General features: G+C 36.1%; 188 protein-coding genes and 8 tRNA genes. 95 read left to right on the forward strand and 101 right to left on the reverse strand.

The features are described 5' to 3' along the window. Positions 1 to 159: 159 nt before the first annotated feature. Positions 160 to 232: transfer RNA gene (locus ACRDEC_RS01415), tRNA-Gly, on the reverse strand. A gap of 169 nt (positions 233 to 401) precedes the next feature. Here ACRDEC_RS01415 and ACRDEC_RS01420 point away from each other — a divergent pair. Together ACRDEC_RS01420 and ACRDEC_RS01425 are read left to right on the forward strand one after the other, a co-directional pair. Beyond that, positions 402 to 839 carry a GNAT family N-acetyltransferase gene (locus ACRDEC_RS01420; protein WP_431496547.1) on the forward strand — a complete coding sequence of 146 codons (438 nt, stop codon included), beginning with the start codon at positions 402 to 404 and terminating at the stop codon, positions 837 to 839. Between the two features lie 10 nt (positions 840 to 849). Then, positions 850 to 2,400 carry a L,D-transpeptidase family protein gene (locus tag ACRDEC_RS01425; protein WP_431496548.1) on the forward strand — a complete coding sequence of 517 codons (1,551 nt, stop codon included), beginning with the start codon at positions 850 to 852 and terminating at the stop codon, positions 2,398 to 2,400. On the opposite strand, the gene ACRDEC_RS01430 is transcribed toward ACRDEC_RS01425, so the two are convergent. Next, on the reverse strand, positions 2,344 to 3,051 hold the full coding sequence (locus tag ACRDEC_RS01430) for a murein L,D-transpeptidase catalytic domain family protein (protein ID WP_431496549.1): 708 nt from the start codon (positions 3,049 to 3,051) through the stop codon (positions 2,344 to 2,346). The two genes, ACRDEC_RS01425 and ACRDEC_RS01430, sit on opposite strands and share 57 nt — an antisense overlap. A 203-nt stretch (positions 3,052 to 3,254) precedes the next feature. Between ACRDEC_RS01430 and ACRDEC_RS01435 the strand changes: the two genes are divergently transcribed. The 7 genes from ACRDEC_RS01435 to ACRDEC_RS01465 all read left to right on the forward strand — a co-directional run bounded on the left by ACRDEC_RS01435 (position 3,255) and on the right by ACRDEC_RS01465 (position 14,273). Continuing rightward, on the forward strand, positions 3,255 to 5,723 hold the full coding sequence (locus ACRDEC_RS01435; protein ID WP_431496550.1) for a DUF5916 domain-containing protein: 2,469 nt from the start codon (positions 3,255 to 3,257) through the stop codon (positions 5,721 to 5,723). Between the two features lie 103 nt (positions 5,724 to 5,826). Continuing rightward, positions 5,827 to 7,344, forward strand: a complete 1,518-nt coding sequence (gene gpmI / locus ACRDEC_RS01440) for a 2,3-bisphosphoglycerate-independent phosphoglycerate mutase (protein WP_431496551.1) — start codon at positions 5,827 to 5,829, stop codon at positions 7,342 to 7,344. Positions 7,345 to 7,350: 6 nt separating this feature from the next. Beyond that, the gene (locus ACRDEC_RS01445) at positions 7,351 to 7,890 is read left to right on the forward strand and encodes a thioredoxin family protein (protein ID WP_431496552.1); all 540 of its coding nucleotides are present in this window, start codon (positions 7,351 to 7,353) and stop codon (positions 7,888 to 7,890) included. 40 nt (positions 7,891 to 7,930) lie between these two features. Further along, a complete protein-coding gene (locus tag ACRDEC_RS01450) occupies positions 7,931 to 11,518 on the forward strand; it encodes a T9SS type B sorting domain-containing protein (protein WP_431496553.1) in 3,588 nt (1,195 codons plus the stop codon). Positions 11,519 to 11,557: 39 nt separating this feature from the next. Next, complete coding sequence (gene map / locus ACRDEC_RS01455) at positions 11,558 to 12,376, forward strand: type I methionyl aminopeptidase (RefSeq protein WP_431496554.1); 819 nt, start codon at positions 11,558 to 11,560, stop codon at positions 12,374 to 12,376. 32 nt (positions 12,377 to 12,408) lie between these two features. Continuing rightward, positions 12,409 to 13,173: a class I SAM-dependent methyltransferase gene (locus ACRDEC_RS01460; RefSeq protein ID WP_431496555.1), complete on the forward strand. Its 765-nt coding sequence runs from the start codon at positions 12,409 to 12,411 to the stop codon at positions 13,171 to 13,173. A 281-nt stretch (positions 13,174 to 13,454) separates the two neighbouring features. Next, positions 13,455 to 14,273 (forward strand): peptidoglycan-binding protein, encoded by an 819-nt coding sequence (locus tag ACRDEC_RS01465; protein WP_431496556.1) that lies wholly within the window; start codon positions 13,455 to 13,457, stop codon positions 14,271 to 14,273. 80 nt (positions 14,274 to 14,353) lie between these two features. Here the strand turns inward: ACRDEC_RS01465 and ACRDEC_RS01470 are convergent, their stop codons facing one another. Then, the gene (locus tag ACRDEC_RS01470; protein ID WP_431496557.1) at positions 14,354 to 17,164 is read right to left on the reverse strand and encodes a M16 family metallopeptidase; all 2,811 of its coding nucleotides are present in this window, start codon (positions 17,162 to 17,164) and stop codon (positions 14,354 to 14,356) included. A gap of 162 nt (positions 17,165 to 17,326) precedes the next feature. On the opposite strand from ACRDEC_RS01470, the gene ACRDEC_RS01475 reads away from it, so the two are divergent. The 3 genes from ACRDEC_RS01475 (at position 17,327) to pruA (ending at position 20,824) form a co-directional block, all read left to right on the forward strand. After that, the gene (locus tag ACRDEC_RS01475) at positions 17,327 to 18,577 is read left to right on the forward strand and encodes a DUF5103 domain-containing protein (RefSeq protein WP_431496558.1); all 1,251 of its coding nucleotides are present in this window, start codon (positions 17,327 to 17,329) and stop codon (positions 18,575 to 18,577) included. 69 nt (positions 18,578 to 18,646) lie between these two features. Then, on the forward strand, positions 18,647 to 19,033 hold the full coding sequence (gene apaG, locus ACRDEC_RS01480; RefSeq protein ID WP_431496559.1) for a Co2+/Mg2+ efflux protein ApaG: 387 nt from the start codon (positions 18,647 to 18,649) through the stop codon (positions 19,031 to 19,033). 165 nt (positions 19,034 to 19,198) lie between these two features. Beyond that, positions 19,199 to 20,824: an L-glutamate gamma-semialdehyde dehydrogenase gene (pruA, locus tag ACRDEC_RS01485; protein ID WP_431496560.1), complete on the forward strand. Its 1,626-nt coding sequence runs from the start codon at positions 19,199 to 19,201 to the stop codon at positions 20,822 to 20,824. A 60-nt stretch (positions 20,825 to 20,884) separates the two neighbouring features. Here the strand turns inward: pruA and rsmG are convergent, their stop codons facing one another. Further along, positions 20,885 to 21,514: a 16S rRNA (guanine(527)-N(7))-methyltransferase RsmG gene (gene rsmG / locus ACRDEC_RS01490; RefSeq protein WP_431496561.1), complete on the reverse strand. Its 630-nt coding sequence runs from the start codon at positions 21,512 to 21,514 to the stop codon at positions 20,885 to 20,887. 105 nt (positions 21,515 to 21,619) lie between these two features. Between rsmG and ACRDEC_RS01495 the strand changes: the two genes are divergently transcribed. From ACRDEC_RS01495 to ACRDEC_RS01545, 11 genes are all read left to right on the forward strand, one after another. Then, a complete protein-coding gene (locus ACRDEC_RS01495) occupies positions 21,620 to 22,714 on the forward strand; it encodes a fatty acid desaturase family protein (RefSeq protein ID WP_431496562.1) in 1,095 nt (364 codons plus the stop codon). Between the two features lie 24 nt (positions 22,715 to 22,738). Beyond that, complete coding sequence (locus tag ACRDEC_RS01500; protein ID WP_431496563.1) at positions 22,739 to 23,926, forward strand: pyridoxal phosphate-dependent aminotransferase; 1,188 nt, start codon at positions 22,739 to 22,741, stop codon at positions 23,924 to 23,926. 347 nt (positions 23,927 to 24,273) lie between these two features. Continuing rightward, positions 24,274 to 25,437 carry a formate-dependent phosphoribosylglycinamide formyltransferase gene (gene purT / locus ACRDEC_RS01505; RefSeq protein WP_431496564.1) on the forward strand — a complete coding sequence of 388 codons (1,164 nt, stop codon included), beginning with the start codon at positions 24,274 to 24,276 and terminating at the stop codon, positions 25,435 to 25,437. A 4-nt stretch (positions 25,438 to 25,441) separates the two neighbouring features. Next, positions 25,442 to 25,774, forward strand: coding sequence for a DUF6370 family protein (locus tag ACRDEC_RS01510; protein ID WP_431496565.1), 333 nt, complete (start codon positions 25,442 to 25,444; stop codon positions 25,772 to 25,774). A 3-nt stretch (positions 25,775 to 25,777) separates the two neighbouring features. Further along, positions 25,778 to 26,353 (forward strand): Crp/Fnr family transcriptional regulator, encoded by a 576-nt coding sequence (locus tag ACRDEC_RS01515; protein WP_431496566.1) that lies wholly within the window; start codon positions 25,778 to 25,780, stop codon positions 26,351 to 26,353. A 242-nt stretch (positions 26,354 to 26,595) separates the two neighbouring features. After that, positions 26,596 to 27,312, forward strand: coding sequence for a pirin family protein (locus ACRDEC_RS01520; protein WP_431496729.1), 717 nt, complete (start codon positions 26,596 to 26,598; stop codon positions 27,310 to 27,312). Positions 27,313 to 27,415: 103 nt separating this feature from the next. Beyond that, positions 27,416 to 27,946 carry a YceI family protein gene (locus tag ACRDEC_RS01525; protein WP_431496567.1) on the forward strand — a complete coding sequence of 177 codons (531 nt, stop codon included), beginning with the start codon at positions 27,416 to 27,418 and terminating at the stop codon, positions 27,944 to 27,946. Between the two features lie 157 nt (positions 27,947 to 28,103). Continuing rightward, entirely contained in the window at positions 28,104 to 28,973 is an 870-nt protein-coding gene (gene fabD / locus ACRDEC_RS01530) for an ACP S-malonyltransferase (protein ID WP_431496568.1), read from the forward strand. A 96-nt stretch (positions 28,974 to 29,069) separates the two neighbouring features. Further along, positions 29,070 to 29,861: a HipA family kinase gene (locus tag ACRDEC_RS01535; protein ID WP_431496569.1), complete on the forward strand. Its 792-nt coding sequence runs from the start codon at positions 29,070 to 29,072 to the stop codon at positions 29,859 to 29,861. Continuing rightward, positions 29,839 to 30,222 (forward strand): DUF3037 domain-containing protein, encoded by a 384-nt coding sequence (locus tag ACRDEC_RS01540; RefSeq protein ID WP_431496570.1) that lies wholly within the window; start codon positions 29,839 to 29,841, stop codon positions 30,220 to 30,222. Before ACRDEC_RS01535 ends, ACRDEC_RS01540 begins: the two co-directional genes overlap by 23 nt. Before the next feature lie 131 nt (positions 30,223 to 30,353). Then, complete coding sequence (locus tag ACRDEC_RS01545) at positions 30,354 to 30,605, forward strand: hypothetical protein (RefSeq protein WP_431496571.1); 252 nt, start codon at positions 30,354 to 30,356, stop codon at positions 30,603 to 30,605. 109 nt (positions 30,606 to 30,714) lie between these two features. Here ACRDEC_RS01545 and galE read toward each other — a convergent pair whose 3' ends face one another. Then, positions 30,715 to 31,728 carry a UDP-glucose 4-epimerase GalE gene (gene galE / locus ACRDEC_RS01550; protein ID WP_431496572.1) on the reverse strand — a complete coding sequence of 338 codons (1,014 nt, stop codon included), beginning with the start codon at positions 31,726 to 31,728 and terminating at the stop codon, positions 30,715 to 30,717. A gap of 175 nt (positions 31,729 to 31,903) precedes the next feature. Next, positions 31,904 to 33,034, reverse strand: coding sequence for a DegT/DnrJ/EryC1/StrS family aminotransferase (locus tag ACRDEC_RS01555; protein WP_431496573.1), 1,131 nt, complete (start codon positions 33,032 to 33,034; stop codon positions 31,904 to 31,906). A 98-nt stretch (positions 33,035 to 33,132) separates the two neighbouring features. Between ACRDEC_RS01555 and ACRDEC_RS01560 the strand changes: the two genes are divergently transcribed. The 4 genes from ACRDEC_RS01560 to ACRDEC_RS01575 all read left to right on the forward strand — a co-directional run bounded on the left by ACRDEC_RS01560 (position 33,133) and on the right by ACRDEC_RS01575 (position 37,406). Continuing rightward, the gene (locus ACRDEC_RS01560) at positions 33,133 to 34,371 is read left to right on the forward strand and encodes a 3-deoxy-D-manno-octulosonic acid transferase (RefSeq protein ID WP_431496574.1); all 1,239 of its coding nucleotides are present in this window, start codon (positions 33,133 to 33,135) and stop codon (positions 34,369 to 34,371) included. Continuing rightward, complete coding sequence (locus ACRDEC_RS01565; RefSeq protein WP_431496575.1) at positions 34,358 to 34,804, forward strand: GNAT family N-acetyltransferase; 447 nt, start codon at positions 34,358 to 34,360, stop codon at positions 34,802 to 34,804. The genes ACRDEC_RS01560 and ACRDEC_RS01565 overlap by 14 nt, the downstream gene beginning before the upstream one ends. A gap of 22 nt (positions 34,805 to 34,826) precedes the next feature. Further along, positions 34,827 to 36,968 (forward strand): S46 family peptidase, encoded by a 2,142-nt coding sequence (locus ACRDEC_RS01570; protein WP_431496576.1) that lies wholly within the window; start codon positions 34,827 to 34,829, stop codon positions 36,966 to 36,968. Between the two features lie 201 nt (positions 36,969 to 37,169). Further along, on the forward strand, positions 37,170 to 37,406 hold the full coding sequence (locus tag ACRDEC_RS01575; protein ID WP_431496577.1) for a hypothetical protein: 237 nt from the start codon (positions 37,170 to 37,172) through the stop codon (positions 37,404 to 37,406). 68 nt (positions 37,407 to 37,474) lie between these two features. On the opposite strand, the gene ACRDEC_RS01580 is transcribed toward ACRDEC_RS01575, so the two are convergent. The 4 genes from ACRDEC_RS01580 to mutS form a co-directional block, all read right to left on the reverse strand. After that, positions 37,475 to 37,837, reverse strand: coding sequence for a DUF1508 domain-containing protein (locus ACRDEC_RS01580; protein ID WP_431496578.1), 363 nt, complete (start codon positions 37,835 to 37,837; stop codon positions 37,475 to 37,477). A gap of 132 nt (positions 37,838 to 37,969) precedes the next feature. Then, a tRNA-Leu gene (locus ACRDEC_RS01585) sits at positions 37,970 to 38,055 on the reverse strand. Positions 38,056 to 38,069: 14 nt separating this feature from the next. Next, a tRNA-Gly gene (locus ACRDEC_RS01590) sits at positions 38,070 to 38,142 on the reverse strand. A 139-nt stretch (positions 38,143 to 38,281) separates the two neighbouring features. Next, a complete protein-coding gene (gene mutS / locus ACRDEC_RS01595) occupies positions 38,282 to 40,888 on the reverse strand; it encodes a DNA mismatch repair protein MutS (protein WP_431496579.1) in 2,607 nt (868 codons plus the stop codon). A gap of 147 nt (positions 40,889 to 41,035) precedes the next feature. Here mutS and ACRDEC_RS01600 point away from each other — a divergent pair, with 147 nt between their 5' ends. Further along, a complete protein-coding gene (locus ACRDEC_RS01600) occupies positions 41,036 to 41,530 on the forward strand; it encodes a DUF1573 domain-containing protein (RefSeq protein ID WP_431496580.1) in 495 nt (164 codons plus the stop codon). Positions 41,531 to 41,601: 71 nt separating this feature from the next. Then, positions 41,602 to 42,150 carry an RNA methyltransferase gene (locus ACRDEC_RS01605; protein ID WP_431496581.1) on the forward strand — a complete coding sequence of 183 codons (549 nt, stop codon included), beginning with the start codon at positions 41,602 to 41,604 and terminating at the stop codon, positions 42,148 to 42,150. Positions 42,151 to 42,155: 5 nt separating this feature from the next. Here the strand turns inward: ACRDEC_RS01605 and folK are convergent, their stop codons facing one another. Further along, on the reverse strand, positions 42,156 to 43,292 hold the full coding sequence (gene folK / locus ACRDEC_RS01610) for a 2-amino-4-hydroxy-6-hydroxymethyldihydropteridine diphosphokinase (RefSeq protein ID WP_431496582.1): 1,137 nt from the start codon (positions 43,290 to 43,292) through the stop codon (positions 42,156 to 42,158). A 125-nt stretch (positions 43,293 to 43,417) separates the two neighbouring features. Here folK and sppA point away from each other — a divergent pair, with 125 nt between their 5' ends. Then, positions 43,418 to 45,178: a signal peptide peptidase SppA gene (gene sppA / locus ACRDEC_RS01615; protein WP_431496583.1), complete on the forward strand. Its 1,761-nt coding sequence runs from the start codon at positions 43,418 to 43,420 to the stop codon at positions 45,176 to 45,178. Positions 45,179 to 45,333: 155 nt separating this feature from the next. After that, positions 45,334 to 47,961 carry an AsmA-like C-terminal region-containing protein gene (locus ACRDEC_RS01620; protein WP_431496584.1) on the forward strand — a complete coding sequence of 876 codons (2,628 nt, stop codon included), beginning with the start codon at positions 45,334 to 45,336 and terminating at the stop codon, positions 47,959 to 47,961. Between the two features lie 117 nt (positions 47,962 to 48,078). Here the strand turns inward: ACRDEC_RS01620 and ACRDEC_RS01625 are convergent, their stop codons facing one another. The 7 genes from ACRDEC_RS01625 to rimP all read right to left on the reverse strand — a co-directional run bounded on the left by ACRDEC_RS01625 (position 48,079) and on the right by rimP (position 55,349). Continuing rightward, the gene (locus ACRDEC_RS01625) at positions 48,079 to 48,672 is read right to left on the reverse strand and encodes a phage tail protein (protein ID WP_431496585.1); all 594 of its coding nucleotides are present in this window, start codon (positions 48,670 to 48,672) and stop codon (positions 48,079 to 48,081) included. After that, positions 48,673 to 49,353 (reverse strand): T9SS type A sorting domain-containing protein, encoded by a 681-nt coding sequence (locus tag ACRDEC_RS01630; RefSeq protein WP_431496586.1) that lies wholly within the window; start codon positions 49,351 to 49,353, stop codon positions 48,673 to 48,675. A gap of 6 nt (positions 49,354 to 49,359) precedes the next feature. Then, entirely contained in the window at positions 49,360 to 49,932 is a 573-nt protein-coding gene (locus ACRDEC_RS01635) for a phage tail protein (protein WP_431496587.1), read from the reverse strand. Positions 49,933 to 49,938: 6 nt separating this feature from the next. Then, positions 49,939 to 50,523, reverse strand: a complete 585-nt coding sequence (locus tag ACRDEC_RS01640) for a phage tail protein (RefSeq protein WP_431496588.1) — start codon at positions 50,521 to 50,523, stop codon at positions 49,939 to 49,941. A gap of 210 nt (positions 50,524 to 50,733) precedes the next feature. Then, the gene (gene infB / locus ACRDEC_RS01645) at positions 50,734 to 53,580 is read right to left on the reverse strand and encodes a translation initiation factor IF-2 (protein WP_431496589.1); all 2,847 of its coding nucleotides are present in this window, start codon (positions 53,578 to 53,580) and stop codon (positions 50,734 to 50,736) included. A 45-nt stretch (positions 53,581 to 53,625) separates the two neighbouring features. After that, entirely contained in the window at positions 53,626 to 54,870 is a 1,245-nt protein-coding gene (gene nusA / locus ACRDEC_RS01650; RefSeq protein WP_431496590.1) for a transcription termination factor NusA, read from the reverse strand. A gap of 14 nt (positions 54,871 to 54,884) precedes the next feature. Beyond that, positions 54,885 to 55,349: a ribosome assembly cofactor RimP gene (rimP, locus tag ACRDEC_RS01655; protein WP_431496730.1), complete on the reverse strand. Its 465-nt coding sequence runs from the start codon at positions 55,347 to 55,349 to the stop codon at positions 54,885 to 54,887. 178 nt (positions 55,350 to 55,527) lie between these two features. On the opposite strand from rimP, the gene ACRDEC_RS01660 reads away from it, so the two are divergent. After that, positions 55,528 to 56,352, forward strand: coding sequence for a universal stress protein (locus ACRDEC_RS01660; protein WP_431496591.1), 825 nt, complete (start codon positions 55,528 to 55,530; stop codon positions 56,350 to 56,352). Between the two features lie 47 nt (positions 56,353 to 56,399). Here ACRDEC_RS01660 and ACRDEC_RS01665 read toward each other — a convergent pair whose 3' ends face one another. Next, complete coding sequence (locus ACRDEC_RS01665) at positions 56,400 to 56,831, reverse strand: TerB family tellurite resistance protein (protein WP_431496592.1); 432 nt, start codon at positions 56,829 to 56,831, stop codon at positions 56,400 to 56,402. 149 nt (positions 56,832 to 56,980) lie between these two features. On the opposite strand from ACRDEC_RS01665, the gene ACRDEC_RS01670 reads away from it, so the two are divergent. Genes ACRDEC_RS01670 through ACRDEC_RS01680 form a run of 3 tightly spaced genes read left to right on the forward strand, consistent with a single transcriptional unit; the run spans position 56,981 to position 59,618 of the window. Beyond that, positions 56,981 to 57,574: a HupE/UreJ family protein gene (locus tag ACRDEC_RS01670; protein ID WP_431496593.1), complete on the forward strand. Its 594-nt coding sequence runs from the start codon at positions 56,981 to 56,983 to the stop codon at positions 57,572 to 57,574. Further along, complete coding sequence (locus tag ACRDEC_RS01675; RefSeq protein ID WP_431496594.1) at positions 57,574 to 58,002, forward strand: deoxycytidylate deaminase; 429 nt, start codon at positions 57,574 to 57,576, stop codon at positions 58,000 to 58,002. Before ACRDEC_RS01670 ends, ACRDEC_RS01675 begins: the two co-directional genes overlap by 1 nt. 41 nt (positions 58,003 to 58,043) lie before the next feature. Further along, positions 58,044 to 59,618: a S41 family peptidase gene (locus tag ACRDEC_RS01680; RefSeq protein ID WP_431496595.1), complete on the forward strand. Its 1,575-nt coding sequence runs from the start codon at positions 58,044 to 58,046 to the stop codon at positions 59,616 to 59,618. Between the two features lies 1 nt (position 59,619). Here ACRDEC_RS01680 and ACRDEC_RS01685 read toward each other — a convergent pair whose 3' ends face one another. The 3 genes from ACRDEC_RS01685 to ACRDEC_RS01695 are packed head-to-tail and all read right to left on the reverse strand — an operon-like array spanning position 59,620 to position 61,052. Then, a complete protein-coding gene (locus ACRDEC_RS01685) occupies positions 59,620 to 60,231 on the reverse strand; it encodes an FAD-dependent oxidoreductase (protein ID WP_431496596.1) in 612 nt (203 codons plus the stop codon). After that, complete coding sequence (locus ACRDEC_RS01690; RefSeq protein WP_431496597.1) at positions 60,231 to 60,434, reverse strand: hypothetical protein; 204 nt, start codon at positions 60,432 to 60,434, stop codon at positions 60,231 to 60,233. The genes ACRDEC_RS01685 and ACRDEC_RS01690 overlap by 1 nt, the downstream gene beginning before the upstream one ends. Before the next feature lie 39 nt (positions 60,435 to 60,473). After that, the gene (locus ACRDEC_RS01695) at positions 60,474 to 61,052 is read right to left on the reverse strand and encodes a MarC family protein (protein WP_431496598.1); all 579 of its coding nucleotides are present in this window, start codon (positions 61,050 to 61,052) and stop codon (positions 60,474 to 60,476) included. A 45-nt stretch (positions 61,053 to 61,097) separates the two neighbouring features. Between ACRDEC_RS01695 and ACRDEC_RS01700 the strand changes: the two genes are divergently transcribed. The 10 genes from ACRDEC_RS01700 to ACRDEC_RS01745 all read left to right on the forward strand — a co-directional run bounded on the left by ACRDEC_RS01700 (position 61,098) and on the right by ACRDEC_RS01745 (position 75,267). Beyond that, positions 61,098 to 61,904 (forward strand): hypothetical protein, encoded by an 807-nt coding sequence (locus ACRDEC_RS01700; protein WP_431496599.1) that lies wholly within the window; start codon positions 61,098 to 61,100, stop codon positions 61,902 to 61,904. Positions 61,905 to 61,955: 51 nt separating this feature from the next. Next, positions 61,956 to 62,525: a DUF3109 family protein gene (locus ACRDEC_RS01705; protein ID WP_431496600.1), complete on the forward strand. Its 570-nt coding sequence runs from the start codon at positions 61,956 to 61,958 to the stop codon at positions 62,523 to 62,525. 249 nt (positions 62,526 to 62,774) lie between these two features. Continuing rightward, the gene (locus ACRDEC_RS01710; RefSeq protein ID WP_431496601.1) at positions 62,775 to 63,752 is read left to right on the forward strand and encodes a ribonucleotide-diphosphate reductase subunit beta; all 978 of its coding nucleotides are present in this window, start codon (positions 62,775 to 62,777) and stop codon (positions 63,750 to 63,752) included. Positions 63,753 to 63,981: 229 nt separating this feature from the next. Next, complete coding sequence (locus ACRDEC_RS01715; protein WP_431496602.1) at positions 63,982 to 66,399, forward strand: ribonucleoside-diphosphate reductase subunit alpha; 2,418 nt, start codon at positions 63,982 to 63,984, stop codon at positions 66,397 to 66,399. Between the two features lie 114 nt (positions 66,400 to 66,513). Next, complete coding sequence (locus ACRDEC_RS01720) at positions 66,514 to 66,738, forward strand: hypothetical protein (protein WP_431496603.1); 225 nt, start codon at positions 66,514 to 66,516, stop codon at positions 66,736 to 66,738. A 4-nt stretch (positions 66,739 to 66,742) separates the two neighbouring features. Further along, positions 66,743 to 67,249: an RDD family protein gene (locus ACRDEC_RS01725; RefSeq protein ID WP_431496604.1), complete on the forward strand. Its 507-nt coding sequence runs from the start codon at positions 66,743 to 66,745 to the stop codon at positions 67,247 to 67,249. Positions 67,250 to 67,418: 169 nt separating this feature from the next. Beyond that, entirely contained in the window at positions 67,419 to 70,658 is a 3,240-nt protein-coding gene (locus ACRDEC_RS01730; RefSeq protein ID WP_431496605.1) for a M43 family zinc metalloprotease, read from the forward strand. A gap of 75 nt (positions 70,659 to 70,733) precedes the next feature. Next, positions 70,734 to 71,183: a GNAT family N-acetyltransferase gene (locus ACRDEC_RS01735; RefSeq protein ID WP_431496606.1), complete on the forward strand. Its 450-nt coding sequence runs from the start codon at positions 70,734 to 70,736 to the stop codon at positions 71,181 to 71,183. A gap of 63 nt (positions 71,184 to 71,246) precedes the next feature. Then, positions 71,247 to 72,590 carry a deoxyguanosinetriphosphate triphosphohydrolase gene (locus ACRDEC_RS01740; protein WP_431496731.1) on the forward strand — a complete coding sequence of 448 codons (1,344 nt, stop codon included), beginning with the start codon at positions 71,247 to 71,249 and terminating at the stop codon, positions 72,588 to 72,590. A gap of 79 nt (positions 72,591 to 72,669) precedes the next feature. Then, positions 72,670 to 75,267, forward strand: coding sequence for a T9SS-dependent M36 family metallopeptidase (locus tag ACRDEC_RS01745; protein ID WP_431496607.1), 2,598 nt, complete (start codon positions 72,670 to 72,672; stop codon positions 75,265 to 75,267). A gap of 1 nt (position 75,268) precedes the next feature. On the opposite strand, the gene ACRDEC_RS01750 is transcribed toward ACRDEC_RS01745, so the two are convergent. Both ACRDEC_RS01750 and ACRDEC_RS01755 read right to left on the reverse strand, forming a co-directional pair. Then, on the reverse strand, positions 75,269 to 77,044 hold the full coding sequence (locus tag ACRDEC_RS01750; RefSeq protein ID WP_431496608.1) for a 1-deoxy-D-xylulose-5-phosphate synthase: 1,776 nt from the start codon (positions 77,042 to 77,044) through the stop codon (positions 75,269 to 75,271). 39 nt (positions 77,045 to 77,083) lie between these two features. After that, complete coding sequence (locus tag ACRDEC_RS01755) at positions 77,084 to 77,689, reverse strand: hypothetical protein (RefSeq protein WP_431496609.1); 606 nt, start codon at positions 77,687 to 77,689, stop codon at positions 77,084 to 77,086. Positions 77,690 to 77,751: 62 nt separating this feature from the next. On the opposite strand from ACRDEC_RS01755, the gene ACRDEC_RS01760 reads away from it, so the two are divergent. After that, on the forward strand, positions 77,752 to 78,198 hold the full coding sequence (locus tag ACRDEC_RS01760; protein ID WP_431496610.1) for a nucleoside deaminase: 447 nt from the start codon (positions 77,752 to 77,754) through the stop codon (positions 78,196 to 78,198). Between the two features lie 140 nt (positions 78,199 to 78,338). On the opposite strand, the gene ACRDEC_RS01765 is transcribed toward ACRDEC_RS01760, so the two are convergent. Next, a complete protein-coding gene (locus ACRDEC_RS01765) occupies positions 78,339 to 78,539 on the reverse strand; it encodes a cold-shock protein (protein ID WP_135526724.1) in 201 nt (66 codons plus the stop codon). Between the two features lie 142 nt (positions 78,540 to 78,681). Further along, positions 78,682 to 80,436 (reverse strand): aspartate--tRNA ligase, encoded by a 1,755-nt coding sequence (aspS, locus tag ACRDEC_RS01770; protein ID WP_431496611.1) that lies wholly within the window; start codon positions 80,434 to 80,436, stop codon positions 78,682 to 78,684. Between the two features lie 232 nt (positions 80,437 to 80,668). Here aspS and ACRDEC_RS01775 point away from each other — a divergent pair, with 232 nt between their 5' ends. After that, positions 80,669 to 81,016: a toxin-antitoxin system YwqK family antitoxin gene (locus tag ACRDEC_RS01775; protein WP_431496612.1), complete on the forward strand. Its 348-nt coding sequence runs from the start codon at positions 80,669 to 80,671 to the stop codon at positions 81,014 to 81,016. Between the two features lie 163 nt (positions 81,017 to 81,179). Here the strand turns inward: ACRDEC_RS01775 and ACRDEC_RS01780 are convergent. Continuing rightward, positions 81,180 to 81,261: transfer RNA gene (locus ACRDEC_RS01780), tRNA-Leu, on the reverse strand. Positions 81,262 to 81,366: 105 nt separating this feature from the next. Here ACRDEC_RS01780 and ACRDEC_RS01785 point away from each other — a divergent pair. Together ACRDEC_RS01785 and ACRDEC_RS01790 are read left to right on the forward strand one after the other, a co-directional pair. Next, positions 81,367 to 82,758 carry a dipeptidase gene (locus ACRDEC_RS01785; RefSeq protein WP_431496613.1) on the forward strand — a complete coding sequence of 464 codons (1,392 nt, stop codon included), beginning with the start codon at positions 81,367 to 81,369 and terminating at the stop codon, positions 82,756 to 82,758. Positions 82,759 to 82,770: 12 nt separating this feature from the next. Next, positions 82,771 to 83,322 carry a class I SAM-dependent methyltransferase gene (locus ACRDEC_RS01790; protein ID WP_431496614.1) on the forward strand — a complete coding sequence of 184 codons (552 nt, stop codon included), beginning with the start codon at positions 82,771 to 82,773 and terminating at the stop codon, positions 83,320 to 83,322. Between the two features lie 4 nt (positions 83,323 to 83,326). Here ACRDEC_RS01790 and ACRDEC_RS01795 read toward each other — a convergent pair whose 3' ends face one another. After that, a complete protein-coding gene (locus tag ACRDEC_RS01795) occupies positions 83,327 to 84,145 on the reverse strand; it encodes a hypothetical protein (RefSeq protein WP_431496615.1) in 819 nt (272 codons plus the stop codon). 293 nt (positions 84,146 to 84,438) lie between these two features. Here ACRDEC_RS01795 and ACRDEC_RS01800 point away from each other — a divergent pair, with 293 nt between their 5' ends. Further along, on the forward strand, positions 84,439 to 85,539 hold the full coding sequence (locus ACRDEC_RS01800) for a DUF4407 domain-containing protein (protein ID WP_431496616.1): 1,101 nt from the start codon (positions 84,439 to 84,441) through the stop codon (positions 85,537 to 85,539). 151 nt (positions 85,540 to 85,690) lie between these two features. Here ACRDEC_RS01800 and ACRDEC_RS01805 read toward each other — a convergent pair whose 3' ends face one another. From ACRDEC_RS01805 to ACRDEC_RS01820, 4 genes are all read right to left on the reverse strand, one after another. Further along, positions 85,691 to 86,926, reverse strand: a complete 1,236-nt coding sequence (locus tag ACRDEC_RS01805) for an NAD(P)/FAD-dependent oxidoreductase (RefSeq protein WP_431496617.1) — start codon at positions 86,924 to 86,926, stop codon at positions 85,691 to 85,693. A 23-nt stretch (positions 86,927 to 86,949) separates the two neighbouring features. Next, positions 86,950 to 87,960, reverse strand: a complete 1,011-nt coding sequence (locus ACRDEC_RS01810) for a 4-hydroxyproline epimerase (protein WP_431496618.1) — start codon at positions 87,958 to 87,960, stop codon at positions 86,950 to 86,952. Continuing rightward, on the reverse strand, positions 87,933 to 89,546 hold the full coding sequence (locus ACRDEC_RS01815; protein ID WP_431496619.1) for an aldehyde dehydrogenase (NADP(+)): 1,614 nt from the start codon (positions 89,544 to 89,546) through the stop codon (positions 87,933 to 87,935). The genes ACRDEC_RS01810 and ACRDEC_RS01815 overlap by 28 nt, the downstream gene beginning before the upstream one ends. Before the next feature lie 148 nt (positions 89,547 to 89,694). After that, on the reverse strand, positions 89,695 to 90,633 hold the full coding sequence (locus tag ACRDEC_RS01820) for a dihydrodipicolinate synthase family protein (RefSeq protein WP_431496620.1): 939 nt from the start codon (positions 90,631 to 90,633) through the stop codon (positions 89,695 to 89,697). A 149-nt stretch (positions 90,634 to 90,782) separates the two neighbouring features. Here ACRDEC_RS01820 and ACRDEC_RS01825 point away from each other — a divergent pair, with 149 nt between their 5' ends. Beyond that, on the forward strand, positions 90,783 to 91,652 hold the full coding sequence (locus ACRDEC_RS01825) for an AraC family transcriptional regulator (RefSeq protein ID WP_431496621.1): 870 nt from the start codon (positions 90,783 to 90,785) through the stop codon (positions 91,650 to 91,652). A gap of 53 nt (positions 91,653 to 91,705) precedes the next feature. Here the strand turns inward: ACRDEC_RS01825 and ACRDEC_RS01830 are convergent, their stop codons facing one another. From ACRDEC_RS01830 to ruvC, 8 genes are all read right to left on the reverse strand, one after another. Further along, complete coding sequence (locus tag ACRDEC_RS01830; protein WP_431496622.1) at positions 91,706 to 94,573, reverse strand: zinc-dependent metalloprotease; 2,868 nt, start codon at positions 94,571 to 94,573, stop codon at positions 91,706 to 91,708. Between the two features lie 175 nt (positions 94,574 to 94,748). After that, positions 94,749 to 95,477 carry a PH domain-containing protein gene (locus ACRDEC_RS01835; RefSeq protein WP_431496623.1) on the reverse strand — a complete coding sequence of 243 codons (729 nt, stop codon included), beginning with the start codon at positions 95,475 to 95,477 and terminating at the stop codon, positions 94,749 to 94,751. A 6-nt stretch (positions 95,478 to 95,483) separates the two neighbouring features. Further along, complete coding sequence (locus ACRDEC_RS01840) at positions 95,484 to 95,846, reverse strand: MmcQ/YjbR family DNA-binding protein (protein WP_431496624.1); 363 nt, start codon at positions 95,844 to 95,846, stop codon at positions 95,484 to 95,486. Positions 95,847 to 95,885: 39 nt separating this feature from the next. Continuing rightward, complete coding sequence (locus ACRDEC_RS01845; RefSeq protein WP_431496625.1) at positions 95,886 to 96,287, reverse strand: GNAT family N-acetyltransferase; 402 nt, start codon at positions 96,285 to 96,287, stop codon at positions 95,886 to 95,888. A gap of 14 nt (positions 96,288 to 96,301) precedes the next feature. Then, the gene (locus ACRDEC_RS01850; RefSeq protein ID WP_431496626.1) at positions 96,302 to 97,063 is read right to left on the reverse strand and encodes a cyclase family protein; all 762 of its coding nucleotides are present in this window, start codon (positions 97,061 to 97,063) and stop codon (positions 96,302 to 96,304) included. 70 nt (positions 97,064 to 97,133) lie between these two features. Next, positions 97,134 to 97,508 (reverse strand): GxxExxY protein, encoded by a 375-nt coding sequence (locus tag ACRDEC_RS01855; RefSeq protein WP_431496627.1) that lies wholly within the window; start codon positions 97,506 to 97,508, stop codon positions 97,134 to 97,136. A 52-nt stretch (positions 97,509 to 97,560) separates the two neighbouring features. Continuing rightward, a complete protein-coding gene (gene hemW / locus ACRDEC_RS01860) occupies positions 97,561 to 98,694 on the reverse strand; it encodes a radical SAM family heme chaperone HemW (protein ID WP_431496628.1) in 1,134 nt (377 codons plus the stop codon). Positions 98,695 to 98,725: 31 nt separating this feature from the next. Continuing rightward, positions 98,726 to 99,280: a crossover junction endodeoxyribonuclease RuvC gene (gene ruvC, locus ACRDEC_RS01865; protein ID WP_431496629.1), complete on the reverse strand. Its 555-nt coding sequence runs from the start codon at positions 99,278 to 99,280 to the stop codon at positions 98,726 to 98,728. A gap of 22 nt (positions 99,281 to 99,302) precedes the next feature. Here ruvC and ACRDEC_RS01870 point away from each other — a divergent pair, with 22 nt between their 5' ends. Beyond that, positions 99,303 to 100,244 (forward strand): hypothetical protein, encoded by a 942-nt coding sequence (locus tag ACRDEC_RS01870; protein WP_431496630.1) that lies wholly within the window; start codon positions 99,303 to 99,305, stop codon positions 100,242 to 100,244. Further along, on the forward strand, positions 100,235 to 101,365 hold the full coding sequence (locus ACRDEC_RS01875) for a glycosyltransferase family 2 protein (protein ID WP_431496631.1): 1,131 nt from the start codon (positions 100,235 to 100,237) through the stop codon (positions 101,363 to 101,365). The genes ACRDEC_RS01870 and ACRDEC_RS01875 overlap by 10 nt, the downstream gene beginning before the upstream one ends. Here the strand turns inward: ACRDEC_RS01875 and ACRDEC_RS01880 are convergent. Both ACRDEC_RS01880 and ACRDEC_RS01885 read right to left on the reverse strand, forming a co-directional pair. Then, positions 101,355 to 102,071 (reverse strand): DUF4184 family protein, encoded by a 717-nt coding sequence (locus tag ACRDEC_RS01880; RefSeq protein ID WP_431496632.1) that lies wholly within the window; start codon positions 102,069 to 102,071, stop codon positions 101,355 to 101,357. The two genes, ACRDEC_RS01875 and ACRDEC_RS01880, sit on opposite strands and share 11 nt — an antisense overlap. Next, entirely contained in the window at positions 102,071 to 102,553 is a 483-nt protein-coding gene (locus ACRDEC_RS01885; protein WP_431496633.1) for a hypothetical protein, read from the reverse strand. The genes ACRDEC_RS01880 and ACRDEC_RS01885 overlap by 1 nt, the downstream gene beginning before the upstream one ends. A 70-nt stretch (positions 102,554 to 102,623) precedes the next feature. On the opposite strand from ACRDEC_RS01885, the gene ACRDEC_RS01890 reads away from it, so the two are divergent. Next, positions 102,624 to 103,124: a DUF456 domain-containing protein gene (locus ACRDEC_RS01890; protein ID WP_431496634.1), complete on the forward strand. Its 501-nt coding sequence runs from the start codon at positions 102,624 to 102,626 to the stop codon at positions 103,122 to 103,124. A gap of 182 nt (positions 103,125 to 103,306) precedes the next feature. Here the strand turns inward: ACRDEC_RS01890 and ACRDEC_RS01895 are convergent, their stop codons facing one another. The 7 genes from ACRDEC_RS01895 to dnaE form a co-directional block, all read right to left on the reverse strand. After that, positions 103,307 to 103,549, reverse strand: a complete 243-nt coding sequence (locus ACRDEC_RS01895; RefSeq protein WP_431496635.1) for a GIY-YIG nuclease family protein — start codon at positions 103,547 to 103,549, stop codon at positions 103,307 to 103,309. 207 nt (positions 103,550 to 103,756) lie between these two features. Further along, positions 103,757 to 103,830: transfer RNA gene (locus tag ACRDEC_RS01900), tRNA-Asp, on the reverse strand. A gap of 86 nt (positions 103,831 to 103,916) precedes the next feature. Beyond that, positions 103,917 to 104,843, reverse strand: a complete 927-nt coding sequence (locus ACRDEC_RS01905; protein ID WP_431496636.1) for a DUF58 domain-containing protein — start codon at positions 104,841 to 104,843, stop codon at positions 103,917 to 103,919. Positions 104,844 to 105,131: 288 nt separating this feature from the next. Beyond that, the gene (trxA, locus tag ACRDEC_RS01910; protein ID WP_431496637.1) at positions 105,132 to 105,449 is read right to left on the reverse strand and encodes a thioredoxin; all 318 of its coding nucleotides are present in this window, start codon (positions 105,447 to 105,449) and stop codon (positions 105,132 to 105,134) included. A gap of 166 nt (positions 105,450 to 105,615) precedes the next feature. Next, positions 105,616 to 106,626, reverse strand: coding sequence for an outer membrane beta-barrel protein (locus ACRDEC_RS01915; protein ID WP_431496638.1), 1,011 nt, complete (start codon positions 106,624 to 106,626; stop codon positions 105,616 to 105,618). Positions 106,627 to 106,982: 356 nt separating this feature from the next. Then, positions 106,983 to 108,557: a hypothetical protein gene (locus ACRDEC_RS01920; RefSeq protein WP_431496639.1), complete on the reverse strand. Its 1,575-nt coding sequence runs from the start codon at positions 108,555 to 108,557 to the stop codon at positions 106,983 to 106,985. A 138-nt stretch (positions 108,558 to 108,695) separates the two neighbouring features. Continuing rightward, positions 108,696 to 113,216, reverse strand: coding sequence for a DNA polymerase III subunit alpha (gene dnaE, locus ACRDEC_RS01925; protein WP_431496640.1), 4,521 nt, complete (start codon positions 113,214 to 113,216; stop codon positions 108,696 to 108,698). 221 nt (positions 113,217 to 113,437) lie between these two features. Between dnaE and ACRDEC_RS01930 the strand changes: the two genes are divergently transcribed. After that, the gene (locus ACRDEC_RS01930) at positions 113,438 to 113,677 is read left to right on the forward strand and encodes a hypothetical protein (RefSeq protein ID WP_431496641.1); all 240 of its coding nucleotides are present in this window, start codon (positions 113,438 to 113,440) and stop codon (positions 113,675 to 113,677) included. A gap of 15 nt (positions 113,678 to 113,692) precedes the next feature. Further along, positions 113,693 to 114,319, forward strand: coding sequence for a hypothetical protein (locus tag ACRDEC_RS01935; protein ID WP_431496642.1), 627 nt, complete (start codon positions 113,693 to 113,695; stop codon positions 114,317 to 114,319). Between the two features lie 77 nt (positions 114,320 to 114,396). Here the strand turns inward: ACRDEC_RS01935 and ACRDEC_RS01940 are convergent, their stop codons facing one another. Together ACRDEC_RS01940 and ACRDEC_RS01945 are read right to left on the reverse strand one after the other, a co-directional pair. After that, complete coding sequence (locus ACRDEC_RS01940) at positions 114,397 to 114,735, reverse strand: RNA recognition motif domain-containing protein (RefSeq protein ID WP_431496643.1); 339 nt, start codon at positions 114,733 to 114,735, stop codon at positions 114,397 to 114,399. A 145-nt stretch (positions 114,736 to 114,880) separates the two neighbouring features. Beyond that, positions 114,881 to 115,579, reverse strand: a complete 699-nt coding sequence (locus ACRDEC_RS01945) for a DUF6252 family protein (RefSeq protein ID WP_431496644.1) — start codon at positions 115,577 to 115,579, stop codon at positions 114,881 to 114,883. Between the two features lie 183 nt (positions 115,580 to 115,762). Here ACRDEC_RS01945 and ACRDEC_RS01950 point away from each other — a divergent pair, with 183 nt between their 5' ends. The 3 genes from ACRDEC_RS01950 to ACRDEC_RS01960 all read left to right on the forward strand — a co-directional run bounded on the left by ACRDEC_RS01950 (position 115,763) and on the right by ACRDEC_RS01960 (position 117,653). Then, positions 115,763 to 116,326, forward strand: coding sequence for a 30S ribosomal protein S16 (locus ACRDEC_RS01950; RefSeq protein ID WP_431496645.1), 564 nt, complete (start codon positions 115,763 to 115,765; stop codon positions 116,324 to 116,326). A gap of 14 nt (positions 116,327 to 116,340) precedes the next feature. Next, positions 116,341 to 116,865, forward strand: coding sequence for a ribosome maturation factor RimM (rimM, locus tag ACRDEC_RS01955; protein ID WP_431496646.1), 525 nt, complete (start codon positions 116,341 to 116,343; stop codon positions 116,863 to 116,865). A gap of 128 nt (positions 116,866 to 116,993) precedes the next feature. Then, positions 116,994 to 117,653 carry a tRNA1(Val) (adenine(37)-N6)-methyltransferase gene (locus tag ACRDEC_RS01960; protein ID WP_431496647.1) on the forward strand — a complete coding sequence of 220 codons (660 nt, stop codon included), beginning with the start codon at positions 116,994 to 116,996 and terminating at the stop codon, positions 117,651 to 117,653. Here the strand turns inward: ACRDEC_RS01960 and ACRDEC_RS01965 are convergent. The 4 genes from ACRDEC_RS01965 to ACRDEC_RS01980 all read right to left on the reverse strand — a co-directional run bounded on the left by ACRDEC_RS01965 (position 117,650) and on the right by ACRDEC_RS01980 (position 123,285). Beyond that, positions 117,650 to 118,939, reverse strand: a complete 1,290-nt coding sequence (locus ACRDEC_RS01965; protein WP_431496648.1) for an HlyD family secretion protein — start codon at positions 118,937 to 118,939, stop codon at positions 117,650 to 117,652. The two genes, ACRDEC_RS01960 and ACRDEC_RS01965, sit on opposite strands and share 4 nt — an antisense overlap. Before the next feature lie 3 nt (positions 118,940 to 118,942). Then, positions 118,943 to 121,141 (reverse strand): peptidase domain-containing ABC transporter, encoded by a 2,199-nt coding sequence (locus tag ACRDEC_RS01970; protein ID WP_431496649.1) that lies wholly within the window; start codon positions 121,139 to 121,141, stop codon positions 118,943 to 118,945. Between the two features lie 257 nt (positions 121,142 to 121,398). Beyond that, positions 121,399 to 121,629 (reverse strand): hypothetical protein, encoded by a 231-nt coding sequence (locus tag ACRDEC_RS01975; protein WP_431496650.1) that lies wholly within the window; start codon positions 121,627 to 121,629, stop codon positions 121,399 to 121,401. Between the two features lie 93 nt (positions 121,630 to 121,722). Next, entirely contained in the window at positions 121,723 to 123,285 is a 1,563-nt protein-coding gene (locus ACRDEC_RS01980) for a vitamin K epoxide reductase family protein (protein ID WP_431496651.1), read from the reverse strand. 270 nt (positions 123,286 to 123,555) lie between these two features. Between ACRDEC_RS01980 and ACRDEC_RS01985 the strand changes: the two genes are divergently transcribed. Beyond that, positions 123,556 to 123,771, forward strand: a complete 216-nt coding sequence (locus ACRDEC_RS01985) for a hypothetical protein (protein WP_431496652.1) — start codon at positions 123,556 to 123,558, stop codon at positions 123,769 to 123,771. Here the strand turns inward: ACRDEC_RS01985 and ACRDEC_RS01990 are convergent. Both ACRDEC_RS01990 and ACRDEC_RS01995 read right to left on the reverse strand, forming a co-directional pair. After that, a complete protein-coding gene (locus ACRDEC_RS01990; RefSeq protein WP_431496653.1) occupies positions 123,768 to 125,513 on the reverse strand; it encodes a helix-turn-helix domain-containing protein in 1,746 nt (581 codons plus the stop codon). The two genes, ACRDEC_RS01985 and ACRDEC_RS01990, sit on opposite strands and share 4 nt — an antisense overlap. Positions 125,514 to 125,687: 174 nt before the next feature. Continuing rightward, positions 125,688 to 125,906: a hypothetical protein gene (locus ACRDEC_RS01995; protein WP_431496654.1), complete on the reverse strand. Its 219-nt coding sequence runs from the start codon at positions 125,904 to 125,906 to the stop codon at positions 125,688 to 125,690. A 332-nt stretch (positions 125,907 to 126,238) separates the two neighbouring features. On the opposite strand from ACRDEC_RS01995, the gene ACRDEC_RS02000 reads away from it, so the two are divergent. Then, positions 126,239 to 127,417, forward strand: coding sequence for an acyl-CoA dehydrogenase family protein (locus tag ACRDEC_RS02000; RefSeq protein WP_431496655.1), 1,179 nt, complete (start codon positions 126,239 to 126,241; stop codon positions 127,415 to 127,417). 239 nt (positions 127,418 to 127,656) lie between these two features. Next, a complete protein-coding gene (locus tag ACRDEC_RS02005; RefSeq protein WP_431496656.1) occupies positions 127,657 to 128,439 on the forward strand; it encodes a DUF3050 domain-containing protein in 783 nt (260 codons plus the stop codon). A 9-nt stretch (positions 128,440 to 128,448) separates the two neighbouring features. On the opposite strand, the gene ACRDEC_RS02010 is transcribed toward ACRDEC_RS02005, so the two are convergent. The 7 genes from ACRDEC_RS02010 to ACRDEC_RS02040 all read right to left on the reverse strand — a co-directional run bounded on the left by ACRDEC_RS02010 (position 128,449) and on the right by ACRDEC_RS02040 (position 135,014). After that, the gene (locus ACRDEC_RS02010; protein ID WP_431496657.1) at positions 128,449 to 129,483 is read right to left on the reverse strand and encodes a hypothetical protein; all 1,035 of its coding nucleotides are present in this window, start codon (positions 129,481 to 129,483) and stop codon (positions 128,449 to 128,451) included. Further along, positions 129,461 to 131,089, reverse strand: coding sequence for an FAD-dependent oxidoreductase (locus tag ACRDEC_RS02015; RefSeq protein WP_431496658.1), 1,629 nt, complete (start codon positions 131,087 to 131,089; stop codon positions 129,461 to 129,463). Before ACRDEC_RS02015 ends, ACRDEC_RS02010 begins: the two co-directional genes overlap by 23 nt. After that, positions 131,067 to 132,584, reverse strand: a complete 1,518-nt coding sequence (locus tag ACRDEC_RS02020) for a polyamine aminopropyltransferase (protein WP_431496659.1) — start codon at positions 132,582 to 132,584, stop codon at positions 131,067 to 131,069. Before ACRDEC_RS02020 ends, ACRDEC_RS02015 begins: the two co-directional genes overlap by 23 nt. After that, entirely contained in the window at positions 132,577 to 132,792 is a 216-nt protein-coding gene (locus ACRDEC_RS02025) for a DUF350 domain-containing protein (protein ID WP_431496660.1), read from the reverse strand. Before ACRDEC_RS02025 ends, ACRDEC_RS02020 begins: the two co-directional genes overlap by 8 nt. Before the next feature lie 201 nt (positions 132,793 to 132,993). After that, the gene (locus ACRDEC_RS02030; RefSeq protein WP_431496661.1) at positions 132,994 to 134,223 is read right to left on the reverse strand and encodes a DUF4178 domain-containing protein; all 1,230 of its coding nucleotides are present in this window, start codon (positions 134,221 to 134,223) and stop codon (positions 132,994 to 132,996) included. A gap of 3 nt (positions 134,224 to 134,226) precedes the next feature. After that, positions 134,227 to 134,589 (reverse strand): S-adenosylmethionine decarboxylase family protein, encoded by a 363-nt coding sequence (locus tag ACRDEC_RS02035; protein WP_431496662.1) that lies wholly within the window; start codon positions 134,587 to 134,589, stop codon positions 134,227 to 134,229. 98 nt (positions 134,590 to 134,687) lie between these two features. After that, complete coding sequence (locus ACRDEC_RS02040) at positions 134,688 to 135,014, reverse strand: ferredoxin (protein ID WP_431496663.1); 327 nt, start codon at positions 135,012 to 135,014, stop codon at positions 134,688 to 134,690. A 62-nt stretch (positions 135,015 to 135,076) separates the two neighbouring features. On the opposite strand from ACRDEC_RS02040, the gene ACRDEC_RS02045 reads away from it, so the two are divergent. Both ACRDEC_RS02045 and ACRDEC_RS02050 read left to right on the forward strand, forming a co-directional pair. Beyond that, positions 135,077 to 135,150: transfer RNA gene (locus tag ACRDEC_RS02045), tRNA-Ala, on the forward strand. A 195-nt stretch (positions 135,151 to 135,345) separates the two neighbouring features. Further along, positions 135,346 to 136,296 carry a DUF3078 domain-containing protein gene (locus tag ACRDEC_RS02050; RefSeq protein WP_431496664.1) on the forward strand — a complete coding sequence of 317 codons (951 nt, stop codon included), beginning with the start codon at positions 135,346 to 135,348 and terminating at the stop codon, positions 136,294 to 136,296. A 55-nt stretch (positions 136,297 to 136,351) separates the two neighbouring features. Here the strand turns inward: ACRDEC_RS02050 and ACRDEC_RS02055 are convergent, their stop codons facing one another. The 5 genes from ACRDEC_RS02055 to ACRDEC_RS02075 all read right to left on the reverse strand — a co-directional run bounded on the left by ACRDEC_RS02055 (position 136,352) and on the right by ACRDEC_RS02075 (position 144,303). Further along, the gene (locus ACRDEC_RS02055) at positions 136,352 to 139,822 is read right to left on the reverse strand and encodes an efflux RND transporter permease subunit (protein ID WP_431496665.1); all 3,471 of its coding nucleotides are present in this window, start codon (positions 139,820 to 139,822) and stop codon (positions 136,352 to 136,354) included. 121 nt (positions 139,823 to 139,943) lie between these two features. Further along, positions 139,944 to 141,083: an efflux RND transporter periplasmic adaptor subunit gene (locus ACRDEC_RS02060; RefSeq protein ID WP_431496666.1), complete on the reverse strand. Its 1,140-nt coding sequence runs from the start codon at positions 141,081 to 141,083 to the stop codon at positions 139,944 to 139,946. 21 nt (positions 141,084 to 141,104) lie between these two features. Beyond that, positions 141,105 to 142,421, reverse strand: coding sequence for a TolC family protein (locus ACRDEC_RS02065; RefSeq protein ID WP_431496667.1), 1,317 nt, complete (start codon positions 142,419 to 142,421; stop codon positions 141,105 to 141,107). Between the two features lie 13 nt (positions 142,422 to 142,434). Then, positions 142,435 to 143,031, reverse strand: a complete 597-nt coding sequence (locus tag ACRDEC_RS02070; RefSeq protein WP_431496668.1) for a TetR/AcrR family transcriptional regulator — start codon at positions 143,029 to 143,031, stop codon at positions 142,435 to 142,437. 165 nt (positions 143,032 to 143,196) lie between these two features. Beyond that, complete coding sequence (locus ACRDEC_RS02075) at positions 143,197 to 144,303, reverse strand: MBL fold metallo-hydrolase (protein WP_431496669.1); 1,107 nt, start codon at positions 144,301 to 144,303, stop codon at positions 143,197 to 143,199. A gap of 154 nt (positions 144,304 to 144,457) precedes the next feature. Between ACRDEC_RS02075 and ACRDEC_RS02080 the strand changes: the two genes are divergently transcribed. Together ACRDEC_RS02080 and ACRDEC_RS02085 are read left to right on the forward strand one after the other, a co-directional pair. Beyond that, entirely contained in the window at positions 144,458 to 145,432 is a 975-nt protein-coding gene (locus tag ACRDEC_RS02080) for a polyprenyl synthetase family protein (RefSeq protein WP_431496670.1), read from the forward strand. 48 nt (positions 145,433 to 145,480) lie between these two features. Continuing rightward, the gene (locus ACRDEC_RS02085) at positions 145,481 to 145,831 is read left to right on the forward strand and encodes a hypothetical protein (RefSeq protein WP_431496671.1); all 351 of its coding nucleotides are present in this window, start codon (positions 145,481 to 145,483) and stop codon (positions 145,829 to 145,831) included. Positions 145,832 to 145,954: 123 nt separating this feature from the next. Here ACRDEC_RS02085 and ACRDEC_RS02090 read toward each other — a convergent pair whose 3' ends face one another. Together ACRDEC_RS02090 and ACRDEC_RS02095 are read right to left on the reverse strand one after the other, a co-directional pair. Further along, positions 145,955 to 147,229, reverse strand: a complete 1,275-nt coding sequence (locus tag ACRDEC_RS02090) for a hypothetical protein (RefSeq protein ID WP_431496672.1) — start codon at positions 147,227 to 147,229, stop codon at positions 145,955 to 145,957. 266 nt (positions 147,230 to 147,495) lie between these two features. Then, a complete protein-coding gene (locus ACRDEC_RS02095; RefSeq protein WP_431496673.1) occupies positions 147,496 to 148,047 on the reverse strand; it encodes a hypothetical protein in 552 nt (183 codons plus the stop codon). 109 nt (positions 148,048 to 148,156) lie between these two features. On the opposite strand from ACRDEC_RS02095, the gene ACRDEC_RS02100 reads away from it, so the two are divergent. Together ACRDEC_RS02100 and odhB are read left to right on the forward strand one after the other, a co-directional pair. Next, on the forward strand, positions 148,157 to 150,928 hold the full coding sequence (locus tag ACRDEC_RS02100) for a 2-oxoglutarate dehydrogenase E1 component (RefSeq protein WP_431496674.1): 2,772 nt from the start codon (positions 148,157 to 148,159) through the stop codon (positions 150,926 to 150,928). A gap of 53 nt (positions 150,929 to 150,981) precedes the next feature. Beyond that, complete coding sequence (gene odhB / locus ACRDEC_RS02105) at positions 150,982 to 152,199, forward strand: 2-oxoglutarate dehydrogenase complex dihydrolipoyllysine-residue succinyltransferase (protein WP_431496675.1); 1,218 nt, start codon at positions 150,982 to 150,984, stop codon at positions 152,197 to 152,199. 76 nt (positions 152,200 to 152,275) lie between these two features. Here odhB and ACRDEC_RS02110 read toward each other — a convergent pair whose 3' ends face one another. Both ACRDEC_RS02110 and ACRDEC_RS02115 read right to left on the reverse strand, forming a co-directional pair. Continuing rightward, positions 152,276 to 154,729 (reverse strand): DUF7619 domain-containing protein, encoded by a 2,454-nt coding sequence (locus tag ACRDEC_RS02110; RefSeq protein ID WP_431496676.1) that lies wholly within the window; start codon positions 154,727 to 154,729, stop codon positions 152,276 to 152,278. Between the two features lie 143 nt (positions 154,730 to 154,872). Then, the gene (locus ACRDEC_RS02115) at positions 154,873 to 155,748 is read right to left on the reverse strand and encodes an AraC family transcriptional regulator (protein ID WP_431496677.1); all 876 of its coding nucleotides are present in this window, start codon (positions 155,746 to 155,748) and stop codon (positions 154,873 to 154,875) included. A 100-nt stretch (positions 155,749 to 155,848) separates the two neighbouring features. Between ACRDEC_RS02115 and ACRDEC_RS02120 the strand changes: the two genes are divergently transcribed. Next, the gene (locus tag ACRDEC_RS02120; protein WP_431496678.1) at positions 155,849 to 156,208 is read left to right on the forward strand and encodes a DUF983 domain-containing protein; all 360 of its coding nucleotides are present in this window, start codon (positions 155,849 to 155,851) and stop codon (positions 156,206 to 156,208) included. Between the two features lie 72 nt (positions 156,209 to 156,280). On the opposite strand, the gene ACRDEC_RS02125 is transcribed toward ACRDEC_RS02120, so the two are convergent. Further along, positions 156,281 to 158,500 carry a T9SS type A sorting domain-containing protein gene (locus ACRDEC_RS02125; protein WP_431496679.1) on the reverse strand — a complete coding sequence of 740 codons (2,220 nt, stop codon included), beginning with the start codon at positions 158,498 to 158,500 and terminating at the stop codon, positions 156,281 to 156,283. A 199-nt stretch (positions 158,501 to 158,699) separates the two neighbouring features. Between ACRDEC_RS02125 and ACRDEC_RS02130 the strand changes: the two genes are divergently transcribed. Both ACRDEC_RS02130 and ACRDEC_RS02135 read left to right on the forward strand, forming a co-directional pair. Continuing rightward, entirely contained in the window at positions 158,700 to 159,233 is a 534-nt protein-coding gene (locus tag ACRDEC_RS02130; protein ID WP_431496680.1) for a hypothetical protein, read from the forward strand. Positions 159,234 to 159,373: 140 nt separating this feature from the next. Further along, positions 159,374 to 160,594, forward strand: coding sequence for a TCR/Tet family MFS transporter (locus ACRDEC_RS02135; RefSeq protein WP_431496681.1), 1,221 nt, complete (start codon positions 159,374 to 159,376; stop codon positions 160,592 to 160,594). Positions 160,595 to 160,682: 88 nt separating this feature from the next. Here the strand turns inward: ACRDEC_RS02135 and ACRDEC_RS02140 are convergent, their stop codons facing one another. After that, positions 160,683 to 163,088, reverse strand: a complete 2,406-nt coding sequence (locus ACRDEC_RS02140; protein ID WP_431496682.1) for a DUF7619 domain-containing protein — start codon at positions 163,086 to 163,088, stop codon at positions 160,683 to 160,685. Between the two features lie 136 nt (positions 163,089 to 163,224). After that, positions 163,225 to 164,073 (reverse strand): hypothetical protein, encoded by an 849-nt coding sequence (locus tag ACRDEC_RS02145; RefSeq protein WP_431496683.1) that lies wholly within the window; start codon positions 164,071 to 164,073, stop codon positions 163,225 to 163,227. 152 nt (positions 164,074 to 164,225) lie between these two features. Here ACRDEC_RS02145 and ACRDEC_RS02150 point away from each other — a divergent pair, with 152 nt between their 5' ends. The 3 genes from ACRDEC_RS02150 to ACRDEC_RS02160 all read left to right on the forward strand — a co-directional run bounded on the left by ACRDEC_RS02150 (position 164,226) and on the right by ACRDEC_RS02160 (position 168,452). Further along, complete coding sequence (locus tag ACRDEC_RS02150; RefSeq protein ID WP_431496684.1) at positions 164,226 to 165,197, forward strand: C1 family peptidase; 972 nt, start codon at positions 164,226 to 164,228, stop codon at positions 165,195 to 165,197. 132 nt (positions 165,198 to 165,329) lie between these two features. Then, the gene (locus tag ACRDEC_RS02155; protein ID WP_431496685.1) at positions 165,330 to 166,079 is read left to right on the forward strand and encodes a UDP-2,3-diacylglucosamine diphosphatase; all 750 of its coding nucleotides are present in this window, start codon (positions 165,330 to 165,332) and stop codon (positions 166,077 to 166,079) included. Between the two features lie 213 nt (positions 166,080 to 166,292). After that, the gene (locus tag ACRDEC_RS02160) at positions 166,293 to 168,452 is read left to right on the forward strand and encodes a TonB-dependent receptor (RefSeq protein ID WP_431496686.1); all 2,160 of its coding nucleotides are present in this window, start codon (positions 166,293 to 166,295) and stop codon (positions 168,450 to 168,452) included. Positions 168,453 to 168,484: 32 nt separating this feature from the next. On the opposite strand, the gene ACRDEC_RS02165 is transcribed toward ACRDEC_RS02160, so the two are convergent. After that, the gene (locus tag ACRDEC_RS02165) at positions 168,485 to 168,910 is read right to left on the reverse strand and encodes a Rieske (2Fe-2S) protein (RefSeq protein ID WP_431496687.1); all 426 of its coding nucleotides are present in this window, start codon (positions 168,908 to 168,910) and stop codon (positions 168,485 to 168,487) included. Positions 168,911 to 169,072: 162 nt separating this feature from the next. Here ACRDEC_RS02165 and greA point away from each other — a divergent pair, with 162 nt between their 5' ends. The 4 genes from greA (at position 169,073) to ACRDEC_RS02185 (ending at position 171,803) form a co-directional block, all read left to right on the forward strand. Next, a complete protein-coding gene (gene greA, locus ACRDEC_RS02170; protein ID WP_431496688.1) occupies positions 169,073 to 169,549 on the forward strand; it encodes a transcription elongation factor GreA in 477 nt (158 codons plus the stop codon). Positions 169,550 to 169,613: 64 nt separating this feature from the next. Beyond that, positions 169,614 to 170,003 carry an HIT family protein gene (locus ACRDEC_RS02175; protein ID WP_431496689.1) on the forward strand — a complete coding sequence of 130 codons (390 nt, stop codon included), beginning with the start codon at positions 169,614 to 169,616 and terminating at the stop codon, positions 170,001 to 170,003. A 94-nt stretch (positions 170,004 to 170,097) separates the two neighbouring features. Further along, on the forward strand, positions 170,098 to 171,372 hold the full coding sequence (locus ACRDEC_RS02180; RefSeq protein ID WP_431496690.1) for a Y-family DNA polymerase: 1,275 nt from the start codon (positions 170,098 to 170,100) through the stop codon (positions 171,370 to 171,372). Continuing rightward, positions 171,363 to 171,803 (forward strand): LexA family protein, encoded by a 441-nt coding sequence (locus tag ACRDEC_RS02185; RefSeq protein ID WP_431496691.1) that lies wholly within the window; start codon positions 171,363 to 171,365, stop codon positions 171,801 to 171,803. Before ACRDEC_RS02180 ends, ACRDEC_RS02185 begins: the two co-directional genes overlap by 10 nt. Before the next feature lie 85 nt (positions 171,804 to 171,888). Here the strand turns inward: ACRDEC_RS02185 and ACRDEC_RS02190 are convergent. Beyond that, positions 171,889 to 171,968: transfer RNA gene (locus ACRDEC_RS02190), tRNA-Leu, on the reverse strand. A gap of 258 nt (positions 171,969 to 172,226) precedes the next feature. Between ACRDEC_RS02190 and ACRDEC_RS02195 the strand changes: the two genes are divergently transcribed. The 4 genes from ACRDEC_RS02195 (at position 172,227) to ACRDEC_RS02210 (ending at position 175,110) form a co-directional block, all read left to right on the forward strand. Further along, the gene (locus ACRDEC_RS02195) at positions 172,227 to 173,168 is read left to right on the forward strand and encodes a ribose-phosphate pyrophosphokinase (RefSeq protein WP_431496692.1); all 942 of its coding nucleotides are present in this window, start codon (positions 172,227 to 172,229) and stop codon (positions 173,166 to 173,168) included. A gap of 29 nt (positions 173,169 to 173,197) precedes the next feature. Then, the gene (locus ACRDEC_RS02200; RefSeq protein WP_431496693.1) at positions 173,198 to 173,809 is read left to right on the forward strand and encodes a 50S ribosomal protein L25/general stress protein Ctc; all 612 of its coding nucleotides are present in this window, start codon (positions 173,198 to 173,200) and stop codon (positions 173,807 to 173,809) included. A gap of 187 nt (positions 173,810 to 173,996) precedes the next feature. Further along, entirely contained in the window at positions 173,997 to 174,563 is a 567-nt protein-coding gene (gene pth / locus ACRDEC_RS02205) for an aminoacyl-tRNA hydrolase (RefSeq protein WP_431496732.1), read from the forward strand. Next, positions 174,553 to 175,110, forward strand: a complete 558-nt coding sequence (locus ACRDEC_RS02210) for a hypothetical protein (RefSeq protein WP_431496694.1) — start codon at positions 174,553 to 174,555, stop codon at positions 175,108 to 175,110. The genes pth and ACRDEC_RS02210 overlap by 11 nt, the downstream gene beginning before the upstream one ends. A 52-nt stretch (positions 175,111 to 175,162) precedes the next feature. Here the strand turns inward: ACRDEC_RS02210 and ACRDEC_RS02215 are convergent, their stop codons facing one another. Beyond that, on the reverse strand, positions 175,163 to 178,444 hold the full coding sequence (locus tag ACRDEC_RS02215) for a reprolysin-like metallopeptidase (protein WP_431496695.1): 3,282 nt from the start codon (positions 178,442 to 178,444) through the stop codon (positions 175,163 to 175,165). 122 nt (positions 178,445 to 178,566) lie between these two features. Then, complete coding sequence (locus ACRDEC_RS02220) at positions 178,567 to 181,365, reverse strand: reprolysin-like metallopeptidase (RefSeq protein ID WP_431496696.1); 2,799 nt, start codon at positions 181,363 to 181,365, stop codon at positions 178,567 to 178,569. Between the two features lie 172 nt (positions 181,366 to 181,537). On the opposite strand from ACRDEC_RS02220, the gene ACRDEC_RS02225 reads away from it, so the two are divergent. The 3 genes from ACRDEC_RS02225 to bioB all read left to right on the forward strand — a co-directional run bounded on the left by ACRDEC_RS02225 (position 181,538) and on the right by bioB (position 184,260). Further along, positions 181,538 to 182,470, forward strand: a complete 933-nt coding sequence (locus tag ACRDEC_RS02225) for a bifunctional riboflavin kinase/FAD synthetase (protein ID WP_431496697.1) — start codon at positions 181,538 to 181,540, stop codon at positions 182,468 to 182,470. A 127-nt stretch (positions 182,471 to 182,597) separates the two neighbouring features. Then, a complete protein-coding gene (locus ACRDEC_RS02230) occupies positions 182,598 to 183,044 on the forward strand; it encodes a hypothetical protein (RefSeq protein WP_431496698.1) in 447 nt (148 codons plus the stop codon). Positions 183,045 to 183,171: 127 nt separating this feature from the next. After that, positions 183,172 to 184,260 carry a biotin synthase BioB gene (bioB, locus tag ACRDEC_RS02235; RefSeq protein WP_431496699.1) on the forward strand — a complete coding sequence of 363 codons (1,089 nt, stop codon included), beginning with the start codon at positions 183,172 to 183,174 and terminating at the stop codon, positions 184,258 to 184,260. A 45-nt stretch (positions 184,261 to 184,305) separates the two neighbouring features. Here the strand turns inward: bioB and ACRDEC_RS02240 are convergent, their stop codons facing one another. The 3 genes from ACRDEC_RS02240 to mce form a co-directional block, all read right to left on the reverse strand. Continuing rightward, positions 184,306 to 184,473 (reverse strand): hypothetical protein, encoded by a 168-nt coding sequence (locus ACRDEC_RS02240; RefSeq protein ID WP_431496700.1) that lies wholly within the window; start codon positions 184,471 to 184,473, stop codon positions 184,306 to 184,308. Between the two features lie 262 nt (positions 184,474 to 184,735). Further along, a tRNA-Ile gene (locus tag ACRDEC_RS02245) sits at positions 184,736 to 184,809 on the reverse strand. Between the two features lie 45 nt (positions 184,810 to 184,854). Beyond that, positions 184,855 to 185,259 (reverse strand): methylmalonyl-CoA epimerase, encoded by a 405-nt coding sequence (mce, locus tag ACRDEC_RS02250; RefSeq protein ID WP_431496701.1) that lies wholly within the window; start codon positions 185,257 to 185,259, stop codon positions 184,855 to 184,857. A 183-nt stretch (positions 185,260 to 185,442) separates the two neighbouring features. Here mce and rbfA point away from each other — a divergent pair, with 183 nt between their 5' ends. The 3 genes from rbfA (at position 185,443) to ACRDEC_RS02265 (ending at position 188,616) form a co-directional block, all read left to right on the forward strand. Continuing rightward, the gene (gene rbfA, locus ACRDEC_RS02255; RefSeq protein ID WP_431496702.1) at positions 185,443 to 185,835 is read left to right on the forward strand and encodes a 30S ribosome-binding factor RbfA; all 393 of its coding nucleotides are present in this window, start codon (positions 185,443 to 185,445) and stop codon (positions 185,833 to 185,835) included. 1 nt (position 185,836) lies between these two features. Continuing rightward, positions 185,837 to 187,036: an ABC transporter permease gene (locus ACRDEC_RS02260; protein WP_431496703.1), complete on the forward strand. Its 1,200-nt coding sequence runs from the start codon at positions 185,837 to 185,839 to the stop codon at positions 187,034 to 187,036. 155 nt (positions 187,037 to 187,191) lie between these two features. Beyond that, positions 187,192 to 188,616, forward strand: a complete 1,425-nt coding sequence (locus ACRDEC_RS02265; RefSeq protein WP_431496704.1) for an MATE family efflux transporter — start codon at positions 187,192 to 187,194, stop codon at positions 188,614 to 188,616. Between the two features lie 35 nt (positions 188,617 to 188,651). Here the strand turns inward: ACRDEC_RS02265 and dusB are convergent, their stop codons facing one another. Beyond that, positions 188,652 to 189,644: a tRNA dihydrouridine synthase DusB gene (gene dusB / locus ACRDEC_RS02270; RefSeq protein ID WP_431496705.1), complete on the reverse strand. Its 993-nt coding sequence runs from the start codon at positions 189,642 to 189,644 to the stop codon at positions 188,652 to 188,654. Between the two features lie 77 nt (positions 189,645 to 189,721). After that, positions 189,722 to 191,371: a hypothetical protein gene (locus tag ACRDEC_RS02275; RefSeq protein ID WP_431496706.1), complete on the reverse strand. Its 1,650-nt coding sequence runs from the start codon at positions 191,369 to 191,371 to the stop codon at positions 189,722 to 189,724. Between the two features lie 205 nt (positions 191,372 to 191,576). Between ACRDEC_RS02275 and lepA the strand changes: the two genes are divergently transcribed. From lepA to ACRDEC_RS02290, 3 genes are all read left to right on the forward strand, one after another. After that, positions 191,577 to 193,373: a translation elongation factor 4 gene (lepA, locus tag ACRDEC_RS02280; RefSeq protein WP_431496707.1), complete on the forward strand. Its 1,797-nt coding sequence runs from the start codon at positions 191,577 to 191,579 to the stop codon at positions 193,371 to 193,373. Between the two features lie 1,010 nt (positions 193,374 to 194,383). Further along, positions 194,384 to 194,959 carry a hypothetical protein gene (locus ACRDEC_RS02285; RefSeq protein ID WP_431496708.1) on the forward strand — a complete coding sequence of 192 codons (576 nt, stop codon included), beginning with the start codon at positions 194,384 to 194,386 and terminating at the stop codon, positions 194,957 to 194,959. A gap of 154 nt (positions 194,960 to 195,113) precedes the next feature. After that, positions 195,114 to 196,082 carry a helix-turn-helix transcriptional regulator gene (locus ACRDEC_RS02290; protein ID WP_431496733.1) on the forward strand — a complete coding sequence of 323 codons (969 nt, stop codon included), beginning with the start codon at positions 195,114 to 195,116 and terminating at the stop codon, positions 196,080 to 196,082. A 60-nt stretch (positions 196,083 to 196,142) separates the two neighbouring features. On the opposite strand, the gene ACRDEC_RS02295 is transcribed toward ACRDEC_RS02290, so the two are convergent. Next, positions 196,143 to 196,643 carry a DinB family protein gene (locus ACRDEC_RS02295; RefSeq protein WP_431496709.1) on the reverse strand — a complete coding sequence of 167 codons (501 nt, stop codon included), beginning with the start codon at positions 196,641 to 196,643 and terminating at the stop codon, positions 196,143 to 196,145. Between the two features lie 51 nt (positions 196,644 to 196,694). Further along, entirely contained in the window at positions 196,695 to 197,183 is a 489-nt protein-coding gene (locus tag ACRDEC_RS02300; RefSeq protein WP_431496710.1) for a DinB family protein, read from the reverse strand. Between the two features lie 203 nt (positions 197,184 to 197,386). Between ACRDEC_RS02300 and thiL the strand changes: the two genes are divergently transcribed. Then, a complete protein-coding gene (thiL, locus tag ACRDEC_RS02305; RefSeq protein ID WP_431496711.1) occupies positions 197,387 to 198,439 on the forward strand; it encodes a thiamine-phosphate kinase in 1,053 nt (350 codons plus the stop codon). A 30-nt stretch (positions 198,440 to 198,469) separates the two neighbouring features. Here thiL and ACRDEC_RS02310 read toward each other — a convergent pair whose 3' ends face one another. Both ACRDEC_RS02310 and trpS read right to left on the reverse strand, forming a co-directional pair. After that, positions 198,470 to 198,871, reverse strand: coding sequence for a lysozyme inhibitor LprI family protein (locus ACRDEC_RS02310; RefSeq protein ID WP_431496712.1), 402 nt, complete (start codon positions 198,869 to 198,871; stop codon positions 198,470 to 198,472). A gap of 11 nt (positions 198,872 to 198,882) precedes the next feature. Beyond that, positions 198,883 to 199,857: a tryptophan--tRNA ligase gene (gene trpS, locus ACRDEC_RS02315; protein WP_431496713.1), complete on the reverse strand. Its 975-nt coding sequence runs from the start codon at positions 199,855 to 199,857 to the stop codon at positions 198,883 to 198,885. Positions 199,858 to 199,933: 76 nt separating this feature from the next. On the opposite strand from trpS, the gene ACRDEC_RS02320 reads away from it, so the two are divergent. Beyond that, positions 199,934 to 200,680, forward strand: coding sequence for a lysophospholipid acyltransferase family protein (locus ACRDEC_RS02320; RefSeq protein ID WP_431496714.1), 747 nt, complete (start codon positions 199,934 to 199,936; stop codon positions 200,678 to 200,680). Positions 200,681 to 200,785: 105 nt separating this feature from the next. Here the strand turns inward: ACRDEC_RS02320 and ACRDEC_RS02325 are convergent, their stop codons facing one another. From ACRDEC_RS02325 to ACRDEC_RS02345, 5 genes are all read right to left on the reverse strand, one after another. After that, a complete protein-coding gene (locus ACRDEC_RS02325) occupies positions 200,786 to 202,552 on the reverse strand; it encodes a hypothetical protein (protein WP_431496715.1) in 1,767 nt (588 codons plus the stop codon). Beyond that, positions 202,549 to 203,088, reverse strand: coding sequence for an RNA polymerase sigma factor (locus ACRDEC_RS02330; protein WP_431496716.1), 540 nt, complete (start codon positions 203,086 to 203,088; stop codon positions 202,549 to 202,551). Before ACRDEC_RS02330 ends, ACRDEC_RS02325 begins: the two co-directional genes overlap by 4 nt. A 15-nt stretch (positions 203,089 to 203,103) precedes the next feature. Further along, positions 203,104 to 203,514, reverse strand: coding sequence for a hypothetical protein (locus tag ACRDEC_RS02335; protein WP_431496717.1), 411 nt, complete (start codon positions 203,512 to 203,514; stop codon positions 203,104 to 203,106). Between the two features lie 96 nt (positions 203,515 to 203,610). Beyond that, complete coding sequence (gene recA / locus ACRDEC_RS02340) at positions 203,611 to 204,615, reverse strand: recombinase RecA (RefSeq protein ID WP_431496718.1); 1,005 nt, start codon at positions 204,613 to 204,615, stop codon at positions 203,611 to 203,613. A gap of 132 nt (positions 204,616 to 204,747) precedes the next feature. Continuing rightward, positions 204,748 to 210,147: a GEVED domain-containing protein gene (locus tag ACRDEC_RS02345; protein ID WP_431496719.1), complete on the reverse strand. Its 5,400-nt coding sequence runs from the start codon at positions 210,145 to 210,147 to the stop codon at positions 204,748 to 204,750. 295 nt (positions 210,148 to 210,442) lie between these two features. Here ACRDEC_RS02345 and ACRDEC_RS02350 point away from each other — a divergent pair, with 295 nt between their 5' ends. Beyond that, a complete protein-coding gene (locus ACRDEC_RS02350) occupies positions 210,443 to 210,919 on the forward strand; it encodes a regulatory protein RecX (RefSeq protein WP_431496720.1) in 477 nt (158 codons plus the stop codon). 10 nt (positions 210,920 to 210,929) lie between these two features. Here the strand turns inward: ACRDEC_RS02350 and ACRDEC_RS02355 are convergent, their stop codons facing one another. From ACRDEC_RS02355 to ACRDEC_RS02385, 7 genes are all read right to left on the reverse strand, one after another. Next, a complete protein-coding gene (locus ACRDEC_RS02355) occupies positions 210,930 to 212,087 on the reverse strand; it encodes a beta-ketoacyl synthase N-terminal-like domain-containing protein (protein WP_431496721.1) in 1,158 nt (385 codons plus the stop codon). Positions 212,088 to 212,197: 110 nt separating this feature from the next. Beyond that, a complete protein-coding gene (bioA, locus tag ACRDEC_RS02360) occupies positions 212,198 to 213,469 on the reverse strand; it encodes an adenosylmethionine--8-amino-7-oxononanoate transaminase (RefSeq protein WP_431496722.1) in 1,272 nt (423 codons plus the stop codon). An 11-nt stretch (positions 213,470 to 213,480) separates the two neighbouring features. Next, positions 213,481 to 214,101 (reverse strand): dethiobiotin synthase, encoded by a 621-nt coding sequence (bioD, locus tag ACRDEC_RS02365; protein ID WP_431496723.1) that lies wholly within the window; start codon positions 214,099 to 214,101, stop codon positions 213,481 to 213,483. A gap of 56 nt (positions 214,102 to 214,157) precedes the next feature. Further along, positions 214,158 to 214,775: a hypothetical protein gene (locus ACRDEC_RS02370; RefSeq protein ID WP_431496724.1), complete on the reverse strand. Its 618-nt coding sequence runs from the start codon at positions 214,773 to 214,775 to the stop codon at positions 214,158 to 214,160. Then, positions 214,765 to 215,268 carry an RNA polymerase sigma factor gene (locus tag ACRDEC_RS02375; RefSeq protein ID WP_431496725.1) on the reverse strand — a complete coding sequence of 168 codons (504 nt, stop codon included), beginning with the start codon at positions 215,266 to 215,268 and terminating at the stop codon, positions 214,765 to 214,767. Before ACRDEC_RS02375 ends, ACRDEC_RS02370 begins: the two co-directional genes overlap by 11 nt. 9 nt (positions 215,269 to 215,277) lie before the next feature. Next, positions 215,278 to 216,132, reverse strand: coding sequence for a TraB/GumN family protein (locus tag ACRDEC_RS02380; protein ID WP_431496726.1), 855 nt, complete (start codon positions 216,130 to 216,132; stop codon positions 215,278 to 215,280). Positions 216,133 to 216,205: 73 nt separating this feature from the next. Beyond that, complete coding sequence (locus ACRDEC_RS02385) at positions 216,206 to 217,363, reverse strand: aminotransferase class I/II-fold pyridoxal phosphate-dependent enzyme (protein WP_431496727.1); 1,158 nt, start codon at positions 217,361 to 217,363, stop codon at positions 216,206 to 216,208. A 244-nt stretch (positions 217,364 to 217,607) separates the two neighbouring features. On the opposite strand from ACRDEC_RS02385, the gene ACRDEC_RS02390 reads away from it, so the two are divergent. Continuing rightward, positions 217,608 to 218,414: a DUF3667 domain-containing protein gene (locus ACRDEC_RS02390; RefSeq protein WP_431496728.1), complete on the forward strand. Its 807-nt coding sequence runs from the start codon at positions 217,608 to 217,610 to the stop codon at positions 218,412 to 218,414. The last annotated feature ends 134 nt before the right edge of the window (positions 218,415 to 218,548 follow it).

The raw sequence follows: 218,548 nt of genomic DNA on the forward strand, positions 1-218,548 counted from the left end.
TTGAATTCAACGAGACGACAACCAGCTTAAAATAAAAAAACCTCAGACTTTCGTTTGAGGTTTTAGCAGAGCGGAAGACGAGGCTTCTCGTTGAATTCAACGAGACGACAACCAGCTTAAAATAAAAAAACCTCAGACTTTCGTTTGAGGTTTTAGCAGAGCGGAAGACGAGGCTCGAACTCGCGACAACCAGCTTGGAAGGCTGGAGCTCTACCAACTGAGCTACTTCCGCTTTTGTGAGTGCAAATATAACTAATAACTTTTCTTAGTTGCAAATTTTTTTCGAAAAAAAATTACATTTTATTTACATCAAAGTAATAGTAAAATATAATTTTTGCACTAAATGATTTATTATTAGATTTTTATAATTAAATTTAATGTTGGGCTTTGCCTAAAAAAATATGATTAAAATTAAAATTATTTCTTCAAAAGAGACATATTCGGTTCGACAACCGGTTTTAAGAGCTGGAAAACCCATCGAATCTTGTTTATTTGATGGAGACGATTTAGAAACAACAAAACATTTTGGCTTGTATTTTGATGAAAATTTGGTCGGTGTCGTGTCTGTTTTTGAAAATAAAAGCAATAACTTTCATGATGAATATCAAATGCAGATTCGAGGAATGGCTGTTTTGGAAGAATACCAGAAAAAAGGCTTGGGAAATTTCTTAATAAATCAGACCGAAGAATATGCTAAATTTCAAAATGCATCGTTACTATGGTTCAATGCGAGGGAAACTGCTGTAGCGTTTTATGAAAAATTAAACTATACAATTATAGGTTCTGCATTTGAAATACAAAATATTGGAATTCATTATGTCATGTACAAGCATTTATAATAAAGTATTTATGAAATTATTTTTACCCATTCTTTTTTGTCTCTTTTTATATATCGGCTGTGGCAATAACACAAATACAGATGCCATTGCCAACAAAAACAACTTACCCAAATCCGAAAAAAAAGCCACTCTTTTTGGATGGGAAAACCCGGAAAACAGAAAAACATTTCTGGAATCTATTAAAAATTCGGAAAAAGAAGGATTGTTCCCAGACGATTATTCCATTAAAAAATTAGAGCAATTTGAAGAATCCTTCAGTACACTTTCGGAAAAAGAAATTGAAACCTACTACAAACAACTTTCTTCTTCTTTCATAAAGTACACTTCCAACTTATCCAACGGAAAATTAAACCCTAGAGAAATTTACCCTGACTGGGAGATTAAAAAAAACAAATTCAAAGGTGATTCTATATTAAACACCGCACTAACCAAAAACAAAATAGACAGTGTCATAGAGAGTTGCAAGCCTCATCATGCCATTTACGCTTACCTAAAAAAGGCTTTGGCAATTATCAACACCTTGCCTGATGAACATTTTATTCCAATTGCCACTACAGACAAGTTTGATTTTGGAGATAAAAACAAGAATATCGTTCTCATTAAAAAAAGACTCCAATATTGGGATGATTTGAGCAAAAATGACACGCTAAACGAAGTTTATAATGAAGCGATGCACGACGCGGTAAAAAAATTCCAGTCCAGACACGGATTAGAACCTGACGGTGTTATTGGAAAAGGAACAATAGCAGCCCTTAATTTTACCAAAGAGCAACGCAAGCAACAAATTATAGATAATCTGGAGCGATGGAGATGGTTTCCAAGAGATTTGGGCGTTAATCATATTGTAGTAAACATTCCAAACTTTTATTTACATGCCGTACAAAATACTGACACGATAAAAATGCATAAGGTTGTGGTTGGCACCGAAAAAAGAAAAACCCCGATACTTTCGTCCCGAATTGACAATATTGTTTTTAACCCAACCTGGACCGTGCCGCCGACAATTATGAAAGAAGATTTAATTCCCGGAACTCAAAAAAGCCGTAACTATATCTCCAGCCGTAACATAACCATTTACAATCGAAAAGGGGAAGAAGTAAGCTTAGGAAACTGGAGTTTCAGTAACGCCGAAAACTATAAATACGTACAAAGCCCAGGTGAAGATAATGCTTTGGGATTTGTGAAAATCAATTTCCCAAACAAACATTTGGTTTATCTGCATGACACTAATCATCGGGATTATTTTGTAAAAAACTTCAGGGCTTTAAGCTCCGGTTGTGTCAGAGTCGAAAATCCTCTGAATTTAGCCGAATACCTTCTTTTCAGCAAAAAAATATACACTCCTGAAAAAATTGATTCGATCCTTTTTCTCAAAAAAACAAAAACCGTAAAAATCGAGGAGGAGTTTGATGTCCACATTCTCTATTTTACGGCTTGGTATGAAAAAGGTCAATTACAATTTAGAAACGATGTTTATAATTATGACCCTGAATTGTATCTTAGATTAAGCAACCAGTTTAGAAGTAATCTCGTAACTCCTGCTAGGGTGATAAATAAATAAACAGGATTTATCTTTTATTATTTTGATGATCTCATTTTTAATTGCTTCAGGAATAGCTGGACAACCTTGACTTCTTCCCAAGAAACCTTGAGATTTTAAGATCGAAGGATTAGCATAGCTTGCTCCGTGCATTACTACGGCTCTTGCTCTTGCATTATTGTTGATTCCATTTTCCAAACCATCAAGTTTCAATGACAAACCATGTTTTCCATTGTATGTCTCTCCTGTTGCATAGAATCCCAGGCTGCTTTTATTTGAACTTAGTGAGTTTGAGAAATTAGTAGCAAATTCAACACCTGAATTCATTCCGTGAGAAACTACAGTGTTAAATAAGATGGTATTGTTTGATAAATCAATTACCCAAAGTCTTTTTTTAGTTGATGACATGCTAAAATCAATGACTGTCAAAATATCTTTTTGGATAATTCCTTTTTGTTTTAAAACGAAGAACCCTTCCATTGCTTTTTTGAAGCAGTTAATCTGCGGTAACGCAAAATTATTTGCGTCTAGCGAATTGTAAACAATTTCAATTTTTGCAGCAAGATTACTACTAGTTGCACTAGCAATTAATTTCGGGTCTGTATTATTTGTAGCTTTTGGGGCAAAAGACATAAAAAATAATAAAAGAAGCGGTAAAAATCTGTAATTCATTGATAATCTTTTATTTGTATTGTTTTCCATCGGGGACAAATATTAAATAAAAAATAATACCATCCAAATTTTTCTGCACTTAATCGGTAAAATTTAACATTTCATCGATTTTTTAAAATCCCCCTATTAGTTAAACTATTCATAAATAAAAAGCACTCGCGAAGATTATCTCTAATTTTGATCCAATCAAAAAAACGAACATTATGACGCTGAAGTTAGCATTATTCCTTGCTTTACTATTTCACACAATTGTATTCGGTCAAAACATCACTTCAAACGATTCAATTCAGAAGACATCATCTATTATTCAAGGAAAAAAGAAACTTAAATCACTGCACACTGAAGGAAAAATTACAATTGACGGAAATCTAAACGAACCTATTTGGGCAAAAGCAGAAAAAGCATCAGACTTTATTATGTTCCAGCCTGACAACGGAAAGCCTTTATCCGAAGACAAAAGAACAGAAGTAAAAATTGCATACGACGATGAAGCCATATACATCGGAGCATTGCTGTATGATGATCCTGCAAAAATTTTAAAAGAAATAACGGAGCGTGATAATTTTGGTACTTGTGATTTTTTCGGTGTCTTTATTAATGGTTACAATGACGGGCAACAGGATTACCGTTTTTTTGTAAGTGCTGCCGGAACACAAATGGATTGCCTCGCAACAGACAGTGGAGAAGATTATTCATGGGACGGCATTTGGCACAGTAATGTGACAGTTACCAATTTTGGATGGGTTGCCGAAATGAAAATTCCGTATGCTGCTTTGCGTTTCTCGGAAAAAGAAAAACAAACATGGGGATTGAATCTTTTTAGGGAGATAAGACGAGACAGACAAAAATACACCTGGAACTTCATAAACAGTAAAATGGGAACATTTACGCAACAGTCCGGAGTTCTGGAAGGAATTGAAAATATCAAAACTCCTACCCGACTATTTCTGATGCCTTATGTTTCGATGTATGAAAACAGCAACAAGAACGGAAATGAAACCAAATTCAAAGCCGGATTAGATGTCAAATACGGAATTAATGACTCTTTCACATTAGATGCTATTTTGGTCCCTGATTTTGGTCAGACAGCTTTTGATGATGTGGTTCTGAATCTGGGGCCATTCGAACAGCAGTTTAATGAAAATCGTCCTTTTTTTACTGAAGGAACCGATTTATTCAACAAAGGAAATCTTCTTTACACCAGAAGAATTGGAAGTTCCCCTTCAACGTATCCGAATTTAAGTGATAATGAAGAGGTATTGGATTATCCGGCAAATGTAAATTTATTAAATGCTTTGAAAATCTCCGGAAGAACTTCTAAAGGCCTTGGTATTGGCGTATTAAATGCTATTACCGAAAAAACGGATGTAACAATTCAAAGGACTACAACAAACCCAACTCCGGGAGAACCGGATATTATCGAAAGAAGAAAACAAACCGTCGAACCATTGGCAAATTACAATGTTCTTGTTTTAGACCAGCGTTTCCGTAAAAATTCTTCCGTTTCACTTGTAAACACCAGCGTTGTAAGAAATGGGCATTTTCGTGATGCGAATGTAACTGGTTTGTTATTCGATTTGAATACCAAAGCCAATTCTTATAGCCTGTCAGGTGATTTTAAATACAACTATATTCACGAAAAGGAAAATCAGAACGGATACCGTGCTTATCTTGACTTCAGTAAAACCAGCGGAAAATTCCGTTATAGCTTCAACGGAAGTTACGTAAACGATGAATTTGACATTAATGATTTAGGAATCAACTACATCAATAACTACCACCATGTATACAACAATATCAGCTATCGCATTTTAAATCCGAATACTTTTTTTAACAGCTTCAATGTTAATTTGAATTCTTATGCTGAAATGAACAACTCGACCGGACGTGCACAGGAAGCCTATTTTGGTTTAAATGTAAATACTACGGGAAAGAAAAATGATTTTGTTGGCGCCGGATTTCAATTAGAGCCTTTTGTAACCTACGACTTCTATCAGCCAATGGCACAAAACCGATTTGTTTATAATCCGAGAACTTTTAGAAGCTGGTTGGATATTTCCAGCAATTACAATCGGAAATTAGCTTTAGACACCGGAATGTGGTTCCATATAATGGATCAGGACAAGCGAAACACTGTTGGGTTTTATTTCAATCCAAGATACCGCTTCAGCAATAAGGTTTTAGGGATTTTAGGCTTTGAAATAGACCGCAGAAACGATGATAAAGGACGAGTTGATTATGATGAAGCTCTAAACGAAATTATTTTTGCCAACAGAAACAGAAATACAATTACGACTTCCCTTACAGGTAAATATTCCATTTCGCCAAAAATGACTGTAAATTTAAAGGCAAGATATTATTGGTCTTACGCTGAAAACTTAAATTTCCTGACTTTGACAGACAATGGGTATTTCGAACCAAACGATACCTACGGTGAAAACAAAAACTCCAACTTCAAAACCTGGAATTTTGATTTATCTTATTCCTGGTGGGTTGCTCCGGGAAGCCAGCTATCCGTTTTATACAGAAATAATGCAATTCACTATGAAAATAGCATTACTAAAAAATTTATTGACAATTTAGACCACACCCTTGCAAACAACTTAAACAATACTGTTTCTGTAAGTTTTAGATATTGTATTGATTACAACAGCGCCAAAAATTGGTTATAATTTCTTATTTTTGAAGCTGTTTCCTGCTATTCGCTAAATCTTTTCCTCGTTAAAGAAACGAGAAAAAGGATACCGCTGCTATCAGGGCTAAAAACCTGTAATAATGAACAAGAAAGTAATACTCATGATTCTTGATGGTTGGGGAAAATCACCTGACCCGAAAGTTTCTGCCATAGACAATGCCAACACGCCTTTTATAGACAGTTTATACACGAATTATCCGAATGCTCAGTTAAGAACAGATGGATTGAATGTAGGCCTTCCGGAAGGACAAATGGGAAATTCTGAAGTAGGCCATATGAATCTTGGTGCCGGACGGATCGTATATCAGGATTTAGCGAAAATCAATCTGGCCGTCGAACACAAATCTTTAAATCAGGAAAAAGTTTTAACGGATGCATTTCACTACGCAAAACAAAACAACAAACCCGTACATTTTTTGGGATTAGTATCGGATGGCGGTGTTCACTCGCATACATCTCATCTAAAAGGCTTATTGGATGCCGCACAAAACTTCGGTTTGGAAAAAATATTTATTCATGCCTTCACTGACGGCCGTGATGTAGATCCAAAATCAGGTATTTCATATCTTCAAGATCTTGAAAACTATATTAGAAACACTCCTGCAAAATTAGCGTCTGTTATCGGACGTTACTATGCGATGGATCGTGACAAACGCTGGGAAAGAATCAAATTAGCCTACGATTTAGTAGTCAACGGAACTGGAAAACATGCAAAAGATGCTGTTTTAGCGATGGAAGAAAGCTACCTGAACAATACAACCGATGAGTTTGTTCAACCCATCGCCATGGTAGATGACAACGACAGTCCGATTGCCACAATTAAAGACGGTGATGTCGTAATCTTCTTCAACTTCAGAACAGACAGAGGAAGACAACTGACGGAAGCGCTTTCGCAAAAAGATTTCCACGAAGAAAACATGCACAAACTCGATTTATATTATGTCACCATGACCAATTATGATGATACGTATGAAGGGGTTAACGTCATTTATGACAAAGACAATATCACAGAAACTTTAGGCGAAGTTTTAGAAAAACACAATAAAAAACAGATTCGGATGGCCGAAACCGAAAAATATCCTCACGTAACGTTTTTCTTTTCGGGCGGGCGTGAAGAACCTTTCGCTGGCGAAACCCGATTGCTTTGTCCATCTCCCAAAGTAGCTACTTATGATTTACAACCCGAAATGAGTGCCTTCGAACTAAAAGACAAACTGATTCCGGAACTTAAAAAAAGAGAAGTCGATTTTGTGTGTTTGAACTTTGCTAATGGAGATATGGTGGGCCATACAGGAATTATGAACGCCGCAATCAAAGCCTGCGAAGCTGTTGATGTTTGTGTAAAAGAAGTGATTGAAGCTGCTTTGGAAAACGATTATACAACAATTGTTATCGCTGACCACGGTAACTGCGAAACGATGATTAATCCTGACGGAAGCCCAAATACTGCTCACACTACAAACCCAGTGCCGGTTATTTTGGTAGACAAGGAATTAAAAAATATTAATGATGGTGTTTTAGGTGATCTCGCCCCCACTATTTTAGAATTGATGGGGATCCAAAAACCCGAAGTAATGACAAGACATTCTTTATTATAATTGATTATGAAAAAAATAATACTGCTAATTGCTTTGGCTTTTTCCTTTATTAATTCAAATGCACAGCAAAATATGGCAACTCAAACAGTAGATCCAAAAACGGGAACTCCTATGTTAGTGGGTAAAAGTTCAAAAAAAGAAATTCAGCTAGCGCCCTTTTCAGCATGGTATAATGCAACTCACGACAGCTACAAACCGAATGCTAAAACAATTGAAGAACTGAGAAAGCACATTGACGGCATTACCATTATTATTTTTATGGGAACATGGTGTGAAGACAGCCAACATCAGGTTCCGGCTTTTTATAAAGTTTTGGAACAATTGGGTTTTGATGAAAAAAACAGCACATTAATCATTACTGACAGGACAAAAACAACTCCTGATCATTTGGAAAAAGACAAGAATATTACCAATGTCCCTACTTTTATTTTCTATAAAAACGGAAAAGAAATACATCGTATTGTGGAAACTCCTGTGAATAGTTTAGAAGAAGATATGTTTAAAATCATCTCCGGAAAACCCTACAAACACATTTATGAGGATTAATTTAATACTTTTGCGGAAAATTTAACTTTCCGACCCCTAAATGAAACATTTAAGCAAATTTCTATTTGTTCTGCTATTTTTAAATATTTCTACATCATATTCACAAGGAGGAGCTTCTTCCTGCGCTGAACTTGAAGCAAATTTTCAGCTGTATCAATCGTGTGCCACAAATACTCCTTTTCAAAACTCAACGGGTTCAAATACGGAAGTTTTCAACACAACTTGTATTGAAGAACAATTTCATGGCCCAACGTGGTTTTTTATGGAAATTCAAACCCCTGGCGACATTCAACTTCAAATTAGCCAGGTCAATAATGCCGGAATCGGAACGGATGTAGACTTCGTATTGTGGGGTCCATTTAATAATCTGAACAATATTTGCTCTCAGCTGAATCCTGCGACTGAAGTTGACTGTAGCTGGTTATCAAACAGTATTGAGTTCGTAAATCTTCCAAATGGAGTTACAGGACAACTTTATGTTTTATTAGTTGATAATTTTTCCAACCAACCCGGAAACATTTCTATTACACAAACCGGAGGAACAGGAAGTTCTAACTGTGATTTCCTGTCATCAGTAAAAATACTGGATACTTCTTTATCCGAAATAACACAATTTGATTATTGCAAACCTTCTTCAAAAGATATCGTTGCTAAAATTGACGTCACAGATTTCCCTGGATTACCTGCAAACTTAAGGTTTAATTACAAGTGGTATAAAGACGGTATTTTAATCAGTACAATCACAGATTCAACTTTAAACACAAACACATTAACGACAACAGAAACGGGAGTTTATAAAGTAGAATCAACCGCTTACGACAGTACTGACCCAACAGTAATCATTGGAAATTTAACCGTAAGCAGCGATGAAATTGATTTAAAATTCCATGCTACTCCAGCAATAGCGATTTCAAATACGAACACACAATGTTTACAAACCAGTCCGATTTTACAAGCAGCAATTACAAATCAAGCGAGTTTAAACAATACTGTTGATGTGCTTACTTACCAATGGTATTTAAACAATAATCCAATCGCAGCTGCAACTAATCAGAATTATACTCCAACAGTGCCCGGCGATTATTTTGTACGTGTTTTCAACAGTCCATGCAGTACTTCAGATTCAAATTTAATCCATATTTTTACAAATCCATCCGTAACTATTTCTGCTGACCAAATCATTTGTGAAGGAAGCAGCTACACTATTACGCCGAACATTGCCAATAACGGTTCATTAACAAATATCGTTTACCAATGGTTTAAGAACGGAGTATCCATCGCAGGAGCAACAAATCAAGCCTATACAGTTTCGGCAGCAAATCAAGCTTTAAATACTACAGCAATTTATACTTTACAGGTTACCGAACAAAATTTATGTTCAACTATTTCCAATCCGGTTTCCATAACAATAAATGCATTACCAACGGTAAATACAACTCCAATCCGACTGGAACAATGTGATTTTATAAACCCAACTCTTGACGGTGTAGCAACTACTGACTTATCTCAGCTATACAATAGCATAACGAATAATACTGCAGGCTTAACGTTATATTATTATCAAGATGCCGGCTTTACAATTCCAATATTAGATTACACGAATTACACTAATACAAGTTCTCCATTCACACAGAACATCTATGTAAAAGCAGTAAACGAAAATGTAATTCCAAATTGCCCATCGTTACATACTGCGGTAATTAATTTAGTGATAAATCCAACAAGCATTGCTTTATATCCGGATATTTCAGCGGTCTGTCCTGAATTAAACGCCAATTATGGAACAATTAATTTTGATGCACAAAGAATGCTGATAAAGAATAATTATTTCCCTGTTTCTCCTGTTGACATTAGCTTTTATTTAGACCCGAATCATGTTTCAACCGGAATAAATCAAGTAACAAACAGCACAAGTATTCCTGCTGGCATTCACACTATTTATACACGAATAGAAACAAATACTAATTGTACCGGAATTGGTCAATTTCAAGTAGAAGTTTACGCAGCACCTTTACAAAACACCGTAAGTCAGAGTTTCGTTTGCGTGAGCGATACATTCCTATTAAACACTAAAGATGCAGAAGCATTAATAGGACAAAATACGAGTGTGCAAACCAGTTATTTTAATTCTTTTGATGATGCAAAAGGAAATGTAAATCAACTGAATAAAAATACACCGTTTGCGATTACAACAGGAACAAGAGCGATTTTTATTCGATTATTCGATACCAATACACAATGCGTTTCAATTATAAATTTTAATCTGAATGTTTTACCTGATCCTGCTATTTTTAATCCGTTACCAATAAAATCATGCGGAACAACAACTGCAGATTTTAATTTAAACAGCAGTATTTCTTTCATAACAGGAAACAATGCCAATTATCAGGTACGATTTTATGAAACCAATGCTGATTTAGCAGCAGACAATTTCATAACGACACCTGCACATTATAATTCAGGAACAAAAACAATCATTGTAAAAGTACTTGACCCTACGAATCATGGTTGTGATAAAACAACCACATTGAGTCTTGTTGTATTACATCTTCCTGGAGCGACAAATAACCCTACACCTCTCGAACTTTGTGAGGACAGTGGCTTTAGCTCCTTTGATTTAACCAGCAGAGAATCAGAAATGGCAAATCCGACCCCAATAGCAGATGTTGCATTCCGATATTACAAAGACATTACAGATGCCGCAAACAACAACAATAATTTCATTACAAATCCGGCTACCTTTACAAATACAACTGTTAATTATCAGAAAATTTATGTCCGTTTAAACAGTAAGACTAATTTTAACAGCGAAACAGGTGAAGCTTGCCATACCATTTTAGAATTAGAGTTATTCGTGAGACCTTATCCGGCAAATCATTTACTGGAGTCTTATATTATTTGTGTCGATCGAAATAATGTTCCGGCAAATCCGGCAATAATAAATACACAATTACCAACATCAGATTATAGCTTTATATGGCATAATGGATTTGATGCTGTGCCAGGCAATGAGATTTCGGGAGAAAGTTCCAATGCTTATACTACTTCAACAGTAGGGGAATATTCCGTAAAAATCACAAACACAACGAATGCAGCACTTTGTTCCACTGTGGCGAATTTCAAAACTGAGAATTCTTACATCCCATTTTCAATAACTGGTGAGCCATCAGAACTAATTGCTTTTGAAGCCGAAAACACTGTAACCGCCATTGTTATACCTCAATCTCCCGATTATTTATATTCTATGGATAATACAGGCTGGCAAACGAGCAATGTCTTTACAAACATTACCGCTGGCGAACACACAATAACAGTGACCAACAAATACAACTGTGGTGCTGTAAGTACACAAATAGTACTGGTTGATTATCCAAAGTTTTTTACACCAAATGGAGATGGTTATCACGACACATGGAATATTGGCGGTACGCAGGCTTTAGAATCCATCCAAATTCATATATTTGACAGGTTTGGTAAATTCATTAAAGAAATTAACCCAAATTCCGGAGGCTGGAATGGAACATTTAATGGAACATCTCTGCCTGCAAGTGATTATTGGTTCAAATTGAAATATAGAAAAAACCAAATCGAAAAAGAATTCAAAGGGCATTTTGCTTTAAAAAGATAAATAAAAAGTGCTTAATTTTGTCTCCCGAAATTTAATATTATGATAATCGTAAAAACACGTGAAGAAATCGAATTAATGCGCGAAAGTGCCTTAATTGTTTCCAAAACTTTAGGAATGATTGCAAGTGAAATCAAACCTGGGGTCAGCACCTTATATTTAGACAAATTAGCAGAAACCTTTATCAGGGATCACGGAGCTACACCGGCATTCCTGGGAATGTACGGCTTCCCAAACTCGTTGTGCATGAGCCCCAACGCTCAGGTAGTTCACGGAATTCCGACGGACAAACCATTAGAGGACGGAGATATTATTTCGGTGGATTGCGGGGCCTTAAAAAACGGCTTTTATGGTGACCATGCCTATACTTTTGAAATAGGCGAAGTCGCTCCTGAAACCAAAAAACTCCTTCAGGTAACCAAAGAATCATTATACGTGGGTATCCGCGAATTACGTGTTGGTAATCGAGTAGAAGACGTTGGCTGTGCCATTCAAAAACATTGTGAAAGTCATGGTTATGGTGTTGTTCGCGAATTAGTCGGTCATGGTTTAGGCCAAAAAATGCATGAAGAACCGGAGATGCCTAACTATGGAAAACGAGGTCGCGGTAAGCTATTGGTTGAAGGAATGGTAGTTGCTTTGGAACCAATGATCAACCTTGGCACCAAAAACATCAAACAATTGAAAGATGGCTGGACAATTCTTACTGCCGATGGGAAACCTTCTGCACATTTTGAACATGATATCGCTATTATTGACGGTAAACCTGAATTGCTTTCCACTTTTGCATACGTAAACAAAGCGTTAGGAATTGTTACCAATGAAGAAGATGAATTTAGAAAAACACCTTTTGTAATCTAATTTTTTCCACAAGGACTCCCGAAGAACAACAAATGAAAAAAATTTTCAAATTCATACTGAACACCATCCCAAGGCCTTTACTGATTCGTTTGAGTTATGTAGCAAGACCCATTTTGGCTTTTGTCTTAAAAGGAAATACATTTACCGATCCAATTGACGGTAAAAGCTTCAGAACCTTTTTGCCTTACGGATATGGAAATCAGCGAAATAATGTTCTTTCTCCAAGTACATTGTCATTGGAAAGACACCGTTTGCTTTGGCTGTATTTAAAAAATGAAACCGATTTTTTTTCTACTCCTAAAAAAGTACTGCACTTTGCACCGGAACAGGCTTTTTATAAACTATTCAGAAACCAGAAAAACCTGAATTACACCACGACCGATCTGTTTTCACCTTTAGCCGATGTGAAAGCAGACATCTGTAACTTACCTTTTGAAGACAATTCGTATGATTTGATATTATGCAATCATGTTTTGGAACACATTCCTGATGATACCAAAGCCATGCAGGAATTGTACCGTGTTTTAAAACCTGGCGGCATGGGGATTTTTCAGATTCCACAGGATTTGTCAAGAACCACCACTTTTTCCGATGACACCATTACAGATCCGAAAGAAAGAGCAAAAATATTCGGACAATATGATCACGTACGCGTTTACGGGTTGGATTATTTCGATAAGTTAAGAAGTATCGGTTTTACCGTTATTGAGGAAGATTACACTCATAAGATTTCACCGGAACTGGTAGAAAAATATTGTCTGGCAAAAGGAGAAATAATCCCTGTTTGTTACAAATAAAACTATCACGCTCCTAATTTTCCCTTGGTTAGAAAGCACCGCTAATTTCCTTTTTACTACATTTTCCCTTCTTTAAAAAACAAGGTGTTTTTCCCCTTTTTAAATGGGGTTATATCCCCTATTCCAAAAAATTAAATAAAAGTAATTTTACAGTAAATCATTAATTATCAATATAATAAGTTTTTATTTAAGTATCTCACTTAAAATACAAACCAAGCAACCATCACATTTAAAAATCGGCTGCTGACTTATTTCTGAAGTTAATTTAAAAATGTACTGTTATGCAAAAGACTTCTTACTTAAAAGAGCTGGTTATTAAAAATACCCACGAAAAAAACGGAGCCAACAACTCGAAAAAAGAGACCGAAAAAATACAATCTTTATTGAATTTATTCTCCATTGCAAATCCAAATTCCGGAACAGGAACATCGATAGACGGCGATTTTGGACCTGCAACTGAAAAAGCAGTCAAGAACTTCCAAAAAATAAAAAATGCAGCGCAAACCGGGGTTGTCAACCAAAATCTGTTTGATTTATTGGCATTACCCATAAAAAAAGCATTTGAGGATCCGATTCAGGGCAGTAATCTTCGGGAACTGATTGTCAATACGGCAAAAAACCATCTTCAGAATAACCCGTTTGAACTTATCATCCATCAACAGGGAAATTCCGGCCCTTGGGTTCGAAGTTATATGGATGGAAAAGAAGGATCTGATTGGTTATGGTGTATGGGATTTGTACAGACAATAATAGATCAGGCATCTTCCATTCAGGGTAAGAATTTTAAAAGTTTAATGCCGCTGACTTACAGCTGTGACACTGTTGGGGTGAAAGGGATTGAGAAACATCTATTAACCCGCTACCAGGCTGCCAGAAGTAATCCTTCCGTGATTAAGCCCGGTGATATTTTTTTAATCCAAAAATCAAATCTGGACTGGATGCATACGGGGATTGTAATTGATGTTAATGGTGATACTATCGAAACAATAGAAGGAAATACGAACAGTATGGGCTCAAGTAACGGCAACGCAGTGGCAAATAAAATACGGAATTTTAAAACGTCTAAAATCGATTTTTTCTCCATTGCTCCATTAGTGTAAAGCCGCGGAGCAAAACAGTTCGAATGATATAATAAAAAAGCTCCGCAATAGCGGAGCTTTTTTTACTGTTACTTTTTATGTTATGCTTTCTCCGGCATCAGCATGCCAATAACCTTGTCTTTAGTAAGGTATTTTTTTGCAACTTCCTGAATATCTTTGATTGAAACCGCATTTATTTTTTCTTCCGATTGCAATACTTCATCTGCACTTTCCTCATTAATGAAAGATCTCGTGAAATTAGACAACCAGAATCTGTTTTCTTTACTGTTCTTTTTCAAATCCAGCAATTCTGCTTCTTTGTATTTAGCCAAATCCTTTTCTTCAGGACCTTTTTCAATAATTTGCTGAAGCACTCTTAAAGCAGAGGCAGAAAGTTTTTCCGCATTCTCAGGCCCGCAAGGGAAACCAATGGTAAAATTATAGGCGCCATTTGGAACTTTATTCATACTTCCTCTTGCGCTGATTCCATAAACACCACTTTCATTTTCCCTAAGCTCTTCGATCAATTTTATAGTAAGAACTTCTCCCAAAGCCTGAAGCGCCATGGCTTCTTTTGGAGAGTAAACTGCGTCCCCGTAATACATGATGGTAACATTACTTTTAGGGTCAGCACCTTTATTTACCACTTTTTTCAAATCTCCTTTAAGCAACCTGTAGCCTAAATCGACTGCTTTTTCCTTAGCATTATTAGATGGCAGTGACGCAATATATTTTACAGCATATTCTTCTATTTTTTTGTCGTCAATATTCCCAACAAAGAAAAATTCAAAATCTCCAGCATTGGCAAAACGTTCTTTGTATTTATCATAGGCCAACTGATAATCTGTTTCCGCCCAAATTTTATCTGTTGGAATCATTCCGATGAATCTTGGGTTGTCTTTCTGTAAATAACCATAAAGTTCCTGTTGAAAAAAGAATCCCGGTTGTGACCCTAGATTTTTAAAAAAAGCTGACTGCTTTTGTTTATAGGTTTCGTATGCTTCTTTATCAAAATTTAAATCTGAAATATACGCGTTGGTCATTTGGAATAAATACTCTAAGTCTTTTGGCGTTGTACTTCCTCTCACGCCTTCTGTTATCGATCCGATATATGGATTGACACGGGCTATTTTCCCGGACATAAACTTATCGATATCATTCTGTTTCAATCCTGAAAAACCGGCTTCAATCAATCCGCCATTAGCAAACTGAACTTTTTTGGCCTCTTCATTCGAATACAGGTTAATTCCTCCGAAACTAATGCCTTCCATCAAAATTTCATCGTTCTTGAAATCAGTTTTTTTGTACGTCACTTTAGCTCCGTTAGAAAGGAAAAGTGTTGTGGCACCAATTTTATCATCCAATTCTTTTTTTACAATCGAACCTGATTTCAGTTCTTTTCTGAGTAAGCTTTTAGCTATTTCGGTTTCTTTATATTCCGTAATTTCAGCAGCATTTACTTTTAATGCTTTTAAAACTTCTTCCTTCGTAATTTTTTTTAAGCCTTCTTTTTCAGGGCCGGTAATCACAACAACTCTGTTGTCTTCTGTAATAAATTTCCCGATTATCCCATTAACATCTTTTAGGTTAATCCCTGAAAACATTTTTTTAGACGTTTCAAATTCCCATGCAATTCCGGGCGCTGGAATACCTTCTAGAAAATAAGATTGGTATTCCCCAACAAAGTTTTCCGAATTTGTTTTTTCTCTGTCATTAAATGATTTCTCAAGTCTTGACATGATTTCCAGTTTTGCTCTGTCTAATTCTCCTTGGGTAAAACCGAATTTTTTAATTCTTTCATTTTCGGTCACTAACACTTTTAACGCATCAACCTGCTTGTTTTCTTCCACCATAGCAAACGATTGATAGGCTTCTTTCGTTCTGGCCCAAGTCCCGCCATGATAGGAGAATCCGTAAACAAACGGAGGCATTGGCTTATGAGTAAATTCTTCCAGCCTGTTGTTTAGCATTGTTGAAAATAAATTTTCTACCAAACCGTCTCTGTAATCTCCAAGAGTGATTTCTTTTTTAGGTAATCCTTTGTCTTTATACAACAATTGAACCTGTGCATCCGATGCTTCTTTATCACTTTCTATACAAACAAAAGTTTCTTTGTGACTCGGCACTTCGTATATTTTTCGGGGTCTTTCGTTTTTTGGGTTCTCATAATTTCCAAAATGTTCCTGAATTTTTTTCTCCATTTCGGCTACATTGATATCCCCTACGACAATAACACTCATCAAGTCAGGACGATACCAGTCTTTATAGAATTTTATGATTTTGTCGTATTTGAACTTTTCCAAAATCTCTTTTTTTCCTATTGGTAATCGGTCTGCATAATGCGAATTATACAATACTTTAGGCATGTACTTATCAGACATTCTTTTATCTGCTCCAAGTCCCAGACGGTATTCCTCAAGAACAACCCCTCTTTCCTTATCAATTTCTTCAGGTGTCAGGTTAGCGTTAAAAGCCCAATCTTCAATAATATTGAATCCGTTTTCCAGTTTTTCCGGACTATCGGAAGGAATCGGCAAAAAATAAACGGTTTCATCAAAGCTTGTATAGGCGTTCAGGTGCTGGCCAAATTTCACCCCAATACTTTGCAGATAATCAACCAGTTTATTTTTAGGAAAACGTTTGGTTCCATTAAAATTCATGTGCTCCATGAAATGTGCCAATCCTTGCTGATCGTCATCTTCTAAAATAGAACCGGCATTAATAACCAGCCGCAAATCAACTTTGTTTTCCGGCTTGGCATTTTTCCTGATATAATACGTCAGGCCGTTTTTGAGTTTTCCTGTTTTGACACTTGCATCAAACGGGATAGCGTTGGAGTAATCGAGTTCCTGCGCAAAAAAAGAAGCCGGAAATAATAGCAATCCAAATGCTAATCTATTAAGTTGTTTCATAAAATTTTAATTGTTTTTTTAGTAAATCTATAAACTAAACTCAAAACTATAAGAAATATTATAGTATAATTAACATGAGTTATTAACAAAAAAAAAGCTACAATAAAAAATAATTTATATTGCCGTCTAAATCAATACATTTACAGTTCTATTTTTACAGCTATGTTACGAAGACTGATTTTCATTTTTTCCGCAATTGCAACCACCAATCCTTCCTTAGGACAGGATATTGAAACTGCAACACCGTTTAATATCAAAACGGTCGTGTTTACCCAAAACACAAATAATGTAATTCCTGTTTTCAGACTGGGCGAACAATTCCAGTTTAGTTTTGATGATTTATATGGCAACGAAGAAGATTACTACTATACCATTACACACTACAATTACAATTGGACTCCGTCGGAATTATCCAAAAACGAATACCTTAGCGGCATTGACAACCAACGGATTCAGGATTACGAAAATTCATTCAACACACTACAGATTTATTCGCATTACAGACTCAAAATTCCCAATGCACTTACCCAACTGACAAAAAGCGGAAATTATCTGATTTCGATTTTTAACAGTAGCAGAGAACTAGTGTTCTCTAAAAAATTTATTGTTTTTGAAGAATTGAGTGACGTTCCGATGCAAATAAAAAGGGCTCGAAAAGTGGCAGATAACAGTTATAAACAAAATGTAGAATTTACTATAAAATCCAAAAATATCTTATTCCAGAATCCGGCACAAAACGTAAAAATCATCTTGTTTCAAAATGGGAAATGGAATAACGCCATTGTAAATGTAAAGCCGCAATACACCATTGGCAATGACCTGATATTCAAATACGACAAGGAAACACAATTTTACGCCGGCAACGAATACCTGTATTTTGACAATAAAGAAGTACGGGCTTCAACAAATACCATTTCAAGAGTAGATTCGAACAGCGGTCTTTACAACACACATCTCTATACTGACATGGCCCGCAAAAACAACGGATACACCTATTATCCTGATATCAATGGAAATTTCTTTACCCGGAACCTAACGGCGCAAAACAATGAAGTGGAAGCCGATTACACCTGGGTATATTTCTCTCTTTTCTCAATAGAAACTCCGGCAAACAAGGCTGTTTATGTCACAGGAATGTTCAATAATTATACCTTCGGACCAGACAATAAAATGGAGTACAATGCTACTAAAGGCCTATTTGAAAAAGCCATTTTAATCAAACAGGGATTCAATAATTACAACTATACAATCCTGGATTCAAATAATTCTATTTCGGATAGCGAAGCTGTTGACGGAAATTTTTATCAAACTGAAAATCAATATACTGCCATAGTTTATTACCGTTCTAACGGAGAAAGATACGATAGGGTCATTGGCAAAGGAGAAGCAAATTCGGTGAATATTACCAATTAAAAATTAATATTGATATAAGCCGTTTGTTTTCATAAAATTTCTAAATTTGTAAAAGCAGAATTTAGTATTATGGTAACGCAAATCACAAGAGGAATAAAAATCTCGGTCCTGACTACTTTTGAAGGTACGTACTTCAAAAACCATAAGATGCATTTTGCTTTCAGCTACCACATTTCCATTGAAAACCACAGTAAGGATTCCGTACAGCTTTTAGCCCGCCATTGGGAGATTTTCGACGCACTCAACGATGTCGAAGTAGTTGATGGTGAAGGTGTAATAGGCAAAAAACCTGTTTTAAAACCAGGCGAAACCTATACGTACAGCTCCGGCTGTCTGCTCTGCTCTCCCTTCGGAACCATGCAGGGTCATTTCAACATGATTAATTTCACCTCAACAAGGGCTTTCAAAGTTATTGTTCCCGCATTCCGCCTTAGCGCACCGTTTGCCTTAAATTAATATTTTACAGTATCCTGTTTAGGATAAAGCAATTCCATTCAGCCAATACCCATTTCTTTAAGATAGTTTTGTGTTATTTGATACTCAAAATTAGAGATTTCCTTTGTACTTTTGTATCCGATTTATAAAATCGAATTAGTCTAACAACCTAACAATATCAATACCATGTTAAAAGGATTTTTTAATATACCCAAAGCGGTAAACGAGCCCGTAAAAGCATACGCTCCCAATTCTCCGGAAAAAGCAGCAGTTCAAGCCGCTTATAAAGCGATGTGGAATTCAAAAATAGACGTTCCCCTTTACATCGGAAGCGAAGAAATCAAAACCGGAAATACCCGAAACATGTCGGCACCACACGATCACCAGCATATCGTGGGCACCTACCATTTAGCCGAAAAAGCACATGTAGAAAAAGCCATTGCAAATGCTTTAGAAAGCAGAGCAAAATGGGCAAACATGGCTTGGGAACAACGTGCTGCCATTTTCCTGAAAGCAGCCGAATTAATTGCAGGTCCATACAGAGCAAAAATAAATGCTGCAACAATGATTGCACAATCCAAAACCATTCACCAAGCTGAAATTGACGCCGCTTGTGAGTTAATTGACTTCTTGCGTTTCAACGTAGAATTCATGACTCAGATTTATCAAGATCAGCCTTCTTCAAACTCAGACATGTGGAACAGAGTTGAATACAGACCATTAGAAGGTTTTGTATATGCAATTACTCCTTTCAACTTTACTGCTATTGCTGCAAATCTTCCTGCAAGTGCTGCGTTAATGGGTAATGTTGTGATTTGGAAACCAAGCGATAGTCAGGTTTTCTCTGCAAAAGTTATTATTGACGTTTTCAAAGAAGCAGGAGTTCCGGACGGCGTTATCAACGTAGTTTTTGGAGATGCTTTAATGATTACCGATACTGTTTTAGCAAGTCGTGACTTCGCAGGAATTCACTTTACAGGTTCAACACACGTATTCAAAGACATATGGGCAAAAATCGGAACTAATATTCACCATTACAAAACGTATCCAAGAATTGTTGGAGAAACTGGCGGAAAAGATTTTATCGTAGCCCATCCAAGTGCTAATGCAAAACAAGTAGTAACAGGTATTACTCGTGGTGCTTTCGAATTCCAGGGACAAAAATGTTCCGCTGCTTCAAGAGCTTATATCCCACAAAGTTTATGGCCAGCGGTAAAAGAACAATTAATTATTGATGTTAAATCGATGAAACAAGGTTCTCCGGAAGACTTCAGTAATTTCATTACTGCCGTAATTCACGAAGGTTCTTTTGATAAATTGGCGAGCTTTATCGACCAAGCTAAAAAAGATGCTGATGCAGAAATCATTGTGGGTGGAAATTACGATAAATCGAAAGGTTATTTCATTGAACCTACTGTTATCGTAACAACAAATCCAAAATACACCACTATGGAAACGGAACTTTTTGGTCCGGTAATGACCATTTATGTGTATGAGGATGCTAAATGGAATGAAACATTAAAATTAGTAGACACAACCTCAGAATATGCCTTAACCGGAGCCATTTTCAGCCAGGACCGTTATGCTATTGAAGAAGCTACTGTAGCGTTACAAAATGCTGCCGGAAACTTCTATATCAATGACAAACCAACCGGAGCGGTTGTTGGAATGCAGCCATTTGGAGGAGCAAGAGCTTCAGGAACAAATGACAAAGCAGGTTCAGCACAAAACTTATTGCGTTGGGTGTCACCTAGAACAATTAAAGAAACTTTTGTTACTCCGGAAGATTACAGATACCCGTTTTTGGGATAATCCAAAGGAATCACATTAATAAAAAAAGCCCGTCATCTATATTGTGACGGGCTTTTTATTTTATGATTTAAACTTCAAAGGCAAATGGACTACTTTTTTTGTTTCAAAGAAATCCGGCTCAAATAACTCCGAAATATTGTATTCCGTAGCTTTCGGAAAGTCTTTCAGTTCTTCGGACAAATCACCACCTTTTAAATACAGAATACCGTTTGACAGCTCGTGTTTTTGTTGCTTTTTGATTTTATCCTTAATCCAGGAAACAAAATCCGGCATATTGGTTACAGCTCTGCTTACAATAAAATCAAAATCTCCTTTTACATTTTCGGCACGCAGCTGTTCAGCCTTAACATTTTTAAGTTCAAGAGCATCCACTACCGCCTGAACCACTTTTATTTTTTTGGCAATTACATCAATTAAGTAAAAACGGGTTTCCGGGAAAAGTATCGCTAACGGAATCCCGGGAAAACCTCCACCGGTTCCTACATCTAAAACATAAGTCCCTGATTCAAAAGGCTGCACTTTGGCAATAGCCAAAGAATGCAAAACGTGTTTCACATACAATTCGTCAATATCTTTTCTGGAAATCACATTAATTTTGGCGTTCCAGTCCTGGTACAATGCTTCCAATTTTTCAAATTGCGCAATTTGTACTTCTGTTAAACTAGGAAAATACTTTAGTATTTCTTCCATGGGACATAATTTTAGGCAAAAGTAAGTAATTTAAGAAACAAAATCTGTTAATCTTTATTGGATAGTTTTTTTTAATAATTACCTTTGACGTTTATACATAAAATTATGAATACAACGGTTCCTACATTTTCACGCAATGATTCTATGAAGTTTTTCAGGACTTTAAATTCGCGTGTAAATACCTATTTCAAAGAGAATAATATTCAAAAAACCGGTAACTGGAAATTACACCTTAAAACGGTAATTATGTTTGCGATTTTTTTGACTCCATATTTCCTGATATTAACTATTGATATGCCTTTTTGGGTGCATTTACTTTCTACAATTGTCATTGGGATTGGAATGGCCGGAGTGGGAATGAATGTTATGCACGACGGAAATCACGGCTCTTATTCAACAAAACCATGGTTAAACAAAATCATGGGCGGAAGCATCTACATCTTAGCAGGCAATGTATACAACTGGCAGGTACAGCACAATGTATTGCATCATACCTACACCAATATCCCGGGACATGATGAGGATTTGGATGCCGGAAGAATTATCCGCTTTACCCAAAGCGCAAAGTGGCACAAGTTCCACAGATTCCAACATTACTATTCCGTTTTCTTATACGGTTTACTGACCTTTAACTGGTCCCTGACAACAGATTTCAAACAGATGAAGAACTACATCAAAAGAAAACTTTCCTACGGCGAATTCCCAAGCCCAGTGAAATTATGGAGTACTTTAGTAATTACAAAAGTGATTTATTTTTCTATTTGGTTAGTGATTCCAATGTTTTTAGGAATTACCTGGTGGAAAGTTCTGATTGGATTTTTCATCATGCATTACACAGCCGGCTTAATTTTAAGTGTTGTCTTTCAATTAGCACACATCATTGAAGATACTTCAAACCCGGTTCCTAATGAAGAAGGGGAAATTGAAAATACCTGGGCTATCCACCAATTGTTTACTACAACCAATTTCGCACCTAAAAACTGGGTAGTAAACTGGTATACAGGAGGATTAAACCACCAGATTGAGCATCATATCTTCCCTAATATCAGCCATGTTCATTATGGAAAAATTGCCGAAATAGTAAAACAGACGGCACAAGAATGCAATCTGCCTTATTACGAATACAAAACAATGTGGAGTGCCGTTATAGCACATTTCCGTCATTTGAAAACTTTAGGGCAAAAACCGTCATTAGCATAAAACAACTACAACAACATACCAACTATGAATTTTCTTTCGGATCGAATTAACAATCTATCTACGTCTCAAACTTTGGCAATGGCCGCTAAAGCAAGAGAATTAAAAGCCCAGGGCATCGATATTATCAGTTTAAGTTTAGGAGAACCTGACTTCAACACCCCTGATTTCATTAAGGAAGCAGCTAAGAAAGCAATCGACGAAAACTACAGCACTTACACTCCTGTAGAAGGTTATGCTGATTTAAAAGAAGCAATCTGCCGCAAATTTAAAAGAGATAACAATCTGGATTACAGTCCGGCAAATATTGTAGTCTCCACTGGCGCAAAACAATCTTTATACAACATTGCTCAGGTAATGATTAACCCTGGTGACGAAGTAATCCTTCCTGCACCGTATTGGGTAAGTTACTATGAGATTATCAAAATAGCAGGCGGAATCCCGGTGGAAGTTCCTACTTCCGTAGAAACGGATTTCAAAATCACTCCGGAGCAACTGGAAGCTGCCATTACACCAAAAACGAAAATGATCTGGTACAGTTCTCCTTGTAATCCAAGTGGTTCTGTATTCAACAGAGACGAATTAACGGCTTTATCCAAAGTTTTGGAAAAATACCCGAACATCTTCGTTGTTTCAGATGAAATTTACGAGCACATCAACTTCTCAGGTACTTTTTGCAGCATCGCATCTATTCCAGGCATGTTCGACAGAACAATTACCGTAAACGGAGTAGCCAAAGCTTTTGCCATGACAGGCTGGAGAATCGGATACATTGGCGCAAACGAAACTATCGCAAAAGCGTGTACCAAAATGCAGGGTCAGGTAACCAGCGGCGCAAACAGTATTGCACAACGTGCTACCATTGCTGCGGTTGATGCTGATCCAAGCGTATTAAACAATATGGTTAAAGCATTCCACAGCCGCAGGGATTTGGTGGTAGGTTTAATCAAGGAAATACCGGGATTGAAATTAAATGTTCCTGAAGGCGCTTTTTATGTATTCCCAGATGTTTCTTATTTCTTTGGAAAAACACTGAAAGGAACTAAGATCAACAATGCCGATGATTTTTCTCTATATCTTTTAGCCGAAGCCAATGTAGCAACGGTGACCGGAGATGCTTTCGGAAATCCAGACTGTATCCGTATCTCTTACGCTACCAGCGAAGAAATTCTGACAGAAGCCATCCGAAGAATCAAAGAAGCAATAACTGTCTAAGTTGTAGCATAACACAAAATGCCTCAAGAATTCTTGGGGCTTTTTTTATGTCCGATAATCAGGGAAACAAAACCAGAAAGACACCATTACAAAATAACCGCAGTACTACTAAAACAACACCATTTCTTCCCTCCTGCTTACTTCCTGCATACCATCCTAAAGCCGTAGTAAAGCCATGGTAAAGCCGTGAATAAGTCATGAGAAAGTCATGTGACCTTCCGAGAAGTCTTGCAACAAACTCTCTCAAAATCGATTGCTTTATCTGTATGCATCTTTGTATATTTGCTATTCAGATTAAAATTACCCAATAAACAAACACACATCCTTAAACAACAAACAACACTAAAATGTCGAAAATACTACTACTCGGTTCTGGAGAATTAGGAAAAGAATTTGTCATCGCCGCACAGCGTATCGGCCAAACCGTTATTGCTGTCGACAGCTACGAAAATGCACCAGCCATGCAGGTAGCACACGGCTTTGAAGTCATCAATATGCTCAACGGCACAGAACTGGACCGTATTATCGCCAAACACCAGCCTGATTTTATTGTCCCAGAGATTGAAGCCATCCGAACCGAACGTTTTTATGACTACGAAAAACAAGGCATAACCGTTGTCCCTTCTGCGAAAGCCGCTAATTTCACCATGAACCGAAAGGCCATCAGAGATTTGGCAGCCAAAGATTTAGGCTTAAAAACAGCCAATTACCGTTATGCTACCTCAGCAGACGAATTACAGAAAGCCGTTCAGGAAGTAGGCATGCCATGTGTAGTAAAACCGTTAATGAGTTCGTCAGGAAAGGGTCAATCTACTATAAAAACAGCAGCGGATATCGAAAAGGCCTGGAACTATGCCGTTGAAGGCTCCCGTGGCGATGTAGTCGAAGTAATCGTAGAGGCTTTTGTTAATTTCAATTCCGAAATAACATTGCTGACCGTTACACAAAACAACAACCCGACACTTTTTTGCGCTCCCATAGGCCACCGTCAGGAACGTGGCGATTATCAGGAAAGCTGGCAGCCAGCACGTGTTAGTGAAAAAGACATTCTGAAAGCGCAGGATATGGCTCGTAAAGTAACCGAAGCCTTGGGTGGCGCTGGCCTTTTTGGTGTGGAATTCTTCTTAACGGATGAAGGCGTTTATTTCTCCGAACTGTCCCCTCGTCCTCATGACACCGGAATGGTAACTTTAGCCGGAACGCAGAATTTCAATGAGTTTGAACTGCATTTACGTGCTGTTTTAAGCCTGCCTATAGCCCAAATCACTCTGGAAAAAGCAGGAGCAAGTGCTGTCATTTTAGCTTCTGACAACTCGACCAACCCAACCTATTCCGGAATTGAAAACATAGCAGGCTTACCTAAAACCGATTTTAGGATTTTTGGCAAACCAACAGCAAGACCTTATCGCAGAATGGGGGTGGTTTTAGCAAACGACACTTTGGAAACCCCTATCGAAGAAATTGTAGATCGTGTTAAAAAAACCGCTATCTTAGTGACTGTAAATTCTTAAAATCATGAAAAAAACAGCCATCTTATTTTTACTTTTTACCTCTTTTGCCATGACAGCACAGGAGAAAAAAGAGAAACCAAAAACACAAATCGTGGAAGCTTCCTGCGGGCAATGCCAGTTCGGGATGAAAGGTAACGGCTGCACCCTTGCTGTCCGTATCGACGGAAAACCTTATTTTGTTGACGGAACAGTTATTGACAAACATGGAGATGCCCATGCTTCCGATGGATTTTGTAATGCCATCAGAAAAGCGGAAGTAGCTGGCGAAATCGTCAATGACCGCTTTGTAGCCTCTACATTTCAATTGATAGAACAGAAGAAAGCAACCAAACAATAAAAAGTGAGTCTACTTCTGGAAAGTATAGCCAAACACGTTTCACTCTCCGCACAAGAGCAGGAACGTGTTCTGGCATTAACCGAGAACAGGCAGTATAGCCCAAAGACCATTGTATTAAAAGAAGGAGAAATCTGTACCCATTCTTTCTTTGTTACCAAAGGCATTCTCCGCAATTACACTATCGACGAAAACGGCATGGAACACGTAGTAAGCTTTGCCTGTCCCGGCTGGTGGATTGCCGATATGTACAGTTATTTATCTCAGCGTCCGGGGAATTCTTTTATTGAAGTCAATGAAGAAGCTGAAGTACTGCTACTTTCCAAAGAAAACCAGGAAGTATTGTATGCTGAAGTCCCTAAAATGGAACGCTTCTTCCGAATCCTTATCGAAAATTCATTAGTAGCCAACCAACAGCGCCTAATGGACAATATGAGCTTCACAGCAGAGGCTCGCTATGACAAGTTTACCAAAAAGTATACTGCCCTTATTTACAGCCTTCCCCAAAAACAAATCGCTTCTTATATAGGAGTCACTCCTGAGTTTTTCAGCAAAATGAAAGCAAGACTTCTTAAAAAGTAAGTCCGCAACACGCTTCTTTAATCCTACCAAACATTTCTTAATCTAGGTTAAGTGTTTCGGCTATTGACCTATAGTAACTTTGTATCATCAAAATCAAAGTCATGAACCGAAAAGATTTTATCCGAAAAACCATTTTAGGCAGCGGTGCAGTAGTTACCGGAGCCGCTTTGGCAAACACTACTTCTCCGGCAACGGAAGAAACCATTGGGTTCAATCATATTCAAAACACAAATTCAAAGATTATGGAAAATGTTATTTTACATAAAGCCAATACACGCGGTAACGCGAATCACGGCTGGCTGCAAAGCTTTCACACCTTTAGCTTTGCAAATTACCACAACCCGGAACGAATGAATTTCGGTGTACTTCGCGTGCTGAACGACGACACTGTTTCGGCCGGAATGGGATTTGGAAAACATCCGCACCAGGATATGGAAATCATTAGTATTCCGTTAGAAGGTGACTTGGAACACCAAGACAGCATGGGCAATAAAACCGTAATTAAAAACGGCGATATTCAAGTGATGAGCGCAGGAACCGGAGTACAACACAGCGAATACAATAAAAATGCTGACGAATCAGTCAAGTTCCTTCAGATTTGGGTAATCCCTAATAAAAAGGGAGTGACTCCAAGATACGACCAGATTACCTTAAATAAAGAAGACCGCCACAACAAACTACAACAGATTCTTTCTCCGAACGCAGACGATGCAGGAGTCTGGATTCATCAGGACGCCTGGTTCCATTTAGGAAAGTTTGACAAAGACGCAGCAACAGAATACAATTTCAAAAAACAAGGAAACGGACTGTATGTCTTCGTACTTGATGGCGATGTAACGGTAAACGGACACTCTTTAAACAAAAGAGACGGGTTCGGAATTTGGAATACCAATACTGTTACTATAAAAGCAGATTCAGAAGCAGAATTCCTGTTAATGGAAGTTCCAATGACTATTTAATAATAACAATTGCAATCATTTCTTAATCTAGGTTAAGTGATTGAACAACAACCCCGAAGTAACTTTGCTTCATCAAAATAAGATAACAATTAAAAATAAAATTATGGCAACAACTAAATGGACTATTGACCCAACACATTCAGAAATAGGTTTTAAAGTAAAACACATGATGTTTACTAACGTATCAGGGAAATTTGAAAACTACGATGCCAATATCGTAACTGAAAATGATGATTTCACCAAAGCATCCATTGATTTCTCTGCAGATATTAATTCTATTGACACACACAATTCAGACAGAGACAATCATTTGAAAAGCGCTGATTTTTTTGATGTCGACAATCATCCGAAAATGACTTTCAAAGCTTCTTCCTTCACCAAAACAAGCGATGACAAGTATGAGTTGGCAGGAGATTTAAGTCTAAAAGGAGTCACTAAATTTGTACAACTTTCAACAGAATACAGCGGATTAATGAAAGATCCTTGGGGAAATACTAAAGTAGGATTGACTATTTCAGGCAAAATCAACCGTAAGGATTGGGGATTAAACTGGAACTCTGCTCTGGAAACCGGAGGTGTTCTAGTTGGCGAAGACGTTAACTTAAACATTGAATTACAACTTATAAAACAATAATAATTCTCATAATAAATTGGTTTTTTTGGTTACTCCAAAACCCTGTTCTTTGTTCTAAAAGAATGGGGTTTTGCTTATTAAAAAAAATAGTATTTTTGTTCTTTAGTTGAACGTTGGTTTTCAACTTTTACATTTTTTCAATCTTTAAATAAAAAATATGAAAGCATATGTATTTCCGGGCCAGGGTGCTCAATTTACAGGAATGGGTAAAGAGTTGTATGAAAATTCGGCTGTAGCCAAAGAGCTTTTTGAAAAAGCGAATGAAATATTAAATTTTCGTATTACTGACATCATGTTCGAAGGTACTGCTGAAGAATTAAAAGAAACCAAAGTTACACAGCCTGCTGTTTTCCTGCACTCTGTAATTTTAGCCAAAACTTTAGACATTAAACCCGATATGGTTGCAGGTCACTCTTTAGGAGAATTTTCTGCATTAGTAGCCAACGGAACTTTATCCTTCGAAGACGGATTGAAACTGGTTTCACAACGTGCTTTGGCAATGCAGAAAGCCTGTGAAATTACACCTTCTACCATGGCAGCGGTTTTAAATTTAGACGACAAAATCGTAGAAGACATTTGCGCTTCAATTGATGGCGTAGTGGTTGCTGCAAACTACAACTGTCCAGGGCAACTGGTAATTTCAGGAGAACTAAAAGCAGTGGAAGAAGCATGTGAAAAAATGAAAGAAGCTGGAGCAAAACGTGCTTTAATTCTACCTGTTGGTGGTGCTTTCCACTCTCCAATGATGGAACCTGCAAGAGAAGAATTAGCCGCCGCGATTGAAGCAACAACATTCAACGTACCAAGCTGTCCTGTATATCAAAATGTAACGGCCAGTGCTGTTTCTGATGCTGGAGAAATCAAGAAAAACTTAATTACCCAACTAACCGCTCCTGTAAAATGGACACAATCAGTACAGCAAATGATCGCTGACGGTGCAATTTCATTTACAGAAGTAGGCCCTGGAAAAGTATTAGTTGGATTGGTGAACAAAATCAACAAAGAAGTGGAAACTATTTCAGCTTAATTGAAATTGAAAATCAAGAACAGAAAACTCCGATAACCAAATATCGGAGTTTTTCATTTTAATGATATCTTTGTTATAACAGAACCCCTAAATTATATGAACATACCCGGTTTGAGAACTGTAAATGTAACACGCTACATCACTCCTTTGCGCGAAGGAGGATCTTTGCCTGCCTTAGCCGATGCTGATGACGATTTCAAATATGTCTTGAAATTCCGCGGTGCCGGACATGGTGTAAAAGCCCTGATTGCCGAATTATTAGGAGGTGAAATAGCCCGTTTTTTAGGCCTTCCTGTCCCAGAACTGGTATTTGCGACTCTGGATGAAGCATTCGGAAGAACTGAAGCTGACGAAGAAATACAGGATTTACTGCAGTTTAGTCAAGGTTTGAATTTAGGCTTACACTATCTATCGGGTGCTATTACATACGATGCTTCAGTAAATGATTGTGACGAATTGCTTGCTTCCAAAATTGTTTGGCTGGATGCTTTTATCACTAACGTAGACCGAACATTCCGCAATACTAATTTATTGATTTGGCACAAAGAACTCTGGCTGATTGACCATGGAGCTGCTTTTTATTTCCATCATTCCTGGGATAACTGGAAAGCCAATACAATATCTCCTTTTGCGCTGATTAAAGACCATGTACTATTACCAAAAGCCACTGAATTGGAAAAAATACATACCGAATTTACGCAGAAGTTAAATGACAACGTATTAAGAGATCTTGTCAATTTAATCCCTGAAGAATGGCTGCAATGGGAAGATGGATCCATTACCCCTAACGAGATTAAAGAAGTTTACTTTCAATTTTTATCGATTCGGTTAGCAAATGCCGACCTATTTTTTAAACAAACTCAAGATGCACGAAAAACACTTATATGAATATGCCGTAATTCGTGTAGTACCCAGAGTAGAACGCGAAGAATTTATCAATATCGGCCTGCTGCTTTTTTGCAAACGAAAAAAGTATTTAAGGATGGCACATCAGATTCCGGCAGAAAAGATTCGGCTGTTATGTTCTGAATTCGACATTGACCAACTGGAAACAAACTTGATGTCATTTACCCGAATTAGTGCCGGAGAACCAAATTCAGGTCCTATTGCCACATTTGAAATAGCAGAACGTTTCAGATGGCTTACCGCTGTGAGAAGCTCAAGTATTCAGACTTCAAGACCACATCCGGGATTCAGTACTGATCTGGATGAAACATTTGAAAAATTATATAACGAATTGGTTTTATAAAATCTAACAAGTTTATTATATAAACAATTGATAATGAAAAAAATAATACCAAGAATTAACTTTATATTATATTTTTTCTATCTTTAGGATTCTAAACTTTTTAAAAATTATTAATTCTAAAAAATTTAAAAATGAAAAAAACACTTTTAGCTTTAGCATTTGTTGGAGCATTGATGGTTTCTTGTAAAGAAAAAACAGAAGAAAAAGTAGATGCTGCTGCTGATGCAGTTGGCACTGAAATGTCTGACGCGGTTGATTCAACTGCTGCTGCTGTAGACAAAGTTGCTGATTCGACTGCTGCAAAAGTAGAAGATGCAGTAAAAGAAGGAGCTGCAAAAGTAGAAGAAGGCGCAAAAGAAGTTAAAGATGCTGTTAAAAAGTAAATTTTAAAAGCCAGCCTAAAAGCTGGCTTTTTAATTGTATTTCTTACTCTTATAAAAAAACTCCCAAGTTATTTCTTGGGAGTTTTTTATTTATTCTTTTTTAGAGAAATTAGCTCCTAATCTTTTTTTCCCATTTCCACGCACTGCTTAATGCTTCTTCCAAAGTAGATTTTGCCTTCCAGCCCAAAACAGTGTTTGCTTTGTCTGTATTAGCATATGCCGAGACGATATCGCCCTCTCTTCTGCCCACAATCTTATAAGGTAATCTTTGATTGCTTACTTTTTCAAAAGTTGTAATGACTTCTAAAACGGAGCTCCCGGTTCCGGTTCCAAGATTAAATGTTTCGATTTTGTCCAGGTTTTTCTTTGCAAATAATCTTTGCAAAGCCACAACGTGTGCTTTAGCCAAATCAACCACATGAATGTAATCCCGAATACAAGTCCCATCAGACGTAGGATAATCATCTCCATAAACAGACAATTCGGTACGCAAACCAATGGCAGTTTGAGTTATAAATGGAACCAGATTTTGCGGTACTCCGATAGGCAATTCTCCGATTTCAGCTGAAGGATGTGCTCCAATTGGGTTAAAATACCGCAGCAAAACAGCATTAAGATTACTTACTTTGGCCGTATCTGTAATAATTTCTTCTCCCATTTGTTTTGTATTTCCGTACGGAGACATCGCTTGCTGCACAGGTGCATTTTCTGTAATCGGCATTATTTCGGCTTGACCGTAAACAGTACACGAGGAACTGAAAATAAAACTTGCTTCCGGTTTTTGCTGTAATTCCTGAAGAAGATACACTAATGAGTTGATATTATTTTCATAATACAATAAGGGATTTTCTACACTTTCTCCAACAGCTTTACTTGCAGCAAAATGGATTACACCGGCAACATCATCATATTTTTTAAAAAAGGTCTGAACCGCTTTTTTATCTTTTAAATCGACATTTTCAAACCAAGGTTTTTTTCCTGCAATCCGCTCTATTCCTTCCAAAACATCCATAGACGAATTGGAAAGATTGTCGATTATTACAACTTCAAAACCTTCATTTAGTAATTCAACAACGGTGTGTGAACCTATAAAACCAAGACCTCCTGTTACTAGTGTTTTCATAATAATTTAATTGTCTGACGCTTATTTTTTTTGATTCTTACTTTCCCGATAATTTCGGATTTTATTTTACTTTCTGCTCAAAAAATATTTAGTCCCAAAAAAAGCAACCGCAAAAACGACAATGAAAATAACGAATTGAATGATGTAATTATTCTTCGGTTTTGATTCCATAATACTATTTTAAAAATTCCAGAACTGAATCCGTGATAAATTTAACTTGTTCATCGTCTAATTCCGTATGCATTGGCAATGAAATAACTTCCTGTACCAATTGATTTGTCACCGGAAAATCAGATTCTTTGTATCTGGTATCCAAATAGGCTTTTTGTGAATGCAGCGGAATCGGGTAATAAATCGCGCAGGGAATTTCTTTGCTTAACAAATAATCCATCAAACCGTTTCTGTCAGCATTTACAATTCTCAAAGTATATTGGTGAAAAACGTGGTCGTCTCCATTTGAATCAAATAAAGGAGTTACAATGTTTTTATGATTTGCAAAAGCTGCGTTATACTTTGTGGCAGCTTCACGGCGTGCTTTGTTATAAACATCCAGATTTGACAATTTTGCATTTAAAACCCCAGCCTGAATACTATCTAAACGTGAATTTACACCCACAACATCGTGATGGTAACGCACATACATTCCGTGGTTTACAATTCCGCGGAGCGTGTGAGCCAAAGCATCGTCATTAGTAAAAATCGCACCACCATCTCCGTAACAGCCTAAATTTTTAGATGGAAAAAACGAAGTTGCCGCTACATGACCAATTGTACCCACTTTCTTTTTGGAACCGTCTTTTGAAGTATAGTCAGCTCCAATAGCTTGTGCATTATCTTCAATAACATATAAATTATGTTCGTTTGCAATTTCCATAATCGCATCCATATTCGCAGTACGGCCAAATAAATGTACCGGAACAATGGCTTTTGTTTTTGGTGTAATCGCTTTTTTCAGTGCTTCAATTGAAATATTCATGGAATCCATTTCGACATCAACCAAAACCGGTGTCAATTGCAATAGCGCAATAACTTCAACCGTTGCGGCAAATGTAAAATCGGCAGTAATAACTTCATCACCAGGCTTTAGATTCAACCCCATCATCGCAATTTGCAAGGCATCCGTCCCGTTTGCACAAGGAATAACGTGTTTTGCACCCAAATACTCTTCAAGTGATTTTTGGAATTGATGAACTTGCGGACCGTTAATGTAAGCATTGGTATCTAAAACTTCCTGAATAGAAGCATCTACAGTATCTTTTATTTTTTCGTATTGACTTTTCAGGTCAACCATTTGGATTTTTTTCATCGTATGATTATTTGAATTCACAAAAATAAGAATTTAATGACTGCTCGCCAACGAAAATAAACATAGAAACTGTATTTTAGCCTTTCAAATTTTGATGTATGTTTCTTCTTTACAATTTAGTTGTACATATCGCCGAATTTTTGCTGAGGATAATTGCGCTTTTCAGTCCCAAAATCAAATTATTTGTTGATGGGCGAAAGACTGTATTTTCAAGCTTAAAAGATAAAATAATCCCCGAAGACAAAACCATTTGGTTCCACGCAGCTTCACTTGGCGAATACGAACAAGGTTTACCCGTAATTGAAAAAATAAAAGAAAAATATCCTTCCCATAAAATTGTGATTACTTTTTTTTCACCTTCAGGATATGAAGTTCGAAAAAACAATCAGATTGCAGATGTGACCGTTTATTTGCCTTTAGACACCAAATTTAATGCGCAAAAATTTCTGTATCTGGTTCATCCCGAAATGGTGTTTTTTATCAAATACGAATATTGGCCAAATTATCTGAAAGAACTTAAAAACCAAAAAATCAAAACCTACCTTATTTCCGGTATATTCAGAGAAAATCAGATGTTCTTTAAATGGTATGGCGGATTTTACCGAAATGCATTGACCACTTTTAATTATTTTTTTGTGCAAAATGAAAGTTCAAAAAAACTACTGCAGGGTATTGGCTTCAACAATGTGAAAATCTCGGGTGACACGCGTTTTGACAGAGTGGTTTCAATTTTAGAACAAGATAATTCTTTGGATTTTATTGCTGATTTTAAAAATAATACAACCACCATTGTTATTGGAAGTTCCTGGCCAAAGGATGAAAGTTTTCTCGCAAATTACATCAACTCTTCCAAAGGAATAAAATTTATTATTGCACCTCACAATATCAAAACTGAACAAATCCAAGAATTAAAAAACACTATTTCCAGAAAAACAGTTTTATTTTCTCAAAAAGAGAATCAAAATTTAGCCGATTTTGACGTTTTTATCATTGATACCATTGGGATTTTGACCAAAATTTACAGTTATGCCGACATTGCCTATGTAGGCGGAGGCTTTGGAAATCCGGGTGTTCACAACATTTTAGAGCCGGCTACTTTTGGTGTTCCAATTGTCATCGGCCCAAATTATTCTCATTTTGCAGAAGCAACGGCTCTGGTTCATTTACAAGGCTGCCTTACTATTTCGGATCAGAATGAACTCAATGAAACTTTTAATTTACTTATTCAAAATGAAGATGAGCGTTTTGAAAAAGGTCATATTTGCAGCTCTTTTGTACAAATGAACAAAGGCGGCACCGAAGTTATCCTGAAACACATTACAAATGATTTCCTTTAAACCTCTGGAAAAATCCAACATAGAAAATATTGTATCCATGATGCAGGATTTTTATGCAATTGACAACTATCCAATTGACATTGAAGTAACTAAAGAATTGTTTGTCAAATTCATTTCAAACCAAAACTTAGGTAAAACCTGGCTTATTTGTGACGAAAACGAAACAATCGGCTATGTTATCCTAACCTTTATTTTTAGTTTTGAATACAAAGGGACAATCGCTTTCCTTGACGAATTATTCCTTTCAGAAAAAGCCCGCGGCAAAGGAATTGGCAAAAAAGTGATTGACTTTATTCAGGCCGAAGCTCATAAATTAAAGTTAAAAGTCATCTATCTTGAAGTTGAAAATCACAACGAGAATGCTCAAAAATTGTATCTTGCGAGCGATTTTATAGTTCATCACCGAAAACTGATGAAATATTCTGTTAAATAAAAAATTCAAAATAATTAGCGCTATGAAGATTTTAAAATTAATCCTTTTATTGTTTGTTATCCAGACACAAGCCCAACAAGGTGGTATGTGGATTCCTTCGTTATTAAAAGGAATGAACGAAACTGAAATGAAAAATTTAGGCATGAAAATGTCGGCAGAGGACATTTATTCTGTTAACCATTCCAGTTTAAAAGACGCAGTTCCTCATTTTAACGGCGGCTGTACTTCTGAAATAATTTCACCAAAAGGATTACTTTTAACCAATCATCACTGCGGATTTGATGCCATCCAAAATCATTCTACCGTAGAGCACGATTATTTGACTAATGGTTTTTGGGCAATGAAAATGGAAGATGAATTGCCAAACAAAGATTTGGTGGTTACTTTTATGGTCAGCATTAATGATGTGACAGTACAGGTTTTAGACGGAGTTGCTTCTATCACTTCCGAAGCAGAAAAACAAAAGAAAATACAAGAAAACATCACTAAAGTTACAGCTAGTTTCCCAAAAGAATCTTGGCAGGAAAATAAAGTTCGTACTTTTTTTGAAGGAAATCAGTATATTTTATTTGTTACTGAAACATTCAAAGATGTCCGTTTAGTTGGTGCTCCACCTAGCTCAATTGGAAAATTTGGCTCCGATACAGACAACTGGGTATGGCCACGTCATACTGGTGATTTTTCAATGTTTCGAATATATGCTGACAAAAACAATCGTCCTGCGGAATATTCAAAAGACAATGTTCCTTATTCCCCGAAACACTTTTTACCGGTTTCATTAGACGGTATTCAGGAAGATGATTTTACTATGGTTTTTGGTTATCCTGGAAAAACACAAGAATATTTACCTTCATTTGCAGTGGATCAAATTGTAAAAGAATTGAATCCGGCAAAAATCGAAATTCGTGATGCTGCCTTAAAAGTACAGGACGGTTTTATGCGAAAAGACAATGCTATTAAAATTCAATATGCATCAAAATACGCTAGTGTAGCAAATTATTGGAAGAAATGGATCGGTGAAAGCCAAGGGTTAAAAAAATCAAACGCTGTTGTTCTTAAACAAAACTTCGAAAAAGATTTTCAACAGAAAGTAGCTGCATCAGGAAAACAGGCAGAGTACGGCAATTTATTAGCCGAATTTGAAAAAAACTACAAAGAAATTACTCCTTATGCTGTAAGCAGGGATTACTTCATGGAAGTAGTGGCAAAAAATACCGAATTATTGAGTTTAGGCTATAAATTATACCAATTAGAACAGGTTTATACCACCAAAGGAGAACAATCATTCAACGACAGAAAAGAAAATTTAATTAAGGCTCAGGAAGATTTCTACAGAGAATTCAATGCTAAAGTGGATGAGAAGGTATTCGAGCAGTTAATTGCCCTTTATGGAAATAAAGCACCAAAACAATTTTTGCCTTCCACATTAATTAATGCGGATTATAAAAAACTGGCGGCTACTTTGTACAGTAAATCAAAATTGGTTAATTATGCTCAATTTAAAGAACTGTTAAGCGGTGATGCCAAAACCGTATTGAAAAAATTAAACAAAGACAAAGGGTATATTTTTGTAAAATCATTGGCCAGCAATTACAGTAAAAATGTAGCTCCAAAGTTCGATGAAATCAATTTGAAAATTACAGCTCTTCAAAGAACTTACATGAAAGCCCAACTGGAACTGTACCCTAACACTCGTATTTTTCCGGACGCAAACAGCACATTGCGTGTGACTTACGGAAAAGTAAACGGCTACGAACCTAAAGACGCCACCTATTACAAACCAGTAACTTATTTAGACGGAATGATGGAAAAATACATTCCCGGAGATTATGAGTTTGATATTCCAAAAAAATTAATCGAATTATACAATACTAAAGATTATGGTCAATATGGCGAAAATGGAAAATTGCCAATTTGCTTTATAGGAACTAACCACACTACAGGTGGAAATTCAGGAAGTCCTGCAATTGATGCTGAAGGAAATCTAATCGGCTTAAATTTTGACCGCGTTTGGGAAGGCACAATGAGTGACATTCATTACGATCCGTCTATCTGCAGAAACGTAATGGTAGACATGCGGTATGTCTTATTTGTTGTTGATAAATATGCCGGAGCCAAACATTTAGTTGACGAAATGAAGCTGGTTCACCCTAAAAAAAAATAAGTCACTAATCCTCAATACCTTATAAATATTGAGGGTTTCATTTATTTTTTAAAAAAAATACTTTTTTGGCACAGAAATTGTTATTGAATACAATGTTGACAAAGAATATTTTTTTGAAAAAAAAAGTAAAAAAAATTTTTACATATTAAAAAATTTATATCTTTGCCTCGAATTAATAATTAACCTTTATAATTAAGTAAGATGAAAAAAGTTGTTTTAAGTATGGCTTTAGTAGCTATGATGAGTGTTTCTTTCGTATCATGTAAAGATGCTGCTAAAACTGAAGAAACTCCAGTTGAAGAAGTTGCTCCAGTAATGGAAGAAGCTATTGATAGCGCTGCTACTGCTGTTGATACTGCTGCTGCTGCTGCTACTACAGAAGCTGCTGCTGCTACTACAGAAGCTGCTGCTCCTGTTAAAGAAGAAGTAAAAAAATAATTAGATAACAATCTAAATATTTTTACAAAGCCACGCATTGCGTGGCTTTACTTTTTTATAACAACTCCTTAATCTTGAAATTCAATTTCAGGAAAAATAAAATCATCGCTTGAAAAATCTAAAGTTTCAGACTTTACAGCATATTTACGAATCTCAGCAATTCCTTTTTCCAGCATCAATAATGTCGAATATTTTCTACTAACTGCCAATTCCCTTTCATCTACAATCAGTTTAAAGAAATACTTCCCGCTGGAAGACTTGAACTTCATAAAAGTACTATTCTCCAGAGAAGCTTTTAAATGCTCAATTTCATTCTCGCATTCAAACCTTAATTCAAAACTCTTACTGGTAAATATTGTTTTCCCTTTTCTGGATGTAAATTCAAATTTATACTCGCCACTAAAACGCTTACTAATTACAAATGTCCCCATACTTCATTCAGAATATTAAAGTGATTTTAAACCGAAGATAATCCACAATTACCTACTTTAAACTATTTGCGGAAGAAAAAACCAAAATGTTATAAACAAAAAAAAGCTCCAAACATAGTTTGAAGCTTTTTGTACTCAGAGCGGGACTTGAACCCGCACGAACATTACTGTTCACTGGATTTTAAGTCCAGCGTGTCTACCAATTTCACCATCCGAGCATTATTTGGTATTGAGCGAAAAACGGGGCTCGAACCCGCGACCTCGACCTTGGCAAGGTCGCGCTCTACCAACTGAGCTATTTTCGCGTTTCAAGTTTAAAAAGAACTGCAATGCATTGCTGTATTGCGAGGGCAAATTTAATACATTAATTCAATTAAACAAGCGTTTTTTAATAAAAAAATCACACTTTTTTATAACCCTCTGAAAACCCTTGTTTTATAGACATTATTTTTTATTCAGCATACGTTTTATCTCATTCAGCTTCATTAGAGCTTCAACAGGAGTCAGTGTATTGATGTCTAAATTCAGGATTTCTTCTTTGATTTCTTCCAAAAGCGGATCGTCAAGATTAAAAATACTCAATTGCATTTCATCTTTAGCCGATTTAATTCCGCTTAAAACTTCTCCAGAATGATTTTTCTCCAGCTTCTTCAAAATCTTACCTGCTTTTTGCAAAACGATTTGAGGCATTCCGGCCATTTTAGCTACATGAATACCAAAACTGTGAGCACTTCCTCCTTTTTCTAACTTTCTGATAAATAAAACCGTGTCTTTTAATTCTTTTACAGAAACATTATAATTCTGGATTCGAGGCAATGACTCGCACATTTCATTTAACTCATGATAATGCGTTGCAAACAATGTTTTTGGCTGTGCGGGATTTTCATGAAGAAATTCTGCAATTGCCCACGCTATCGAAACTCCGTCATATGTACTCGTACCGCGTCCGATTTCGTCAAGAAGAACCAAACTTCTTTCGGAAATATTATTCAAAATAGAAGCCGTCTCATTCATTTCGACCATAAAAGTCGATTCACCCATGGAAATATTATCACTCGCCCCTACTCTGGTGAAAATTTTATCTACCACACCCATTTTAACACTTTCAGCCGGAACAAAACTTCCCATTTGAGCCAACAGCACAATTAATGCCGTTTGTCGCAAAATAGCCGACTTACCGGACATATTCGGACCGGTAATCATGATTATTTGCTGTGAGTCCCGATCAAGATATACATCATTCGCAATATAAGGAACTCCAATTGGCAATTGTTTTTCAATGACAGGATGACGTCCGTTTTTAATATCCAAAGCAAAAGAATCATCAATTTCCGGGCAAATATAATTATTCTCGACAGCCAACTGCGTAAAAGAAACCAAACAGTCTAATTGCGCAATCAAGTTAGCATTTAACTGTACCGGCTTAATATAAGTCGCGATCCAACTCACTAATTGCTCAAACAACTGGCTTTCTATTTGCTGTATTTTCTCTTCGGCTCCTAAAATTTTAGTTTCGTATTCTTTTAACTCTTCTGTGATATAGCGCTCAGCATTCACTAAAGTCTGCTTACGAATCCATTCTGTCGGAACTTTGTCTTTATGCGTATTTCTGACTTCAATATAATACCCAAAAACATTATTAAAAGAAATCTTCAATGAAGAAATTCCTGTTCTTTCAGACTCACGGGATTCAATTCCTTCCAGATATTCTTTTCCTAAAGTAGAAATCCCTCGCAACTCATCCAGTTCATTATTGATTCCCGAAGCAATCGCATTCCCTTTACTGATAGCAACAGGCGCATCTTGATTCAGGGTTGCTTTGATTTTTTCTCGCAACAAATCACAATTATGCAAACTATCACCAATTACTTTAACTGCTTCCTGACTGCTTTGCAATGCTATTTCTTTTATGGGAATAATGGCATCGAGAGATTCTTTAAGGTAAATTACTTCCCTCGGACTTACTCTTCCCGCTGCAATTTTAGAGATCAAACGCTCTAAATCTGAAATCTGCCTGATTTGATATTGAACTTTCTGAAGAATTTCCTGATTCTCTTTAAAATAAGAAACCACTTCGTGACGGGATTTGATTTTATTAGCGTCCTTTAGCGGAAGTGCCAGCCAGCGTTTCAACATTCGTCCACCCATAGGCGAAAGCGTTTTATCGATTACATCCAGCAATGTGACTGCGTTGGGATTATAACTATGATACAATTCCAGATTCCGGATTGTAAAGCGATCCATCCAGACATAAGCATCTTCAGCGATGCGATGAATGGACGTAATATGCTGTATTTTATTATGTTGTGTTTCAGATAAATAATATAAAATTGCGCCTGAAGCTATAATTCCGTTTGCTAATTCTTCAATACCAAACCCTTTTAATGAATTGGTCTGAAAATGATTCACCAGAGTTTCGACAGCATAATCTTCCTTGTAAACCCAATCTTCCAGGTAAAAAGCATGAAAATTTTCTCCAAAAGCATCTCTGAAATCATTCTTATTCTGTTTTGGAACCAAAATCTCACTCGGACTAAAGTTCTGCAGAAGTTTATCGATATACTCTTCGTTTCCTTCAGAAGTTAAAAATTCACCGGTAGAAACATCAAGAAATGAAACCCCGATTATTTTTTTTCCAAAATAAACCGAAGCTAGAAAATTATTGGTTTTAGATTGCAAAACTTCATCATTCATGGAAACTCCGGGTGTGACTAATTCTGTAACCCCTCGTTTAACGATGGTTTTAGTCATTTTTGGATCTTCTAATTGATCACAAATCGCAACACGGAGTCCGGCTTTGACTAATTTAGGCAGATACGTATTTAAAGAATGGTGCGGGAAACCGGCTAATGCTGTCTCTGTTTCAGAACCTGCACCGCGCTTGGTTAATGTAATTCCAAGGATTTTTGATGCACGCACAGCATCGTCACCAAAAGTTTCATAAAAATCTCCTACCCGAAACAATAAACAAGCATCAGGATACTTCCTTTTTATCTCGTTATACTGCTTCATTAATGGCGTTTCTTTTGTGGATTTTTCTTTTGTTGACAAAACTTCAGGAATTATAATTATAGGCGACGAATTTACTTATTTTTAACCAAATAAATAATCATTATTTTAACAACAATTTTAGAAAAAAAAAGAACCACCATTCGATTTTATTTTTACATTTGTTCGTTCAACAAAAAAATTGACAAGATGAAAAAAATTATATTTATGGTTGCTGCCGTTGCTTTCTTAGGAACATACAGCGTCACAGCTCAGGAAGTAGCAGCTAATGCTAAAACTGAAATTAAAAAAGCTAAGAAAGAAAAGAAAGCAAAACTTCCAAAAGTGGAAGGAGCTGGAATGGTATTCGAAAGCGAAACTATTGATTACGGGACTATCGCTCACAATGCAGATGGAAAACGTGAGTTTGTATTTGTAAACAACGGAAATAAGCCTTTAGTTATTTCTAACACACAAGGTTCATGCGGTTGTACTGTGCCAGTTACTCCTAAAGACCCTATTAAACCAGGCGAAAAAGGTGTTATAGGTGTAAAATACGCTACTGACAGAGTAGGTCCTTTTACAAAAACAGTAACAGTTACTTCAAATGCTGAAGGTATGCCAACTAAAGTGTTAACAATTAAAGGGACTATTTTAGCAGATCCTGCTGCAGCTCCAGCTGGAACTGAGCCTACAAAAAGCTAATACATTCTTTGATTTAAGATACAACAATAATCAAGCTTCCTAACTCAGGAAGCTTTTTTTTAACTATAATTATGCGAAAATTAGAAAACAGCGAACTGGACAGAAAATCAGTTGAAGGTTTTAAAGAAGCTGTAAAAACACCTATTATTATCATACTTGATGACATTAGAAGTCTACATAATATCGGTTCTGTTTTTAGAACTGCCGATGCTTTTTTGATTGAAAAAATATACCTGTGCGGCATCACAGCAACACCTCCTAACAAAGAAATACATAAAACAGCCCTTGGAGCAACCGAAACAGTAACGTGGGAACACCGAAGCAGTGTTTTGGAAGTGATTGAAGAACTCAAAACCCAAAATATTGAAATATACGCTATCGAACAGGTAGAACATTCTATTTTCCTGGATGATTTTAACGTAGAAAATGATAAGAAATATGCTTTGGTTTTTGGAAACGAAGTTTTCGGTGTCAATCAGGAAGCTATTAAATTATGCCATGGGACAATTGAAATTCCTCAATTAGGAACAAAGCATTCACTGAATATTTCTGTGAGCACTGGAATAGTGATTTGGGATTTATTTTGCAAGCTAAACAGTCTGAATTCGGCAAAAGCCTAAGTAATCTAACTATCTAGTTTTTTTTGAATGGCATCTAAAACATTCAAATAATCAGCTTGTTTTTTCACAAAATCAAAGTCAGAAACATCAATTATTACTACATTCAAGTCCGTTTGGGTCTTGATATAATCCAAGTAGCCTTTATTTATTTTATCTAGGTATTCTGCCGGAATTTCCTGTTCGTAACTTCGGCCGCGTTTCTTTATATTCTTGAGTAATCTGTCTGTGTTCTGATACAAATAAACATACAAATCAGGTTTTGGCATCTCTTTGTAAATGATATCAAACAGGGTTTTATATAATCTGAATTCGTCTTCCTGCAATGTCACTTTGGCAAAAATCAATGACTTAAAAATATGATAATCAGCAACAACAAAATCTTTAAACAAATCAAACTGCGATAAATCATCCGCTAATTGTTGGTATCTGTCAGCTAAAAAAGACATCTCAAGCGGAAAAGCATATCTGTTCTGATCTTTGTAAAATTTAGGCAAAAACGGATTGTCCGCGAATCGTTCCAAGACTAATTTTGCATTAAAATCTCCCGCAATTCTAGAAGCCAAAGTTGTTTTTCCGGCTCCGATATTACCTTCAATTGCAATATAATTCAGTTTGTTGATATGGTATTTTCTGAGTGGTGAATCCAAATTAGAAACCATTTGGCACTCACTTTTATCTTCACAGGCTGAAATCAATTCTACAACCGTTTTTTGTAAAACCGGATGTTTCCAATCGAGCTTCAAATCCTGCATCGGTAACAAAACAAAAAGCCTGTTTTGCATTTGCGGATGCGGGACGCTCAATACCTCAGAGGTAATTACCTGCTCTTCAATTGAAATAATATCAATGTCAATAATTCGGGCTTCATAACCTGGTGTGTCTTTCCTGATCCTGCCCAATTCTTTTTCAATTGAAGCTATCTTCCGCAATATTTTCTCTGCTGAAAACGAAGTATGCAAAACCAAAGCGCAATTATAAAATGCATCGCTCTCAAATCCCCACGAAGGAGTTTCGTATAACTTAGAAACACGCAAAACCATTCCAATTTTCTGATGAATCAATTGGATGCAATTTTGGATGTTTTCGAGACGATTTCCTTGGTTGCTTCCCAGCGAAAGCACTACTTTTTTCTGCAATTTCATAATATGCACAAATTAACTAAAAAGAATTTTACAATCGAATTATATTTACGGCAGTGTTAATAACTAATTTGAATTGTAACAAAACAGTCAAAATCAATACTTATACTATATTAAATAATAACAAAATGAAATTTTTAGGAAATGTTTTAGCCACCATAATTGGTTTGTTTGTTTTTTGCATATTATTCTTTTTTGGTTTACTTATTATCGCTGCCCTTTTTGGCGGACCAAAAGGAACTCGTGTAGAAGATAATTCTGTTTTAGAATTGAATCTGGAAAAAGTAACCCATGATTACGGCGGTAAATTTAATTTTGAAGAAATAGGTTATTTTGAAGCCAATCACAATGGTTTAACTGATATTTTAAAAGCAATTGAAGCCGCTAAAACAGACGACAAGATAAAAGGAATATCTATCCTTAACAATGATTTGAATCTGGGTGTAGCACAAACCAAAGCCCTACGTGACGCTCTGGAAGATTTTAAAAAATCTGGAAAGTTTATCATGGCTTATGGAAACGTCTTGTCTCAGAAAGATTATTACTTAAACTCTGTTGCTAATACTGTTTATCTGAATCCTGTTGGCGAAGTGGATTTCAAAGGACTTTCTACAGAAGTAATGTATTTTAAAGATTTCCAGGACAAAACCGGGCTTAAAATGGAAGTGATTCGTCACGGAAAATATAAAAGTGCTGTCGAACCGTTTTTAGCTAATGAAATGAGTCCTGAAAACAGGGAACAGATTTCTACTTTCCTGAATTCTATTTGGAATTCCATAGTTACTGACATTTCAAAATCCCGAAATATTCCTGTAGCACAGCTAAACAGTATTGCTACCGGATTATTAGCAAGAACTCCTGAAATGGCAAAAGCAAACAAACTGGTTGATAAAGTAGCTTATGAAGATGTATACCACGATGACATTCGAAAACTATTAAAAGTTGCCGCTGACGAAGATTACAACACCGTCGACATTATGGATTATGCTCAGGATGTTGCCACTTCAAGCGGTGATTTCGACACCAAAGACAAAATTGCCGTTATTTACGCTCAAGGCGAAATTGGCTCAGGTGAAGGTGATTTGAATGTTGTTGGTGAAGGTTCAATGCGTCGTTCGTTACAAGAAGCAAGAAAAGACGAAAACATCAAAGCTATTGTATTGCGAATTGACAGCCCCGGAGGAAGTGCATTGACTTCAGATTTGATTTGGAGAGAAATCGAAATAACTAAAAAAGCAAAACCTGTCATTGTTTCCATGGGTAATCTGGCTGCTTCAGGCGGTTATTACATTGCCTGTAATGCTGATAAAATTTTTGCTGAAGCCAGTACTATTACAGGCTCTATAGGTGTATTTGGCACTTTACCGAATTTTTCACAGGTAACTAAAAACTACGGAATAAATACCGAATTGGTAGAAACTCATGAAAACGCATCAGGATACAGTGTTTTCAAACCGCTTGACCCTAATTTCAGAGCTTTCACACAAGAAGGAGTTGAAAATATATACAAGATTTTTGTCAATCGTGTTGCTACAGGCAGAAAAATGACATTCGCACAAGTAGATGCTATTGCACAAGGAAGAGTTTGGGCTGGTTCAGATGCTTTGAGACTTGGACTGGTGGATAAAATTGGCGGTATGGATGATGCCATGGCTTATGCTTCTCAATTGGTTAAAATCAAAAAATTCTCGACAGTAGAATATCCGAAATTTGAAAAAGATTTCAAAGACCTTTTTGGCGGAAGCGGAATTCCTTTTATGAAATCGCGTGAAAATCTTATCAAAGAAGAAATTGGAGAAGCTAACTATAAGGTTCTTGAGCAAATAAGAAGATTAAACACTCAAAAAGGCACACAAGCATTGCTTCCGTTTGAAATAAACATTAAATAATTTAACAATATTATAAAGGTTTTATCCGTTTTAGTAGTTATTACTGAAACGGATTTTTTTATAATAAGTTTACATTAGGACTCAATTAGAAATACTATTTTTGTAAGAAATCAAGTGAACTTTTTGTTAATCAAACAGCGGTAAATTCAAACAAAATGAAAAAGAAAATTTTTATAGGCATTGGTATTTTTTTATTGGTCATAGTAGCAAGTTTAGCAGCTATTCCAATATTTTTCAAAGATCAGATTAAAGCAAAAATCGAGCAATCCATCAATGAAAGTGTAGATGCAAAAGTGACTTTTGCCGATGCCAGCTTGAGTTTGTTTAAAAGCTTTCCGCAAGCCAATGTCAGTATTGAAAAACTGGTCATTATCAACAAAGCTCCTTTCGCAGGAGATACTTTAGTGGCTTTTGACGAATTAAATCTTAAAATGTCTATCAAAGAATTATTCAAGGGCGAAAATGAACCTATGACATTAGGCGCTATTTCTATTAAAAATGGGAAAGCAAATATCCTTTTCAATAAAGACGGTATTGGAAATTTTGACATTGCCATTAAAGAAGACAAAAAAGAGGAAAAGGAAGAAAGCAAACCATTTGCTATGAATATCCAGAGTTATGCTGTGGAGAATTTCAAATTCAAATATTATGACGAACGTTCCAAGATAAAAATGGTTATTAACGAATTAAACCACGAAGGAACCGGGAATTTTGCCGCACAAAACTTAGATTTAGACACAAAGTCAACAGCTAAAATTTCACTTGACATGGACAAAATGAGTTACATGAAAAATGTAGCCATTTCGCTTGATGCCGTTTTAGGAATTGATTTAGGAAAAAGCAAATATACTTTCAAAGAAAACAAAGCTAAAATCAATGAATTACCATTAGAATTCAACGGGTTCATTCAATTATTGGAAGCCGGGCAAGAGTATGATCTGACTTTCAAAACACCCACATCATCATTCAAAAACTTCTTAGGATTAATTCCTGCTGCTTATGCCGGAAATTTAAGCACTGTAAAAACCACAGGTGATTTTAGTGTAAATGGTAAAGTAAAAGGATCACTAACAGACACTACCGTTCCTAAATTCAATATTGCGATTGCATCAAACAATGCTTCTTTTCAATACCCTGATTTACCAAAATCAGTACAAAATATCATTATTGATACTAAAATCATCAATGAAACCGGTTTAATGAACGATACCTACGTAAATTTAGATAAACTTTCGTTCAGAATAGATCAGGATGTGTTTAATGCAAAAGCCAATATTAGAAATGTAGCTACCAATGCTTTGGTTGATGCCGCATTAAAAGGGACCATTAATTTAGCCAATGTAACTAAAGCATATCCGGTGAAACTTGACAAGCCGCTTTCTGGAATTCTGAAAGCTGACGTAGCAACAAAATTCGATATGAAATCGGTAGAAACGAGTCAATATCAAAACATTCAAAATTCAGGAAACATTACTTTAACCGGTTTCAATTATACAGGAGAAGGAATGGCAAAACCGGTTCAGATCAAACAAGCCATTGTTGCTTTTAATCCTAATCAGATCCGTTTGAATCAGTTGGATTTAAAAACCGGAAATTCCGATATACAATTAGCAGGGACATTAGATAATTTCTACGGGTTTTTATTCCGAAAACAAATTCTGAAAGGAAATTTCAACATGAATTCCAACAATTTCCTTGTTTCAGATTTTATGGCTCCAACACCTGCCGGAACAAAAAAAACTGCTGAATCTTCATCAGAATCAGGTTCGAAAACCAAAAAAGAAGCCGTAAAAATTCCTGCATTTTTAGATTGTACCGTAAATGCTAAAGCGAATACTGTCGTTTATGACAATCTGACTTTAAAAGCTGTTTCAGGAACCATGATTATCCGTGATGAAGCCGTAACGCTGCAAAATGTAAAAACCAATATTTTTGACGGTCAAATTGGTATGAATGGTGTGGTTTCCACCAAAGGAAATGTATCTAAATTCAATATGAGTTTAAATTTAGACAAAGTGGATATTGCTAAATCGTTTACCACTTTAGATATGCTGAAGAAAATTGCCCCTATTGCCGGTGTAATTAACGGAAAATTGAACTCAAACATCAAATTGTCCGGAAACCTTGACGCTGTTGAAATGACTCCTGATTTAAGCACCATTTCAGGTGATTTGTTAGGGCAATTATTATCAACAACTATTAATTCAAGTAATTCCCAAATGCTGACTGCATTAACTTCTCAGGTTAAATTTTTAGATCTTAATAAATTAAATTTAAACGATATAAAAGCGGCTATTTCATTTAGCAATGGGAAAGTAAACATTAAACCTTTTACAATAAAATACCAGGATATCAGTGCCGAAATTGGAGGTTCACATGGTTTTGACCAAAACATGAACTATAATATTAAAATGGATGTTCCGGCAAAATATCTGGGAGCTGAAGTTAATAAACTATTAGCCAAACTGACTCCGGCTGATGCAGCCAAAATTCAAAGCATTCCGGTAACTGCGTTAATGACCGGGAATTTTAAAAGCCCGAAAGTTACCACAGATATGAAACAAGCAACAACTAATCTGGCAGCACAAATCGTAAAATTGCAAAAAGATAAACTTTTAAATCAAGGAGCAGGTGCTTTAGGGAATATTTTGGGAGGTGGAACCAAAAACCCAAAGGACACTACCAAAACACAAACTCCTAAAAAAGATGAAATTAAGAATGCTGCAGGTGAATTGCTAAACGGGATTTTCAATAAAAAGAAAAAACCGGCACAAAATCCTTAAGCTACCAAAAGTGATTTAATGAGCATTAACTTTGGTTTTAGCAAACTATTCTAAAATAACAAAAACCCCAACAAATATGATATTTGTTGGGGTTTCTTTATATAAATAAATTACAATTTAGTTTGGAGTCGGGAAAATCCCATATAAAGAAATTATAAAATTGACTGCCAAAAAAGGCTGAACATTATTAATGGGCTGGTTTCCGCCAGTATTACCTATCATCGTTGATTTCATCGTTGTATCTGCAGCAGCATCAGAATATTCTTTATCCAATATTTTAGTATTCGCAAATACATTACCTGTCGGAGTACTCTGATTTCCATCCGTTGTAACACCACCTACTAAATGATTATGGGACGGCATCTGATTGATTGTCATTACCGTTGTTTCCGTCCCTCCCATTTCGCCTAACACCCTTGTTGTTAACCCACCTGTTCCTGTTCCGGTATGCATCGGCAAGCGACCCCTTAAATCCGGAAGTGCAAATGTAGTTTGCCCATCACCCCCATAGGTGGTTCCAATAATGTTGAATAAAGTTTCATTCTCTGCAATAGGAAGTAATTGCCCATCACAGAAAGCCCAGCCTGCAGGAGGAAAATTCCCTGCAAACATTTTAATTTGCCCAACGTATGGATTCTCTTGAGAAAAACTATTTTGGTTCCCTACAAATAAGAAAGCCAAGATTGCGATATAAAGTATCTTCTTCATCATTTATCTTTTTATAAAATTAGACACCTGCAATCCTGCTTCAGTCGTTACTCTTGCAATGTACATTCCGGCTTGTAATCCTGAAATATTAACCACATCAGTGCTTTTAAGTTCCATCACTTTTCTCCCTTGTATGCTCCATATGGCAATTTCATTAACAAGGCTATTACTTTTAATAGTGATAAAGCTACTGGCAGGATTTGGATATAATACAATTCCTTTGTTGATTTCGAAATCAGCAGTTGACAAAAGATTATCCTGTACAGCTCCGGTAATAGTTGAATTTCCAGAAGTCAAATTTCCCCCGCAATCCCCATCTGTGTCTACATTATTCTCCACCCACGTACCTAGATTTATACTTGGAGGATTTGGGGTTGATGCTGAAGTATTCGAATAAACCAGGAATGGGTTAACAAAATCCCCATCGCCTCTGTCTGCAATAAATTCCCATCTGGAATTGGCAGTGCTCCACAAAATTTTAAATTCACATGCTCCTGCTGGGCAAGGCTGATCGCCTGTTATAGGTGTAGTAGCATATATATTTCTACCTGTTGCATCAGCACCAGTAAGATTAAAAATATAATTTTGTGATGCAAATAAATCAGGACAACCATTAAATGTTATGGTCTGTCCGCTTATTAATGAGAAAAACATTAATAGCAATAGTGTAAATAATTTTTTCATTTCAGATTAGTTTTGAGATGGGAAAATTCCGTTAATTGCAATTATAAATGTCACTGCAGTAAATGGCTGCACATTATTCATTGGCTGATTTCCACCGGTTTGACTTAACATAGACGATTTAAAAACAGTATTTGCGGCAGTATTTGAATACTCAGGATCAAGTGTTTTAGTGTTGGCCGGCAAATTTCCCGATGGGAGATTTTGATTACCATCCGCTGTAACTGCATTTACTGTGTGTGAATGTGCAGGAAGTTGAGAAGTTGTTACGGTATTTGTTTCCGATCCGCCCATTTGTCCCTGTACAATTGTAGTATTATTATAGTAAACCGGCACACGTCCTCTTAGATCCGGAAGTGCAAAAGTCGTTTGTCCATTGCCTCCATAGGTTGTCCCTAACAAAGAAAATAACGCCTGATTTTGGTTAATTGGCAATAATTGTCCTTCACATTTAGCCCATCCGTTAGGTGCATAATTTCCTGAGAACATCTGTATTTCGCCTAAAAAATGGTCTTGAGCCGAGGCATTTTGACTACCTACATATAAAAAGACCAATACGATTGTGTGTATTATTTTTTTCATGTTTGATTAATTATGTGGTGGAAAAACTCCTTGTAGTGCAATAATGTAAGTAACAGAGTTATAGGGTTGCATGTTATTTACCGGCTGATTTCCTCCAACGGCCTGAATCATATTGCTATTCATTGTTGTGTCACCTGAAGCATCTGAATACTCTTTGTCAAGCAGTTTTGTATTGGCGTGCAAATTTCCAGAAGGTAAGTTTTGATTACCATCAGCTGTGACAGCATTTATAATATGTGAATGAGAAGGGATTTCGCTCACTAATAATGTGTTGGTTTCTGAGCCTCCGGTTTCACCAAGATCTCTTGATTGCAATCCGGGTCCCTGGCCTCTATGCATTGGCACTTTACCTCTTAAATCAGGCAGAGCAAAAGTGGTTTGGCCGTTACCGCCATAAGTAGTTCCTAAAATAGAAAACAATGCTGTATTCTGTGCAATTGGCAGCAATTGCCCTTCACATTTTGCCCAGCCCGTTGGAGCAAAATTAAATCCAACCATTCTTATTTCACCAACATAATTGTTTTGTGAAAATCCTTTTTCACTTACAGAAAGCAAAAAAGTTAAAATAATGAATAATGTAACTTTTTTCATACGTTTTGAAGATTTTAATACGAAGTTAATCAATTAATAGAGTCAAAATCAAGCAATTATTTTAGGCTTTAATTTCTTTTAAAAAAAATAGATAAACGGTATAAAATAACCGATGAAATGAACTTATTCTTTTATTTAGATCAAAAAACAAAGCATAAAAAAACCGGCGAATTTGACAACGCCGGTTTTAATTTTATAAACTTATCTGAATTACTTCAGTTTTTTCTTCACTGCAACTTCAGTAAATCCTTCAATTACGTCATTGATTTCAATATCATTGTAACCTTTGATCTGCATACCACAATCGTAACCTTTAGAAACTTCTTTCACATCGTCTTTAAAACGTTTCAATGCAATAAGATCACCTGTATAAATTACAACGTTATCACGGATTAAGCGGATTTTATTCGCTCTGAATATTTTTCCGTCAGTAACCATACAACCTGCAATTGAACCCACTTTAGAAATTTTGAATATCTCTCTGATTTCTGCAGTACCTGTGATTTCTTCTTTCATTTCAGGAGATAACATTCCTTCCATTGCATCACGTAAATCATCGATAGCAGCGTAGATAATAGAATAGTGACGGATATCGATTTCTTCTTTATCAGCTAATTGCTTCGCGTTACCTGCCGGACGAACATTAAATCCAATGATGATCGCATCTGAAGCAGACGCTAACATTACATCTGATTCTGTAATCGCACCAACTCCTTTATGGATAATATTAATTTGAATTTCAGGAGTAGATAATTTAGAGAATGAGTCTGATAATGCTTCAACAGAACCATCAACGTCTCCTTTAAGGATAATATTCAATTCTTTAAATTGACCTAAAGCAATACGACGTCCAATTTCATCCAAAGTAATATGACGTTGTACTCGAACAGATTGCTCACGCATTAATTGTGTACGTTTTGCAGCAATTTGTTTAGCTTCTCTTTCGTCTTCGTAAACATTAAATTTATCTCCAGCTGTTGGTGCTCCATCAAGACCTAGTAATGATACCGGTGTAGACGGACCTGCTTCCATCACACTATTTCCACGTTCATCATGCATAGCCTTGATTTTACCGTGGTTTTTACCTGCCAGAACATAATCTCCAACTTTCATCGTACCTGCCTGTACCAATACTGTAGAAACATAACCACGTCCTTTATCAAGGAAAGCCTCTACTACAGTTCCGGTTCCAGGTTTATTTGGATTTGCTTTTAAATCTAATATCTCAGCTTCAAGCAATACTTTTTCTAATAATTCTTTGATTCCTAAACCTGTTTTTGCAGAAATATCATGCGACTGGTATTTTCCTCCCCAATCTTCTACCAAGAAATTCATGGCAGCTAATTTTTCTTTAATTTTTTCAGGATTAGCTGTTTGCTTATCTACTTTATTGATAGCAAAAATAATCGGCACATTTGCAGCTTGAGCATGGCTGATTGCTTCTTTCGTTTGCGGCATGATATCATCATCAGCTGCAACCACAATAATAGCAATATCAGTAACTTGAGCACCACGGGCACGCATTGCGGTAAACGCTTCGTGACCAGGTGTATCTAAGAATGCTATTTCCTGTCCGTTATCCAATTCTACTCCATAAGCACCAATATGCTGTGTAATTCCTCCTGATTCACCCGCAATAACATTAGTCTTACGAATGTAATCCAGCAAAGATGTTTTACCATGATCTACGTGACCCATAACGGTAACAATAGGTGCACGGTGTTTTAAATCTTCCGGTTTGTCTTCAACAACTTCGATATTTTCTTCGATGTCTGTTGTGATAAATTCAACATCATAACCAAATTCATCAGCCACGATAGTTAATGTTTCAGCATCCAAACGCTGATTCATCGTAACCATGATTCCTAATGACATACAAGTTCCAATCACTTTGGTAATCGGCACATCCATCATGGTAGCAACTTCTCCTACGGTAACAAACTCCGTTACTTTGATTGTTTTACTTCCTTCTTCTAATGCTCTTTGCTCATCATCCGATTTTTGACGGTGCGTATCACGTTTATCACGACGGTATTTTGCCGCTTTAGATTTATTCCCTTTACCTTGTAATCTTTCAAGAGTTTCTTTGATTTGGTTTTTTACTTCCTCTTCTGTCGGCTCTACTTTAGCTACAATAGCAGGTCTGTTTCCTTTTACAAATCCAGGTTTTGCGCCACGATTTGCTCCTGGTCCGCCTTGGCCTCCCGGTCTATTTTGATTTGCTCCTGGTCCTCCGGCAGAGTTTGCTCCTCCTGGTTTAGGTGCAATACGTTTGCGTTTGTTTTTGTTGGCGTTATTTGCACCGGCAGCATTATTTGCGCCAGGTTTATTTGCCGTTTTATCTTCAACTTTCTTTTTAGGCTTGTTGAACTGCGACAAGTCAATCGTTTGTCCTGTGAAAGTTGCTCCAGAAAGCTTTTGGTATTGCGTCGTAAATGTTTCCTCAACTGCTGGCGTTTCTCCAACTGAAGGTTTTGAAGGTACGTTTTCAGGTTTTACAGAAACAGGTTTTATCTCAATTTTTGCTTTGATTTTCGGCTCTGGCTTAACTTCAGGAGTTGGAATTACTTCAACAGCTTTAACAACTTCTTCTTTTGGAGCTGGAGTTTCTACTACAGGTTCCACTTTTGGCTCAGCTTTTGGTTCTTCTTTTGGCTCAGCAACCGGAGTTGGAGTTGGAACAGAAACAGGCTGTTTCGGCGACAAATCGATTTTCCCAACTTGTTTTGGACCTGTAACATTTGCTTTCGCTTTGATTACTTCCTGACGCTGGCGTTCTTCGTCCTGTTTGCGTTTCTCTTCAATTTCATGTTCTCTTTCTAGACGCAAAGCCTCTTTCTCTTTTCTTTTTTCTTCACCAACTTCTTTTGAAGCGTCTTTATTCCCTTTGTCTCCAGCAAATTGATTCGATAGGATATTGTATACTTCGTCAGAGATTTTCGTATTTGGATTAGATTCGATTACGAAACCTTTATCCTTTAGATAATCTACGGCTCTTTCTAACGAAATGTTAAATTCCCTTAAAACTTTGTTTATTCTTATTGTACCTTCAGACATAAAATCTTTTTATTATTATCTTTTTTTTTGGGTTGAAAGAAAAAATTAATCTTCAAATTCTTCTTTCAAAATTCTAACTACTTCCAGAATAGTTTCTTCTTCTAAATCTGTTCTACGAACTAAATCATTTACATCCTGATTTAAGATGCTACGTGCTGTATCTAAGCCGATTTTTGCAAACTCTTCGATAATCCAAGCTTCGATTTCATCTGAAAACTCTGTTAATTCAACATCGTCTTCACTATCTGCAATATTTCCTTCTCTGATCACATCAAGCTCATAACCTGTTAACTGACCAGCTAATTTAATATTATGACCACCGCGACCAATGGCTTTTGAAACTTCTTCTAATTTCAAGAAAACCTCAGCGCGTTTGTTTTCTTCATCAATTTTGATTGACGAAACTTTAGCAGGGCTTAAAGCTCTTGTAATGTACAATTGAATATTTGTTGTGTAATTAATCACATCAATATTCTCGTTTCCTAATTCACGTACAATTCCGTGAATACGAGATCCTTTCATACCAACACAAGCTCCAACCGGATCGATTCTGTCATCATAAGAATCAACTGCTACTTTTGCTTTTTCTCCAGGGATACGGACAACATTTTTGATGTTAATTAATCCGTCAAAAACCTCTGGAATTTCTTGTTCAAATAATTTTTCAAGGAACTTTTCAGAAGTTCTTGACATAATAATTTGAGGTTTATTTCCTTTTAATTCTACATTTTCAATGATTCCGCGAACGTTATCTCCTTTTCTGAAGAAATCAGACGGAATTTGTTTTTCTTTTGGCAAAACAATCTCATTTCCTTCGTCATCTACAAGAATTACAGCTCTGGGACGTACATGATGTACTTCAGCAGTATAAATATCTCCTATTAAATCTTTAAATTGTTTGTAAAGATTTGTATTGTCATGCTCATGAATTTTAGAAATCAGGTTTTGACGCAATGCCAAAATAGCTCTTCTTCCTAAATCGATTAATTTTACTTCTTCAGAAACCTCTTCACCAATTTCAAAATCCGGTTCAATTTTTCTCGCTTCAGTTAATGTAATTTCCTCATTCTCAAAATCAAGATCTTCATCTGCAACAATTACTCTACGTCTCCAAATTTCCATATCTCCCTTATCAGGATTGATAATGATATCAAAATTATCATCTGAACCGTATTTTTTCTTTAATGCATTTCTAAATACATCTTCCAAAATCGCCATAAGCGTTACACGATCAATCAGTTTGTCATCCTTAAATTCTGAAAATGAATCGATTAATGCTAAATTCTCCATGCCAACTCTTTAATTTAAAATATTATTGTAACTACCGCTTCGATAATATCGCCATAAGCGATCTTCTCATTGTGAATCACTGTTTCTTTTCCTTTACCTATTTTTTTAGGCTCTCTCGAACTCCATTCAACCGTTATACCTTCATCTTCAACCTGTAAAAGCTTAGCTTCAATAGTCTGGGATGAAGTTTTTATTTTTAAAGTCCTGCCAATATTTTTTCTGTATTGACGAATTAATTTTAAAGACGCTGACACACCAGCAGAAGCAACTTCAAGTGAAAAATCCTGCTCTTCTCTGTCTAAATTATTCTCAATAATACGACTCATGTTGATACAATCCTGCAATTGCACCCCATTATCACCATCTAAAGTTACAATAATTTTGTAACTATCAGTAATAGTGATATCAATTAAAAATAAACCCGGGTGCTGGTCCAGCCCTTCGTCAACTAATTTTTTTACTTTTTCTTTAAATGTCATACTGTATAAAAAGAGGGAAGCGTTGCTTCCCTCATTATTTAAATCAACCACTAAATAATGGCGCAAATATACTACTTTTTTTTAATTTACGAAATATTGTGTTACGTTAAATAAATTCCTATCTTTAATGAACAATATGTTACCAAACTAAGAATACTAACCTTAAACTAAAAAGATTATGAAACGAATTTTAGTTCCAACAGATTTTTCTGATCACGCAGAATACGCCCTTAAAGTTGCCGCACAAATTGCAAGAGATAATGAAGGTGAAATCTTCCTGGTTCACATGCTTGAGTTTCCAACACAAATGGCCGACGCAGTAAGTGGCGGTGCAGACATACCGGAAATCATGCTTTTTATGAAAAAAGCGCATGAAAAATTAGAAGAACTTCTTACCCGCGATTTTCTTGAAGGAATCAAAGTTAGCGAAGCTGTTAAGTTTGAAAGGGCATTTGAAGGAATTATAAAATCCAGTCAGAAAAATAGTGTAGATCTTGTAGTAATGGGTTCACATGGCGCATCCGGATTTCAGGAAATGTTTATAGGTTCTACAACCGAAAAAATTGTCCGTACCTCTGAAGCTCCTGTTCTTGTAATCAAACATGAAGACAACAACTTCAAAGCCGATCGGTTTGTCTTTGCTTCCGACTTTACCCCGGAAACAAAAAAACCATTCAAAAAAATAGTCGATTTTGCCAACGTTTTTGGAGCACATCTTGATTTGGTCATGGTTAATACCCCTAACAGTTTCAAATCATCACATGCTGCACAGAAAATAATGAAAGAGTTCGTGGCTGAATTTCCAATCACAAATTATTCGTTACACATTTATAACGACTCAAACATTGAAACCGGAATATTGAACTTTGCAAACGGAATTAATGCAGACATCATAGGAATGTGCACTCACGGAAGAACAAGCTTATACCACTTTTTTAACGGAAGTATTAGTGAAGGCCTGGTAAATCATTCCAGCAAACCTGTAGTTACTTTTAAAATCTAATTATAAAATCATAATAATAAAAAAGCTCCTTTTCAGGAGCTTTTTTATTATTTATTCATGTGTTGCATTTCATAAATAAAGGTATCCAAATCTACTTGTAACAGTAAAAGCGACATTGCTTTATCTACTATATAATTTACATTTCCAGGTGTAAAACCAAGAGCAAGCGCAAATTTCGTTAAAATTTCCTTTTGTTTAGGCCCAAGAATATGATCAGCATATACCATTCTGGACAAATCATACAGACGCTCCAATCTTTGCGTATGTAAAACAGGCGGGTTAATAGGATATTTTAAAGGATTCTCAAGAATTTCCTCATATTCCTCATCAGAAATTTCAAGACGACTTTTTAATTTGTCCAAAAATTGCTTCTCTTCATCACTCAAATCACCATCAGCAATGGCAACTCTAACAATTGCAGAAAAATGACCTTTATTTCTGGCTTTAAATTCACTATCAAATAAATCGGAAAAAGACATAGTTTTATAAAATTAATATTTCTGCAAAGATAACTATATTCTTACTTTTAAAATCATTTTTTTTAAATAGTTCATACCCGCCACAATCATAAAAAATTATCAAAAACAGAAAATAAATTGTAAGTTTGGCAATCCCAAAAACATTTATCATGTCAGAATTCTGGTTGTATTTTAATATTGGTCTTAAGCATGTTTTAAATATAAATGCATACGATCATGTACTTTTTTTAATCGCATTAACAGTACCTTATGCTTTTAAGGATTGGAAACGATTGTTACTTTTAGTATCTTTATTTACTTTAGGACACACATTAGCATTAGTTCTTTCGGTATATGAAATTGTATTGATAAAAGTAAACCTTGTCGAATTTATAATTCCCATCACCATATTGATTGTGGCTTTATTTAATTTATTTACGGCCGGGAAAAACAATAAAAACGAGAGTATCAGCTTAATTGCGATTGTTACTTTATTCTTTGGTATTGTTCACGGATTAGGGTTTTCCAATTATTTCAAAACTATTTTACCAGGAAAGGCCGCAGATAAACTATTACCTTTGTCAGAATTTGCATTAGGTATCGAAACAGCTCAGATTATTGTAGTTTTTATAGTTTTAATACTATCTTATATTGTACAGACTATTTTTAGATTTTCGAAAAGAGATTGGACACTTGTCATGTCAGCATTTATAATAGGCGTTGTTGTACCAATGATAATTCAAAGTCCAATTTGGAACAGATAATGAAAGAAAAAAAACAAAACAAATACGACAAAGCTTATTTGCGATTAGCAAAAGAATGGAGTAAATTGTCCTATTGTAAACGAAAAAAAGTTGGCGCGATTATTGTACGTGACAGAATGATTATTTCTGACGGATACAATGGCACTCCTTCCGGATTTGAGAATTGTTGCGAAGATGAGGAAAATTTAACCCATTGGTATGTTTTACACGCGGAAGCCAATGCCATTCTAAAAGTAGCTCGTTCGACTCAGTCCTGTAATGACGCTACATTATATATAACGCTTTCTCCTTGCAAGGAATGCAGCAAATTGATACATCAATCAGGAATAAAGCGTGTGGTTTATCTGGAAGGATACAAAGACGATTCCGGGTTGCAGTTTTTAGAAAAAGCCGGCGTTGATGTCACACATATTGAAGACGTAGATTAATTTCATTTTAATCTAAATATTTAAGAAAAAAAAAAAACATAATGAAAGTTGATAAAGTATACTTCCCTTTAATTATTTTTACTGCTATTGCGGTAGGCTTCTTGCTGGGCGGTACTTTTATCAAAGCTCCTGTTTCAGAAAAACAAAATGCCGAGAATCAAACCAAACGTAAACTCAACAAACTGATTGATTTTATTGACAGTGATTATGTAGACGAAGTCAATACCGATTCGATTGTTGACCAAACCGTAAATGGCATTTTAGAAAAACTGGATCCGCATTCTGTATACATTGCAAAAAATGAAGCCGAAGAAGTTGCCCAGAACATGAAAGGTAATTTCGTTGGGATTGGCGTTAATTTCTTCATAGACAAAGACACAGTTGCCGTTATACAGCCTATCGCAGGCGGCCCTTCCGAAAAAGCAGGAATTAAAGCCGGAGACCGTATTTTATCTGCCAATGGCGAAATGCTTTTGGGGAAAAAAATTACAACCGAAAAACTGTATTCCAAACTTAAAGGCGAACCCAATTCAGAAGTTACTCTTCTTATATTCAGAAAATCGGAAAACAAAAAGTTCAAAGTAAAAGTCCTTCGCAATGTGATTCCTGTAAAAAGCGTTGACATTGCCCTAATGCTTAACAAAACTACGGGCTATATCAAAATTAACCGGTTTGCAGAAACTACGTATACCGAATTTAAATCCGGATTAAACAAACTCATCAAACAAGGTGCAAAATCATTGGTTTTAGATTTAAGAAACAATGGCGGAGGCTACCTGGAAGAAGCTGTATTTATTTCTGATGAATTCCTGAAAGATGAAAAACTGATTGTTTTCACCAAAAACAGAAAAGGAAGGATTGATAAAACTTTTGCTACAGATGAAGGTGCTTTCGAAAATGGGAAGCTAACCGTTTTAATCAACGAAAATTCAGCATCAGCCAGCGAAATTATTGCGGGCGCCATTCAGGATAATGACAGAGGACTGATTATTGGCCGTCGTTCTTTCGGGAAAGGCTTAGTGCAAAGAGAAATGCAATTTGACGACAAATCAACTGTACGCTTAACAGTAGCAAGATATTATACTCCAACCGGACGCTCCATACAAAAATCGTACAAAGAAGGAAATGAAGAATACTTCAACGATTTCATGCATCGCTATCAAAATGGAGAACTTTATGCAAAAGACAGCATAAAAGTTGCCGACACTTTAAAATTCAAAACTCCGAAAGGGCGTATTGTATATGGCGGAGGCGGAATTGTTCCTGATATTTTCGTTCCGATTGAAACTGCAAAAGGAAATGAAATCATTCCGTTATTAATGCAGTCCGGAGCAGTAACAAATTTTGTTTTTACGGAACTGGATGCAAACCGCAATACTTTTAAAGGAATGTCAATGCAACAGATTGTCGCTAAAATTGAAACTTCTGATGTTTATTTTAACAACTTCAAACATTTCGTCAATACTTCGGAATCTTTTATCGATTTAGATTCGAATAAAAATTATGTAAAACGTTATTTGACTGCCGAATTCTGCCGCCAATTACTAGGTGAAAATCAATACTATCAAATAGCACTTAAAGACGATATGATGGTCAAAGAAGCACTGAAACACTAAACTATTTCCTCACACTATCGTGAGAATGTGTTTCTGTTCCGCCATTCCAAAGTGTCAGAATATCTGTAGCTACAGCAGCACCGCTTCCGGCAGCAATATCCAGCTGACTTCTATGCCCCGCTAACGTTCCGATAACATAAATACCCTCAGCAACCAAATGATCGTTATTTTTAAGTTGAATCCTATTTTTTTCAGGCAATGACTTTCTATGAGGTTCAAGGTATTGCTTCAGTCCTTCAATATCAAAAAGATTAGAAGAACCAATACCCACGACTATAACTTTAGTATTATAAGTACTTTTATTTGTTATCACCTCGAAACCACCTCCGTTCATCAATGCAACTTTGATAACTTTTTCTTCAGGAACCTGAGTAATATGAGGATAATTATTTTGAAGCTGCTGGGTCGTTTCGGCTAATAAATCAGCGCCTAATTTCCCGGATTCAATTCCGTATGCATTAAAAAAAACAGCATCCTGAAGAGACGAAGCTTTTTGATGTGTGATAATAGAAATCGTTTTATCCTGAGCAAATGCTTTCTTGTGAGCCGAGCCTAATACTAAAGCACAGGAAACCCCTGAGACTCCGCCTCCAATAATTAAAACGTCAAGCATTATTGTTGTTTTTTAAGTTTCTCATCAATAGATTTCGAAAGTCTGAAAATCAATAAGATGACAACTGCGCAAAGTATGGCAATAATCCCTATCAAGGCAATTAAACTGTCGCCTTCAAAGAGGTTGTTAAAATCTAACTTTGCTATGTTAAATCCAATTAAAACAACAGCAAAAGCAATAATAATATAGGTAAAAATTTTCATTTATAAGGATTTATTTGGACAAAATTACTGAAATTTAAATTATGCAAACAATCCTTTAACATTACCCGCAAATAATTTAACAGCAATCGCCAAAAGAATAACTCCAAATGCTTTTCTAATGACACTTAAGCCATTTTTACCAAGCATTTTTTCAAGTTTGGAAGACGATTTCAAGACTCCGTACACCAAAATTATATTCAACAAAATAGCGATAATAATATTTACAGTATGGTATTGTGATTTTAATGACAATAAAGTCGTCATTGACCCTGCTCCTGCTATTAATGGAAAAGCTAATGGCACGATCGAAGCCGAACTTGCCTCCTCGTCCCTGTAAAGATGAATTCCCAAAATCATTTCCAATGCCAGAAAAAACAAGACGAAAGATCCCGCTACAGCAAATGAATTTACATCAATTCCAACCAGACTTAAAAACTCTTCTCCCACAAAAAGAAAAACAATCATAATCAGACCCGCTACTAACGAAGCCTTTTCTGATTCTATATGACCGTGTTTTACTCTTAAATTAACGATAATCGGAATAGAACCTACTATATCAATTACAGCAAATAAAACCATTCCTACAGTTACAATTTCTTTCCAGCTAATTTCAAACATAGTCTTGTGTTATTTTTTTACAAAGGTATTTTAAATTCAAATTACATGTCAAATAAATTACATGATATCTATATTATATTTAAATTTACTGTAAATAAGACAATTAACCAATTTAAAAACACCATTATGAAAGGCACAAAATTTATTTTCAGCATGATTTTAGTAGTATTTGTTTTTATAACCGTTCAAGCACAAAAACCTTCCGAAGCACAAAAGAAAGCTATAGAAAGCGCTATGTCTATGAGTAAAAACAAAGTTGACGCATCTCAGATCCCTGCAAAATATTCTTTTAGCTGGAAATACAGCATGGAAATGAAGAGCGCCGCTGGAAAATCAATGATAATAGATTATTTTTTAGAACCTAATTCTGCTTATTATGGAGCCAACATGAATAAGACAGGTTCTAATATGTTTATGATAATGGATACTAAAAACAAGCTGATGGTAACCAGTTTTGAAAAAGGATCAAAGAAAACGGCAATGGCATCTAAAATACCGGATTACTCGGCAGCTGCTAATTCGTCAAACACAAAATACACCTACAAATCATTACCAAACAAAGTGATTATGGGATTCAACTGTAAAGGAATTCAGGCAACCAGCTCCACATCGACCATGGTTTTTTATTATACCAATGAAGCAAAAGTAAGTTTTGCAGAAATGTTCAAATCCCAGCAGGACCAAAGCTTGTCAAACGCTCTTAAAGGCTTTTTTAAACCAGGCGAAAAACCGCTGATGATGTCTATGGAGTTCAAGGATTTAAAGGATAAATCAAAGAATGTATCCATGACATGTGTGGCTTTAGAAAAGAAGGCATTCACATTTAACAAATCAGATTATCAGTTTATGTAGAGAATGCAATTAAACTTTGTACTTTTGCACCTCTAAAAATTAAAGCGCAAAATGTTTCAACTAGGCAAAACCATCATTTCTGAAGATATTCTTGAAAAAGAATTTGTATGCAATCTATCTGCTTGTAAAGGAGCTTGTTGCGTTGATGGCGATGCTGGCGCTCCTTTGCTGGAAGACGAAACCAAAATTCTGGAAGACATCTATCCAAAAGTAAAACCTTTTCTTCGTAAAGAAGGTATTGCCGCAATCGAAGCACAAGGAGCCTGGGTAAAAGGAACTGACGGCGATCTCGAAACACCGCTTATTGACAATAAAGATTGCGCCTATGTGATTTTTGACAATAAAACTGCTCTTTGCGGAATAGAACAAGCCTATAATCAAGGAATTATAGATTGGAAAAAACCCGTTTCCTGTCATTTGTATCCAATTCGCGTAAAAGATTTCACCGAGTTTGCGGCTGTAAATTATGACAAATGGGATATTTGTTCTCCGGCATGTGCTTTAGGGAAAGAACTCGAAGTACCGGTTTACAAATTTGTAAAAGAAGCACTCATCCGCCGCTTTGGTGAGGACTGGTATGCAGAACTTGAAAAGGTAGCCGAAGAGCTAAAAAAGCATTAAAAAAGCCAAACCGAATCTAAATTAAAAAACCCTTATTTCACAACACTTAAGAGATTTTTTAATTTTTAAATACCTGATTTACAATAATTTATTAAATTTGTAAAGGTAGGTTTACAAAATGGCTTTTTGTTAAAAACTAAAGGCAATTGTGGATAACTATATCTTTTTATTTACGCAACAAATTTCAATCTTTGTAAACCCCAATCGTTACAAAAAATCTTTTTTTAACTCAATAAAAATCAATTATCTATGTCTATTGTTGAACCAATATTACAAGAAAACAAGAACCGTTTCGTCATTTTTCCGATTAAGCACCATGATATTTGGGAATGGTACAAAAAAATGGAGGCGAGTTTCTGGACAGCAGAAGAAATTGATTTGCATCAGGATTTATCCGATTGGAACAACAAACTAAATGAAGATGAAAAATATTTCATCAAACACATTCTGGCTTTTTTTGCTGCATCGGATGGAATTGTAAATGAAAATCTGGCTGAAAATTTCGTAAACGAAGTGCAGTATGCTGAAGCTAAATTCTTCTACGGTTTCCAAATCATGATGGAAAATATACATAGCGAAACCTATTCACTATTGATTGATACTTATGTAAAAGACGAAGCTGAAAAAGCAGAATTATTCAATGCTTTAGAAGTATTTCCTGCCATTAAGAAAAAAGCAGAATGGGCTTTAAAATGGATTGAATCCGATTCGTTTGCTGAAAGACTAATTGCATTTGCTGCTGTAGAAGGTATTTTCTTCTCTGGTGCATTTTGTTCGATTTATTGGTTGAAAAAACGGGGTTTAATGCCGGGGTTGACCTTTTCAAACGAATTAATTTCCCGTGACGAAGGTGTTCACTGTGATTTCGCAGTCCATTTACACAACCATCATTTAGTAAACAAAGTTCCAACAGCCAGAATCAGAGAAATTATTATTGATGCTTTAAACATTGAAAGAGAATTCGTAACCGAATCACTACCAGTAAGTTTAATCGGTATGAATGCTGCTTTAATGACGCAATATTTAGAATTTGTTGCAGACCGTTTACTTGTTGAATTAGGCTGTGACAGAGAATACAATGCATCTAATCCGTTCGATTTTATGGACATGATTTCATTGCAGGGAAAAACCAACTTCTTTGAAAAACGTGTTGCAGAATACCAAAAAGCAGGTGTAATGAACACCGATAGCGAAGCCCAAAAAATTAGTTTCGACGCCGATTTTTAAAATCATTTACAAGCCAGCCAAACGCTGTTCTTAGCCTATTTAGCCCGGATAAAAATGGAAATCCTTTTTATCTCTCTGGTTTCGTGTTCGTTTGAAAAAACGAATAGCCAAATAAGAGATAAAAAGATTGCAATGGCTAGCCGGATTAGCTTCAAAAAAAAAACACACAATTAATACAAATAACCAGAAACGGAAAAGGGATTTTCTGCTTTCCTAAAAACAAACAATTATGTACGTAGTAAAAAGAGATGGTCACAAAGAACCTGTAATGTTCGACAAAATCACAGACAGAATTAAAAAACTGTGCTATGGTTTAAACGATTTAGTAGATGCTGTAAAAGTTGCCATGCGTGTCATTGAAGGCTTATATGACGGCGTAACAACTTCTGAACTAGACAATCTTGCTGCCGAAACCGCAGCTTCGATGACAATTGCACACCCGGATTATGCACAATTAGCCGCTAGAATTGCTATTTCTAATTTACATAAAAACACCAACAAATCATTCTCGGAAACAATGAATGAAATGTATCATTATGTAAACCCAAGAACCAATCAGGAAGCCCCATTGCTTTCGGAAGAAGTACATAAAGTAATACAGGAAAATGCCGAATTTCTGAATTCACATATTATATACAACAGAGATTTTAATTACGATTATTTCGGATTTAAAACTTTAGAGCGTTCGTACTTACTAAAAATAAACGGAAAAATCGTAGAACGTCCGCAGCATATGCTGATGCGTGTTTCTGTGGGAATTCACTTGAATGACCTTGAAGCTGTTATTGAAACGTACGATTTGATGTCGAAAAAATTCTTTACACACGCAACACCAACGTTATTCAATGCCGGAACACCGAAACCGCAAATGTCTTCTTGTTTCCTTTTGGCTATGCAGGATGACAGTATCGACGGAATTTACGACACCTTAAAACAAACAGCGAAAATTTCACAATCTGCAGGAGGAATTGGATTATCAATCCACAATGTTCGCGCAACCGGTTCTTACATTCGCGGAACAAACGGAACTTCTAACGGAATCGTTCCTATGCTGCGTGTTTTTAACGATACTGCACGTTATGTAGATCAAGGAGGAGGAAAACGTAAAGGAAGTTTTGCTATTTATATTGAAACCTGGCATGCTGATATTTTCGATTTTCTGGATTTGAAAAAAAATACAGGAAAAGAAGAAATGCGTGCGAGAGACTTATTCTTTGCCATGTGGACGTCTGATTTATTCATGAAACGTGTACAGGAAGACAGTTATTGGACTTTAATGTGTCCAAATGAATGTCCGGGATTATATGATGTATATGGGGAGGAATTTGAAACTATGTACATTGATTATGAAACCCGAAAAAAAGGCAGAAAAACAATCAAAGCGCGTGAATTATGGGAAAAAATACTGGAATCTCAAATTGAGACAGGAACGCCATACATGCTATACAAAGATGCAGCAAACCGCAAATCGAATCAGAAAAATCTGGGAACCATTCGTTCATCGAACTTATGTACCGAGATTATGGAATACACATCAAAAGATGAAATTGCCGTTTGTAACCTTGCTTCTATTTCCCTTCCAATGTTTGTGGAAAACGGGAAATTTAACCACGAGTTGTTATTTAAAGTAACAAAACGCGTTACCCGTAACTTAAACAAAGTAATCGACAGAAATTACTACCCGGTAAAAGAAGCTGAAAATTCCAATATCCGTCACCGTCCCGTTGGATTAGGTGTTCAAGGTTTAGCAGATGCTTTTATTTTATTGCGTATGCCTTTTACTTCTGATGAAGCTAAAAAATTAAATCAGGAGATCTTCGAAACATTATATTTTGCAGCTGTAACCGCTTCAAAAGAAATGGCCATTGAAGAAGGACCATACTCAACATTTGCAGGCTCTCCAATTTCACAAGGAGAATTTCAGCACAATCTTTGGGGAATGAAAGATGAAGAATTATCCGGTCGTTGGGATTGGGCTTCATTGCGAAAAGAAGTAATGGAACATGGTGTAAGAAACTCATTATTAGTTGCTCCGATGCCAACCGCTTCTACCTCACAGATTTTAGGTAACAACGAAGCTTTCGAACCTTATACTTCTAATATTTACACCCGAAGAGTACTTTCAGGAGAATTTATTGTTGTAAACAAACATTTACTGGAGGATCTGGTAAACAGAGGGCTATGGAACGAAGAGTTAAAACAGCAATTAATGCGTAATAACGGTTCTGTTCAGGATCTTGACATTCCGCAAGATTTGAAAGAATTATACAAAACAGTTTGGGAAATGTCTATGAAAGACATTATCGATATGTCACGTCACAGAGGTTATTTTATTGACCAATCACAATCCTTGAACTTGTTTATGCAGGATGCCAATTATGCAAAATTAACATCAATGCATTTCTATGCTTGGCAATCGGGTTTAAAAACAGGAATGTACTATTTGAGAACCAAAGCTGCTGTTGATGCGATTAAATTCACATTAAATAACGACAAAAAAACGGAGCCAATTGAAGCTTCAACTGTAAAACCGCAAATCGTTGCTGCTGAAACCGAAGTAGTCGAAATGACTCCGGAGGAATACAGAGCCATGATTGAATTATCTAAAAACGCAGGTCCTGAAGATTGCGAAATGTGTGGAAGTTAATCATTATCGGAAGTAAAATATTTTTCAATAAAAAAACAGCTATCATTTCGGTAGCTGTTTTTTTATACAAATTGCTTCAATCTTCATACCTTTACACCCTAAATTTTATTCAAAATGTCAAAAGATAAAAAAGGAGTTTACACAGGAATCATAGAAAAAGACAGCGACGGAAATTATTTCTGCGGTCCCTATTTATTGGATTATCAATATACTGAGAAAAGTTTCAAATTAGGCGACGAAGTAAACCTCAAAACGGTGATCGAAAATCCTAGTGATAAAAGCTATGATAAATACCCTAAAAAGTCACGTAATTTCTTTTTAGCCAACTTAAAAGAATAGACCGATGGAAAACACAGTCTCTTTTAAAGTAACCTCTGATATGCTTGCAAGTCGCGGGCAGCGGTTTGTAAATTATATCATTGATATCATCATGCAATACATACTGCTTTTTATTTTAGCATTTATAACCGTTATTGTGTCCGAAATATTCAGTTCGACCGCCATATTAGAATGGATGCAGGATATTAGTGATTTAGAAGGAACAATTCTGTTTGTAGCGATTATGATTTTATACTGCACTCTTCTTGAAAGCTATTTCTCCCGAACCATTGGAAAATACATCACTAAAACGATGGTAGTACTCAAAGACGGATCAAAACCGAATTCCCAAATTATCCTAAAACGTACTTTATGCAGAATAATTCCTTTCGATGCACTTACTTTTTTGGGGAATAATGCCCGAGGCTGGCATGATTCATTTTCGGATACTTATGTCGTAAAAAAAGACATTTTTGAAAGAAAACGAGCCCTTTTATATTCTTTTGAAGAAATCGGAAAAAAGGAAAGATAAAGCATCGGATAACTGAAAATACCAATTAAATTCTAAAAAACAGCTGTCATTTTTGATGGCTGTTCTTTTTTACAATTCAATCAAGCTTTTAAAAGAACTACACAAATTATTTGTATGTTTATCCAACAAATTCCGTTTTCAAAAATACTTGAAGATATTATCCAAAAATATGAAGAACCTAATCGTACTGATAGCCTGTTTATTATTTTCTCTTACTTATTCCCAAGAAAAATTTCCAAAAGCACCTTGTGTTACCGATGCTTTACTAAAAGAACTAATTGAAGCTTCACCAGACATAAAAAACCAGCTTGAATTACTGGATAAAAATATTTATGAAGAAGGGATGAAATTTTCGAGAAACTCCTTATCGATACCGCCTTCAGGCTCCATAACCATTCCAATTGTAGTTTATGTAGTTCATGACGGAACTCCACTAACAAACATTTCGGATGCTCAGGTAAACGATCAGCTGAATGCTTTAAACAATTATTATTTAAACACAGGAATAAAATTTTGTCTGGCTACTAAAGCCAATGCAGTCAGTCCGATTCCAACAGTAAATGCTTCAGATATCCAGACGACCACTGGAATTATACACGTTAACAATTCCACCTTGTCGAATCATTCTACAAATTCTCAGTCCAATCTTGTTGCAACCGCAAGTCCACAAATCACAAAAGACAGGTATTTAAGAATTTGGATTGTCAAGAGTATTGATAGCAGCAATTCTGGCATTTTAGGTTATTCGATGTATCCAAATACCTCTCCAATTTTTGATGGAATCGTGATGCGTTATGACGTGTTTGGAAATGGGAATCCAAATTTATTAGCCAATTATAACATGGGAAAAGTATTGGTGCATGAAGTAGGACATTATTTAGCATTACACCATACTTTTGACGGAGGTTGTTCGAATACTTTTAACAATTGTTCATTGGATGGGGATCGTGTTTGCGACACTCCAGCAGTAGCGGCGCCAAACTTCAATTGTATTGCAGGGACAAATTCGTGCCCGGAAATACCTGCTGTTCCTGATGATTTATCCAATTATATGGACTATGGAAACCATGCGTGCCAAAATCATTTTTCAACCGGACAAATTCAAAGAATGCTTTCCACACTTTATTTGTACAGAAGCACTTTATTTGAAACCGACAACATCATTTATACGGGAACCTGTGGATCAAACAATTTATTATCGGCAACAATATCGACGAATGATTTTTCACCGTGTGCAAGCTCAAATGTTGCTACTTCTTTTTCAGCTCCTTTCGCACAGACCTATTCATGGAATTTTGGAGATGCCTTTGCGTCTGTTTCAAATCCAAATACTGCCAATACACAAAGCGCATCACATATTTATACTTCTTCGGCAAATTCACCCTATACAGTAACTTTAACGGTAACAAACAGTAATGGGGAATCGAAAACATCTTCGGTTTTAATCTATGTTACTAATTGTACTCCTATTGCAAATGGCAATTCCTATTGGTATGTGGATGCCAGTAGCGGCTTAAACTTCAGCAGTGGAAAACCTATTTTCGACCCGACATTCCCGAATGCAAATTTTGCGAATCTAAGTTGCAATGCGCAATGCGACAGCTCCGGAAATTTACTTTTTTACACTAATAAATTTAAGGTCTGGAATAATCTACACTCTACAATTAACAGTACTGACTTAATGTTAAATTCAAGTGGCAACAAAAGCGAACAGGTCTTAATCGTTCCGAAGCCACCTGCTAGTGGAAATGCAATTACTCAGTACTATATTTTCATCCAGCAATCCCATAATTCCGGTGCAGCTGATGTTGGTTTCAGATACAATATCGTAAACGTTTCCGGAACGAATGCTACAATGGGAGCAATTCGTCAACCTATAACACTTCCTGCCAGTTACGGTTTTAACGTGGCCACTGACGGAGCACTGCTTGGCATGAGCTGTGTTTCCGCAGTAAAGAAATGCAACGGCAATGACTATTGGATCATCACTTTATTAAAGAAAGGGAACACACCCTATTTGGTTGTCTTTTCATTATCAAATGCAGGTTTGGTTTATCAGAGTGAACAAATGATTGTTGGTACGACACCTTTTTTATCTGATAGCATCATCCAAATTTCTCCCAATGGCAATAAAATATTTTTAATGCATTATTACGGCTCTGCATCTGTTCCATGTCGTTTATTTGATTTTAATAAAGCGCAAGGTATTGTGAGTAGTTCATACACCTCAATATCAATCCCTGAAACACCGTTTCCAACCTATTCGCAAATGTTTGGATCTACATTTAGTCCTGATTCAAACCTATTGTATGTAGCGGATCAATATGCTAAGAAAATATATCAGTTCAATATCAATACGATAGGCATAAATAACTCCAGAAAAGAAATTGCTTCAACAACGATGAGTCCGTGGTCTTTGAAAAATGGCCCAGACGGCAAAATCTATGTTACCATGACTAACACAACCAATGATTATGAAAAACTATCTGTAATTCACAGTCCAAACATCATTTCAACGAATGAAAATCCGAATGCATGTAATTTTTCATTAAATGGACCTAAACCGACTAGTTTTTCATACAGGCTTGGACCAGCGTTACCCAATCATATTGATGCACAACAAGCAACTGCCTATTTTGACCCAAATACAACAAATGTTATAAGCAAATACATAACGGCCTGCAATACGTATAAATTTTTCCCGAATGTATGTGGGACAACATTTGTCTGGACTTTTACAAATACCAGCACCGGGACAAGTAGCACTTCTACGAATACTAATCCAACTTATAATTTTTCACAAAACGGTTCCTATATTATTACACTTAAAGACAATAGCAATGTAACTTTAGGAACTTCTTCTTTACAAATTACAACAGCCCCAATACCGTCCATTTCAGGAAGCGGCACAGCCTGTTTAACGCAGCCCACCGCTAACGTCACTTCTAATTCGGTTGTATTACAAACCGGAGAAACAGGCGTATGGTCAATCACTGGAGGAACTGGAAATATTACAGGTCCAGCGAATCTTAGCAGCGTAAACGCAAGTTGGTCTGTTCTGCCTGGAACCCTTACTTTTACTATGACCAATGCTTTTGGATGTACAAGTACAAACACTCAAACGATTTCTTCTTTTTGTCCAAATCTAAGTAACCAGGAATTCTCTTATTCAGACTTTCAAATAAAGTCCAATCCGTCACATGGCGTATTTATTATTTCCAGCGGAACATATTCAGGAAAAGCGACTATTGAGGTTTTTGATATGCAAGGCAGAATGGTTTCAAAAGAAGCAAATTTTGATTTTAATAAACAAAAAACATTGGATTTAACAGCACTTCAATCAGGTGTCTTCCTTATTAAAATTTTTGGGTATGACTTTATAAGCTCCATGAAAATTATAAAAGACTAATTAATTTGAAGAGACGAACTTTATAATTATGCGTATTTTTGGAATTCAAAAATCAAATCACATAATTTACATCTAATGAAACTGATCCGAACCACATCAGACAACACTGACTTTCAGCAATTGGTAATACAGCTGGATCACTATTTGAAAATTGTTGATGGAGAAGATCACGAATTTTACGCACAGTTCAACAAAACCGGCATGATGAAAAATGTGGTAGTTTGTTATGAAAATGGTGTTGCTGTAGGCTGTGGAGCCTTTAAAGAATACGAAATCCATACCGCAGAAATAAAAAGAATGTTTGTGCTTCCGGAACATAGAAAAAAGGGAATTGCGTCAAAAATTCTAGCTGAATTAGAAGTTTGGGCACATGAGGAAAAGTACACAACCTGTATTCTCGAAACTGGCATTATGCAGCAGCCTGCCATTTCTCTGTATCAAACGCTGGGCTATAGTATCATAGAAAATTACGGACAATACAAAGACGTTGAAAACAGCATATGCATGAAGAAAGATTTAAAATAAAACTATTTTAAAAAACTTCTTAAATTTAACCGAATACTAAAATCATCAATCTGACATCCTATGATGCACTGGGAACAACTATTATCATTAAAACGCCAAGGCGATACCAATAAAAGGTTACGAAAAGAACAGGACGATACGCGTTTGGGCTTTGAAGTAGACTACGACCGTATTATATTTTCCTCCGCTTTCAGAAGCTTACAAGACAAAACACAAGTCATCCCGTTATCAAAAACCGATTTCGTACATACCCGCTTAACGCATAGTCTGGAAGTTTCGGTTGTAGGGCGCTCGTTAGGAAGATTAGTTGGTAAAAAAATCCTTGAAAAATATCCCCATCTGCAGGAGATTCATGGTTATCATATGAATGATTTCGGGGCAATTGTAGCCGCCGCTTCTTTGGCACATGATATTGGGAATCCGCCTTTCGGACATTCAGGAGAAAAAGCTATTGGTGAATATTTCTCCATCGGAAAAGGAAAACAGTTTAAAGACCAATTAACAGATAAAGAATGGCAGGATTTAATTGATTTTGAAGGAAATGCCAACGGATTTTCAGTACTTACCGGTTCTCGTCCAGGTGTTGAAGGTGGTTTGCGGGTGACTTTCGCAACCTTGGGCGCTTTTATGAAATACCCGAAAGAAAGCTTACCTAAAAAACCGACTCCAAATATTGCCGATAAAAAATACGGTTTCTTTCAACAGGACAAAGCTTTCTTTGAAGAAGTAGCCAAAGAATTGGGGCTAATTCCAAATAAAACCGGAAATGATGTTGGCTTCGAAAGACATCCTCTCGCGTATTTAGTCGAAGCAGCAGATGATATTTGCTACACCATTATCGATTTTGAAGACGGAATCAATCTTGGTCTGGTTTCTGAAGATTTTGCCTTAGAATACCTGATTAAATTGGTAAAAGATTCTATTGATTCTTCAAAATACAACGCTTTAACCACAAAAGAAGACAGAATAAGTTATTTGCGTGCTTTGGCCATTGGAAGTTTAATCAACGATGCTGTAAAAGTATTTATCGAAAATGAAGAAGCAATCTTACAAGGTAATTTCCCTTTTGCACTAACCGACAAAAGCAAGTACAAAGCCCAAATGGATGACATCATCAAATTAAGTGTAAAGAAGATATACCAAAGCCGGGAAGTAATCGAAAAAGAGCTGACTGGTTATCAGATTATTAATAATTTACTGGATAAGTTTATTACTGCCTACAACAATAAACACGAAGGCAAAACGTCAAATTTTGACAATTTACTACTGAAAATCTTACCCGAAAAACACCATTTGGAAAAAGATAACCTCTATAGCCGTTTATTGCATATTTGTCATTTTATATCGATGCTAACCGATGGAAACGCTTTGCTTTACAACAAAATAATCTCTGCAAGCAATAATTAGAATATAAATCTAAAGTTCTGCTTTTTAATGTAGAAAAAATTATAACTTTGAGAAAGGCTCCATTAAAACCGTGTTAACTATGAAGAAAAATATACTTTTTTTACTACTGATTGTCAGTAATTTTGGTTTTTCACAATCTTCAAATGAGCTGATTAAAAATTATTTAGAAGCCAATTCAAAAGGGTTAAAACTAACCCAAGGAGATGTTTCAGACTGGATTATTGAAAGCGAGGCAAGTTCAACTTCCACAGGAATTACAAGTTACTATGTGAAGCAGCGTTATTTTGGAATCGAGATAGTAGGCGCCGTTACTAACTTTTCCGTCAAGAATCAAAAAATTATTAATGTCGGGAATCTTTTTCTGTCAGGTCTTTCACAAAAAACAAACACCATCACTCCAAAAATCAATACTTTGGAAGCGTTATCTAAAGTGAATAAACTTTTAAATATTGAAAGCAGAGTCAAACCTGTTTATGAAAAAACAGGTCCATTCAAATATAAAATCACTAACGGACTATTAAAAAAAGATCCTATTAAATCGGAATTGGTTTTTTTCCCGATTAATGACACAACTATTCGTTTGGCCTGGGATTTGAACTTCTATTCTCAAGATTACAATCATTTATGGAGTCTAAAAGTAGATGCTGTAAATGGGGAAATATTAGACAAAAGAGATGTAGTTCTCAAATGCCATTTTGAAACCGATACGCCTGCTTGTGATAACAATCTGTATCATTTCAGTGTTACTATGTTTAAAAATCCGGCACTTGTTGAATCAGGATCTTATCGTGTTTTCCCTTACAACATTGAAAGTCCTAATCACGGTTCAAGGGAATTAATCAATTCACCATACGATCTTACTGCTTCTCCATTTGGATGGCACGACACAAACGGCATCGATGGTCCCGAATTTACCATCACAAGAGGAAATAATGTTTGGGCCAAAGAAGATTTAGCTGGAAATAACGAAGGCGGAACGAGTCCTGATGGCGGAACTGGTTTAACCTTTGATTTCCCTTATGGAGGTACTGACGTCATCGCCACAAATTATACTGATGCCGCCACAACGAATCTATTCTATATGTGCAATGTCATGCACGATATCCTTTATCAGTATGGTTTCAATGAAACAAATGGTAATTTTCAACAGAATAATTATGCAAAAGGAGGTGATGCCGATGATTCTTTAATTGCCGATTCTCAGGACGGAAGCGGATCAAACAATGCGAATTTTACGACTCCGGCCGATGGTATGCAGCCAAGAATGCAAATGTTTTTATGGAACAGACAACCTCCTAAAAAATTAATTACGATAAATTCTCCTGCAGAATTAATTGGGCAGTATCAAGCTAATGATAATAATTTTATCCCCGGACACGCAGATTTACCTCTTTCTCCAAACAGCATCATTAGTGATTTGGTTTTGTATGACATAAATGACGGATGTACTGCTGCCTTAAATGCCAGTCAGCTTAATGGTAAAATAGCGGTCATAAAGCGTGGTCAGTGTAATTTTGTTGTTAAAGTAAAAAATGCGCAGCTGGCAGGAGCAATTGCTGTAATCATTATAAATAATGCTGATGGACAATTTATCATGTCCGGTGATGATGCCGAAATTACAATTCCGGCAATAAGCATAACAAAAGAACTGGGTGATACACTTATTGAGAAGATGGCCTTAGGCACAGTAAATGCAGCTTTAAACATGCCTTTTTCCGGTTTTGTTAATTCTGATAGTGACTTAGCAAACGGAGTGATTGCTCATGAATATGCGCACGGAATTTCAACACGACTCACAGGTGGTCCGGCAAATTCTTTTTGCTTGCAGAGTTCTGAACAAATGGGTGAAGGCTGGTCTGATTTTTATGCTTTAATGCTTCAAATGAAAGGTACCGAAAACGGATCAGAGAGAAAAGGATTTGGAACTTTCTTATCTCAGGAATCTAATGACGGGCAAGGAATTAGAACTTTCCCTTATTCTACTGACATGACAATTGACCCCTTAACTTATGGAGACACAAATGGGATGACTTTTCAAGAAGATGGAGAAACAAAAGTCAATGTTCATTCTGTTGGAGCTGTTTGGGCTTCGGTCCTATGGGATTTAGCCTGGAAATACGTTGAAAAATATGGTTACGACTCAAACATATATACCGGAACCGGAGGAAATAATAAAATAATACAGTTAATTACCGATGCTTTAAAGTTGCAGCCTTGCAATCCATCCTTTATTTCAGGAAGAGATGCTATTTTATTTGCAGACAAAGAAACTACAGGCGGAGTTAACAACTGCTTGATTTGGGAAGTTTTTGCCAGAAGAGGCTTAGGATTGAACGCTTCATCAGGATTGAATTCCGGAGTTGCCGCTATTAACGATCAGGTGGAAGACTTTACAATGCCGCCAATAGAAGACAATTGTACTTCCTACCTGAATAAAGACACTATTATGATTTTCCCAAATCCTGTTGATGATTTATTAAATGTAACTGTTTACGGCTATTCCGGTAATCTGGAAGTTACGATTTTTGACATTAATGGCCGTCGGGTTTACAATGAAAACATAGAAAATTTCAAAATAACCAAAGTAATCGATTTGGATAAATTGCAAAGAGGTGTTTACATACTAAAACTTACCGGAAATAATGTAAATTATACTAAAAAGCTGTTTTTAAATTAATTTACATCAGGCCTTTTTTAAATTTCAGTATCAGACTTTCAACATCAATACCGCATAGTTTTTGCAATTCATTTACGGAACCATGTTCGATAAAATGATCCGGAATACCTAATTTATCTACCGTTATACAATAATTGTTTTTGGCGCAGAATGAAGCGATAAGACTTCCAAATCCGCCTTCGATTGTTCCATCTTCAATTGTAATAATTTGCTCATGCTCTTGGCAGATTTCATGAAGTAACTTTTCGTCAAGCGGTTTTATAAACGAAAAATGAAAATGTGAAAACAAATCACTGTGCTCAATTTCTGCAAACGCATTGATTACATTATTTCCTATTGTCCCGGTAGACAATATTGCTGTTCTTGATCCTTTTTGTAGTATTTTGGCCTTTCCGACTTCAATTTTATCAAATGATTGCTGCCATTCCTGAACAACCCCACGACCTCGCGGATAGCGAATTGCAATTGGATGTTCGAGTCCTAATTGGGCTGTAAACATTATATTCCGTAATTCGATTTCATTAATTGGCGCGTAAATTATCATATTAGGGATGCAACTCAAATAAGCAATATCGAAAATACCATGATGTGTTGCTCCATCCTCTCCAACAAGTCCGGCTCTGTCCAAGCAAAAAATGACCGGTAAATCCTGTAAAGCTACATCATGAATAACCTGATCGTAAGCACGTTGTAAAAAAGTAGAATATACGTTACAGAAAACCACCATTCCTTGAGTTGCCATGCCTGCTGCTAATGTTACGGCATGCTGTTCGGCGATTCCAACATCAAAAGCACGGTTAGGAAACGCTTCCATCATAAATTTCATAGAAGAACCCGTGGGCATAGCTGGAGTGATTCCAACAATTTTTTCATTTTGTTTCGCTAATTCGACCAAAGTCAACCCAAAGACATCCTGAAATTTAGGTGGCAAATTAGCAGAAGACACAGAGTGAATTTTCCCAGTTAAAGGATCGAATTTTCCAGGAGCATGGTATTTAACCTGATCTTCTTCAGCAAGCTGCAATCCTTTCCCTTTTGTGGTAATGATATGTAGAAATTTTGGCCCCTTTACGTTTTGAAGCCGTTTCAATTCTTTAATTAAGCCGAAGATATCATGTCCGTCAACAGGTCCTGAATAATCAAAATTCAATGACTTGATCATATTATTATCTTTCGGATTTTTCCCTTCTTTCACTGCAGTCAGATACTCTTTTAAAGCACCAACACTCGGATCGATACCGATGGCATTATCGTTGAGAATAACCAATAAATTGGCATCTGTAACTCCGGCATGATTGAGCCCTTCGAACGCCATTCCGGATGCAATAGAAGCATCTCCTACAATAGCAATATGCTGTTTGTTAGTTTCTCCTTTCAGATTGGAAGCTATGGCCATTCCTAAAGCGGCTGAAATGGCTGTTGATGAATGTCCGACTCCAAAAGTATCATACTCGCTTTCATTTCTTTTCGGAAAACCTGAAATTCCTCCCAATTGCCTATTGGTATGAAAAACATCCTTACGTCCTGTTAGAATTTTATGCCCATAAGCCTGATGACCTACATCCCAAACCAATAAATCGTCAGGTGTGTTAAAAACATAATGCAAAGCAATAGTCAATTCAACAACTCCTAAACTCGCTCCCAGATGTCCTTCTTTTTTAGAAATAATATCAATAATAAAATCGCGTAATTCCTGGGCCAATTGCGGCAATTGCGACTCTTTTAATTTTTTTAAATCGGCCGGAGTGTTGATGTGCTGAAGTAGATTGCTTTCCATTTTTTGAATAAAAAGCAAATTTACATTATTAAATCGGAATTATTTCTTTTCCGTTTTTGTTGAATCAATAATCGCTTCCGACAAAACCATCCCTAAGGTAGTAATGTGTTGTGTATTCTTGTCAAATTTTACATTTTCAGGTTTGACTTTTCCTTTTACAGATGAAGGTTTTATAAATTTAACTTCATCGATTTTGGGTTTAGGAGCTAAAGAGTCATTTTCATTAAGTGAAATTTCACCAACATGCACATCATTCTGATTTATTGAATCATTAGCTATGGTATCATTCACCACGGCCACTTCGCCTAAAGGAAATCCTTCAGAATTCTTACAGCTAAAAAGCGATGTGCCCATCACGACAAAAAGCGCTAATAAAAAGGCTTTTCGGAATGTCATTTTTTTATTCAAAATACTTTGTGGGATTTGTAAGTTGAATGTATTAACCTGCTCGTTTTTAAATCGTCCGCAAACATTTTTTCCTTGATTCAGGGTAAAATATTCCTGGATTTCCGAAGCATTCATTTTGGTAAAATCGACAACGCTTTTTACACAGCTTCCGCAAAATCGGCCCGTTTCATCCGATGTCATTGCATTCCAATCTTCATGGCAAGGTTTTGGAATTGTTATTTTAAATTTTTCTTCCATAATTGAGCAGTTTGGTTTTCCTTAATGAAGCTAAAATTATGCCAAAATTGTACTTTTACACAATGGAAAACATTTTCACAGACGAATATTTTATGAAAAAAGCGCTGCAGGAAGCGGAAACGGCTTTTGAAAAAGGCGAAATTCCTGTTGGAGCTATTGTTGTCATTGACAATCGGGTGATTGCCAGAAGTCATAATCTGACCGAATTATTACATGATGTTACCGCTCATGCGGAAATGCAGGCCATTACGGCTTCGGCTAATTTTTTAGGTGGAAAATACCTGAAAGACTGTACACTTTATGTAACCTTAGAACCTTGCCAAATGTGTGCTGGAGCTTTGTATTGGAGCCAGATTTCAAAAATTGTAATTGGGGCTCGGGATGAACAGCGCGGTTACATCAAAATGGGAACACAATTGCATCCGAAAACCGTAGTAGTTACCGGTGTTTTAGAAAATGAATGTGCCCATTTAATGAAAACGTTTTTTTTATCTAAAAGACGTAATTAGCCCCGATTGAAACGGCATCCTTTGTTTGACTTCTTTAGGAAAACAAAGATATAGTGGAAAGCGGGAAATAGCTCAAAATAAAAAAACCGCCCCAAAAATGGAACGGTTTAAACCTTCATCGGTGTGCAAAAAATAATTTATTATCCTTCGATAACTACTACTTGAGCAGCAACTTTACCTTTTCTTCCTTCTTCTTCTTCGTATGAAACACTGTCTCCTTCGCGAAGCTCTTCGGCTTTAATACCTGTAGCGTGAACGAAGATGTCTTTTCCTGTTTCATCGTCTGTAATGAATCCATAACCTTTAGATTCATTAAAAAATTTTACTTTACCTGTGCGCATTCTTTTAATAAAAAATAATTAATAATAGTCAAAGATATACTTTTTTGTTAAACAAACAAGTTTTTGATTAAAAACTTAAAATTCGATCGTAAACTATTCTGTTTCAGAAGCTAAATAAAAAAGAAAAAACAATCTGACTCTATTATTGCTTGATATTTACTCTAATTGACAGCTCTTCCAATTGCTTATCATCTATTACTGAAGGTGCATCAATCATCACATCACGCCCTGAATTATTTTTAGGAAAAGCAATAAAATCACGTATCGTTTCCTGTCCTCCCAAGATAGCCACAAGCCTGTCTAATCCAAAAGCCAAACCACCGTGTGGTGGCGCTCCATACTGAAACGCATCCATTAAGAATCCGAATTGGTTTTTCGCCTCTTCTTCAGTGAAACCTAAGTATTTAAACATTAATTGTTGCGTGGCCTTATCGTGAATACGGATAGATCCTCCTCCTATTTCATTTCCATTCAGCACCATATCGTAAGCATTCGCACGGACTTTCCCCGGATCAGTTGGCAACAAGTGCATGTCTTCCGGTTTTGGCGATGTAAAAGGGTGGTGCATCGCATGATAACGTCCGCTTTCTTCATCAAATTCCAATAATGGAAAATCTACAACCCATAGTGGCGCAAATTCATCCGGTTTTCTCAATCCTAACCTTGTAGCCACTTCCATTCTGAGTGCGCTTAACTGTGTACGGGTTTTATCAGCTGGACCTGAAAGCACAAAAATCATGTCTCCTGCTTTGGCTCCAGTCGTTTTTGCCCAATTGGACAAATCATCCTGATCGTAAAATTTATCTACAGATGATTTATACGTTCCGTCTTCATTGCATTTTACATAGACCATGCCTGAAGCGCCAACTTGTGGTCGTTTCACCCAGTCAATTAATCCATCTATTTCTTTTCTTGTGTATTCTCCGGCACCTGGAACAGCGATTCCGACTACTAATTCAGCTGCATTGAAAACCGGAAATTCCTTGTGCTTAGAAAATTGGTTTAATTCCCCGAATTCCATTCCGAAACGGATATCCGGCTTATCATTACCATAGGTTTTCATAGCATGTTCGTAAGTCATTCTTGGAAATTTCTCTACTTCGATACCTTTGATTTCTTTTAGCAAATGACGCGTTAAGCCTTCGAAAATATTTAAAATATCTTCCTGCTCAACGAAAGCCATTTCACAATCTATCTGTGTGAACTCAGGCTGACGGTCAGCACGTAAATCCTCATCACGGAAACATTTCACGATTTGGAAATACTTATCCATTCCACCAACCATCAATAATTGTTTGAAAGTTTGCGGCGATTGCGGCAAAGCATAAAACTGCCCTTCATTCATTCTGCTGGGCACAACAAAATCGCGGGCGCCTTCTGGAGTAGACTTAATCAAATAAGGTGTTTCCACCTCACAGAAATCTTGAGCCGAAAGGTAATTTCGAACTTCTTGCGCTACTTTATGGCGAAATAAAAGGCTGTTTTTAACCGGATTTCTTCTAATATCCAGATAACGATATTTCATTCTAATATCTTCTCCACCATCCGTTTCATCTTCAATCGTAAATGGAGGAGTCATAGCGGCATTTAAAACCGTCAATTCCGAAACCAAAATTTCGATATCTCCAGTTGCCATGTTTGGATTTTTTGATTCTCTTTCGATAACCGTTCCTTTTACCTGAATTACAAATTCACGACCTAAAGTCTTCGCCAATTCAAAAACAGCTTTATCAGTTCGGTTTTCATCAAAAATCAATTGCGTAATTCCGTATCGGTCACGCAAATCAACCCAAATCATAAATCCTTTATCGCGTGATTTCTGGACCCAACCCGCAAGTGTGACTTCTTTATTAATATGTGAAGCTTTTAGTTCTCCACAATTATGACTTCTGTACATGTTTAAAATTTTAGATTACTTCGTCAGTTCTCCCTAACTCGGGTGCAAAAATACTATTTTGTTTCAAGTTACAAGTTTATGAAATAAGGTTTTCTTCCAAAAAAGTCAATTACCTGAGAATCCCAATGTTAAGTTTTCACTCAATGTTATCAAATTGTTAAGTCAAAGTTTTTTTATTGTAAATATTTTTATATATTTGTTATATAATTGTGAAACTTTAAAACCCAAAGCTATGAAAAAATACATGTTATTAGGAGCATTAGTAATCTCAGGAGTTATTTTTGCACAGGAAGTTGAGCCGAAATATGAAATTCAAGGTAACTTGGTTAAAGCAACCTATTTCTATGACAATGGCCAAATAAAACAAGAAGGGTTTTATAAAGATGGAAAAGTTCACGGAAAATGGATTTCATACAACGAAGAAGGAAGCAAAATTTCTTTGGGAGAATTTACAGATGGAGCAAAAACAGGAAAATGGTTTTTCTGGAATGACAGTTCTTTAAACGAAGTAGATTATAATGACAGCCGTGTAGCTGAAGTAAAAAAATGGTCTTCTGAAACTTTAGTGAATAGAAATTAAAAATAAAGACAACCCAAATCCGCCTTTTTTGAACAGAAAGGTTTTTGATTAATTCATACAAAAAAGCTTCTCAGACGAGAGGCTTTTTTATTTATCCAAATAATTTAAAATCAATTCATTAAAGCATAAAAACAAAAAAACCCAAACTTTCGTTTGGGTTTTGTGCGGATAATAGGACTCGAACCTACACGCCTTGCGGCACCAGATCCTAAGTCTGGCACGTCTACCAATTTCGCCATATCCGCAAAATTGTGAGTGCAAATATAAGCATAACTTCCAAAAAACAAAGAAAAATTTAAAAAATTATTTTCGCCTTTTTTTGTACATTTGGATTTTATCTAAAATTTGAAATGGAAAATATAAAATCTTACGTTCAACAAAACAAAGAACGCTTCATTAACGAACTGATTGACCTACTTAAAATCCCCTCTGTAAGTGCAGACAGTGCCTATACACAAGACGTTATTGACACCGCAAATGCCGTTAAGGTAAGTCTTGAAAAAGCAGGCTGCGATTTTGTAGAACTTTGTGAAACTCCAGGTTATCCGATTGTTTATGGGGAAAAAACAATAGACAAAAACTTACCTACGATTCTGGTTTACGGCCATTATGATGTCCAGCCGGCTGATCCTATGGAATTATGGACGTCTCCACCATTTGAACCTGTTATCAAAACAACTGATATTCACCCTGAGGGAGCAATTTTTGCCCGCGGTGCGTGTGATGATAAAGGACAAATGTATATGCACGTGAAAGCGTTCGAATATATGATCCAAAATAATTGCCTTCCATGTAATGTCAAATTCATGATTGAAGGAGAAGAAGAAGTAGGTTCAAAAAGTTTAGGATGGTTTGTAGAAAGAAATCAGGAAAAACTGGCTAACGATGTGATTTTAATTTCGGACACCGGAATGATTTCAAATCAACAGCCTTCAATTACTACCGGATTACGTGGCTTAAGCTATGTTGAAGTGGAAGTTACCGGTCCAAATCGTGATTTGCATTCAGGATTATATGGCGGAGCAGTTGCTAATCCAATCAATGTATTAACAAAAATGATTGCTTCTTTACATGACGAGAACAATCACATCACTATTCCCGGTTTTTATGACAAAGTAGAAGAACTTTCAACGGAAGAAAGAGCTGAGATGGCTAAACGTCCTTTTTCTTTAGACAATTATAAAAAAGCATTAAATATTGCCGATGTATACGGCGAAACCGGATATACAACAAACGAAAGAAACTCCATCCGTCCTACTCTTGACGTAAATGGAATTTGGGGTGGTTATACTGGTGAAGGAGCTAAAACCGTTATTGCAAGCAAAGCTTTCGCTAAAATCTCCATGCGTTTGGTTCCAAATCAAGACTGGGAAGAAATCACTGAATTGTTCACTAAACACTTTGAAAGCATCGCCCCAGAATCTGTAAAAGTAGTCGTAAAACCGCACCATGGAGGTCAGGGCTATGTAACCCCTATTGACAGTATCGGATACCAAGCTGCTAATAAAGCATACACAGAAACTTTCGGTGTTCCTGCAATTCCGGTACGTTCCGGCGGAAGTATTCCAATTGTAGCTTTGTTTGAAAAAGAATTGAAAAGCAAAACTATTTTAATGGGATTCGGTTTAGACAGTGATGCTATTCACTCTCCAAACGAACATTTCGGAATTTTCAACTATCTGAAAGGAATCGAGACCATTCCATTATTCTATAAATATTTTACAGAATTAAGCAAACAATAAATTATTTCCAAAGTGAGTAAAAAAAAATTCCTTTCGGAAGTATTCAAATCAGGAGGAACTATTGGTGCATTATCACCTAGTTCCTCTTTTTTAGCTGAAAAAATGCTTAATCCCATCAATTTCAAGAGCGCAAACTGCATCGTTGAATTTGGCCCCGGTACTGGTGTTTTTACGCATAAATTGCTTGAAAAAATGAATCCGGATGCCTTATTATTAACTTTTGAAGTAAACACTCAATTTAGTGAAGACCTGAAAAAAATAAAAGACAAACGTCTAGTGGTCATTAACGACTCAGCCGAAAAAATTCAGGATTATCTTAAACAATACAATCAGAATTCAGCTGATTATATTATTTCGTCACTCCCTTTTGCAGTGATTCCTGACGATGTGGTCAACACCATCCTCACAAATTCTGACAATGCATTATCTGAGAATGGAAAATACATTCAATTTCAGTATTCACTAAATGCCAAAGAAAAATTGAAATCCTTTTTTTCAGAAGTAAAAATTAATTTCACTTTTTTGAATCTTCCTCCGGCATTTATATATGTCTGTAATAAATAAACCTTTATTTTTCGAGACCTACAATCGAACGATAAATATAATCAGAATGAGTTTTGGTAAAATATTTGCCCATTTTTTTATCAAACTCATCTCTTTTTTTCTCCTCCTTCCATTGCGCTTTAAATAATTCATCGTCTTTAGCAAATGCTTTTTCTAAATCCCCTAACGACTCAATAACATAAACTTCAACAAAATCAGTGCTATTTGATCCCCATCCGTGAGCGTAGGTATAGTATGCTTTAATAAAATCATTCTTTCTGGTAACTGCGTCCGTATACTGCTTGTTCAATTCATCAAATTCTTTTTCTGTTCCTTCTTTCGGATATTCGAAATAGCTTTTTCTGACATAATAAATCATTTGTTTGTCTGCTATTTTATCCATTCGTTTTGCCTCGGGCATCGTTACATAAATCTCATCAGAATGCACATTGTCATAATAACTTCTTCTCTTTTGAAAAAAGGCGGTTCTCACTTTTTCATCAGGCCAGGCTTGCTTTACTAACTCCTGTGTGCGAGTCCAGGCTTTATCAATTGCATCCCAATTTTCATATAAAGTCACAAATACAATTTCCGTATTATCTGCAGTGAAATAGTGCGAAACAACATTGGATCCAAGTATAAGCTCGTTTTTCATAACCACTTTGTCAAAATATTCCTTTTCCATTTTCTTCCAGTCTTCCAAAGAAAAGTTTTCTATTTCAGTATTCCAATGCATTGTTGTCACTGTTAAATAATGTGTTTTTTCTTCCTGCGCAAAGAGCAAATTCCCCTGAGCCAAAAAAAACAATAAAACCACCAAAAATTTGTAATGAATTGTTTTCATAATTTCAAAAATTAAATGTTGATAAAATCCGTAGGAAACAGTTGTGAAATTTGCAGTGGGAAACTGAAGAAAATTGGGCACAAATTTACAAAATTTAAACTCAATTATCTAATTTCCAGTATTTTATTGATTTTTAACCGTTAAAATCTTCAATCTAAAAAAATATCTAACTTAAAATATATCAACCATTTACAAGAATATTTAAAATTTGGCGTTAAATTTGCTATATCATCAATCAACCCGAAGCGGTGCCGAATTATTCAGAAACGCAGCGGAGAAAATCAAAATCAATCATGTTAAAACGTTTTTTTATTCTGTGCTCAGGCGCAGACAGAGACCTCATCGACTCCTGTTCCAACGGAGAGCAAAATAAGTACGCGGGTATTGGGGCAACCGTATTTTTCACAGCAGTAATGGCTTTCATTGCCAGCAGTTACGCTTTATTTACTGTTTTCGACAACATTTACACTTCGATGTTTTTCGGTATCGTTTGGGGATTATTAATCTTCAACTTAGATCGGTTTATCGTTTCCACTATTCGAAAACGAGACCGTTTTTGGAGTGAATTCCTGCAAGCTACGCCTCGTATTATTTTGGCAATGATTATTGCTATTGTAATTTCAAAACCTTTGGAAATTAAGATTTTTGAGAAAGAAATCAATACTGTTCTCCTCAAAGAAAAAAATGATTTGGCCATGGCCAATAAAAAGCAAGTTGCCAATTATTTTAAAAGTGATTTAGACAAAAACAAAGCAGAAATTGACAGTTTAAAATCAGACATTGTAAAAAAAGAAAAGGAAGTCAACAATTTATACACGACCTACATTACAGAAGCTGAAGGAACGGCCGGAACAAAAAAACTCGGAAAAGGGCCTGTTTATAAAGAGAAAAGGGACAAACACGACGCACAGTTAAAGGCACTGGACACGTTGCGATCTGCAAATCTGGCTAAAATTGCTGAAAAAGAGAAAAAAGCCAAAACACTTCAGGCGGATTTAGACAAGAAAGTAACCGAAACACAACCTATTATTGATAGTTTCGACGGTTTGATGGCCAGAATCAATGCTTTGAACAAATTACCGTGGCTGCCGTCATTCTTTATTATGTTACTGTTTTTAGCCATAGAAACCTCACCGATAATCGCCAAATTATTATCTCCAAAAGGAGAGTTTGATTTTAAACTGGAAGACATAGAAACAGCTCTTAAAGCATCATTATCACAAGATAAATACCAACGTGATTTACTAGTAAAAACCAGTGCCTCAATGCACGATAAAGTATACGAAGACATCGCGCAGGATAAAGAATTATACAAACTGCAACGTCAGAAAGCTACCGAATTACTGGAACTCCAGGCCAATAATTTTGTGGAAAAACAGAAGAGAACATTATAAAAAAAGAGGCTAAAAGCCTCTTTTTTAATTAACCAATTTATTTAATCCAACCATTTTTTTAGTGTACTCTTTATTTTTGCCTGATCTTTGGAAGTCATTTTACTGCAAAAATTACTTCTGTTTTTTCAATAGTATTGATTGGTATCTTATATTACAATTGAAACATAGTAGTAGTTATTGATGTGACTTTCCCAGAAATTATTTCGGCAATAATCTTGCCTGTGGCAGGAGCTAAACTCAGTCCCATCATGGAATGTCCTGTAGCAAATGTTACATTTTTTATCTTTTTATCTCTTGAAATTATAGGCAACCCTGAAGGAGTACACGGCCTGAAACCATACCAAGTGTCTTTTTCATTAGGCACTTCAATTTTTAAATCAGGGTAAAATCCGTTGACAGTATTTACTATTCCCTGAAGTCTTTTTTGGTTAATTTTAGTGTCTTTTGTATGTGTAATTTCCATAGTTCCTCCAAAACGGATAACATTATCCATAGGAGTTACTGCTACCTTTCCTTCACATAAAATGGATGGAATCACAGGTTTTTGTTTTTGATCTCTTAGTGTAAAACTATACCCTTTTCCAGGCAAGACTGAAATATTTATATTTAGTTTTTTTGCCAATTCCAGACTCCAAGATCCCGAAGCTAATACCACTTCGTCTGTAGTAAAAACGCCTTTATCTGTAACGACATCCGAAATCGTGCTATTATGGATTATAAAATCATTTACCAATGTATTGGACTGAATTTTCACGTTCATTCTTTTCAACTCTTCTTTTATGAACTGCATGAATTTTTGTGGGCATAAATGGGCATCACTCTTGTAATGCACTCCTCCGAAAACATCGGTTTTCGTACCCGTTTCAAGTCTTGAAATATCTGCTTTTGAAAGATAATCTACTTCTAAACCAAGAAATGCTGCTTTCTCTCCTTCGCTTCTTATTTCTTCACCAACCTTATCGGTTTTATACAGCATCAGAAGTCCTTTTTCTTCATAAAAAAAGGAATTGTTATTTCTGGCAAAATCCTGATACAAGTCTTTGCTTAGAAGAGACAAATCACGAAGAGCAGGCATCGATTTTTCGACGTGTTTGTAATTGGCATGTTTGTAAAATTGCCATCCCCATTTTATTAAATCGGCGTCCCATCTTGGTTTTACATAAAAAGGGCTTTGACTATCAAACATCCATCGAACACCTTGCGCTATCATTCCGGGCTGAGCCAAAGGAATAACATGAGATGGAACAATCATTCCCGCATTGCCATAAGAACAACCGTCGCTCATGTCTGATTTATCAAAAACAACTACCTGATGTCCTTCTTTTGCTAAATAATAAGCTGAGCACAAACCAATTATTCCTCCTCCTATGATGCTGATTTTTTTCATTGTTACTGTTAGAAAATGAATTTTTAAATTACCTGAAAACCGAACGCATACGGATCGTCCTCTTCATCAATTATAATAGTATTGTATCCGTACACTTTTGCCCAACCTTGAACACTTGGAACAATTGCTTTGATGTCGCCAATAGAAGTTTCTTCTTCTACTTTTCCAATGAACGTACTTCCAATGAAGCTTTCATGGATAAATTCTTCTCCTTTTTTCAATTTTCCTTTGGCGTGAAGCTGCGCTATTCTGGCAGATGTTCCCGTGCCGCAAGGAGAACGATCGATGGCTTTATCCCCATAAAAAACGGCATTTCTACCTGAAGAACTTGGATTTAAAGGATTCCCCGTCCACAGCATATGTCTTACATCACGGATAGTATCGTTTTCCGGATGAATAAAAAGATCGGGATATTTTTCGTTGATTCTTTTTCGCACTTCTTGGCTATATTGTACAATTTTACCTGCTGTAAAATCCTGAATGCCAGAAAAATTATTTTGCGGATCGACAATAGCGTAGTAATTTCCGCCATAAGCGACGTCAAAAATAATTTCACCTAATTCAGGACAGTCGATCATTAATCCTTCAGCGGCCAAATACGATTTCACATTGGTTAATTTTACCCAATCTACTTTTTTACCCGTTTGTTTGTATTCTATTTGGACTAACCCTGCCGGCGCTTCCATCCTTATTTTCCCTGGAATTTTTGGTACGATTAATCCTTCTTCAATAGCAATGGTAATGGTTCCAATGGTTCCATGTCCGCACATAGGCAAACAGCCGGAAGTTTCTATAAATAATATCCCAAAATCATTTTCAGGGTTACTTGGCGGATACAGAATACTACCGCTCATCATGTCATGTCCCCGAGGTTCAAACATCAAGCCTTTTCGAATCCAATCGTACTCTCTCAGAAAATGTTGCCGTTTTTCACTCATGTTTGATCCAATAAGATTAGGACCACCGCCAGCAACAACTCTCACCGGATTTCCGCAAGTATGTGCATCTACACAAAAGAAGGTTTTTCTAGACATAATGCTATTGGCAAATGAGTTTGTTTATTATTCACTAATCTGGAAATTCCTAATGGATTTTCATTTTGCAATGCTGTCGGTAATAAGACATTCGGCCAATTCTGATAACTAAACGGTCGCACCCAACGCTTTACCGCATGAATACCTACTGCGGTAAATCTAGGATCGGAAGAAGCTGGATAAGGACCTCCGTGCAACATGGACGGACAAACCTCAACCCCTGTTGGCACACCGTTAAAAATTAATCTGCCCACTCTATTTTGTAATGACGCTACTACTTCAGTATACTTTCCTAATTCTGAGTCTAAGGCAATAACCGTTCCTGTTAACTGCCCTTCCAGTTTGTCAAGTATCGCAATTAGTTCTGTTTCATTTTCACATTGTACAATTATTGACAATGGTCCAAATACTTCCTGATGAAGTGACGTGTTTTCTAAAAAAGTCTTTCCTTCAACAGAAAGCAGTGTTTGTTCTGCAAAATTAGGCGCGTCTTCGGTTTTTATTTCGGTGAGGGTAATAACTTCGTCTTGCTGTTGGAGTTCTTTTTTCCCTGTCATAAAATTATTCCGTATACTAGGATGCAGCATACAGGAAGGGACCGTTTTTACTATTTCTTCAGACAACTGACTTATAAATTCATTCAGACTGTCGCTTTTTAAACCTAACAATAATCCCGGATTGGTACAAAATTGACCGGATCCAACGGTAATTGAGCTTGCAAACTGAGCAGCCCAAACGGTACTTTGCTCTTCTAAAGCCTGTGGCAATAAAACAACTGGATTAATGCTTCCCATCTCGGCAAAAACCGGTATCGGCTCAGGGCGTTGTGAAGCCAGATCAAATAAGGCTCTACCTCCTTTTATGCTTCCTGTAAAACCAACTCCTTTCACTTGTGGATGCTTTACCAGACTACTCCCTACTGTTATACCGCTGTCATTCAGGTTTGAAAAAATACCTTCGGGCATGTTGGTTTGTTTTGCTGCTTTAATGACTGCCGAAGCAACCATTTCCCCTGTTCCTACATGCATAGGATGGCTTTTAACGATTACAGGACAGCCAGCAGCAAGAGCCGAAGCAGTATCACCTCCTGCAGTTGAATAAGCAAAAGGGAAATTACTGGAACCAAAAACCACTACAGGCCCTAATGGAATTAACATTTTACGCAAATCTGTTTTTGGAATAGGTTGCCTGTCAGGTAGTGCTGTATCTATGGCTGCCTCTACCCAACTTCCTTCTGCAACCATATCTGCAAAAGAGCGCAGTTGCATTATGGTACGTCCTCTCTCCCCTTCTGCTCTTCCTCTTGACAAACCAGATTCGGTGCAGTAAACTTCTAATAATTCATCTCCGAGAGCTAGAATTTCATCGGCGATTGCATTTAGAAAATCTGCTTTTTGATTTCCTGAATAATTTTTATATGTATCGTAAGCCATTGAAGCTAAATCTACTGCGAGGTTGATTTCATCTGAAGTAGCTTCTGTAAATATCCAGGGATTTTCAATATTTAGTTGCGGATTAAACGTTTTATACGTCTTGTTTCCGTTGGCGATAAGCTGACTGCCGATATAATTTTTTCCTGTAATCATTATCTATTATTTGATTTAGATTTTGCTTCCTTTGGTAAAAAGACAAAAACTTAATTTATTCTTATTCCAATAATTTTAACATTGCCGATTAAAGACGGCTAAATTTGGGAAAACCATCTTAAAATCGACATCATACAAGCTGAAGTAATTAACTTAGCAACAAGCCTTCCGTAACACTCATTTTGTAATCTGGAAGTGTAGGTCTCGTTCTTAAACCTTCGTTAATAATTGCCTGAACTCTTTCTCTTTCTGAGCCAAATAATGGCAATCTAGGAGCACGAACATATTCTGTTCCAATTCCTGTGGCGACTTCGGCTAATTTTATGTTTTGTACTAATTGCGCATTGATATCCAATTCCAACAAAGGTAAAAACCATCTGTAAATCGTTAATGCTTCTTCAATTCTACCGGCTTTAGCCAAACTGTAAATGGCTACTGTTTCAGCCGGGAAAGCATCAACTAAGCCCGCAACCCATCCATCTGCGCCCATCAATAGGCTTTCTAATGCCAAAGTATCTACTCCTGACAATATTTTTAAGCGATTTCCAAAACGATTTTTAATTCTGGTCACATTGGAAATATCTCTTGTGGATTCCTTTACTGCTTGGATGTTATCAAACTTTAACAACTCTTCAAACATATCCAAAGTCACTTCTATTTTATAATCTATGGGATTGTTATAAACCATAATTGGCAACGAAGTGTTTTTAGCTACTTCGGAAAAATAAACTATCGTTTCATAATCTGTCGCTTTATATCTCATAGGAGGCAGCACCATTAATCCTTTGGCGCCATCTTGTTCGGCTTTATTCGCCGCCTCAATTGCTCCTTTGGTAGTCTGCTCGGCAATATTCATTACAACAGGAATTTTTTTATCAACAATCCTTACGGTTTCGCGGACAAGCATCCTTTTTTCTTCATCCAAAAGCGTACTTGCTTCTCCTAAGGTTCCCCCTAGTATTATACCATTTACACCTGCTTCCAACTGTGCTTTTATATTCACTTCAAACATGTCAAAATCAAGTGTATCATCTGATTTAAATTTTGTAGTAACTGCTGGCATTACCCCTTTCCATTGAATACTCATAATTGTTATTTGTTTTTTTCAAAATTATCAAGTATGCAGTAAAACTATTTAGGGTATATTATCTTAAAACTATACTATATTACCTCATTTTGCATCCACAGCTAAATTATCCAATTAATATTTACTTGTTTTTAATAAAAAATATATATTTGATTTCCTTAGAATTTACCATTATGAAGATTTTCCCTTTCAAAATACCTAAAGCAAAAGAGGAAGCGCTTATTTATCAGGAAGACAGAGTGTTATTCTTCTATGACAAGCTACATCAGCATGAGGAAATCCAAATTAGTTATATTAAAAAAGGAGAAGGCACAATACTTGTAGGCGATACTTTAACGGGATATCAAAAGGGAGATATTATTGTGATAGGAAGCAATTTACCGCATGTATTCCGAAGCGAGATTAATACTAATGAAGAATCCGTCATGCTGACTATCTTTTTTACACCCAATTCTTTTGGTAAAGATTTTTTTGAACTCCCTGAATTTAAAACACTTACTCCTTTTTTTGCAGCGCTTAAAAATGGTTTTAAAATTAGCGATGCTCCACAAAAAATGGTAAGTCAATTTAAAAAATTTAAAAAAGCGGATGAATTTGACCGCTTCTCCATTTTTCTAAAAACCATCAAAAACCTTTGTATTTCAGAAAAGACGGTGCTTTCAAGTTTCATCTATGAAAAAACACTTACAGATAATGAAGGCAAAAGAATGCAGTCTGTTTTTGAATATGTGATGACCAATTATCAGAAAAACATCACTCTTGAAGAAATAGCATCGGTATCGAACATGACAAAAAATGCTTTCTGCCGTTATTTTAAGGTTAGAACCAATAAGACTTTTTTTCAGTTTCTAATTGAAATCCGAATTGAAAGAGCCGGGAAACTATTGTTAAAAAACAAAGAGTTTTCTGTACTGGAAATAGCTGAATTTTGCGGGTTTAATAATATTTCGAATTTCAACAGGAAGTTTAAAGAAATCAAGCATATATCTCCGCTTCAATACCGAAAAATTTATTCATAAAAAACCCCTGATAAAGGAATATCAGAGGCTTTTTCACTTAATAAAACTGCATGTTACTTTTTGAGCATTTTCTTTGTAATCACTTTATCTTTATTGACAATAAGTTGGACTATGTACAGGCCTTTACTGAATAAATGAGTATCAATACTTGTCGTTTGTGCACTTATATTAAACGATTCTTTATAAATACGTTGTCCTAAAATAGTAACAACGGAAATTTCAACATTCTCTCCCAATAATTTAGAAGTATCTATGGTAAATTGTGATGCAAACGGATTAGGATAAACAATCACATCCTGCTCTTGATTTATCTCGTCTACATCCAGAACATTTGGTGTATAAATTGTACCGTTAGGCTGGGTATTGTAAGCATAATTGGTTAATGTATAGCTTGATCCGTCAGCTGAAACCGAAACTGCAAACCATCCATAGCAAGAATTGCCGTTTCTGTAATATTCAAAACCAATATAGCCTGACTGCCCGTCCCATGCGGTATAGGATGCATTTCTCAAAACATGCAAATCAGGGTAAGCTCCACCTGAAACCATATTTCGCGTAGCATCAACCGGTTCGTTATTCCCTAAAAAAGTAATATTTCTGGTTGCTCCATTGCAAATAAGAGGTTTTTGATATGTTTCTAATTTCAGTGCATTTTGTGCAGCTGCATCTACAAATGTTCCATAGTATTTATCATCTGCATTGGCTTCAATTTGAAATGATTCCCATACATTATTTGGATCTACAGTAAAATCAGGAACGTCAACATAAAAAATACCGTATGCATCTTCAAAATCCAAAGTAACAGTAAATACAGCTGATTCCAGAACGCTTGTTCCGCCTGTAATTGCCGGATTTAATAAAGTCACTACTACAGTGGCATCATTATTTGACATATGCTGAGTTGCATTTCCTGTAAAAGTAAGTCTGATTTGTGTGTTGCTTAAAACATTCAACACTGGAGTTAGCCCAGAGGGAACACCCGAAATGGCATAATGCGTTCCTAAAATCATTGTGCCACTACTTTGTGTAAAAGTTCCATTATTAGTTGCTAAAAGAATTGCTGCACCATCTGAAAAACTACCATCATTAGCAATCGCTTCACTAAGATTTGGGGGAGAGACTGTCATCACAACCTTAGGTGTCATTCCTGTATAAATAGTTGCATATGGCTCTGTGTTATAAGCGTATTCCGTTATGGAATATCCTGAACCGTTTGCATTTACAATTGCTTTAAACCATCCGTAACATGGAAGACCATCAATCTTATATTGAAAACCGATATAACCAGAGGAACCATCCCAAGTTGTATACGTTGGCGTTCTGACATCTAACTGTCCCGGATAAGCCATTGGCGGAGTTATAGTACTACTTCCGTTAATAGGGACATTAAAACCTAATTTAGTTATATTTCTTGTTCCAGATTCACAAACTAAACTCTTCCCATATGTTTCTAATTTTAAGTGATTTGCCGCAAAATGCCACGCGCCATACTTAACATCATCTCCTTTATTTATTTCGAAATAATCCCAAGTAGAAGATGGAGTAACCGCAGCATCCGCCATATCTACAAAAAATATCCCGTATGGATCCGTAAATTGAATTGAGAAACTCAAACTGGTACAATAAAACCCGGATATGCCTCCTGAAAATGCAGCCGGTAAAAAAGAAATAGTTGCTAAACCGCTATTAGAAGCAGCGTGTGAAGCAGCATTTCCAATCAATGTCAATGTTAATTCCGAATTATTATTTACGGTAAGAACAGGTGTAATTCCTGCAGGAAATGTATGTGTGAAATGAGTTCCTAAGGTCATTGTTCCCGATGAAAGTGCAAAAGTTCCGCCATTTAAAGTAACTGAAGAATTACCCGTAAATGTACCGGTATTAGCAATAGCTTCCTTGAAAGCAGTTGTATTAGCTGTTAATGAATTTCCTGAAGCATTAACTCCTGTAGCCACCAAATTTGCCGGCTGCCATAAAGTAATTCGTGCAGGATGTTCCAAAGCAGCTAACATTCTGGCAGTTTGACCTTGTGTAAACATTTTATAACAACCGGAAGCACCATTATAGCCCATATAGTTTTCAAAGTTTACACTATCTCCATTACAGTTTGCTCCCGGAGTACAACCCAATGCGTGCAATCCATCTTCTTTAGGAGTGTCATTTACTTCGTCAGTACCGCCACATCCTCCATCAAAAGTGTGAATTAAATTTAAAAAATGCCCAAATTCATGAGTTAGCACTGAGGCAAATTCATCATTGGTATTTCCGAACAAATAAGCACCATTATATACCACTCTGGCTAAATTGTTTTCAAACATCCAGGAATCCGGATACCAAGCTACCCCTGAATTTGTTGTTTGCCCATCGTTGTATAAATCGTTCTGAATATACACATTCATATATTTATGATTGTCCCATGCATCCGCCTGAATCTGATTATCATATCCACCGCCGTTTCCGTAACCGTTTTTTGCAGAATGAAATAGGACTCCATTGGTGCAATTTCCGTTTGGGTCTATTTTGGCCAATTTGAATTCGATATTTAAAGTACTTCTTCGGGACTGAAAAAAAGGATCTACGGTATTGTAATCTAAATTTAACCCGTTAAAATCCTCATTTAATTTTTGAAGCGCCACCACTATTTTATCGTAAGTAATCGATTGTCCATTATGCGTATTTCCATAAATATGAAACACTACAGGAATAGTATAGGTGGGATCTAATCTGTTATCACCGATTCTTTTAACGTCTTTATCGGCAAATTTCTTACTCCAAATATCGAAGTTTATTCTTTCTTTCAGTGAGTTTGGGTTTTTTCTATAAATCACTTCATTCTCCTCTTTAGTTCTGCAAGAAGGTGTTTGAGCACTTATATCCATGACAGACAGAAAAAATAAGAGCAAAAATAATTTTGTTTTCATAGCTGTTGTTTTTTTTCAAATCTATTACGATATCCAAAAAACAAACCATACTATTTTACCTATAATTAATATTAAATTAACAATTTTAATTATTTTTAACATTGTTAACATATATATATTAAAAAAAGCGCTGAAAATTTAAATTTTCAGCGCTTTTTTAATCACTTATTTTTTGTTACATATAACTTAAGATCTCTTTTTTGAAAGCATCATATTCGCCTTGCATAATCAATCCGTTATCCAATAATTTTTTATAATTCTGAAGTTTGGCAAATAATTCGTCACTTGACATTTCACTCATTTTTTTCTCACCAGAAGTTCCTTCCGTTTGAATTTGCTCTACAACAGGTTCAGAATACGTTGGAAGCGCGGGCATAATTTCAGCAAAATCAGTTACTTCTTCTGTTTCCATTTCTTCAACAATTTCTTCCTGAATAACCTCAGGTTCTACTTGTATTATTTCTTCTGTAATTGCAGTTTCCACAACAACCGGACCTGAAACAACCGGATTTTTTAAAGCATCTAATTGCTCTTTGGCAAACGTATATAATTTTCTGGCTTGATTTTTTGGGATATAATCAATATTAATGACTAATTCTGTTTGCGTAGAAAAAGAAAATTCGGAACCCAAAATATTCTCCTTTACAAATACTCCGGCTATATCATCCCAGTCATAATCAACAAAATCCATAGACAGCCCAAGATTCTTAGGTTTGCATAGGATGATTCTTTTATTTGTCACCACAATGCTGTCCGGAAATACTGTGATTGCAGGTTTTTTTTGTACACCAATATAACCTACTTCTTCATTTTTCATCAATAAAGTCTCCAGTTTCGCAGTAATTTTTTCAATTGCTTTTGGATCCTGATCTTCGTTTAAAAAACTTTTAATATGCTCTTTCATTTTAATTTACGGATTTATTTCGCTTTGTATTTTTTTAGTTAAACTTTTAAATACCAAATCATAAGAATGGTCAATTAATTCTTTGACAAAAGTATCAGATATTTCACAATTTACAGCAACAGTATTCCAATGAATTTTACTCATGTGGTAGCCCGGCTGAATATCGTCATATTGTCCCCGCAATTCTTGTGCCCAATCCGGATCACATTTCAAATTTAATGCCGGTTTTCCTTTTTCCCATTCTTTTAAAGAGGCCAGAGCAAACATTTTTCCGCCCACTTTAAACACCAAAGTATCTTCGTCAAAAGGAAAATGTTCGGTCACTCCTTTTTTGGATAAGCAATATGTATAACAATCTTCAAGATTCATAATCTTATTTTTTATCAATTCTACTTTTACTGCCTGTTTTCACTTAATTACTCTTTCCATCATTTTTTCCGGATGTGCCAAAGAGGTAAAGCCGAATTTCTCATATAAAAAATGAGCATCGGAAGTGGCCAATCTCCATATTTTTACATTTTGAAGCGTTGGTTCTTCCATCATATTTTTAATTAAAACCGAAGAATATCCTTTTCCCCGATGTTCTTCTGCAATGAAAACATCCATAAGATAAGCGAAAACCACATAATCCGTGATTACTCTTGCGAAGCCAATTTGCTCTTCGTTCAGGTAAATTCCGAAGCAAACCGAGTGGTCGATTGTGGCCTGAACTTCTTCTATCGTACGGCCTGCCGCCCAATAAATGTCTTTCAGGAAATGCTGGATGAAAGGTATATTTAACTTGTTTTTATCCGTGGAAACTGTAATCATTTTATTGGCTGGTTTTAATTCGTAACCAAATAAAGAATTGGTTTACTTGGACTTGCATCATTTTCAAACGAAGCAATCTGGATGTTTAGTATGTAAGTGCCATCGGTAATTTTATCTTTAACAAAAATCATCTCCGTGATGGTACAATTCATTCGGGCATCTTTATTCAGATTGTTAGCATCTTTCACATTCCAAAAAGCCTTATGCGCTAAAAGTTTGCCCTCATCGTGTTCTTTATCGACGCTTGGCAAGTCAATCAGCAGATGCTGTATTCCTTTTTCACGAATAAAAATTGCTGCAGCTTCATCCAAATAAGGCGGGTTTGTATTGGAATATTTTTTAGACAATTTGTCGATTTCATTTGGCAATGTCCTGATTACGATCGCTTCAGGGATTTTTCCCGCCAAAGCACTTTCTATATTATTTTTGGTAATAACCAAATCTTCTCCTTTCATTTCCGGTTGTACCGAAATTAATTCAGCAGTAAAGAAAAATTGTTTCAAACACTGATTAATACTGTAAAAATCAAGGGTGATGTGTCCCAAACACTCTGTGTGAGTTCCATGTCCGTGAGGATTGAAGAAAATATTGTTGAAATTTGTCGATGAACTTCCTTCCGAAACTTTCCCTATCCAATCACCAAAACGAACTGGTTCAATCACCGGTTTTTCAATATACCAGGCAATGGGGTTTTGATCTGTATTTGTTAATGGGATGGAAATATCAATGGGTTTCGATAAGTCAATTTCGATTTTATTGTTGATTATTGCTTTCATGATTTTTTAACCGCAAGGTTCGCTAAGAATTACGCAAAAGCCGCTAAGTAAATTTATAAATTATTAATTATTAATTATTAACTATTCTCTTTATACCATTTTTAATTAAAGTGACATTGAAATTCATGAGTAGCCCTAATTTACAATTTGTTAATTTAAAATATGTTAACAATTGAGCAAAATGAACATCATTCAATATATCAACCGACTTTATTTCTAAAATCAATTTGTTTTCTACAATAATATCAAGTCTGTATCCAACCTCTAATTTTACTTCTTCGTAAATTAATGGAAGTGATTTTTGCTTTTCAACATATAATCCTCTTTTTTTAAGTTCATAAAACAAACACTCTTCATAGGCGCTTTCCAAAAGTCCCGGACCTAAATTTTGATGCACTTTTAATGCACAATCAAATACAATTCTTGATAATTCATTTTCTGTCATTTTATAATTCTTTGCGTTCGTGGCGTATAACTTTGCGATCCTTGCGGTTAAATTATCCCAAATTTAACCAAAACAAGTCAGATGCAATTCCATCGCAAAAGAATTTTCCTTTTTTAGTAGTCTTCAAAACAGCATCATCAATAATTAACTTCTCATCGTCCAGGTATCGTTGTGCATTTTTCAGTAAATAATCAAGTTGTGGTTTACCAAAATCATTTTCTATACGATTTAACGAAACACCCCAAACAGTTCTTAAACCCGTCATAATGTATTCGTTATAGCGGTCTGTTTTAGATAATTCTTCTGTTTCGTTAGGCAACTTATTTTCTGTTATAGACCTAATATAAAGAGAATTATTAGCGATATTCCAACTTCGGTTTTTACCATCATAACTGTGTGCCGAAGGGCCAATTCCAAGGTATTTTTTTCCAAGCCAATACGCTGAATTATTTCGTGAAAAATAATTTTCCTTTCCAAAATTCGACAATTCATAATGGATAAATCCGTTAGCTTCAAGTGTATCAACAAGCATCAGAAACTGCTCTTGCGCCACAGCATCATCCAATGGCGGAATAGTTCCCTGGCTGATGAATTTCTGCAAAGCCGTTTTAGGCTCAACTGTCAGGGCATAACTGGAAATATGCGGAATATTTAAATCTAAAACCGTTTGGATATTTTGCAGCCAATGCGCATTGGTTAAGCCGGGAATCCCATAAATCAAATCGACTGAAATATTATCAAAATATTTTGTTGCCATTTCGAGGCATTTTAGTGCTTCTGCCGAATTATGAGCACGATTCATCAACTGTAGATCTTCTTCAAAAAAGGATTGAACACCGATACTGAGACGGTTGATTTTGTTTTCCGCCAAGGCAATAATTCTTTGTTCCGATAAATCATCCGGATTGGCTTCTACAGTAATTTCAGGGTTTTCGGGAACATTGTAGTTTCTATAGACTTCATCAATCAGCATTTTCAAATCGGAAATATCTAAAATACTAGGCGTTCCTCCACCGAAATAAATGGTTTCTACCGTTTCATTTTTGAATTCATTTTTCCGTAGCTGAATTTCTTTGGCCAAAGCCAAAACCATCTCGTCTTTCTTCTTCAGTGAAGTAGAAAAATGAAAATCGCAATAGTGACAAGCCTGCTTGCAAAAAGGAATATGTATGTAGATTCCGGCCATTTTCAGTTTCCAGTCGCAGTTATACTGAGAATTATTTTTTTACTCGTTCTTCATTCTGTTTTACAAAGGCATCCCAACCGCTGTAACTTTTTGCACCTACTACTTTCCCGGTATTGAAAAAATGGCAGACAGCTGCTGCCAGCCCATCAGTACTATCGAGGTTTTTGGGCAGTTCTTTCAAGCCTAAAAGCTGCTGAAGCATTTTGGCGACCTGTTCTTTACTGGCATTTCCGTTTCCGGTTATGGCCATTTTTATCTTTTTAGGCTCGTATTCGGTAATTGGTATTTGTCTTGAAAGCCCCGCTGCCATTGCAACTCCTTGCGCTCTTCCTAACTTCAGCATCGATTGTACATTTTTTCCAAAAAAAGGTGCTTCTATCGCTATTTCGTCCGGATGATGGGTTTCAATTAGTTCAATGGTCCGTTCAAAAATAATCCTAAGCTTTGTATAATGATCATCGTATTTGGACAATTGCAATTCGTTGAGTTGCAAAAATTCCATTTTTTTATTGATGACTTTTATCAGTCCAAAACCCATAATGGTTGTTCCGGGGTCAATTCCTAATATGATGCGCTCGTTTGCCAATTTTAATTTGTTATTTTGCAAGATGATTTCCGTATCCCACAAAGCTAAACAATTCCTTGTACTTGTAATCAAACTTTTGATTGTAGGTGGCGCATTTTATTTTATTTACAACCAATTGGTTAGCAATGAAAAACTCGACTGGGACAAATTTGTAACTCTTTTAAATAGAAAACTATCCCTTTGGAATCTTGTTTTAATCTTATTTCTAACGTTTTTAAACCGTTTCCTGGAGATTTTAAAATGGCAGAATTTAGTTTCCGTTATACGGAAAATCACTATTGGAGAAGCAGCGAAACAAGTGTTAGGATCCCTGACGGCCGGGCTATTTACCCCAAACGGCATTGGTGAGTTTGCCGGAAAAGCCTTGTTTTATGAAAAAGCTAAAACTAAAAAGATCATTTTCCTGAATTTAATCAGCAATGGAATTCAAATGATCCTGACTGTGATTTTTGGAATTTTTGGATTATTATATTTCAATGCCCGTTTTAGTATAATCACCACTAAAGCTGTTATTGGCCTTTTTGCAATTATGATTGTAGTTTTTGTCGTTTTATTTTTCGCCAAAAAAATTACTGTCAAAGGGTATTCCATCGAAAAACTGATTCATAAGCTGAATGAGATTCCGAAATTCATCCATCGGAAAAATATCGGATTGGGAATAGGCCGTTATTTAGTTTTTTCTCACCAATATTATATTTTATTTCTGCTTTTTGGCGTCGAAATTCCGTATTTACTGTTAATGGCTGCTATCACGAGTGTTTATTTTATCGCTTCGTCGTTGCCTACTTTTCAGTTTTTGGATTTTGCCGTAAAAGGAAGTGTCGCAGTTTATTTCTTCGGATTAATGGGTGTAAATGAATGGATTGTGATTTTTATCAGTACGCTGATGTGGTTTTTAAACACCGTTTTACCATCGGTAATTGGAAGTTATTTTGTTTTAAATTTCAAAACCACATGGAAATAGTCAACCTGATTTTTGTCATTCTCTTTATTCTTTATGCCTTTTTTATTGGTTTACTGATTTATGGTTTTTCAAAAATAAAATTGTTTCAAAACACTTTTACAACATCAAAAACAGGTTTTTCCGTTATCATCCCATTTCGAAATGAAGCATCTCATTTGCCGGATTTATTACAATCACTTTCTAAACTCAATTACCCGAAAGGTTTGTTTGAAATCATTCTGATCGATGATCATTCAACCGATAATTCCGCAGCAATTATTACACATTGGCACAATGAAAATACAGCATTTCGGTTAACAACACTAAAGAATACGAGAATTTCAAATTCCCCTAAAAAGGACGCAATAACAACCGCTATCGGAGTGGCGAAGCACCCTTGGATTATAACCACGGATGCCGATTGCGAAGTTCGGGAAAATTGGCTTTTTACTTTTGACAATTACATTCAAAACAATGCCATCGAAATGATTGCCGGGGCCGTTAACTTTCCTTCGGAAGATTTTTTACTTTCTCATTTTCAACAAATGGATATGCTGAGTTTACAAGGGGCAACTATCGGAAGTTTTGGTCTCAACAAAGCATTTATGTGCAATGGAGCCAACTTTGGGTACACCAGAAAACTATTTCAGGAATTGGACGGATTTAACGGAAATAATCATATTGCGAGTGGAGACGATGTTTTTTTATTACAGAAAGCGATTTCGGAATTCCCTGAAAAAGTGGGTTATTTAAAATCCGAAGAAGCTATCATCACCACAAAAACAGAGAAGAGCTGGTTGGGACTGTTCCGGCAAAGAGTTCGCTGGGCTTCAAAAGCAACGGCTTATCAATCACTGTTTTCAAAAGGATTGGCAATTGTTGTTTTTATGACTAATGCAAGCCTGATTTTCGGGATCGTATTTATGCTGTTGGACTGGGTGTATTGGACATCGCTCCTGCATTTCTTTTTGATAAAATTTACTATCGATTTTGTGTTAATGTACAAAACCAATAAACTACTCAAGATGTGTATGTATTCGGTTATTCCCAGTAGTCTGGTTTATCCTTTTTTCAGCACGGCTGTGGCACTGTATTCGCTGGTTGGTAATTTTGAATGGAAGGACAGAAAGTTTAGTGCTTAATTTTTTTGCTTCCAAAAGCCAACCCCGCAAAAGTCATCGCTAGAATTATGGATGAAATAACACTGACAATCACATTTCCAATTTGGGCTAGTGAAAGACAAAATACAAATCTAATTACTGTAAACGCAATGGTCAGAAATACGACGAAAAGCCAATATTTCGGGTGTTGGAACTGCGTTTGTTTTTCTTCGGCAGGAAATTGAAGCAAGAAATAAAGGAGAAACAGCATTCCGAATAACGAACTTAGGTGCTGTGCTATTTTATAATAAGGTATGTTTTTTATTTGTTGTTGAAGAAAAGGGATTTCTGTAACAAAATAACCTGTTTTGTGTGTAAATGAATCCCATAGAATATGAGAAGCCGCCCCAATAAGTATTGAAATCAGCACTTTGACAACATTCCGTTTTAAATAATCGATCCAATTACTGTTTCTCAAAACATTCAATCTATTACCGACAAAAGCAGGCAAATTATCGACTAAAGATTTTTTAATGCAACTATGAAACAGAACAGCTATCAAAAGTCCCACAGGAAGATTAAATAAAAACAATCCTAAGAAAGTATGACTCATGGAACTTTCTACTTTCATTTTTATGAAATATTCAAAATCTGGACACATCGCTCCTATTACCAATCCGGTTGCTGATAATTTATGGTTTTTTAAGAGTGGCAAAACAATAGCCGGATGCGAAAACGTAAACGGCATTAATCCTCCAATTTTAATATTACTGGCAGAACAAACTGTGATTTGACCTTGATTCCGCGCTTTATTGCAGGTTCGACTACAGGAAAATCGGCTAATTTAACCTGCATGATACTATCTATTTTTTCCGTATTGTACATCTTGCTGCTCTTAGGAAAATACGGTTCAAACTTGATTCTTGCATCCGGAAAAACGGTCACTTTTACTTGTATCGTATCCAGATTCGGGTATAATATTTTAAGTGTATCTGAAGCTAGTTTTTTTTGAATTGTTTGGGTTAAGAAATCGAAAAAACATTGTTTTCTGGCTTCTTTATCAGTAATCGAATCACAATTGTATATCGTGGGAAATTCATCTACCTCAGACCAGTTTATTTTTTTTAATTCCTGCTGAAGTAATGCGTCTTTTGCAGGAACATTTTTCTCAAAATACTGACAGCTCTGAAAAGCAAAAATTAAAAGTAAGAAAGCTATTGTGTTTTTCATTTACAATTATTCGATAAATTGTTCTGCAGAAATGCTTATTTTTATTATCAAAAATACTAAAAAATAATTTATGGATGCATTATTATTAGTTGCCGGGTTTATTTGTGTTGTGGCGGGCATTTTTGGGAGTTTTCTTCCTGTTTTGCCAGGTCCCAGTGTTAGCTGGATAGGATTGCTGTTATTGTATTTAACTGATAGCGTCCCTAACAACTACTGGATACTCGGATTTACTTTACTGATAACTATTGTCATTACTGTTTTAGATTATATTATCCCGGCAAAAGGAACCCGGAAATTTGGCGGCAGTTCTTACGGTGTTTGGGGAACTAACATCGGGTTAATCGTGGGGTTGTTCCTTCCCATTCCGTTTGGCTTTGTAATTGGTGCTTTTCTTGGTGCTTTTCTCGGCGAAATGCTATACAACTCCCAAGATAAAAAAAGAGCTTTAAAAGCTGCTACTGGCTCGTTTTTAGGTTTCCTTGTTTCTTCCTTTATGAAATTCCTGATTTGTATGCTTTTTCTAGGGACTTTTGTTTACGTAAGCTGGAGCAATCGGGCTTTGCTTTTTTAATTCCGAAACATTCCTCTATCATGGAAAAACCTTTGTAATATATATCTTCCTGTTTTGAATACAGAATATACACGTAAAACATATTTTTAAAATTGAAAAAGGCTTAAATCAAAAAAGCCCTCCATAATATGGAAAGCTTTTCATCTCGTCTTAAGGACGAGACTACTAAACCACTCAAAACTTCATCTCGATTGAATCAATCTCTCAAGGGACGCTCTGTTCAATCTTTTTAATCGTTTTTCCTCAAGCAAAGCTTCTGTTTTTGTTTCAAAGGCTATTGAATACCGTAATTCCCAATCATTTGCTTTTGAAGTAAAATTGCTCTTGCCATTGTTATGATATTCCAACCGCTTTTCAATATCAGTTGAAAAACCTTTGTAATATATATCTTCCTGTTTTGAATACAGAATATACACGTAAAACATATTTTTAAAATTGAAAAAGGCTTAAATCAAAAAAGCCCTCCATAATATGGAAAGCTTTTCATTGGTCTAACTACTAAACCACCCATTTCTGGGTTAAACAACACAACTACTCTTAAATATTTTATCGGGCTAACCCAAAAGTATTTTCTTAGGATACTTTATTGGGCAAAAAAGCACTTTGTTTCCAAAGTGCTTTCCCAATTTTAGCGGTCTGGACGGGACTCGAACCCGCGACCCCATGCGTGACAGGCATGTATTCTAACCAACTGAACTACCAAACCATCGCTTAATTGCGGTTGCAAATATACAACCATTTTTAACTTCTACAAGTGTTTTTGAAAAAAAAATGAAAAAAAAATCCACTCAATTATCCAAACTTTTGTTTTTCAATTAAATAGGTCGTCATAATTTTTTCGAATTTTTCATCGACTGAGACTGGAACGTACTTAATTTTATAAAGTGCACAAGTATTTGCGACCTTGTCAAAATAGTCCTGAACCACTTTTTCGTAGTCCGTTTTGATGTTTTCAGCAAATAAATTGACTTGCTCACCGGTTTCCAAATCGATAAATTTGCGTGGCGCGTTATCAAAATTGAAATGAAACTCGGTATTTTTATCGATAACATGGAATAAAACCACTTTGTGTTTGTTGTGTTTCAAATGCTGCAATGCTTTAAAAAGCCGTTCGTCATCTTCCCCCTGAAACATATCAGTGAATAGTACAATCATGGAACGACGGTGCATTTTCTCTGCAATTTGATGCAGATACGTGATAGTATCAGTTTGTTTGGATGCTTTTGGTGTCTGGAGTATGTTTTCCAGAATATTCAACAACATTCTATGGTGTCTGTCGCTGCCTTTTTCAGGAGCATAATATTCGTAGGTATCCGAATAGACACTTAAACCTACCGCATCGCGCTGTTTCTTAAGCAAATTCATTAAAACCGCTGAAGCCAATACAGAAAACCCGATTTTATTCTCGTAGAAGAACTGGTGTTCTTTTAGTTTCGGGTAGTGCATTGAGGAAGAATTATCGATAATGAGATGGCATCTGAGATTGGTTTCCTCTTCGAATCGTTTGGTGTACAAGCGGTCTGTTTTAGCAAACAATTTCCAATCGATGTGCTTAGTGCTTTCCCCTGCATTATACACTTTGTGTTCTGCAAATTCAGCAGAGAAACCATGAAACGGGCTTTTATGCATACCCGAGATAAAACCTTCCACGATTTGGTTCGCTAACAGCTCGAGATGCTGAAAACTGGATATTTTGGCAATTTGATTATCGATATTCATACTCAAAGATAAATTGAAAATTTGAAAATCAGGTGAATTTGAAGATGATTTTTATGGAAACGAATAAGTTGAACCGTACAGTTTGACTGCAGCCCGGATAGCAACGGCATCCTTTTGCTTTTTTCTTAAAAAGCAAAAGATAGAGTGGATAGCCGGAATAGCTGCCCTAAAGATGGCAATCTGTTTGCAGGCCTGAAGCGAACAACCGTTAATTATTTAAACCTCAACAAAATAAAATAAAAAAGCCTGACTCACGCCAGGCTTTTTTATATCAATTGTGTAATCGGATTACAACAATGCATCAATAGCTTCAGTATACGTGTTTTTTGGAGCAACACCTACTTGACGTCCTACTACTTCTCCGTTTTGGAACACCAAAACAGTAGGAATGTTACGAACACCGTATTTTGCAGCAAACTCCTGGTTTGCATCTACGTCTACTTTTCCAACGAAAGCTTTTCCTTCGTATTCAGAAGAAATTTCGTCAATGATTGGACCTACCATTCTACATGGACCACACCATGCTGCCCAAAAATCTACTAATACAGGTTTATCTGATTTTAATACTAACTCTTCGAAAGTTGCATCTGTTATTGCTTGTGCCATTTTTAAATTCTTTATTAATTGTTGGACAAAAATAGAATTTTATTTTGAATTGATTACCGAATGAAAATCAGTTTTAATTATATATGAATTGATATTTTTTATCAGTTGATTAAAATAAAAAAGGAGCTGATAAACAGCCCCTTTTTCGGATATTATAAAAACAGTATTACAAAGCGTATTTAACTCCGATTGTTAATCCTAATCCGCTGATTCCAACGAAAGAACTGATATCGTCTGTCGCTTTAGTATTGTCAAATCCAGCAGCATTTGTTACTTTGCTATTTGAAGAACTATTCAATTGATCTACATAATTTACGTGGCTTGCAGAGTATGATGCATCAGGACGGAAAGATGTTGGTGTATACAATTTATCTTCTCCATTTTCTTTATATATTTCCGTTTCTTTAGATTTACCGTGAACAGTGAAGTTTCTGTACTCTACTTCGCTGAATACTGATAAATTTTTTCCGATTTTGAATGAAGCTCCAATGGCAGCCATAAATCCAACAGTTGGCTCTGGTTTTACCACGTCTTTAGAATAAGTATTCGTAATTCCGGCTGGAGTAGTATAAGTACGGTTTGTTTCGATAGTCAAATCACCGTGAATTGGTACAATAACCCCTACTTTAGTATAAGGCTCAAAACCATTAGTTTCGCCTAAAAACAAAACTAGAGCTGGAGATAAATCCAATGCTTTAATTCTGCCTTCCGCTTTACCGTCAACAAAAACCGGAGCTCCTGGAACTGCTTGTTTGTGAGTCGTCTGAACCATAGTTTTGCTTTGCCCGATGTAATAGTTAACACCCATTTCAACTCCTAAACGAGTTGTGAAGCGGTATCCAGCCGTTAAATTTGTACGAAAGCCTTCTCCAAAAGATCCGTGGTTTGTTTCTCTTGAAAGTAAAGTAGTACCATCGGCACCGTAAACGTCTGTATTTGGCAATTGACCACTAACGATTGGGAATTCTGTTGCTGCAGTTTGTAAGAAGTAAGAACCGCCTACTTTAAAATACCAGCTTTCTTTTTTTTGAACTGGCTCTTCCTGATCTTGGGTTGTAACTTGAGTTTTAACTTGGGTTGTAACTTCGGTTTTAACTTGGGTTGTAACTTGGGTTTCTTGGGCTACGGCTGTCATAGTACAAGCTATGAAACCTAATAGCATTAGATTTTTTTTCATAATTAATTTGGGGTATTTTTGAGGGCACAAAAATAAATAATTTACACCCCATTTTGAAGCGATCTTAGATCACGAATGAAGTTTTAAACTTTTTATTATGCTTGCATAGTAAAAATCAGACGTTTACGAAAAAACTTTAACATTCATAATTGAAAAAAAAGAGAGATTAGGATCCAATAGACTGCAGATAATGTCTAATTTGTGTAGGAAATACTTGCGATATCAGACATGAAAATTCACCCCTTAGTTAAAAAGTAAGTAAATAAAATTTATGCAACCATTATAAAATTAAAAACCTAATTAAATTTAAAATTCAATTAGGTTTTTGTACTCTATTCGGGATAATCCTGTTAAATCTATTTTTTAGGCTTGGCGTTCTCCAATACCTGAGCTTTTCTTGGGCTTGCAGCTGCAGGTGCTGATTTACCGAATTCCAACGTTCTTCCGTTCCACCACATCGCTTTTCCTGCTTCTTTTGAATCTTCATCAATAGCCAGAATGTTGTCAAGGTTTTTATCGAAATCTTTGGACAGTACTTCTTTTGGCACTTCTGTTAGCGCTGCATTGTTTTTCTCACCAACGGCAATCCAATAGAACGAAACCATTGAAGTTCCTCCTTTATTTTCTTTGACCGTAAATCCATCCGCAGTAACTGAAGCCACATACACTCCGTTGGTTTCTCCCATAGGTGAAACGGTTACGATAACCGGTTTCTCTTTTGAGACCAGACCGGCAAAATTTTTGTCAAATGCAATTCTTGCCATACCGTTTACCAATTCTCCCATTCCTTTTGTTGTCACATCGATAGTCGTTGAAGTGGACGCATAAGTGGCTATTCTTTCACCGCTTCCATTTTCGTTTATGACGGCATACGCTTTGTTCGTTATTGTTGTACCATCTGTATAAGAGCCGAAACGGTCTCCTTTAGTGATTAGTCCGTACTGATCTCCTCTGATATGCCCTCCGAGAAAACCGCCTTCGATACCTATTCCAATTTCAATGGATTCTTGAGTACTTTGAGCGTTTCGGGAAGTATTATTCTGATAAGCTCCGTTTCCTAATACCGCATAAAGCGTCCCGTTGCTCCTTCTGTAGCCTAACATACCGTAAGTACCGGCACTATTAACCAGCCCTATAACACCCCCTACCTGATTTCCAGCATTGTTTAGCGCTTGTCCTTTGATAGCGAAAGAAAAAACACTGTTCCCGTTAGCAGCTCCTAATTGTCCATTAACCGCTGAATTGGCATCCGTTAAAGTCGTCCCGGCTGTAGCACAAAAAGTGATTCCACGGATTGCTGTCCCAGTACTTGCCGTACCAAAATATTCTCCTTGTACCGCTCCGAATGTTGTTGTCCCTGAACTAATAGAACCATACACAGCACTACCATTATTAGCGGAATAACCATTGATTGCATACGCACTGGTACCACTTGAGGTAACTGTTAACATATCACTTGCTGCCGGCGCAGCATTATTGATACCCACTCTACCATTACTTAAAACCCTCACTCTTTCGGTATTATTAGTTTTGGTTACATAATCGATGGCATCAGTGGTCCCGACAAAATTAGTTCCTGCAACAGTTCCTGCATTTCCTGTTAATTTCCAATCGGAATTAGCTCCGGTTGCCACAGCAATCCAGGCGGCACCATCCCAGTAATAAAATCCGGGAGTTACCTGAGTAGCCCCTGCTGCGGAAGTAAATGTATTGTAAACCAATTCCGAAGTGGTTGGCGTAGTCACTGTAGCTACATTGGTAGCTGACAATGCTATTCTTGGCATTAAAAGACCGTCAGTTGTCGAAGTAATGTCCAAAGCACCTTGAGGGGTTAAAGTCCCCATTCCTACTTGCGCATTGCAATTAATGAATCCTAAAAAAGTTGAGAAGAGTGAGAAAAAAATTGACTTAAAAGGAGAACTTGCCATCATAATTAATCGAATTGGTTAATATTGACTAACAAGTTAGGTTTTAATCAAAGTATAATAATAGGGAAAAACCTTACTTTTTGTTAACATCCAACTAATTACCAACCACTTACAAAGTAAAACAAAAAAAGGGTTACTGCTCTAATTCAATTTAAAGTTCAATTGCAATTTTTCCAATTCGTGTAATAATTCGGTAGAAATTTTAATTTTCAATTTACGACTGTTCATTGTAATCCTATTGACCACCCTGATTTCCTCAATTTCCGTTGCTAAAACAGCACCTTGATTTTCCGATTCAGAGACATCCCCGTTTTCATCCATAACAACCTCTTCAACATCAATAGGTTCGACCTCAACCTGCCTTTTTACACTTTCCAGCTCCATAACTTCAAATGTGACGGTATTGTCCCCTTTATTCGATTGAAAGATATGATTTAGGGTTGTGATCATTTCCTCTCTTAAATCTTTTATATCTAGATGGATGATTAGTTTTTTGGCAAAAGCAGTCAAGACATCCTGCAGCGATTGAATTTGAAGAAATTGAATCCTGGCATCCGATTTTTTTCCGGTTTCCCTGTTAACCCAACCTTCTTTTACATTGACTTTGATGAAAACAAAATGATTTTGAACTAAAAAGTGCCTGAATTTTAAGTACTCTTCATCAAAAATCCGGAACTCATAACTTTCGTCATACCCTTCCAAAAGGAATGTTGCCCAGCCTTTTCCGTTTTTAGCTGTCCGATGCTGTACATTGGTAACAATCCCTCCAAAAGCGAGGTTCTTACCCACATACTGCTCCAAGCTTTTTAACAATTCGAGTCTGGTATTGCAGAAATATTTCATTTCAAACTTATAATCATCCAATGGATGACCTGATATGTAAATTCCAACTACTTCTTTTTCTTTTGCAAGTTTTTCCATCGTGCTCCATTCTTCACATGGAGGCACAACAGGTTCTGCAATCTGGACTTCAGAAGCATCACCAAACAAACTTACTTGTGATGAATTTTCATTTTCCTGAAATTTTGAACCATATCGCATTGCTTTCTCCAGAAAAGTGATATTGTCACCATCTGTATGGAAATATTGTGCGCGGTGAGTGTCATCAAAACAATCCAAACCACCGGCTAATGCTAAGTTTTCAAACGCTTTTTTATTGGCAGCCCGCAAATCGATACGTTTGGCTAAATCAAAAATCGATTTGTATCTTCCGTCTTTTCTGTTTTCAACAATAGTATTTACCGCACCATTACCAACCCCTTTAACTGCACCTATTCCAAAACGAACCGCGTACTCCTCGTTTACAGTAAACTTATAAAAAGACTCATTGACATCCGGCCCTAAAACCTGTAATCCCATTCGTTTACATTCTTCCATAAAGAAAGAAACCTGTTTGATATCGCTCATATTATTGGAAAGTACAGCCGCCATATATTCTGCCGGATAATTGGCTTTCAGATAAGCGGTTTGATAAGCAATCCAGGCGTAGCAAGTAGAATGTGATTTATTGAAGGCATATTCGGCGAAAGCCTCCCAATCTTTCCAGATTTTTTCTAATTTATCTTCCGCATGACCTTTGGCTGCTGCCTGACTAACGAATTTAGGTTTCATCTTATCAAGGACATCACGCTGTTTTTTTCCCATTGCTTTACGCAGAACGTCTGCATCCCCTTTGGAAAAATCCGCCAGTTTTTGAGACAAAAGCATTACCTGTTCCTGATAAACTGTAATTCCGTAAGTATCCTTCAATAAGTCTTCACAAGCTTCAAGGTCATATTCTATTGGCTCTTCCCCATTTTTTCGCTTAATAAAACTAGGAATATAGGCAATAGGTCCCGGGCGGTATAAAGCATTCATCGCAATCAAGTCATTGAACACCGTTGGTTTCAATTCTTTCATGTATTTCTGCATTCCGGCACTCTCATACTGGAATATACCAACCGTTTCACCACGTTGAAAAAGCTCAAAAGTCTTCACGTCATCTATAGGAAATGCATCCGGATCTAAGACTTTCCCTGTGCGATATTTGATTAGTTTTACGGTATCTTTTATCAAAGTAAGGGTCTTCAAACCCAAGAAGTCCATTTTAAGCAATCCGGCGCTTTCTGCAACTGAGTTATCAAATTGCGTGACGTATAAATCCGAATCCTTTGCAGTTGTAACAGGAACGAAATTCGTAATATCACTAGGTGTAATAATCACACCACAAGCGTGAATTCCCGTATTTCTAAGATTCCCTTCCAGGATTTGCGCCTGTTGAATGGTCTCTCCACTTAAATCAGTATCTTTCGAAAGATCTATCAATTCTTTCATTCTGTCGAAATCTTCCGGGCGCAAAACCTTTTTGATTTCAACCTCAGAATCTTTCATGAAACGGGCAAGGCTCCATTTTGCAGGAAGCATTCCCGGTAATAATTTGGCTATTTTATCTGCTTCAAAAAGCGGTAAATCCAACACCCTTGCGGTATCTCTAATGGCAGATTTGGCCGCCATAGTCCCGTAGGTAATAATTTGAGCTACTTGCTTTGAACCATATTTTTCGATTACGTAATCCATAACACGGCTTCGTCCTTCGTCATCGAAATCGATATCAATATCGGGCAAAGACACACGATCCGGATTCAGGAAACGCTCAAAAAGCAAATTGTACATGAGTGGGTCAATATTCGTAATTCCCAAACAATATGCCACAACCGAACCTGCTGCCGATCCACGGCCCGGCCCTACGGAAACATCCATTTTTCTGGCTTCAGCAATGAAATCCTGTACAATTAGAAAGTAACCCGGATAACCTGAGTTTTCAATTGTCAGCAGCTCAAAATCAACACGCTCTTTTATTTCTTCCGTAATTTCGGTGTAACGTCTTTTGGCGCCTTCATAAGTAAGATGGCGCAAGTATTTATTTTCACCTCTTTTACCTTCATCCGTTTGATCTTCTTCGACCAAAAATTCATCGGGAATTTCAAATTTTGGAAGTAATACATCCCGATACAGTGAATAAATTTCTATTTTATCTACAATCTCCTGAATATTGATAATGGCTTCCGGTAAATCGGAAAACACATTTTTCATTTCTTCATCTGATTTGAAATAATATTCCTGGTTAGGCAAGCCAAAACGGTAACCACGACCACGACCAATAGGCGTTGCTTGTTTTTCACCTTCTTTTACACACAATAAAATATCATGTGCATTGGCATCTTCTTTGGAAATATAGAACGTATTATTTGTAGCTATAAGTTTTATACCATGCTTCTTAGCGAAAGAAATCAACGTTTGATTGACACGGTTTTCATCTTCCTGATTGTGACGCATCAACTCAATATAGAAGTCATTTTCGAATTGAGATTTCCACCAAATCAAAGCTTCTTCTGCTTGATTTTCACCAATATTTAAAATCTTACTTGGAATTTCCCCGTAAAGATTTCCGGATAAAACGATGATATCTTCTTTATATTCTTCAATGATTTTCCTGTCGATTCTGGGCACATAATAAAACCCTTCTGTGTAAGCAATAGAAGACATTTTGGCCAGATTATGATATCCTTTTTTATTTTTTGCCAAAAAGACGACTTGGTAACCGTTATCTTTTTTGGTTTTGTCTTTATGGTCATCACATACGAAAAATTCGCAGCCAACAATAGGCTTCATTTCTACTTCCGAAGGTTCCTCTCCGTTTTCTAAAGCAGCAACATTTTTGGCTGAAGCCGATTTATTGTGATTCAGAACATCACGCACAAAATGGAAAGCCCCCATTAAGTTCGCATGATCCGTCATAGCAACGGCCGGCATTTTATTTTTGGCTGCGGCCGAAACCAAATTTGCAATGGAAATAGTGGATTGCAATACCGAAAACTGAGTGTGGTTATGCAAATGCACAAAATTAGCTGCTTTTAAATCTTGTTGGTGCTCTTCGGAAATAGGAGTGCTAACTTCAATCTTTTCAATTTGCTGCAAACGCTTTCTGATGTCGTCTGAAGCCGATTTAAGATTAATGTGTTTTAGCCCGATAAGCTGTATTTCTTTTGGATTTTTCGCCTGAAATTCCTGAAAATACTCTGAAGGAACATCTAGTTCTTCTTTGGTAAAAATCTCTCTTTTAACTAATTCTAAAAAACAACGCGTGGTTGCCTCAACGTCGGCAGTAGCATTGTGCGCTTCAGAAAAAGGAGTCCCGAAAAGGTATTGGTGCAATTCGGTTAGCGTAGGCAATTTGAATCTGCCACCACGTCCTCCGGGTAATTTTAATAATTCGGCTGTGACTTCGGTACAAGTATCAAGAACAGGCATTTTGACCATGTCTGAACCTATATTCATACGATGGAACTCGCAACCCATAATATTGACATCGAAACCTACATTCTGTCCGACAATAAATTTTGTTTTGGACAAAGCAATATTGAATTTTTCGAGAACTTCTATCAACGAAACTCCTTGCTCCATAGCCAATTCCGTGGAAATTCCGTGAATCCGTTCAGCATCATACGGGATATTAAATCCTTCCGGTTTGACTAAATAATCCTGGTGTTCGATAAGATTTCCCATTTCGTCATGCAATTGCCATGCAATTTGAATACATCTTGGCCAGTTATCCGTATCAGTAATTGGTGCTGACCAGCTGCGCGGTAAACCGGTAGTTTCGGTATCGAAAATTAAATACATTCCATTGAGCTTTAGGCTTTAGGCGATAGGCCGTAAGCAAATTTAGACGAAAACAAAATTACGTTTTATGAGACTGAAAGTCAATTTTAGTTATTAACAATAAGTCTTTTATGCTTTCATTAATAAAATTTAAACTACAAAATTGCGTTATTTATTTTTATTCGTTTACTTTATCATGGACAATCCCAAATTCATTTTTATAATCTTAACCACTATTTTCCATGAAAAAACTGATTTTACTTTCATTTATTCTATCAACATCTTTAACTCAAGCTAAGATATGCTCCATTGGCTGCTCCGTATTTCCATATGGTTTAGGTTACGCCTGGAGTCAAAGCGAAGAAACTTGTACCGGAACACCACCAAGAGGCGCCGTAATTCACGTTGCAGTAGCCATACAGGATTCCCAAGGAGGCGTTGTTATTATTAAAGAAGGAACAACTGGCTCTATACACTGTTAAACCAAATCAATTACTATGAAAAAAATACTATCCGGCAGTTTACTCTTAACGTTACTTGCGATTGGCTGCATAGACAACAAAACAGAATCTGAAGAAAACAACCTTCACAACCTAGTAAAAAAAGAAAATCTGAAATGTGATTTTGCCGGATATCGAAATCAACTGCCGTACTACAAAGCGTCGAGCGAAACTGAGGCCGCTGAAGAAATGGCTAAATTGAACTATGAGGAAAAAATCAATGACAAAAACACTGACTGGACCTATTTCGACCAGCTTTACAATGACAGCTTATCTGTTTATAACAAACAAAAATTAGCTTTTACTATTTTATCAAAAAAAGACCTGATTGGATTAGTCAAACAAAATTCCAGTGATGAAAATTTGAAAAACGCACTAAAAAAATACATTACCATTCTTGTGGACACAAAATATTTTGGCTATTGTGTCTTATTTTCTTCTTTAGAATTGATTTCGGACGATACTGATTTTATTGATCAAAAAACAAACGCCATTTCTGATTATGCTGATTTGGAAAAATTTCATAAAAACGTATTAGAGCAAGGTGATGATTTTCCTGATAAAGAAGTTTTCTTAAAAATTGAGGAGGATTATTCTTATTTGAGCAGGATAAAAGCGCTTTAGCAAATAGCAACAGCAATAAAAGCAAAAAACCCATTAGCTAAAGCTGATGGGTTTTGAATATTCTGAAATAAGGTCAATTAGTATCTTCCTCTGTTTCCACCACGATCATTTCCACCACCGTAACCACCACCACCTGAACGGTTGTTGTTATTGAAGCTTCTTCTTTCTCCTTCTGGTTTTGGCTCAGATTTATTAACTACGATTGTACGTCCACCAACAGTTGCACCGTTTAGTTCGTCAATAGCTTTTTGCCCTGCAGCGTCATCTGACATCTCTACAAAACCAAATCCTTTACTTCTACCAGTGAATTTATCAGTGATAATTTTTACTGAATCTACTGCGCCATAAGCTTCGAAAGATTCTCTTAAATCTGCTTCCTCAATACTCCAAGGAAGACTTCCTACAAAAATGTTCATATATACATTTATTAAATAAAGAGCAAATGTAATCTATTTTTATTCTAAATTACTCATTATTAAGCTTTTTCTTTTAAAATAAATATTGTATATGTAAAAAAGCCATCAAAAACATGATGGCTTTTTTTAAACTTTATGTATTTCTTTAATTTATAGGCACTTCAAAAAAGATTCCGTCACGACATAATACCGTTTGTCCTGAAGGAGCATCAAAAGCAGTAAACATAAATTCTCCTGTAACAGTCGAACCATCATTTTTAGTGATAATTACTTCACCATTACTCTTAGCAACATTTATAACAACAACATTTGAGTTATTATTACCTCCTGCAACTCTAACTGCATCTCCAGCTTTATAACCATTACCTGGCGTACTTACAGCCACTTTATTTACAGATCCGATAGAAGCACTTACTCCTAACACATCTATTTTCAATCCAGTTCCTGAACCCGTAAGAGTATTTGTAGCAACAGAACTAGAAGCAACATAGCCAGTTCCTCCTGAAGTAACTTTTACAGAATTTACAGCACTTTGTGTAATTCCGGTTTGAAAGTTTTTGTTTGGAGCTGATAATAAAGTACAAGTAGCACTATTTAATTGATTTGTAGTACCCAAAGTATAAGTTCCAACAGCAGCTGCATTTGTTTTCAAAATAATATTGCCCATTTCAGTATTAGCAACAAAAGTCAAGCCTCCCGAAGCATCTTTAGACGCAGAAACAATAGTTGCTTTACAGAACGTATTATTAATTCTAGCCTGAAACGCCGGGCTGTTATCTTCCACTTCTTTTTGGCAAGATTGGAAAGCGACTCCTAAGATAAGGAAAAGTATAATTTTTTTCATAAGCTATAATTTCGTTTTTGACAAAAGTAATAGATTGCTATTAAATAACTAATAAATGGCAAAAAAAATTTATTCCAATCAAATTCGTAAAAAACACTATATTAGTTCGGTGTGTAAAAAAATTATGTATATTTGCACCCTTAAATAATCGAGGTCGAGTACCTCAAATTAATCAAAAAGATTATGTCAGTAAAAATCAGATTACAAAGACACGGTAAAAAAGGGAAACCTTTTTACTGGATCGTAGCGGCAGATGCACGCTCAAAAAGAGATGGTAAATTCCTTGAAAAAATCGGAACCTACAATCCAAACACTAATCCTGCAACTATCGATTTAAACCTTGATGGTGCAGTACAATGGTTACACAATGGTGCTCAGCCAACGGACACAGCAAGAGCTATTCTTTCTTACAAAGGTGCTTTATTAAAACACCATTTAGACGGAGGAGTTCGTAAAGGAGCTTTAACTCAAGAACAAGCTGATGCAAAATTAGCTGCTTGGTTAGAATCTAAAACTGGTAAAGTTGATGCTAAAAAAGCTGGTTTATCTAAAGCAGATGCTGAAGTTAAAGCTAAAGCGTTAAAAGCTGAAAAAGAAGCTAACGAAAAACGTATTGCTGCTCAAGTTGAAGCTGCAAAAGCTCCTGAAGCAGTTGTTGAAGAAGAAGTTGAAGCTGCTGCTGATACTGAAGCTACAGTTGAGGAAACTCCTGCTGTTGAAGAAAACAACGAAGAAACAGAAGCTTAATATCACTGCGGTTTATGCGTAAAGAAGATTGTTTCTATTTAGGTAAAATCGCTAAAAAATTTAGTTTCAAGGGAGAAGTCCTTATCTATCTGGATACTGACGAACCCGAAATGTATGAAAATTTGGAATCGGTTTTTGTTGAATTCAACAAAAATCTGATTCCATTTTTTATTGAGAACAGTAACATTCACAAAAACGATTTCCTTCGGGTTCGTCTTGAAGATGTAAACAATGAAGAAGAAGCTGATGCCATTTTAGGCTGCCATGTATATCTTCCTCTAAAAATGTTGCCAAAACTTACAGGTAACAAATTCTATTTCCATGAAGTTATCGGTTTCGAAATCGAAGACAAACGACTGGGTGTTTTCGGAAAGATTGTGGCGATAAACGACAGTTCGGCTCAACCCCTTTTTGAAGTTTTAAACGGAGAAGTCGAAATCCTGATCCCGATGATTGATCATTTTCTTGTAAAAATAGACCGAGAAAACAAAAAAGTCATCATGGATTTGCCGGAAGGACTAGTTGAAATGTACCTATAAAACATCCGAAGTTAATTTTGAGCCTTCCTAGACGGATTATTTGCTCCTTTTTTTTCATCAAACAAAAAACATTTATTTTGGCCTCTTTTAGCTTCAAAAAATTTAGCCTGGAACAAGACAGATGTGCAATGAAAGTTGGCACTGACGGTGTTTTACTTGGCGCCTGGACTCCTCTCACAAACAATCCTCACAACATCCTTGATGTGGGTACCGGAACCGGATTAATTGCCCTAATGTTAGCCCAACGGAGTTTTGCTCAACAAATTGACGCACTCGAAATTGATGAAGATGCATACGAACAAGCAACTGACAATTTCGAAAACTCACCCTGGAATGATCGTTTATTTTGTTTTCATGCCGGTCTGGATGAATTTGTAGAAGAGCCTGAAGACGAATACGATTTAATTGTCTCCAATCCTCCTTTTTATTCTGAAGATTACAAAACTGAAGACGAACAACGCGATTTGGCCAGATTTACTGATGCGATGCCCTTCGAAGATTTAATTGAAGCTGCTGACTTACTGCTATCCGAAAAAGGCATTTTTGCTGTAATCATTCCTTATAAAGAAGAAGCTCATTTTTTGACCATAGCCAAAGAATACGAGCTGTATCCTTTTCAAATGACCCGCATAAAAGGTACTCCAACTACAGAAATCAAACGTAGTTTACTAGCTTTCAGCAGAATTGAAAAACCTTTAGTAACTGACGAATTGATTATCGAAACTGCCCGCCATCAATACACTCAGGAGTACATTGAATTGACTAAAGATTTTTATTTAAAATTTTAACCGGCTTTCAAAATACTTCTAAACTGATACAATATTCGTTCGAAAAGACGTAAATCTTCTGTGATAATTTCGGCAGAACCTTTCATTTCCTGTTGAAAAGGAATTTCTTTACTGTAATTCGTTTTAAGATTTTGCGGCAAAGCAATATCCATCATCACATTCCCATCTTTATCGGGAACAAGCGAAATACTTCCTACTTTCCCTATAAGCACGCCAAATTCATTATCAGGAAAATTGACCAAACGAATGTTCACTTGTTGGCCCACTTTGATTTTTCCTGAATTTAACGCTGGTGCTTTTACTTTTCCAATGTATCCTTTTTCAGTTTTAGGAACTACTGAAAACACATTATCCCCAGAATTGATCGTTTGATTTTCTACCCAAACCTGAGCAAAAGAAACTTCACCTTCGATTGATGATTTCAAAAGATAATTCAGTTCCCAATCCTTTATAGCTTTTTTCAGCTGATAAAAAGATTGTATAACATTTCTATCCAAATTGACTTCTTCTTTTGTCCCGCTGATTTCAGTTCCCTGAACGGCTCTTTTATTTTCTATCAGAGAAGATTTTAGCTGTGAAATAGAGCTCAAAAGGTTTTTATAATTTTTCTCAGACTGCAGGTAATTCAACTTTTTTGTTTCAAATTCCTGCTCCGAAATTACCCCTTTATTATGCAAAACGGTATACCTGTTGATTTCATTTTTTTGAAGACTCAACTCCTGCTCATTCAATTCTTTTTGTTGTAATAAAAGAGAAAGTCTTTGCTGTATTTGAGTTAATTCTGATTTTTGCGCGTTATTTTCAACCTGATATGGCTGTAAATTAGCGTTCAGATTTTCGGCTATATAATCTTTCTGAAAAATAGCAAAAGAACTTTCAATGTCACCCAATTGCGCATTCTTTAATTGCTCAAACGGAAATTTTTGTCCCGATTTTGAATTTTCAATCAATTTTTTCAAAAGAAAAACGTCATCATATTTAGCCGAATTTTCAATAATTGCCAATGGTGTATCCTCCAAAACCGTTGCTTTATCCTTAACAAAAATCGCTTCAATTTTTCCTGAAGTTTTAGCCACTAGTTTTTCCGGCGGAATATTTGTTGTGATTACAATTTCAGCAGCAACAACATCCGGATATCTTAAAAACCACGACATCACAAACAACATGATAATAATTCCGAAAATCAATACGGTTCCCCATCGGATCATCCAATGCGGCACTCGGGTAAGTATATCCTGAACTTCTTCGCTGCGTAATTCGAAAGTGTCCTTATTTTTTTCTTCCATAATTTAATTTCCTAACTGCAATTGATTTCTAACCAATTCAAAATAATTTCCTTTTTGCTCCACTAACGCTGAATGGTTACCTATCTCAATTATTTTCCCTTTATCAAGAACTACAATTTGATCTGCATTCATTACGGTACTCAATCGATGAGCAATCACAACCACCGTTTTATCTTTAAAAAAGAGATCCAGTTTCCTCATGATTTCTTTTTCATTATTAGCATCCAGAGCCGAAGTAGCTTCGTCAAAAAACAGCATTTCAGGGTTTTTATAAACGGCTCTTGCAATAAGCAAACGTTGTTTTTGCCCTGTACTCATCCCTAATCCTTCAGAACCAATCTTGGTATTATAACCCAGTGGAAGTCCTGAAACATACTCTTTTATATTCGCTACATCTGCAGCATAAACCAATCTTTTTTTATCAATTATATCAACTCCTACGGCAATATTATTTGCAATAGAATCGTTAAAAATAAATCCTTCCTGCATTACGGCTCCAATATTAGAACGCCAGGCTCTTTGTGAAATATTTTTCAACTGTGAATTTCCTATGTTAATTTCCCCTTGATTAGGTTCGTAAAATTTAAGCAGTAATTTCATTAAAGTTGTTTTCCCACTACCGCTTACTCCCACAATAGCAGTAACTTTATTCGTTGGAATAATCAAGTTTAAGTCTTCCAGAACCGGGATGTCTGACCCTAAATACCTGTATGTTAAATCTTTTATTTGAATGTCTTCATTTTGGGGAACCTCATTGGTTTGATGCTCCTCCTGTTGTATTTCGTCTTCTTTTTCATGAATTTCAGACAAACGGGCTAACGATATTTTAGCATCCTGTAATTCTCGAACAAAACCGATAAGTTGCGTAATTGGTCCGTTTAAACTCCCTACAATCGAGCTTACCGCCATCATTGTACCTATTGTAAAATCATTTCCATGGTCAATTACTAATTTGGCCGAAAGGAAAATGATGAAAATATTTTTCAACTCATTGATTACCGAGGACCCTATAGTTTGTGTCTGTTCTAAAACAAGCCCCTTTATGGAAACCCGGAATAATCGTGCCTGAACATATTCCCAGCCCCAGCGCTTTTGTTTTTCTGCATTGTGCAATTTGATTTCCTGCATTCCATTAATCAGTTCCATCACTTTGCTCTGTTCATTACTTACTTCGGAAAAACGCTTGTAATCAAGTGCCTCACGACGTTTTAAAAACAATGTGATCCAACCAAAATACAAAATACTTCCTGCAAAAAATACAAAAAATATCTGAAGGTTGAAGTACGCTAAAACACCACCCATAACAAACATATTGATCACCGAAAACAAAACATTCAGTGACGATGTAGTCAAAATCCGTTCGATACGATGGTGATCGTTAATACGTTGCATGATGTCTCCGGTCATTCTTACATCAAAAAAGGAAATAGGCAAATTCATTAATTTGATAAAGAAATCAGAAATCAAAGAAATGTTTATTCGTGTGGAAAGATGCAGTAATATCCAACTTCTGATAAGTTCCAGTCCGGTTCTCCCGGCAAATAGTGCCAATTGTGCAAACAGAATTAAATAAACAAAATGAATGTTCTGATTTTTAATTCCGATGTCGACAATACTTTGTGTCAGAAAAGGAAAAATAAGCTGCAATAAACTACTTGCCATCAAACCAATACTCAACTGAATCAGAAATGATTTATATCGCAATACATATTGAGAAAGCATCCCAAATCCCAATCCTTTTTTTTCTTCCTTATCAAATTCAGAATGATGAAGTTTTGGTGTCGGCTCGACCAATAAAGCAATACCTTCCTGTGTCGTTTCGTCTGCATTATTACCAATCCAAAATTTTATAAAATCATGCTGATTGTATTCTATTAAACCGAATCCAGGGTCAGAAATATAATATTTTCCTTTTTTAATAGCATAAAGAACCACGTAATGCTCTTTGTTCCAATGCAAAATGCAAGGTAACGGCGCTTCATCCAATCGTTCAAGATTAAGTTTTACGCCAAGTGTTCTAAAACCAATTTTTTCAGCTGCATCACTAAGAAACAACAAATTACTCCCTTCACGGGTAGTTTCGCTAAAATCACGTAAATCCTGTATTTTAATTGTTTTGCCGTAGTATTTGGCCACAATTTTTAAGCAGGTTGGTCCGCAATCTTTGCTGTCGGCTTGGATATAGTTGGGAAATTTTTTCAATTTTAGTATTTTGATATCAAAAGTATGATTTTTTTGAAAGTTATTTCTTAGAGAAAGACTGAAAAACGCAAATTATTTCAAGTCGTGTTATTTTGTTCTGAAGGTAATAATCTTAACAATTCATGTAGGTGACACTACATCATATTCAATTTTAATAAAGAGAGGGGACAAACCCCTCTCTAAATTTAGCACAGCAACTAAACCCATCCATAATCCGGCGTCATGCCATCATCAGAAAGAAAGTTCCTAGTCCTTGATTAATAGTTACAACAAGAACCTTTACCGCTAGAGTAATAATTCGGGACGAAAACCGGATATCCTGTTCCTGAACAAGCTGATTGGTTAATTGGGTAACATGTTGGCCCACAAACTCCAGACGGACCTCCAAAAGTTTCACAAACGCGTGGTGGCTTTCCTCCGCTAACTGCTTTTTGCTCATTTTTTGTTAATTTTTGAGCGCCTTCTAAGTTTAAAATGTTTTTTAACATGATATTTTTATTTGAAAATAGATTAATGACCCAATCATTTTAAGACATTTGGGATTTATGTCCATTCTCGGCCAAGAATTTTTTTAGCTATTGTTAAGCTTGAATTGATAGGTTTTGTCCAGCCGCTTTTTCTTCTGAAAAATCGTTTAAAAAATACCTCAACTCATTGATTTCATATTCATTCGGGAACATTTTCCCATTTATAATTTTTATTGGTGTATAATTGAATTCGTTTTCTAAGCACCATCTGTATTGCTGGTATATTTGATGATTTACTTTCATATCAATCATATTCATTACCCATTTTTCTTTCCATTCTTCCAGCCCCATTTTTTTGACATGCCAATCGATAATCGCTGCAGCTGCTTTCTCAGGATTATGATTCTGGATTGCCAGCAGATTTTCTACAACCGTCTTATATGGATTTTCACTGTTCTCGGGATTGATGTTGAACAGAATATTCAGGAAAATTTTCTCCGGGAATTTTGAATACAATTCATGGGCATCCTGAAATGCTTTATGACAATGCCCGCAACTTGGACTTATGATAATTGTCAGTTCCAGATCAGCATTACGATTTCCGAAATTCAGTCCTTCTAACTTCTCCAAACCTTCCTGAACAGGAATTTCTTTTGCCAAGAACTTAAAAAGTTTGTAGTTTCTTTTAAATTTCTTCAACTCATTTGCACTTCTCTCCGCTTTAATTTTATTTTCAAAAATCGGTTTTAAAAACAGCCAAATCGAAGAAATCACAATAAATACAAACGAATAGAAATAAAGATTAGTAAAAACAATGTTTGTATCAAATTTAAAGCCAAACCAAAAGACAATTGCTTGTGTCAAAATCAAAAACGATACTGCTAAACATAAAACGCACCATTTCTTCAGCTGAAATTTCTGCATCCAAACCGAATAGGCAATAACAGGAAGTGCAATTAAACTAAGTAATCCCACAATAGGTGCCGAAGGATTTGGCTGAAGCAGAACGGCAAGCACATTGACCGCAAAGAAAATCAGCGGCAAATCTGTAAAACCAACCCATTTATTTATTTCACTTTTATCAGATTTAATCACTGAATCACAAGATGCATTCGGATTGATATTACAAAGTTTAGACACCACTTCATTTTTATAACCAAATTTCTCCTGAACAATAAAAACACTGATAACCAAACCAATAATTGACGGCAGGAGAGTTAACAAATGATTCAGACCGTATTTATTAAATACTATTGACAGTAAAATCAAAGCTAAAAGTGGCAATGCATACCGAAGAACTCCAAAATTAATCCCATTTCCTTTACCAGACTGAATTTCGTTTGGCTCCACAGCCACAATCACACCGTTCCAATCTTCCAGAAATTCGTTTGTTGATATATTTTTCTTTTCTCCTTTTGCTTCTATTTTAATCAACGAATCCGTTTTAGAAACCAAAACCAATTCTTCTTTAAAAATGGCTAAAAAAGAATCCGGTAATTCCGGCAATTGTTCTTTAGGGACTTTGATTGCAATGTTCTCGACAGATAACATATCTAAGGAATCCGTAATTGCAAATATGCTTGGATAATTAGGATGTGAAAGAAACAGATCTTCAAAAGCTTCTTTTTGATCTGAAAAATAATTTATGTCTAAATACCTTTTAACTAAACTTATCATCACTTCTTTTTTTTCGATTAATGAATCATAAAATGTTTTGGCAAATATGTAGCTTTTTTTTTATTAAAGGCTAGTGGCGTTTTAACTATTTATAAATTATTATGTATACAATTTATAAATTATAAATACATTAAAACCCCTTTAAAGCCTTGGTTCTAAAGAGAAAAATTCGTTTTTGTTTGAAATATTTCTTCAAAAAACAAAAACAAGTAAAAGTGATTGCGAATAACAATAAATTTGCCTTGTTAACAATTAAAATAATAGAAATAAATGAAACAGAAGGAATCGAATTTTGATGATTTTAAAAGAAATCAATTAACCATTGAAGGGAAAAAATCAATTACGGGAGGGTTACCTCCAACCCAACCTGTGCCACCATTTGAATTGGAAGATTTTGAAGAACCTCAATGGGGAGGACCAATCGTTCTTTCAAGTACAGGAAGTATTAAACAAGGTGAAGATGAAATCAGAGTATCTTTGCCTTAAGAATTATCGTCCTGACTTTCTAATTTTTTAATAAACTGAACCGGAGTGACTCCGGTTCTTTTACTAAATGTCTTGGTAAAAGAAACCGCATTTTTATAACCCACACTTTCCGCCATGGCTTGTGTAGAGTATTTTCTGAATGTTGGATTAGAAATCATTTCATTGATTACATAATTCATTTTTAATTCATTTACGTATTCACTAAAAGTCTTTCCAAATCTTTTATTCACTACATAAGAAAGATACGTAGTATTGGTTTTAATTTTTTTGGCTACAGCCTGCTGCGTAAAATCAGGGTTCAGATACTGTAATTTCTTTTCCAAAAGAATCAGTTTTTTCAGTATTTCGTTTTCTTTCTCTTCATCAATACTCAACAAACTCACTTTATCCTGATGCAAAGCTTTTACTGCTTCTGACGGAACATCCTTAAGCTCCATATTTGTTTTATGTTCGGCAATCAGCAGATTAATCTTCTCTTCAACGGTTTTTCTTCTTTTTACATTTCGGAACAGAACAAACAGAAGGACAACAAATCCAATTACAACAAAGAGAATCAATCCTCTTTTTAGGAAAATTGCATTTTCATTCTTTCTTTGAATAGCTATTATTTCCTTTTTAATATTCTTTATACCAATAGAATAATTAACTTCCATTGATTCTTTATTGAACTTGGTTTCATTTTTCTCAAAAGCATCCAAGTACAATTTTGAATGGTAATACGACTTTTCCGGATCCTTATAAAGGTCATATATCTTTGCCTGATAATAATGTGAATCGTCGATAAATCCGGATTCTTCCGTTTTGGTCAAATTATAAATCGAATCTACTTTTTTGAAACAAGTCAGTGCATCATCGTATTTTTTAGTATAAAAATAAAGCCTTCCCAGGTTGAAATTCACGCTATAATATCTTGAAACGTACCCGCTCTCTTTGGTAAGTAACAACAAATCATGATACATTTTTTCGGCTCTTTTGTATTCTTTCTTTTCGTAGTAAACGTTCCCTAAATTAGACAGCGCACTTATCTTTCTATCATCAAAACCTTTTGAATATAAGATTGTTCTTTTATAGAAATATTCTGCAGAATCCAGAAAAATACGATTCTCTTTATTCTTATAGTAGTATTTTTCATAGAAATTACCCAAATTGCTATACGTGTTCCCTTTATCCCTTAACAGCTGCTCATCCGTATACGTGTTTTTAATTTTGTCAATCATGCGATCCGACTCTCTTGAAGCAGCGATAGCCGATTTAAAATTTTCAACATCACCATTAATCAAAGCAATATTATTGTTGAATTTTAAAACCTGACTGTAATCCAGAATACTTTCAGAAAGCTTTTTTCCTTGCTGGTATTTCATCAGCGCTTTACTGTAATCCGTTTTTTTCCAATCGATCAGACCTCCAATATTAAGCAAAAAGGCATGCATTTTTATCTTTTCCTTTGGAACAACCATTTTATCCAGATAATGGAAAGCTTTGTCATAGCTTCGTTTTGATTCCAGACTATTTGTTTTAAGCTGAAATAAATACGCCTTACTGCCAAGTGCAAAAGCTTTTTGTTCTGCGATATCTGATTGTTCTATTCTTGAAGCAAAAATAAAAGCACTGTCAATATTGGAATTGATCATCGATTTTACTTTTTCCTGCAATATTTGGTACTCCTTATTGGTTAAATTACCTTTTTGAGAAAAAACATGAATTGAGGCTAAGAAAATAAAACAATAGATAAGAAATTTCATTTGGAGTTTTTAATAAAATTGCACCAAAAGTAGCTTATAAGATTTAATAATCAAACAGGCCATTCCTTATCTGCTATTTTATAGCCTTCCAATGGGTTTTAAACAAAAAAAGCAGAGAGAATATGCAATTTTCTCTGCTTTTCCGACAATTAATACCATCTAATTGAAATACTATTAATATGGTGGCGGTACAATTGTTCTGCAGAAATAAGCCTTACACATTCCATTTGAATAAGTAAAGTTGTTTCCACCTAAATTTTCCTTACAAAAAGCAAGGCTTGTCCCCGGCCAAGTTTCGTAATGACAACCGGCAGGAATTCCACCGTTGATTGCTTTTTGTTCTTTTTTAGACAATGTCTGAACTCCATTCAAGGTTAAGATGTTTTTTAACATGATTAAAAGTTTTTGAAATTTGGTTACTATCCCAATCATTTTAAGACACTTGGGGTTTATGTCTGTTTTTATATGATTCTTTTTATTTTAAAAAACGATGATTTCAAGTCTTATTTTATAAGAAATTTCAGTAAAATTATTTTTTAATTCTCTAAACACAAAATAGAAAATGTTAATTTTTAGTGAAATTTCTTACAATATAACAAGCTAGAGACTTTATATTTATTAGAAATTATCCGATTAAAGATTGTTTGCGGAAGATTATAACATTTGCGCATTGATTTGTTACATTTCTTTACGTAAATTTGCACTCATTAAAAATCGAAAAAATAATGAGACCAGATTTATTTCAAGCTCCAGATTACTATCAGTTAGATGATTTGCTAACAGAAGAACATAAATTAGTACGTGATTCAGCGCGTGCATGGGTAAAACGTGAAGTTTCTCCAATCATTGAAGAATATGCACAAAAAGCAGAATTTCCTAAGCAACTTGTAAAAGGTTTAGCAGAAATTGGCGGTTTTGGTCCTTATATCCCTGTAGAATATGGCGGTGCTGGTTTAGATCAAATCTCTTATGGATTAATCATGCAGGAAATTGAGCGTGGTGATTCAGGTGTTCGTTCTACTTCATCTGTACAGTCTTCTTTAGTAATGTATCCAATTTGGAAATATGGAAATGAAGAACAAAGAATGCGTTTTCTTCCTAAATTAGCTACTGGAGAATTTATAGGCTGTTTCGGTTTAACAGAGCCTAATTACGGTTCTGATCCGGGAAGCATGATTACCAACTTTAAAGATATGGGAGACCATTATTTATTGAATGGTGCTAAAATGTGGATATCAAATGCTCCTTTTGCTGATATCGCAGTAGTTTGGGCAAAAGACGAAACCGGAAGAATTCACGGATTGATCGTAGAAAGAGGAATGGAAGGATTTTCGACACCTGAAACACATAACAAATGGTCATTGAGAGCTTCTTCTACAGGAGAGTTAATTTTTGACAATGTAAAAGTCCCTAAAGAAAATTTATTGCCAAACAAATCAGGATTAGGAGCACCACTTGGATGTCTTGATTCTGCGCGTTACGGAATTGCCTGGGGAGCTATTGGTGCTGCTATGGATTGCTATGATACGGCGCTGCGTTATGCAAAAGAGCGTATTCAGTTTGACAAACCAATTGCAGGAACACAATTACAGCAAAAGAAATTGGCCGAAATGATTACTGAAATCACAAAAGCACAATTACTAACCTGGAGATTAGGCGTATTGAGAAATGAAGGAAAAGCAACTTCTGCACAAATTTCAATGGCAAAAAGAAACAACGTAAACATGGCAGTGGAAATTGCCCGTGAAGCACGCCAGATGCTAGGCGGAATGGGAATTACCGGAGAATATTCAATCATGCGTCACATGATGAACTTAGAATCTGTAATTACTTATGAAGGAACACACGATATTCATTTATTGATTACCGGAATGGATGTTACCGGAATTTCAGCTTTCAAATAATAGATTAGGATTTTAATTTAGTTATTAAATTCAACCTTTAAAAGCTTCTCTTTACAGAGGGGCTTTTTTTGTGTCTTATCAACAATTGAGCAACAACAAGTACAATTGGCTCAATAACAGCTACAGCTTCACTTTCAGACGAAATAATATGATTTACTGATTGTACTATCGATAAATACAATGTTAAAAAGCTTCCCTATCAGGATAAGCTTTTTTACTTTTGTATAAATTATCTCACTATGACGATACAGAATATCAATGAAAATATCCAGCCTCAAAAGGATATTTTACTCCAGCATCCATTATACAGCCAGATTCAGAATATTAATGATTTACATTGTTTTTTAGAAACACATGTGTATGCCGTTTGGGATTTTATGTCGTTACTCAAAGCCTTACAGCAGAAACTGACTTGTACAACAACGCCTTGGTTTGCTACTAAAAACGCGGAGATCCGTTATTTGATTAACGAAATCGTTTTGGCGGAAGAAACAGACATTTCCTTGGACGGAAAAAGAAAAAGTCATTTTGAAATGTATCTTGAAGCCATGCAGTCCTGTGGTGCGGATACAGCAGCAATCGAATCGTTTTTGGAAGATGTCACTGTTACAAAAAATATTTTTATCTCTATAAAGAAAAGCAATTTGCATCCTGATGTAAAAGCCTTTTTAGACTTTACCTTCCGTGTCATTGAAGAAGGAAAACCGCATAAAATTGCCGCTGCTTTTACCTTTGGAAGAGAGGATTTAATTCCGAATATGTTTACTGAAATCCTACGAAATTTCAAAACCAATTTCCCTGAAACCGATTTATCGAAATTGATTTATTATTTCGAACGTCACATCGAATTAGACGCAGACGAACACGGCCCAATGGCTATGCAGATGATTACTGAGCTTTGCGGCGAAGACAGTCAGAAATGGAAAGAAGCGGAAGAAGTTTCGGTGTTAGCACTTGAAAAAAGAATTGGCTTATGGAATGCCATTGAAGAGCACATACACGAACAGCATTTAGTTTTATAAAAAAAGCCCCTAATTTACAGGGGCTTTTTTATTGGATTTCCATATAAATCCATCTAAAATATAATGTGTAAACTGTGGCACTGTCAATAAGGGAACCAATAAAAACTGCCATCCTGAAAAATCAATTGCAGTAGACGAAAACTGCTCGTTCCAGACTAAAATCTCCCACAGATATTCTTCCGAAAAAGCGATAATCAGTAGAATTGCAATATAAAGAAGCAGTCCTTTAAATTCTTTCAGACAGGACAAAACGCCCAACTCTTTATTCGGTTTACCATCTATTTCTTTCAGGTAAATCAAGGCCATGTAGGGAATTCCGTGTGAGACTACATTAAGCATTGTAAAAATCAAATCGTCATTGAAATATACAATCCCAAAATACCAGGAAAGCGCGGTTCCTATAATAACGGCATTTTTAGGGATATTAAAATACTTCTCCCTGATTCCTTTGTACGCTGCTCTGATGATATAAAATACCATTATTGCCGCATAAATGTATCCCAAAACAGACAGTAAAGAATGATTGGACCATCTGAAAAATTCTTTTTCTACAAACCAATTGAACTTTCTTGGTGAAGACAAAAACCAGTATACCATAGGGTAACCTGTTGCTGTATAAATAATCAGATTGTCAATGTACCCGCCTATTTTTGTTTTTGTATCGTTTCTGGCATACAATCGCATAAAACCATACTGTTGCCGAATAAAGTGGAATACTGCTATGTAAGCCAGAGAAGACCAAAACACAGCGCTTCCGAAAGTAAAAAGAAGCAACCCAACAGCAAAACAAATGATGGGCAAGGCTGTCAATAATTTTTTTTTCTTTCGAAATTCACCAGGAACAAAATAGGTTTTAAACAAAGTTCCGTAGACATGCGCCACATCAATAAAAACAATCAGAAAAAGCCAAGTATAAAAAGAGTAATCGTTTTGAACGGTTTTAATAAAATCCTGAAACATAAAAACAATGACTACCACAACAAATGATGGAGCCAGTATAAAGATGCTGTCCGTTTTTGGTTTATGAATCCAGGGTTGTGCCATTTAAAATCCGATTTACAGTGTTAATTCCCTGATGAAAAGCCTCTTCAAAGACAGAAACCCCGGACAAATCCGAGTGGGCAAAGAAAATTTTATTGCCAATGGGCTCGGCCGCTTTTCTTTTGGCTTGACCGAAAATAAATCCCGGAACAGCGCTAATCATACCGTGCCCTAAAAGATGAATGCTAATTTCTTCAGTATCAGCTTCGATGTCAGAATGTGCTATTTTCAAATCATCAAAAATCAGTCTTTTCCAATATTCCTCTTTTTGCTGATAAAAGTCTTTTCGGGTTTTTCTCAAATCAGACGAAGAGAAACTGCGGTAATACGTGATGACCTTTTTCTCTTGAACTTGCTTCAATGATTGATGCTGGTCGTAAATATAACCCAATCCTTTTGAGCCATGAATGACATTATCCCAGCACAGCGGAAAACTAAAATTACCCGACAGATCCGAAACCACTAACGTGGCTAAAAGCCAGGGCGCATAATGAAATTCTTTTGTGAACGCTTTCCTGTTTTCAAGAACATATTGATTGATAAACTGAGGTGTTGCCATAATAACCTTGTCGGCAATTATCTCAATGGCCTTTTGATTTGTATCATCAAACGCTTTGGCAATTACTTTATCACCACTTATTTTAACGTCATAGACCAAATGATTTTTTAGGACTTTTCCTTCCGTATATTTTTTCAGGTGACTGGCCAATCGGGCATTCCCTTCGGGCCAAGTAAGCACATTGTCCTTCTTATCGGACGTTGCATCCTGTTTTCTGGCAGCAAAATAATACATTCCGGCCCAAGCTGAAAGGTATTCAATTCCTAATCCGAAATCATCACGACAACAATAATCCACATATTCCAAAAGCGGCTCTGAAGTAAAATTATGGGCATCGAGCCATTTTTTCATCGTAATCTGATCCAGCTTTCTTGACTTTTCATCTGTTGAAGAAAGCGACAATGGAATCATAAAAAGAAACTTTCCATCACTGCCTTTTGCTTCCCGAAACGATTCCATTTCAGAAAAAAACCGTTGGAACTCATTATCGTCATTTATACTGTTTCCTGTTTTTGGAATCAGCCCTTCCTGCCAATTATTTTTATAGAACAACCTTTCTTCAGGCGCAAAAGTCAATTGCAATTCATCAAATAAGGGAAGTCTGTTACTATCATAACCCAAAATTATTTTTTCTTCCTGAAGGAATTGCAGCAGTTCTTTATCCTGAAAATTAGGCAAAGGCAGATAATGGGCGCCTAAGGGATATTTGGAATATTTATTTTCTCCGTTAGAAGAATTTCCTCCCAAATGATTTTCCAGTTCAACGATTAAGAAGTTGGAAATTCCCTTTCTGCTGAACTGCCTTGCTGCACTTAAACCCGAAATACCTCCGCCCACAATAAGATACGGAATATGAATCTGGCTGCTTGTTTCCGGAAAATTTTTGACACGGAGTTTGTGTCCCAAAACATGATTGGTTCCTGACAAACGGATGAGCAATGTAATCACTTTGTCTGAACAGAACTGCAAAAAAGGCATGAGAAGCAAAGAAGCTCCTATTCCCTTTATAAGATTTCTTCTTGAATAATTATAATTTTCCCCATTCTTCATCGAAATAGCGTACTAAAATTTGATTGTCTAATCTATTGATTTCAATGTCTTTGGAAACCATATCTTTGGAGAAATAATTCAACTTTTCGAATTGATAGTTATAAAATTTCAATCCTTGAACTTGTCTGTTTACCTGATTGAAATTGGTTTTGAAACCATTTACGGCAATAGTAAATCCCCATTCACCAAAAGACGGCACATAAGCATGATAGGCGTCAACCTGCGGGAAAACCTCCATCATGGTCTTATTGATACACCAAAAAGATTTCGGCGCAAAATAAGGCGACGTTGTCTGAACTACAATTGTTGCATCAGGAGTCAGTATTTGTTTTACCGTAGCATAAAAATTTAGTGAATACAATTTCCCCAAACTGTAATTGGAAGGATCCGGAAAATCGATAATTACAACATCATATTTTTCCTGACAGTTTTTCGCCCAGATATAAGCATCCTGATTATAAACCGTCACTTTGGGATTATTAAGCGAATTTTGGTTAAAGTCTGTCAGTACTTTATTGGTTTTAAACAGTTTGGTCATGCCTTCATCTAAATCGACCAATGTTATTTTTTTTACGTCTTTGTATTTCAGAATTTCACGAACTGCTAATCCATCACCTCCTCCAAGCACCAGAATATTAGCCGCTTTTTTCGCCATAGACATTACCGGATGCACCAAAGCCTCATGATAACGGTATTCATCAGCAGAACTGAATTGCAGGTTATTGTTAAGATACAAACGATAATCACTTTTGTTATGAGTTAAAACAATGCGTTGGTATTGCGTAGAATTTGAGTAAATAATATTTTCTCCATACAGTTTTCCTTCGGAATAAGACAATATTTGATCTGAGAAAATAAAAACCGTTAACAAGAGAAGAAAAGAAAAGATAGCTTTTCCTCTTAACAAATACGCTTTTTTCAATTCCTTTTTTAAAACAAAGCAAAGTACGATTGCAATACTTATATTGATCATTCCGAAGAATAAGGAAGTGCCCATTATTCCTAGTTTTGGCACTAAAATCAATGGAAAAAGGATTGATGCTAACAAAGCACCAATATAATCGAAGGTGAAAACATTGGATACCAGATCCCTGAATTCTACTTTATCCTTAAGAATATTCATCAGAAGGGGAATTTCCAAACCTACGAGACAACCCGTCACAAAGACCAGAAAATATAAAATAAGCTGGAAAGACTGTACGCTTTCAAACAATAAAAAAAGTAGTACGGAACTTAAACCTCCAATTAATCCAACTAAAATTTCGATTTCAACAAAAGTGTTGAGCATATTTTTAGTTAGAAATTTTGAAAAATACGACCCTACACCCATCGAAAAAAGATAAACTCCAATGATGAATGAAAATTGTTTTACTGAATCCCCGAGCAAATAACTGGCTAATGTTCCGGCAACCAATTCATAAACTAATCCGCAAGTTGCAATGGTAAAAACGGCAAAAAGGAGAAGGAATTCAAATTTCAGAAATTTTTTACCCATGAATAGCTGCGCTAATAATCATTGACATCCCAATGATAAGTGCTGCAAAAACAATAGCAACAGCAGTGTTGTTTTTTTGAACAAGCTCTTTCCATGTATTTTCAGGAGTTAGCTTTTCTATTATAAAATAAGACACTAACAGGATTATAATCCCTAAGAGAGAAAAAATAAGCGAATTTACGATTGGTTTTAATGATACGATATCCATACTATTTTGGTTTGATTATTTATGATAAAAACGATTAATTGAACTATGGCCTCTCGATTGAGATGAATTATATTTTTCAGTACTTTCACAATCACAGATTCTATTACCTGAAAAGGTAAAAAACAGGTACACTGAATAAAAAAACAATCCAATCACAATGGCCAGAATATTATTTTTTATAAACTTTACTATATTTTCCATTTACTCTTCTTCAAAAGGTGAATAATCACTTTCTGCCCATCTGCCCTGTTCGAAATATTTGTTAAGCTGGTAAATTACAATCATCAATAAGCCCATACAAATAACAGGAATCCAGGCATTCCACGTAGAAGATTCGTTCCAAACTGCAGATACCCTTATATTGTTATTGGTTAAATCTTCCGGTGGTTTTTGTGGTGTTATCGTAAGATGATATTTCCCGGCTTTGACTCCGCAAAGATAAAATTCCTCGTTGTTACTTCCTTCAGTCCAGTTTTCTCCTTCCGTGTATCCATGATAAAATTCGACATCTTTATTAGCATAAACCTCATCATTTGTGGTTTCATTTACTAAAGCAATCTGGACGTTTGCCCATGAATTATTAGTATCGGTATATACGAAGATTGACATGGGAGCCGAACCTCCTTCAAGTGTAAAAGAAGGACTTACAAAATCTTTATTGTTGTATTCACTAAACGAAAAATCTTTCTCGAGCACTACTTTTTTTGTCTGATCGCTGTAAATTAGTGCATGTGATATAAAAATTAAAATTGCTATTACACAAAATACAATTGCTGAATTTCTTACATTGAGATAAAAAGGTTCTACAAGTCCAGTTCCGTATTTTCGAGGCAAAGTAGTATTCGGGAAGGCCTTTTTAATTTCATTAACAGAAATATGTTCTCCTAAAAAGTTGTTTTCCGTGTCTTTTAATCTTTCAATTGAAAGAATATATGGAGGCGCAATGTATTCAAACATGCTGACCTTTTTGCTTGGAATATCAAAATCAAAATATCCTTGGGCAGATACTATTTCTGCATCTGTATATTCATAAAGATCAAATACCCGATCATCGTGTCTAATATATTTCGGATGGTTTTTGACATCGTACTTTTCCTCAATATCTTTTAGTAGGATCCAGTGTCCGGTTGCTTCGGAAAGATAAATAAAATTACCCGATGTTCCTTGCAGAATATACTCTGTCCAATAATAAGAACCATACGTTTTTTTGATTAACAATCCCGTAACAGTATATTCTTCTCCTTTAAGATTTCCTTTTTGGCCTATTTGCAGACCGATATGTTCCTCTTTGTAGTTGAACTTTCGCTGAGAACGCAAACCGTCTTCAGCAGCAATGTATAAATTTTGGCAATTGGGGCAGACAAAGTTCTTAACTTCAAAATTAATTTCTAAATCTGTAGTAACATTACATTGAAAACAAGGTACTTTCATAATTTATCTTTCAATTTCAAAATCCTTAATAATGATGGCATTAAAATAAGCAACATAATCATCCATCACTGCTTTTACTTTTTGGGAATTATCTTGTAAATAATTGCATAGATAAACATCTAATGTCAGTTGACCGAACTCCGGCCAAGTATGAATACAAATATGAGATTCTTTTAAACAAACTGCAATGGTAAAACTGTTATTTTCAAAATCATGAACAACAATACCTAACTTTTCCAAATTGTATTTTTCTAATATTGTATGGGTAACTGCAACAAAGCCCTTACTATCTGTAAGTTTTTGATTTTCTTCAACCTGAAGTGTTGTTAGTTTATGTAACCCTGGAGAATAGGAAATTGAATTCATTTAGTTACTACCAAAAGGTGTTTTGTTTAAGAAATAATGGTAGTTATACGCAGGTGTTGGCCTTTTGTTACAAAAAAATAAAAGTATTGGTTTTGCGCTTAAGATTCAGGGGCTAATTCGATTTCCAAACCGTCAATTTGGGGAGTGATATTAATTTGACAACCTAATCGGCTATTTTCTTTTACATTAAAAGCTTCCCAAAGCATAGCATCCTCATCGTCTCCTTTTTCGGGAAGTACCACATCATTGAGCACATAACATTGACAGGAAGCACACATGGCCATTCCTCCGCAAATCCCTATAGTTCCTTCAGGAGCAAGCTCATACATCCTCACCAATTCCATGATATTCATATTCATATCTGTTGGCGCCTGCACTTCGTGAGTTGTCCCTTCCCTATCGGTAATTTTTATTGTGATGTCCATGCTAAAATTTTAGCAAAAATATAAATTATTCAATAAAAAGATTATATTTGGCAACAGTTTTAGGGGGATTAGCTCATTTGGCTAGAGTGCTTGCCTGGCAGGCAAGAGGTGACCGGTTCGAATCCGGTATTCTCCACTTAATCAAAATGGCGCTCAATTTCAGTGTTTTACATCTGATATAAGTTCCTAAATTTACGATTAACACCAAAAAACCAAACCAAAAACCAAGAAACCTCAAATTTATTTTGAGGTTTTTTTATTTAAAAAAAGGGTGAAATTATTTTCTTTTTTTGCTGAAAAGTCGATTTTTGCACACCCTAATCAGACAACAATGAAAAAAAAATTACTATTATTTACATTTACCCTATTTTTTTGCGGGTCAATAGCTTTTTCACAGACTAAAATCGTCACCGCACTCCCTGACAGCACCACCTATTGGAAAAAAGAAAACAAAGTAGGTTTTGACATCAGTGAAATTGCCTTTGTAAACTGGAGTGCAGGAGGAGTTAATTCAGTTTCCGGATTATTGAATGGCAGATTCATTCGCCTTTATGAGCACAAAAACACCAAATGGAATAACGAATTACTATTTAAGTATGGTGTAAACAAACAAGATGGAACTGGCGTTCAGAAAACAGATGATGCGGTACACCTTAATTCTACCTTTGGCTTTAGAAACGATACTATCTCGAAGTGGTATTATTCGGCTAAGTTTAATTTTAATACTCAATTTACCAATGGTTATGTTTACCCGAACAGAGACAAAGCCATTTCGAAATTATTTGCTCCAGCTTATGTCTTTTTAGGAGGTGGTGCCGAATATGTAAATAAAGAGGCGAAATTGAACATTTACATTTCACCACTCACCTTTAAAACCACATTTGTATTAGACCAGCGATTGGCTAATGAAGGTGCTTTTGGGGTTACCAAAGCTGTTTATGACACAGACGGAACCATCGTTTCCTATGGAAGAAGAACCAAAACAGAAATGGGTTTTTTATTTACCTGCAATCACAAGGATGAAATTTTCAAGAATATTTTTATGGAAAACAGACTGGTCTTATATTCCGATTACATCAACAAATTTGGAAATGTTGACGTTGACTGGCAGCTTCAGTTCGATTTAGCCGTTAATGAATATGTAAAAGCGACTATTGGCACCCATCTTATTTATGATGATGATATTAAAGCCAAAGAAGAAATCGATGGTGTCCAGGTAACTGTTGGTCCTAAAGTACAGCTCAAACAAATCCTTGGTGTTGGGTTAACCTACTCCTTTTAAATAAAGAAAGCCTCAAAAATTAATTTGAGGCTTTCTTATATTGAGATGCAGGAGATTAATTTTCTTCTGCAACAATTCTATTGTTTCTTCGGTCACGTAACCAGTATTTAACTCTTTTTACCAAGTAGAACATTACCGGAACCATCACTAATGTCAGTACGGTAGCATATGTTAATCCGAAAATGATTGTCCATGCTAACGGCCCCCAAAAAATTACGTTGTCACCTCCCATAAATAAGTGCGGGTTCAAATCCGTAATTAATGAGAAGAAGTCAAAGTTTAATCCTATCGCCAAAGGAATCAATCCTAAAACGGCAGTCAAAGCAGTTAACAATACTGGACGCAGCCTTGATTTTCCGGATTCGATGATTACTTCTTTTATTTCTTCTAAAGTTAAGTCATCGTGGCTGCTTAATCTATTGTCTGCTACTTTTTTATCCAGCAACAACACAAAGAAGTCCATTAATACAATACCGTTTTTCACCACAATACCTGCGAGTGAGATAATTCCCATCATGGTCATTAGGATAACAAAATCCATATTGGCAATTACATAACCATAGAATACACCACTGAAACTCAGCAAAACAGTAAATAAAATTACTAAGGTTTTTGAAACCGAATTAAACTGTAACACAATGATGATCATAATTCCAGCCAAAGCTAAGAAAAGCGCATACAATAGGAAACTTTGATTTTTGCCTTGTTCTTCCTGTACTCCTGAGAACGAATAGGTAATACTTCTTGGCAATTGGTATCCTTTTAAACTAGCTTCAATCTGTTTTGTTATTTCATCTCCATTATAACCCGTCAGAACGTTTGAATAAACCGTCATGATACGTTTTTGGTTTTTTCTTTTAATCTGATTGTAGGTAGTCGTTTTCTCTGTTTCAGAAATAGCAGAAATAGGCACCTGCATCATTTGTCCGTTATTCTGGTTTCTGAATGTTAACGACTGGTTGAACAATACATTTTCATTTTTACGCTGATCATCCTGCATACGCATCGTGATGTTATAATCATCATCTCCTTCTTTATAAGTAGATATTTCCTGACCATACACGGAACGACGTAAGTTGAAACCAACCTGACCTGTTGAAACACCTAAGCTTCCGGCATTAACCCTATCAACTTTTACTTCTAGCTCTGGGCTTTCTTTATTGACATCGATACTCAAACGTTCGATTCCCGGAATGTTTTTAGAATTGATGAAAGCAATCATTTTATCTGCTTCTTTCAACATTTCCTCATAATCAATTCCTGTTAACTGAACACTAATTGGATATCCAGCAGGCGGTCCGTTTGCGTCTTTTTCGACAGTTACTGTTGCACCGGCAATTCCTTTTACTTTGCCTCTGATTTCTTCTAATATATCAGCCGTATTTATCCCTCTTCTGAATTTGAACTCAGAGAAGTTTACCGTCACTTTTCCTTTGTAAGGAGTTTCAGAAGCAGAACCCGCATCTACATTTGGATTTCCGGCACCAACTCCTACTTGAGAAACAATAGATTCGGCAAGGAAGTTTTTATTTGTTTTTGGATCTACATATTTGCTTAAGATCGAAATTACCTGTTTTTCTACAAAAAGCGTTGCATTATTCGTTTTCTTAATATCTGTTCCTTGCGGATATTCGATATAAGTAATTACCTGATTTGGAATATTATCCGGGAAAAACAATACTTTTCTAGGGAAAATCCCCAATAATATAAATGAGAAAAACAACATTCCGATGATTCCCACTAAAGCGAACCAAGCTCTTTTCCCAGTAAGGATTTTCGACAAGAAGTTTTTGTATTTATTTTCCATTCTTGGGAAAAATCCGTGTTGGAAATCCTGAGTCCATTGGTATAATTTTAATTTATACAACCACATTAATCCAAGGGATATAATAGCCAAATGCCCTATTGCTCTTGCAAATTTAGAATCATAAATATTTCCAAGCAGCACAAAAATAACTGCAATAACCGTAAATATTATGGAATAAAGTTTAGCTGATTTTTTAGAAACATTCCTATCTTCGGTATCCATAGAACCACCAGTCATAGCCGCGTTGACAACCATAGCCACAAACAACGATGCTGATAAGGTAACCGTTAAGGTAATTGGGAAATATTTCATGAATTTACCCATCGTTCCCGGCCATAACAAGAAGGGTAAAAATGCCATTAATGTTGTAGCCGTTGAAGAAATTACCGGCCAGGCGATTTCCCCAATACCAATTTTAGAAGCATGGACTCGGTCCATTCCCTTTTTCATGTTGGCAAATACGTTATCGACGACGACAATACCGTCATCCACCAACATTCCCAGTCCCATTACCAATCCGAAAAGCACCATAGTGTTCAGGGTTAGTCCGAAAGCTGAAAGAATACTAAAAGCCATTAACATAGACAACGGAATAGCCGCTCCGACAAATAATGAATTTCGCAACCCCATAGTAAACATCAACACAATCATAACCAGTACAATACCGAAAATAATGTGATTAGAAAGCTCGTCAACTTGGTGCTCTACACGCGAAGACTGGTCATTCGTCAATTCGATTTTTAAATTTGACGGAAGATAAGACGCTTTTGCTGCTTCTAATTTTTCCTTAACCTGCTCGATCGCAGAAATCATGTTTTGGTTGGAACGTTTTTTTACGTTCAGCATGACAACTTCAGTTCCTTTTTCACGGGCGTAAGTTGTTTTTTCTTTTTCCTTGAAACTTACAACGGCAATATCTTTAAGGTAAACAGTACCTCCATACGATTTCACAATAACATTTTCCAGTTCTTTAGGATCTTTGATTTCACCTACAATTCTAATATTATTTCTAGAACCTTGTGAGATTAGGTTTCCTCCCGAAAGTGTCATATTTTCATACTTAACAGCATTTTGAATTTCATCAAAAGACACTTGAGCTGCTGTCATTTTGAAAATATCTACAGCAATTTCAACTTCTTTATCGTCAACACCAAGAATGTCTACTTTTTTAACTTCCGGGATTTCTTCGATATCATCCTGAAGCTGTTCACCATATTTCTTTAATTGTTGTGTAGTATAATTCCCTTGAAGGTTGATGTTCAGGATAGGCACTTCTTCCGAAATGTTCAATTCAAAAACGCTTGGCTCGACCTTGCTTCCGTTATCCAGATTAGGCCAGTCTGTATCTGCTTTTACAACATCTACTTTGTCTTTGACTTTGGTTTTAGCATCTTCTATCGTTACTTTATCGCCAAATTCTACGATAATCATTCCGTAATCCTGAAAAGAGCTTGATGTAATTTTTTCGACACCAGAAATATTCTTAATTTCTTTCTCGAGTGGTTTAATAATTAATTTTTCAACGTCTTCTGCAGAGTTTCCAGGGAAAACAGAAGAGATATATACTTTATTTTCAATAATTTCCGGGAAATCTTCACGTGGCATTGTTATGTAGGCGATAACACCTGTAATAACAATCAATAACGTCAAGATATAAACCGTGACACGATTGTCTACAGCCCAGCTTGATATACTAAATTCTTTACTTTGATGACTCATTTTTGTTTAGTTTATAAGGTTAAAGTCTGAAAGGCTAGATCTTTAGAAGTTTAAGAGATTTAGGACCAACAAAATTCTTACGGTAGTATCTAAATTTCTAACCTAACGAAACTCTAGTTTTTTAGAATGTTAATTTCATTCCTTCGGAAATAGTATTTGCTCCTTCGGTTACAATGACATCAGTGGCAGACAATCCGTTTGAAATTTCGGTAACATTATCTGATGATTTTCCTGGTTTAACCAATACTTTTTTAGCAGTTCCTGTTTTTCCTTTTATATTTTGTACAGTGAAAACGAATTTATTTCCATTACCATCTTCCTGAATTATATTTGTAGGAACCACAATGACGTTTTTAGCTGAATAATCGATGATTTTAAGTTTTGCAACCTGATTTGGGCGCAATAAGTTTTCAGGGTTTGGAATGCTTACTTCAATACCGAAACTTCTGTTACTAGGATTGATGAAGCTGCCTATCTGTCTTACTTTCCCTTTATAGTTTTTTCCTAATGAAGTCAAGAAAACGTCTACTTCAGAACCTACTTTCAATTTGCCGATATAGGTTTCCGGAACAGATGTCGATACATACATATTCGATAAATTCACAATTCTCATTAGCCCTTGCTGGCTTGGCGCAACAACCTGGCCTTTTTCAACAAAAACCTCATCAATTACACCGGTAAAAGGAGCTCTGATTATTGTTTTTGCAATTTGAGCTCTCATTTGACCTAATGATTTTTGCAAACTTGTCATTTGTGTCTGTGCTTGTAAGTATTGAATTTCAGAACCGATTTTTTGATCCCATAATCTTTTTTGTCTTTCGAAAGTAGTTTTAGCCAATTCGTATTGCGTTTGAATCTGAGCTAATTGCTGCCCCATTCCGGCATCATCCACACGACCTAAAACTTGTCCTTTTGCAACTCTCTGACCTGCTTTTGCATTGAAAGAAACCAAGGCTCCTGAAAATTCCGGTTGCACCAAAATGTTTTCTTTGGTATCTACATTTCCTTGAATTTCTAAATAATGATTGAAAGCAGTGTCTTTTAACACCAAAGTTTCTACTAAAGCTTCGTTTTCTTTTTTCTCCAATGTAGCTAAAGCTTCATCTATTTTAGTCAGATCAGCCTGAACAGCTGCTCTTTTGTTTTTAAGCTCAGTTATATTCTTAGAATCGATTAAACTGTCAATATTTGATGGATTCTCCTTGTTACCGCATGAAAACAGCAGTATTGAAAGGGATGCGATGATAAATATATTCTTCATTTTATATATATGTTAGTTAGTTTATTTTATGATTTTTTCTAAAGATGCTCTTTTATTGATTACATCTACCATAGATTGCAAATAAGCTTGCTGTGCCGTATACAATTGACGCTGAGCTTCTGCAAATTCGAAACTGGTAGACAATCCTTCTCCAAATTTTATTTGTTGTTTTTTCTCTATTCTTTCGGCTAAGTTCAGATTGCTTTTTGCAGTAGCATATTCTTCAATACTAAACTCGAAATCACTTTTTGATTTTTCAAATTGCAGTTTCAGCATCTGTTCAGTTTCCGTAAGCTGCGTTTTAGACTGTTCATAAGCAATTTTTGCCTGCTGCGTTTTTGCGCTTCTTCCCAAACTACTGAATATTGGAACGTTTAAACCAACACCAATATTAGAATAATTGAACCATCTTTGATCCTGGCTTAGGAAATTGAATTTCGAATTAAAAGCATTGGAACCAAAATTTACTTGAGCTGCCAATGACGGTAAAGCTTTACTTTTTTCCAGTTTAAGCAGCAATCTTTTTTGTTCGGTTAAGTTAGTAGCCATTTGATAATCAATGTTGTTATTTACATTGAATTCCGTACCTGCAAAAGCCAGATCTAAATTATTTTTAGACAATGCTTCTAAATCATCTGTCAGTTTCAACTCGTCATTTATTTCGATTCCAAGATTGATTTTAAGCATTTTCAAAGAAATTTCTCTTAATCTTTTTACATTGCTCAAACTGCTTTTTACAGAAGCTAACGTAATTCCGATTTGCTCTACACTTTCTTCTTCACCCAATCCGTTTTTAAAAATTTGATTGGCATCAGCATAGTTTTTTTCCAAAACAGTTAAATTTCTCTCCAAAACTCTGATGCTTTCTTCTGCCAGTAAAACATTACCATAAGAATTTGTCACCATTTCGCGAATTTCAGAATCTGATTTTTTCTTAGAGTTTTCAAACATCTGTAAATACACTTTTGCTGATTCTAAACCAACTAGATAGGAACCATCAAATATTAATTGACTCAAGGTTAACTTGGCATCTATATTATTGTAATCCCCCATGGTCAGCGTTACAGGATTCCCGTCAACAGTAAGTAAATTTTGCTGTAGCTTGAAGTTATTCTGATAATTTACAGAACCATTTAATTGAGGCAAACCCATTGTCGTGGTTTCCCATTTTTTCTTTTTTGCAATTTCGATATCCTTTCCGGAATTTATAGCCGAATAATTGTATTGGAGCGAATGCTCTATTGCCTGCTGTAGGCTGAAAGAGTAATTTTGTTTGGCATCCTGCGCATTTGCTTTTGCGAGAAAGGCAAATGCTAGTAGAATAAATATTTTTCTCATTGATTGATGGTTGTTATATATTAGGGTTTAGTAATTGTTTCTCTAATTCTTTAATTCCTTTTGGCGTTGCAATAGCTCTTGTGTGATATTCCAGTGCGTGCAGTTCAAGTCTTTGGGCTTCTTTTTCAGAAACTGTATTTTCATTGATGCTGAAAATGAGTATGTAATAAAATTTAACTGCGGTTTCAATATCTACTCCTTCTCTGTACAATCCCTGTTCAATTCCTTTTTCGATATTTTGTCTGAAACATTTATTACACTCTTCAATTTCCCTTGACATTACTCTCTCGTGAATTTCCGGGTAATGTTTTTTTAGCTGGTAGACAGGTGAAGTATCATACGATTTGAACATCTCTTTGAACATAATTCTAATTTCAAAATTCTCTTCTATGGCATTGTAATCCGATGCAACAATTTTATCAATGATTTCGTGAATCTGATTATGAATCATTGCTGTCGCTTCTTCGACAAGTACTTCCTTATTACAAAAATATTTATAGATCGTTTTTTTAGAAATGCACATTTCTCCAGCTATATCATCCATGGTAATGCTCTTAAAACCCAGTTTTAAAAACATTTCACTCGCTCTAACTAAAATTTTATCTTTCATTTTTAATTTGAATTTACTCTAGTTTCTACACACAGAAACTCTAAATTTCGGTGCAAATGTAACAAGGAAACTTTTAACACCAAAATAGTTTCCCTTGTTTTTACAATTATTTAACATTTACCGTAATCCTTTTATTTAATGGCCTTACTGAAGTTTTGATGAAAATTAATTTAAGATTTCCTTTGGAAACTCCCACCATTTCTCAAATTTTGCCTCTTCTTTTATGTACGATTTTTCACCAATTTTAGGTGTCATTAGTGAGATATTAATTTCTTCTGCTAATTCCGTAATTTTTGCCAAAGGCTCATACCAATTATGATTTGCTAAAACAAATTTTGATGAATGTACAGGAAGTAATGTTTTCGCATTTAAATCCATAGCTGCCTGAAGAACTTCCTTTGGTTGCATGTGAATAAATTTCCAACTTTTATCATATTGTCCGTTTTCCAAAATAACCAGATCAAACGGCCCGAACTTATTTCCTGTTTCGGCAAAATGATTGTCATAACCGCTATCACCGCCAATAAATATTTTTGTTGTAGGTGTTTGCAAAACATATGACATCCACAATGCTTTATTTCTGGTAAAACCCCTGCCCGAAAAATGTCTTGCAGGAACAGTATGAACATGAAAACTTTCGTCAAGCGTAAAAGTCTCATTCCAGTCTTTTTCAATAATTTTAGCGGCATCAAATCCCCAGTGTTCAAGATGTGCACCAGTTCCAAGTCCGCAGATTATTTTTTTAATTTTCGGCTTAAGCTGCATTATTGTCTTATAATCCAAATGATCCCAGTGATCATGAGAAATAAACAAATAATCAATTTCAGGAATATCATCAACGGAATACATATCTGCACCTTTAAAAGCCTTTGTTGTAAAAGAAATTGGCGAAGCTGAACCGCTTAAAACAGGATCAACCAATATTTTCTTCCCATCTATTTGCATAAAATAAGAAGAATGGCCAAACCAAACGATACTGTCTTCAATTGGATTCAGGTTTATCAAATCCGTTTTAACCGAAGGAAGTTCCCTATCCGGTTTTTTTGCCTCATTTTTATTGAACATGAATTCTTTCATCACTGAGAAAAAACTCGCTCCCTCAGTTAAACTCGGCGTATGATTGAGGTTTTGGAAAGTACCATCCTTGTAATTAGGCGATTTTTTAATCATTTCCAATCTTTCTCCAGAAGGAAGTTTTCCAAATTGGGGTTGTTGCATAAAGAGATAAACCATCCCTATAAAAACAATTATTAGTACTACTGTCGTTATCATATTTCAAACTTTTTATTACTTTAAATTCGGGGCAAATGTAAATTGGAAACTTTAGAAACCAAAAAAGTTTCCATAGTTTTAAGTTAAAATTAACATTTGCCACTTTATTTGAAAAACTGTTTAATTTGGAGTATTTTAGCAAAAAAATAAATCCATGCTTTCCATTTCCCAATATCAGGACATTATTTCTGAGCATTTTTCAAGTCTGACTTTAGCTAAAGAACCTAAAAATCTATACGAGCCTATTCAATACATTTTATCACTAGGCGGAAAACGGATGCGACCTGTACTTACTTTAATGGCTGCAGAGGTTTTTAACACTAATTGTAAAGAAGCATTGGCTGCCGCAACAGCAGTAGAGGTTTTTCATAATTTCTCTCTCATTCACGATGATATTATGGATGACGCCCCTTTACGACGCGGTAACGAAACGGTTCATGAAAAATGGGATGTGAATACAGGGATTTTATCAGGAGATGCCATGCTTATTTTGGCTTATCAATATTTTGAGCAATACGAGCCTGCCGTTTTCAGGGATTTGGCAAAATTATTCAGCAAAACAGCATTAGAAGTCTGTGAAGGACAGCAATGGGATGTCGATTTCGAGCAACGTGAAGATGTTACCATTCCGGAATATTTGAAGATGATTGAATACAAAACCGCAGTTTTAGTCGGTGCCGCAATGAAGATGGGTGCTATTGTAGCCGAAACTTCGGAAAAAAACGCAGATCTTATTTATAATTTCGGGTTGAACCTTGGTATTGCCTTTCAGTTGCAGGATGATTACTTAGACGCTTTTGGTGATCCGGAAACTTTTGGAAAACAAGTAGGCGGAGACATTATTGAGAACAAAAAAACCTATCTTTACCTAAAAGCCGTTGCGTTTTCAAAACCAGGTGAGAAAGAGCAATTACTGCATTTATTTTCAATTCAACCCACAGATAACAAAGACAAAATCAATTCGGTAAAAGAGATTTTCAATGCAACCGGAGCCAGCGAAGCTACACAACAGGCTATTAAAGAATATACTTTTAAATCTTTTGAAACATTAGAAAAAATGGACATTGAAGAAGACAAAAAAGCAATTTTAAGATCTTTTGGTGAAAATTTAATGATGAGAAACGTATAAAAACAACCATCGGAATTTCAACAATGAATTCCAATAATTAGTATTGAAATGTATATCGCTCCAAAAAACACTGATTTATTGCTTTCGGAAGCACAAAAAGAAGAATTATATACAAAATTGGTGGAGCAAATAAACAAGGATTTTACACTTGCCAATGAGAGTATCGATTTTCAGATTTCTGTTTCTCCTATTGACTTAAAACTACAGTTACACGAAAAAATTTATCGCCTTATTCAGCACAAATTTGCCGAATACCTGAATTTACTGTATATCGTTGATGTTCCTGAAGATCAGGTTAAAAAACTCGATGGTTCTGATTTGGTTGATTTGTCTGAGCAAGTTGCTTTTCTGATCCTGAAAAGAGAATGGCAAAAAGTCTGGTTTAGAAATAAATTCTAGAAAAAAATACCCTGTAAGATACATTTAGGACAGCGCAAGGTAAAAATTAGGAATCCAAAAGAAAACCTTCCCATAGAATTATCCAAACTAGTATTACGGGAAGGTTTATAATCAGGAACAAACTCAGTTAGTTACCACACTGCTGGTCAATTTCTGATTTGATTTAATCCTATAATCGGGCGTTTTCTTAGTGTCTGTTTCAACAAAAAACTCTGCGTTATTAATTTTAGAAAAATCTATCATAAATACATCACTGTTAAACCAATTTTTTAATTGTGTGTTATTCTCGGTATTTTCACTTTCAATGTATCCTGAGCAATTATTCAGCAGTAATTTTTCCAATTTTATTCTTTTTAAGTCTTCAAAATCGGTTCTTATTTTAGCATCTAAAAGAATGCATTGGTTAAAGCCCGATACAATACTGTTGCTAAGGCTTAAAAAACTATTTTCTTTTACAAAAACAGCTTCCCGAATTAAACCTGTATCGTTATTTTCCTCATTCAATAATGTAATGTTGGTTGCGGTAATATTTGTCAGTTTTTTTGTTAAATCAGCATTTGAAGCAATATCATACGATTTTATTTCAAAACATCTTGATTTCCCTGAGGTCGAAACATAGGGGTTTCTAACAGCAATACTGTTTTTTATCACACATTGCGTTCCTTCAATGAAGTCATAATCATCCTCCATAGCTCTAAATGAAATCAGATTGTTTAGATTCAGTACTCCGCCATAACACCCGAAAGAATCGTCATTTGAGAAACTGACCTGTATATAATCCAAAACTGTTTTGCTTCCCACTCCGGCTAATGACAAAGCACTTAGTACCTTATTATCTTTCGCTTTTTTCCCGGCAAACTCAATGCGTACATACTTTAAAATCCCCGAATCGCTTTCTTCATTTACACCTCCGTAGGCATTAAACCTTTGCTCCAGATTAAAGTCCAATCGTCCTGTAAAATCATTAGTTGGTGAGTCTCCTAATAAAATTAAACCGCCCCAATCACCAGCCCTTCTTTGCGAGCTAGCTTTATTTGAAGTAAATACAATAGGGTCCGTTTCATTACCTATTGCCATTATTTTGGAACCTTTGGTTATTACCAACACTCCTGAAGTCTCATAATCGCCCCTTATAACTGTTCCTGGCTCAATAGTTAATGTTGCCCCATTTGTTACATATACAGTACCCGTTAAGAGATAAATTTCTTTTTTATATAATGTTGTGTTCTGGCTAATTATTCCTACCAGTAAATTTGAAGATTCTTTGTAATCGGTTATTTTTGGTTTAAAATTGGTCCAGCTTCTAGTCCAGTTAACATCGTTTGAAATCCCTCTAGTTGTTTGTGCAATCCCTAAAAGCGTATTGCAGAGTACAATGCTCAAGATAATTTTTTTCATAACGTAGTAGGTATTGTTCAATTGTTTTGTTGCAAATCACAATCCAATTTGATTATCAATATATTACAGTTAAAATTACTTGTTGTAAATCAAAAAAATTATGGAAATTCCATAAAAATTGTTAATAAAATAGTTTTATTTTTATTAATTTGTTAAAATTCAGTGGGTATTATAAAAAGAAAAACGTAAAATCGTTTGAAGGCTAAACGTAAAAACGCAGTAAACTTTTTCGAACACAACGTTACAAAATCTGCATACAAAAACGATTAAAAATAAACCCGTACAAATGGCATCCAGGCCTGACTATAAACGTTATCTGCTTCATTATACAGGACGTTGTAACGAATTCCCACCGTGATATTTTGAGAGCGATAACCCGCACCTAAAAACAAAGCAGTATTCCAAAAATCATCTTTAATTGAAGGAGTATAATGGATGTACGTATTATTCACTCTAAGCTGTTCCAATTCCGCAGAAAGCTGCACTTCAGGAATCGGATTAACCAAAGTAATCAGACTCGCACCATAAAGATGAGAATCAAAGACATTTTTTTGCTTCACATAACCATATTGCACTCCTAATCCGACTGAAAAATATTCGTTCACATCATAAACAGCACTTGGAGCTACAGCGATATTAGTGTAATCACTTCCAATACCCAAACCTAATCCTGCGCCAAATCGGACCCTTTTCCAAAATTCGCTTTTCTGGTGCTTCACAATGGTATCTTGCGCATGACTCTGAAGGAAAAACAGAAAAAAACAAACACAAATTGCTATTCTTGTTAAAAAACTGACGAAGTTAATTTTTTGTTTCATTTTAGCAATATTTTATGATATAAAAGTATAAAAAACATTAGAAGATTATTGCAAAGTATTGTACTTTTGTCAAAATTTTTTTAACCAAAAATCGTCATTCGACAGAATTATGGATAGGTTTTCCTTTTTAAACGCAGCACACACTGCATTTTTTGCAGATTTATACGAACAATATTTACAAAATCCCGATAGCGTAGAACCAAGCTGGAGAAGCTTTTTTCAAGGATTTGACTTTGCAAACGAATTTGGCGACAGCCCTTCGGAGCAAGTTTCATCTGCAGCAGGTAATCAGGCAGTTGACAATAGCAGTTCGGAAAAATTACAAAAAGAATTCAATGTTTTAAAACTAATTGACGGATACAGAACCCGCGGGCATTTGTTTACCAAAACAAATCCTGTTCGCGACAGAAGAACGTATTCGCCAACATTGGCCATTGAAAATTTCGGTTTATCTTCAGCCGATTTAAATACGGTATTTGATGCCGCAAGAGTTGTCAACCTGAACCCTTGTACGCTTCAGGTATTACTTAAGCACCTGAACAACGTATATTGCGAGTCTATCGGTGTGGAATACATGTACATTCGTGACCCGAAAGTTGTAGAATGGATTCAGCGTCGTCTTGACATTAATGACAATCTTCCAAATTTCAATACCGATCAGAAAAAACGTATTCTTAAAAAATTAAACGAAGCGGTTTCTTTCGAGAACTTCCTTCACACTAAATATGTTGGACAAAAACGTTTCTCTCTTGAGGGTTGCGAGTCTACAATTCCGGCTTTGGATGCCTTAATTGAAGCTGCTGCTGAAAAAGGTGTTGAGAAATTTGTGATGGGAATGGCACATCGTGGCCGTTTGAACGTTTTAGCCAATGTTTTCGGGAAACCAACACAAGATATTTTTTCTGAATTTGACGGAAAGGATTATGATGATGATGCTTTATTTGATGGTGATGTAAAATACCACTTAGGCTTAACCGCTACAAGAACAACTGAATCAGGAAAAAATATCAATATCAATTTAGCGCCTAACCCATCTCACCTGGAGACTGTTGGTGCCGTTATTGAAGGAATTGCCCGTGCCAAACAAGACAAATATTTCCCTAATGATTTCTCAAAAGTATTGCCTATCGCCGTTCATGGTGACGCCGCAGTAGCTGGCCAGGGAATCGTTTATGAAATCGTTCAAATGGCAAAATTAGACGGTTATAAAACTAACGGAACCATCCACTTAGTGATTAACAATCAGGTAGGATTTACAACAAATTATCTTGATGCTCGTTCTTCAACATATTGTACGGATGTAGCCAAAGTTACTTTATCACCGGTTTTACACGTAAACGCTGATGATGCTGAAGCTGTGGTTCACGCCATGTTATTTGCTTTGGATTACCGAATGGAATTTGGATCTGATGTCTTCATCGATTTATTAGGATACAGAAAATACGGCCACAACGAAGGTGACGAACCACGTTTTACACAGCCAAAACTATACAAAGAGATTTCAAAACATAAAAATTCAAGAGATATTTATGCTGAGAAATTAAAAACAGAAGGATCTATCGACGATAATTTTGTAAGCGGATTAGAAAGCGATTACAAAGCGAAACTGGAAGAGAATCTGGAAGCTTCAAGAAAAAAAGACTTAACCATCATCACACCATTCATGCAAGATGAGTGGAAAGGTTTTGAACAGGTAGAAGCAGAAGGAATGCTTCAAAAATACAACACTAAAGTAAACAAAACGGTACTTACGGATGTTGCAAAAACAGTAACTGAATTACCATCGGATAAAAAATTCATCAGCAAAATTTCTAAATTAATCAGCGACAGAAAGACTATGTTCTTCGAAACTGATAAATTGGATTGGGCTATGGGCGAAATGATGGCTTACGGTTCACTTCTAACGGAAGGTTACGATGTTCGTATCTCAGGTCAGGATGTAGAACGAGGAACATTCTCTCACCGTCACGCTGTCGTTAAAGTAGAAGATTCGGAAGAAGAAGTGATTTTATTAAATCATGTTCCAAACAAAAAAGGAAACTTCTCTGTTTACAATTCGCACCTTTCAGAATACGGTGTTCTTGGATTTGAATATGGCTACGCTTTAGCAAATCCAAACGCATTAACGATTTGGGAAGCACAGTTTGGTGACTTCGGAAATGGCGCTCAAATTATGATTGACCAATACATTTCTGCTGCAGAAGACAAATGGAACAATCAAAACGGTTTGGTAATGTTATTACCTCACGGTTATGAAAATCAAGGAGCTGAACACTCTTCAGGACGTATGGAAAGATTCCTGCAATTGTGTGCTAATCATAATATGTATGTTGCAGATTGTACAACGCCTGCCAACTTCTTCCATTTATTGAGAAGACAAATGATAACTAAGTTCCGTAAACCGTTAGTTGTATTTACTCCTAAGAGTTTATTGCGTGACCCAAGAGCAGTTTCTTCAATAGAAGAGTTCTCAAACGGAGAATTCCAGGAAGTAATTGATGATGCAGCTGTAAATGCTAAAGATGTGAAAACAGTGCTATTTTGTACTGGTAAATTCTATTATGATTTATTGACTGAAAGAGATGCTAACGGCAGAAATGATATCGCATTCGTTCGTATAGAACAATTGTTCCCATTGCCTGTTGAGCAAATGAAAGCAATAATTGCTAAATACTCTAATGCAGATGATTATGTTTGGGCGCAAGAAGAGCCTAGAAACATGGGGGCTTACGGATTCATGTTAATGAATTTTAATGAAGTGAAACTCAGAGTAGCATCACCAAAAGCATACAGTGCTCCGGCAGCGGGAAGTTATGTACGTTCTAAAAAACGTCATGCCGCAGCCATCGCAATGGTTTTTGACAAGAACTTATATCAATAAATCGTATTTTTGATAAAATAGATAATAACAACACTATATAAAATTATATACTCATGATTTTAGAAATGAAAGTCCCTTCTCCTGGGGAATCAATCAAAGAAGTTGAAATTGCTACATGGTTAGTAAAAGACGGAGATTATGTAGAAAAAGACCAAGCAATTGCAGAGGTTGATTCTGACAAAGCGACATTAGAATTGCCTGCAGAAGTAAGCGGAATCATTACGCTTAAAGCAGAAGAAGGCGATACTGTAGCCGTAGGCGCTGTAGTTTGTTTAATTGATACTGACGGCGCTAAACCGGAAGGCACAACAGCTGCTCCTGCAAAAGAAGAAAAAGTAGCTGAAGCTCCAAAAGCAGAGACTCCAAAAGTAGCTCCTACTCCAGCAGCAACATATGCTACAAGCACACCTTCACCTGCAGCAAGAAAAATATTAGATGAGAAAAACATTCAGCCTTCTGAAATTTCAGGTAGTGGAAAAGGCGGAAGAATAACTAAAGATGATGCTGTAAACGCAGTGCCTTCTATGGGTACTCCAACAGGCGGCTCTCGTGGTTCTGAAAGAACAAAACTATCTATGTTGCGTCGTAAAGTAGCTGAAAGATTGGTTTCTGCTAAAAATGAAACAGCTATGTTAACTACTTTCAATGAAGTAGATATGTCTGCTATTTACGCTTTACGTGACCAATACAAAGAAGAATTTAAAGCAAAACACCAAATGGGATTGGGCTTCATGTCTTTCTTTACCAAAGCAGTAACACGCGCTTTAAAATTATATCCGGATGTAAATTCAATGATCGACGGACAAGAGAAAATCTCTTACGATTTCTGCGATATTTCAGTAGCGGTTTCAGGACCAAAAGGACTAATGGTTCCTGTAGTACGTAGCGCAGAAAACCTAACTTTCCGTGGTGTGGAGGCTGAAATCAAACGTTTGGCTATCCGTGCACGTGATGGACAAATTACTGTAGATGAAATGACAGGCGGAACATTTACTATTTCTAATGGTGGTGTTTTCGGAAGTATGCTATCTACTCCTATCATCAATCCTCCGCAGTCAGGGATTTTAGGAATGCACAATGTAGTAGACAGACCTGTGGTTAAAAACGGTCAAATCGTTATCGCTCCGGTTATGTTTGTTGCTTTGTCATACGATCACAGAATCATTGACGGACGTGAGTCAGTTGGGTTTCTTGTAGCTATTAAAGAAGCTTTGGAAAACCCAATTGAAATCTTAATGGACAACAATCCTAAGAAAGCATTGGAATTATAGTTCTAAATCAAATACATAAAAAATCCCGTCTCGATAAATTGAGACGGGATTTTTTTATGGAAAAACTTTGCGTTTATTATTGTTTAACGACTTTCATTACTCTTTCCTGCCCTTCAGATTGGATTTTCAGGAAATAAATCCCTTGGGACAGTTTTGACAGATCTATGACTGCCGTTGTGTTATGAATCACGTCAGATTGCATTATTTTACCTAAAATGTCGTTAACAGTTACAGTATCAATGATTTTTCCTGTGTTTTTCAAGGAAACAGTAATGGAATTTGATGCCGGATTTGGATACGCTATAAAAGCTGCATTGTCAAATTCGGCAACACCTAAGCTGGTTACAAATTCGGTATTGGAAGTATTGGTTACAATTGGCGGGTTAAAATCAAAATATATAGAAGCAATGTTAGGGATAATATCACCCACTGCATAATCAGCCTTCGGTTTTACCTGAAAAGTAACATAGCCCTTTCCTGCCGTTGTATTTGCTACAGATGGCGGTAAATCGATTCCAATAAAACTCCAATGCAGATTATTCCCCACTCTATTTAAGGTATATCCATGACTCGCACCGGTCATTTTTACCGAAGTTTCATCCAGTTTTTCATCCAGAGAATCTTCAATACTCACATTTTCTGCGGCGAAAGTACCTGTATTTTCAAACTGAATCGTATACGTCAAATAGTCATTGGCCGTAAAGCCTGAATGTACAATTTTACCACCATGTGCTTCTGATTTATCATTCGGATCATAAGAACCCACTATAATTTGAGACAGCGTACTTGTGTTATTAGAAACATTAATATCTCCAACTGGAATCGTTATTGAGGCATTATTGGTCAAAATACCGCCCAAATCCACCGTAGGTATGGTTGGAACTTGCATTAAAACATACAGAGATCTAACTTCTCCTGGCAATAAATTAGTAAAATCATACGTAAAACCGGTAGTATTCGTAGTGGTAGCAGCCGGAGAAACATTCACAATAGTCACTGCATTGTCCTTGTTAAAAGTCACTGTTCCGGAAGCAATGGCCTGATTTCCATTATTTCTGTATACAATCATATTATAATAAGTAAAGCCGGGCCTTGGTGACGCTCCAGCAGGCACAACCGCTACTGTCAAATCATGGTAAGGCAATTCCGTTATTGGAAAATTATACACTTGAATCCCTGAATTCGGGATTATGCTAACATTCGTATAAGAAGAAGTTGTCAAAGCATATTGCGAAGACACGGCAGGATCGATGGTATAAGTTAAATCATACGAGTTTGCCGGATTTGATTCATTAATCACATATTCCCCATTCGAAGAGGTTACATAATTAACTGTTCCGCTGTCATTCAACTCATAACCAAATTGCCCTTGAGAAAAAGCAGGCTCTCCGGAATCTTGAGCTCCATTATTATTGGAATCAATAAAAGCATTCATAGAAATCCCTTCGTTGATTACTGTGATAATCGCAGTCGCCGTATCACAGGATGTAGGAGAAAAAGAAGAGCAGAGCTGGTAAACCAAGGTGTATACTCCCGGAGGAGTTCCTGTTAAAACGCTCACTGAACCATCAGGGTTAAAAACAAATCCAGGTGGAATGGTCAACACTGTAACTGGAGGCATACTAACAGAACTTCCTAAATAATCATTGCTAAATACTGAGCTTCCTGAATTTGAAACATTGCTATCAGTCTGGTAAATAGTCATGATATCATCATTAGCAACCGGTATCGGCTCAAGAACAAACGTATCTGTAGCCGTAAATCCTGTAACAAGATCGGTTGCCGTTACACTAAAAACTCCAGACAAACCTAAAACGTTCAATGAAGAGCTTGTCGCACCAGAAATAGGCATTCCATTAAGTGACCATTGGTAACCAAACGGCCCAGTTCCAATCGCAGTAACCACAGTAGCATTTAAGGAACTTACTGGAACATCCAAAGAAGGAGAAACGGTCACTGAAAAACCGCCAGTATTTGTGACAGTTACTGTAGTCATACAACTACAACCATTCGCATCTATAACCTGGACAACAAAAACCCCTAGATTAACAGACACCGTAAAAACACCCGAAATACTCACCATAGAAGGACCTCCATTAATAGTGTATTGATAGGGCGCTGTTCCTCCTAATACCATTGTTGTAATTGAATTTCCATTTACTGTGGTATTACAGATTAAAGCACTCATTGTAGAAAAATGAGCCGCCGGAGTCCAATTGCTCATTACAGTCGGTTCGCAAACCGCTCTCACATAAAAATCATATAGCGTACATGAAACCAATCCGTTAACAGTAAACAAAGAGGTTGTACTAACCATCCCTACAGTAGAAATTGTAGGTGCAGGAGCGCCTGAGGGCAATACCAAAACTTCCCATTGCGTTGCATTGCCTGAAGAAACCCATGAAATAGTAGCCGTCGTAGCCGTAACATTTGCAACTGATAATGCTGTTGGCGGATTGCAATTCTGCGCCTCACTAGGGAGAAAAATAAATAAAGAGAAAAATAAAAGTAATAAGTAGTTTTTTGTCATAAGTACTGTTTTTGGTTTGTTTATCGGATGCTAAAAATACTACAAATACTACTACTTAAAAAATACAGCCTGTTAAAAAGCAAAATACATCTGTAATTATCAATCGGTTAAACCATAAAAAAAACAGCAATACTGCTCCGTAATTACCTATAACGCCCTACAAACTCCGAAGGACTCACACCGCATTTCTTTTTAAAAAGCCTCGAAAAATACGCATAATCATCGTATCCCAAATCATACGCAATTTCAGAAAAAGGGAGTTTCTGCACGATCAGTTCTCGTTTGGCTTCCAGAAAGATGCGCTCCAGGATAATATCGGTTGCCGTCTTCCCCACCATATCCTGCACGATGCGATTGAGGTGTTTGGGCGAAATATTCAATAAACCTGCATAATACGAAGGCAATTTTTCCTCTTTAAAGTACTTTTCAAGAAAGACCTCAAATTCCTGGAATTTATTCGAATACGAATGCTGCTTGCCCTTTCCTGATCCACTGTCTCCAATGTAAAAACGAGTACTTTCTATATAAACCAAATCGATTAGTGAAATGATTTTTTGCTGTTTAAAAATGTATTCCGACTGGTTTTCCGTATGCATCTGCTCAAATAATAATTTAAAATAAGCCTGCCTGTTTTCTTCCAGATACAAAGCCGGTGTATTCTGCACACTTTGGAAAAAAGGGAAATCATTCACACTCTTTCCGGCAAAATACAAATCATAAAAAGACTGGGTATGAAAAAATATAAATCCACTGATATCCTCTGACAATTCCCAATGATGCATTTGCCCCGGATTAAGAAAGAAAAGACTTCCGGGCTTTACGTCATACTTTACAAAATCAATTTCATGAACTCCTTTCCCATGCGTAAATAACACAGTCAGATAGAAATTATGCCTGTGTGGTTTATGAATGTTTTTATGACCCGTAGCCAAATGATTTTCAATAGTATTTGAATAAAATTCCTTGCTCTTATCCGCTATATCAAATTGCCTGATATGTAAAACAGTTGGATTTCCCATAACATTACAATAATCAATTATGTCCTAAAAGTACAAATACTAGCGTATATTATCAATAGCAGTATTGGAATAAGTCCCGAAATTTGTATAAAAATAAGTTATGTCAGTCCTATCCAACATCTTAAAAGAAAAATGTCCAAAATGCGGTAAAGGTCAGGTTTTTAGCAAAAAAGGAAATATCTTATTGCTTCAGATGCCTAAAATGAATGAAAATTGTCCGCAATGTCATCATAAGCTTGAAAAAGAGCCCGGCTATTTCTTTGGCTCCATGTTTGTAAGCTACGCGCTAATCGTGGGCGAAATGATTGCTTTCTTCCTTATTATCAATCAATTTATCGCGAGCTTTGTGACCATTCTGGTTTTAATGGGAATCATCATCCTTTTAAGTAGTACTTTCAATTTCAGGCTATCCCGAATGATTTGGATGTATTTGCTAGACGGTCCGAACAAGAAAATATAAGTCCAAAATATTTTTAAAATACAAATCCCGCCCTGATTGCTCAAGACGGGATTTTTTACTGTTTATTTATTATTATTGTCTTACGACTTTCATCACTTTTTCTTGTCCGTCAGACGTTACTTTTACAAAATAAATTCCAGCAGTCAGGTTCGATAAGTCTATGACAGCTACTGAAGCATTGGCTTTCTTTACTTGCAATATTTTACCCAAAAGATCTAGCACTTGAACCGAATCAATTGTTCCTGTATTCTCTTTCAAAGAAATAGTAACCAAACCGGCCGTTGGATTTGGATATACTTTAAACCCTGCCTTTTCAAATTCCGCAACACCTAATAAGGCTACAAACTCAGTATTGAATGTATTGGTAACAATCGCAGGGTTGAAATCGAAATAGATATCCGCTTTATTAGGAATAATATCTCCAACTGTATACCCTGCTTTTGGTTTTACCTGAAAACTGACATATCCTTTACCTATTGTTGAATCATCAAATGACGGAGGTAAGAATATGTTCGCAAAATTCCATTTAAGATTATTGCCCGCTCTGTTTAAAGTATAGCCATGGCTGGCATCAATCATTTTTACGGATGTCTCGTCTAATTTTGCATCTAAAAGATCCTCTAGTCTCACATTTATTGCAGAATCTGATCCTGTATTCTCAAACTGAATCGTGTACGTCAGATAATCGTTTGAAGTAAAGGTCGAATACTGAATTTTTCCACCATGAGATTCAACTTTGTCATTTGGATCATAAGAACCTACAATAATTTGTTTTATACCTCCCGTATTGTTTGATGGAATAAGGTCACCAGCAACGGGCGTAATAGAAACAGAACTAATGACCATATCTCCTAAAGCAACCGCAGGAATAGTATCCACTTGCAGAGTTACATAAATATACCTTGTTTCTCCTGGTAATAAGTCAGTAAAACCATAAGTAAAACCGTTAACAATAGGTGTCGTTCCGCTTTCTGAAATATCCGTAATACTTAACGCACTACTTTTAGTAAAAGTAACGATACCTGATACCATAGTCATACTTCCTTCGTTTTTATACATAATTACATTTGTATAGCTAAATCCTGGCCTAGGCCTGTTTTGGGCAAAAACATTAATATACAAATCATTGTAATTCTGTGTCACCGTAACTGGAAAATTATATTCTTGCGCACTTTGATTAACCACAACGTTCACATTCGAATAACTAGGTGTTGTCACATTATAATAAGAACTGTAAACCGGATCAACAGCAAACCCAAGATCATACGAGTTAGCAGGGTTTGCTTCGTAAACAGCGTACTCGCCTGTAGAAGAAGTGACATCATGAACCACTCCATTATTATTGAATTCGTAGTTGAACTTTCCTAAGTTAAAAATAGGTTCGTCTGCTTCTTTTGTACCGTTATTGTTAGCATCTAAAAAGCTCTTTAGCACAAACCCTTCACTTGGTATTTCCACAGTTACGTATGCATCGGATTGATAATACTGCTGATACGGAGTATACGGATTGTATACCACAGGCGCTATATATGGAAAAGTATAAAAACCAGGCTGAGTTCCTGGCAAAACAGATACATAACCATTATAATCCAATGCAAATCCCGGTGGCAATTGATTATAATCAGCAAAACACCCTCCTTGATAAAATATGAAAGGATCATTATCTGATACGGATTCTGAAGAAACTGTAATCTCTTCATTAACAGGATGTATAACTAAATTATCATTAATTAACGGCATAGGCCCCAACTCTACAACATTAGTATATGAAACACAGCTACAAGTTGCATCCGTTACTGCTGCATAAAATCTTCCTGGAAATTGAACATAAAGCCCACTAAGGTTACTTGGATTTTGATACGCTGGCGGAAGTAAAATATCTTCTGTATACCATTGGTACGCAACAGAATTGAGACTTGATGCACCAGCATATATGTTCACATACGAAGAAGATGCACTACTATATAACGTAGAGGTAGGCCCTTGCACTAAATTAAAATTATCCAAATGATGGCTTCCATCGTTTGGATTCACATAGCCTGTATAAATTATTTGCGGCAAAGAAGCGGTATAATAATTTCTAAAATCGTTAATTGGATTCGTAAAATTAACAGCATCATCCGCCGTCAAATAGTACATTACCAGTGTATGATAATTTGGATTAGCGCCTAATATTTCAGCTCTTTTCACACCCAAATTAAACGTGCCATTGCAAGAAGGTGGCAAATCACTGATTTGGGAATGTAGATTCACATTACAAAGAACAATTAAAATAAGTAAAAGTTTTTTCATAGATAGTTGATTTGTAGTGCAAAGATAAAATTACTTTCCATCCCGAAGCATTTTGTTAAAAATTAATCCAATTGTTCTTAAAACTGCCTCTGTCTTTGCTGTTCATTAAAGCAGCAATAAACGCAATCAAACAAAAAATCTCGCTTCGAAAACCAAGCCGGGGTTTTTTTGTAAATTTACGCTCTTTAAAAAATGTAAAATGCAATCAGTTCTGGCAATAATTCGGTTATGTGAAAATTATGTTATTACAATACCAATGAATCTTTCTGATTTTACCCAAAAACTAGAAGAAGTTATAGATGATAAAAATGCTGACCCTTTTTCATTATTTGGCCCTGGCAGCAAAAACAACTTCAAAGGTACTTTCAACACAAAAGGATTCAAACTACAAAGCACGTTATTGAATAAAAGGAATAAAGCCATCTCAATGAATATAAAAGGAGCCTTAATGGAAGAAGGCAATACTACAAAAATCGCTGTTGAAATTAAAGCCGATGATTTTTTTACAATCCTGTATCTTTCTTTCTCTGCTTTTATGGCGTTTTTATTAGTACTATCCTTTTTTTTAGATGTATTTGAAGTAACTCAGGAACATCATAGTGTATTTAATTTGTTTTTTATGATTGCCATTCCTGCACTGTTTTTTTTCTCGTATTATTTTCATATCAGAAGAAACATGAAAATAGTGAAATACGAATTAATAAAAATCTTTCAGAACTTAACCAAAAATTAAAACAATCCTGTTCTTCAACATAGTTAAAATCCTACGTTTTTTTGTTTATTTGTAATTCTTTATACTAAGAGCGTGTTTTTAAGATAGTCAACACTTACGCGTGAAAGCTGTAACAAAGAAGCATAAGCCGAAAACAAATTATGAAAAAAGAACAAAAACAGGCAGCCATAGGTTTTATATTCATTACCTTATTGATTGATATTACAGGCTGGGGAATTATCATTCCGGTAATCCCGAAACTAATCGAACAACTTATCCAGGGCGACATCAGTGAAGCTGCAAAATATGGCGGATGGCTGACATTTGCCTATGCGATTACACAGTTTTTATTTGCTCCGATTATTGGAAATTTGAGTGACAAATACGGCAGAAGACCTATTATTCTTCTTTCCTTGCTTGGATTCTCATTAGATTATCTATTATTAGCATTTGCACCAACGATCACTTGGCTTTTCATCGGAAGAATCATTGCAGGAATTACCGGAGCGAGTATTACCACCGCTTCAGCATATATCGCCGATGTGAGTACTGCCGAAAACAGAGCTAAAAACTTCGGAATGATTGGCGCAGCCTTTGGATTAGGATTTATTATCGGACCGGTTATTGGTGGACTTCTGGGTCAATACGGAGCAAGAGTACCTTTTTATGCAGCAGCCATTTTGTGCATGGTTAACTTTCTATACGGTTACTTTATTCTGCCGGAATCACTTTCCAAAAGCCATAGAAGACCCTTCGATATCAAAAGAGCCAACCCTATTGGTGCCTTTATTAATTTAAAAAAATACCCGAAACTTATCGGGCTTATCCTTTCTGTTTTCTTACTGTATATCGCCTCACATGCGGTACAAAGCAACTGGAGTTATTTTACCATGTACCAATTCAAGTGGGACGAAAGAATGGTTGGAATTTCTTTAGGAATCATAGGACTGCTTGTAGGTATCGTTCAAGGTGGTTTAATCCGCTGGATCAATCCGAAATTAGGGAATGAGAAAAGCATTTATCTAGGCATGGCTCTTTACACCATTGGAATGTTTCTTTTTGCATCAGCTACGCAAGGCTGGATGATGTTTGCCTTTTTGGTTCCTTACTGTTTGGGAGGGATTGCCGGACCAGCTTTACAGGCTATTATTTCGACTCAGGTTCCTCCTACGGAGCAAGGTGAGATTCAGGGCACATTAACCAGTTTGATGAGTGCCTCTTCAATTATTGGCCCGCCATTAATGTCTTTGGTTTTCTATTATTTCACTCACAAAGAAGCACCTTTCTTATTTGCCGGAGCTCCTTTCGTATTGGGCGGGGTCTTAATGCTAATCAGTACAGTCATTGCTTATATTTCTTTGAAAAAGCATCATATGAAATAGGCTTTTCTAAGGCTAAACGACTTTAAATAAAAAATCCCGTCTGGTTATAAACAAGACGGGATTTTTATTTCTTTGGCTTCAGCCGAAATTACTGCTTCACAATCTTCATTACTTTTTCCTGTTGGTCAACATTTATTTTTACAAAATAAATACCAGCAGACAAGCGGGATAAATCAACCTCAGCAATCGGATTATCAATTGTTTTGGCGTACACCGTTTTTCCTAACATATCATTCACAACAACAGCATCAATCTTATCGGTATTGTTTTTTAATGAAATTGTAACCAATCCATTGGTTGGATTAGGATAAACGAGGAAAGGATTATTTTCGAATTGAGGAACGCTAAGACTGGCAACAAATTCGGTATTAAAAATATTCGTAACAATTGGCGGATTAAAATCAAAGAAAATAGAAGCCGCATTGGGAATAATATCTCCGATGGCAAATCCTGCTTTTGGTTTTACTTCAAAAGTAATATAGCCTTTTTCAGCTGGTTGTAAATCGATTCCGTTAAAATTCCAGTTCAGGTCGTTTCCAACTCTGTTTAAAGTATAATTGTGGCTGGTATTTACCATTCTTATTGAAGTTTCATCCAGTTTAGCATCCAAAACATCGTTTACCCTAACGTTTTCAGCATAAAAAGTTCCGGTATTTTCAAATTGAATAGTATACGCCAGGTAATCATTCGCTGTAAAAGCCGAATGTACAATTTTGCCTCCGTGTCTTTCGGTTATATCATTCGGGTCATACGAACCTACTATTACCTGAGACAAATTATTGTTGTTATTCACAATATTAATATCTCCTGCTGGCATTGTTACAGAAACTGTGTTGGTCAATATGCCTCCTAATGCTACCGCAGGAATGGTAGGAACCTGCATGGCAACTTCAATAACTCTTGATTCCCCAGGTGCTAAGTTGGTAAAATCATAAGTGAAACCCGTAGCTGTTGTTGTAGTCGCAGCTGGAGAAACATTTGTTATTGCAACAGCACTATCTTTATTGAAGGTTACTGTTCCTGACGTCATCATTTGATTCCCATTATTTTGATATACTAAATAATTGGTATAGGTAAACCCAGGTCTCGGTGGCGTATAAGCATAAATGAACACTGCTGAATCTGTAAAAGGTATTTCAGTTACAGGAAAATTATAAACCGTAATGCCACCAGATACGCTTACATTCGAATACGAAGCAGGTGCTACTGCATACTGTCCCGCAAATGCCGGATCAATCACATACGTTAAGTCGTAAGAATTTATTGGATTGTTTTCACTTATGAAATACTCTCCATTAGCCGAAAAAGCATGATTTACAGTACCGTTATTGTTTAGTTCATAACCAAATTGCCCGTGAATAAAATCAGGCTCTCCAACTTCCTGATTTCCATTGTTATTGGTATCAATAAAAGCATTGAGCAAAATACCTTCATTCATTATTGTAATGGTAACTGTTGCAGAATCACAATAAGCCGATTGTGAAAGAAAACATATCTGATAGGTTAACGAATACGTTCCTGAAGCCGTACCCGGTAAAACGCTGATTGTACCGTCAGGGTTTAAAGAAAATCCAGTCGGAACAGTTAATGGTGTTAGCGTAATATTATTGGGATTTGCAGGATATCCATCTGTCATATCATTTGCTAATACTGAGACAGACGAAACCGAATTCCCTCCGTTTATAGGATACATCGTAATGGCATCATCGTTAGCGTAAATTGGAACTGCAAATACAGTATAGGTTGCTGTAGCTATTAAACCATTGGCATCTGTCACTGTTAACGAATAGGTACCAGGCTGTCCTGAAACAGTTAAACTGTTACCTGTTGCTGCTGAAATAGTCGTTGCATTTAATCCCCACTGATACGTAAAAGGTGCTGTTCCGCCATTTATTACCGCAATTAGCGTGCTGGCGGGATTGCCTTGTATTGCGCTGATAGTAAGCCCGAAACTGTTTATGACCACTACTGATGTACAAGTGCAGCCGAAAGCATCTCTGACTTGCATAGCATATGTTCCTGGTGAGAGAAACCCAAAGACAGGACTGCTCGCATAAGGCCCTCCGTTTACAGAATATTGATAGGGTGCAGTACCTCCTGTTGCAATTACTGTAGCAGTATTGCCATTTACAGTAGCTGTACAACTCAATGTAGAACTGGTAGAAAAATGAAAAGGGCCAACCCAATTACTGGTGACTCCCGGAGCACAAACTGATCTTACAAAAAACTGGTACGAAGTACATCCAGTCAATCCTGTTATGGCAAAAGGAGTAGAAGTTGTAGCAATCCCCGAATCAGAAACTGTTGGCGCAGGAGCACCGCTTGGCTGCACTACAACTTCCCATGCAGTTTGTCCGTTGGCAACCCAACTAAGCTGAGCAGAGGTTTGTGTAATATTGGCAACAGCGATTGAGCTTGGGGAGTTGCATTGCCCATAGCCACCGATAAAAACAAAAAGAAATAAAAATAAGGTTAGATAGTAGTTTCTCTTCATAAGTAGTTTTTTTAACAATTTTAGGCTTAAGATGATAAAAGTAATTAATTACCTTCTATTAAATTGTTAAAAAAGTAAGAAAAATAAGAATCCATTAAACTAGTAAGATTCTAAACATCAAACAAGTCCTATTCTGTTACATGCGAAATGGGGTTTCAATTTTTTTTCGCATATTTTCAGACATATCATTGATGATTGTTTTGTAATCCGGATTATGATTGTCCCAAATTTTCCAGACATCATGCTGCTTTTTGATAAAATAAGTTTGTTTATTGACATGACTGTATGCGTTGCGGAAATTACCATCATCATCCCTAAAATCAAGATTCCAGAATTCCTGTGCCGTAATTACAGCCAAAGTATCGTTTAGCGAACATATTTTAAAATCATACAATTCGAAATTTGACCTATTATTAAGCGTATTTAACTGATAACCCAATTGCGCTATCTGACTTATCAAATCATGAATTCTTTGTGTAAGAGGCCCGTCTTCAAAAATAAAATGGGATAAATTGCCTAAATCGACTTCCGGAAGTTTTAGCAGACTGTTGAATTCTTCCTGGCAATAATTAGTTATCAGTTTCTCAAAACCAAGAAGCATCTCTTCATTTTTGACCGTTACCGAAGCGGCATTCATTTCCATTTCATTTACAACGACTTCTTTTGACAAAAAATGATTTAAAGAAGTGTATCCGATAAAAATAGCCAGCTTATCCAATGTTTTAAGAAACCGTAAATCTGAATTTTCAGAATTGGAATAATCGTTGGTAAAAATACGGTGAAGTGTCGTGCTGGAAATCGTGGTCCCCAATTCGTGTTTTCTGGAACCTTGCATAAAAACCGACTTAGATAAATTTTCTGAAATAATTTCAGACAGAATGATATACTGAGCTCTTTTCCAATTTTTAACACTCACTAAAGAACTATTAAGAACTGGAGGAGCATTTAATATGCCGATTTTTAATTCTTCAATAATGTTTTCCATATTCAAATAAGCTAATTAACAGTTCATCCAAACTCCACAAACAATCTATGGTAAAGATAAGTTAAAGATGTGGTCAACTTTAACGACAAATTGTGCAAATTTTAACAATATTTTTGGATAATTAAAATTTTTAACTACTAAAAACCAAATTTATGAAAAAAAACCTTCTAAAATCATGGGGCAAAAAATTAGGATTCATCCTCTTTGGCGCTCTCGTTTTGACTTCATGTGAAAACGAAAAAGCCGATAACACTGCCAGTCAGGAGAAATTAATGGATGGAAAGATAAACCTTTTAGACAAAGGAAGATACGGATGCGAACCTTTCTCTGAAGCTTATTTAAAAAGCATTAAATTTTTATCTCCGTCAGAATATCAATCAAAAATTGCAACATTACGTCCGGATTTAAGCCTGGCAGAACAAAGAAATGCATTTTCAACTCAAGCAGTAACCTCAAAGTATGTCCCATTACCACCAGTAGGAGATCAGGGAAATGAAGGTTCATGTGTGGGATGGGGTGTTGGATATGCTGCTCACGGGATAACGCGCTACATTAATAATTCCGTTCACCAATCGAACTGGGCCGGAGCTTTACGAAGCGCTGCTTATGTTTACAATCAAATCAAATTAGGAAACTGCGGTGCAGGCTCTTACCCAAATGACGCAATGAATCTGATTAAAAATCAAGGACAGTGCAGCAATTCGCAAATGCCATATGTTTCCGGAGGATGTTATACTCAGCCGACAACACAACAAAAAACATGGGCATCTGGCAGAAAAACAAGCGGATGGTTTAATGTCAGCACAACCAATGTGAATGATATTAAATACTATCTAAACCAAAATTACCCTGTTGCCGCCTGTTTTGATGTGAACCAGAGTTTCTATGATATCAGATTATACAACCATGTTTGGTCAAGCCTGTACGGTTCACGTCAGGGAGGTCACTGCGTTTGCATTGTGGGATATGATGATGCAACACGTCAGTTTAAAGTTTTGAATTCCTGGGGAGCATCATGGGGGCGCAGCGGTTATTTTTATGTTACTTACGACAACATTACAAGAGGTGCTTTCAATTGGATGGGATGTATACTTCCAAATGCAGCAGCTAACGCAGCACAATAGTTTTGTAATTTAATTTTCGGTTAAGTTAATCTCAGAACTGAAAAAAGCCTCATTAATTGAGGCTTTTTTGCTATACAAACAGGAGCGTAAAATTAATTGAACAATTCTTATCTTTGGAACAAATAAAACCAAATGATACCTTCTTCTAAAAAAATATATTTTGCCAGCGACCAACATTTAGGAGCGCCTACTCCTGAAGCCAGTTTCCCGAGAGAACAGAAATTTGTTGCGTGGCTTGATGAAATAAAACAAGACGCTGAAGCCATTTTTTTATTAGGTGATTTATTTGATTTCTGGTTTGAATACAAAACAGTTGTCCCGAGAGGTTTTGTCAGAGTTTTAGGCAAACTTGCAGAAATACGCGACAGCGGAATCCCTGTTTATTTCTTTGTAGGAAACCATGATTTATGGATGGATGATTACTTTCAGAAAGAACTCAATATTTCTGTCTATCATACAACTAAGGAATTCACATTTAACAATAAAGAATTTCTTATAGGACACGGAGATGGCCTTGGCCCTGGCGACAAAGGGTACAAACGCATGAAGAAAGTGTTCACAAATCCTTTTTCAAAATGGCTTTTCAGGTGGCTTCACCCTGATGTTGGCGTAAAACTGGCACAATACCTATCTGTAAAAAACAAGCTGATTTCAGGAGATGAAGATGTTCGGTTTTTAGGAGAAGATAACGAATGGCTGGTACAATATGCCAAACGAAAGCTTGAAACAAAACATTACGACTATTTTGTCTTTGGCCACCGTCATTTACCAATGGAAATCAAACTAAACGAAAGTTCAAAATACGTCAATCTGGGCGATTGGATCGGGTATTTCACTTACGGTGTTTTCGACGGGAATTCTTTCGAACTTAAAAAGTACTAATTCTTTTCATTTCGCAAAAAATAGACTAATTTTGCGACGTCTCAAAGGGGTGCTCCAAATAACGAGCTGAGATTATACCCAACGAACCTGGGCAAGTAATGTTGCCAAGGGATAAATACAGTAAAGAGAACTTCTGAGTTATCACTACTGTAAACAACCTATTATTAATTTTAAAAAGAATAATTACCCCTTTTATTCGTAGATCATTTACGAATGAAAACTTTATTCCATTTTGTCATTGCTGTAATCTGTATGCAATGTAGTGTTGGTGCATTTTCACAGGGAATTGACACCACAAAAACCAAAAACCTTGAAGAAGTAATGGTGCAAGCCGTTCGCGCCAATGAAAAAACACCGGTCACCTTTTCAAATTTCACCAAAAAAGAAATTGCCAAACGAAATCTCGGACAGGACATACCTGTTTTAATGAATTTTTTACCTTCAGTTGTCACTACTTCCGATGCAGGAAATGGCGTTGGCTACACTGGCATCCGTGTTCGGGGCAGTGATGCAACTCGTGTAAACGTAACCATCAACGGAATACCTTACAATGATTCCGAGAGTCATGGAACTTTTTGGGTAAACATGCCTGATTTTGCTTCTTCAGTAGAAAGCATCCAGCTGCAACGCGGTGTAGGAACATCTACTAATGGTGCGGGAGCTTTTGGTGCCAGTTTAAACTTACTGACCGAAGCAACAAACACCAAAGCAGGCGGTGAAATTTCAAATTCCTACGGAAGTTTCAACACACACAAGCACACAGTGAAATTCAACACCGGACTTATGAATGATTATTTTGAAATTTCCGGAAGATTATCAAAAATCAATTCAGACGGCTATATTGACCGAGCATCATCCAACTTAAAATCCTATTTCCTGCAAGGCTCCTATCTTGGTAAAAGCACAAAAATCAAAGCCTTGGTTTTTGGCGGAAAAGAAATTACCTACCAATCCTGGAACGGAATTGAAGATCCGGAAAAATTAAAAAACGACAGGACTTTCAATACGGCTGGAATGTATACTGACGAATTTGGGAATATCCGATTTTATGACAATGAAGTCGACAATTACCAGCAAGACCATTACCAATTGCATTGGAACGAAACAATTTCTGAAAACTGGAATACCAATCTCGCTTTCCATTACACCAAAGGCAAAGGGTTTTATGAAAATTACAAGGAAAATGCTGCTTTTGCAGACTACAATTTAACTCCGGCAGGCCCAGGAACCACAACTGATTTAATCCGTCAGAAATGGCTGAACAACGATTTTTACGGCACTACTTTTTCTGCTAATTATAAAAACGAAAAACTGGCTGTAATTTTCGGCGGTGGCGCTAACAAATATGAAGGACTGCATTTTGGAAAAGTAATCTGGGCCCGATTTGCTTCAACCAGCGAATTAGGTGATTATTATTATGATGATTTCGGTATAAAGACCGATTTGAACTTTTTTGCCAAAGCCAATTATCAGATTGTAAAGCAGCTGAATATTTTTGGTGATTTGCAATTCAGAAAGGTGAATTATAAAGCCAATGGAGTTCAGCCCGAATTTATAAATGAAACTTTTGATTTCTTCAATCCAAAAGCAGGATTGACATTTTCAGCAAACGAAAACAACAATATTTATTTTTCTTATGCTCATGCCAATCGTGAACCTAAGCGTGAAGATTTCGAAAACAGTAATGTAAAACCGGAAAGACTAAACGATTTCGAACTGGGATGGCGTTTTGCGAATACCAAAACGAAACTGAACATAAACGCTTATTACATGCGTTACAAAGACCAATTGGTACTAACCGGAACCTTAAACGATGTAGGAACTCCTATTGCAGAAAACAGCGGAAAAAGCTATAGAGCAGGATTGGAAGTTGATGCTAAAATCATACTTTCAAACCAATGGTCAATTCAACCGAATATTGCTGTAAGCCGAAGTAAAAATCAAAATTTCTATTTCCAGCGTGATGGCGTTTTACAAAATCTGGGTGAAACAAACGTTTCGTATTCCCCAGAAATTATTGCCGGGAATATTCTTACTTTTTCACCATTAAAACCGTTACAGATTTCATTATTATCAAAATTTGTAGGTGAGCAATTTATGGGGAATATTGATTCCGAATTTTCTAAATTGGACAGTTATTTCATTAATGATTTGAGTATCACCTATGAAATTGAACCTAAAAAAGTATTCAAATCGATTATAGTTTCGGTATTAGCTAATAATGTACTGAACAAGAAGTATGTTTCGAACGGTTACTTTTATACATATGATGACGATTGGTCAAATCCGCCAGCCATCACAACAATTGAAGGCGCTGGTTATTACCCTCAGGCAGGAGCCAATATTCTGGCAGGGCTTACATTAAAATTCTAAAAAGAAAAGGAGCCGATTGGCTCCTTTTCTTTTTAATTATAAACTCTAATTACGCTTCCGTCGCTATTTGCCTCTACTCTATATGCTTTTAATGGATATTGTGCACTTCCCACTCCGGTAAACAAACTGTATTCGTAATTTTCACATGGACATTTCGCATTAATCCCGTCCAGCGTCATCCGTGAGCAATCACTTGGATACTGATTAGGACAACTTGCCTCATAAGCTCTATAATCATTAGTCCCAACTTTCATTACAATAATTCCTTTTATCCCCGCATCGGGATCCGTTATTAAGATTGGATTACTTGGAAATTGCAAACCATTGTAAGAAGGTAGATTAGTATTGATTTCTTTGGAAAAACCAACGTTCTGCAAGTACGGATTACTATTTGCAATTCGATCCTTCGAACAGGATAAAGCAATTAAAGCTACGACTAGAAATAAATACTTTTTCATTTTAAAAAAATAACTTTTAATTGTTAGAACAAATTTAATTTAATTAACTTTGTAATGCATAGGAATAGCAAATAAATTTCAGATTGAAATAAAAAATAATATCTTTGTAGAAAGAAATCCCGTCGCTATGGGATTTTTTCTATTTATATAAACGATGAAGTTATGAGTACAGTATCTTATTATACCGCAGAAGGATTAAAAAAATTAAAAGAAGAATTAGACCAACTTAAAAGTATAGAACGCCCCAAAGCATCACAAGACATTGCTGACGCAAGAGACAAAGGTGATTTGTCTGAAAATGCGGAATATGATGCTGCAAAAGAAGCTCAAGGTCTTTTGGAATTGAAGATTAAAAAACTGGAAGAGGTATACTCAAATGCGCGTTTAATTGACGAATCACAACTGGATGTATCAAAAGTTTTGGTTTTATCTCATGTAAAAATCAAAAACCAAACCAATGGCATGGAAATGTCATACCATTTAGTTGCTGAAAGCGAAGCTGATCTAAAAACCGGTAAAATCTCAGTAACATCCCCAATCGGGAAAGGATTATTAGGGAAATCTGTAGGAGAGATAGCCGAAATCAATGTTCCTAACGGCATTTTAAAATTCGAAATCCTTGAGATTTCCAGAGATTAATTTTTTCAATCTTTTGTTCATCCCTGCGTATTGTCTAGGGTTTAAAAATCTAACAATCTAAAAAATGGCTTCAATTTTCACTAAAATAGTAAACGGGGAAATTCCTTGTTACAAAATTGCAGAAGATGCTGATTTCTTAGCTTTTCTTGATGTAAATCCTAATGCAAAAGGACATACTTTATGCATCCCGAAACAGGAAATCAATAAGATTTTTGACATCGAAGACGATTTGTATTTAGGGTTGATGGCTTTCGCCAAAAAAATTGCTGTGGCATTAGAAAAAACTGTTCCCTGCAAACGAATTGGCATGTCAGTCGTTGGGCTTGAAGTACCGCATGCTCACGTACACCTTATTCCGTTGAATGAAATGGACGAAATGCGTTTTCAAAACAAAGTCCGTTTAACGCCGGAAGAATTCGAAGAATTAGCCAGACAGATTCAAAGCAACTTGTAAAATAGTTTCAAAAAGACATACAAAACCTCTTCTTCCGAAGAGGTTTTTTTATTTATAAACAACTCCGTAAAACGATATTCCGTAATTTTACATCATGTACGCTTTAGTCGATTGTAATAATTTTTATGCTTCCTGCGAACGTGTTTTCCAACCGGAATTCAACGGGAAACCTATCGTGATATTATCAAATAACGATGGTTGCGTCATTTCCAGAAGCAATGAAGCTAAAGCCGCCGGAGTTCCTATGTGCGCTCCTGAATTTAAAATCAGAGCGCTTATAAAAGAAAAAAACGTAAAAGTCTTTTCATCCAATTATCCGCTTTATGGTGATTTAAGCCAACGTGTTATGAAAATTTTGGAGCAATTTACCCCAAATGTTGAAATTTACAGCATCGATGAAGCTTTCCTCAATTTTGATGGCTTAACCATTTCCAATTATCATGAGTACGGCCTGCAAATGAAAAAACGCGTGCATAAATGGATTGGAATTCCAATTTGTGTAGGCTTCGCCCCTACTAAAGCATTGTCCAAAGTAGCCAATAAAATCGCTAAAAAATTCCAGGACAGAACACAAGGAGTTTACATGATTGACTCTGAAGAATCTCGAATCAAAGCCTTGAAATGGACAAAAATAGAAGATGTTTGGGGCATAGGCTATCGCATGAATAAGAAAATGAAACTGCGAAACATCAAAACAGCTTTCGATTTTATTGCTCCGGAACATGAAAACTGGATCAGAAAAGAAATGGGCGTTACCGGGCTCAGATTAAAATATGAATTGGAAGGCAAAGCTGTTTTAGATTTAGAGCCCGTTCATTTACAAAAAAAGAGCATCGCCATCACACGAAGTTTTCCAAAACAAATTTCAGATTTCGATTTGCTAAAAGAACGCATTTCAACTTTTGCCACTGTCTGCGCCGAAAAACTACGGCTCCAAAAATCCTGCTGCCACACGATCATTGTCATGCTGGTCATCGACAAACACAGGGTTGAAAGTCAAAAATATTATTTCAACATGGCCATTACTTTGCCTTTTGCAACAAATTCCAGCTTAACAATATCAAACACAGCCATCCAAATTTTAAAAAAATTACATCTTGGGAATGAGAATGTAAAATTCAAAAAGGCGGGTGTTATTGTAACGGAACTCATTCCTGAAGACAGCAAACAGTTTCATTTATTTGAAGATGAAAATCCAAAGCACATCAATTTAATGAAAACTATAGATTCACTCAATAAAAAAATAGGGGATAAAAAAGTAAAACTGGCCAATCAGAATTTAAAACTAACCTGGGATATGAATCAAAATCATTTGTCACCAAGATACACTACCAACTTCAAAGAAATTCTCGAAATAAAATGCCATTAGAAAAAAACAAAAACCTCTCATTTTTCCGTCCTGATTTTGAAAGTGAGTTAAAAATTCCTTTTATAGCAGAAGGAGTTTCTGCGGGATTTCCTTCGCCTGCAGCTGACTTTATGGAAACCAATATTGATTTGAACGCTGTATTAAGCGAAAATCCATTAGCTACGTTTTACATTAAGGTTAAAGGAAACTCGATGATTGATGCCGGAATAAATGACAAAGACGTTCTTGTAGTGGACCGAAGCCTTGAACCTCAAAATAACAAAATTGCCATTTGCTGTATTGATGGAGAATTTACCGTAAAACGAATCAAACTCGAAAAAGACTGCTTGTATCTGATGCCAGAAAACCCAAACTACAGTCCTATAAAAGTAACCGAAGAAAAACAATTAATAATCTGGGGCATAGTGACGTATGTCATAAAAGCAGTATAACTTTTTTGCCTACGCTTTTTTTGCATTAACAAACAATAAAGTAAAGTCTACAAACAAAAAAACCTCTCATTTCTGAGAGGTTTTGTACCCGGAGCCGGGCTCGAACCGGCACGGTTTCCCACTGGTGTTTGAGACCAGCGCGTCTACCAATTCCGCCATCCGGGCGTAGTGGACACAAAATTAAAATCCTTATGAGATCATTAATTTTGATTTCGTGAGTGCAAATGTAAAACTTTTTTCTACAATTCTTCAAAAAATACTTAAAATTTATCTTTCCCAGTTCAATTTAATTCCTAAATTTGCACCTCGGTAAAACGGAATTACAACTAACTAACTACACCCGAGGCGTTTGTATGTATTTGGCTTTAGATAAACAATAAAGCCGAATTGTATGGAGCGCAGCGGAATAAAAACAACATATTAATGCCACACCTAGAACCCGAAGCAAAAATATTTGCCTGTTCGCAAAGTGTTTATCTAGCTGAAAAAATAGCCGCAAGCTATGGTGTATCGCTAGGAAAGGTTACGTTCTCGCAATATAGTGATGGTGAATTTCAGCCGTCTTATGAAGAGTCCATTCGTGGATTGCGCGTATTTATCGTGTGTTCAACATTTCCAAGTTCAGACAATCTGATGGAGTTGTTACTAATGATAGATGCAGCAAAAAGAGCTTCAGCAAGGCATATTACCGCTGTAATTCCTTATTTTGGATGGGCACGTCAGGACAGAAAAGACAAACCAAGAGTCCCGATAGGAGCTAAATTGGTTGCAAAATTATTGGAAAGCGCTGGTACTACACGTATCATGACCATGGATTTACATGCAGATCAGATACAAGGTTTTTTCGAAAAACCAGTAGACCACTTGTTTGCCTCAACTATTTTCCTGCCGTATGTAAAAAGCTTAGGTTTAGAAAATCTGACTATTGCATCGCCGGATATGGGAGGTTCAAAACGAGCTTATGCCTATTCTAAGTTTCTGGAGTCGGATGTGGTTATCTGCTACAAGCAAAGAAAAGCAGCCAATGTTATTGACACTATGGAATTAATAGGAGAAGTAAAAGGCCGAAATGTGATTCTGGTAGATGATATGATTGATACGGGAGGCACTTTGGCGAAAGCCGCCGATTTAATGATCGAAAAAGGAGCATTGAGCGTAAGAGCAATATGTACGCACCCGATTTTATCCGGAAGTGCTTATGAAAAGATTGAAAATTCGCAATTAAGCGAACTGATAGTAACTGATTCTATTCCGTTAAAGAGAGAATCGAACAAAATAAAAGTGGTGAGTTGTGCACCTCTTTTTGCAGAAGTAATGCACATGGTGCACCACAACAATTCCATTAGTGGAAAATTTTTGATGTAAGTTTATATTATTAACTATATTTTTTTTCAATGAAATCGATTACAATTAAAGGATCAGAAAGAGAAAGCGTGGGTAAAGTTTCGACTAAAGCCTTACGTAATGCTGGAGCGGTTCCTTGCGTATTATACGGAGGAGATCAACCAGTACACTTTTCAGCAGAAGAAGCTGCATTCAAACACTTGGTTTACACTCCAAACGCACACACAGTTGTGATTGAGCTTGGAAACGGAAAATCATTCAATGCTGTTTTGCAAGACATTCAGGTACACCCGGTATCTGACAAAATTTTACACATTGACTTCTACCAGTTATTTGATGACAAAGAAGTAACTATGGAAGTTCCAGTTAAAATTGTTGGAACATCTCCAGGTGTACTATTAGGTGGTGTTTTACGTTTGAACACTCGTAAACTTAAAGTGAAAGCTTTACCTAAAAACTTACCTGATTTCTTAGATGCAGATATCTCTTCTATGGAAATGGGTAACAAAATGTATGTAACTAAATTAGTTTCAGACAAATTCAAATTATTACACCCAGACAACACTGTTGTTTGTCAAGTAAGAATTTCACGTGCTGCAATGAAAGCTGCTCAAGAAGCTGCAAAAGCTGCAAAAGCACCTGCAAAAGGAAAGAAAAAATAATTTTTCGAAATACTTTTCAAAAAGCGTCTCATTACGAGGCGCTTTTTTTATGCCTTTATTTTAGATGTGACAAACATTTTTTACGAAATCTAATCCTTCAACAATCGAATAATCTTATTTTTGTATCATGATTGAATGGATTAAAAATCTGTTTTCAACACCAAAAACAGAACAGACAGAAGCAGATATGAAGAAATTTTTAATTGTTGGCTTAGGAAATATTGGAGCCGAATATGTAAATACACGACATAATATAGGATTTAAGGTATTGGATTTTTTTGCTCGAAAAGAAGCATTGGACTTTCAAACCGTAAAATTAGGAGCGCTAGCCGAGTGCAAACTAAAAGGCAGAACTCTTTTGCTGCTAAAGCCAAATACTTATATGAATTTGAGCGGAAAAGCACTTCACTACTGGATGGAAAAGGAGAAAATAGAAAAAGAAAACGTATTAGTAATTACGGACGACTTGAATTTACCTTTTGGAACTATCAGAATAAAACCAAAAGGAAGTGATGGAGGCCACAATGGCTTGAAAAGCATCCAGCAAACCTTAAATTCAGCTGATTACCCTCGTTTTAGATTTGGCATCAGTGATGAGTTTAAAAAAGGAAAACAGGTAGATTATGTTCTTGGCGAATGGGACGAGAATGAAAAAGAAAAACTGCCTGAACGTTTAGAAATGGGTGCTGAAGTCATACAATCATTTGCTTTAGCCGGACTGGAAAACACTATGACAAGTTACAATGGGAAATAATACGACCCTATTATATCATCATCTAACAAAGCCGTTAATCGTCATGTTGCTGCTGACTATATCTTCTTGTAATTCCCCAAAAAGCGCTGTATTGAATTCGGATGCAAATCTAAATACTATTGAAACAGTTTGTCCGGAAGATGGTAAATGCACTGTACAGTTGTTCAAAAACAAAAGCCTTGAAGTCAAGACGGATGAATTTGGTTCGGTCTATTACCAAATGACTGACAATACTCAAACTTCTGTAATTTTATACCAATACAAAAGAAATGTAGAGAAAGGCCTTCAGGATGCTCATTATACAGAAGAAATTATCTTCGAAATCAGTCATTCAGACACTTCTATTGCTCTTAACGGTTTAAACCTTCAAAAAACCAAAATGCTTTTTGGCCGACTTTGCTTCTGTCGCGGACAAACCGGTTATTATAAAGTAACTGATGGAAATCTTGAACTGGAACAGAAAAACAATGAAGCTCGTTTCAGCTTACACTTTACCATTACCGAAGTTCCTCAAATAATACATTCCATTACTGCTTCTGCAAAATAAAAAAGCCCCATTCTTGAGAGAAATGGGGCTTTGTTTTATTATCCTACTTTTATTATTGTACAACAATACGTTTTACCGTTTTCTTAGCACCATCAATAATAGACACTAAATAAATTCCTGACTGTACACTGTCTAAGCTGATATTCTGATTGAAAGCGCCTGTATTTGCGAATGATTTCTCATATACTTTTCTTCCTCTCATATCATGAACATTTACTTTAATATCATTGCTTGAAGCTGAAGTAAACTTAACTGTAAAATCTCCGTTATTAGGATTAGGATACAATGAAAAATCCTGCAAGCTATTTTCATCGACACCTAAAGCCTGTACAGAACAGATATTTAAGCTCCAGCTGTTTAAAGATCCACCATCACCATTAAAAGCATCATTTATCCTTAATGTCCAGGTTCCGATTGAATTTTGCCCGTCAAAAACAGAAAGAGATTCTTTCGGCAGCACAACACCGGAAATACCAGGATTTGTACCACAAACAACAGCTGTACCCGCATTATCGAAAGTTGCATCAATATTTAGAATATTTGCACTGATACATGGTAAAGCAAATATTTCTACTTCTGTTCCAGTCGGACTGATTAGTGTTGCCGTTAGATCATTAATCCAAGTGTGAGACACATTCATAGTCACTTTTACATCTGATATTGTCACATTAGTCGGAACATTTAAGGTAGAATTAATAGTAACGTTGGCCGTTGAAGCAATTGCTAACGGAACGTTAGTTGATGAAGTACTATTACATGCAATAGTTCCTGTTGTAAATTTATATGCTGCGCTATATGTCCCGCTACAAGCAACATTTCTAGGCAAAACTCTCCAAAAATAACTTGTTCCCTGCGACAATCCTGAAACAACATATGTTGTACCAGCCACGTTTCCTGAACGGACAATATTTGCAAAAGCATTATCTGTTGCTACTTGTACATCATACGAACTGGCGTTTGAGTTTACAGCCCAAGTCAAATTCAAGTCCACATCCTGTGAAATTGCTAAATTTGCTGGAGAAGTCAATGCCGTTGCTGCAAAATTCGAATTAAATAACTCAAAATACAACGGAACCGTTTTCGTTGTTGCTCCAGAAGTTGCAGATACAACAATAGAATAAAGCCCTGCGGTACTTGTAGCAGTGTTGCTCACCGTCATAACAACTGACCCATTTGCACTTGTAGAAGCTGGACTAAAAAGCACAGTTGAACCTGAAGGGTTTCCTGTTGCGCTAAACGTTGTTGTACCACTAAAGCCTCCTAAAGCCGCATACGAAACAGTATATGATACGTTCGTTCCCTGACAGGCAGATTTATTTTGCTCTCCAGCTACACCCGAAAAAGAAACTGCAAAAGTCGATGCAGGAGCAGTTATCGTGAAATTCGTATTCGAAAGATCATAGAAAATATTGTCATATCCTCTGATCATTATTCGGTTTGTTGTTCCAGGAGTATTTGGAACCGTAATTGTTTCCGAACCATCGTTAGGAACTTTACTCGCTAACAATGTCGGGAATGATGTTCCTCCGTTAGTAGATAGATAAATATCAACAAATTTAGCATTAACACCATTAGCATCTGTTCCTGCCACGGCCCAAGTCACTGTTTGATTTGTACCTGCTGCCCAAGAAACATTGGTATTTGGAACACTAACCAAAAATGGCCCGGCAACTCCGTCTACCATAACCGACATATCGTCTCTTCCTGTCTGACCTCCGTTAGGCGATCTGTTGTCTCTTACAGTTAAAGAGAAATTATAATTTCTGGCTACCGAAGAACACACTTCCCACGTATTAGCTGTATTTCCTGCCAAAACAGTTGCTAAAGCAGGTAAATAACGCTCTGTAGAAGCTGTAGGGGGATTTGATCTAAAGTTCGGCCCTGCGGCTGAAGTCGCTACTGGAGGTTGTGTTGACACCTCAGTATCCGTCTGCTCCCAGCAATACGTTAATGCATCTCCATTGGCATCAATTGCACTTCCTTTCAGTATAAATGGAGTCGATTTTGGAATAACATAATTCATTCCTGCATTTACTACAGGCGCACTGTTTCCATTATTTGTTGTAGCTGCACACGTTGCCGAGGCGGCAATTAAGTCATTAATTTCAGCAATACTCACAGAATGAAAATGTGCATCCGAATTAGGCTGAACATTCTGACCTGGGCAAATTCCGGCGTACGCCATGATAGTCGAACCACTTCCCGGCTCAACTGCCGTTCCGTCATTTCTATTTCCTGAACAACTTCCGGTATCTCCATTAAACGTATGATTTGCCCCAAATTGATGACCCATTTCATGCGCTACATAATCTATATCGTAAGGGTCACCTACTGGTGCTCCTGAACCTGTAATCCCTCTAGCCTTTGCTCCTGTTACACAAGGAGAAGGTCCAGCTAAACCACCACCACCTGTACTCACTGTATGTCCTATATCAAAATTGGCATCTCCAATTATATTCGTAATTTGAGTCTGACTTTGATTGATTAACGTAGGTGCATTCGTATTATTAAAATTATCTGAGGTAATAAAAATGACCAAATCATTATTAGCAACCAAATTCATCCTCATTGACAAATCTCTTTCATAAACACCATCTACACGTGTCACAGTAACAACCATAGCTGCTAAAACTGCCGCTTTTTTCTGCGCCAAAGTTCCAGCATTAAGTCCTGCCGCATTCACATGATAAGCAGCATACTCAATAGTACAAGCCATTGCTAATCTAAAAATTCTGAATTTACCGTCACTGGCATGAGTTGTTAAATTCGGCACTTTATTTGAGTTGTCTAACTGTGGTCGATCGGCATCATTTACCAAACATTGAAATTGTTTTGTAGGTAATACATCCGATTTCCTATACACGATATAGTTGCTTAAATCCTTAGTATAAGTATCAATAAATGAAGTTCCTGTTCTTCCGGATAATGTCATAGTATGCAATCCAAAAAGGGTTACACTAAAACGAATAGTAGCTGTTGGGTCGTCAATTCCCTTACCTATATAGGATTTGATGTCTGGAAATTTTGCTTCCAAACCAGGCTCCATGACCGGAGCTTCATAAATTTGGTATTTATCCAGTTTTCCTTCAGAGTTAGGAAAAGAAACAATCAGGTTAGACACAATGCCTTGTGAATCTAAAGGAGCTTGTCTTAGCTGATTTTTTAACGTCTGAAAATCTAGGGAGAATAATTCGTACTTGCCTGGCATGGAAGAACGATCCATTTTATCGGCATGAGCTAATCTTTCACTGGAAACCTTGTTCCAGAGATTTTGCCCAAAACCCGAAGTAAAGGACAAAATAGCAAAAAATAAAATAAGTATTGGTTTTTTCATTTGGTTTTTTTGATATTGGTAAGTTTTTGGCTAAAATATTAAATAAATAACAATTTACAAGTTTTTTGTTAAAAAAAAACGCAAGCGAATAGCTTGCGTTTTAAATATTTATCGAGAAATTATTATTCTACAACAATACGTTTCACAGTTTTCTTAGCACCATCAATAATAGATACTAAATAAACACCTGACTGTACTTTATCTAAATTAATATTTTGATTGAAAGCACCTGTGTTAGAGAATGATTTCTCATACACTTGTCTTCCTCTTATATCATGAACATTAACTTTGATGTCGTTGTTTGAAGTACTGTCAAATTTAACAGTAAAGCTTCCGTTATTCGGGTTAGGGAATAATGAGAAGTTATCAAATTCAAACTCTTCATTACCTAATGTAAATGTTTGTGAACAAATCTCAACAGACCATGCATTAATTGTTCCAACATCTCCATTATAGAAATCCCCAGCCAATAATGTCCAAGTACCATTAGTAGGTTTAGCATTAAAAGCAGACAAAGCCTGTGGCGCACCAAACGTACCTGTAGTAGCGCTACATCCTGTAGCAGGAACTAACGGGTTGCCATCTGAGAAAGTATACGTTAATGTAGTTGGAGCGTTATCACAGTTTCTGTTCCATAAAGTAACCTGAGTTGCATCTGGGTGCTCTATCGCAATTACTAAATCTTCAATATAAGTATGTGTAAATCCTAAAGTAACATTCACATCTGAAATACCTGCTGCAGGTGATGGGCCAGGAACTGTAATCGTTTTAGAAACTATTGCACCAGGTGTATTAGCTCCAGCACCATCTGGTACAGGAAGTGCAGTGTTATTTGAATACGTGTTACAAGTTGATGATACAGTATAACCAATTGCAATAGGTTTTGTATTCACATTAAAGAAAATACTTGCACTTGCTTTTACCATAACTCTACAATTCATCGCTGAAATGTTAGGCACTGTAATAGACTGAGAACCATCGTTAGGTGTACCAGCCAATAAAACAGTAGGGTAAGTTAAACCTCCATCTGTAGACAACAAGATGTCAACATTTGTTCCACCAGTACTTGTGTTAGTACTATTTACAGCCCAAGTAATTGTTTGAGAAGATCCTCTCGCCCAGCTTTGATTATCTACGTTCTGAGAAGTTACTGACAATGGACCTCTTGTAGCATCAATTGTAAGAGTCATATCATCAAAAGCAGTTTGACCAACTTTAATCGGCGCAACACCACTAAAAGCCGCATTATCTCTTACTGTTAATCTAAATGGCAATGTTCTTGCAACTGAACTTAAAGCTTCAATATTAATTTCCGGACCTGCAGTAGTTACTGAATTAGCCAAAACTGAAGACATTCTTGGGAAAACTCTTATTGGAGAAACAGAAGGAGCTAAAGATATCCAGTTTGGTCCTGTTGCTTTTGTAGCAGAAGCTGCACTAGCTGCACCAGTTTGAGCAGCTGCGTCATTTTCGTATTGTTCCCAGCTGTATGTAAGTGCATCACCTACATTAGCATCCGTAGCAGAACCAGTCAACATAAACGGAGTGCTTTTTGGAATTGTATAATCTGCACCAGCATTAGCTACCGGCGTTGCATTGTTAGCCGTAATTGCAGTCGTAACCGGACAAGTTTTTGTTGCTAAGTTAGCCTGAATCTGAGCGATAGAAGCTGCATGATAAGCATCGATAGAGTGTACCGCAGCATCAAAATCTGTAATCCCGGCATATCCCATGATAGTAACCCCGGAACCTACTTCCATATTTACTCCAGATCCTTCATTTCCATGAGAGAATGTGTGGTTACCTCCTAATTGGTGACCTACTTCATGCACTACATAATCGATATCAAAACTATCTCCCTGAGGAACATCGTCTCCAGGAGAAGTATATCCGCTTCCTTTTCTCTTATCTGTTGTACTTGCAGTATCATCTACGCAAACACAACCGATACAACCTGCGTTACCTCCACCACCACTGGCTCCAAACAAGTGACCAATATCATACGCAGCATTATTAGCAGCCAATGTAGTTCCAACACCTGTAAGATTACCACTTAATGTATTTTGCAACTCAGCATTCCAAGCACCTGCAGCACCTGCAGCGGCATCAGAATAAGGGTCAGTTGCCGGATTGTAATAAATTACATTTGTAGAAGAACCTACCAGATTTAAATGCAAACCTAAATCTTTTTCGTAAACACCATTACAACGAGACAATGTATTATTGATTGCAGTTAAAACCAATCCAACGTTAGCTACACTGAATGCACCAAAATAATTAGAATACTCAGCTGTACATGATTGAGCCAAACGCATTGTTTTTAATTGCCCAGTACTTGAACGGTTTGTACTTGGCAATTGCGAACCTGTATCAAGCAATGATTTTTCGTCATCAGTTGCACATTTCCAGCTTAATTTACCTTTATTTCTTTGAGATTTAAATACGGCATACACAGTATTATCTTGAGAATAAGACTCAATAAATTCATTTTCTTTATCGGTTCTGAAAACCATAGTCTGAATTCCCTGTGGAGAGATACTCAACTTTAAAGTTGCGTACTTATCAGTGATTCCTTTACCGGAATAAGCTCTGATTTCAGGAAATTGAGCCTGCAAATCCGGTTCGAAATTTGAAGCTTCATACACTTCAAATTGTTCGATTTGCCCATCTGCATTAGGCAAAGAAATTATGGTTTGTTTTCTTGACGCATTATTTCCTGCAATTGAAAATAATGTTTGTCTTAAAGGATCAATGTTTAAATCAAATAATTTAAACTCTTTAGGAAACGATTGTCTCATTGCATTTTTAGAAGTAGTTACACTTCCTCCCCTATGCTGAGACCATTGTTTGTCTGTTTGAGCCTGCAGCTGGCAAGCTATAAAAACAGAAGCGAATGTGAATAGTAGTTGTTTTTTCATCATTAATAATTTTTGGTATAACTGCAAAAATAGTAATTTTTCCAATATTTAAGTATATTTTAATAGATATTTTATTTTAAACCGAAATTTGTTGCGGAATGTTTATTTCACAGCTTGCATTTACCCCTGTTTAAAACTAAATTTTATCTTTGCCTATTATATTAAAAATTTCACTTTGAGAGTATTCCATTCTATTTCTGAATTTAATTGCGTCAAAAAAACCGTAGTCACGCTTGGTACTTTTGACGGCGTGCATTTGGGTCATCAAAAAATCATCAATCGAATTTTAAACAATACCGAAAATCGCAATTTAGAAAGCGTTGTACTTACTTTTTCCCAACACCCAAGAAGTGTTTTACAAGCAGAAAGCAATATTAAGTTGTTGAATACAAACGAAGAAAAGATACTTCTTTTAGAAAAGAAAGGGGTTGATAATTTAATCATCCATCCGTTCGACACCGAATTTTCCGAGATGACAGGCGAGGAATTTGTAAAAAAAATTCTGGTAGACAAACTCAACATTAAGAAAATAATTATCGGATATGATCACCGATTTGGCAAAAACAGAGCTTCAGACATCCATGATTTAATCCAATTCGGGCAAAAATACCATTTCGATGTTGAACAGATTTCAGCAAAAGAAATTGATGAAATTTCAATAAGTTCCACCAAAATCAGAAATGCAATTCTAGAAGGAAACATCGCTTTAGCCAATCAATATTTAGGCTATCCTTATTCTTTTTCGGGCAAAGTTGTAAAAGGAAGACAGCTTGGAAGAACTATTGATTTTCCAACAGCAAACATAGTGATAGAAAATCTTCAGAAAATCATTCCGGCAAACGGCGTGTACATAGTAGAGGGCTTTTGGAATAACCAAACACACCAAGGCATGATGAATATTGGCAACAAGCCCACTGTTGACGGAAAAAACCTTTCTATTGAAATTCATTTTTTTGATATAAATCAGGATTTATACGATCAGGAAATCACAATAGGTGTACATAAATTTATCCGAAACGAAGTAAAATTCCACTCAATTGACGATTTAAAACTCCAACTCCAAAACGATCGGGAGACCGCTTTACTTTATTTTTCTAAAAACAGATAATATTCAAAAATTCATTTTATAAATCGCAATTAGTTTGTTAAAGACTTGCTTTTTTCATAATTATTAAATACTTTTGATAGAGAGTCGGTTGTGTTTTTAACCAATTGTTTAATTAAAATTAATTATTATGAATCTATCTAAAGAAGTAAATAATGGCATTTTAATTTTTATCAGTATTGGGATTTATTTTCTCACGATGGAGTTTTTAGGTTTATCCGATATTTTCCTTCTCAGGGTTCTAAATATTTTTATTGTTGTTTATTTTTTAAATAAAACGATTAAATCCAACTACCACGAAGGCAAAACAGATTATTTGCCAAATTTAATTTCAGGAACATTAACCTCTTTAATTGGAGTGTTTTTAAGTGTAGCCGCCTTACTTATATACATATCAATAAAAGGCGGAAATGCTTATTTGGAAAAACTTTCAGAAAATTTTCTCTTTGGCGCCGGAGAACCATCCATGTATCAGTATTGCTTAGGATTACTGTTTGAAGGAATCGCTTCCTCCATAATCATTACGTTTACGTTAATGCAATACTGGAAAGACACGCGTAAAAGAATTTTAAAATAAATCCATGCCATCATAAAAATGTTTTTAGTACTCTTTAGTATTGAAAACATTTTTGCGTTTAAATCATCTTCAATACAAAAGTTTAATCTGAAATCCTTATTTTTGGCCTCAACAATAAGATGCTATTATGAGTATAACAAGAAATAATTGGACGAAAGAGGAAATAATTGCCATTTACAACAAGCCACTAATGGATTTGCTTTATGAAGCAGCATCCACGCATCGTGAACATCACGATCCAAACGTTGTACAAGTATCTACTTTACTTTCTATAAAAACCGGCGGTTGTCCTGAAGATTGCGGTTATTGCCCACAAGCAGCTCGTTATCATACTGACATTCAAGGCAACGATTTAATGAGCGTTCAACAAGTTAAAGCACAAGCGTTACGCGCAAAATCATCCGGATCTTCAAGGGTCTGCATGGGAGCTGCCTGGCGAAATGTAAAAGACGGACCTGAATTTGACCAAGTATTAGAAATGGTGAGAACTATTAATAAACTTGACATGGAAGTTTGCTGTACACTTGGAATGATTACAGAAAACCAAGCACAGAGACTTGCCGAAGCCGGACTATATGCTTACAATCATAATTTAGACACTTCAGAAGAATATTATAAAGAAGTCATTTCAACCAGAGGATTTGAAGACAGAATTCAAACTATTGAAAATGTTCGAAAAACCAACGTTACTGTTTGCAGCGGTGGAATTATAGGAATGGGAGAAAGCATTGAAGACAGAGCCGGGATGCTTGTAGCGCTATCAACTTTAAGCCCACAGCCCGAATCAGTGCCAATTAACGCACTAGTAGCTGTTGAAGGAACACCAATGGAAGAAGAAAAACCAGTAGAAATCTGGGAAATGATCCGTATGGTAGCAACAACTCGAATTGTGATGCCCGAAACTCAAGTTCGTCTTTCAGCAGGAAGAATGAATATGAGCCGAGAAGGACAAGCAATGTGCTTTTTTGCAGGGGCAAATTCTATTTTTGCAGGAGATAAATTACTTACAACTCCTAATCCCGATGTAAACGAAGATATGAAAATGTTTGAAATGCTAGGATTGATTCCACAAAAACCTTTTACAAAAGTATCACAACCAGAGACAGTTGAAGCAGAAGATTCACAATTCCAATCTTTGGGTGAGAAGCCAAAATGGTCAAGACCAAGCCACACTATTGAAAGAAATCTTGAAGTATCACAAAAAGGCAAAAACTAAAAAGTACAAATAAAAAAAAGCTCCTGATAAATCAGGAGCTTTTTTTTATTTAGATTGTAACTTAAATTTCTTAAGTACATAAATTCCATAAAGCGTAGCTGCAAAAAACAATAATGCAATGTTTCCATCGATTGGAAATCCAGGTGGCAAAATATTAGGTTCCGGCGGCGGTGGTCCAGATGGAGGTGCTGCATGAGTACTAATAAAAGCCATAGTAATAGCTATAAGGCTAAAGGTTATTTTTTTTGGAGCAATATTCATAAATAATAAAATCTTTATAGTAGGATTTTTGATGCTTCATCAACCCTCAATTCAACTTTGTGACAATATTAAGTGAAATATTTGATTCAAACAATTAAATTTTAAAAAAATATCTAAAATATTTTAAATCAACGTTTTATTCATCTTAAGATAACATGCATTCTCACCTAAAATAAAAAACCTTTCAACAATTTGAAAGGTTTTTCAATAATCGTGGTCCCACCTGGGCTCGAACCAGGGACCACCTGATTATGAGTCAGGTGCTCTAACCAGCTGAGCTATAGGACCGGTTTAGAGAGTGCAATATTACTATATATTTTGCTATTCTCAAAATTAATCTTCAATTTCTTGACACAATTCTATCAGTACGCCATTTGTACCTTTGGGATGCAAAAACGCAACCAACTTATTATCAGCTCCTTTTTTAGGAATTTCATTCAAAACAACAAACCCTTCTTCTTTCAATCTTTTTATTTCTGACAGAATATCCTCTACATCAAAAGCGATATGATGAATCCCTTCCCCTTTTTTCTCAATAAACTTGGCAATAGGACTTTCAGGATTAGTACCTTCCAGTAATTCAATTTTATTTGGTCCGTTCCTAAAAAAAGAAGTCTTTACTCCTTCGCTTTCCACTTCTTCCTGTTTGTAGGCCGGTGCACCAAAAAGCTTTTCAAAAAGAGCATTCGAAACCTCAAGATCTTTTACAGCTATACCTATATGTTCAATTTTTCTCATTATCATTGTTTAATCACTATGTTTGCAAAGAGGCCTGTTGTTTCCGTTTAGCCCGGATAGAGCCAATATCCTCATGCAGTGAAACGGAATGAGATAAAGGCGAAAGCCGGAAAAACAGACAACAAAAATACACAAATGATTCGCTTCTAAATATTTCACTTAAAAAAATTGTACTTTTGCGGTATGGAGACGAATAGACAGAAAAAAATAGGCGGTGTTCTACAAAAAGATTTAGTAGATATTCTGCAGGGTGAAATCCGAAAAAACGGAATTACAAATCTTGTAATTTCAGTATCTAAAGTTAGTGTAACTACAGATTTAGGTGTGGCCAGAGTATATTTGAGCGTTTTCCCAACAGATAAAGCGCCGGAAATACTGGAAGCCGTAAAATCGAATATGGCATTGATAAAACATGATTTGTCGCAAAGAGTAAAACTGCAATTACGCAAAGTTCCTAACTTGTCTTTTTATATTGATGACAGTTTGGATTATATTGAAAAAATTGATAATGCGCTTACCGGGAAAGAAAACCCAATTGAAAACCGTGAATTATTAGATAAAAGAAAGAAATTGTAAATTGAATTTTTCGCTATACATAGCCAAGCGTTATTTACGGTCTTCCAGTAAAAACAATGCAATAAACATTATCACAGGAATTGCTTCTTTTGGTATCATTGTTGGCGCTATGGCTTTATTTGTAGTGCTTTCGGTATTTAGCGGATTAAAAGATTTCAGCTTGTCGTTCAGCAACGACTTTGATCCTGATATAAAAATCATTCCAAGATACGGTAAATCATTTTACATTTCTGAAGAACAAAAGCTGAAACTAAAAAAGGCAAAAGACCTCGCTTTTTACAGTAGTGTTATAGAAGAAAAAGTATTGTTTGTTTATAAAAACAAAGAACAGGTTGCCCTGATAAAAGGAGTGGATAACCAATACAATCTGGTTAATCATGTACAAAGAACCATTTACCAGGGACAATGGCTTTCTCCGGAAACACCTCAGGTTGTTGTAGGAAACGGGATCATGCAAAAACTATCAATGGGATTGTTTGATTTGAGCAATACCTTTGAAATTTATGTACCTAAGCCGGGAAAAGGCGCTATTAACAATCCCAAATCAGCTTTTAATAAATCCAGTTTGATTCCGATAGGTATTTATGCCATTAGTGAGGAATTGGATTCGAAATATGTTTTTGCCGATTTAAAGCTGACTCAGGAATTATTAGAGTTTAGGCCTGACCAAGTAACAGGAATAGAAATCAAATTGGTCGCTGCTGCTAACGAAAATAGAGCCGTTCAAAATCTGAATACTATCTTTGGAAGCAATTATATCGTAAAGAACAGAGCACAGCTTAACGACAGTCTGCACAAAATGCTCAACACCGAAAACACGGCAATTTACCTTATTTTTACGCTCGTTATCATTCTGACGTTATTTACGCTGGCCGGAGCTATCATTATGATGATTCTGGACAAAAAAGACAATTTGAAAACCTTATTCAATATAGGAACACCTATAAAGGATATTCAGAAAATATTTTTGCTTCAAGGCACTTTACTGACTCTTTTTGGGGGTCTTATAGGCTTATTCTTTGGAACAATTATTGTTTTAATTCAGCAGTACTTCAAAGTAATCATGATTACCGAATCATTACCTTATCCGGTTATTTTCAGCTTGCAAAACATTATAATTGTATTCCTTACCATCATAATTTTAGGTTTTATTGCCTCATTAATTGCCAGCAGCCGCGTAAGCAAAAAATTATTGGATTAATTCCCAAAAGATTGCTACCTTTGGCCTTCATTATATTAACTGCACGTTTATGATTGTTTTTGTCTAGTCCATAAGTATCGGGAGATAATTAGGACATATTGTTATCACAACTGGGTTTTTCAACTCGGGAATATTTATTTTTATCCTAATTAATCATGACAAAAACATCAGGTACAAGTACCTTCACACGAATTTTTTCTACAATAAAAACAGCTATTAAAGGCGACGAATCTTTTGATTTCACTACCGGAAGCATTAAAAAAGCAGTAATTCTCTTGGCCATTCCCATGGTTTTGGAAATGATGATGGAATCAGTTTTTGCATTAGTTGACTTGTATTTTGTAGGTCACTTAGAGCATAGCAGTTATGCCATACAAACTGTAGGCTTAACAGAATCTGTTATTACAATTATCTATTCACTGGCAATTGGCATCAGCATGGCAGCAACTGCAATTGTAGCCAGACGCATTGGCGAAAAAGACCCTGTTGCAGCTGCTAAAGCAGGTATGCAAGCCATTCTTATTGCCGCAGTAATAAATACAGTTATTAGTGTTTTGGGATTTGTTTATGCCAAAGACATTTTACTCCTAATGGGCGCTTCTCAGGAATCTGCTGATTATGGTGTAAACTTCACCCGCATTATGATGGGCGGAAGTTTAGGCATCATGCTTTTATTCTTAATCAACGGTATTTTCAGAGGAGCAGGAAATGCTGCCATCGCAATGAAAAGCTTATGGCTGGCCAATATTTGTAATATTGTTTTATGTCCTATATTTATTAATGGTTTAGGCCCTATTCCTGCTTTTGGTTTGATTGGTGCTGCCATAGCAACAACAGCAGGAAGAAGCATTGGTGTTTTATATCAAATGTACCATTTGTTTAACGGAAGAGGTATTCTGAAAATCATCCCGTCTTATTTTATTCCAGATTTTGACCAGATTAAAAGCATCATCAAAATAGCTGCTCCGGGTGTTTTGCAATTTGTAATCGCATCTTGCAGCTGGATTTTTCTGGCGCAATTAGTGGCTACAACAGGTGGAGATCATGGTTCTGCCGGATACCAGACAGCTTTACGGATTATGATGTTTTTCATTCTTCCGGCGTGGGGTCTGAGTAATGCAGCTGCCACTTTAGTAGGTCAGAATTTAGGTGCCAAGCAAGTTGAACGTGCTGAGAAATCTGTATATACGACGGCAAAATACAATGTCATATTTATGGCAACGATAATGATTTTCTGTTTGTTTTTCGGGAGTTATATAATTTCCTTTTTTACAAATGATGTCCTTGTTAAAGACATTGCAGTAAGCGCTTTGCAGATTATGAGTCTAGGCTATATTTTCTACGGTATTGGAATGGTGCTTATAAACACTTTTAATGGAGCCGGAGATACCTGGACACCTACGTGGGTTAATTTTTTCGGTTTCTGGCTGTTCCAGATTCCGCTAGCTTATCTGCTCGCCAAATATTATAAAATGGGGCCAACCGGAGTTTTTATGGCAGTACCTATTGCCGAAACCGCCATTACGCTGGCCAGCATCATTTTATATAAAAAAGGAAAATGGAAAGCTATTGAAGTATAAAAAGAAAAGGCCCAACAAATGTTGGGCCTTTTTATTTAAGCAAACTGATAGTCAGAATAAACCTGTTCCACTTCCTTTAAAACCGAAAGTAAAGCATGGTGATCATCTAACGTAACCAGCTTTTGTTTGTACTCTTTAAATCCGTGGATTCCTTTGAAATAATTGGTATAATGACGACGCATCTCTACAATCCCTACACGCTCTCCTTTCCACTCCATAGACCAGATTAAATGGTTTCTGGCAGCTTCAACACGGTCATGAATAGTAGGTGCAGGCAAATGTTCTCCTGTTTTGAAATAATGTTTAATTTCATCAAAAATCCAAGGATAACCAATAGCAGCACGGCCTATCATCATTCCATCCAAACCAAAACGGTTTTTGTATTCCAATGCTTTTTCAGGAGAATCGATATCTCCGTTACCAAAGATTGGCATTGTAATTCGAGGGTTGTTTTTAATACGTTCAATATGCGTCCAATCCGAATGGCCTTTATACATCTGAGCTCGGGTACGGGCATGAACAGTCAACGCCTGCACACCAATATCCTGTAAACGTTCTGCAACCTCATCAATATTGATGGAATTCTCGTCCCATCCCAAACGGGTTTTTACGGTAACCGGCAAATTAGTGCTACGGATTACTGCTTTGGTTAATCGCACCATCAAATCAACATCTTTCAAAACCCCTGCCCCTGCTCCTTTACAAACCACTTTTTTTACCGGACAACCAAAGTTAATATCAACCAGATCAGGATGAACGGCATCGACGATTTTAGCGGACATAGCCATCGCTTCTTCGTCACCTCCAAAGATTTGAATTCCAACTGGTCTTTCGTAATCGAAAATATCCAGCTTCTGGCGGCTCTTAATTGCATCACGGATTAATCCTTCTGAAGAAATAAATTCAGAGTACATCAGATCTGCACCGTGTTGTTTGCACAAGCGGCGGAATGGCGGATCACTCACGTCTTCCATAGGCGCAAGCAAAAGCGGGAAATCAGGTAATTCTATGTTGCCAATTTTGGGCATCGATTCAATTTTTTTGCAAAAGTAATAAAGAATATCGAATGTTTAGCATTGTAAAACAACACTTTATGATTTTTGACTTATTTCAAGTCTACTTTAATCATGATATCTTCTTTCTTCTTTTTGTAAACTTCTAAAAGGAAAGAACTTTCGCTTGTCTTAACAATTCTGTTTGTGGAAAATTGGTATATCTTGAAATCTTCCACATCACGGGAATTCAATATTGATCCTTTGGTTAACGCTCCGTCTGCATCTGAAATTTTAACTGCAGTTAAATAACCACCATGTCCGTCTGCATGTCTTGCCGGCGTTTTATCTAATGGAAGATCAATATTCTTAACATTATCTAAAAACACTAAATAGTGGCTGTTATCAGCATTAAAATACTTGTAAGACATTCCGCCCTGAGCAGCGCCACCAACTTGGTTTTTAGGAATTTTTTTCATCCATCCCAAAGAGCCGTCAGCATTGATTTTAGCTGCTAAAATATCGCAATAATGATACGTATAATACGTTCTCATTCCTGACTGAGAAGATGTCGTGTGACTAGTTATGAAGAATTGCTCTCCAACTAAAACAAGACTTCCATCGTTGTTAATACATAGATTTTTAAGTTCCAAATCAGAAAATTTAGCATCATCCCCTTTTCTCTCTTTCTTTTCGTTTTTCTTTTTAGTGCTTTCTGTTTCGTATTGATTCAAAACTTCCAAAGGAATTTCGTGAGTTACTTTATTGAAAATAGTACCGTCATCTTTGATTTTAAAACTGACAATCCCATCACAGTCATCAAAATCTCCTTTTCCATTGCTATAAAAACCCCCACAAACAACATAATCATCTGAATCAAAAAGCCATAATTTACTGATGAATTTGTCTTTATTGTCAAATTTGGAAATTTCGATTTTCTTAGAATCTTTCTTAATCAGGAATAATTCAATATGGTAATTTGCTTCAGTATCTTTTTTCTTTTTCTTATCATCGTTACTGTCATCATGGAAAACTTTAGTCAACAAATACAAGTTTCCTTTGTTGTCCATTTGATAATCAATATTATTCATTCTTCTTTCGGTGTATGGCATTGTAAGTTCGTTACCATAAACTTTATTCAGGTCCTTATCAAAGGCATTTAACCCAATAATATCAAAACTTTTTGTATCTCTTTTAACCTCTGGTTTTTTTCTGTATTGAACCAATACACTTTTCTTATCCTTAGATTGGTAGAAATCAAATTTATCAACAACTTCATAAGAGAAACCCATACCTCCAACAGCCATTACTCCAGCAACTTTCCCATTAACCTGGAAAAGCAGCTTTGGTGATCCTACAAATTCCCCTGTAGCGAAATCAATTTCATTAGAAAACAATTGTTCCTTATCATTATCACCATCCCAAGAAGAGTAAAAGAAGTAAAACTTCCCATCCACTTCCAATACATCTTCAAAACAGTAGTTTTTAGGAAAGTATTTTTTCTCGTATTTTTTCTCCTTGATAAATGCCGGTTTATCAGCATTAAATTTCTGAATCAAAATCTCTTTCCCATCCAATTTTAAAGCAAGTACTTCATTGCCTTTTGAAAAGTACATTTTCAGATCCGCATCAAAAACTCTGTACGGCTCACTTACTTTGTAAGCATAATCTGATGATAATGTTTTTTGAGCGTAACTTTGATTAAGTATCATTACAAATAATACGATAATACTTAATAATTTCTTAGTAATTTGTAGTTTCATTTATGTTAAATTGAAATTTTTAGGCGGCAAAAATATACATTTAATATTTAAAAAGTAGTTTCTGCCTTATTAAGTTTACCTTATTACAGTACAACCCTTTTTTACTGATTATTTTGAATTATATTTGCAGATTAATTCCCATTGTTATTCTCATTTATATCATAGAGAAAACATTGAGATTCACAGAGAAACTTGAAAGACGAAGATGAAGCACATTAGAAACTTTTGCATTATTGCACACATTGATCACGGGAAAAGCACATTGGCTGACCGTTTGCTTGGCGCTACACAGACCGTTACGGCACGTGAAGAAAAAGCACAATTGTTAGACAACATGGACTTGGAGCGTGAGCGTGGCATTACGATTAAAAGTCATGCCATTCAAATGGAGTATACCTACAAAGGGGAGCAATACATCCTGAATCTGATTGACACTCCGGGACACGTGGATTTCTCTTATGAAGTTTCCCGTTCTATTGCTGCCTGTGAAGGAGCGCTTCTGATTGTGGATGCAGCACAGAGTATTCAGGCACAAACGATTTCGAATTTATATCTGGCTTTGGAAAATGACCTGGAGATTATTCCGGTATTGAACAAAGTGGACTTACCAAGTGCAAATCCGGAAGAAGTTAGTGACGACATCATTGATTTGTTAGGCTGTAAATTAGAAGACATCATCCATGCATCGGGGAAAACTGGTTTTGGAGTAGAAAACATACTTGCGGCTATTATTGAAAAAATTCCTGCTCCGAAAGGAAATGTGGAAGAACCATTACAAGCCTTAATTTTTGACTCGGTGTATAATCCGTTTCGTGGAATTGAAGTTATTTTCCGTGTGAAAAACGGTGAAATCAGAAAAGGACAGAAGATTAAATTCATGGCGACCGGTAATGAATATTTTGCCGATGAAATTGGAACATTGAAATTAAATCAGGTTCCAAAACAAGTCATTTCTGCAGGAGATGTAGGGTATTTGATTTCCGGAATTAAAGAAGCTAAAGAAGTAAAAGTGGGTGATACGCTAACCGATGCGAAAACACCAACAACGAATATGATTACTGGTTTTGAAGATGTAAAACCAATGGTATTTGCGGGAATTTATCCGGTAGACACCGAAGATTACGAAGAATTACGTAACTCAATGGAAAAACTGCAGTTAAACGATGCTTCATTGGTATTTACTGCAGAAAGTTCGGCGGCATTAGGGTTTGGTTTCCGTTGCGGATTCTTAGGAATGCTGCACATGGAGATTATCCAAGAGCGATTGGAGCGTGAATTTAACATGACTGTAATTACTACTGTTCCTAACGTTTCGTATTTGGCTTATACCAAAAAAGAACCGGAAGTAGGAATGATTGTAAACAATCCGACCGATTTACCGGAACCTTCAAAATTAGACAGAGTTGAAGAACCATACATCAAAGCAACCATCATTACCAAAGCGGATTTCGTAGGAAACGTAATGAGCTTGTGTATTGAAAAACGCGGCATCATTACCAACCAAACGTATTTGACAACAGAACGTGTGGAATTGAATTTTGACATGCCGTTAGCGGAGATTGTATTTGATTTTTACGATAGATTGAAAACGGTTTCTAAAGGATATGCTTCTTTTGACTACTCTCCTATTGGAATGCGTACTTCGAAATTAGTAAAACTGGATGTGTTATTGAATGCCACTTCTGTGGATGCTTTATCTGCATTAATTCACGAAGACAATGCGTATAACATTGGTAAAAAGATGTGCGAGAAATTGCGTGAACTAATACCAAGACAACAATTTGACATTCCAATTCAGGCGGCTATCGGAGCAAAGATTATTGCCCGTGAAACCATTAAAGCGTTACGTAAAGACGTTACTGCCAAGTGTTATGGTGGAGATATTTCCCGTAAACGTAAGCTTTTGGAAAAACAGAAAAAAGGTAAAAAACGTATGCGCCAGGTAGGAAATGTGGAGATTCCGCAAGAAGCATTTATGGCGGTATTGAAATTGAATGATTAGTCTTTTTTCTGAAAAACAGAAACAAGAACAAAGAATAAAGAAAACCCTGATAATGAAAATTGTCAGGGTTTTCTTTATTTTTACTATTAAATATTCTTAAAATCATTATGAAAGAAATAACCGCAGAAACATTTTTTGAACAGATAAATAAGGAAAGTACATTTGACGGTTACACTTTCAATCTTAACAATCTTAATTTTAGTATTAATGATACCAATTTAAAAAATGAAACTCTTTATTTTTTAAATTGTACAATTAATTGCTCGCAATTATCTTTTGAAAACATAAACAACGCCAATCTGCTTTTAAGTTTTGAAAATTGTAAAATAAATTGTGACTTAAACATATTTAATTGCAAAATCAAAACTTTAAGTTTTATTGATATTATAGAGCTCAAATCCTTAGATATAGATTCCGGCATAGGTAATAATTGTGAGTTTGAAATTTTTCAATTTTTCAATCGCTCTCCTAAAAAATTAAAGTCAGATATCTATATTTCAAACAGCATCTTTAAGAATGGAAATTTGAGAATTGAAAAGATAATTCACATCCAAGGAAGTTTTATTTTTAGAGATAATACAATATTAAAAAGAGAATTTGAAACGTACCACCATTCGACTTTTGATGATTCTTCCTTTTCTTTTGCTACGTTCTCAAACAATAGGTTTGAAAATTCTGTAAGTTTTAAAAATGCATTTTTTTTTAATAACAATATTTTTGATAGACATAAGAATGAAACGGAGACCAATCCTAACGTCTCCTTTTTTATATATAATAATTTCAACAATGTATCTTTTACAAATTGCAACTTTATTCAGTTCTCACAGTTTTTATCATGTACTTTCAATGGAATAACTGATTTCAATAATTCAAAAAACGATAAAAATGGAGTTTTGCTTTTTTCTGAATGCAATTTTAACGGAATAACCTATTTTAATAATTGCAATCTAAATGTTTTAACCTTTACAAAATGCTCTTTCGATAAAATAACATCTTTTAATCAATCAAGCATGAATAAGCTATTCTTTATTCAAGTTAAATTTGACAAAATGGCTTCTTTCGATTATATAAAAATTAAAATACTTCTTGATCACTCATTTCTAAAATCCGATCAAGTTGATATTTGGAAAATAACTTTAAGAACAATAAAACAAGAATTACAAAAGACTGAAAACAGAATAGATTTTAACCGTTTCAAAAATCACGAAATGGCAACCTATTATAAAGAATTAAGTTGGAAACATCATTCTGTTGATAAGTCAATTCTTTGGGCCACAAAATGGTCTACAGATTTTGGAAATAGTTGGGCCAGGGGTTTAATATTCACCTTATTATCCGGGTTAATTTTCTTCTCATTATTTTATACTTTAGAAAATTATAAATACTCTTTCAATCTAACTAATTGGCAAGATTTTGGGAAAGGCTATATTCGCTTCTTTTTAATAACCGATTTTTACAATCCATTAGAAAAAGATAAGACTTATATTGAAACTTTTTGGAGTTGGATACCTTTCATATTTGGAAAAATTTTCATTGCTTTTGGCATCTACGAAATGATCCAAGCATTCCGAAAATTCAAAGCTTAAAAATAATAATTAAGAAACCCTGATAATTTTCATTATCAGGGTTTTTTAATTAAAAAAAGATTTGGCAATGCCGAATGAAATTCAAAACATAAGCTTTCTTCTATTTTACACCTTCTTTGAAAATAGTATCTTTGAAAGAAAAGAATTACATCTGATGATTGATGAATCTCCCAAACGATTTGACCGTATTGTTGCTATTCTAATCCAATTGCAATCCAAAAAGATTGTAAAAGCACAGGAATTGGCCGACCGCTTTGATGTGAGTTTGCGAACTATTTATAGAGACATCCGTACATTGGAAGCTTCCGGTGTACCTATTTACAGTGAAGCTGGCGTGGGTTATGCCTTAATGGAAGGTTACCGATTACCTCCCGTCATGTTTACCCGAGAGGAAGCCGGCAGTTTTATTGCCGCCGAAAAACTGATGCAGAAATTTACCGATGCCACACTGGGCAATCATTATGCATCAGCGATGTACAAACTCAAAGCTGTGCTGCGAAGTACCGATAAAGATTGGGTTTCCACGATTGAATCGAAAGTGGTCATGCAGCCTACCCAGCGATTATTCAATGATAAAGTCCCGGATGCTTTGACCATTTTGTTTGAAAGCATTGCAGAAAAAAAACAAGTACGCCTTTCTTACCAAGCCTTTGAAGCAGAAGAAGTCACGGAAAGAATCATAGAACCTGTGGGCCTTTTTCACGATAATAACTATTGGTACATCTTTGGTTATTGCCATTTGCGGAAAGATTACCGTCAATTCCGAACAGACCGTATTCAGGAGATTAAAAAAAGTGAAACCTCATTTACATTAACTCACGATTCTTTAGAAACGTATCTGAAAAAAGATAAAAACATTCCTACTACCAAAGTCCAGATTCTCGTGGATAAGAAAATAACCAAATACCTTAACGGGGAACGAAAATATTATGGTTTTGTTTCGGAAAGAAAAGTGGGAAATCGAGTTGAAATGACCTTCATGTGTGAGAATATGGCCGATGGTTTTGCCCGATGGTATTTGATGTTTGGCGATTACTGCGATATTATAACTCCCGAAAGTTTAAAAGAACGAGTTCTGGAATTGTTAGAAATGAACAAAAAGAAATTACTCCAAAGCCAATAATCCTGAAAATGAACGATCACTTTCAGGATTAATGCCATGCTGATTCCCGTATAAGCAATCTTATTTTGGGCTATTGACTACATTGTAAAAGTTGTAATCTGTATTCGTGGCATCAGTAATACCAATATTCCGTCCCATGGTAACAATCTGCCCTCTATGGTATGTGCCATGATTGATTACCTGCAAAAGGTATTCGTATTTCGGCAATTCACATTGGAACCAAGGACTCTCAATTTTTACTTTTTGAGACAATTCTTCTTCAGACAATGAGGTAATAAGTGCTGCCAAGAGTGCCGACCTGTTTACCAATCCTTTCAGCATTTCATCTGTGACCAATACAACATTCTCTCTTGCATCAAATTCAGGTGTTTCTGCGATTATTGAATACCAATACTCTTCGGTTGCCCAAATATGATTCAATGTTTTAGCAATACTCGAATAACTTGAAATCACTTCTTTGTGAAGCAATTCGTCTGATTTTGCAGAAAGCCAATTGGCAAATTGCCTGTTTACCCATAAATTATATTCTGCATAATTAGTCATCATTTTTTTTAAGCTCATGATTGTTTGTTTTGATTGGATTGAAACTGATTAATGTCTGAAATAATTATTTTATTGTCTCTCCCAGAAAAAAGGAGGTTCGATTCCCAAAGCACGTAAATACACATAACCCTGACCGCGGTGATGTACTTCATTATCAATAAAATACAGGATATTATGAATGATAGGGAATTCGTATTGTCCGAAAAGATTAAAGGTTACGCTAAAGTCTTCGTCAGCCAGTTTCGCCCAGTTATCATTAATTTCCTTTGTTGCTTCATCCCATTTTTGCAGGTATTGCGCTTTAGTGGTAAGGTTTTCAGTGTCTCCTTCTGTAAACGGTTTAACTTCACGATTTACAATTCCTTTCAAAGCTGGGGAAGCAATAGCCAGAAGTTCATCGGTTAATTTTGCAAAAGTGCGCATTCCGGCGATAGAGAATTCGAAGAAATCTTTTTCCGGAAAAGCTTCAATTACACGACGGGTTAAGGCACGATGACCTTGCCAATGCTTTAATAAATCTTGAGAACTGATTACTTGAGGTACTGATAATGTGTCCATAATATTGTTGTTTTAATTATTACTACACCAAAATTAAAAAGGGTTGGTGACAACAGTTTGTCAGTAGTATTTTTTATTTTTAATCTTTTAGTAAAATTTACTGCGCAGCTAAATTGTATCCAATCTCATTGTACTATTTATATGAATCTTAGCTCGAAAAACTTCGCAACTTTGTACCTTTGCAGCTCAGTAACTATATAACAATGATTGAAGATAAAACCCCGCAGAGAACAAGTATAGCACAGTTAGGTGAATTTGGTTTGATAGACCATCTGACCCAACATTTTGAAATCACACAAGAATCGACACTAAAAGGAATTGGTGATGATGCAGCGATTTTGGATTTTAAAGATAAAAAAACGGTTGTCTCGACCGACCTGCTGATTGAAGGAGTACATTTTGATTTGGCCTATATGCCTTTGAAACATTTAGGTTACAAAGCTGTTGTTGTTAATGTTTCCGATATCTGTGCGATGAATGCCAAGGCAACGCATATTACTGTTTCGGTAGCCGTTTCCAATCGTTTTCCTTTGGAAGCTTTGGAAGAATTATTTGCAGGAATTACTTTGGCAGCCAATGAATATAAGATTGATGTTATTGGCGGAGACACCACCTCATCTCAAAAAGGGCTGATTATTTCTATTACTGCCTTTGGTGAAGCCGATGAAAATGAAATTGTGTACCGAAACGGAGCCAAACAAACCGATTTATTAGTGGTTACCGGTGATTTAGGTGCCGCTTATATGGGATTACAGGTTTTAGAACGTGAGAAACAGGTTTTTCAGGTGAATCCTAATTCGCAGCCTGATTTAGACTCTTATACCTATTTAATTGAAAGGCAATTGCGTCCGGAAGCCCGAAAAGATGTCCGTACTTTATTACATGCTCTTGAAATTAAGCCTACCTCGATGATTGATATTTCTGATGGATTGTCATCCGAAATTATGCATTTGTGCAAGCAATCCGGAGTAGGATGTAATTTATACGAAGACAAATTACCTCTTGATCCGCAGTTTATTTCTGTGTGTGAAGAATTTAATATCGACAGCACCACTATCGCCCTGAACGGAGGAGAAGATTACGAATTGCTGTTTACCATTGCGATGGAAGATTTTGATAAGATAAAGGGTAATCCGAACTTTACGATTATTGGTCACATGACTCAGGAAAGTGAAGGAATTCATCTGGTAACCAGAGCAAACACCCGAATCCCTTTGAAAGCCAGAGGTTGGAACGCATTGAAAGAAGAAGAATAAAACAAAAAAGGCACGAAATCGTGCCTTTTTTTATAATCTTTTAATTAATACGATTACGCGTTCCTTAACAAATTCGGCTTCTGAGTGCCGTACAATCATCTTAAAATCCTGACTTTCAGTCTCGCCTTCTAATAATTCTGCGGTTTCATCGTATTGCTCATCAGCATACTTGTCTCTTTTCTTAAGCCAGAGTTGCTGTTCTTTTTTTAGTTTGGCTTTTTCTTCGGCAGTAAGGCTTGTCCTTAGCTTATTGTAGACTTTATTTAGCAAAGCATCCATTTGTTCGTAATAATCCCTGGAACATCCGAGCATATTCTTCCCTTGGTCTAAACAGTCCTGATTTGCTTTTTCCAGTTCTTTGACCGTCTTTAGTGTTTGGGAAAAACCGGAAATGCTAAATAACACCAATACACCTAAAAGTAATTTCTTCATGACAGCAGAAATTAATATCCTAATTTCGTTCGGACTCTTTGCAGTACTCCGTCGGCTACAACAGAAGCTTTTTTGGCTCCAGCCTGCAATAATTCTTCCAGTTCCGGCAAATTGTTCATATAGTAATTGTATTTCTCTCTTTCAACCGCAAATTTCTCTGTAATCAATTCGAACAAAGCCTGTTTAGCATGACCATATCCATAATCACGATTAACGTTTTTATAGTTTTCCATCATTTGTGCAATTTGAGATTCGTTTGCCAATAATTTATACAAAGCAAAAATCTTACAGGTTTCAGTATTTTTAGGTTCTTCAAGCGGTGTGCTGTCAGTTTCAATACTCATTACCTGTTTGCGAAGCGCTTTATCGTCCAAGAATATATTGATGATGTTATTTCTGGATTTACTCATTTTCTGTCCATCAGTACCGGGAATAAGCATAGTATTCTCTTCGATTTTAGCTTCCGGCAAGACGAAAGTTTCACCCATTTGGAAATTAAATCTGGAAGCTACGTCACGAGTGATTTCAACGTGCTGTAACTGATCTTTTCCCACGGGAACTACTTCTGCATCATATAGCAAAATATCAGCAGCCATTAGCATTGGATAGGTAAACAATCCGGCATTAACATCATCTAATCTATCTGCTTTATCCTTGAAGGAATGCGCTAACGTTAGTCTCTGAAAAGGAAAATAACAACTCAAATACCAAGATAATTCGGCTGTTTGAGGCACATCAGACTGGCGGTAAAAAACGACTTTATCAGTATCTAATCCACAAGCAAGCCATGCCGCAGCAGTACTGTTAGTATTTTGACGTAAAGTAACTCCGTCTTTTATTTGTGTAATAGAATGCAAATCGGCGATGAAAAGAAACGATTCATTTCCAGTTTTGCTTGCCATTTGTATTGCCGGTATGATGGCTCCTAGTAAATTTCCTAAGTGCGGTGTCCCTGTGCTTTGTATTCCGGTGAGAATTTTTGCCATTGTCTTTATAAAATACTATTTTCAGCAAAGTTAATTCTTTTATAATATTTTTAAAGGATTCCTTACATTTGGTGCTATGAAAATTTTTAAAATTCTTTTTTGGACAATCTGGCGCATCTGGTTCTATGTGCTTACACTTGTTCCTATTATTGTGATGTTTCCACTTCTGTTTGTTTCTATTTTGAAAGAAACCTGGTATCCTTACTTCTTCAAATTGGCTAGGATTTGGGCCAAAATCATACTTTTTGGTTCCGGCTTTTATTATACAATTGAAAAACAGCAAGACATCATACCCGGCAAAAGCTATATGTTTATTGCCAATCATACTTCAATGACAGACATTATGCTGATGTTGGCCGTCGTAAAAAATCCTTTTGTTTTTGTGGGCAAAAAAGAACTGGAGAAGATCCCATTGTTTGGTTTTTTCTTCAAAAGAACCTGCATAATGGTTGACAGAGACAGTCCAAAAAGCAGAGTAGCAGTTTACGAAAGAGCCCAAAACCGCATCAATCAGGGATTAAGTATTTGCATTTTTCCTGAAGGCAGAGTACCTGATGACGAAAGCATTGTATTGGATGAATTCAAAAATGGCGCCTTTAATCTGGCCATAGACCATAGACTTCCTATTGTTCCTTTGACATTTGGAGATAACAAAAAACGCTTTTCTTATACTTTTTTTAGCGGAAGCCCGGGAAAATTACGAGTTAAGATTCATCACTTTATCACAACCGAAGATAAAATTCACCATGACAGGAAAATTGTCCGGGATGAAGCGAGAGAAGTAATTTACAATCAACTATTATCCTACGGATCATATAAATAAAAAAGTGCCCTGGCGAGGCACTTTCTCATTTGTTACTACAAGTAGCAACGGCAACTTAACTAAAAAAATGTTATTGTAAGTAATCTAACTCAATTAATAAACTCTCTAAAATCTAAAACTGATTCCTGTGTACAAACCAATGATATAAGGTTTGAATCCACCGGAATTTTCATTAAACGTATTGATTTGATATTTGAATGTTGGTTCAAAATTAGCTTCAAAAGATTTCCAAAAACTATATTTTAGACCGAGTCCGATATTTGTACTAAAATGAACTTTACTCAGATTATTTGCTTCTCCAAGTGTAGTCGAAAATCCGTTTGACACAACCGAAACCTTATTTTCGTTTAAAAACAAAGTGCTTAGTCCGGTGATAAGCTGCAACCCAAATTTCTTATCGATTAATTTATAGGAAACCTCAACGGGAATCTCCATATAATTCATTTGTTGATTTAGATAGCCTTCTTCTTTATTTTGAAAAGCCACTTCCTGTGAGGGTGAAGTATTTTCATCTTCCACCACAATTCCTCTTGCTTCAGGCCTCAAATTAACATTCCCAAATGTTTTAGATTCCAACCCCCTACTATTTAAATCCTCATAATAAACAATGTCTTTTGTATTGTAACCTAAATCGAGTTTGCTGATCCCTGTACGAAGTGATATTTTTGATGTTACCACATAATCAACCCCTAAACCAACACTCAAATTGTTCTCGTATTCTTTTGCATTATCCCTGAATTGATTATCGATAGGCGACCCTTTTGAAGAACTCATAAAAATCGGAGCAACAGTAGGACGGACTTTCCATTTCAAATTACTGGTTGCCACTTTTTTGTCTTCTTTATCTTTATCCTTACTCTCTTTTTCTTTCAAAATTTTCTCTAAAGGATTTTCCTGAACGACAACTACTATTGCAGAATCTTTAGCTACTTCCCCTATCAGATTTGTAAAATTCGCCATTGATGAATTCTTGCCTTCATTAATAAAAGGCATACTCTTATCTATATTTGAATTTTGCTTTGCTTTACTTATTGCTGTCGAATTCTTGCCTTCATTAATAAAAATGTTATTGGCACTATTTGTTTTTTCAATTAAATCCTTGGATAATTTAGCCATTATAATCTGGCTGTTATTTGCAATTGACTGGTTTTCATCAGAAGCAAAAGGTTCCTTTTTTACTTTTCGGTTTGTTTTTTTGCTGTTTTGATCTGTAAATTGGTTTTCATTGTAAGAAACTGAAGCTACAGATTCCTTTCCTTGTGAAGCATTTGACCTTTTATTTTTTATTTTTTTATAATCAGAAACAACTGCGATTCCATTGTCAGTATTTTGCTGAAATTGGTCTTTGTCATTAACATTAAATCGTTTCGACTTTCCTGTTTTTCCAAAAGAACCTGTTTTATTGTCATTTTTATTACTGTTCCCATTTTCAGAAGAGACTACCCTTTCTTCTGATGAATTTAAGTGGTTAGTTTTTAAATTGGAAGATTCGTTATTCTGAACATTCTCATTAACCACTACCGTATTTTCCTGATTCGAAATTTGATTTTTTTCAACATTCTCATTTGCTGTACCTTCCTGACTGCCTTTATTTTTTATTTCATTGGAAGATTCAGAAGAAACAACAGTTTCAGTATTCTTTTCGGTTGATTTGAAAGGGTTCAATTCGGAATAATTATCAGCCGTAAAATAGCCCAAAAGTAATATTGCCGCAATTCCGGAGGCTTTAAGCCAAAAAGGAATTCCAGTCGCCTTGGTTTCTTTTTTCTCTAATTTTGATTCAATATTTCCCCAAACCTGTTGCGGCGGATTTACTTCAAAATCTTTGAATTTTTCTTGGAACAAACGTTCTATGTTTTTTCTTTCACTCATTTTACCGAGGGTACTATTTTATCTTGCAATGCATCTATTTTATCTTTCAATATCATTTTGGACCTAGCCAGATTTGATTTACTGGTTCCTACGGAAATTCCCAGCATTTCTGCAATTTCTTTATGTGAATAATCGTCCAGCACATACAAATTAAACACAAGCCTATATCGATCCGGCAATTCCTGCACAATCTTCAGCAAAAAATCGAGACTTATATTTTCGTCATCAATTTCTATTGAAGCTTCATCAACCACATCATTTACCAACTCCAGAAAGGTGGTCTTCCGATATTGCTGCAAAACATGGTTAATCATAACCCTCTTTGCCCAACCATCAAATGAACCTGTAAATTTATATTGTCCTATTTTGTCAAAAATGAGTAAAAATCCATCTTGCAGATTATCCTGAGCTTCCGCGTAATTACGCGAATACTTCAAGCAAACAGAAAACAATTTGGCAGCATATAATTGATATAATTGTTCTTGCGACTTGGTATTTTTTTCTAAACATCCTTGTATGAGTATAGGTAGACTCAATTTTTATTTAATTATTTATGGTACAACCGGAATTTCAACTTCTTCAAAAACATCTTCGCCACTGCTATTTTCGCCTTTCCACATTTTGAAAATATAACTTTCTTCGGTTGTGGGTTTAAATTTTAAAATTGCTTCCACCGGATTTGCTATTGGTGTTTCACAATCGTTTCGTTCCAGCACACTGGTTTGTATGGCAATGGTTCTGGTATTTGAATTTTTTTGATAATAAAACCCTTCAAAAGCATGACATGTACTTGGTCTGATATAATGAAAAGGTAATTCATAAACACTGTCCCTCTTAAATTCTATCGGTAAATCAGCACTTTCTATAGGCAGCAATTCTAAATGATAATCTATATAATCATCGTGTAAATCACATCCGGTAAAAGTGAAAATAACTACTATAAGTAACCAAATTTTTTTCATGATATTCTATAATTTATATTCTAATAGATGTACAAATTATAATAAGGTTGCGTGTAAAAAGAAAAAAACCCAAAAAAAAATTTTGGGCTTCTATTTCTATTGATTGGATTCTTTAATTAGTTCTTTTATTTTTAATTCTAATTCATCCGCTAATTCAGGATTATCTTTAATTAAGGCTTTTACACCGTCACGTCCCTGTCCTAATTTAGTATCTCCATAACTAAACCATGAACCCGCTTTTTTGATGATTTCGAATTCTACGGCCAAATCCAGAATCTCACCTGTCTTAGAAACTCCTTCACCATACATAATGTCAAATTCGGCAGTTCTAAAAGGCGGTGCCACTTTGTTCTTAACCACTTTTACTTTGGTTCTGTTACCTAAAACATTTTCGCCGTCTTTAATTTGAGCAGCACGACGGATATCTAAACGTACAGAAGCATAAAACTTCAATGCATTTCCTCCTGTTGTTGTTTCCGGATTTCCAAACATTACACCAATTTTTTCACGTAATTGGTTAATAAAAAAAACGGTACAGTTTGTTTTACTGATTGTTGCCGTTAGTTTACGAAGTGCTTGTGACATTAGTCGAGCATGAAGACCCATTTTAGAATCACCCATCTCGCCTTCAATTTCACTTTTTGGAGTAAGTGCGGCAACAGAGTCAATAACAACAATATCTATAGCTCCGGAACGAATAAGATTTTCTGCAATCTCAAGAGCCTGCTCACCATTGTCCGGTTGAGAAATAATCAGGTTATCGATATCAACTCCTAATTTTTCTGCATAAAAACGATCGAAAGCATGTTCAGCATCGATAAAGGCAGCGATCCCACCTGCTTTTTGAGCTTCGGCGATAGCATGCAATGTTAATGTTGTTTTACCTGATGATTCCGGTCCGTAAATTTCAATTATTCTTCCACGAGGGTAACCGTTTACTCCCAATGCCAAGTCAAGTCCTAATGAACCAGAAGGAATTGATTCCACTTCAACTATGGCTTTGTCACCCATTTTCATCACGGTTCCTTTACCGTAAGTCTTGTCTAATTTATCTAATGTAAGCTGTAATGCTTTTAGTTTGGCTTCTTTTTCTGAACTCATTTTATCGGATTTTATGTCAAAATATTTTTAGTAAAAATAAGTGTTTTTTATCATTACCGGATAACAAGTTTTCAACAAAAAAAGAAAATCCCTCAATTGAGGGATTTCTTCATCTGTATATTTTTAAAATAGTTAGAAAACAATTTTCCTGGTTATTGTCTGTCCGTTTTCTAAAGTGATTTTTACAATCAAAGCCTGATTGCTTCTCACGATTGAATTCACAACAGCCTGAGCTGCATTTACATTCTTTTTAGCCGCTAAAGACTGACCTAAAACGTTATAGACAGTAAGCCCTTTAATGTTTTTCAACGAAGAGTTGATTTTAATATCATTATTTAACGTGTTTATGACAATACTGTTTTCTGCCGATTCAAAATCCGGGTTGCTCAAAGTCGCATTGGTATAACGCAATACAAAACGATTATTCATAACTCCCTGGTTTGCTGTAAATTGATATGGGGCATTGCTTAAATTATGAATCACATTCAATGCTTTATCTTCCAGATAAATCGTTTGTGCGTTACCAGAGAATAATCCGTCAACTGAAGCGACTGCAATGGTATACGTTCCGTTTGTAGGCAATTTAACACCCATAGGAACCGTGTCATCTGCATTAAACGGCAATGCTCTACCCTGAATAACTAACGGTTCATCATTTACAATGGAATAGAAATCCTGAGTGTTTTTCCGGTCTGAATACGCATCGTATAAACGGTCTTTATTTTGAGTAGCGCCTTCAATATAACCTACTAAGGCTCTGTTTACATTTCCTGTAGCAGAAACTAAATCAACCCAGATTCTATGACGTTCTATACTGTTCGCGGTATTTTGCTGACCAGCGTTTCTGTAAAACTGATCGTTTCTGTGTCCTGTATTTCTTAATGTATTTTGGAATGTAACATTTTCAGTTGTTGCTGGTCCGTCATTCATCAAAACGAAGAAAGATTGCCCTGCCCCAATGTAACCGTCAAAACCATTTTGAGTTGACGGTCCTGTCGCATTGTAAACAATATAATCACTTGCAGAATAGTTATAAGCATACGAACCATAGAACGGATTAGTTGCAGCGTTACTTGGTAATGTTCCATGCGTCCACACACGAACAGACCCTTCAATATTCGCATTTAATGCTAAAAAGTCTACGGCACTGATTGCTGAAGGATATGGATTTCCGATCAGATTCCAGTTGTCATCATTTTTAGTTATGACAACTCCATTTGTACCTGAATAATCTACTCCTGTGAAATTTCCTCTTTCAATAGAAGCGCTTATAACTCCGTTATTAGGAACTCCTATAAAATTAGCAGTCATTGCTTGAGGTGTAGCGTTAAATCCGTTTGGCGCTCTAATAATATATCCTTTACCGATACTCATATTTTCGTTGGCATTTTGCCAATTTCCAAACCCTCCGTTAGGATTAACAACCGAAGAATTCCATTTCCAAATTTTACTGAAAGACGTTCCCGGAGAAACATTTGCAACAGCAAAACCTGCAACCGGTGACGACCAATAAACATAATCTAACAAACGGATGGTAGCCACACGCTTCATGAAAATATTTCCGGTATTTATTCCAGCATCGTTTACCTGTACTAACGATCCGTCATCCAGAACATCCAAAGTACCATTAACCGTTAAATCATTCTCAATATTGATGTAATGATTAGCAGTAACTGTAGCAGTAAATCCTGTATTTACAATCAAGCTACAGGCATCGATATCTCCATGAGTTGTTGTATTGTAATTTCCATTGATTATAGTAAGTTTTCCTACGGAAGGGGTTCCGTTAGACCATCCCGTTCCATTCCATATTGTTGAAATTACATTTAATTGGGCTGCATCTGAAGCAATAGAACAAGTTCCTCCTTCAGTCACCTGACAATAAAACTGATAACCTCCGTATGAGCCGACAGTACCATTTAAGCTCAAAGCATTGGAAGTTTGCCCTGTAATGATAAGCCCTGGCAATGTCGTCACCGCTGTCCATTCTGTTGCAATTCCGTTATTATAAAACCATTGATATGTTAGGCCGCCACCGCTTCCTGCTGTAGCGGTAACCGTTAAATTAGCCGTAGAGCCACAAGCGGTTACATCAGTAGGATTTGTATTTACCGTTGGCGTGTTATTAGAAGAAGTAAATGGTACCATACCCAGATTCGCGCAAGATTCATTAAGATTAGTGGTCCAGTCCGCGGCATTAAAAACAGCAGAAGGCCCGGCAGCAGCTAGATTTCTTATGATGGAGTACCCTTTCTCATTAGGGCAGTGGACTCTATCAACTATAACATTATTTTTGATAAGCTGAATTTCGTCATTCTCATTGATTCCATTGGCTTTATCTGTGAAATTAAAAGCCATAGCACCACAAGAAGAATCTGAACCTAAATCAGCTAGATACGTTCCTCCAGGCGCAATAATTCCTGAAATATCGACTGTTCTTATTCCGTTGGTAGTCCCTATATCTCCATAACGGATCAATTTATAATCAGCTCCCACCGCATCTAAATTTATCGGATTGCTTGTCGGATTATACAATTCCATATACCACGAATTCCCTACAAGAGAGTCATAAACTTCCGAGATAATCAAATCTGTCAGATTATTTCCGTTAGAACATGTCCCTGTTTTTTGGATTTGAGTGAAATTACCCGAGACGACTTTACAGCCTCCTTCAGTAACAGTTATACTTCCAGTTGTTGATCCTGTAGGGACAGTAGCGATTAAGGTGTTGCTGTCTACAAAAACCACAGTGGCATTTATGCCGTTAAAGCCAACTGTTGTTCCAGCCGAGAAGTCTGTTCCTATTAGGGTTACTTCTGTTGCTGTTGGCCCGGATACCGGAACAAAACCTGTCACAGTATGCGTTGGCGTACAGGAGCTGGTGATATTTATCGTATAATCTTCTACTTCGCCGTCAAAACCAGTCAGGCAAGGAGAGGAATCTCCATCATAAGTTACAATAACGCGCATGCTTGTTGGCCCGGTTGTGGCAGATAGGGGAACATTGATGGTAAGTGGGGATGAAGAACTTAAGCCATTGCTTACATTCGTAGCAGAACCTAAATCAAATGCTTCTCCCGCATCATTAAAATCAAAATCGTGGTTAAAATCAATCCATACAAAAGCTAAAACCGTAAAGTTCCCATCTGTATTTATTCTGGCTGACATCGGATAGCTTGCCCCTTGTTCCAGGTCTGTTGAAATCCCTGTATAATCTGAATAACCTGATGGTTTCGCCGATGTGTTGTTAATTGTATTTAAAGTTACATTCGTTATTGATGTTTGGTAGGTTGTATTTCCATTTGAAGTACAATAAGAAAGTGATGTTGTAACATTTCCTAACAAAGGCGAAGTCGTATTATATGCCGTAACGCAAGACCCTGAATTATAAGAGAATACAAAAGTATAATATGGTATCCCTGACGACAAGCCCGAAACTGAAAAAGAGGTTGAAGTTCCTACATAAGCAACGGTGCCATCTCCCAATGTATTTCCAGCTGCATATGTTACTCCATTTACCGGTAAATCGCCCACAGCCAAGATTGAGCTGGTACTATAAACAACTAAATACCCGCTTGGTACAGGTGATGCAGCTGTAAAAGAACCATTAAACCCAGCTTGGGTTACAGATGAAAAATTCAATGCAGTCGGTTGAGCTGCCGGAGTTGTACATGCTGCCGACGGTGGCCCGCAGGTAATCACAACATCATCCAAATACCATGTATTAAAAGAAGAATTAAATCTAAAGGTTACATTGTTTTGTAAAGACAAATTTACTCCAGCAACATTAGTTAAGTCTACCGTTTCATTTGCTCCTGCATTATTTGTAGCAAAAGAGTAACACGAAACCCATACTCCTGCACCTATCTTGTAATCAATTGTAGCAGTCCCTGGATTACTGTTATCTTGGTGAAATTGCAAAGAGACGGGGTTATTAACAGCAGGTGAAATTAAATCATCACCCGATCCAAGTGCCCTGCAAGGTGATGCAGCACCGTAATGAGTTGCAACAGCATCTAATGCGGTTCCATTGTTAGCCCAATCAGCAAAGCTTACAAAATCTTCGCTTACGCAAGGAGCTGTTGGTGTCGTGCAATTTGAAGAAGGAATCGTTGCAGACGTCCTGTAATTCATGGTTTGCGCTACACTTATATATGAATTTAACGGTATTAAAACAAAATAATAATTTGTATTTGAAGAGAGACCAGTTGCCGAAAACGTTGTATCTGTCCCAGCCAAGGAAGTATAACCCATAACTGTAGCGTCCCCTATAGTTGTTCCGGCAGTGTAAAAAACTCCATCAGTCGGAAGACCTGTCGGGACGGATCCTATTTTACTTAAAATCAAGTACGCTTTACCATTTGTTATGGTATTGGCTGCTGAAAAATTCAAATCAATCTGACTTGAAGAAATCGTTGTACATGTAAAACTTGCCGCATGCGCTGTAGGCTCCGCACTCATAGTGTAAGCAACAGTACTTGTCGGAGAAGCTAAATTATAACAATCCCCCGTAGTATTGTATTCGTATGCTGTAACTCTATATTCCGTACCGGGATTCAATCCGGTTATTGGAGCTGCAGATGTTCCTGAGCCTCTGAAAATCACTCTATTATTCACGTCTATCTGACCTGCAGTTGCCCAATCTAAACTAGCTGTATATGTTGTTCCTGAAACAGGCAGCGCATTCACCAATGAATTATCCCGAATTACAACTATTGTGCCGTTTCCATTTCCGGAAGTCCAGTTTATATCGAAACCGTTCAAGGTGGAATTGCTTGTTCCTATAGCCGATGCCTGAGTTGAAGGTCCTGTGCATCCTGCAGATAATGCAGCATTCACTGTGACATCATCAATTGCCATTGAATGATCGTTTCCTGAATCATTCAAATCCTCCCATCTCAACATTATTTCTTCCCCTACAGGAATACTTACAGCTATGACAACTGATATTCCGGCTACTCTGTTTGCCGTTGCGTTTCCATCTAAAGCAAGTGCTGTAGCTGATAGTTGAGGTGATGTAAATGTTGATGGTGCCGCTGTCCAGCTTCCTGTTGTCAAACTGACCACAGTTGCTCCTGTTTGATAGAACAAGGACAAAGTTTGTGCCGAAGCATTATCTCTTCTCCATTGCTCTCCTGTCCAGGTAACCGTTATAGAACTAATTGCCGATCCGGTGGTATTTTTCAATCTCCATCCTATATATCCTTTACCTGTACCTGACCCTCCTGTAAAAGCATTTGAAGCATAATAACCTAACCCTCTGTCAGACAAAGCATTTATCCCTGCCACACCAAAGGCATAAAGACCGGCTGCTGTAGTAGTTCCTGTTCCTGCTCCATAAGCAGTTATCGTCGTGCCTGTTCCGCTTGATGTATTTGCATACCATCCGGTAACGGTAGTATTATCAGCCCAAGTGCCAGAGGTTAAGGCATTAAAATTCTGAGTGTAATTAGTTGACCCTGCCGCAATATTAAACTGTCCCCAGCTTAGCCCAGAGAACAATAATGAAAAAATAAGTAATTTAATTTTCATAAAAAAAAACAATTTGTTAGTGAGATATTCCTGCTGAAATTCAACGAGTTAAAATTCAAACAAGGGCAACAAACATAGTATAAAATTCTAATAAAACGAATGTAGCATTGTTGAATTCACATTATTTTATCGTTAATTCTTTAAATTTCTCAATGATTTTGTGTTTTTTATAAATTATTTCCTACAATTAAGGAAGTGGATTGTTTTTTGTTAAGGCTTTTTATAACTTAATTCAGGAATTAATCAACAACCTTCATAAGAATTGTAGTATTTTTGAAATCAGTTGTAACTTTTTATGCAAAAAAAAATCTTTACTTTTCCTCAAGCCGTCCAAAAGCTCGAATATTATTGCAGTTATCAAGAAAGATGCCATAATGAAGTGGTCGATAAATTGAAAACCCTTGCAATGTCATCTCAGGAGATTGATGAAGTTATTGCGCACCTGATCCAAAATAATTTCCTGAATGAAGAGCGTTTTGCCTGTAGTTTTGCCCGAGGGAAACACAATATTAAGCATTGGGGAAAAGTCCGAATAATTAACGAACTGAAATTCAGAAATATTACCAAATACAATATCGAAAAAGCACTAAAGGAAATCCCACAGGAAACCTATCTGCATAATTTTCATGCTCTCACCGAAAAACATTGGGAATCAATCAGAGAAACCAATTTAAATAAAAAGAAAAAAAAGTTCTGTGATTTCTTGCTTCGGAAAGGATTTGAAAGCAGCTTGATTTTTGAGAAATTGAAAGATTTGGAAATCACTGATTAGTCGCTGAATTTTATTCTCTACTGATTAAAACAGAAACCGCATTTCCCCCAAAACCAACCGCATTTACCAATACTTTGCGGATTTCTTTCCTTTCTGGCTGCGCTTTCGCAAAAGGAACTCCGATAAATTTCTGGTGATCTATCATCAAAATAGCCAACTCAATACTCAAAATCCCAGACGAACCGAAAGTATGTCCAATTTTCCATTTATTCGTAGTCAGCATCGGAAGGGATGTACCAAAAACTTTCTGAATGGCTTTGTATTCGGACAAATCTCCTTTTATTGTTCCTGGCGCGTGCATTACTATTGCATCTACTTCCGATAAATCTGTAGTTTCCAGTGCCATTTTCATTGATTTCTGAAAGCAATCCGCTTCAGTGGAAATGGAAATATTGTGTTCTAGGATGTCTGTTGCATAACCGATTCCTTCAATATAAGCCAATGCATTTTCTTTTTCTCCAATTTCAAGACAAGCCATAGCGGCTCCTTCACCCAAAACCATTGAATTTTTGGTTTTCTCTAAAGCAAATGACTGACATGGGTATTCCGATTCTAAATTGGAATAGATTTTTAACGCTTGCATTTGGGCTATTGTAAAAGGCGTCAAAGGAGCTTCGCTTCCGCCCACTAAAAACTTATCGACCATTCCGGCCCGAAGCCAGGCAATTCCATTTAAAATAGCGTGTAAAGCGGTAGAACAGGTTATAGAATGAGAAACTTCCGGTCCGGCTGCCTTTAGATCATGGGCAATCCAAGAGGAAATATTACCCAATGTAGTTGTAGGTGAAGCCAATGTAGCTGTTTTCCCTGTTTCAATAAATTCCTGGTGGTGTTTTTCGAATAATTCAGTGGCGCCACGAGAGGAGCCAATGTTGATTCCAAAAATATCATCTGGAGTCCAGCCTGCGTTTTTTACTGCTTGCCTCGCTGACAAAATACCATACAAAACAGAATTATCCAGAGATTTATATTTAATTTCTGAAGCCCTGAGTTTTGAAACCATTTCCAGTAATTCTTCTGAAATAGCAGCTACAGAAACGCTTTGTCCTCCTATTTCCTTTTTTGCAATCAGGGAAGTTTCCTTTAGGTATTCAGCCCAGATTTTCTCAGGTTGATTTCCCAAAGGAGAGAAAGAAGACAAAGCTGTTATGGCAATTTTTGGAATCAATGTCAATATTAAATTACAATTGTGATACATAGCCCTGATAGCAGTGGAAATCCTTTTTATTTTTCTTTAAAATAAAAAGATTACAACGGATAGCGGGAATAGCTCCAAAATTACACTATTTCTAAAGCTTCTTCGATAATTTTATATACTTTTTGCAGTTGGTCATCTGAAATAATATAGGGCGGCAGGACATAAACTATGTTGCCTACGGGACGCAGGAGAATTCCTTTTCCGATGAAGAAATTGTACAGTTTGTTTCGAAAATTCCCGTAATAGCTTTCTGTAGATCCGGTTTGGATTTCCAAGGCAAAAATGACTCCGAGAATGCGGGTGGTTTTTACTTTTGGATGGTTTTCGATTTTCTGTTGAAAATTCAAATGCTGCTGATTGATTCTTTCCAGATTTTGCTGCATTTCATCCGATTCCAGTAATTGCATACTTGCCAGAGCAGCGGCGCAACCTGTTGGATTTGCTGTAAAAGTATGCCCGTGAAACAATGCTTTATTGACATCGTCGTCATAGAAACCATCGAAAATTTCCTGTGTAAACGTTGTAATTGCCATTGGAATAGTGCCTCCGGTCAGTGCTTTTGACAAACACATCATGTCCGGTTGCACCGTCAGGTAATTACACGCAAAATTTTTACCGGTTTTGCCAAAACCTGTCATGACTTCGTCAGCAATGGTAAAAACGTTGTACTGCTGACAAAGAGAGATAAGTCTGTCCAGTTCCGAAGCTTCATACATAACCATTCCGGCCGCACCTTGCACTAATGGCTCAAAAATAAACCCGGCAAATTCTTGGGTTGCAGCCAAATTTTCCAACGCTTCAAAGCTCGCTTTTTCGTTGCCTTTTGTGGGTACCGGAATCCTGGTCACTTCAATCATAGAACCTTGAAAAGCTTCGGTAAAAAATGAAATACCACTCGCCGCCATGGCCGCAAACGTATCGCCGTGAAAGGCATTTTCAAAAGCGATGATTTTGGTTCTTTTTTCACCTTTGTTATAAAAATACTGCAAGGCAACTTTTATGGCAATTTCCACAGCAGTGGAACCATTGTCTGAGAAAAAAAGTTTCTTCTGATTGTCTGGTACAATCTGCATTAGTTTTTCGGCAACCAAAACTGCCGGTTCGTGTGTAAAACCACCAAACAAAACATGCTCTAAAGTCGTTAGCTGCTTGTAAATAGCATCTGCAATAAACGTATTGGAATGTCCGTAAGGATTTACCCACCAAGAGGCAATGGCATCAATATATTCTTTGCCGTTTTCGTCCCAAAGCAGTGCGCCTTCGCCTTTTACAATGGCAATATGAGGTTGCGCTGTTTTATGCTGAGTGTAAGGATGCCAATTGTATTTTATATCTCTTTCTGAAAGATTCATGTGATTTTGGTTTATTTCAAATTCAATAGATTGTCACGAAACAAATCTGCATAATATTGAATTACATTTTGGTCAAAATATGGTTCGTTTTCTATACGCCCAATCATTTTTATGTTTGTTTTCTTTAGAATGATTTCTTCGGAAGACTGATTTTCATCACCGGAAAAGATAATTCCGGCTATATCGATTTTTCTGTTTTGCAAAGCTTCTATTGTCAATAAAGTATGATTGATACTTCCCAAGTAATGCCTCGAAACAACAATAACTTTATATTCTTTTTGAATTAAATCGACAACACAATCCGTATCATTCAACGGAACGAAAAGTCCTCCTGCTCCTTCTATAACCAATGTTTCAGTTGTTTCAGGCTCTTTTATTTTTTTGAGATCGATATTTATCCCATCCAATTTGGCCGCAAGATGAGGGCTCGCCGGCGTGTTTAACTGGTAACTGTTTTCGTGGATTTTCGTTTTATCATTCGAAATGTAACTCTTGATTTTATGACTGTCGGAATTATCTAAATCGCCTGCTTGTATTGGTTTCCAATAATCTGCTTCTAAAGCTTCTGTAATAATAGCCGATGCAATGGTTTTACCTACATCAGTGGATATTCCCGTGACAAATAGTTTCATTTAAATTGAATTTATGCAAAAATAGAAAACCCATCGTTAAGATGGGCTTATTTCATTTATTCTTTTAATTCGTCTATGACTTTTCGAATTTCTTTGGCATATTTCCCATAAAAATGGTTCACCCACCATTCTGTAATAAAAGCGACCGAAACCATCGCTCCAATAAAAACACCAAACAACATTCCTAACATGAAATCTCCCGATTTTTTATGCAAAATCACATCAATCATTTCTTGAGAATGGTCTTTTACAATAATCATCCCCACAAAAATTAAAGCAAAAGGCATTATGGAATAGGTAAACGATTTATACAATTCCATATTCAATCTTACATCGAAATACGTATCATATAAGTTGTCTTTTGTATTTGTATTTACAGTATTTAATCGTTTATAAAACAAAAACAGTTTGGCTAAAAAATAAGCGCAAATCACCACAAACAATACAAATAATCCATAAAACGCTGTGGTTAATAAAGGCGGAAATTTAAATAGCACGGGTATGCCTCCCAAAAAAATAATCGATATAATTTGATACACGAATTCCTTTTTCAAATTCTTTCTGATGTTATCTAAAGGCATGTTTGCCGATTTTAATTTCTCTATTTGTGTTGGAACAACCACTTTATCGGTTTCTTCGTTGTTCCAGGCGGATTGTATGTCTTTAAAGTCCATAGCCTTGTTGTTTTATAATTTCTTTTAATTTTTCTTTAGCACGATTAAGTTTTACCCTGGCATTTCCTTCAGAGATACCTAAGTTAGCTCCAATTTCCTTATGGGAAAAGCCTTCCAACTGATAAAAGATAATCGCCTTATCTATCTTATCTAATTTTTGCACAGCACGATAAAAATGCTCTAGTTGACTTTCTTTTATGTGTGCATCATTCTCTTCTTCCCTGATGTTTTCGGAGGCAATTTCATATTTATCAACTTTTCGTTTTTCTTTTTTCAGAAAAACAATCGAAGTATTGATAGCTACACGGTACATCCATGTTGAAAATTGACTTTCTCCTCTAAAAGTGTCGTATGCCTTCCAAAGCTGACAAACTATTTCCTGGAACAAGTCCTGTTGATCGTCCCAATTGTCCATATACATCTTGGAGACCTTATACAGTATTCCTTTGTGCGTTTCAATCCGGGTTAAAAATTCTTTTTCCTTTGATTCCAAAACGTTGGTTTAATTCATTATTGGTTTTACGGTATAACCGGACTTTCTCAACAGGCTGATTACTCCTTGCTCTCCTCCCAGATGTGCCGCTCCTACGGCAAAGAAAACACTTTCATTTTTCATTAGTTCAGGCATTTTAATTGCCCAGTTTTTATTTCGAATATCCAACATCCATTTTTTTCCTTCAGCATCCATAAATTTAGGATTGGTGGTCATTTGATAAATTTCAGTCAATGCTTCCGAATTGTATATTGCAGTTAATCGTTTAAAGTAGTCCGAATCATAATAGTTTAGCTGATTGATAAGCTCGTGTGATGAGTAGGATTTACCAAGAAAATCCATCTGATCGTTAATTTTTTCTAATCCTAAAGTTTCTATTTTCCTCCCAGCTGCCATTTTAAAAAACTCCAATTCATATAATTTTGGGGTACAATCCAGCGATTTGAACATTACCATACTCATGATCGATACCAAAGTATAATTTTCAAAGTTTTTGGCTCCTTGTCCTAATTTTTGCTTTAAAAAAGCATCCAGCTTTTGGTAATCTTCCGTACTTACGATTTTGCTTAATGGCTCTTTGCTTATTCCCGATTGTTGCATGGCTGTCACTTCGGAAGCGTCGTCAAAATCGAGTTCCAAAGCCAGTTTGTCCGCTTTTTCAAAAGCGCTTTTCGTTTTTTCAGTTATTTTAAAATCCGATTCGCACATCATATGAACTGTTCCGTACAAATAAGAGGATTTTGCCAAACCTTTTCCGGAGATTTCCCACAATAATGAATTTTCTATTTGAGTTGTTTGCGCGTTTGTTGTAATTCCCATTACTAATGCTATACCTGTAAGTACCGATTTGATTTTTGTTTTCATAATTATCTGGTTTATTTGATTACGACTCGTAAGTAATCAAAGAAACAAAACGTTACAAAATTTTTTTGAATTTTTAAAGAAGTGAGTAAATACGGTGCATCAAAGCCGAAATTTCTTCCTTGGAATTGTAACTATGCAGGCAAATCCGCAATCGTTCTTGTCCTTCAGGAACCGTTGGTGATAAAATCGGTTTTACATCAAAGCCGTTTGCCTGAATTTGTTTTGCAATCGATTTAACCCTTTCATTTCCCGGAATTATAGCGGATTGAATGGCTGATTTACTCCTTACAAACATAGGTTTCAGACCTAACAAACTCTTTTCCTGATTAAAATAAACGATGTTTTCCCGCAACTTTTGAATTATTTTGTCTTCCGTTTCCAGATTTTGATAGGCCACAAGAATTGTTGCAACCGAATGCGGTGAAAGTCCTGTTGTATAAATAAAACTTCGGGCAAAGTTGACTAGATATTCTTTCAATTCCCGGCTTCCTAAAACAGCTGCTCCGTGACAGCCCAATCCTTTTCCAAAAGTTATAATTTGAGCAAAAATTTTACTTTGCAATCCTAAACTTTGGATCAATCCTTCTCCCTTTTCACCAAAAACACCCAATGAATGTGCCTCATCCACTACCAGATTGCAATTGTATTTCTCTGACAATTCAACCAAATTATCCAATTCAGGACAATCACCATCCATAGAAAAAACGGTTTCAGTAACGATGTAAATTTCATTTTTTGGATTTTGGCTGTGTTCAGTCCGGAAACGCTGGATAAGTCTTTCCAAATCTTCCAGGTCATTATGTTCAAATTTGTACGATTTTGCATTCGAGAGCTGAATTCCGTCTCGAATAGAAGCATGGCATAACTCGTCAAACAGAATTAAATCATTCCGTTGTGGAACAGCACTAAAAAAGCCGAGATTGGCATCGTAACCCGAATTGAAAATTAAAGCCGATTCGCTCTGATGGAAATGGGAAATAAAATCTTCGGTTTCATGATATATGGCATGATTTCCGGAAAGCAGCCGAGAGCCTGTAGCACCATTTATTTTGATATTCCTATCGAGTAAAAGCTGATGTGTTTTGTTGAAAATCGCTGAGGAATGGGCAAATCCGAGGTAATCGTTGGAGGCGAAATCGATTAAATCACCAGAAAATGAAAGATTGCGCAAAGCATTGTTTTGTTTGCGTTGCTGTAGTTTGTGTTGTAATGATTCTGGAAGCTGTTTCATAGTATGCAAAGATAGAAAAGTAAATTAATTACAAAGAAGCAGGAGTTCTGTGTTGCAATCGAGGGTTTTAGCCCAGATAGCAGTGAAAATCCTTGTTATTGCCAAGCGGATTTTACTCTTTTACACAGATTATAATGCAATAACAAGATTGAAACGGATAGCTGGAAATAGCTGCAAAAAAAACAAAGAATAAAAATATTTAACCGAATGACGGAATTTGTATCTTGCATTAAAACAAAACAATATGGAATCGATTTGCAGGAACTGTGAAACAAATTACGCTAAGGAATATAATTATTGCCCAAATTGCAGTCAGAAATCAACGTTGCACAGGCTGACTTTTCATGATGTATTACATGAAGGGCTACATTATTTTACGCATGCCGACAAGGGTTTGTTCCAGCTAATCCGGGATTTGGCAAAAAAAAGCGGTATTGTTGCACGTGAATATATTGAAGGAAAACGCAAAAAATATTTTCCGCCTCTTACTTTCTTTTTCCTAATTGCAGCAGTATTTGTTTTTGTGGCAACTGTGGGCGAACCCAAAGTAACCCCAGATGTGCTTAAAGCTCATCCTGAATTGAATAAAATTGTGAGCCTTGCAGAGAGACAAAATGCTATTCACGTTTATGAACGCGGTAATAAGGTTCAGCATTTTACGAATAAGTATTCGAATTTGATGGCGATGTGCTCCTTACCTTTGACAGCGCTGATTTTTTGGTTATTTTACAGAAAAGCCAGATACAATTATATAGAACATCTGGTTGCTGGGATGTATATGCTTGGATTTTGTATTTTGATTTATGCGCTGCTAATCCTTCCGACATCTTATTTGTTCCATTTTGGAAATAATTATGCCGTTCTGGTATTTTTTGTATTCCAACTCTTTTATTTTACCGTTTTTTATCATGGCTTTCTGAATAAAAAAAGTAAAACTGCTTATATTAAATCTTTATTAGCAAGTATTGTCAGTATTTTTGTCTGGGTAATATTTTCGGCATCAATAATCAGGATATACATTACCTCCGGTTTTTGGGGGATGCTTAAATAGTAAAGATTGATTCTTTTTGAGTCGTCCTAAAATAGGTTGACAAGTTTTACAATAAATTAATTAAAACCAGTGAAGTTAACTTCACTGGTTTTTTCATATACAAAGTTAGGTGTTTTCATATTTAAACTCAAATG

The sequence above is a fragment of the Flavobacterium sp. genome, from assembly GCF_050696275.1.
GTDB lineage: Bacteria > Bacteroidota > Bacteroidia > Flavobacteriales > Flavobacteriaceae > Flavobacterium.

Coding starts and splice junctions, on each gene's coding strand:
- ACRDEC_RS01420 (WP_431496547.1), top strand. CDS start 402: ATGATTAAAATTAAAATTATTTCTTCAAAAGAGACATATTCGGTTCGA.
- ACRDEC_RS01425 (WP_431496548.1), top strand. CDS start 850: ATGAAATTATTTTTACCCATTCTTTTTTGTCTCTTTTTATATATCGGC.
- ACRDEC_RS01430 (WP_431496549.1), bottom strand. CDS start 3,051: ATGAATTACAGATTTTTACCGCTTCTTTTATTATTTTTTATGTCTTTT.
- ACRDEC_RS01435 (WP_431496550.1), top strand. CDS start 3,255: ATGACGCTGAAGTTAGCATTATTCCTTGCTTTACTATTTCACACAATT.
- gpmI (WP_431496551.1), top strand. CDS start 5,827: ATGAACAAGAAAGTAATACTCATGATTCTTGATGGTTGGGGAAAATCA.
- ACRDEC_RS01445 (WP_431496552.1), top strand. CDS start 7,351: ATGAAAAAAATAATACTGCTAATTGCTTTGGCTTTTTCCTTTATTAAT.
- ACRDEC_RS01450 (WP_431496553.1), top strand. CDS start 7,931: ATGAAACATTTAAGCAAATTTCTATTTGTTCTGCTATTTTTAAATATT.
- map (WP_431496554.1), top strand. CDS start 11,558: ATGATAATCGTAAAAACACGTGAAGAAATCGAATTAATGCGCGAAAGT.
- ACRDEC_RS01460 (WP_431496555.1), top strand. CDS start 12,409: ATGAAAAAAATTTTCAAATTCATACTGAACACCATCCCAAGGCCTTTA.
- ACRDEC_RS01465 (WP_431496556.1), top strand. CDS start 13,455: ATGCAAAAGACTTCTTACTTAAAAGAGCTGGTTATTAAAAATACCCAC.
- ACRDEC_RS01470 (WP_431496557.1), bottom strand. CDS start 17,164: ATGAAACAACTTAATAGATTAGCATTTGGATTGCTATTATTTCCGGCT.
- ACRDEC_RS01475 (WP_431496558.1), top strand. CDS start 17,327: ATGTTACGAAGACTGATTTTCATTTTTTCCGCAATTGCAACCACCAAT.
- apaG (WP_431496559.1), top strand. CDS start 18,647: ATGGTAACGCAAATCACAAGAGGAATAAAAATCTCGGTCCTGACTACT.
- pruA (WP_431496560.1), top strand. CDS start 19,199: ATGTTAAAAGGATTTTTTAATATACCCAAAGCGGTAAACGAGCCCGTA.
- rsmG (WP_431496561.1), bottom strand. CDS start 21,514: ATGGAAGAAATACTAAAGTATTTTCCTAGTTTAACAGAAGTACAAATT.
- ACRDEC_RS01495 (WP_431496562.1), top strand. CDS start 21,620: ATGAATACAACGGTTCCTACATTTTCACGCAATGATTCTATGAAGTTT.
- ACRDEC_RS01500 (WP_431496563.1), top strand. CDS start 22,739: ATGAATTTTCTTTCGGATCGAATTAACAATCTATCTACGTCTCAAACT.
- purT (WP_431496564.1), top strand. CDS start 24,274: ATGTCGAAAATACTACTACTCGGTTCTGGAGAATTAGGAAAAGAATTT.
- ACRDEC_RS01510 (WP_431496565.1), top strand. CDS start 25,442: ATGAAAAAAACAGCCATCTTATTTTTACTTTTTACCTCTTTTGCCATG.
- ACRDEC_RS01520 (WP_431496729.1), top strand. CDS start 26,596: ATGGAAAATGTTATTTTACATAAAGCCAATACACGCGGTAACGCGAAT.
- ACRDEC_RS01525 (WP_431496567.1), top strand. CDS start 27,416: ATGGCAACAACTAAATGGACTATTGACCCAACACATTCAGAAATAGGT.
- fabD (WP_431496568.1), top strand. CDS start 28,104: ATGAAAGCATATGTATTTCCGGGCCAGGGTGCTCAATTTACAGGAATG.
- ACRDEC_RS01535 (WP_431496569.1), top strand. CDS start 29,070: ATGAACATACCCGGTTTGAGAACTGTAAATGTAACACGCTACATCACT.
- ACRDEC_RS01540 (WP_431496570.1), top strand. CDS start 29,839: ATGCACGAAAAACACTTATATGAATATGCCGTAATTCGTGTAGTACCC.
- ACRDEC_RS01545 (WP_431496571.1), top strand. CDS start 30,354: ATGAAAAAAACACTTTTAGCTTTAGCATTTGTTGGAGCATTGATGGTT.
- galE (WP_431496572.1), bottom strand. CDS start 31,728: ATGAAAACACTAGTAACAGGAGGTCTTGGTTTTATAGGTTCACACACC.
- ACRDEC_RS01555 (WP_431496573.1), bottom strand. CDS start 33,034: ATGAAAAAAATCCAAATGGTTGACCTGAAAAGTCAATACGAAAAAATA.
- ACRDEC_RS01560 (WP_431496574.1), top strand. CDS start 33,133: ATGTTTCTTCTTTACAATTTAGTTGTACATATCGCCGAATTTTTGCTG.
- ACRDEC_RS01565 (WP_431496575.1), top strand. CDS start 34,358: ATGATTTCCTTTAAACCTCTGGAAAAATCCAACATAGAAAATATTGTA.
- ACRDEC_RS01570 (WP_431496576.1), top strand. CDS start 34,827: ATGAAGATTTTAAAATTAATCCTTTTATTGTTTGTTATCCAGACACAA.
- ACRDEC_RS01575 (WP_431496577.1), top strand. CDS start 37,170: ATGAAAAAAGTTGTTTTAAGTATGGCTTTAGTAGCTATGATGAGTGTT.
- ACRDEC_RS01580 (WP_431496578.1), bottom strand. CDS start 37,837: ATGGGGACATTTGTAATTAGTAAGCGTTTTAGTGGCGAGTATAAATTT.
- ACRDEC_RS01600 (WP_431496580.1), top strand. CDS start 41,036: ATGAAAAAAATTATATTTATGGTTGCTGCCGTTGCTTTCTTAGGAACA.
- ACRDEC_RS01605 (WP_431496581.1), top strand. CDS start 41,602: ATGCGAAAATTAGAAAACAGCGAACTGGACAGAAAATCAGTTGAAGGT.
- folK (WP_431496582.1), bottom strand. CDS start 43,292: ATGAAATTGCAGAAAAAAGTAGTGCTTTCGCTGGGAAGCAACCAAGGA.
- sppA (WP_431496583.1), top strand. CDS start 43,418: ATGAAATTTTTAGGAAATGTTTTAGCCACCATAATTGGTTTGTTTGTT.
- ACRDEC_RS01620 (WP_431496584.1), top strand. CDS start 45,334: ATGAAAAAGAAAATTTTTATAGGCATTGGTATTTTTTTATTGGTCATA.
- ACRDEC_RS01625 (WP_431496585.1), bottom strand. CDS start 48,672: ATGATGAAGAAGATACTTTATATCGCAATCTTGGCTTTCTTATTTGTA.
- ACRDEC_RS01630 (WP_431496586.1), bottom strand. CDS start 49,353: ATGAAAAAATTATTTACACTATTGCTATTAATGTTTTTCTCATTAATA.
- ACRDEC_RS01635 (WP_431496587.1), bottom strand. CDS start 49,932: ATGAAAAAAATAATACACACAATCGTATTGGTCTTTTTATATGTAGGT.
- ACRDEC_RS01640 (WP_431496588.1), bottom strand. CDS start 50,523: ATGAAAAAAGTTACATTATTCATTATTTTAACTTTTTTGCTTTCTGTA.
- infB (WP_431496589.1), bottom strand. CDS start 53,580: ATGTCTGAAGGTACAATAAGAATAAACAAAGTTTTAAGGGAATTTAAC.
- nusA (WP_431496590.1), bottom strand. CDS start 54,870: ATGGAGAATTTAGCATTAATCGATTCATTTTCAGAATTTAAGGATGAC.
- rimP (WP_431496730.1), bottom strand. CDS start 55,349: ATGACATTTAAAGAAAAAGTAAAAAAATTAGTTGACGAAGGGCTGGAC.
- ACRDEC_RS01660 (WP_431496591.1), top strand. CDS start 55,528: ATGAAACGAATTTTAGTTCCAACAGATTTTTCTGATCACGCAGAATAC.
- ACRDEC_RS01665 (WP_431496592.1), bottom strand. CDS start 56,831: ATGTCTTTTTCCGATTTATTTGATAGTGAATTTAAAGCCAGAAATAAA.
- ACRDEC_RS01670 (WP_431496593.1), top strand. CDS start 56,981: ATGTCAGAATTCTGGTTGTATTTTAATATTGGTCTTAAGCATGTTTTA.
- ACRDEC_RS01675 (WP_431496594.1), top strand. CDS start 57,574: ATGAAAGAAAAAAAACAAAACAAATACGACAAAGCTTATTTGCGATTA.
- ACRDEC_RS01680 (WP_431496595.1), top strand. CDS start 58,044: ATGAAAGTTGATAAAGTATACTTCCCTTTAATTATTTTTACTGCTATT.
- ACRDEC_RS01685 (WP_431496596.1), bottom strand. CDS start 60,231: ATGCTTGACGTTTTAATTATTGGAGGCGGAGTCTCAGGGGTTTCCTGT.
- ACRDEC_RS01690 (WP_431496597.1), bottom strand. CDS start 60,434: ATGAAAATTTTTACCTATATTATTATTGCTTTTGCTGTTGTTTTAATT.
- ACRDEC_RS01695 (WP_431496598.1), bottom strand. CDS start 61,052: ATGTTTGAAATTAGCTGGAAAGAAATTGTAACTGTAGGAATGGTTTTA.
- ACRDEC_RS01700 (WP_431496599.1), top strand. CDS start 61,098: ATGTCAAATAAATTACATGATATCTATATTATATTTAAATTTACTGTA.
- ACRDEC_RS01705 (WP_431496600.1), top strand. CDS start 61,956: ATGTTTCAACTAGGCAAAACCATCATTTCTGAAGATATTCTTGAAAAA.
- ACRDEC_RS01710 (WP_431496601.1), top strand. CDS start 62,775: ATGTCTATTGTTGAACCAATATTACAAGAAAACAAGAACCGTTTCGTC.
- ACRDEC_RS01715 (WP_431496602.1), top strand. CDS start 63,982: ATGTACGTAGTAAAAAGAGATGGTCACAAAGAACCTGTAATGTTCGAC.
- ACRDEC_RS01720 (WP_431496603.1), top strand. CDS start 66,514: ATGTCAAAAGATAAAAAAGGAGTTTACACAGGAATCATAGAAAAAGAC.
- ACRDEC_RS01725 (WP_431496604.1), top strand. CDS start 66,743: ATGGAAAACACAGTCTCTTTTAAAGTAACCTCTGATATGCTTGCAAGT.
- ACRDEC_RS01730 (WP_431496605.1), top strand. CDS start 67,419: ATGAAGAACCTAATCGTACTGATAGCCTGTTTATTATTTTCTCTTACT.
- ACRDEC_RS01735 (WP_431496606.1), top strand. CDS start 70,734: ATGAAACTGATCCGAACCACATCAGACAACACTGACTTTCAGCAATTG.
- ACRDEC_RS01740 (WP_431496731.1), top strand. CDS start 71,247: ATGCACTGGGAACAACTATTATCATTAAAACGCCAAGGCGATACCAAT.
- ACRDEC_RS01745 (WP_431496607.1), top strand. CDS start 72,670: ATGAAGAAAAATATACTTTTTTTACTACTGATTGTCAGTAATTTTGGT.
- ACRDEC_RS01750 (WP_431496608.1), bottom strand. CDS start 77,044: ATGGAAAGCAATCTACTTCAGCACATCAACACTCCGGCCGATTTAAAA.
- ACRDEC_RS01755 (WP_431496609.1), bottom strand. CDS start 77,689: ATGGAAGAAAAATTTAAAATAACAATTCCAAAACCTTGCCATGAAGAT.
- ACRDEC_RS01760 (WP_431496610.1), top strand. CDS start 77,752: ATGGAAAACATTTTCACAGACGAATATTTTATGAAAAAAGCGCTGCAG.
- ACRDEC_RS01765 (WP_135526724.1), bottom strand. CDS start 78,539: ATGCGCACAGGTAAAGTAAAATTTTTTAATGAATCTAAAGGTTATGGA.
- aspS (WP_431496611.1), bottom strand. CDS start 80,436: ATGTACAGAAGTCATAATTGTGGAGAACTAAAAGCTTCACATATTAAT.
- ACRDEC_RS01775 (WP_431496612.1), top strand. CDS start 80,669: ATGAAAAAATACATGTTATTAGGAGCATTAGTAATCTCAGGAGTTATT.
- ACRDEC_RS01785 (WP_431496613.1), top strand. CDS start 81,367: ATGGAAAATATAAAATCTTACGTTCAACAAAACAAAGAACGCTTCATT.
- ACRDEC_RS01795 (WP_431496615.1), bottom strand. CDS start 84,145: ATGAAAACAATTCATTACAAATTTTTGGTGGTTTTATTGTTTTTTTTG.
- ACRDEC_RS01800 (WP_431496616.1), top strand. CDS start 84,439: ATGTTAAAACGTTTTTTTATTCTGTGCTCAGGCGCAGACAGAGACCTC.
- ACRDEC_RS01805 (WP_431496617.1), bottom strand. CDS start 86,926: ATGAAAAAAATCAGCATCATAGGAGGAGGAATAATTGGTTTGTGCTCA.
- ACRDEC_RS01810 (WP_431496618.1), bottom strand. CDS start 87,960: ATGTCTAGAAAAACCTTCTTTTGTGTAGATGCACATACTTGCGGAAAT.
- ACRDEC_RS01815 (WP_431496619.1), bottom strand. CDS start 89,546: ATGATTACAGGAAAAAATTATATCGGCAGTCAGCTTATCGCCAACGGA.
- ACRDEC_RS01820 (WP_431496620.1), bottom strand. CDS start 90,633: ATGAGTATTCAATGGAAAGGGGTAATGCCAGCAGTTACTACAAAATTT.
- ACRDEC_RS01830 (WP_431496622.1), bottom strand. CDS start 94,573: ATGAAAACAAAATTATTTTTGCTCTTATTTTTTCTGTCTGTCATGGAT.
- ACRDEC_RS01835 (WP_431496623.1), bottom strand. CDS start 95,477: ATGAAAGAGCATATTAAAAGTTTTTTAAACGAAGATCAGGATCCAAAA.
- ACRDEC_RS01840 (WP_431496624.1), bottom strand. CDS start 95,846: ATGAATCTTGAAGATTGTTATACATATTGCTTATCCAAAAAAGGAGTG.
- ACRDEC_RS01845 (WP_431496625.1), bottom strand. CDS start 96,287: ATGATTACAGTTTCCACGGATAAAAACAAGTTAAATATACCTTTCATC.
- ACRDEC_RS01850 (WP_431496626.1), bottom strand. CDS start 97,063: ATGAAAGCAATAATCAACAATAAAATCGAAATTGACTTATCGAAACCC.
- ACRDEC_RS01855 (WP_431496627.1), bottom strand. CDS start 97,508: ATGACAGAAAATGAATTATCAAGAATTGTATTTGATTGTGCATTAAAA.
- hemW (WP_431496628.1), bottom strand. CDS start 98,694: ATGGCCGGAATCTACATACATATTCCTTTTTGCAAGCAGGCTTGTCAC.
- ACRDEC_RS01870 (WP_431496630.1), top strand. CDS start 99,303: ATGATTTCCGTATCCCACAAAGCTAAACAATTCCTTGTACTTGTAATC.
- ACRDEC_RS01875 (WP_431496631.1), top strand. CDS start 100,235: ATGGAAATAGTCAACCTGATTTTTGTCATTCTCTTTATTCTTTATGCC.
- ACRDEC_RS01880 (WP_431496632.1), bottom strand. CDS start 102,071: ATGCCGTTTACGTTTTCGCATCCGGCTATTGTTTTGCCACTCTTAAAA.
- ACRDEC_RS01885 (WP_431496633.1), bottom strand. CDS start 102,553: ATGAAAAACACAATAGCTTTCTTACTTTTAATTTTTGCTTTTCAGAGC.
- ACRDEC_RS01890 (WP_431496634.1), top strand. CDS start 102,624: ATGGATGCATTATTATTAGTTGCCGGGTTTATTTGTGTTGTGGCGGGC.
- ACRDEC_RS01895 (WP_431496635.1), bottom strand. CDS start 103,549: ATGTTTTACGTGTATATTCTGTATTCAAAACAGGAAGATATATATTAC.
- ACRDEC_RS01905 (WP_431496636.1), bottom strand. CDS start 104,843: ATGAATATCGATAATCAAATTGCCAAAATATCCAGTTTTCAGCATCTC.
- trxA (WP_431496637.1), bottom strand. CDS start 105,449: ATGGCACAAGCAATAACAGATGCAACTTTCGAAGAGTTAGTATTAAAA.
- ACRDEC_RS01915 (WP_431496638.1), bottom strand. CDS start 106,626: ATGAAAAAAAATCTAATGCTATTAGGTTTCATAGCTTGTACTATGACA.
- ACRDEC_RS01920 (WP_431496639.1), bottom strand. CDS start 108,557: ATGATGGCAAGTTCTCCTTTTAAGTCAATTTTTTTCTCACTCTTCTCA.
- dnaE (WP_431496640.1), bottom strand. CDS start 113,216: ATGTATTTAATTTTCGATACCGAAACTACCGGTTTACCGCGCAGCTGG.
- ACRDEC_RS01930 (WP_431496641.1), top strand. CDS start 113,438: ATGAAAAAACTGATTTTACTTTCATTTATTCTATCAACATCTTTAACT.
- ACRDEC_RS01935 (WP_431496642.1), top strand. CDS start 113,693: ATGAAAAAAATACTATCCGGCAGTTTACTCTTAACGTTACTTGCGATT.
- ACRDEC_RS01940 (WP_431496643.1), bottom strand. CDS start 114,735: ATGAACATTTTTGTAGGAAGTCTTCCTTGGAGTATTGAGGAAGCAGAT.
- ACRDEC_RS01945 (WP_431496644.1), bottom strand. CDS start 115,579: ATGAAAAAAATTATACTTTTCCTTATCTTAGGAGTCGCTTTCCAATCT.
- ACRDEC_RS01950 (WP_431496645.1), top strand. CDS start 115,763: ATGTCAGTAAAAATCAGATTACAAAGACACGGTAAAAAAGGGAAACCT.
- rimM (WP_431496646.1), top strand. CDS start 116,341: ATGCGTAAAGAAGATTGTTTCTATTTAGGTAAAATCGCTAAAAAATTT.
- ACRDEC_RS01960 (WP_431496647.1), top strand. CDS start 116,994: ATGAAAGTTGGCACTGACGGTGTTTTACTTGGCGCCTGGACTCCTCTC.
- ACRDEC_RS01965 (WP_431496648.1), bottom strand. CDS start 118,939: ATGGAAGAAAAAAATAAGGACACTTTCGAATTACGCAGCGAAGAAGTT.
- ACRDEC_RS01975 (WP_431496650.1), bottom strand. CDS start 121,629: ATGTTAAAAAACATTTTAAACTTAGAAGGCGCTCAAAAATTAACAAAA.
- ACRDEC_RS01980 (WP_431496651.1), bottom strand. CDS start 123,285: ATGATAAGTTTAGTTAAAAGGTATTTAGACATAAATTATTTTTCAGAT.
- ACRDEC_RS01985 (WP_431496652.1), top strand. CDS start 123,556: ATGAAACAGAAGGAATCGAATTTTGATGATTTTAAAAGAAATCAATTA.
- ACRDEC_RS01990 (WP_431496653.1), bottom strand. CDS start 125,513: ATGAAATTTCTTATCTATTGTTTTATTTTCTTAGCCTCAATTCATGTT.
- ACRDEC_RS01995 (WP_431496654.1), bottom strand. CDS start 125,906: ATGTTAAAAAACATCTTAACCTTGAATGGAGTTCAGACATTGTCTAAA.
- ACRDEC_RS02000 (WP_431496655.1), top strand. CDS start 126,239: ATGAGACCAGATTTATTTCAAGCTCCAGATTACTATCAGTTAGATGAT.
- ACRDEC_RS02005 (WP_431496656.1), top strand. CDS start 127,657: ATGACGATACAGAATATCAATGAAAATATCCAGCCTCAAAAGGATATT.
- ACRDEC_RS02010 (WP_431496657.1), bottom strand. CDS start 129,483: ATGGCACAACCCTGGATTCATAAACCAAAAACGGACAGCATCTTTATA.
- ACRDEC_RS02015 (WP_431496658.1), bottom strand. CDS start 131,089: ATGAAGAATGGGGAAAATTATAATTATTCAAGAAGAAATCTTATAAAG.
- ACRDEC_RS02020 (WP_431496659.1), bottom strand. CDS start 132,584: ATGGGTAAAAAATTTCTGAAATTTGAATTCCTTCTCCTTTTTGCCGTT.
- ACRDEC_RS02025 (WP_431496660.1), bottom strand. CDS start 132,792: ATGGATATCGTATCATTAAAACCAATCGTAAATTCGCTTATTTTTTCT.
- ACRDEC_RS02030 (WP_431496661.1), bottom strand. CDS start 134,223: ATGAAAGTACCTTGTTTTCAATGTAATGTTACTACAGATTTAGAAATT.
- ACRDEC_RS02035 (WP_431496662.1), bottom strand. CDS start 134,589: ATGAATTCAATTTCCTATTCTCCAGGGTTACATAAACTAACAACACTT.
- ACRDEC_RS02040 (WP_431496663.1), bottom strand. CDS start 135,014: ATGGACATCACAATAAAAATTACCGATAGGGAAGGGACAACTCACGAA.
- ACRDEC_RS02050 (WP_431496664.1), top strand. CDS start 135,346: ATGAAAAAAAAATTACTATTATTTACATTTACCCTATTTTTTTGCGGG.
- ACRDEC_RS02055 (WP_431496665.1), bottom strand. CDS start 139,822: ATGAGTCATCAAAGTAAAGAATTTAGTATATCAAGCTGGGCTGTAGAC.
- ACRDEC_RS02060 (WP_431496666.1), bottom strand. CDS start 141,083: ATGAAGAATATATTTATCATCGCATCCCTTTCAATACTGCTGTTTTCA.
- ACRDEC_RS02065 (WP_431496667.1), bottom strand. CDS start 142,421: ATGAGAAAAATATTTATTCTACTAGCATTTGCCTTTCTCGCAAAAGCA.
- ACRDEC_RS02070 (WP_431496668.1), bottom strand. CDS start 143,031: ATGAAAGATAAAATTTTAGTTAGAGCGAGTGAAATGTTTTTAAAACTG.
- ACRDEC_RS02075 (WP_431496669.1), bottom strand. CDS start 144,303: ATGATAACGACAGTAGTACTAATAATTGTTTTTATAGGGATGGTTTAT.
- ACRDEC_RS02080 (WP_431496670.1), top strand. CDS start 144,458: ATGCTTTCCATTTCCCAATATCAGGACATTATTTCTGAGCATTTTTCA.
- ACRDEC_RS02085 (WP_431496671.1), top strand. CDS start 145,481: ATGTATATCGCTCCAAAAAACACTGATTTATTGCTTTCGGAAGCACAA.
- ACRDEC_RS02090 (WP_431496672.1), bottom strand. CDS start 147,229: ATGAAAAAAATTATCTTGAGCATTGTACTCTGCAATACGCTTTTAGGG.
- ACRDEC_RS02095 (WP_431496673.1), bottom strand. CDS start 148,047: ATGAAACAAAAAATTAACTTCGTCAGTTTTTTAACAAGAATAGCAATT.
- ACRDEC_RS02100 (WP_431496674.1), top strand. CDS start 148,157: ATGGATAGGTTTTCCTTTTTAAACGCAGCACACACTGCATTTTTTGCA.
- odhB (WP_431496675.1), top strand. CDS start 150,982: ATGATTTTAGAAATGAAAGTCCCTTCTCCTGGGGAATCAATCAAAGAA.
- ACRDEC_RS02110 (WP_431496676.1), bottom strand. CDS start 154,729: ATGACAAAAAACTACTTATTACTTTTATTTTTCTCTTTATTTATTTTT.
- ACRDEC_RS02115 (WP_431496677.1), bottom strand. CDS start 155,748: ATGGGAAATCCAACTGTTTTACATATCAGGCAATTTGATATAGCGGAT.
- ACRDEC_RS02120 (WP_431496678.1), top strand. CDS start 155,849: ATGTCAGTCCTATCCAACATCTTAAAAGAAAAATGTCCAAAATGCGGT.
- ACRDEC_RS02125 (WP_431496679.1), bottom strand. CDS start 158,500: ATGAAAAAACTTTTACTTATTTTAATTGTTCTTTGTAATGTGAATCTA.
- ACRDEC_RS02130 (WP_431496680.1), top strand. CDS start 158,700: ATGCAATCAGTTCTGGCAATAATTCGGTTATGTGAAAATTATGTTATT.
- ACRDEC_RS02135 (WP_431496681.1), top strand. CDS start 159,374: ATGAAAAAAGAACAAAAACAGGCAGCCATAGGTTTTATATTCATTACC.
- ACRDEC_RS02140 (WP_431496682.1), bottom strand. CDS start 163,088: ATGAAGAGAAACTACTATCTAACCTTATTTTTATTTCTTTTTGTTTTT.
- ACRDEC_RS02145 (WP_431496683.1), bottom strand. CDS start 164,073: ATGGAAAACATTATTGAAGAATTAAAAATCGGCATATTAAATGCTCCT.
- ACRDEC_RS02150 (WP_431496684.1), top strand. CDS start 164,226: ATGAAAAAAAACCTTCTAAAATCATGGGGCAAAAAATTAGGATTCATC.
- ACRDEC_RS02155 (WP_431496685.1), top strand. CDS start 165,330: ATGATACCTTCTTCTAAAAAAATATATTTTGCCAGCGACCAACATTTA.
- ACRDEC_RS02160 (WP_431496686.1), top strand. CDS start 166,293: ATGAAAACTTTATTCCATTTTGTCATTGCTGTAATCTGTATGCAATGT.
- ACRDEC_RS02165 (WP_431496687.1), bottom strand. CDS start 168,910: ATGAAAAAGTATTTATTTCTAGTCGTAGCTTTAATTGCTTTATCCTGT.
- greA (WP_431496688.1), top strand. CDS start 169,073: ATGAGTACAGTATCTTATTATACCGCAGAAGGATTAAAAAAATTAAAA.
- ACRDEC_RS02175 (WP_431496689.1), top strand. CDS start 169,614: ATGGCTTCAATTTTCACTAAAATAGTAAACGGGGAAATTCCTTGTTAC.
- ACRDEC_RS02180 (WP_431496690.1), top strand. CDS start 170,098: ATGTACGCTTTAGTCGATTGTAATAATTTTTATGCTTCCTGCGAACGT.
- ACRDEC_RS02185 (WP_431496691.1), top strand. CDS start 171,363: ATGCCATTAGAAAAAAACAAAAACCTCTCATTTTTCCGTCCTGATTTT.
- ACRDEC_RS02195 (WP_431496692.1), top strand. CDS start 172,227: ATGCCACACCTAGAACCCGAAGCAAAAATATTTGCCTGTTCGCAAAGT.
- ACRDEC_RS02200 (WP_431496693.1), top strand. CDS start 173,198: ATGAAATCGATTACAATTAAAGGATCAGAAAGAGAAAGCGTGGGTAAA.
- pth (WP_431496732.1), top strand. CDS start 173,997: ATGAAGAAATTTTTAATTGTTGGCTTAGGAAATATTGGAGCCGAATAT.
- ACRDEC_RS02210 (WP_431496694.1), top strand. CDS start 174,553: ATGGGAAATAATACGACCCTATTATATCATCATCTAACAAAGCCGTTA.
- ACRDEC_RS02215 (WP_431496695.1), bottom strand. CDS start 178,444: ATGAAAAAACCAATACTTATTTTATTTTTTGCTATTTTGTCCTTTACT.
- ACRDEC_RS02220 (WP_431496696.1), bottom strand. CDS start 181,365: ATGATGAAAAAACAACTACTATTCACATTCGCTTCTGTTTTTATAGCT.
- ACRDEC_RS02230 (WP_431496698.1), top strand. CDS start 182,598: ATGAATCTATCTAAAGAAGTAAATAATGGCATTTTAATTTTTATCAGT.
- bioB (WP_431496699.1), top strand. CDS start 183,172: ATGAGTATAACAAGAAATAATTGGACGAAAGAGGAAATAATTGCCATT.
- ACRDEC_RS02240 (WP_431496700.1), bottom strand. CDS start 184,473: ATGGCTTTTATTAGTACTCATGCAGCACCTCCATCTGGACCACCGCCG.
- mce (WP_431496701.1), bottom strand. CDS start 185,259: ATGAGAAAAATTGAACATATAGGTATAGCTGTAAAAGATCTTGAGGTT.
- rbfA (WP_431496702.1), top strand. CDS start 185,443: ATGGAGACGAATAGACAGAAAAAAATAGGCGGTGTTCTACAAAAAGAT.
- ACRDEC_RS02265 (WP_431496704.1), top strand. CDS start 187,192: ATGACAAAAACATCAGGTACAAGTACCTTCACACGAATTTTTTCTACA.
- dusB (WP_431496705.1), bottom strand. CDS start 189,644: ATGCCCAAAATTGGCAACATAGAATTACCTGATTTCCCGCTTTTGCTT.
- ACRDEC_RS02275 (WP_431496706.1), bottom strand. CDS start 191,371: ATGAAACTACAAATTACTAAGAAATTATTAAGTATTATCGTATTATTT.
- lepA (WP_431496707.1), top strand. CDS start 191,577: ATGAAGCACATTAGAAACTTTTGCATTATTGCACACATTGATCACGGG.
- ACRDEC_RS02285 (WP_431496708.1), top strand. CDS start 194,384: ATGAATAAGCTATTCTTTATTCAAGTTAAATTTGACAAAATGGCTTCT.
- ACRDEC_RS02290 (WP_431496733.1), top strand. CDS start 195,114: ATGATTGATGAATCTCCCAAACGATTTGACCGTATTGTTGCTATTCTA.
- ACRDEC_RS02295 (WP_431496709.1), bottom strand. CDS start 196,643: ATGAGCTTAAAAAAAATGATGACTAATTATGCAGAATATAATTTATGG.
- ACRDEC_RS02300 (WP_431496710.1), bottom strand. CDS start 197,183: ATGGACACATTATCAGTACCTCAAGTAATCAGTTCTCAAGATTTATTA.
- thiL (WP_431496711.1), top strand. CDS start 197,387: ATGATTGAAGATAAAACCCCGCAGAGAACAAGTATAGCACAGTTAGGT.
- ACRDEC_RS02310 (WP_431496712.1), bottom strand. CDS start 198,871: ATGAAGAAATTACTTTTAGGTGTATTGGTGTTATTTAGCATTTCCGGT.
- trpS (WP_431496713.1), bottom strand. CDS start 199,857: ATGGCAAAAATTCTCACCGGAATACAAAGCACAGGGACACCGCACTTA.
- ACRDEC_RS02320 (WP_431496714.1), top strand. CDS start 199,934: ATGAAAATTTTTAAAATTCTTTTTTGGACAATCTGGCGCATCTGGTTC.
- ACRDEC_RS02325 (WP_431496715.1), bottom strand. CDS start 202,552: ATGAGTGAAAGAAAAAACATAGAACGTTTGTTCCAAGAAAAATTCAAA.
- ACRDEC_RS02335 (WP_431496717.1), bottom strand. CDS start 203,514: ATGAAAAAAATTTGGTTACTTATAGTAGTTATTTTCACTTTTACCGGA.
- recA (WP_431496718.1), bottom strand. CDS start 204,615: ATGAGTTCAGAAAAAGAAGCCAAACTAAAAGCATTACAGCTTACATTA.
- ACRDEC_RS02345 (WP_431496719.1), bottom strand. CDS start 210,147: ATGAAAATTAAATTACTTATTTTTTCATTATTGTTCTCTGGGCTAAGC.
- ACRDEC_RS02350 (WP_431496720.1), top strand. CDS start 210,443: ATGCAAAAAAAAATCTTTACTTTTCCTCAAGCCGTCCAAAAGCTCGAA.
- bioA (WP_431496722.1), bottom strand. CDS start 213,469: ATGAATCTTTCAGAAAGAGATATAAAATACAATTGGCATCCTTACACT.
- bioD (WP_431496723.1), bottom strand. CDS start 214,101: ATGAAACTATTTGTCACGGGAATATCCACTGATGTAGGTAAAACCATT.
- ACRDEC_RS02370 (WP_431496724.1), bottom strand. CDS start 214,775: ATGGACTTTAAAGACATACAATCCGCCTGGAACAACGAAGAAACCGAT.
- ACRDEC_RS02380 (WP_431496726.1), bottom strand. CDS start 216,132: ATGAAAACAAAAATCAAATCGGTACTTACAGGTATAGCATTAGTAATG.
- ACRDEC_RS02385 (WP_431496727.1), bottom strand. CDS start 217,363: ATGAAACAGCTTCCAGAATCATTACAACACAAACTACAGCAACGCAAA.
- ACRDEC_RS02390 (WP_431496728.1), top strand. CDS start 217,608: ATGGAATCGATTTGCAGGAACTGTGAAACAAATTACGCTAAGGAATAT.